Below are 225,256 nucleotides of genomic sequence, written 5' to 3' on the forward strand. Positions count from 1 at the left end.
CTTCCTGATCACGGGAGCCTCGATCGGTGTGGTCGGCACGATGGTCGGCTTCTTCGTCGGCCTCGTGATCTGCCTCAACATCGAATCGATCCGGCAATTCCTGTCCTGGCTGACCTCGACCGAGCTGTTCTCGCCGGAGCTCTATTTCCTGTCGAAGCTGCCCGCCGAGATCGACATCGGCGAGACCACGGCGGTCGTCGTCATGGCGCTGACACTGTCGTTCCTGGCGACGTTGTATCCGTCGTGGCGCGCCGCGCGCCTCGATCCCGTCGAAGCGCTCCGGTACGAGTGAGGGGCTGATGGAGAGCCAAGGGGCTGAGCAGGGGGCTGACGATGTACCGGTCATTTATCTCCACGAGATAAAGCGGCAGTACTTGCAGGGTGAGGTGCCGCTGACGATTTTGGACGGCGCCAAGCTGGCGCTGTGGGCCGGCCAGTCGGTCGCGCTGGTCGCACCATCAGGCTCCGGCAAGTCGACGCTGCTGCACATCGCGGGGCTGCTCGAGGTGCCGGATTCCGGCGAGGTCTATGTCAACGGCGCGCCGACCTCGCAGCTGCCTGACATCGAGCGCACCCAGCTGCGCCGCACCGATATCGGTTTCGTCTACCAGTCGCACCGGCTGTTGCCGGAGTTCTCCGCGCTGGAGAACGTGATGATGCCGCAGATGATCCGCGGCCTGAAAAAGTCCGAGAGCGTCACGCGCGCGAAAGAGATTTTGGGTTATCTCGGCCTCGGTGACCGCATCACGCATCGTCCCGCCGAGCTGTCAGGCGGCGAGCAGCAGCGCGTCGCGATCGCCCGCGCGGTCGCCAACGCGCCGCGGGTGCTGTTCGCGGACGAGCCGACCGGCAACCTCGATCCCCACACCGCCGACCACGTGTTCCAGGCTTTGATGCAGCTGGTCAAGGCGACCAAGGTGTCGATGCTGATCGCGACCCACAACATGGAGCTCGCCGGCCGCATGGACCGGCGGGTCTCGCTGTCGAACGGCCAGGTGATCGAGCTCGACTAGCTAATTTTGCGAAAACAACCCCATGCACAGTAGCCAAGTGCTGGCGGGACTTGCGAAAAAAATGGGCGGCGGCGCTGCCCCACGCCCTTGGGCGTCAGGGCCGGATCACGGTCAGCTTGAACGGCCCGCCATTGGCGGCGGCATGCGCCACGGCCTCGTTGGCATGGTCGAGGTCGAAGGCCGTCGCCTCGTACTCCTCCAGCCTGAGCAGTCCCGCGCGCACCAGCGCGATCAGACGGCTCGCGGCATCCGGCGGGTACATCCAGACGCCGTGGATGCTGATGCAGTTGCGCATGATCCAGGGGTAGGGCAGTTCGAGGCCCGCGCCGCCGGCCATGCCGACGCCGCCCATCAGCGCGACGCGCCCATAGGGGCGCACCGTCATGATCGCGGCCCGCACGACGGTCGGGCTGACCGAGGGCGGCATGATGTCGAGCGCGCAATCGATCGGCGAGGGTGCCGCGCGCTTCATCGCTTCGCGGTCGTGATCTTCGTTGCCTGTGAGCTTGACCGGTAGCACGCGGCCGCCGAAGCGGCGAACGAGGTCGGCGAGGATCTTTTCGTTGCGGCCCGGCGTGACCACGCAGGTCGCGCCCATCGCCAGTGCGACCGAGACGGCTGCGCTGCCGAAATTGCCGGTGGCCCCGCTGACCAGCACGGTCTCGCCGGGCTGAAGGTTCGCGGCAAGAAAGCCCCCATAGGGCACCAGCAGAGTCCCCAGCGCGCACCATCGCGTCGCGTCCTCCGACGTGATCGCGCCGAGCCGTTTCACATTTTCGGTCGGCACGCGCATCTGCTCGGCAAACGAGCCGTGGCGAAAGTGCTGCTGCAGGCGCATGCCGCCGGGGCCTGCGGCAGTCAGTCCTTGCAAGGCGATGTCGGGCGCCACGACGTCGTCGCGCGAGCGCACCGTCGGATCGCAGAACACCCAGTCGCCGACGCTGAGCTTGGTTGCGTCGGGCCCGATCGCGCGCACCCGGCCGATGCCGCCGGGGCCCGGGATGATCGGCAGGTCGAGGGCGTAGTTGCGCGTCCCATCGAAGACCTCGTTCATGTAGGACAAGACGCGCGTGGCGACGACGTCGACGATGACCTCGCCGGTGCCGAGCACCGGTGCTGGGGCATTTTCGATCGCCAGCGGCGAGCCGAAGGATTTGAGCACGGCAGCTTTCATGGTGTTTCACCTCAAAGTCGGGTGAAGCCGATATGCGCCGCCTTGGCGGGAACAAGAAGGCCTGGTATTATCCTAGTATTCTAGCGACCCTCCATCCGCGGGAGCGACGACAATGGCCGACCCACGCCGCGTCGAGTTCGGCGATTTTCTCAGGTCACGCCGCGAAAAGCTGTCGCCGAAAACCGTCGGGCTTCCGATCGGCAGGCGTCGGCGCACCGCGGGGCTGCGGCGCGAGGAGGTCGCGCAGCTCGCCGGCATCGGCGTCGACTGGTACATCCGCCTCGAGCAGGGCCGCACCGTCAGCCCCTCCGTCACCACCATCGACGCGCTGGCCCGCGCGCTGCGCCTCAGCAAGACCGAGCACGCGCATCTGAAGGCGCTGGCGCGCGACGGTGCCAGAACCGCGTACACGCGCGAGATCGTGCCCCCGCCAATCCGGCGGATGATCGCGAGCCTGCACCAGCCGGCCTATGTCACGGGGCGGCGCTGGGACGTGCTGGCCTGGAACGATGCGGCCGAAGACGTCTTTGCGTTCGGGCAATTGCCGGAGCAGGACCGCAACACGCTCCTGCTGGTGCTGACGAACAAGCAGACGCGAAAAATCTATGGCGCGGGCTGGGCCGACGTCGCCAAGAGCATGGTTGCGATGTTTCGCGCCACCCACGATGTCTGGGCCGGCGATCCCGCCTTTACAGAGCTGCTGACGCGGCTGCGCCAGGGGAGTCCGGAATTCGTCAAATGGTGGGAAGCCCACGACATCCGCAGCACGATGTCCGGCCTCAAGACCATGAACCATCCGACCAGGGGCCTGCTCCGCTTCGAGCACACCAGCTTCCAGGCCAACGACGATCCCGCGCTGAAGCTGGTGATTTACACGCCGGTCGAGGGCTGACGGACGGGACAGGCGAAGCGGCTGAAGACCGATTGGCAAGCTTGCGCTACGGCGCGGCCGTGGCCGCAGGCGTTGCGCTGACGTTCGGCAGTGCGCCACTTGCCGTCCATGGCGTGTCCGTCCAGGGCGTCGGTCGCAGAGCATTTGCCGGCCACGATTTTGCCGGGCCTGCCGCCGCCGAGGTGCAGGAGGTCCCGAGCTGGGTCCACACCGACGTCAAACCCGTCATGTCGATGTTGAAGCTGGTGATGTCAGCCTTTCCCTCCGGCTCCGGCGTGGTCTCGCGGACCTGCAGGGAGTGCGAGGCCAGCACCGCCTTGACCATGTCGGGGTCGACGGCGCCGCTCCAGACCTCGTACTTTCCGAGCCGCACCGGAGGCCCTCCGGCCTCCTTGCTCAAATCGGCGCTGGCGGCCATCAGGATCGTCTTCTTGGCCGTGGCGGCGGCGTCGATCTCGCTTGCGACCATCAGCGGCACGCGCTTCTTGTTTTCGCAATACAGGCGCCATTCCATGGTCCGGAACGAGGCGTCGCTGTCCTTCTTCACCGCGGCGACCTTGCTGATGAATGGCCGCGTGCCTTTTTCCAGCCGCCACGTCGTCTCGGCCAGCGGCCGCGTGTCGATCCCGAAGCGGTAAAGCTCGGGCCGCGTCAGCACGTGCAGACTTTCGAATTTCACGGTGCGGATCAGCGCATCGAGCTCGCGGCTGATGCCCATCGACGCAATGAACGCGGCGCGGTCGCGGTCGGCGCTGGCGATCCGGCGCCGCCGCGCTTCCGCAACCATCTCCGGCGGTGGACTGCCTCGAAACGTGAGGATCAGCCTGGAATTATGCACCGCCAGCGCGGCATCGGGGGCAACCTCGCGCGAGGTGGCGCCGATAAACAGGTAACCGCAGGCCGAGTTGCACATCGCGTGATAGGTGGTGAGCTCGGCCTCGACCTCGCCGGTGGTGTTCTTGATCTTGAGGCAGGCGGCATCCACCTGCGTGCCGGCGGCGCATGCCGTCGCGATCGTCCGGCCGACCCGCGCGATCGCCTTGCGGCCGCGCAGCAGCCGGCCGATCACATAGGACTGCTCGACGTTGCCGCCGGGCGAATGCAGGTAGATCGGCCGCTGCGTATCCTTGACGCCGTCGAGGAAGCGGCGAATACGCAATGCCGCATCCTGGTCGATCTGGCCCTCGATCGCGATCCAGCGGTCGCAGCCCGGCCCGCACGCGTCGGGTGCGCCTCTAGCGAGATAGATCGTCAGCCTGGAGGCAAATCCGGTTTTCTCGGCCGGGGCTTCTTCGGCGCGCAAGGTACCGGGAATCGACAGGCAGCACAGGAGAAGCAGGACTCGGACGAGCATCAAGTATGAAACCACCAAGTGAATATCGATGCCGAGGCTACAGGACGACCGCCGCTTTCACAACTTTCGGTGGCGCGCCGATTCACGTTTATTTGGTCACGACGTGGAGCTGGCCGCATCTCAATTCGTGATGCGCTCACCGGCTTTGGCCTCCGCCAATTTGCCTGCAATGTCAGCCAGGGCGGAGCCGCGACCCACCGCGCGACCTCGCGGAACCTTAACGCCTTCATGAGGTTATCAGGGCGCGCGGGATGCCAGCCTCTCGCTGGCGTCGCCGCCGGCTGGACGCGGATGCTGCAGGATTGCTGTGAAACGGTATTCGGTGAAACGAGCAAATCGGCGGGGGGAGTCAGATGACAACGGCGGCCGGGGAGACCTCGACCGATCGCAATGCCGTCCTGGCTGCACTTGGCGACTACATCCGAGAGATCAATAACCCTGACGATCTCGCCTACGCCGCGGCAGAGCTGCTCGGCCGCAGCCTGAAGGTCAGCAGGGCCGGCTACGGCACCGTCGACACGTCGGCCGAGACCATCACCATCGCCCGCGACTGGAACGCTCCGGGCATCAAGAGCCTCGCAGGGGTGCTGCGCTTCCGCGACTACGGCAGCTACATCGAAGACCTGAAGCGCGGCGAGACGGTGGTCTGTGCCGATGCGGAAAAAGACCCCCGCGTCGGCGACCGCGCTCAAGCGCTCGAGGCCATCTCTGCGCGTGCGCTGGTCAACATGCCGATCTCCGAGCCCGACGGGGTCGTGGCCCTGCTTTATCTGAACAACGCGGCGCCGCGCGACTGGAGCCCCGACGAACTGGAGCTGATCCGCGATGTTGCCGAACGCACGCGCACCGCGGTCGAGCGCCGCCGCGCGGAGACGGCCGTGCGGGAGAACGAGGCCCGGCTGCTCTTCCTGGACGCGCTCAACAAGGAGACCGCGAGGACCCGTGATGCCGACGGGGTGATGGCGGTGACGACCAGGATGCTGGGTGAGCATCTCGGCGTCTCCAATTGCGCCTATGCCGACATGGATCCCGATCAGGACGGCTTCACCATTCGCGGTGATTGGGCTGCCCCAGGCGCGATGCATATCCTTGGGCACTACAGTCTGGCCGACTTCGGCGCGAAGGCGGTGCGAGAACTCGGCGCCGGCAGGCCCCTCATCATCAACGACAATCTGAAGGAGATCGCGCCCGAGGAGGCCGCAACCTTCCAGAATATCGGCATAGGCTCGACGATCTGCATGCCCCTGGTCAAGGAAGGGCAGCTCACTGCCCTGATGGCCATTCATCACCGCGGCCCGCATCGCTGGACGGCGCGCGAACTCGCCTTGCTCACCGAGGTCACCGAGCGATCATGGGCGCATATCGAGCGCGTCCGCTCGGAGCAGGCAGCCCGGGAAGCTGCCGAACGGCTGGTCCTGGCGAACAAGGCAGCCGGCATCGGCACCTGGGACTATGATCCGGTCAACGACGTCTTGCGATGGGACAGTCGCTGCAAGGAGGTCTTCGGTCTCTCGCCGGACGCCGAGGTCAGCTACGAAGGGGCGTTCCTGAGAGGCATTCATCCCGACGACAGGCAGCGCGCCCACGAAGCCGTATCCGCGGCCCTCAATCCCCATGCGCCGTCGAGTTACAACATCGAGTATCGAACCGTCGGCATCGAGGATGGCATCGAACGCTGGATTGCAGCGACGGGGCAGGCCATTTTCTCCAGCGACCAGGCTGTTCGTTTCATCGGAACGGTGCTGGACATCACCGCGCAAAAGAAAACCGAGCGTCATCTCAGGATACTGAACGACACGGGTGCATCGGTCGCCCGCGAGCGCAATCTCGAGAAGATCGTGCAGATCGTCACGGACGCCGGCGTCGAGCTGACGGGCGCCCAGTTCGGGGCATTTTTCTACAATGTTCTGACCTCGGATGGCGGCAGCTACATGCTTTATTCGCTGTCCGGAGTGCCGCGATCGGCCTTCGAGAACTTCCCGATGCCTCGCAACACGGCCGTGTTCGAGCCGACCTTCAAAGGCACGAGCGTGGTGAGGTCTGACGACATCCTGCAAGACCCGCGCTATGGCAAAAACACACCGCGGAAGGGCATGCCCGAGGGCCATCTTCCGGTTCGATCCTATCTTGCGGTCCCCGTGATCTCGCGGACGGGTGAGGTGCTTGGAGGGCTTTTCTTCGGTCATGCCGAGACGGCCATGTTCCAGCCCGAGCATGAAGCGGCGTTGCTCGGGATCGCCGGCCACGCCGCCACGGCCATCGACAATGCCCGGCTTCTGACCCGGCTCGAGACGCTCAACGCCGGGCTGGAGCAACGTGTCGCCGACGAGATCGCAGAGCGCATGAAGGCCGAGGAGCAATTGCGGCAATCCCAGAAGATGGAGGCTGTTGGGCAGTTGACCGGCGGGATCGCGCACGACTTCAACAACATGCTGGCCGTTATTCTCGGCAGCTTGAATCTCGCCAAGCGGCGGCTCGGCAAGGGAGAGGTCAACATCGACCGCTTCATCGAGGGCGCGATCGATGGCGCAAACCGCGCAGCCACCTTGACGCAAAGGCTGCTCGCGTTCTCGCGCCAACAGCCTCTGGCGCCCGAGGTCGTGGACCTCAACAAGATGGTCGGCGGGATGAGCGAGCTGCTGGAGCGCTCGCTCGGAGAGCTGGTTCGCCTCGAGGCCGTCCTGGCGGCCGGGCTTTGGCGCGTCAAGGCGGACCGGGCCCAGCTGGAGAGCGCCGTCATCAACCTGGCGGTGAATGCGCGCGACGCCATGCCGAAGGGCGGCCGGCTGACGATCGAGACCAGCAATGCCTCGATCGACCGGAAATATGCCCGCGAATACGCCCTGTCGCCTGGACAGTACGTTCTCATTGCCGTCACGGATAACGGCACCGGAATTCCGGCCGATGTGCTGGGGAAGGTGTTCGATCCGTTCTTTACGACCAAGGTCGTGGGCAAGGGCACCGGCCTCGGCCTCAGTCAGGTCTACGGCTTCGTGCGGCAGTCGGGCGGCCACGTCAAAGTCTATTCGGAAGTCGACGTTGGCACGACGGTGAAAATCTATCTTCCACGCTTTGCGGGCGAGGAGGCGCCTTCGACGTCGTCGCAGGGCGTTACACATCCTGGTGCAAGCCTTCAGAGCGAGACCATCCTCGTTGTCGAGGACGACGAGCGGGTCCGCAGCATCTCATCCGAAAGCCTGCGCGAGCTTGGCTATACGGTCATCGAGGCCGCAACTGCCAGGGAAGCGATCAGGACCATTGAAAATGGTCTCATTCCAGACCTGCTGTTTACCGACGTCGTCATGCCCGACATGACCGGCGCTGAACTTGCTACCGAGCTGTCGAAACGATACCCGGATTTGAAGGTGCTGTTCACGACCGGGTATACGCGCAACGCGATCGTTCACAACGGCATGCTCGATGCCGGCAAGCATCTGCTCCCCAAGCCCTTTGCGATCGAAGACCTGGCGACGAAGGTTCGCAATCTGCTCGACGAGGGATGAGGACATATCGGGCGAAGAATCGGTCCGATTTGCAAGCCGGCCTCGCAAGAGCTATGTCCCGGCTTTCGTAGAGAGCCCCGACATGACGATCTCCGATGACAACGACCTGACGCGCCTGAAAGAGATCGGGCGCATCGTCGCCAATACGCTGGAGGCGATGGGGAAGGCGATCGAGCCGGGCATGACCACGTCCGAGCTCGACCTGATCGGGCGAAAGCTGCTGGAAGCCGCCGGCGCGCGTTCGGCCCCGGAGCTGTCTTACGATTTTCCCGGCGCGACCTGCATCAGCGTGAACGAGGAGATCGCGCACGGCATCCCGGGCGAGCGGCGGATCGCGCGCGGCGACCTCGTGAACATCGACGTGTCAGCCGAGAAGAACGGCTTGTTCGCCGATACGGGCGCCTCCTTCGCCGTTCCGCCCGTCGCCCGCGCGCTTGAACGGCTTTGCCGGGACGGCCGGCGGGCGATGTGGACAGGCCTGCAGCAGGTTGGCGCCGGCAAGCCGATTGCCGGGATCGGCCAGGCCATCGGGACCTTTGCGCGGAAGAACGGCTACAGCCTGGTCAGGAATCTCGCCAGTCACGGTGTCGGCTTGTCGCTCCATGAGGAGCCGACGGAGATCGCGACATGGCCCGACCGCTCCGAACGCCGCATCATGAACGATGGCCTGGTGTTCACCGTCGAGCCGTTCCTCTCCATGGGCGCCGCGTGGGCAGAGAATGGCGATGACCCCTGGACGCTCTACAGCAGTCCCGAGGCGCCGACCGTGCAGTACGAACACACTGTGATCGCCACGCGCAACGGACCTCTGATCGTGACGATGGCCGGTTGAGGCCGCCGAGGCCGGCGGCAGGTCACGTCAGGCGGTCGATGATCTGAAGGAGCCGGTCGGAGGAGGCCGCGATCCGCCTGAGCGGGGACGTTGCGATGCCCAGCAGCAGTCCTGGGCGCGCCGAAGCCTTTGACGCGTACCAGAGCGACAGCGGCGTCGGCGCCAGTCCAAGCGCTGCTGCTTCCCTGGCGATGGCAAGATCGGGGGCTTGGTCCGGCAATCGCAGCACCGCGGCCAATCCGGCCATCGCAACGTTTACGGTCCGCGGCCGGAGGTATTTCAGCAATGCCTCGCCTTGCGCGGCGTAGGCGCGCTTGGTGCGTCGCAGATGCCGGAGATAATGGCCCTCGCGGATGAAATCGGCGGTGGCGAGCTGCACCGCGCGCCCAGGCGACGGAGCAAGGCACGCCGCAGTCTCGGCAAATCGCGACGCCAGAGCGGCGGGTGCCACGACAAAGCCGAGCCGCAAGGCAGGGCTAATGGTCTTGCTGAACGAGCCGATGTGAACGACGCGGCCGGAGCGATCGAGCGAGGCGAGCGCCGGCGTGGCCCGGCCCTTCAGTTGAAGTTCGCTGAGATAATCGTCCTCGATCACCCACGCCTTGTTTTGGGTCGCCCAGTCCAGCAGGCGCGCGCGTCGTGCCAGTGACAGCGTGGATCCGAGCGGCGCTTGCTGGCCGGGCGTCACGACAGCCAGCGCCGCGTCGGGTGCATGGCGCAGGCCGTCGTCGACGTCGATGCCATCCGCGTCAACCGGGATCGGCACGATTGACAATCCCGCGAGCGCGAGCCCATGCCGGGTGAAAGGAAAGCCGGGATCCTCCATCCAGACCTTTATCTTCTGCTCGAGGCCGAGGGCTCGGAGCGCCAGGCCGAGGCCGCCGGCGAAGCCGCTGGTCATGATGATCTGGGACGGCATGCACTCGATCCCACGCGCCAGCGCAAGATAGGCCGCGATCTCGCGTCGCAAGTCCGGCTCGCCGCGCGGATCGGGGTAGATCGCAGGAGCGCTCATTTCGACACGAGCCGCCCGTGCGTGCATGCGCGCGAGCAGCGTCGCGGGAAAGGTCTCTCGCGAAGGCACGCCCATTTGGAAGATCGCCGGGCCCGCAATGAGCTCCTGGTACATTTCCATGAACGAGCCCGGTGCCGGGGCCTTGTCCCGCCGCACGGGGAAGCGCGGTCGGTCGGCGACATGCGTGCCGGTCGCGCGGGCCGCGACGATCAGTTGGGCGGATGCGAGCTTTTCATAGGCTGAACGCACGGTGCCGCGCGCGACGCCGAGCTGGGCCGCCAGATCCTGCCATGAGGGCAGGCGCGCGCCCGGTGCGAGCACGCCGCTTTCGATGGCGGCCCGGATCCCTTTGTGGATCTGCTCGGCCAGCGGTGTCATCGCGGACCGATCGAGCTCCAGCCGCAGCGGTTTGGTCATGGTTCTTGGTACACGATTTTCGTGCGTTCTTGGTCCTTTTTTATGAACCATGGCAGGGGCATCTGAGGGAGGAAGGGAAGGGAGTGCTTGCTCCCTCGGTTATCAAGGAGGTTCCAGATGGGTGAGCGTCTCAACTACAACCACATAGCACCGGCCGGCGCGAAGGCATTGGGCGGCGTCTATGGCTACGTCATGCAGAGCGGGCTTCCTGCGACGCTGGTGACCCTCGCTTTCCTGCGCGTCTCGCAGATCAACAATTGCGCCTATTGCCTCGACATGCACACGCGCGACCTGCTCAAGAACGGCGTGAAGATCGAAAAACTCGCATTGGTCCAGGCCTGGGCCGAGGCCGGTCATCTCTTCGACGAACGTGAACGCGCCGCACTCGCATGGGCCGAGACGGTGACCCGCGTCGCGGAGACGGGCGTTCCGGATGAGGCGTATCAGGCCGTTCGCGCGGTCTTCGGCGAGCGCGAGCTCGTCGATCTCACGATCGCCATCAGCATGATGAACGCGTACAACCGCATGTCGATCAGCTTCAGAAACACCCCGCAGGCAGCGCTCGAGAAGGCGGCCTGACGGATCGCGCGGCATCAATCCAATGAAAGGCAGGAGTTTGAAGATGACGAGCGTAATTTCCGGCGTCAGAATTCCCGACAGCCAACTGGCGCGCGAAGCCACCGACCTCGTGCGCAGCTATGAAGACGAGATGCTGTTCAATCATTCCGTCCGCGTCTACGTGTTCGGTGCGATGAAGGGGCTGCGTCAGAAGCTGAAATTCGATTCCGAATTGCTCTACGTCGCGGCGCTGTTTCACGATCTCGGCCTGGTCGATCACTACCACACGCCGACAAAACGGTTTGAGGTCGACGGGGCCGATGCTGCGCGGGAGTTTCTTCGGGCACGCGGGATCGCCGAGCCGCAGGCCGATCTGGTCTGGGAAGCCATCGCGCTCCACACCACGCCCGGCATTCCTCAATATATGAGGCCGGAGATCGCTCTCACCAACGCAGGCGTTCTGGTGGACGTCGTCGGCGTTGGATACGACGACTACACCCCGGAGCAGCGCGACCAGGTGATATCGGCGTTTCCGCGCGGTGACTTCAAGAACGAGTTCCTGGAGGTGCAGACCTGCTCGGCACTGAAGAAGCCGCAGACGACGTTCGGGACCGTGAATTTCGACTACATCGAGGATCACGACCCCAGCTTCCGCAAGCCGAACGCGTGCACACGCATCCGCAACACCCCTTGGCAAAGCTGAGCCGGCGCAACTGCTTGGCTCGTCCGGCGCCAGCGGCGCCTCTGGAGCGGCGAGGGGCCGGCGACGTCTTCCGCGCAGAGAAATAAGGGTTCATCACGCAACTCGCCGAGCGTCCGACGGCGAGATATTTGCACTGCGCGAGCGAGCCGTAACGGCAGTCGAAATAGCCGACGGGGCCGTAGATCTGCATGCACACGGGATAGTTGGGGTCATAGGTCTGCGCGCATGCGGATCCGCCCGCGAGGAGCAGGCCGATTGCAACGAGCGCGAGGCTGGAGCTGCGCATCTCAGCGCGGCAGGTAGTAGCCGGGTGAATAGCCCGGCGTCTGTGCGCGCGGACGATTTTGATAGGCGTAGGGATCATCGCTCTGTCCGGCGAAATATGGATTCGCGATGCAGGTCAGGGCGCGTCCCGAAGCGCTTGCCTGACACTGCGCGTAGGTGTCGAACCTGCAATTGCTGAGCCCCGGCCATTCATCGCCGGTCAGGCAGAACGCGTGATGCGTGCCGAACGCGCGCGCGGGTGTGCTCGCGCTCGACACGAGTGCAAATGTGGCGATAGCGAGCGAAAATGTGGCGACAATGGGGAGGGTAGTCCGTCTTCGCATCTCAATTCTCCATCACGCGAATGTGCGCGCGACGTTGTTACGCGCGCATGCAATTTATCTCGTGTTGCCGACAATGGAACTACAGAAAACACTTGTTTCGCAGGGTTTCGGACGCGCTCTGATAAATCTTCATTAATGAAGCGCGGGCCTTTGGCGCGAACTGTGGCGTCGAGGTTACAGCAATTCCGTCGATCGCTGTTATGACCAGCGCACGGCCAGGGGGCCTAACGACGAAACTGGAACGGGACTCAAATGAAGAAGAATTTGTTGCTTGCTGCTGTGAGCCTTGTCGCGCTGAGCGCGACTGCGCCGGCGCTGGCTGCTGACCTCGCAGCGCGGCCCTACACGAAGGCGCCTGCGATGGTCGCCGCGATCTATGACTGGAGCGGCTTCTACATCGGCATCAACGGCGGCGGCGGTTCGGCGCACTCGACCTGGGATCTCGTCGGTGGCGGCCGTGAAGGTTCGCACGATGCGACCGGCGGCACGGTCGGTGGCCAGATCGGCTATCGCTGGCAGTCCGGCCAGTTCGTGTTCGGCGTGGAAGGCCAGGGCAACTGGGCCGACTTCTCGGGCGACAATGTCAGCGCGCTGTTCGCAACGCGCAACCGCTCGAAGATCGACTCGTTCGGTCTGATCACCGGTCAGGTCGGCTACGCCTGGAACAACGTCCTGCTCTACGTCAAGGGCGGTGCGGCTGTGGTCGGCGTCAAGTACGATGTGTTCAGCACCGCCTCGGGCGCGCTGCTGTCGTCGAACGACCAGACCCGTTGGGGCGGTACGGTCGGTGCCGGCCTCGAATACGGTTTCGCACCGAACTGGTCGGTTGGCGTCGAGTACAACCACATCTTCCTGTCGGACAAGGACGTCACGTTCGCTGGCCTGGCGGGTACCGACCGCATCAAGCAGGACGTCGACATGGGTCTCGTCCGCCTGAACTACAAGTTCGGCGGCCCGATGGTCGGCCGTTACTGATCCTGATCGCTCGCCTTCGGGCGGTCGTCGAAAGCCCCGGCCTTGGCCGGGGCTTTTTTATTGCGTGAATTCAGCGAGTTAACCATTGTCCTTGGGGATCGTCCGTCGCGCTTGACTCCTGAGAACGAAATGAGAACAATGTTCTTCATACGTTCTAGAAAGGGAGCGAGACATGTTCAGGGTTTTCGTCGAAGAAGCCGCCGCACTGGCGTCGATCACGCTGTTCGTCGGGATGATCGCGATCTGGGCCCAGGTCATTCCGCAGCTCTGATTCCCCGGCTTGAGGCGGGAGGCGCCGGTCGGCCTTGGGGAAAAGAGGGACGATGTGGCCAATCGGCCGCTCCGGCGTGGACTCTGAAGCTGCGACACCTCACCATTGCGAGGCGAGTCGGCAGGACAGGGCAGATGCGGGTGCATGATGCCCCAGGGAGCCGGCGACCGCTCCATCCCCATCTGCAAGAGGCCGTCACGCGACCATGCCGAGCGCCGGATTTGTCCACCTTCACGTTCACTCGGCCTATTCGCTGCTCAAGGGCTCGATCAAGATCGCCAAGCTCGCCGAGCTTGCGAAGAAAGACCACCAGCCGGCGCTGGCGCTCACCGACACCGACAACATGTTCGGTGCGCTGGAGTTCTCCGACAAGATGGCGGGCTCCGGCATCCAGCCGATCGTCGGCTGCGAGCTGGCGATCGATTTCGGCGATCAGGATCCGAATGCGCGCAACGCGATGGGGCCGTCGCGCGTGGTGCTGCTGGCAGCGCAGGAGCGCGGCTATCGCAGCCTGATGCGGCTGAATTCGCGCGCATTCCTGGAGACGCCAGACACCCATGCCTGCCACATCAAGTTCGACTGGCTCGAGGGCGAGACCGAGGGCCTGATCGCGCTGACGGGCGGACCGGACGGGCCGATCTCGCTGGCGCTGGCCGGCGGTCATGCCGAGCTCGCAGCCTTGCGCTGCGAGCGTCTGGCCGGCCTGTTCGGCGATCGCCTCTACGTCGAATTGCAGCGTCATAATACCGAGAAGGAGCGGCGCGTCGAAAGCGGCCTGATCGACATCGCCTATGCCAAGGGCCTGCCGCTGGTCGCAACCAACGAGCCGTATTTCGCGACGACGGACGATTACGAAGCGCATGACGCGCTGCTCTGCATCGCCGGCGGCCGGCTGATCGCAGAGACCGAACGCGAGCAGCTCACGCCCGATCATCGCTTCAAGACCCGCGCCGAGATGGCGGTGCTGTTCGCCGATATTCCGGAGGCGCTGGCCTCGACGGTGGAGATCGCCGAGCGCTGCTCGTTCCGCCCGATGACGCGCAAGCCGATCCTGCCGTTCTTCACCGTCGGTGCCGCGCAGAGCTCGGACGCAGCCTCGGTCGAGGCCGCCGAGTTGAAGCGCCAGGCGGAGGAGGGGCTCGCCAAGCGCCTCAGCGTCCACGGCCTGTCGCAAGGTACGACCGAGGAGGATTACAACAAGCGCCTGGCGTTCGAGCTCGACGTCATCATGCGCATGAAATATGCGGGCTACTTCCTGATCGTGTCCGACTTCATCAAATGGGCGAAGAGCCAGGGCATTCCGGTCGGTCCGGGCCGCGGCTCGGGTGCGGGCTCGCTGGTGGCGTGGGCGCTGACCATCACCGACCTCGACCCGATCAAGTTCGGCCTGCTGTTCGAGCGCTTCCTCAATCCCGAACGCGTCTCGATGCCGGACTTCGACATCGACTTCTGCCAGGACCGCCGCGGCGAGGTGATCAAGTACGTTCAGGAGCGCTACGGCCGCGACCAGGTCGCGCAGATCATCACCTTCGGTACGCTGCAGGCGCGCGGCGTGCTGCGCGACGTCGGTCGCGTGCTGCAGATGCCCTATGGCCAGGTCGACAAGCTGACCAAGCTGGTGCCGCAGAATCCGGCCGCGCCCGTGACGCTGGCGGCCGCGATCGAGAGCGAGCCGAAGCTGCAGGCATTCCGCGACGAAGATCCGGTCGTGGCGCGCGCCTTCGACATCGCCCAGCGCCTCGAAGGCCTGACCCGCCACGCCTCGACGCACGCGGCCGGCATCGTGATCGGCGATCGCCCCTTGAGCGAACTCGTGCCGATGTACCGCGATCCGAAGTCGGACATGCCGGTGACCCAGTTCAACATGAAATGGGTCGAGCCGGCCGGCCTCGTCAAGTTCGACTTCCTCGGCCTGAAGACGCTGACCGTGCTCGACGTCGCCTGCAAGCTGCTCAAGCCGCGTGACATCCATGTCGATCTCGCCACGCTGCCGATCGACGATGCCGAGAGCTACCAGATGCTGGCCCGCGGCGAGGTGGTCGGCGTGTTCCAGGTTGAAAGCCAGGGCATGCGGCGCGCGCTGGTCGACATGCGCCCGGACCGTTTCGAGGACATCATCGCGCTGGTGGCGCTCTATCGCCCGGGCCCGATGGCGAACATCCCGACCTATTGCGCGCGCAAGCACGGCGACGAGGAGCCGGAATATCTGCATCCCGTGCTGGAGCCGATCCTGAAGGAAACCTTCGGCGTCATCATCTACCAGGAACAGGTGATGCAGATCGCGCAGGTGATGTCGGGCTATTCGCTCGGCGACGCCGACCTCTTGCGCCGCGCCATGGGCAAGAAGATCCGCGCCGAGATGGACAAGCAGCGCGACATCTTCGTCGCGGGCGCGGTGAAGAACGGCGTGCCGAAGGGGCAGGCCGAGACCATTTTCGAGCTGCTGGCGAAGTTCGCCGATTACGGCTTCAACAAGAGCCATGCGGCAGCCTATGCGCTGGTGTCCTACCACACCGCCTACATGAAGGCGCATTATCCGGTCGAGTTCATCGCGGCGTCGATGACGCTCGATCTCAACAATACCGACAAGCTCTCCGAATTCCGCTCCGAGGCGCAGCGCCTCGGCATCAAGGTCGAACCGCCGAACATCAACCGCTCCGGCGCGACCTTCGAGGTCGGCGAGAAGACGATCTACTACGCGCTCGCAGCGCTCAAGGGCGTCGGCATCCAGGCGATCGAGCAGATCATCGAGGAACGCACCAAGCGGGGATTGTTCACCTCGCTCGCCGACTTCGCCGCACGGGTCAATCCGCGCGCGATCAACAAGCGCATCATCGAAAGTCTCGCCGCCGCCGGCGCCTTCGACACGCTGGAGCCGAACCGCGCCCGCGTCTTCGCCGGCGCGGATTCGATCCTCGCCGCCTGCCAGCGCGCGCATCAGGCCGAGACCATCGGCCAGAACGACATGTTCGGCATGTCGGCAGATGCGCCGACCATCATGCTGCCGCAGATCGAGCCGTGGCTGCCGGCCGAAAAACTCCGCCGCGAATACGACGCCGTCGGCTTCTTCCTGTCGGGCCATCCGCTCGACGATTACGCCACCGTGCTGAAGCGGCTGCGGGTGCAGAGCTGGGCGGAATTCTCGCGCGCGGTGAAGACCGGCGCCACCGCTGGCAAGGTCGCGGCCACCGTGGTCTCGCGCATGGAGCGGCGCACCAAGACCGGCAACAAGATGGGCATCATGGGGCTCTCCGATCCCACGGGCCATTTCGAGGCGGTGCTGTTCTCCGAGGGCCTTGCGCAATATCGCGACGTGCTGGAGCCGGGCGCCGCCGTGCTGCTGCAACTGGGCGCCGAGCTGCAGGGCGAGGACGTCCGCGCCCGCGTGCTGCATGCCGAGCCGCTCGACGATGCCGCCGCCAAGACGCAGAAGGGACTGCGCATCTTCGTGCGCGACACCAAGCCGTTGGAGTCGATCGCCAAGCGTTTGGCCGGCCCCGACATGGCGGCATCGAACGGCGCGGCGCCGAAGATCGGCAGTCCGGGCATCGCGCCGCGTTCGAACGGCGACGGTGAGGTCTCGCTGGTGATGATGCTCGACCTCGAGACCGAGGTCGAGATGAAGCTGCCCGGCCGCTTCAAGGTCTCGCCGCAGATCGCCGGCGCGATCAAGGCGGTCGCCGGCGTCGTGGACGTGCAGCAGATCTGACGCTTGCGCGCATTGCCGCAAACCAAAGCTTAACTAACAAGGTCACGCATGGTTTCGAAGTGTGCCGGGCACAGCTATCAGTTGTCGCCCGGCGCGCAACCAAGGAAGAACAACCATGTGTGACAAATGCTCTGAAAATCTGCATCAATCGATGGCTCCCTCCCGCCGCTCGATGATGCTCTTCGCCGCCTCCGCGCTCGGGATGGCGGCGTTTGGCGGGCCCGCATTGGCCAAGGAGGCGAAGGCGCCGCCGAAACCGCAAAACGTGCTGTCGCCCGATGCCGCGCTGAAGCGGCTGATGGACGGCAATTCGCGCTACGTCTCGGGTGTGTCGCGCCGCCACGACTTCACGCATGAGCGCGAGGCTCTGGTCGGCGGCCAGAATCCCTACGCAGCCGTCCTGAGCTGCGCCGATTCACGCATCGCACCCGAATATGCCTTCGACAGCGGACGCGGCGATCTGTTCGTGTGCCGCGTTGCCGGAAATTTCGCCGGCGACGAGACGGTCGCGAGCATGGAATACACCGTCGCAGTGCTCGGCACGCCCCTGATCCTGGTGCTCGGCCACGACAATTGCGGCGCCGTCGATGCGACCATCAAGTCGCTGAAGGACGACAAGCCGCTGCCCGGGCACATCCCGACGCTGGTCTCCGCGATCGCGCCATCGGTGAAGACCGCGGCCGGGCAGAGCGGCAACGCGCTCGACAACGCCATCCGCCAGAACGTCATCGACAACGTCGCCAAGCTGAAATCGGCCGCCCCGCTCCTCAATGCAGCGGTCGAGCAGGGCAAGCTCAAGGTGGTCGGCGGTATCTATCGGCTGAGCACGGGGGCCGTCGAGTTGCTTGCCCAGAGCTGAGACCCAGGGCTGAGCGCATCGGATGCCGGATGGCCGCGCCTCTTTCTCGCAGAGGCCGGCCGCACAGCTTCGGCATAGGGCAGCGATGCTGCGCGTATTGCAATCAGAAGCTGTCTTGCGCTAGCCTCACGCCGGGACAGGCGGGGGCGTGGATGATTTTGCGTGGGGCTGTGCTGCTGATTGCGGCGGCAATGCTGGTTGGCTGTCAAACAGAGCGGAGCGGACTGGATTACGCGACCGCGATGCGGAAGATCGGACCGCCGAAGGCGGGGCAGGCGCGCATCGTGGTGTTTCGCGAGAAGGGGTTCGGTGGCGTAGCCGACGCAGGCTGGGAGTTTGCGTTGGATGGCACTGTGCTCAAGGGATTGAGGACCGGCACCTACCTCTATGTCGATCGGCCGGCCGGCCAGCACCAGTTCTTCGCGGCAGAGCCCGGTTTTCCCGGCGAGACGCATCAGGACATCGCAGTCCAGTCCGGCCGAACCCATTTCTATCTGGCCCGAAACAGCGATCGCAAGAATGCGGTGATCGCGAATGCCAGCACCGGGCTCCTCGGATACGGACTTACCCTGGCGATGACGTCGGCCTACAAGAATCAGGGTCCGGTGGATTTCTCGCCCGTCGATGAGGCGGCTGCGCGGACGACCGTCGCCGAACTGAAATTGGCCGAATGAGATCCGCGGCGAGACGGCCGTCGCAGCGAGACTGACGCCAGGCTGACACCGGTGACGGGGCAGCCACGCCATCGCCTCAATCCGAGACTTTCGTTCAACGGCCATTCAGCCGGCCGCGCGCCTGATGCGCGGTGCCAACAACAAAAGCGGGCAAGAGAGCCATGCGCGGGACGTTCAAAGTCTTCATCTGCCTTCTCCTGCCGATCATGGCCCTTGCCGCCGGCGCGCCGGACGCGGCCCGCGCCCAGCAGCCGGAGAAGCGCATCGCGCTCGTGGTCGGCAATGGCGCCTATGCCAAGTCGCCGCTGGCGACGACGGCGAATGATGCCGGCCTGATCGCGCAGACGCTGCAGGCGGCCGGCTTCGACGTCGTCGGCGCGCGCGATCTCGACGGCGACACGCTACGGAAGAGTTTTCGCGACTTCATCCAGAAGGCCCAGGCCTCGGGGCCGGGGACGGTCGCGATGGTCTATCTCGCTGGCTATGGCGTGCAGCTTGCCGGCGAGAACTATTTCATCCCGGTCGATTCCAACATCACCCGCGACACCGACATTCCGACCGAGGCCTTGCGCATCAGCGACTATGCGCGCCAGCTCGCCGCCATTCCGCTCAAGGCCAACATCGTCGTGCTCGACGCTGCCCGCGCGCAGCCCTTCATCGAGAGCGGTCAGCCGATCGCGAGCGGTCTGGCGCTGGTCGAGCCCGACCCGAACATGCTGATTGCGTTCAACGCGGCGCCCGGCACCGTCGCGCCGGAGGAGCCGGGGCCGTACGGCATCTATGCGCAGTCGCTGGCGGAGATGATCCGCACCGGCGGCCTGCCGCTGGCCGAAGTGTTCGACCGCGTCCGCCTGCGCGTCAACGAAGCCAGCAAGGGCGCGCAGGTGCCCTGGAACGAGCAGAAGATATCGGCGCAGTTCTCGTTCTTCGAGCGCGGGCCCGACGCGCCGCCGCCGCAGGCCGCACCCGACCAGGTCGCCGCCATCCGCAGCAAGCCGATCCGCGATCTCGGCGTGCAGGACGCCTATGCCGCCGCGCTCGAGCGCGACACGCTCGCGGCCTATGAGGAATTCCTCGCGGCCTATCCCGGTGATCCCCTCGCAAAGCGCGTGATGGCGATCGTCGCGGCGCGCCGCGAAGCCATCACCTGGCGCCGCACCTACCGGAACGACACGCCGGAGGCCTATTGGTCGTATCTGCGCCGCTATCCGCGCGGGCCGCACGCGGGCGATGCGCGCCGCCGCCTTGCGATTCTCACCGCGCCGGTCGAGCCGCCGCCGAGCTTTGCGATGATCGACTACGACGTGCCGCCACCGCCGCCGGAGGAGGTGGTCTATGTCGATCGCCCGGTGCTGTATTTCAGCGATCCCGATTTCGGCTTCGCGCCGCCACCGCCGCCACCGGTCTATTATTTGCCGCCGCCGCCGCCGGATTTCGTCGTGCTGCCGCCACCGATGCCGGTGGTTGGCCTGTTCGTGCTGCCGCAACCGGTGTTCGTGCCGATCCCGGTGTTTGTCCGGCCGCCGGTCTATGTCGCGCCGCCGCCGAACAACATCATCTACCAGAACATCCATAATGCGACTGTCATCAACACCGTGATCAATCGTCCGCCGGCACCAGCCGCGGGCGTGGGAGCAGGGAGCGGACCGGCCAATCTCGCGCCGGCGATTGCCGGTCGCGCCAGTCCCGCGGGCCCGACCTTGCCGCAGGCCGCCACGCAGCGCGCTACCCTGATTCAGCAGGGCAAGGCGCCGATGCCGCCGAGCGCGACGATCCAGCCGACGGCGAGGACCGCGACGCCTCCGGCCACGCCGACCGCCGTCGCGCCGACCGCAGTGCCATCCGTCGCGCCACAGCCCAGGCTGCCACAGGCCAACTCGCTGCCGGTTCCCGGTGCCCAAGGCGGGCCGCCGACGCCGCCCGCGGGGGCAGGGAGTGTACCGGGTAGCAGGCTCGCTCCGACGGCGACCGCTCCCACGAGCCCGCCGACCCATCCGGCAGCGCCGACCACTGCAACTCCGGGCGTGACAGCGCCGGTTCATCCCAATGCGCCAACGGCGGCCGCCCCCGTGACTGTTGCGCCCAATACGACAAACCCCGTCGCTGCGCCCGGCCAACCGCCGAAGCCGCCGCTGGCGCAGACACCGCCCGGGACCGCCCCCGCGGACCGCGCCAAATCTGCCATCCGCGAGCCGGCTGGCACGCCACCACCGGCTGTGCCGGGCTCCGCTCCTGGCGCCGCGGGGAGGCCGGTCCCACCGCCGCCTTCGGCCGCGCGCCAGCCGATCAGGCCGCAGAGTCAGCCGTCGGCTGCTCCGGCGCAGGCAACCCGGCCGTCCGCACCACCCGCGCACCCGCAAGCCGTGGCAAGACCGACGCCCCCGCCGCCTGCGGCCGTCGCGCGTCCGACACCACCGCCTCCGCCGCGTGTCGCTTCGCCTCCACCGGCACGGGTGGCTCCGCCCGCGGCGGCAGCGCGGCCGGCGCCTCCGCCGGCCATGGCGCGGCCGGTGCCGCCACCGCCGGTCGCCCGGCCGGCACCCCCGCCACCGCCCCGGATGGCGGTCGCGCCCCCGCCGCGCCCGGCGCCGCCTCCGCCGCGGCCTGCCGCGCCGCCGCCGGCGGCGGCAAAGAAGTGCCCGCCGAACCAGCCCAGGTGTTAACCCGGTACCAGCGGGGCACCGGGCGATCTGCGTGGTCTTTACGGAAGGGAGCCTTGAGCGGGCGAAAACCGCCCGGATCAGGCCCTTATTTCCTTGCTTCTGGCCGAAATGGCGCTATACAGCGCGCCATCTCACACGGAAACATGGCTCACAAGGCCGTCCGGTGGCAGCCGGGGCGAGAACGCTCCGTCTTGCTCACACGTTTCCGGAGGAACCAACCGGAGAATTAGAACGATGGCGCTACCCGATTTCACTATGCGTCAGCTGCTTGAAGCTGGCGTGCACTTTGGTCACCAGTCTCACCGCTGGAATCCGAAAATGGCTCCGTTCATTTTCGGCGCCCGCAACAACATTCACATCGTCGACCTCGCGCAGACCGTGCCGATGCTGCACACCGCCTTGCAGGCGGTCAGCGACACCGTCGCCAAGGGCGGCCGCATCCTGTTCGTCGGCACCAAGCGCCAGGCGCAGGACGGCGTCGCGGACGCTGCCAAGCGTTGCGCGCAGTATTTCGTGAATTCGCGCTGGCTCGGCGGCACGCTGACCAACTGGAAGACGATCTCTGCCTCGATCAAGCGCCTGCGTCACCTCGACGACGTGCTGTCGGGCGGCGATGCCAGCTCCTACACCAAGAAGGAGCGCCTGACGCTGCAGCGCGAGCGCGACAAGCTCGACCGCTCGCTCGGCGGCATCAAGGACATGGGCGGTCTGCCCGACCTGATCTTCGTGATCGACACCAACAAGGAAGACATCGCGATCCAGGAGGCCCAGCGCCTCAACATCCCGGTCGCGGCGATCGTCGACACCAATTCGGACCCGAAGGGCATCACCTATGTGGTGCCCGGCAACGACGACGCCGGCCGTGCGATCGCGCTCTATTGCGATCTGATCGCGCGCGCAGCGATCGATGGCATCTCCCGCGCCCAGGGCGATTCGGGCATCGACGTCGGCGCGTCGGCCCGTCCGCTCGCTGAAGAACTGCCGGCGGCCTCGTCGAGCGGTTTCCAGGGTCTTGCCGGCCCGCGCGGCACCGCCGACGACCTCAAGAAGCTCCCGGGCGTGTCGGGTGCGATCGAGAAGAAGTTCAACGACCTCGGCATCTTCCACTATTGGCAGCTCGCCGAGCTCGACCACGACACCGCGCACAAGATCGGCGAAGAAGTCGGTTTGCCGAGCCGTGCGGACGCCTGGGTGGCCAAGGCCAAGGCGCTGACCGCGGAAGCGGAATAAAGTCAAAGAGAGCGATGGGTTGGCCGGAGTGGATCCGGCCACCATTTCAATTGACGCGAATCCCTGAGATGGACCGCGGCGGGGCGATTAAGCCGCGCCGCGGCGAACCGGCAGGCACAAAGGATTTTCAACGATGGCAACGATCACAGCTGCGATGGTCAAGGACCTGCGCGAGTCGACCGGCGCGGGCATGATGGACTGCAAGGCCGCGCTGACCGAAAACGACGGCAACATGGAAGCGGCGCAGGATTGGCTGCGCAAGAAGGGCCTGTCCAAGGCCGCCAAGAAGTCGGGCCGCGTTGCGGCCGAGGGTCTGATCGGCGCGCTCACCAAGGGCAACAAGGGTGTCGTGGTCGAGGTCAATTCCGAGACCGACTTCGTCGCGCGCAACGGTCAGTTCCAGGGCCTGGTCAAGATGATCGCCCAGGTCGCATTCGACGTCGGCGCCGATGTCGAAAAGATCAAGGCCGCCAAGATCGGTGACGTTACGGTCGAAGCCGCGATCAACGACGCGATCGCCACCATCGGCGAGAACATGACGCTGCGCCGTGCCGCTTCGCTCGAAGTGAGCCAGGGCGTCGTCGCGCATTACGTCCACGGTGCCGTCGTCGACGGTGCCGGCAAGATGGGCGTGATCGTGGCGCTGGAATCGCCGGGCAAGGCCGACGAGCTCGCGGCCCTGGGCCGCCAGATCGCGATGCATGTCGCCGCCGCCAACCCGCTGGCGCTCGATCCTTCCGGCCTCGATCCGGCGGTCACCAAGCGCGAGAAGGACGTGCTCGCCGACAAATATCGCCAGCAGGGCAAGCCCGAGAACGTGATCGAGAAGATCGTCGAGTCCGGCCTCAAGACCTACTACAAGGAAGTCTGCCTGCTCGAGCAGGCCTTCATCCACGACACCGGCAAGTCGGTGGCGCAGGCCGTGAAGGAAGCCGAGGGCAAGGTCGGCGGCGCTGTGAAGATCGCGGGCTTTGTGCGCTATGCTCTCGGCGAGGGAATCGAGAAGCAGGAAAGCGACTTCGCGGCCGAGGTCGCCGCGGCCAGCGGCAAGAAGTAAGCGCCGGAACACCTCCTTCCGGCGTGCGGCCGGAAGCGGCGCCCGGGCAAGGAAAGTGCACATGACTGATCCGGTCTATCGTCGCGTCGTGATCAAACTGTCCGGCGAATATCTCGCGGGACAGCAGGGGTTTGGCATCGACCAGGCGACCGTCGACCGGGTTGCGGACGATCTGATCGCGGCCCGCAAGCTCGGTTGCGAGGTTGCGGTCGTGATCGGCGGCGGCAATATCGTGCGCGGCGTCGAGGTCTCCGCCCGTGGCGTGTCGCGCCCGACCGGCGACACCATGGGCATGCTCGCCACCATGATGAACTGCCTCGCGCTGGAAGCGGCGATCGAGCGCAAGGGCGCGCCGGCGCGCACGCTGTCGGCCTTCGTCATGCCGGAGATTTCCGAGCTGTTCACCCGCACTGCGGCGCACAAATACCTCGCCGAGGGCCGCATCGTGCTGCTCGGCGGCGGAACCGGCAATCCGTTCTTCACCACCGATACGACCGCGGTGCTGCGCGCCGCCGAGATCGGCGCCCAGGCGGTGCTGAAGGCAACCAATGTCGACGGCGTCTACTCGGCCGATCCGAAGAAGGATCCTGCCGCCACGCGGTTTGACCGGCTGACCCATTCGCAGGCGATCGAGGGCGGCTACAAGGTGATGGATGCGACCGCCTTCGCGCTTGCCCGCGAGACGTCGCTGCCTATCATCGTATTCTCGATCGCGGAGCCGGGGTCGATCGGTGCGATTCTGCGCGGCGCCGGCCACGGAACCATCGTCGCCGGCTGAAGGCTCCCCTGACGCGTCCGAAAGGGAAGGGCGCGGGAGCAGTCGCCGGGATTTTGAAGGAGAAACGTGATGCCCACGGGTAATTTCGACCTCAACGAAGTGAAGCGCCGCATGCAAGGCGCCGTCGCCTCGCTCAAGCACGAGCTTGGCGGCCTGCGGACCGGGCGTGCGTCCGCCTCGATGCTCGATCCGGTGCAGGTCGACGCTTATGGCAGCCACATGCCGCTCAATCAGCTCGCCACCGTCAGCGTGCCGGAGCCGCGCCTGATCTCGGTGCAGGTCTGGGACAAGTCGATGGTCAAGGCGGTGGAGAAGGCGATCGTCGATTCCAATCTCGGCCTGTCGCCCGCGACCGAGGGCCAGGTGCTGCGCCTGCGTATCCCCGAGCTGAACGAGGAGCGGCGCAAGGAATTGGTGAAGGTTGCGCATAAATATGCGGAAGCCGCCAAGGTCGCCGCGCGCCACGTCCGCCGCGACGGCCTCGACGTGCTCAAGAAACTCGAGAAGAATCACGAAATGTCGGAAGACGACCAGAAGCGTCACGCCGACGAGGTGCAGAAGGCGACCGACGGCACGATCGCCGAAATCGACCAGTTGCTGGCTGCCAAGGAAAAAGAAATCCTCACCGTTTAAGGCCGCCCCCGATGTCCAACGCCGCCGCGCCTGTCACGGAAGGACCCGATCGGTCCGAGGCGCCCGCGCATGTCGCCATCATCATGGATGGCAACGGGCGTTGGGCGGCCGCGCGCGGTCTGCCGCGTGCCGAGGGGCATCGCCGCGGCGTCGAGGCCCTGCGCCGCGTGGTGCGCGCCTCGCACGAGCTCGGCATCCGCTATCTCACCATCTTCTCCTTCTCGTCGGAGAACTGGTCGCGCCCGGCGAGCGAGATCGGCGATCTGTTCGGCCTGCTGCGCCGCTTCATCCGCAACGATTTGGCGAGCCTGCATCGCGACGGCGTCAAGGTCCGGATCATCGGCGAGCGCGAGGGGCTCGAGAGCGACATCTGCTCGCTCTTGAACGAGGCCGAGGAGCTGACGCGCGACAACACACGCCTGACGCTCGTCGTCGCCTTCAACTACGGCTCCCGGCAGGAGATCGCGAAAGCGGCGCAGAAGCTCGCCCGCGAGGTCGCCGAAGGCAAGCGCGACCCTGCCACGATCGACGCCGAGACGCTCGGCGCGCATCTCGATGCGCCCGACATTCCCGACCCCGATCTCATCATCCGCACCAGCGGCGAGCAGCGCCTGTCCAATTTCCTGATGTGGCAGGCGGCCTATAGCGAGCTCGTCTTCGTGCCGATCCATTGGCCCGATTTCGACAAGGCGGCGCTGGAAAGCGCGATCGCCGAATTCGCCAGGCGCGAGCGCCGTTTCGGCGGCCTGGTCGCGAAAACCGCCTCGTGAGCGAACAGGAATCCGCACCGGTGGGCGCCAAGCCTGCCCCGAGCAATCTCGTGATGCGAGTCCTCGCAGCGCTGGTGCTGGCGCCGCTGACCATCGCGATCGCTTATGCCGGCGGCTGGCTGTGGGCGCTGCTCGTCACCCTGGTTTCGATCGGGCTGTTCGCGGAATGGCTGACGGTGGTCGGCGCAGGCTCCGCCGCGCTGACGGGGGCAGGGACGATCGTGATCGCCATGATGGGCGCCGCCGTCGCCTTTGGCGGGCTCAAGACCTCAGTCGTCGTCGGGCTCGTCGGCGGCGCGATCGTGACGCTGATCGCGCGCGGCAAGTTCGTCTGGGCGGCGACGGGATTTGCCTATGCCGCGGCGGCGCTGCTGGCCTCGATCCTGGTGCGGAAGGATCTCGTCAACGGCTTCTCCGCGCTGATGTTCGTGCTGCTGGTGGTGTGGGCGACCGATATCGGCGGCTATTTCGCTGGCCGCAGTATCGGCGGGCCGAAGCTCTGGCCGCGCGTCAGCCCGAAGAAAACCTGGGCCGGCGCGATCGGCGGCTTTGTCGCAAGCCTCCTGGTTGCGGTCGGGTTCGCGGCTTGTGGGCTCGGGAAGATGGCGCCCTTGCTTTTCGTCAGCGCCATCCTCTCCGTGGTGTCGGCATTGGGCGATCTGTTCGAATCCGCCGTGAAACGGCGCTTCGGTGTCAAGGATTCCAGTCACTTAATTCCCGGCCATGGCGGGCTTATGGACCGCCTGGACGGTTTTGTCGCCGCCATCCTGGCGGCCTGGATTATCGGCTTTCTCCGCCATGGTGTGCATAGCGCCGGAAGCGGTCTTATGGTTTGGTGAGGTTATGAGCGCAGTCCCATTGCGAAACAACAAGGCTGCGGCGGCGTCCGTCCGCAGCGTCACGGTGCTCGGCGCCACCGGCTCGATCGGCGACAGCACGATGGACCTGCTGCGCGCCTCGCCCGAGCGCTATCGCGTCGAAGCCTTGACGGCGAACAGCAATGTCGCGGCGCTGGCAAAGCTCGCGAAGGAATTTTCCGCGCGCTACGTCGCGGTCGCCGACACCTCCAAGCTCGCTGAGCTCAAGGCTGCACTCGCGGGCACGAGCACCGAATGCGGGGCCGGCGAAAGTGCCGTGATCGAGGCCGGCGCTCGCCCGGCCGATTGGGTGATGGCGGCCGTCAGCGGCGCTGCCGGATTGAAGCCGGCACTGGCCGCGGTCGATCGCGGCGCGCATGTGGCGCTGGCCAACAAGGAATGCCTGGTTTGCGCCGGTGATTTCTTCATGCAGCGGGCGGCCAAGGCGGGCGCGTGCATCTTGCCGGCCGATTCCGAGCACAACGCGCTGTTCCAGGCCTTGGCATCCGGCAATCGCGATGAACTGGTCCGCGTCATCATCACGGCGTCGGGCGGCCCGTTCCGCACCTGGAAGCCGGCCGACATCGAGCAGGCCACGCTCGAGCAGGCCCTGAAGCACCCGAACTGGAGCATGGGCCAGAAGATCACGATCGATTCGGCCTCCATGATGAACAAGGGGCTCGAGGTGATCGAAGCCTCCTATCTGTTCGCGCTCACGCCCGACGAGATCGACGTGCTCGTGCATCCGCAGTCGATCATCCACGGCATGGTCGAGTTCTCCGACCGGTCGGTGATGGCCCAGCTCGGCGCGCCCGACATGCGTACGCCGATCGCGCATTGCCTCGGCTGGCCCGACCGCATCAAGGGGCCGGCGGCGAAGCTGGATCTGGCCAAGATCGGCCAGCTGACTTTCGAGGCGCCGGATTTCGAGCGCTTCCCCGGGCTGCGTCTGGCTTTCGACTCGCTCCGGACCGGGAAGGGGGCCACCACCGTCTACAACGCGGCCAACGAGGTTGCGGTGGCAGCGTTCATCGCCGGCAAGATCCGGTTCGGGGCCATTGCCCGGCTGGTGGAGGCGACGCTGAACGACTGGATCCGCGAAGGGAACCAGGGCCCCATGACGTCAGCCGATGATGCAATCTCTGTTGACCATGTTGCGCGAAATAAAGCTGCCGCCCTATTGCCTCAAATTGCCTTAAAGGCATCCTAGATGGTTCGGGGCCAGGGCCTTGCGGCGCTGGATGAGGGAATTCGATGATCGACTTTTTTACCCATAGTTTCAATACGTTGAGCCATGGGCTCCTCGGCTACGCGGTTCCCTTCCTGTTCGTCCTGACGATCGTCGTGTTCTTCCACGAGCTCGGCCACTTTTTGGTCGCGCGCTGGGCCGGCGTGCGCGTCCTGACCTTTTCGCTCGGTTTCGGACCTGAGTTGGTCGGCTTCAACGACCGCCACGGCACCCGCTGGAAGATCTCGGCGATCCCGCTTGGCGGCTACGTCAAGTTCTTCGGCGACGAGAGCGAGGCCTCGACCCCGTCCGCGCAGACGCTTGCGGCCATGTCGGCTGAGGAGCGCGCCGGCAGCTTCCACCACAAGAAGGTCGCCCCGCGCGCCGCCATCGTCGCGGCCGGACCGATCGCCAATTTCATCCTGGGCGCGCTGATTTTCGCGGGCATGGCCCTGTATTACGGCAAGCCGAGCACGATCGCGCGCGTCGACGGCATCGTCGCCGACGGTGCTGCGGCGGCGGCCGGCTTCAAGGTCGGGGACGTCGTCGTCCAGATCGACGGCAAGCCGATCGAGAGCTTTGCCGACATGCAGCGAATCGTTGCGACGAACGCCGGTTCAGCGCTTGCCTTCCAGGTGAAGCGGGACGGTACGATCGTATCGCTGACGGCGACGCCGGCGCTGCTTGAGCGCAAGGATCCGTTCGGCAACAGTCACCGCTTGGGCGTGCTCGGCGTCGAGCACAAATCGCAGGCCGGCGAGGCCTCGACCGCGCCGGTCGGCATCGGCGAGGCGCTCAAGATCGGGGTCGAGCAGGTCTGGTTCATCATCACCAGCACCTTCAAGTTCCTGGGCTCGCTGTTCGTCGGTAACGGCAACCCCAACGAGGTCAGCGGCGTCCTGGGAATCGCGAAGATGTCGGGGCAGGCGGCCAGCGCCGGGTTCCAGTTCGTGATCAACCTGTGTGCGGTGCTGTCGGTGTCGATCGGCTTGCTGAACCTGTTCCCGATTCCGCTGCTCGATGGCGGCCACCTGATGTTCTATGCGGCTGAAGTGGTCCGCGGCCGGCCCTTGTCCGAGCGGACTCAGGAGATGGGGTTCCGAATCGGGCTCGGTTTGGTGCTGATGTTGATGGTGTTTGCGACCTACAACGACATCCTGCGGATGGCGGCATCCTGATGGCGGCTTTTTGTGGCGTTGCTGTTGAGCAACGTCTTGGAATGAAATTGAAATCACGACGCTTTCGGCCGTTTGCGGCGTCGGTGAAATTGGCTACAAGCGGCCTCGACTTGGGGAATCTTCCAGACCGGCGTTGGGGTTGGGTCTGGCTCGGAATGATAAGGGCGCGTTGCGCGATGAAGTTTGGACTGCGACTCCGGGGGGGCTTGCTCGCAACCCTGATCATGTTCGGCGCGCCGGTGGTTGCCCCGGTCGGGGCTGTTTTTGTGTCTTCGTCTGCGCTCGCTCAGACCGTTCAGTCGATTTCCGTCGAAGGAAATCGCCGCGTCGAGGTGGAGACCATCCGCTCCTATTTCAAGCCGGGTCCGGGCGGTCGCCTGGATCAAGCCGCAATCGACGACGGCCTCAAGGCGCTGATCGAGACCGGCCTGTTCCAGGACGTCAGGATCAACCGTGGTGCCGGCGGCCAGATCATCGTCTCCGTGGTGGAAAACCCGGTGATCGGCCGCGTCGCCTTCGAGGGCAACAAGAAGATCAAGGACGAGCAGCTCACCACTGAGGTCCAGTCCAAGGCGCGCGGCACCTTCTCGCGCGCCATGGTGCAGTCCGACACGCTGCGAATCGCTGAAATCTATCGCCGGTCCGGCCGCTACGACGTGCGCGTCACGCCCGAAATCATCGAGCAGCCGAACAACCGCGTCGACCTCATCTTCACGGTCGAGGAAGGCGCCAAGACCGGCGTCAAGTCGATCGAATTCGTCGGCAACAGCGCGTTCTCGTCCTATCGCCTGCGTGACGTCATCAAGACCCGCGAATCGAACCTGCTGAGCTTCCTCGCCAGCGGCGACATCTACGATCCCGACCGCGTTGAAGCCGACCGCGACCTGATCCGCCGCTTCTATCTCAAGAACGGTTACGCCGACGTCCAGGTGGTGGCCGCGCTCACCGAATACGATCCGGAGAAGAAGGGCTTCAACGTCACCTTCAAGATCGAGGAAGGCGCCCAGTACCGCGTCGGCGCGGTCGACTTCCGCTCCAGCATTCCGAACTTCGATCCCACCTCGATGCGCGGCTATTCGCGCGTCCATGCCGGCTCGCTCTACAACGTCGAATCGGTCGAGAAGTCGGTCGAGGAGATGCAGATCGAGGCCTCGCGCCGCGGTTACGCCTTCGCCGTGGTCCGTCCCGGCGGCGACCGCAACTTCGAGGCGCACACCGTCTCCGTGGTGTTCAACATCGACGAGGGCCCGCGCACCTATATCGAGCGCATCAACCTGCGCGGCAACACCCGCACCCGCGACTATGTAATCCGCCGCGAGTTCGACATCTCCGAGGGCGATGCCTACAACCGCGCCCTGGTCGACCGTGCCGAACGGCGCCTGAAGAACCTCGACTACTTCAAGAGCGTGAAGATCACGACGGAGCCCGGCTCGTCGAGCGATCGCGTGGTCCTGATCGTCGACATGGAAGAGAAATCGACCGGCGACTTCTCGATCTCGGGCGGTTACTCCACCACTGACGGCGCGCTGGCCGAAGTCTCGATCTCCGAGCGCAACCTGCTCGGCCGCGGCCTGTTCGCCAAGGCGTCGGTGACCTATGGTCAGTATGCACGCGGCTACTCGCTGTCGTTCGTCGAGCCGTATCTGCTCGACTACCGCGTCGCGCTCGGCCTCGACCTCTATCAGCGTGAGCAGAAGTCCAACAGCTACATCTCCTACGGCACCAAGACGCTCGGCTTCTCGCCGCGCCTCGGCTTCTCGCTGCGCGAGGATCTGTCGCTGCAACTGCGCTACTCGATCTACCGGCAGGAAATCACGCTGCCGTACTATCTGGCGAACTGTAACAACAACATCGGCACCGCGGCGTTCAACCCGAGCCCGGCCTTTGCCGCCGTCAACGGCATCGACCTGAGCGGGACCAACGGCCTCGGCTGTTACAGCGACGGCGAAGCCTCGCTGCCGGTGCGCAAGGAGCTTGCTAACGGCAAGACCCTGACCTCGGCGCTCGGCTACACGCTGACCTACAACACGCTGGACAACAACAAGAACCCGACCGACGGTCTGCTCGTCGACTTCCGTCAGGATTTCGCCGGCGTCGGCGGCGACGTCTCCTACCTGAAGTCCGTGGTCGACGCGAAGTACTACACTCCGCTGGTGTCTGACATCGTCGGCCTCGTCCGCGTGCAGAGCGGCATGCTGAACAAGATCGGCAGCGACCTGCGCATGCTCGATCACTTCCAGATGGGTTCGAACCTCGTTCGCGGCTTTGCTCCGAACGGTATCGGCCCGCGCGACTTGAATCCCTACGGCACGCAGGATGCGCTCGGCGGCACCAAGTATTGGGGCGCTTCGCTCGAACTGCAGATGCCGTTCTGGTTCCTGCCGAAGGAAGTGGGTCTGAAGGGTGCGGTCTATGCCGACGCCGGCGGCCTCTACGACTATAAGGGACCGACCAGCTGGACCACGACCAACGAGGTCAACGCTCCCGGCTGTATCCCCTCGACCATCAATCCGTCGAGCACCGGAACCTGTACCGGCCTCGTCTATGACGATAGCAAGGTCGTCCGCTCGTCGGTTGGTGTCGGTCTGATCTGGCAGTCGCCATTCGGTCCGCTGCGCTTCGACTACGCCGTGCCGCTCAGCAAGGGCAAGTACGACCGCGTCCAGGAGTTCCGGTTCGGCGGCGGCACCACGTTCTAATTCGATCAGCACGGCACGATCCGGATCAATGGAGCCGGTTTCCGAAAGGGATCGTGCCATTCCAAGAGATGGGGCATGATGCGGCTTGACCGCTTCATGCCGAAGCCGGACCGCGACGGGGTGGAATGGCGCAGCCGACCTTCTTCAAAAAGCCGCCGGCCTCGACGCTGGCCGGCATCGCCGCGCAGACCAAGGCGCAGCTGATCGACCCGTCGAGGGGCGACCAGATCATCACGGGCCTTGCTTCGCTCGACGAAGCCGGCCCGATGCACTTGGCCTTTTTTGACAACCTCAAATACATCGGGGAGCTCAAAGCGACCCGTGCCGGGGCCTGCCTGGTGAGCCCGCGCTTCGAGGCCCAGGTGCCTGCCCACGTGGCCGTGCTGCGGGTGGCGCAGCCGTTCCGTGCCTTCGTCGGGATCGCACGGGAATGGCACGCCGATGCGCTGCGCCCGCAGTCCTGGTTCGGCATCGAGGGGATCGCACCGTCCGCCATCATCGATCCCTCGGCCCGGATTGAGGACGACGTCATCGTCGAGCCCCTGGCGGTCATCGGCCCGGACGTCGAGATCGGCAGCGGCACGGTGATCGGCGCCGGCGCGGTCATCGGCCCTGGCGTCAAGATTGGCCGGGACTGCAATGTCGGCGCCCGCACGGCCATCCAGTGCGCCCTGATCGGCAACGACGTGCTGATCCATCCCGGCTGCTCGATCGGCCAGGACGGTTACGGTTTCATCTTCTTCGGCCCCGAGGGGCACCTGAAAGTGCCGCAGACCGGCCGCGTGCTGATCCAGAACCATGTGGAGGTCGGCGCCGGCACCACCATCGATCGCGGGTCCTTGCGCGACACCGTGATCGGGGAGGGCACCAAAATCGACAATCAGGTCCAGATCGGCCACAATGTGACCATCGGCCGGAATTGCCTGCTGGCGGCTCAGATCGGTCTCGCCGGCAGCCTGACCATCGGCGACAACGTGGCGCTCGGGGCCAAGGTGGGCATCAACAACCACCTCAAGATCGGCGATGGAGCCCAGGTCACCGCGATGAGCGGCGTCAAGGACGACATCCCGGCAGGCGGACGCTGGGGTGGATTTTTTGCCAAACCGACCAAGCAATGGTTCAAGGAAATCATCGCGGTGGAGCGTCTGGTACGCGACAGCAAGGCCGATGCGAAGGACGAGGGACGGGAATGACGGCGGAATCACCTGTGAAGTTCGAGCTGGTGGACATCAATGCGATCCTCCAGACCCTGCCGCACCGCTTTCCGATGCTGCTGATCGACCGCGTGATCAACATCCGCGCCGATTACAGCGGCATCGGCATCAAGAACGTCACCTTCAACGAGCCGGCCTTCCAGGGGCATTTCCCGGAGCGCCCGGTCTATCCCGGCGTCATGATGATCGAGGCGATGGCGCAGACGGCGGGCGTGATCGGCATCAAGTCGGTCGAAGGCACCGAGAAACCCCGCGCGGTGTATTTCCTCACCATCGACAAGTGCAAGTTCCGCAAGCCCGTGCTGCCCGGCGATACCATCGAGTACCACATGCGCTCGCTTGGCCGCCGCAAGGCCATGTGGTGGTTTCACGGCGATGCCAAGGTCAACGGCCAGGTGGTTGCGGAAGCCGATGTCGGCGCCATGCTGACGGACTGAGGCGGCTTCGGCGGCAAGCTGGGCCTCACGCGCTGCAATCGTAGCGGCCGCCGGCGGCCTCGCGCCTGATCTGCCGGTTGAAGAACTGGCCCATGGACGGCGCGCCCAGAAGGCTGTCGACCGTCTCGGCCGCGACGCCGCAATAGCGCGCATAGGAGCCGCCGGTCGCAACGACGAGGTCATGCTGTGCGCGGTCATAGCAGACGCGTTGAAGCACCGTGCTGCGACTGATGTCGCGGCATTCGAATGTCGCAAGGTCGATGGGCCGGCGATCGACGGTCTCGACGGTTTCCGAGACGATCGGCGCGGTTGCAAGCTGTGCAAGCAGAAGTGCCAAGGCCCTGACCACGAGTGTTGAAGCTCCGCATGAACGTGTTGACGGACCGGGACGGCTGCCTCATCCGATACTTGAAACAGGCAGAGATGATACGTCACTGGACAGATCGGGCATAGACGCGCTAACCACCGGAAAACCGAGCGACTTCAATACATAATCAGAGCTTCCTAACGAGTAAGATTGCTTGATGAGCAAGATTGATCCCACCGCACGGGTCGCGGACGGCGCCGTGATCGGCGAGGGCACCGAGATCGGGCCCTATTGCATCATCGGCCCGAACGTCGTGATCGGCGCGAACTGCAAGCTGATCGGGCATGTGCATGTCACAGCGCAGACGACCGTCGGCGATGATTGCACCATCTACCCGTTCGCCTCGCTCGGCACGCCGCCGCAGTCGCTCAGCTACCGTGGCGAGCTGACGAAGCTCACGATCGGATCGGGATGCACCATCCGGGAATCCGTGACGATGAACGCCGGCACGGTCGCCGGCGGCGGCATCACCACGGTCGGCGATCGCGGCTACTTCATGAATTGCAGCCATGTCGGCCATGACTGCCATGTCGGCAATGACGTGATCTTCGCGACCTCGGCGACGCTCGGCGGTCACGCCGAGATCGGCGACTTCGTCTTCATCGGCGGCCTGTCCGCGGTGCACCAGTTTACCCGCATCGGACCGCAGGTCATGGTCGGCGGCGTCTGCGGCGTGCGCGACGACATCATCCCGTTCGGTCTCGTCAACGGCCAATACGCGGTGCTCGAGGGCCTCAACATCATCGGCATGAAGCGGCGCAAGTTCACCAAGCAGCGGCTGGCGACGGTGCGCGGATTCTACCAAAAGCTCTTCCATGGCCCCGGCACCTTCGCCGAGCGGCTGGAGGCATCCCGGCCGCTCGCGGGCGAAGATCCGGCGATCGCCGAAATCCTCGACTTCATCGGCAAGGGCAAACGCCCGCTCTGCCTTCCCGCCATCGCGAAGTGATTTTGGGATGGCCGCGGGCATGACATCGGCGGCTGCGGAGATCGCATCGCCGGTCGGCATCGTCGCCGGCGGCGGCGCGATGCCGTTCGCGGTCGCCGACTCGCTTGCCGCCCGCGGCATCACGCCGGTGCTGTTTCCGCTGCGGGGGGCCTGCGATCCGGCGCGGCTTGAGAAATTCCGTCACCGCTGGATTTCGGTCGGCCAGCTCGGCCGCGCAATGCGGCTGTTTCGCGAGGAAGGCTGCCGCGACCTGATCTTCATCGGCACATTGGTGCGGCCCTCGCTCTCGGAGATCCGGTTCGACGTCAAGACGCTGCGCCTGCTCGGCAACGTGATCCGCGCCTTTCGCGGCGGCGACGATCATCTGTTGTCCGGCGTCGGCCGCATCCTCGAGCAGGACGGCTTCCGCATGGTCGGCATCAAGGACGTCGCACCCGACCTGCTGATGCCCGAGGGCTGCATCAGCCGCGCCTGGCCGAACGACAACAGCAAGACAGACATCGAGCGCGGCCGTGCGGTGCTGGCCGCGCTCGGCCCGTTCGACATCGGCCAGGCTGCGGTCGTGATCGACGGCCATGTGGTCGCGGTCGAGGACATCGAGGGCACCGACGCGCTGCTGGCGCGCGTCGCGCGGCTGCGCGAGGAGGGGCGCATTCGCGCAGCTAGGGGCCGCGGCGTGCTGGTGAAGGCGCCGAAGAGCAACCAGGATCTGCGCTTCGACCTGCCGACGATCGGCCCGCGCACGCTCGAAGGTGTCGCCGCCGCGGGCCTCGCCGGCATCGCCGTCATTGCCGGCAACACCATCGCGGCCGAGCCGCAGGCGATGATCACGCTCGCCGATGCCAAATACCTCTTCGTCATCGGCCTGCCGGCGTGATGCAATCCCGCGATCCCAAGCGCAGGATCTTCCTGATCGCCACCGAGGAATCCGGTGACCGGCTCGGCAGCGCCTTGATGAAGGTGCTGCGCCAGCGCCTCGGCGACGGCGTCGAGTTCGCAGGCGTCGGCGGCCGCACCATGGCGCGCGAAGGGCTGGAATCGCTGTTTCCGATCGAGGAGCTGTCGATCGTCGGCTTCGCCGCAGTGGTGCAGCAATTGCCGAAGATCCTGCGGTTGATCCGCGACACCGCGGACGCCGTGCTCGAAGCTGCGCCGGACGCGCTCGTCATCATCGACAGTCCCGATTTCACCCATCGCGTCGCCCGCCGCGTGCGCGCGAAGAATTCCGCGATTCCGGTGGTCGATTACGTCTCGCCGCAGCTCTGGGCGTGGCGGCCGGGGCGGGCGCGGACCATGCTCGGCTATGTCGACCACGTTCTCGGCCTGCTGCCGTTCGAGCCGGAGGAATACCGCAAGCTCGGCGGGCCGCCATGCAGCTATGTCGGCCATCCCCTGGTCGAGCAATTGTCCTCGCTGCGCCCGAACGCGGAGGAGCAGGCCCGCCGCGACGGCGAGCCGCCGGTGCTGCTGGTGCTGCCCGGCAGCCGCCGCAGCGAGGTCAGGCACCATCTCGACGTGTTCGGCGCAACGCTCGGCCGCTTGCAGGCGGACGGTCTCGCCTTCGAGCTGATACTGCCGACCATGCCGCATCTGGAAGCCACCATCCGCGAAGGCATCGCGAATTGGCCGGTCAAACCGAGGATCGTGACCGGGGAGAACGAGAAGCGCGCCGTATTCCGCATCGCGCGTGCAGCCCTGGCCAAATCCGGTACGGTGACGCTGGAGCTCGCGTTGTCGGGCATTCCGATGGTGACTGCCTATCGCGTCGGCGCGGTCGAGGCCTTCATCCTGCGCCGCGCGATCCGCGTCTCCTCGGTGATCCTCGCCAATCTCGTGATCGGCAGGGATGTCATTCCGGAGTATCTCCAGGAGGAGTGCACGCCGGAGAAGCTGGCGCCCGCGCTTCACGATGTGCTGACGGACTCCCCGCTGCGGCGGCAGCAGGTCGAGGCTTTTGCCCAGCTCGACCAGATCATGTCGACCGGCAACAAGCCGCCGAGCGTGCTCGCGGCCGACATCGTGCTGAAGACGATGCGGAAGGGCGAGAGACCGAGCTAAGGCGCCTCGCAAGCGTGGGCTGGCGGCGGCGGAGCGGAAGCCGCTTGGTTTGAGCGCAATTGGCGGCTTTTGACCGATTCTGTTGAAAAAGGCGGCGGTTGCGACGCAGAGGGATCAATGATTCAGTCAGTCTAATTGGCAGGACTGAAGATCATGATGGGACATCGGCAAGTCGAGCAGGCCGCGTTGTTCTATGAGTTCTCGCTGGAAAGGCATATCCCGGCCGACCACTTGCTCCGGTCGATCGATAGATTTGTCGACCTTGAAGAGGTCAGACAGGACCTGGCGCCTTTCTACAGTAGTATCGGTCGACCTTCGATCGATCCCGAGCTGATGATCCGGATGCTGCTGATCGGTTACTGCTTCGGCATTCGATCGGAGCGGCGCCTGTGCGATGAGGTCCACCTTAACTTGGCCTACCGATGGTTCTGCCGGCTTGGTCTAGATGGCGCAGTACCTGATCACTCGACGTTCTCCAAGAACAGGCATGGCCGCTTCCGACAGAGCGACCTCTTCCGGTGCGTGTTCGAGAGCGTTTTGCGTCGCTGTATCGAGGAGCGGCTGGTCGGTGGTGAAGGATTCGCCGTCGATGCGAGCCTGATCAAGGCCGATGCCAATCGGCAGAAGGGGATCGAAGGCGACAAGGGACTTCCACCGGAGGCTGCCGGCCGAGCGATCGACGAGTATCTGGCTGTCCTCGATGATGCCGCGTTCGGAGCAGCCACCGAAGTGACCCCGAAGTTCGTGTCGCCCTCCGACCCAGCGGCGCGCTGGACGGGAGCGCACGGCGGCCAAGCCTTCTTTGCCTACTCGACGAACTACCTGATCGACATCGAGAACGCGATCATCGTCGATGTTGAGGCGACGACGGCAATCCGGCAGGCGGAGGTATTGGCTGCCAAGCGCATGATTGAGCGCTCGCTGGAGCGGTTTGATCTCTATCCGAGCCGGCTCCTCGGCGACAGCGGCTATGGCTCGGCCGAGATGCTCGCCTGGCTGGTCTATGAGCATGGCATCGAGCCGCACGTTACAGTCTTCGACAAGTCGGCTCGCACAGACGGGATCTTCTCGCGCGACGACTTCACCTATGACCACGCCGGGGACGTTTATCGTTGCCCCGGCGGCAAAGTTCTTACCACGACCGGAACGCTGGTGAATGATGGCGCCACCATGCTTTACCTTGCCAGCAAGCACGATTGTGATCGCTGCGCATTGAAGTCCCGATGCTGCCCCAAGCAGCCATCACGGAGGGTGCCACGCTCGATCTACGAGGGCGCTCGCGACATGGCGCGCCAGATCGCAAGATCATGGGAGGGCCGCACCTCGCGTCGGCTCCGCAAGAAGATCGAGATGCTGTTCGCGCACCTCAAGCGCATCCTCAAACTCGACCGTCTACGCTTACGAGGTCCAAACGGTGCGCATGACGAGTTCATCCTGGCGGCCACCGCCCAGAACCTAAGAAAGATGGCCAAGCTGATCCCGATGTCCACCCCGAGGCTCGCATAGCGATCGGTAGAGCAGTTCGGCCACATCGCGACCGAGCCATTACAAGGAAATACTGCCCGCCTTTTTCAACGGAATCGACCCGAAGCGGAAATCCGCAACAGACCAGCGTCGTCTTCGCTATCCCCCAGCAGCATCATGGCAACGGGAGTCTCTTCTAGTTCTCTCCTTTTCTGAATTGAATGAGACTGAATATGCCAATGTCCTTCGTCCCGATGAACGTGAAGTCGGCCGATGCGGCCAGTTTGCGATACTCGGCTTCGGTGCGCTCGCGGCCGCCAGGTCCCCGCAGCATATTGAGGTCGCTCATGGCGCAAGATCGGTTCTCCGGTCTGGCTGTGACGCGCTCCGGCATGATCCGTTCGATCACGATCAAGGTCCCGCTGGCAGGCAATGCATCCCTACAATTGCGTAGAATTGTTTCGCAACGATCGTCTTTCCAGTTGTGAAGTATGCTTTTCATCAAGATCGTATCGGCTCCTCTCGGAATTGTTTCGAAGAAATTGCCAGCGACGAATCGGCCGCGACCGGCGATACCGAGCTGTTCGAAACGCGCTCGCGCCTGTGCTTCGCAGCGCACTAGATCGAACGCAACACCTTCAAGATGCGGGGTGTGCTGAAGCAACCCGCCGATCAACTCGCCGGTGCCGCCGCCGACATCCATCACTATGTGGGCGGGCGCGAAATCATGGGACGCGATGATCTTTGGAACAATTGACCGCGTGAGGCTCACCATTGCTGCGTTGAACTGGCGTGTCCATTCCGGTGGAACGCCGGCTGCCGCATAGCGATCGTCGCCATCGCCACGCAATTGCGTCGCAGTCGCGCCGGTGCGGACCGAGTCAAGCAAACCGCTCCAGGACCGAATGAGCATTTCGCCCTCGAAGATAACCCAGTCCTTGAAAGACGGATCGCCATCCCGGTCGAGCTGCCGACCGAGATCGGTGATGGCAAACCTGTCAAGGCTTTCTTGCCTACAGATACCAAGCGTTGTCAGGGCGATGAGCAGCCTGCGTAACGCGCTCTCATTGGCGGATACCAGGCTCGCGAGTTCGGCCACCGATTTCGCCTCCCCGCCGGTGGCTTCGGCGAGATTGAGCTTTGCCGCCGTATAGATCACCGCAGTGATGCGATGCGACTGCACGAGATCATGGATGGATTCTGATCGCCTCATGTATTCCCACGATTGCTGTGAACTGGAGCAGGTCGGTACGTCGGCCTCGGAAGTACAGATAGATTGCCGCTTGCGGCTTCTCGGCTCTTCAATCAGTCGGCAAGAACCCGCTTGCTTGTACGATTGTTTTCCAGCGTTCGGATTCGGACGCGATCAGTTGAGCAAAGTCACTCATGGAGATCGCGTCGAGTTCAAGAGCTAATTTGATCATGCCGGATCTAACCTCATCACTACGCAGCGCCGCCTGGATAGAAGCATTGAGCTTTTCGACGATGGTTGCCGGCGTCGCCGCGGGAACGAAGAACCCATACCAAGTGAGATCCTCGAGCGACGGATAGCCAGCCTCCCTCATCGTCGGCACCGCCGGAACAAACGGGCTGCGACGCGGGCCCGTAGTCGCCAGCGCGCGAATTTCTCCGGATTGGACGAGGCCCAGTGAGCTTGCGATTGGCATAAAAGCGGATGCAATCTCGCCCTTCAGGAGATCTTGAATCGCGCCATTGCCCTGATAAGGCACGTGAAGGAAATTGAACTTAGCGGTGCGCCCTAGCGTTGTGCCGAGGAAATGCAGCGTGGTCCCGGCACCGGGCGTGCCGAATGTGGATTGATTTGGATTAGCCCGGCACCAGGCGACGAAATCGTCGAGGGTCTTCACCTCACCTGGTACCTTCGGACCTATCGTCAGCAATGTGGGGGTCGAGGCGACGGTCGACACCGCGGTAAAATCTCGCGGCTCGTATCTGAGCTTCTTGTAGACGTGTGGAAAGAACATTATGAATCCGAGCGGCGCGATCAGCATGACCGATCCGTCGGCATCAGCCGTCTTCAATGCCTCGACTGCGACACGACCGCCTGCTCCTGGCCGGGTCTCGACCACGATCGTTTCAGCATAGTCCTTCATCTGGCCTGCGACGAGCCGCGCCAAGGCATCGAGCAGCCCGGGCGTGAAGCCCGTCAGGATGTGCACGGTTTTTTTGAGCGGTTGTGCGACCGCCCGGGGAAGACCAGCAACCGAGATCGCGACGCCAGCCGCCGATACGGTCAACAAGTCACGGCGCGTAATCATCGACGGTTTCCTGAACTCATCTGGATGTTCCGCACAGACTTTACTTCGGATCTGGCTCCTCGCCTGATCTCCGGCTTACTTTTTCCTTACCATCCGCCTACTATTGGCGTCCGATGCGGTCTCAGGTCAGTGACGATTGAAGCGGTGCGGGGATTGCCTTGCGCTATCTCTTTGATGATTATGTATTTGACACCGACCGGCGCGAGCTGCGTCTCGGAGCCGAGATGATCGCTATCGCGCCGAAGGTGTTCGACTTGCTCGACTACCTGATCGGCAATCGGGAACGTGTCGTCAGCAAGGACGACATCATAACCGCCGTCTGGGATAGCCGTGTCGTTTCGGATGAAGCACTCACCACCCGCGTGAATGCGGCGCGGAAGGCGATTGGAGATTCCGGAGATGAACAGCGCCTCATCAAGACCCTTCCGCGAAAGGGGTTTCGTTTCGTCGGCACGGTGCGTGAAATACACGAGCCGCCGAGCGCGGCCGCGGCGAGCATCGTACTAAGATCCGCCCTCCACGCGCCTGAAAAGCCCTCGCTTGTCGTCCTGCCGTTCGCCAATTTGAGTCCTGATCCCAAACAGGAATATTTTGTCGACGGCGTTACCGAGAGCCTGACAACGGATCTATCGCGAATGGCCGGTATCTTCGTGATAGGCCGCAATACGGCCTTCACCTTCAAGGGAAAGCAGATCGATCTGGAGCAGATCGGCAGGGAACTCGGCGTTCGCTATGTGCTCAACGGCTCCGTTCAGCGTGGTGGGGACCGCATGCGGATCAACGTCCAATTGATCGATGCAGAAACCGGTAATCATCTGTGGGCGGACCGATTCGACAAACCGATTGGCGATCTCTTCGACATGCAGGATGAGATTGGCTCGCGTCTTGCCGGTGAGCTTGGTACAGAGTTGGTAACTGCGGAGGCGCGGCGCGCGGCGCGGGCGCCCCATCCGGCGTCGATGGACCTCTATTTCCAAGGCATGGCGTATGCGAACCGGGGGTCGGATCCCACAAGTCTGTCGCAAGCGCGCCCGTTCTTCGAACAGGCTATCCGCCTCGATCCCGGGAACGTTGAAGCCATGATCGGTATGGCGTTCGTCGACGCCATGAGGGGGACCTCCGTGATGACCGGCGACCGAACCGCGCGCCTGTTGGCAGTCGAGGCGTCCTTGATCAAGATACTTGTACAAACGCCAAATCATGCGATGGCCCATTGCTTAATGGGTGTGACCCAGATCTTCACCAACCGCGCCGACCGGGGTATCGCCGAATGCGAGCGCGGACTGGCGCTGGATCGAAATCTGGCCGCCGCCCACGCGTGGATTGGACTTGGCAAATGCTATCTCGGCCGGGCCGAGGAAACCGAGGCTTGCATTATGAATGCATTCCGGCTCTCGCCCCGAGACAACCGCGCCTCCAGCTGGATGAATACTGCAGGAATCGCGCAGTCATATCTTGCAGCCGACGAAGCGGCGGCTAACTGGTTCAAGCGGTCGATCGAGACGAACCGAAATGTCGCGGCGTTCGTTCACTTCTATCTGGCGGCGGCACTGGCTCATCTCGGGCGGATCGAGGAGGCACGGGATTCGATGCAGGCAGGACTGGTCCTCGATCCGAACTTCACTCTCTCCCAATTCCACGCAAGCTCACCAACAGCCCATCCAACCTGCCTCAGACAGCGGATGCGTATTGCCGAAGGCTTGCGCAAGGCCGGACTGTCGGAAGACTAAGTGGCGAGCGGGCATTCCTGGTTGTCTTTTCCCCGAGGGATATCCAATCGCCTCGTCCTCCCGCACATCGCGACCAAACACCAGCGGCGGGCAAGGGAAGAATGCTTGTGCGAGCTGGCTGTCGGCCATAATCGTGCCTTATCCTCGGCCGCAGTCCAAATCGCGAAGCGACGCGCGGTTTAAGACGAGGCCCTTTTGGCCCAAGGACGACTTGCGTCAACATACGCTTCACGTCCGCTTCGAAGAATAAAGCGGACCCGACACAATTTGCTGCGATCCTACGCCAATCCCGCATCGACCCGAAAACATTGTCCAGTGATGCGCTGGCTGTCATCTGAGGCGAGGAATAGCGCCATGCTGGCAATGTCCTCGGGCGTGACCGCATCGGGAATGGCCTGGCGCGCGCGCATCTCGGTGATGACCTGCTCGTCCGGATACCACAGCCGGCGCTGGCGTTCGGTGACGACCATGCCGGGGGCGATCGCGTTGACGCGGATGCGGTCGGGGCCGACCGAGCGGGCCAGCGAATTGGTGAAGCCGACGATCGCGGCCTTGGCCCCGGCATAGACCGGCAGCGCCGGGGCGCCGCGCATCCAGGCGATCGACGACATGTTGATGATCGAGCCGCCGCCGCGCGCCTGCATCTGCGGCACCACCGCTTGTGCCGCAAAGAACACGTGCTTGAAATTGACGCCGACCATCCAGTCGAACTCGGCGGGCGTCACCTCCGCCAGCACCTGGCGCTGGTCGTTGGCGGCGTTGTTGACGAGCACTGCGGCGTTGCCGAGCGCGCGCTGGATCTCTGCCATGCCGGCGCGCAAGGCTTCGATGTCCAGGAGATCGCAGGGCACGAACAGCGGCGCTGCGCCGGTCGCTGCGGCAACCTCGTCGACCAGGGCCTTGCCCGCCGCCTCGTCGATATCGAGGAGCGCGACGCGGGCGCCTTGGGCGGCGAAGGCGCGCACGAAGGCGGCACCGATGCCGCTGGCGCCGCCGGTGATCAGCACCACGCGGTCCGCGAGGCCGGCATAGCTCGTCTTGGTCATGCGATCAGTCGCTCCGTCTCGGGGTCGAACAGGCAAATGCGGCGGGTGTCGAGCGCGAAGGACGCGGTCGCGCCCGGCGCGGGCCGGATATCGGGCGAGATGCGCGCCATCGCGGGCTCGCCCCCGAGGCGCAGCGACACCATGGTCTCGGCGCCGGTCGGCTCGACCATGTCCACGGGCGCGTCGACGAGGACGGGGGCGTCTGTCGAAAACGCGCGGCTGCCCTCGGCAATGCATTCAGGCCTGATCCCGAACACCACGTCGCGCCCGACAAAGGGCGCTGCGCCGGCATAATCTTTCAGGCGGAGGCGGATCTCGTCCGGCCGGCCCGCGCCGATCACGACCACCAGCCCGTCATTTTCGGCCTCGAGCCGTGCCGGGATGGTGTTCATCGGCGGCGAGCCCATGAAGCGCGCGACGAACAGATTGGCGGGATAGCGGTACACGGTATCGGGGTCGGCGAATTGCTGGACGCGGCCCTGATGCATCACGGCGATCCGCGTTGCCATCGTCATCGCCTCGATCTGGTCGTGGGTGACATAGACGATGGTGGCGCCGATGCGCTGGTGCAGGCGCTTGATCTCCATCCGCATTTCGACGCGCAGCTTGGCGTCGAGATTGGAGAGCGGCTCGTCGAACAGGAAGAGCAGGGGATCGCGCACCAAGGCGCGCCCCATCGCGACGCGCTGGCGCTGGCCGCCGGAGAGCTGCGACGGTTTGCGGCCAAGCAGCGTCTCGATCTGCAGCAGCTTTGCGACATTGGCGACCGCCTTGTCCTGCTCGGCCTTGGGCACGTGACGGCATTCCATGCCGAAGGTGATGTTCTGCCGCACCGTCATCGACGGATAGAGCGCGTAGGACTGGAACACCATCGCGATGTCGCGGTCTTTCGGCGCGACGTCGTTGACGACGCGCCCGCCGATCTCGATCGTCCCGGCACTCGGGTGGTCGAGCCCGGCGACGATGTTGAGCAGCGTGGACTTGCCGCAGCCGGACGGTCCGACCAGCACGGTGAATTCGCCGCTTTCGATGTCGAGCGCGATGTCCTTCAGCACCTCCAGATTGGCGTAGCGCTTGGACAGCGCGCGGATGCTCAGTGCTGCCATGACGTCTCCATCATTTCACGGCCCCGGCAGTCAGGCCGCGGACGAAGTACTTGCCGCCGAGGAGGTAGATCAGCAGCGTCGGCAGCGCGGCGATAATGACCGCCGCACTCTGCACGCCATGCTGCGGGATATCGGCGACCGCGGCGGAGAGCGCGATCAGAGCGGCCGTAACGGGCTGCTGCTGGCCGGTGGTGAACGTCACGCCATAGAGGAATTCGTTCCAGATATGGGTGAACTGCCAGATCACCGTGACGATCAGGATCGGCCCGGACAGCGGCAGGATGATGCGCCAGAAGATGCGGAAGAAGCCGGCGCCGTCGATCCGCGCGGCCCTGATCAATTCATGGGGAATGGCGACATAATAGTTGCGACAGAACAGCGTGGTGAAGGAGAGACCCTGGATGGTGTGGATCAGCACGAGGCCGGTCAGCGTGTTAATGAGACCGATGTCGCGCAGCACGATGGTCCAGGGCAACAGGCGCATCTGTTGGGGCAGGAAAAGGCCGAGGGTCACGATCCCGTAGATCCAGGTGTCGCCGCGAAAGCGCCAGAGCGATATGGCGTAACCGGCGATCGCGCCGAGCAGCGTCGAGAAGATTGTCGCAGGGATCGTGACCAGCGCGGAGTTCAGCATGTAGGGCCGGATGCCGGCGCAGGTCTCGGCGACGCAGAAGCCGCTCCAGGCCGCTGCGTAGTTGGCCCAGGCGAGGTGTTGCGGCCAGCCGATCATCGAGCCCTGCGCGATCTCCTCGTTGGTGCGGAGCGAGTTCAGGACGACGACGGCGAGCGGCGCGAGCCAGGCCACAGCGATCAGTGAAACGGCGAGATAGATCAAAATCCGGCTTGGGGTGAAGCTGCGCTCACGCATAGGCGGCCCGCCGTCGCTGGGCGTATCGCCACGCCGCATAGGGCAGCAGCACCGCCAGAAGAATGAGCAGCATCAGGACTGCTGCGGCAGCGCCCCGGCCGAGCAGGCTGCGCTGGAACATCAGGTCGTAGACGACGAGGGCGGGCAGCTGGGTCGCAATTCCCGGCCCGCCATTGGTGAGCGCGCGGACGAGGTCGAATGTCGAAATCGCGAACTGCAGCTGGATCACGACGACGGTGATGGTGATCGGCCAGAGCGAGGGTAGGATGATGCGCCGGTAGATGCGGACGGGTCCGGCGCCGTCGATCTGCGCGGCCTTGATGATGTCGGCGTCGACGGACCTGAGGCCGGCAAGGAAGAGCGCCATGGCAAAGCCGGAGGATTGCCAGATCGCCGCGATGACGATGGTCCAGATCGCCATGTCGCGGTCGATCAGCCAATCGAACCTGAAGGAAGTCCAGCCGAGATCATGGACCAGCTTCTGGATCCCGAGGCCGGGATTGAGCAGCCAGCTCCAGACCGTGCCGGTGACCACGAACGACACCGCGAGGGGATAAAGGAAGATTGATCGCAGCACGTTTTCGCCGCGAATGCGCTGATCGAGCAGGATCGCAAGAATGAGGCCGGTCGCCGCGCTCAACACCACGAAAGCACTGCCGAACAGCAGCAGATTGTCGAAGGCGATCTGCCAGTTTCGCGAGGCCGCGACCGCGGAATAGTTGCGCAAGCCGACCCAGCCCGTAACAGGGATCAGCGTGGACGGCGTGAACGAGATCCAGATCGTCCACAGCGAGAACGACACGAGATGCGCGGCGGAGAGCAGCAGCGGCACCCAGATCATCAGATATTCGGGCAGCCGGCGCACCCATTCGGGAAGCGCCGGCCGGGCCGGTCTCATCGCGCCGGCATTGCTCAACGCGCGCCCTCGACCGCCTCGGCGAGGCGGGTCGCCGCCTGCTCGGGCTTGATCGTCTTGTTCTTCACGTATTCCGTGATCACGTCGATCATCGCGGCCGTCATGCCGTTTTCCTGCGCCATGTTGTGCGCCATGCTGAGGACGGCCTGGTTGCTGGCAATGGCGTCCTTCAGCGCCTTTGCGGTGGTGCGCTGACCGTCCGACCAGCCTTCGCCGGACAGATCGACATCGGTGCGCACGGGGATCGATCCCGTGATCTGCGAGTACATGGTCTGGATGGCGGGATCCATGACGAGCTGGGCCATCAGCGTCTGGCCGGCTTGCAGGTCAGCCTCCTTGCGCTGCCAGAAGATGAAGGCATCGGCATTGAGCAGGAACACCGGCTTGCCGTTGTCGCTGGGGCCCGGCGCAATCGTAAAATCCTCGAACTTGAAGCCGGCGTTGCGCAACACGCCCTGCGCCCAGCCGCCCATGATCATCATGCCCATGTCGCCGTCGACGAAGCGCTTCAAATTGGTCGAGAAGTGCTGGGCGCCGACATTGGGGTCCATCCAGTCGGCGATCTTGCGCACCTGCGCGAACGCAGCCTTGATCTCGGGACCCTCCAGGGCCTTCTTCTCGAGATTCATGATGGCCGCGCGGTAGGCGAGGGGACTGATGCCGGCGAGAGCGGCCTCGAATTTCTGCCCGTCGTCCGGCCGCGTTCCGCCGTTGGCGATGGGAAAGGCGACGCCGCCCGCCTTCATCTTTTCGGCGAGGTCGTTGAACTCCGCCCATGTGACCGGGATCTTATCGGCCTTGGCCTTGTCCATGGCGCGCTTGGACAGGAACAGCATGTTGGTGCTGTAGATCTGCAGCGGCAGTGCGATCCATTTGCCGCCGGGCTTGTGCAGTTTCGCAAGGTCCGGCGCCACGACCTTCTCGTAACCGGCGGCCGCGACGACGGCGTCGAGATCGACGGTCGGGGCGATCTTCGACCAGGCCGCAATCTCGGGACCCTTGAGTTGCGAGCACGCCGGGGGATCGCCGGCCATGATCTGGGCGCGCAACTTGTTCATCATCTCGGTGGTGAAGCCGGGGACGGGCGAATGCTGCCAGACGCCGCCCTTCTCCTCGAACTTCTTGCCGAGCGCCGTGATGGCCGCGCCGTCACTGCCCGCGGACCATTGCGAGATCGCGGTCAGGCGCGGCTTGGCCGCGCCTTGCGCGCGGGCAAAGGCCGGCAGCGCGAGCGTGGCAACGGATCCAGCGAGCAGACGACGCCTTGTTGTTGTGATCGTCATGGCAGTTCCTCCCGGTGTGAAGTCTTTCGCGCGTGTGGGACGTGCAGGCTCAGGTCATCTCAGGCCGCCTCCGTCGATGCCGCCGGCATGCCGCCACGGCTGGCGAGACAAAAGCCGGCAAAGGCAAGCGCGGCCTGCGGATCGTTGCCGGTCGACGGCGGCACGAAGGCGAGGGACACCTGCGCCAATTTCCGTCCACCCAGCAGGCAGGCGTCGATCCCTTCGATCACGGCGTTGCGATCGTCCTCGGCAAGAAGCGACGGCCAGCCGCTGATGGCAACGCCGCCACATGGCTTCACGTTCAGCGTGTTGCCGATCGCAAGGCCGAGCCGGAACAGCCGCCGGCGCAGCTCCTGCCGCACGCGCGACGAGATCGGAATCGCGTTCACCCATTCGTTGCCGAGCTGGAGCAGCTCGGTTTCGGACACACCGAGCAGATCGGCCAATGCCGGAATCGACGCATAGGCCTCGACGCAGCCGTGATGTCCGCAGCGGCAGCGCGGTCCCTCGGGCCCGAACACCATGTGGCCGAGCTCGATCGGTTGCAGGGCATCGGCCTTTGCCGGGTCGTCCATCCAGGCGCCGGCAACGCCATGGCTGACCAGCACGAACAGATGCGGGTCACCAAACGGATAGTTCTCGGTGCGGCAGCGGTGAAAGGTGGCGTGGGCGACCACCGAATTGGTGATTTCAAGCGGCACGTCCGCGAACATCTCGCCGAACATGTCGCTGAGGCGCCCGACGTCGCAGGGAATGATCGGATTGGCCGATATGCTGAGACGGCCAAGGCCGGGAATGGAGACGCCGATCTGGGAAAGCGTGATGCGGCGGCGTCGCGTCCAGTCGCGCAATAACGTCATGGCTTCGCGAAACGCCCGGCCGACGGCCTCGGCGGTCGGCATCTTCGGCAGCTTCACACGCTCGGTGTAATGGAGTTCACCGGACAGGCCACCGACACCGACGCTGAGATGCTGCGTGGTCAGCTCGAAGGCCGCCAGCGCCACCGATCCATCGAGCGACACGAGGCCCGTCGGGCCGCCGACATAGGGGGCAGGGCGCCGCACCTCCTCGATCAGGCCTTCGGCCTTCAGGTCGAACAGGATGCGCGACAGGCTCGCTTCCGACAGCCGCACGGCCTTGGCCAGAGGCGGACGAAACGAGCCGCCCGACTGAAGCAGATGGGTCAAAATGGCAGCGCGCGTCTGCCGCCGACTTCGCGGCTGCTCCGGCATGTCCATCCCTGTCGTCATTCTTACTTAGTGTAAGAATGCGCGCGGAGCGTTTCGGCTGTCAAGCGTCCGGCGGCGCGATGTGCCGACTTGTTGTTGTGCGTGGCAGCACGCCGGGGCCTACGGCATCTACGCCAAACGAAAACGGCGCCATCCTGCGATGGCGCCGCTTCTTCAAAAGCCCTGAGGCCCGATCTTTACTTGCGATCCTTGATCGCGACGTAGTCGCGCTTGGTGACGCCGGTGTAGAGCTGGCGGGGACGACCGATCTTCTGCTGCGGATCCTCGATCATCTCGCTCCACTGGCTGATCCAGCCGACGGTGCGGGCGACCGCGAACAGCACGGTGAACATCGAGACCGGGAAGCCCATCGCCTTCAGCGTGATGCCCGAATAGAAGTCGACGTTCGGGTAGAGCTTGCGGTCGATGAAGTACTGGTCGCTGAGCGCGATCTTCTCGAGCTCGAGCGCCACCTTCAGCATCGGATCGTCGCCATGGCCGGTCTCCTTGAGCACGGCGTGACACATCTTCTGCATGATCTTGGCGCGCGGATCGTAGTTCTTGTAGACGCGGTGACCGAAGCCCATCAGGCGGACTTCGGAGTTCTTGTCCTTCACCTTGGCGATGAATTCGGGAATTTTGTCCACGGTGCCGATCTCGGCGAGCATCGCGAGCGCGGCTTCGTTGGCGCCACCATGCGCCGGCCCCCACAGGCAGGCGATGCCGGCGGCGATGCAGGCGAACGGGTTGGCGCCGGACGAGCCGGCGATGCGCACCGTCGAGGTCGAGGCGTTCTGCTCGTGGTCGGCGTGTAGGATGAAGATCTTGTCCAGCGCGTCAGCGAGCACCGGGTTGATCTTGTAGTCCTCGCACGGCACGGCGAAGCACATGTTGAGGAAGTTCTCGGCGAAAGTGAGCGAGTTCTTCGGGTACACGAAGGGCTGGCCGACCGTGTACTTGTAGGCCATCGCCGCCAGCGTCGGGATCTTCGCGATCATGCGCATGGAAGCGATCATGCGCTGCTTCGGATCGTTGATGTCGGTGGAGTCGTGATAGAACGCGGCGAGCGCGCCGACGGAAGCCACCATCACGGCCATCGGATGGGCGTCGCGGCGGAAGCCCTGGAAGAAGCGGGCCATCTGCTCGTGAACCATCGTGTGACGGGTCACGCGGTCGTCGAAATCCTTCTTCTGCGCGGCAGTCGGCAGGTTCCCGTACAGCAGGAGATAGCAGGTCTCGAGGAAGTCACCGTTCTCGGCGAGCTGTTCGATGGGGTAGCCGCGGTATTCCAGCACGCCCGCGTCGCCGTCGATATAGGTGATCTTGGACTGGCAGCTCGCGGTCGAGGTGAAGCCGGGATCGTAGGTGAACAGGCCCGACTGGCCGTACAGCTTGCCGATATCGATGACATCAGGCCCGACGCTGCCGCTGTGGATCGGGAGATCGTAGTTCTTGTTTCCGACCGTCAGCGTAGCGGTCTTTGGGCTTGGTTTTGCGTCCATCAGAGGTCCCCGATGTATGGTGAAACGGGCCGGAGCCGGAGCCCCCTAAGACGATCATGGGGGGCACGCCGGATGTTCCAGAAGGTACGGGGGAGATGGGTATATTATTGCTATGTGCGCTGCAAGATCGCCGCACGCATGGTCGACTTACGTCGTAGACTGGTCCTTAAGCCGGGCGAGGCTTTCCTGCCGTCCCAGGACGTCCAAAACCTCAAATATACCAGGCGACGTCGTCCGTCCGGTCAGCGCCGCCCGCAAGGGCTGGGCGACCGCGCCGAGCTTGAGACTATTTTCCTCGGCAAACGCGCGCAACGCGGCTTCGGTGCTGGCGCCGCTCCACGTCTCGACTTTCTCCAGCGCGGAATGAAGCTGGCCGATCAGCTTGCGGTTCTCCGGCGTCAGCAGCGCCTGCGCCTTGGGATCGAGCTCCAGCGGCCGGTCGGCGAAGATGAAATAGGCGCCGTCGATCAGCTCGATCAGCGTCTTGGCGCGCTCCTTCAGGGCCGGCATGGCCTTCACGAGCTGCGCGCGCGTGGTGTCGTTTAACTTGGCCTTAAGCTCGTTGCGGCTGGGCACGAGATGGTCGAGCACGTCCTCGAACATCTTCACGAGCGATTGATCGTCGGCGTGGCGGATGTAGTGGCCGTTGAGGTTTTCCAGCTTGGCGAAATCGAAGCGCGCGGCGGCGCGGCCGACGCTGCCGAGATCGAAAGCGGCGATCATCTCCTCGGTCGAGAAGATCTCCTGGTCGCCATGGCTCCAGCCGAGCCGGACGAGGTAATTGCGCAGCGCCGCCGGTAGGTATCCCATGGCGCGGTAGGCATCGACCCCCAGCGCGCCGTGGCGCTTCGAGAGTTTTGAGCCGTCCGGACCATGGATCAGGGGAATATGGGACATGTTCGGCAGCGTCCAGCCCATCGCATCGTAGATCTGCTTCTGGCGGGCGGCATTGATCAGATGGTCGTCGCCGCGGATCACATGGGTGACGCCCATGTCGTGGTCGTCGACCACCACCGCGAGCATGTAGGTCGGGTTGCCATCGCCGCGCAGCAGGACGAGGTCGTCGAGGTTCTCGTTCTGCCAGACCACGCGGCCCTGAACCTGATCCTCGATCACGGTCTCGCCGGTCTGCGGCGCGCGCAGGCGGATGGTCGGCTTCACGTCGCTCGGGGCGGTCGCGGGATCGCGGTCGCGCCACATGCCGTCATAGAGGCGGGTGCGCCCCTCGGCGCGCGCCTTCTCGCGCATGGCGGCGAGCTCCTCCGCGGTGGCGTAACAGCGATAGGCCTTGCCGTCGGCGAGCAGCTGCTCGGCGACCTCGCGGTGACGCGCGGCGCGGCTGAACTGGTAGATGACGTCGCCATCCCAGCCGAGCTCTAGCCATTTGAGACCGTCGAGGATGGCGCCGATCGCAGCCTCGGTGGAGCGCTCCCGGTCGGTGTCCTCGATCCGCAGCAGCATCTTGCCGCCGTGCTTCTTTGCATAGAGCCAATTGAACAGCGCCGTGCGGGCGCCGCCGATATGGAGGAAGCCGGTCGGCGAGGGGGCGAAGCGGGTGACGACGGAATCGGTCATTCTTGGCAGGGCCTATGCATTGGAGGCGGTGGTATATAGCAGGACCGGGACATAACTAAAGCCCGTCGGCGGACCTGCCGGGCCTTGCTCGCGGCTGTGCTTAAGCTCTTGGCTCAGCCTCCCGAATTTGGCAGAAGGACCGCTGATTTCCCGACAGGATTATCGTAATGACAGAACCGGTGGCAGCTGAGGTTGGGCGCGATTTCATTCGTGACATCATTCAGGCCGACCTCGATCAGGGTAAGTACAGCGAGATCGTGACCCGGTTCCCGCCGGAGCCGAACGGCTACCTGCATATCGGTCACGCCAAGTCGATCGCACTCAACTTCGGCATCGCCCAGGAGTTTCCGGGCCGCTGCCATCTGCGTTTCGACGACACCAATCCGGTCAAGGAAGAGCAGGAATATATCGATTCCATCCAGGCCGACGTGCGCTGGCTCGGGTTCGACTGGGGCAAGAACCTGTTCTTCGCCTCGGACTATTTCGACCGCCTGTACGAATGGGCCGAGCAGCTGATCCGCGACGGGCTCGCCTATGTCGACGACCAGACCCAGGAGGAGATCCGCGTCTCTCGCGGCACTCTGACCGAGCCAGGCAAGAACTCGCCGTTCCGCGACCGCAGCGTGGACGAGAATCTCGACCTGTTCCGCCGCATGAAGGCGGGCGAATTCCCGAACGGCGCGCGCGTGCTGCGGGCCAAGATCGACATGGCCGCGGGCAACATCAATCTGCGCGATCCCGTGCTGTACCGAATCCTGCACGCGCACCATCCGCGCACCGGCACCAAGTGGCACATCTATCCGAGCTACGATTACGCGCACGGTCAGTCTGACGCCATCGAAGGCATCACGCACTCGATCTGCACGCTGGAGTTCGAGGACCACCGGCCACTCTATGACTGGTTCATCGAGAAGCTGCCGGTGCCGTCCAAGCCGCACCAGTACGAGTTCGCGCGGCTGAACCTGACCTACACGCTGCTGTCGAAGCGCGTCCTGACCCAGCTCGTCCGCGACGGCCATGTCGCGGGCTGGGACGATCCGCGCATGCCGACCATGGCGGGCATGCGCCGCCGCGGCGTGCCGCCGGCCGCGCTGCGCGAATTCGTCAAGCGCATCGGCGTTGCCAAGGCCAACAGCGTCGTCGATGTCGGCATGCTGGAGTTCTGCATCCGCGAGGAGCTGAACCGCACGTCGCAGCGGCGCATGGGCGTGCTGCGGCCACTGAAAGTGGTGATCGAGAACTATCCGGAAGGGCAGACCGAGGAGCTCGAGGCGATCAATCACCCCGATGATCCCAGCGCCGGCACGCGGAAAATCACGTTCGGCCGCGAGCTCTATATCGAGCAGGACGACTTCATGGAGAACCCGCCCAAGAAGTTCTTCCGCCTGTCCCCGGGCAGCGAGGTGCGGCTGCGCTACGCCTATTTCGTCAAGTGCACCGGCGTGATCAAGAACGACAAGGGCGAGGTGGTGGAGCTGCGCTGCACCTACGACCCCGCGACCAAGGGCGGCAACGCGCCCGACGGCCGCAAGGTCAAGGCGACGATGCACTGGCTGCCCGCGGCAAGGTCGGTGCCGGCTGAGATCCGCATCTACAACCAGCTGTTCGCCAATCCGAGCCCGGACGCTTCGAACTTCGCGGCCGATCTCAATCCGAACTCGCTGGAGATCCTGCCCGACGCGCGGATCGAGGCATCGGTGGCAGAGAGCAATGCGACCGAGCCGATGCAGTTCGAGCGCCAGGGCTATTTCGTGCGCGACAAGGACTCGACGCCCGGCAAGCCGGTGTTTTCGCGCACCATCGGTCTGCGCGATACGTTCGCGAAGGAAGTCGCGAAAGGATGAGGATTGAGGCATGAGCAGTGAAGCCGACGCCATCGTTTCCGCCATCATCGCGAAATGGTGCGCCGGCTTCGCCAGCCTCGATGCGGCCGCGCTCTCGTCGCTGTATTCGAGGAACGCGTTCTTCTTCGGCTCCAACCCGAAACTGTATCGGGGCAGGGCCGGCGTCGCCGACTATTTCAACGGCCTGCCGCGCTGGCGGAGGCCAAGCGCCGTGTTCTCCGATGTGAACGCAGCGCAAGCCGGCCCCGATCTGATCAACATGGCCGCGACAATCTCGTTCGACCTCGCCGGCGAGCGGGATGATTTCGTCGTCAAGATGAGCTGGATCATCATCCGCGAGGACGGCGACTGGAAGATCGTCAATCACCACGCCTCGTCGCAGGCGCCGTTGATCTGACGGCCATCGTACACGGCATCGTCATTCCCGAGAGCCAGAACGAACGCCGTTTCTGTGCGTTGGGTGGGTTCAACAAGGAACTCACCATGCAGAACATCGCAGAGCATATGGAAGTCATCGGCGCCGACGGCGTTCACATCGGCACGGTCGACAAGGTCGAAGGCAACCGCATCAAGCTGACCAAGAAGGACAGCGGTGAGGGCAGCCACAAGGGCCATCATCATTTCATCGACAAGGGCCTCGTTGCCGATGTCGAAGGCAACAAGGTGCGGCTGTCGGCCAAGGCATCGGTGGCCGTGACCATGGAAGAGGAAAAGTAGAGACGTCCTCTCGCGTTCCCGATCTGTACCGCTATTCGCCCGACCGCACGTTCCGGTAGCCTTGCCGGCAATCGCGTCGCGTAGGGTGCAGGGAAGATGGCGGAGCCGGGCCGGCCAGTACGGTCCCAAGGTGTTGCCGGGACGTGGCCGGTCGGCCGCGCTTCGCCCGCTGGCGGCATTGTTCCGGCGGGCTTCGGCATCTGGCCCGCGATCGTCGAAACAATCCGCGGATGGGCTCGGGCCGAGGCCGGCCCCGGGCGCCTGCTGCCGTGGGTGCCGGTCGCCTTCGGCGGCGGCATCGCGCTCTATTTTGCCGCCGATCATGAGCCGGTGCTGTGGATTGTCGCCGCGACGGCGATCGCGCTGCTGCTCGGCGCGGCCCTGTTGCGGCGGAGCCGGCTGTTCGCGCCGGCGATCATGATCGCAGCGGTCGCGGCGGGCTTTGCCGTGGCGACCTGGAAGACCGCGCGCATTGCCCACACTGTTCTGGCAAAGCCGCTCTATTCGGTGTCGCTGTCGGGCTTCGTCGAGACGCGCGACATCCGCGAGCGCACCGATCGCTTCGTGCTGCGTGTCACCGCGATGGAGGCGCAGCGCAGCGACGTCAAGCTCGACCGCGTCCGCCTCTCCGTGCGCAAGGGCACCGCGCCCGAGGTCGGCAGCTTCGTTCAATTGAAGGCGCGGCTGATGCCGCCGCTCTCGCCGGTCCGCCCCGGCAGCTACGACTTTTCACGCGACATGTTCTTCCAGGGCATCGGCGCCTCCGGCTTCGTGATGGGCGCAATTACGGCGTCGATCCCGCCTGATGCCGGCGGCCTGCGGCTGCGCTATGCCGCCTTCATGCAGGGCCTGCGCGATGCGATCGACGCCCGCATCCGCGCAACGCTCGAGGGCGACAACCGCGCGATCGCAACTGCACTACTCACCGGGCGGCGCGATGCGATTTCCGCCCCTGTCAACGATGCGATGTTCATCTCCGGGCTTGGACACGTTCTCTCGATCTCCGGCTATCACATGGCGGTGGTCGCCGGCGTCGTCTTCTTCGCGGTGCGCGCGCTGCTGGCGTTGATCCCGGGCCTGGCGGCCGGCTTCGCCATCAAGAAATGGTCGGCGGCTGCAGCATTCGTCGCGGCTGCGTTCTATCTGCTGCTCTCGGGCGCCGAGGTCGCAACCCAACGGTCGTTCTTCATGACGGCGGTGGTGCTGATCGCGGTGATGGTCGATCGCCGCGCCATCACCTTCCGCACGCTGGCGGTGGCGGCGCTGATCGTGCTTGCTGTCGCGCCGGAGGCGCTGGTGCATCCGAGCTTCCAGATGTCGTTTGCGGCAACGCTCGGGCTGGTGGCGCTGGTGCAGATCGGCATGCCGAACCTGCTGGCCTCACCCGATCATTCGGCCACCGCGCGCGTCGCGCTGTGGGGCGGGCGCGAGATCGCGATGCTGTTCCTGGCCTCGCTGATCGCGGGGCTTGCGACCACGCCCTATGCCGCCTTCCACTTCCATCGCGTCACGCCCTATGGCGTGCTCGCCAATCTCGGTGCGATGCCGGTGGTCTCGGCGCTGGTGATGCCGGCGGGGCTGCTGGGATTGCTGGCCGCGCCCTTCGGGCTCGATGGCGTCTTCTGGTGGCTGATGGGCCTCGGCATCGACTGGATGGTCGCGGTCTCGCGCTGGGTGGCGGCCTTGCCGGGCGCGGTCGGCCGCATCCCGGCGTTCGGGATCGCGCCGCTGATCGCCGCGAGCCTCGGCATCATCGTGATGGGCCTGTTGCGCACGCCCTTGCGCTGGTGCGGTGCCGTGGTGCTGCTGGCGTCCATCGCGTGGGGCCTGTCGGTGCGGCAGCCCGATATCCTGATCGCCGGGGACGGCGCGAGCGTCGCGGTGCGGGGCGGGGACGGGCGCCTGCACCTGATCAGGACGGGCAAGGACAATTTCATGCTGAAGGAGTGGCTGGCGGCCGACGCCGATCCGCGCGATGCCGGCAGCAGCGCGCTGGCCGAGGGGGTGTCGTGCGACGAGGCCGGCTGCGTCACGCCGCTTGCCGACGGGCGCCTGGTTGCGTTGGCCTCGCGCATCGATGCGCTCGCGGACGATTGCAGCCGTGCCGCACTGGTCGTGACGTCACGGCCCGCACCGCCCGATTGCGCGGCGATGGTGGTGGATCGGCAGCGGCTCGTTCGCCAGGGCGCGCTGGCGTTGACACGGCGTGGCGACGGATTTGCAGTTCAGGCGGTGAGGGCGAGGGGCACGAACCGTCCCTGGTCGCCGGCGGCCGCCGGCGAGGGAGATTTCGAAGGAGCCCTCATGCCGAGGGCGGCGGCTCCGCGCGCCAAGGATGCGACCCCGTCGGAGGCCGATCTTCAGGCGGAGGACTGAGCCTCGGTCAGCCCAGCGGCAGCGGTGTGACGGGCGAACGGCTATCGGCGATGATCTCAGGCTTGTGCTCGCGCTCGCCGACCGGTTGGGTCACGGGCAATTGCAGCACGGTTGCGCGCTGGCCTTCGACGAGCTGAGTCACCAGCACGTATTTGCCATCAGGGAATTCGATCGCATCGTGATGGCGATCGGGAATGTGCGGATCGATCTTGCCGAACTTGCCGACGCGGGAGTTGACGGTGCGCGTCCAGATCCAGCGGTTGTCGTAACGGACGTTGTCTGCGAAGGCGAGCTCCGTTCCCGGCAGCAGGCAGACCGCAACGGAGAGGTCGGCTTCGGAGGCGAAGCCGCGCGTCGAGGTGCCGCGGAAGGTTGTCGTGACGATGGTCTCGCCGACTTCTGCGGGGCGCGTCGCGACGGCATGCAGGCTATAGTCACACATCGGGTGCTCCTCATGTGAAGATAGCGACCCGCGCCTCTCGGAGGCACAGGCCTCTGTCAGAGTTTAAACACCAACGTTGTGCTTGGTTGTAGGCAAATCTGCGGCTGGGATCCGCACCCCGCGATCACTTTAACTTTCCCGAATTCGCCAGGAACAAAGCTGGCTGCGGTGCATTACGCCGGCGCCTGTCACGACACTTCGCATTGCCGGCGCGATCGCGGCGCTGCGCAATTGGGTGTTGCGGACATGGCAATGCGATGGCGCGGCAACGGCCCCGTGCCCCGACCGCTGCCCAAACGATCTGGTCTTCCGAACGCGAAACGCCGTGACGCGATGTTGCTGCGGTCCGCCGAAGATGGCCGTGGAGGAGGGGCCGGATAATCTGTGCAGAACCAGAATGATCATCCAGCCGGAGCGGACATTCATCCGCTCCAATCTCAGATCGGCGACGCCGACCGAAGGCGCACGCAGGCGCCAAAACTACTTTCGGACTGAGTCCTTCCGGACTCAGTACTTCCGGTAAAGCCCAATCAGCTTGCCCTGAATCTTCACCCGGTTCGGCGGCAGGATACGCACCTCATAGGCGGCATTGGCAGGCTCGAGCGCGATCGACGCGCCGCGGCGGCGGAAGCGCTTGAGCGTAGCCTCCTCGTCGTCGATCAGCGCCACCACGATGTCGCCGGTGTCGGCGCTCTCGTTGCGCTGGATCAGCGCCATGTCGCCGTCCAGGATACCGGCCTCGACCATGGAATCACCGCGCACCTCGAGAGCGTAATGCTCGCCCGAGCCGAGCATGTCGGGCGGCACGCTGATGGTGTGGCTGCGGGTCTGCAATGCCTCGATCGGCGTGCCGGCCGCGATCCGGCCCATCACGGGCACCGCAACGGGCCGCTCGCCCTCGTCCACGGGCGGGCTGGAGCTCGCGCGGATCTTGCCGAGATTGCCCTCGATGACGCTTGGCGTGAAGCCGCGCCGGGCGCCGGCGGCAGCCTGGAGCTCCGGCAGCTTGATCACTTCGATGGCGCGGGCGCGGTTGGGCAGCCGGCGAATGAAGCCGCGCTCCTCGAGCGCGGTGATCAGGCGGTGGATGCCCGACTTCGAGCGCAGGTCGAGCGCATCCTTCATCTCGTCGAAGGAGGGCGGCACGCCGCTTTCCTTCAAACGCTCGCTGATGAACCGCAGAAGCTCGTATTGTTTGCGCGTTAACATCTCGACCAAAGTCCCCCGGTTGATGTCGTTCGATTCCGAGACGATGAGTTCAGCGATAAGCCGCTACATCCTCGAAACAAATCATGAACGGACACTATATGTTCGATACATGTTCCGCAACTGCTTAATTTACCGTGAACGAAGCGCGGTTCGCGGAATGCGTGTGGCCGTGCACTCAGACGGGGAGCCGCAGCACCTCGCAGGGGCTGCCGGCCTCGGCCTTGGGTGCGAACGGTGGGCGCACGAGAAGTACCTGTGCCGCAGCAAGATTCGCAAGCAGAGAGGAATCCTGATGGCTGACGGGAAGCGCGACCGGCGTGCCGTCGTCGCGCAGCTCGAGGCGCGCGCGCAAGTAATCCTCGCGCTGGTCGTTGGCACCGAGATCGCAGGCGAGCACGGCGCGTTCGCGACGATGATGAATCACCGAGCGGCCCGACAAGGCGCGAATCAGCGGCACCATGAACAGGAAGGCGCACACATAGGACGACACGGGATTGCCGGGCAGGCCGATCACGCGCATGGCGCCGAGCCGCCCGTGCATCATCGGCTTGCCCGGCCGCATGGCGATCTTCCAGAACGCCATCGCGATGCCTTCGTCCCTGAGTGCCTGCTGGACCAGGTCGTGGTCGCCGACCGACGCGCCGCCGGTCGTGATCAGGATATCGGCACCGCTCTCGCGGGCGCGGCGGATGCCTGATGTGGTGGCCTCCAGCGTGTCGGCGGCGACGCCGAGGTCGACGGTCTCGGCGCCCTCGCTGCGGGCGAGCGCGTGCAGGGCGTAGCCGTTGGAGTAGACGATCTGGCCGTGCCCGGGCGCTGAGCCCGGCATCACCAGTTCGTCACCGGTGGCGAGGATCGCGACCTTGGGACGGCGGCAGACGGCGAGCTGCGGGTAATTCATTCCGGCAGCGAGCGCGAGGTCACGCTCGGTCAGACGCGTGCCCTTGCGGAGGAGGACGTCACCCTCACGGAAGTCGACGCCGGCCGGGCGGATGTGCCGTCCGGTGATCGCGGCTTCCTTGATCGTGACGCTGTTGCCGTCCGCGACGGTGTCCTCCTGGATCACGACCGCGTCCGCACCGTCGGGAACGACGCCCCCGGTGAAGATCCGCACGGCTTCGCCGGTGCCGACCGCTCTCGCGAAAGGACGGCCGGCGGCGACCTCGCCAATCACCGTCAGCCGGGAATCGATCGCTGCCGCGTCGGCCGCGCGCACCGCATAGCCGTCCATCGCCGACATGGCTTGCGGCGGCTGCGTGCGCCGCGCCGCGACATCAAGTGCCAGCACGCGGTGATAGGCCTCGTCGAGGGCAACCATCTGTTCAGGCAGCGGCTCTGCACCTGCCAGCACCGCGGCAAGGGCGTCGGAAACCGGCATCAGGGCCACGGGCAAAACTCCTGCTCGCACATCGTTCAATGGGGCGGCGAGAGTTCTAGCCGACCGCAGGCGCGAGGCAAAGCAGCGCGCGGGATGATCTATCCTGCGTGATCTCCGTGGTGGAGGAGTGCAAGTTCGTCAGGGCATGATCAGGAAGCCGAGACAGCGCGCCGTGAAGGACGAGAATCACGAGCGCCAACACCGATACGGTCACCGTGCCGCCGGATCGTCCGGACTGATCTCAAATGCGACGTCGGGCGCTTTGGGCCCTTGATCCTTGTCGGGGAGCGGATCGGCCTGCGATTTCAGGTCGGCGGCCTTGCTGATCAGCTTGGCGGAAAGGTCAGAATCCGAGGTGTTTCTTGCGAATTCAAGCAGGAGAGAGGCTTGCTTGGTGAGATAGGTTTTGCCCAGCACGTCGATCAGTCCGATGTAGAAGTCCCAACGGACTCAAGAGTCCGAAGGGCGGTATTCCGTTCCCGGAACTCTGTATAAAAATACACAAAGTGATCAGGTTCCAAAATTCCAGCAGATTTAGTTCCGGAAGATGTCGCTGCCGGGAGGCCGGGTGGCACCCGCGGCTGGCGTCAGATGCCCAATGCTTTCAAGGCCTTCCCGACGTCGCGCGGCGAGGTCACGTGCACGGCCGTCAGGCCGCGGGCTCGCGCGCCCTCGATGTTCTCAGCGAGGTCGTCGAAGAACACGATGCGCCCGGCGGGAACGCCGATCGCGGCGACGACATGGTCGAAAGCCTCCGCATCCGGTTTGCGCAGGCCGATGCTCGATGACAGGTACAGCTCGCGGAAATGGCCGAGCAGATCGGCATATTCCTTCGAGAAATAATCGACATGCGGCCGGTTAGTGTTGGAGAAGGCGTAGAGCGGCATCTGTTTCGCCGCCCGCGGCAACAACTCGGCGATATCAGGCATCTCGCCGGCGAAGATCGCGTTCCAGCCCTCCAGGAACTGGGCATCCGAAATGCCGATCCCCAGCGAAGCGCGTAGCGAGGCGAAATAATCCTCGTCGCTGATCTTGCCCATCTCGTGCAGCCGGTAGGCCTCGTCGCGCACATAGCGCGCGACGATGCTTTCGGGCTGGCAGCCGGCATGTCCCGCCCAGCAAGCGATCGCCTTGGAAAAGTCGATGTCGAGCACCACGCGCCCGAGATCGAACAGAAGCGCATCCGCGCTGCCGGGAGAGAGCGATGTCACCTGCAATCCTCTTACTCAGTACCGATAAGGTTCGTGGTCGAACAGCGGAAACGCGCTGAACACGCTCGGCGCGTTGGTGGCGGTCGCCGGATGCAGGCAGGATTTGTCGACCTCGGCAAACGACGTGGCGCCGAGCAGGCCGAGGCAGCGCAGCACCTCGTCTTCGAGCAGCTCCAGCATCCGCGTGATGCCGGCTTCGCCGGCCGCCGCCAGCGCCCAGCATTGCAGCCGGCCGATGCCGACGAGATCTGCCCCTGCCGCGATCGCCTTGACGATGTCGGTGCCGCGACAGATGCCGCCGTCGACCATGATCTTGGCGCGGCCCTTCACGGTCTCGACGATTTCGGGCAGCACATGCATGGCACCGCGGCCATGGTCGAGCTGGCGGCCGCCGTGATTGGAGACGTAGATCCATTCGACGCCGTGATCGACCGCGATCAGCGCGTCCTCGGCGGTGGCGATGCCCTTCAGGATCAGCGGGATATTGAACTTGTCCTTGATCATCTTCACGGTCCGCCACTCCAGGCCCTTCTGGAAATCGCCGCCGGTGGCGCGCAGGCGACTCTCGCGAACGTAGCGCTTGGCGATGTCACGTTCGCGACGGCTGTAATGGGCGGTGTCGACGGTCAGGCAGAAGGCGGCATAGCCGTTCTTCTCGCTTCGGCTGACGACATCCGCGACGAAGGAATCGTCGCCGCGGACATAGAGCTGGTAGAGCCGGAGCGCATCGGGCGCCATCTCGGCGGTCTTCTCCAGACCCGGCTCGGACACCGAGCTCAGCATGTGCGCCGCACCGAAGGTGCCGGCACCGCGCGCGACGCTCGCCGCGCCGTCCGGATCGAAGATTTCGAGCGCGCCGACGGGCGCCAGCACCACCGGAAGGCGCATCTTGCGGCCAAATTGCTGAACCGCGCCGTCGACCTTGCGGACGTCGCGCAGCACGCGCGGGCGGAAGGCGATCTCGTCCAGCGCCATGCGGTTGCGGCGCATCGTGGTTTCGGTCTCGGCGGCGCCGACGATGTAGTCCCAGGCGTTCTGGTTGAGGTTGGCCCGCGCTTTCCGGATGAATTCGTGCAGATTCTGGAACGGCTCGTTGCTGGCGCCGAGCTCGACGTTCCGTTCCGGCCGGATGCGGGGTGCTTCGTTCATTGTTATCCTCCCGAGAATTTGAAGCCTTATGTCATCGCCTAACCCGTCCAGGCCTCCAAAACTATCCTAAAATCGCATAGCAGCAGGGCGTGGACCGGCCGATGATTCCCCTTGCGGGCTGGCCAGTCCTGCAACGTTGCCAAAAGTTTAGGTCCGGGCGAAGCGATTTCTGCGGTGCACCCGTCGGCGTGGCATCCCGGCCTTGAAGAAACCAGAATGGTATTGTGAGAAGCAGACTGGATCGCCAATTGCATGGCGCCTCCCAAGTCTTGAAAGACAAGTCCCGAAAGACAAGTCCCGAAAGACAAGTCTCGAGAGACAAGCTTAAAGCGAACCGCCCAGCGAAAAGGCCAGCCCATCCATGCGGAAATCCCTGCTGTTCCCTCTGGGCACGCTCACCGGAGCGTGTCTCACCCTTCTGGTAGCCAGCCCGCACGGCGGCGTATGGGCGGCGCGGGCGGCAGCAAACGCGAATGATGCCTATTCCCAGCTCAACCTGTTCGGCGAAGTGTTCGAGCGCGTGAAGGCGAGCTATGTCGAGAAGCCCGACAATGCCAAGCTGGTTGAAGGCGCGATCACCGGCATGGTGACCTCGCTCGATCCGCATTCGCGCTACATGAACGCGAAGGCCTGGACCGAGATGCAGGAGACCACCTCCGGTGAGTTCGGCGGCCTCGGCATCGAGGTCACGATGGAGGACGGCCTCGTCAAGGTCGTCTCGCCGATCGACGATACGCCTGCCTCGAAGGCCGGCCTGATGTCCGGCGACCTCATCAGCAAGATCGACGGCGAGGCCGTGCAGGGCATGACGCTCGAGCAGGCGGTCAACAAGATGAAGGGCCCGGTCGATACCCAGACCAAGCTCACCATCGTGCGCAAGGGCGCCGACGCGCCGCTCGACGTCGCGATCAAGCGCGAGATCATTCATGTGCGCCCGGTGCGCTTCCATGTCGAGAACGGCGACATCGGCTATGTCCGCATCACCTCGTTCAACGAGCAGACCACCGACGGCCTGAAGAAGGCGATCGCCTCGATCACCAAGGACGTCGCGCAGGAGAAGCTCGTCGGTTACGTGGTGGACCTCCGCAACAATCCGGGCGGTCTGCTCGACCAGGCCGTGTCGGTGTCGAGCGCCTTCCTGCAGCGCGGCGAGGTCGTTTCGACCCGCGGCCGCAACCCGGAGGAGACCCAGCGTTTCACCGCGCATGGCGGCGATCTCACCAAGGGCAAGCCGCTGGTGGTGCTCGTCAATGGCGGCTCGGCCTCGGCCTCGGAGATCGTCGCCGGCGCGCTGCACGACCACAAGCGCGCGACGATCATCGGCACGCGCTCGTTCGGCAAGGGTTCGGTGCAGACGATCATTCCGCTCGGCGCCGGCAATGGCGCCCTGGCGCTGACCACGGCGCGCTACTACACGCCGTCGGGCCGCTCGATCCAGGCCCAGGGCATCGCCCCCGACATCGAGATCCTGCAGGACGTGCCGCCGGAGCTGAAGGGCCGCATGGACACCATGGCGGAGTCCCAGATGCGCGGGCATCTGTCGGCGGGCGAGGGTGGCGAGCAGACGGGGTCACAGTCCTACGTGCCGCCCAAGGAGGAAGACGACAAGGCCTTGCATGCGGCTTACGACTTCCTGCACGGCGTCACCGCGAACGCGGTTGCGGCCAAGCCTGCCTCGAAAGGCGCGGTGCCGAACTAAATTCTGCGACTCCCAGTCTACGGATCGCCCGGAAGCGGGTAGCCGCTTCCGGGCGAATTCGTCTGGAACGTCGCCTCAGCTTGAGTTCATGGCCGCAAAGGTCGCCTCGTAGCGGCCATCGCGCTCGGCCCAGCGGCGGGCGCGGTCACGCTCCACCAGCACCTCGTCGCGGGGGTGAAGCCGGAGCTCCAGCAATTGCATGACCTCCGCGATGTAAGCGGCCAGCGGCATGGCGCGCGCGTCGCTGGCCTGCTGCGCCCCGGTCAGCTCGGTCTGCACATAAGGCGGCGCGAGCTCCAGCACCTCGACGGGAATCCTGCGGAGCTGGTGCCGCAGCGACTGCAGCCAGGAGTGCAGGAACGCCTTGCTGGCGCAGTAGGTCGGGAAATCGGCACGCGGCACGAAAGCGAGGTTCGAGCTGGTCGCGATGATCGTCGCGTCCGGTTGCCTCTTCAGGATCGGCAGGAACGCCGCCGTAGCGCGCAGCACACCGAGAATGTTGGTCTCGACGATGGCTTCCGCATCCGAGGCATCCCAGCCTTCCGCCGCCAGGTCCTCCGGCCGCGAGATGCCGGCATTGGCGATCAGAACGTTGAGCCCGGGAAAGCCTGCCTGAATATCGGCCGACAAGCGCGACAGCGACGCGGGATCGTCGAGGTCGAGCGGCAGGCCGATCACGCCAGGCCGCTCGGCCGCGATCTGCTCGAGCAGGGCCGGCCGCCGGCCGGTGACGATGACGCGATTGCCGCGATCGTGAAAAGCCTCGGCCAGCGCGCGGCCGATGCCGCTGGTGCCGCCGGTGACGAGGATCGTATTGCCAGTCATCTTCATGGGGTCGCCTTTCGGTTGGGAAAGGCCACGGCAACCTCGCGAATCCTCATGGCGAGCGATCCGGCAAGACGGCCGGCAGCACGGCGCGTGCGCGCCTGCCTAAGCGTCTTGAACGGGTGAGCATCCGCTGACAGGAAAAGTGATGGCATGACCGTGGCGTCTCGTGAATCGAGAACTCCCTGCTGGGATCCTCTCGACAAAGGACGCGTTGGATGACGGTAACGCCTACGGCAGCGCCGTCTCGGCAGCTGCATGTCGGGAAATACTTTGGCCGGGTCGTGATCGTCAAGCCTGACGGGACGGACGAATTTTAACCCGCCTCGCGGCGGCGGCCGCCGTTGCCTTCGCGCTGGGCGAGCCGGCTGCGATGCAGCGCGAACAGCTCCAGCACCTTGTCGGCGGGCTTGGCGGCGCTGAACAGATAGCCCTGCATTTCCGAGCAACCGAGCGCACGCAGCAGGCGCTGCTGCTCCTCGGTCTCGACGCCCTCGGCCGTGGTGGTCATGCGGCGCGCCGCCGCCAGATTGACGACGGCCTGGACGATGCTGGCGGAGCCGTCGGGACCGGCGATGTCGTCGACGAAGCAGCGGTCGATCTTGATCTTGTCGAACGGGAAGCGGTGCAGATAGCTCAGCGAGGAGTAGCCGGTGCCGAAATCGTCGAGCGCGATGCGCACGCCGATGGCACGGAGCTGGTGCAGGATCGTGAGCGCGGCATCGTCGTCGCGGATCAGCACCGCCTCGGTGATCTCGAGTTCCAGACGGCTTGCCGGCAGGTTCGAAGCAGCGAGCGCCGCCATGATCTTCAGCGCCAGCGTGCCGCTCTTGAATTGCACCGGAGAGACGTTGACCGCGAGGCGGATGTCGTCGGGCCAGTTCGCAGCGTCCCGGCAGGCGGTCGCCAGCACCCATTCGCCGATCTCGTTGATCAGGCCTGTGTCTTCGGCGATCGGGATGAACTCCGCCGGCGAAACCATGCCGCGCTCGGGATGGCGCCAGCGCACCAGGGCCTCGCAGCCGGTGATGCGATCATCCTTCAGGCTGAGGCAGGGCTGGTAGTAGACTTCGAGACCCCCTTCGGCGATGGCATGGCGAAGGTCGCTCTCGAGCAGGCGGCGCTCGCGCACCTTGGCATCCATCTCCGGCTCGAAGAAGCGATAGGTACGGCGTCCGGCCGACTTGGCGGCGTACATCGCCATGTCCGCGTTCTTGAGGATCTGGTCGAGCGCCGTGCCGTGCTCCGGCGCGAGTGCGATGCCGATGCTGGCGTCGGTGGTGAGATGATGCCCCATGCAGTCGAACGGCGCGCGGATGGCCGCGAACACGCGTGCGACCAGCTCATCGACCTGATCACGCGACGTCACTGCGCTCTGGACGATGGCGAATTCATCGCCGCCGAGCCGCGCGACGAAATCCGCCGGGCCCGCACAGCGACGCAGGCTCGTGGCAACCGATTTCAACAGATCGTCGCCGACGAGGTGGCCGAGCGCGTCGTTGACGCCCTTGAATTCGTCGATGTCGATGTAATGCACCGCGATCTCTTCGCCGTTGCCGACGGCGGCGAGCTCCTCGCGCAGATGCTCGTGGAACATTGTGCGGTTGGGCAGATCGGTCAGCGCGTCGTAATGGGCGAGGTGGGTGATGCGTTCCTCGATGCGGCGGCGCTCGGTGATGTCCTCATGGGTCGCCACCCAGCCGCCGTCCGCCAGCGGCTCGTTGAGGATGTGGATCGAGCGGCCATCGGAGGTGTCGACCACCATGGAGTTGCGTGCGTGGATGCCCTTCAGCACGCGCGCGACATAGCGGTCGACGTCGCCCGTGAACGAGCCGGTTGCCTTGCGATGGGCGATGATGTCGTGGAAACTGCAGCCGGGCTTCACGATCTCGGCCGACAATCCGTACATTTCGATGTAGCGCTGGTTGCAGACCACCAGCCGCCGCTCGGCGTCGAACAGCAAGAGACCCTGCGTCATGTTGTTGACGGCGCGGTCGAGCCGCTGCTTCTCCAGCGTCAGCCGCTGGCGCGAGGCGCGGTGTTGCTCCAGCAGCTTGCGCACGACCGCGATCAGCACGCCTGCGATGGCGAGCGCGGAGGCGGCGGCGACCGAGATCAGCATGCCGATCTGCTCGCGCCAGTCGCTCAGGGCCGCCGCACGCGTCGTGGTCGCCATCATCAGGATCGGGAAATGGGGCAGTGCGCGCGAGGAAATCAGCCGGTCTTCGCCGTCGATCGGGCTGGTGAAACGGCCGGCGAAGTGGTCAAGCCCGAAAACCCTCTGTTGTTCGAACGAACCGGTCTTGAAGTTTCGTCCCATCAATTCGCCCGAGTGCGGACAACGGGCGAGCAGCGTGCCGTCCCGATGCAGCATCGAGATCGTCGCGCTTTCGCCGAGCGCGACGGTGGCGAAGAACTTCTCGAAGTTGGCGGGCTCGATGCCGCGTCCGACGACACCCAGGAACTCGCCGTTGGGCCCGACGATCTTGCGCACGATCAGGACGGTCCAGGCACCCGAGATGCGGCTGTGCAGCGGCTCGATCAGGACTTCAGGCGAATTGGGGTCGTACTTGAAAGTGCGAAAATAGGCGCGGTCGGCCATGTTGACCTTTGGGACCGGCCACGCCGTCGACGAATTGATCAGATTGCCGTCGGCATCAATGATGTTGACGCCGCCGATATAGGGCAGTGCATCGATCTTCGAGCGCAGCATCTGGTGGACGCCCTGACCAGAGAGGCGCGTGCGGAAGTCTGCAACGCTGGCAATGCCGATCGTACGCGCGTGATCGACGAAGTCTCGCTGGATGACCGCAAAATCCTGCAATTGCTGATCGAAATGATGGGCGAGCAGCAGCACGGTATTTTCCAGCTCGCGGCCCGCGTTGCGCAGCGCCCGTTCGCGGAAATTCTGCGCCATCAGGACGGAGCCTACGGCGATGGCCGCGATCAGCAGCGTGCCGCCCACCACCAGCCAGCGGATCGGTCCGCTTCGCACGAAGGCCTGGTCAAAGAGGCGACTGCCGAATCTCGTCATCATGCTGGGTCATTGCCGTGCACACGTCGGGGTCAATTCTTGGCCCCGAAAGCATCCGTGGGTTTACGGGAACGGTATGGAGGCGAAGTTAGGAAGCTCGGTTAATGCGATGTGAACGGCCGCGCATAAAAGCAATCGATGCGCTGGGCGCGAGGACCGGGCAGGAATTGCCGCCCGCATCCGCAATGCCGGTCAGTTCCTGCCGGCCGCGCCGCGATCAACCAGGGCTTAACCATCTAACGTGTTGGCAGGGCTCGAAAGCGTATTGGCACGTGATTTGCGAATTCGTCAGCCACCGACAACAGAGAGGGACGCGATCATGACGAGCATTGTGAAGAGCTTCATTGCCGACGAGCGTGGTGCGACCGCGATCGAATACGGGCTGATCGCCGCCGGCATCGCGCTTGCGATCATCACCGTCGTGAATGGCCTGGGCACCAAGCTCAACGCCAAGTTCACCGCCATCAGCGCTTCATTGCGCTGATCCGCGGAGGGCCATTGCGCGCCAGTATCGCCGCCACGACCAGCGCCGCGATGACGTTGGCGGCGGCGCTGACCAGGATCGGCAACACGTAGCTGTGGTTGACGTCGTAGGCGAAACCGGCCGCACTCGGACCGACAAGCGTGCCGAACGCCACGCTGGTGTAGAGGATGCCGATGATTCCACTGACGTTGCGTCCGCCGAAATAGTCCATGACCACAGAGGGCAGCACCGCGACCCATCCGCCGTAGAACGCGCCATAGACGAAGGCAAAAGCGGCGAGGGTCCAGACGTCAGCGGCAATCGCCCAGATCACCATCGCGAACGCCATTCCGATCAGGACCATGATCAGCGAGCGGTCCCGGCCCATCCGGTCGGCCAGCGCGCCGAGAAAGAAGCGGCCCGCGGTGCTGCCGGCGCCGATCACGCCGAGCAGCAGCACCGCGGAGGACGCCGCGACCCCGTGGTCGCGTGCGTAAGGCACGAGATGGACGAACGGGATGAAGGCGCCGAACGAGCAAACCAGGCACGACACATAGAGGCCGGCGAATCGCGTCGACCGGACGGCCTCGCGCACCGATGCGCCGCCGGCGTTGTTTGCAGCCGCGGCATCGCGGGGCGGATCGCCATCGGGTCCGAGGCCACGGTCCTTCGGATCGTTCTCTATGAGCAGGGACATCCCGCCACCCAGCACCAGCACGATCGCGCCCAGCACCATATAGGCGCCGCGCCAACCCATCGATGCGATCAGCAATGAGGCGAGCGGCGGCATCGCAAGCGTGCCGATCCCGATGCCGCTCACCGCGAGCCCGGAGGCAAAGCCGCGGCGCCTCACAAACCAGCGTTGTACCGCGCCGATGGCCGGAACATAGGCGCAACCGACGCCGAGGCCGATGCCGAGCCCATAGGCGAGATAGACCTCGACCAGGGAGCGTGCAGCGCTCGCGGCCGCAAGTCCGACCGCGACCAGGATCATGCCGGCGACGGCCAGCGAACGCGAACCGAGCCGGTCGGCGAGGGGGCCGCTGACGAGTCCGAGCGCGAAATACAGAAAGCCCGCAATCGAAAACACCAGCGAGATCGAACCGCGCGAGGCGCCGAAGTCGCGCTGGAGCGGCTCCAGAAACGCGCTGAACGTGTAGGCGGAGCCGAAGCCGACGAACGTGACGGCAAAGGCTGCCGCGACGACGAACCAGCCATGGAAAATGCCTTGCCGGGCGATCGTGGATTGAATGGTCATTGCGGCCTCCGCGAAATGAGGGAAGGACGGCGGCGGTGCCAGGACGTCGCCCGCTGGAACGCGGCGCCGGCACGCACGAGCGTGGCTTCGTCGAGACGGGCGGCGACCAACTGGAACGCGATGGGCAGTCCGTCCGCCGACGCACCACCTGGCAGCGTGATCGTGGGATGGCCGGTCATGTCGAACGGGCAGGTGTAGCGCTGCAGCTTTGCGATCAGGTCCGGCTGCTCGCCGAGTGTCTGAATCATGGCGAGCGTCAGTGGCGGGAATGGCTGCACCGGGGTCAGCAGGAGGTCGATGGTCTCGAACAGCGCGGTCACCCGGCCGCGAAACGCCAGCCGGCGCAGCAGGATCTTCTGATAGTCGAGGGCGGAGAGCGCGCGCCCCGCCTCGATTACGGAGGCGAGGATCGGACCATACTCGTCCCGGTGGGCAGGATAGGTCGCCTCGTGCGCGACCGCGGCTTCCACCGCACAATTCGGCGTCCAATCGGCGATCGCCTGCACGACGTCGGGAAATCGGACATCGACGATGTCGGCGCCAAGCGTGCGGAAAGCATCGATGGCGTCCGCCAACACATGCTGTGTCGTGATGTCGACGTCGTCGCTGTTCCAGGCGGCATCGACGCCGATCCGCAATCCCCGCATGTCCCGTGCAGCCGCAGCCAGATAGTCGGGCACCGGATCGAACAGCGACGTCGGGTCGTTCGGGTCCTGTCCGGCGATGGCGCCGAGCAGCGCGCCGGCGTCGGCCGCGCTGCGGCCGATCGGTCCGATATGGTCGAGCGTTGCGGCGAGCTCGAACGCTCCGTGGCGGCTGACGCGGCCCCAGCTCGGCTTCAGTCCGGTCAAGCCGTTGGCGGCGCAGGGCCAGCGGATCGAGCCGCCGGTATCGGAGCCGAGCGAGCCGTAGCAAAGCCCGGCGGCTGTGGCGACCGCGGAGCCGCTCGACGAGATACCCGGCCAGTAACTCGCATTCCAGGGATTCTTCGGCGGCTTCACCCGCGGATGGTGGTCGGCATAGGCGCCTTCGGTGAGTTGCACCTTGCCGAGGATCACGGCGCCGGCGTCCTTCAGCCGGCGCACGACGGTTGCGTCCTCATCGGGACGGAAGTCGCGATGAAGCGTGGTGCCCGCTGCCGTCGGAATGCCCTTGGTCCAGAGCAGATCCTTGAGAGCAATCGGCACGCCATGCAGCGGGCCTCGATACCGGCCCTGGGCGATCTCGGCGTCCGCGGCTTTCGCTTCCGTGACGGCCGTTTCCGCCATCACGTGGACGTAACTACCGAGGTCGCGGTCGATGGCGTCGATGCGGTCGAGTTGCGCGCGCGTCACCTCCAGCGCAGAGATTTCGCGCGCCTCGAGCCGCGCGGCGAGCGCAGTGAGTTCAAGATAGTGCAGGGCGTCGGTCACGGCGCGGTTCTCCAGTGATGAGATCGCAGAGGGACACGATCCCCAAGCGACTCTGTAAGCACCATCATAATCATTATACTGGTGTCGCTTGCCGTCAACCGGTAAATCTGTTTTACTGGTGTCTATTTCCGGGTGTTCCGATGTCGAAAGAGTCACGCAAATTCCAGGTTCCAGACGAGCTCGCGAACCTCTACGACTTCGCCAACACGCTCGATGTTCGTCACTTCACGCATTTCGGCGTTGAACATCCGGAGAGCGATGAGCTTGGCGGGCCGAAGGAGCTGGCGGACTGGATGCGGGAACGCGGCCTCGGCGTCGAGGGCGGTCGCGTCACGCCCGCGATGTTCGAGCTTGCGCTAAAGCTGCGGGGCGCTTTGCGTGCCTATCTGCAATGTGAGCCGAGCGAGCGGCTCCGGAACAAAAGCGTTCTCGGCGCGCTCAATGACGCGCTCGCGCCGTTTCCGTTGCGGGTGGAGGCGCGCGCAGGCCGTGGCGCAACGCTGTCGGCTGCGCGCGAGGATGCGCTCGCCGGCCTGTCGGCCATCGCGATCGAGCTTCATGATGCAGCGCTCGTGGGAACGCTGGACCGGCTGAAGATGTGCGCGTCGGAGGAATGCCGCCGGGTGTTCTTCGACCGGTCGAAACCGTCGACGCGGCGCTGGTGCATGTCGACGCTGTGCGGCAACCGAATGAAGACGCGCGCCTATCGCGAGCGGCAGCGCGAGGCGAAATAGACCGGACCGCGCGATCAGGCGCGGTAGTGGCCGGATTTGCCGCCGAGCTTCTCGACGAGGTGAATGCCTTCGATACGCACGCCGCGCTCGACCGCCTTGATCATGTCGTAGATGGTGAGGCAGGCGACGGACACCGCGGTGAGGGCCTCCATCTCGACGCCGGTCGGTCCCGTCACTTTGACGCTGGCGCGTACCACACAGCCCGGCAGCTTTGCGTCGGGCTCGATGTCGACGATGACCTTTGACAGCGCCAGCGGATGGCAGAGCGGGATCAGCTCCGAGGTGCGTTTGGCGGCCATGATGCCGGCGATGCGGGCGGTGCCCAGCACGTCGCCCTTCTTGGCGTTGCCTGACACGATGAGATCGAGCGTCGCCTTGGTCATGATGACGCGGCCTTCCGCGACCGCGAGCCGCTCGGTCGCCGGCTTGTCCGACACGTCGACCATGCGGGCCTCGCCGGAGGCGCCGATATGGGTAAGGGCGGGGACGGCCTTCTTGGACGGCTTGCGCGCCATATTTTTGCGCGCCATGTCAGCGCGTACCCGTGGCGCGCGTTGCGCCTTCGCGCGCGAGCAGCGTGCGCGTGGCCGCGGTCACGTCGGCCTGCCGCATCAGGCTCTCGCCGACCAGGAAGGTCGACATGCCCACGCGCTCGAGCCGGGCGAGATCAGCCGGCGTGAAGATGCCGCTTTCGCCGACCATCAGCCGGTCCGCAGGAATCAGCGGCGCCAGGGCCTCGCTGGTCGCGAGCGTGGTTTCGAAAGTGCGGAGATTGCGGTTGTTGACGCCGATCATCGGCGAACGAAGTTTCAGCGCCCGGTCGAGCTCGGCGCGGTCGTGGATCTCGATCAGCACGTCCATGCCGTAGGCCATCGCGGCGTCTTCGAGATCCCGGGCGGTGGCATCATCGAGTGCCGCCATGATGATCAGGATGCAATCGGCGCCGTGCGCGCGGGCCTCGACCACCTGGTAGGTGTCGAACATGAAATCCTTGCGCAGCACCGGCAGCGATGTTGCCGCGCGCGCCGCCACCATGAAGTCGAGATGGCCCTGGAACGAGGGCGTGTCCGTCAGCACCGACAAACAAGCCGCGCCGCCTGCCTCATAGGCTTTCCCGAGGGCCGGCGGATCGAAATCCGCGCGGATCAGGCCCTTGGACGGGGAAGCCTTCTTCACCTCCGCGATCAGCGCGTAGTCGCCATGGACGTGCTTGGCCTTGATCGCGCGCACGAAGCCGCGCGGGGCCCCTTGCGCCTTGGCCTGCGCCTCGACCGCCGCGAGCGGCTGCGCGCGCTTGGCGGCTGCGATCTCCTCGCGCTTGTAGGCTTCGATCTTGGTCAGGATGTCCGACATGTCAGGCTCAGCCGTTCGAGATCGCGATCAGGTGCTTCAGCTTCGCGTTGGCCGCGCCGCTGTCGATCGACTTCATGCCGATCGCGACGCCTTCCTTGAGGTCCTTGGCGCGGCCGGCGACGATCAACGCGGCCGCGGCGTTCATCAGGGCGACATCGCGGTAGGCACTCGGCTTGCCGTCGAGCACGCTTTGCAGTGCGATCGCATTGGCATCGGCGTCACCGCCCCTCAGCGCGCCCGCGTCGCAACGCGGCAGGCCGGCATCTTCCGGCGTCACTTCGAAATTCCGGATCTCGCCATTGTGCAGCGTGGACACGAAAGTCGGGCCGGTGAGGGTGATCTCGTCGAGACCATCGGAGCCGTGCACCACCCAGGCGGATTCGGAGCCGAGGTTCTTCAGCACCTGCGCCAGCGGCTGCACCCATTGCCGGGAGAATACGCCGACCATCTGCCGCTTCACGCCGGCCGGATTGGAGAGAGGGCCGAGCAGATTGAAGATCGTGCGCGTCGCAAGCTCGACCCGGGTCGGGCCGACGTTCTTCATGGCGGGATGGTGGGCGGGAGCGAACATGAAGCCGATGCCGCATTCGCGCACGCAGCGGCCGACCTGATCGGGCCTGAGGTCGATCTTGACGCCGAGCGAAGCCAGCACGTCGGCGGCGCCCGAGCGCGACGACAGGGCGCGGTTGCCGTGCTTGGCCACGGGCACGCCGGCCCCTGACACGATGAAGGAGGCGCAGGTCGAGACGTTGACCGAGCCGGAGCCGTCGCCGCCGGTGCCGACGATGTCGACGGCATCAGGCGGTGCCGTCACGGTCAGCATCTTGGAGCGCATCGCCGACACCGCGCCGGTGATCTCGTCCACGGTTTCGCCGCGCACCCTGAGCGCCATCAACAGGCCGCCCATTTGCGAGGGCGTGGCCTCGCCACTCATCATGGCGTCGAAGGCGGAGGCGGCCTCGTCACGCGACAGGCTGGCGCCGGTCGCCACTTTTCCAATGATCGATTTCAGGTCGTCCATCGCGTGCTTTCAACTTACTGCTGGTTCGCGCCGGTCACCTGCGCGAAGGCGGCCTGATTAATGGTGGTCCCGATGTCGGTTTCAAGCTTGTTGACGTAGGAGGCGACCTGCTCCTCGGTCTGGGCGCGGTCGAGGCTCTCCTTCAGCTTCTTGACCGCGTCGGAGGCAACGTCGACCGCGGGATCGACGATGTCGGTGACGCGGAAGACGATGACCTCGGTGCCCCCGGTCACCGGCGTCTGTCCGACGCCATCCTTGGCGGCGCGGAAGGCGGCGGCGACGACCGCTGCAGGCACGCTGGCGGGCGTATCGTCGCGCTTGAAGCCGGTCGCGGTCTCGACCTTGGCGCCGATGGCGGAGGCTTCATCGGCGAGCTTGCCGCCCGCTTCGAGCTTCTGCACCATCTCGGTCGCCTTGGCCTTGAGCTTGGTCGCGATCTGGTCCTGGCGCCAGCGCGCCTCGACCTGGTCGCGGACCTCGTCGAGATTGCGGTCGCGGGAGGGCGTGATGGCGAGCACGTCGTACCAGACATAGCCGCCCTTGAACGAGATCGAGTCGTTGTCGACGCCGACATCGGTGTTGAAGGCCTGCGACACCACGTCGAGGCCCTGCGGGATGTTGGCGACCTGCTGGCCGTCCGGGGCGCGGCCGGAGCGGTCGACGGCATCGATGGTTACGGCGGTGAGGCCGAGCTTCTGCGCTGCGTCGATCACGCTGGCGCCGCCGCCACGCTCGTCTTCCATCTTGTCGCGGAGATCGTTGACCTTGACGCGCGCGCGCTCGGTCGCGATCTCGCGCTTGATGTCGCCGGCAAGCTTCGCATAGTCGGCCTCGGCACCCGGCTCGATCTTGTCGACCTTGACGATGGACGTGCCGAGCGCGCCCTGGATCGGCTGGCTGATCTCGCCGGCGGGAAGCGCGAAGGCGGCTTCGCCGACCACAGCATCCAGCGAGGATTTGGTGACGAGGCCAAGATCGACGTCGGAGGCGCTCAGTCCGCGCTCCTTGCCGAGGTCCTCGAACGACATGCCGCCCACAAGGCGCTCCCGGGCGGCCTGCGCTTCAGCTGCGTTGGGGAAGACGATCTGCTGGATCTGGCGCTTCTCCGGCGTGCCGAGCCGGTCCTTGCGCTGCTCGAACACCTTCTTGGCGTCCTCGTCCGAGACTTCGCTCCATTTTCCGATTTCCTCCGGCGAGACCACCACGAAGGAGATCTTGCGATATTCGGGCGCGCGGAACTGGACCTTGTGATCCTCGAAATAGGCCGCGAGCGCCTCGGGCGAAGGCGCGTCGATCTGGCCTGCCTGGGCAGCGTCGAGCCTGACGAATTCAATGGCGCGCTGCTCGTTCTGGAAGCGCGTCAGCGCGTCGATCATGGCCTTCGGCGGCTCGAGGCCGGCCCCGATCGTGCCGGTGATCTGCCGGCGCAGCGACACCTTGCGCTGCTCGGCGACGTAGCGCTGCTCGGTATAGCCGAAATTGCGGATCATGGCCTGGAAGCGGTTCGCATCGAAATTGCCGCCGACGCCCTTGAAGTTGGGGTCGTTCATGATGACTTGGCGGATCTGGTCATCGGACTGACCAAGCCCGAGCCGGCGCGCCTCCTCGTCGAGGGCCGCTTCCGCGATGGTCTGCTGCAGCACCTGGCGGTCGAGGCCGAAGGCGCGGGCCTGGTCCGGCGTCAGCGGACGGCCGAACTGGCGGCTGATCTGCTGCAGGCGGTCGGTATAGATCTGGCGGAACTCGTTCAGCGAAATCTCGGTGCGGCCGATCTTGGCCACCGTGGACTGCCCGAAGCCCTTGAAGATATCGGCGATGCCCCAAATGCCGAAACTGATGATCAACACGCCCATCACCACGGCCATAATGGTCTTGCCGAGCCAGTTTGATGAGGCCTTGCGCATTCCTCGAAGCATTTGGTCCAACTTGTCTGAGCAGGAGGGGAACGGGAGCGCGTCTTAATGCAGATTCCGCAAAAGCGCGTCACCAAATTGATCAATCATCATAAAGTGGCGGCTTTCCCCCCGCAACCTCAGGCCCAGTGACCGCTGGAGACTGCGGTTAAAGGCCTCTGGTCTCTGGAACTGCCGCGGCAGCTCTGCTAGCGCATGCGCAAACCTCATTTTGCTGGAAGTTGACATGACCGACGCCATCCGCCCCCTGATCGCCGGCAATTGGAAAATGAACGGCCTGAAGGCCCAGGCTGCCGAGTTCGACGCCATGCTCACCGGCGCGGCAGATGTGGCCGCAAAAGCCGATCTGCTGGTCTGCCCGCCGGTCACCCTGATCGCAGCCTTTGCCGAGAAGGCGCGTGGTAAGACGGTCGCGGTCGGGGCCCAGGATTGCCATCCCAAGGTCTCCGGAGCCCATACCGGCGATGTCTCTGCCGAAATGCTGGTGGATGCCGGGGCCGGCGCCATCATTGTCGGCCATTCCGAGCGCCGCGCCGACCATGGCGAGGGCGATGGCCTGATCCGCCAGAAGGCGGAAGCGGCCTGGCGCGCCGGCGCGACCGCGATCGTCTGCATCGGCGAGACGCAGGGCCAGCGCGACGCCGGCCAGACCCTGGACATTCTGCGCGGGCAGCTCGCTGGCTCGCTTCCCGATGGCTCGACCGCCGCGAATCTCATCGTAGCCTATGAGCCGGTCTGGGCGATCGGCACCGGCCTCACCCCCACGTCCCAGGATGTCGAGCAGATTCATGGGTTTATCCGGGAACTCCTGACCGCCAAGTTCAAGGCCGAGGGTAGCCGGATGCGCATTCTCTACGGCGGCTCGGTCAAGCCCTCGAACGCGGCCGAATTGATGGCCGTGAAGAACGTCAACGGGGCACTGGTCGGCGGCGCCAGCCTGAAGGCGGCCGATTTCCTTGCGATTGCCAAGGGCTGCCCCTAACTCATTCAAACCGTTGGTTCGGAGCCGATCGGGGGTGGCAATGCCCCCTCCGATCGTGTAACACCGCGCAACTTCAGGAAAACCCGCGAAGCGCGATCGGCCGCCGTCAGGCGCCGCCCGCTTGTGACGGAAGGGCACTATGCAGACCGTTGTCATCGTCATTCACCTCATGATCGTCGCCGTCATGATCGGCGCCGTCCTGCTCCAGAAGTCGGAAGGCGGCGGCCTCGGCATGGGGGGCGGCGCGGGCTTCATGTCGAGCCGGGGCACCGCGAACCTGTTGACGCGGACCACCGCGATCCTCGCCGCGGGCTTCTTCCTCACGAGCATGTTCCTGTCCTGGCACGCCGGCTACAGCCGCGCGCCGTCGTCGATCATCGGCACGCCGGCGTCGCAGGGCCAACCGGCCGGCGGCTCGCCAATCGCGCCGCCGACCTCGGGCGGCATCCTGGATTCGCTCAAGAAGGCCGACGAGCAGCAGCAGGCGCCGGCTCCGACCGGTCCGCAGGTGCCGCGTTCGCAATAAAGCAGGGGGGCCATGCAGGGCGATAGCTACCGTCCTGCATCAACAATCCCCATCAAGGCACTGTCACCACTCTTAGTTTTGGCTCACCCACAGGCCCGCAGAATCTTTTGGGGCGGAATACGAATCGCTTTGGCGAATCGAATTCGAGGGATTAGAGGTTAAGTCCCATGGCGCGGTACATATTCATCACCGGCGGCGTGGTTTCTTCGCTCGGCAAGGGTCTGGCTTCAGCGGCACTCGGTGCGCTGTTGCAAGCCCGGGGCTACAAGGTCCGCCTCCGCAAGCTCGACCCCTATCTCAATCTCGATCCTGGAACGATGTCGCCGTATCAGCACGGCGAAGTGTTCGTGACCGATGACGGCGCGGAGACCGATCTCGATCTCGGTCACTACGAGCGCTTCACCGGGCGGCCTGCGACCAAGGCCGACAACATCACCACGGGACGCATCTACCAGGACATCATCACCAAGGAGCGCCGCGGCGATTATCTCGGTGCGACCATCCAGGTGGTTCCGCACGTCACCAACGCCATCAAGGAATTCGTCCTCGATGGCAATGACGACTACGATTTCGTCCTCGTCGAGATCGGCGGCACCGTCGGTGACATCGAGGGCCTGCCGTTCTTCGAGGCGATCCGCCAGCTCAAGAACGAGCTGCCGCGCGATCACGCCGTCTACATCCATCTGACGCTGCTGCCCTTTATCCCGAGCGCAGGCGAGTTGAAGACCAAGCCGACGCAGCATTCGGTGAAGGAATTGCGTTCGATCGGCATTCAGCCTGATATCCTGCTCTGCCGTACCGACCGCGAGATCCCGAAGGAGGAGCGCCGTAAGCTCGGCCTGTTCTGTAACGTGCGCGAAAGTGCCGTGATCGAGGCGCGCGACGTCGACAACATCTACGCGGTGCCTGAGGCCTATCACAATGCAGGTCTCGACGACGAAGTGCTCGCCGCCTTCGGCATCGGCTCGCGGATTCCGCCGGAGCTGCGCAGCTGGCAACAGATCAACGAGCGCGTGCGCAATCCCGAGGGCAACGTCACCATCGCGATCGTCGGCAAATATACCGGCATGAAGGATGCGTATAAGTCGCTGATCGAGGCGCTCTCGCATGGCGGCATCGCCAACAAGGTGAAGGTCAATCTCGACTGGATCGAGAGCGAGATCTTCGAGAAGGAAGATCCCGCGCCGTTCCTCGAGCACGTCAACGGCATCCTCGTTCCCGGTGGATTCGGCCAGCGTGGCGCCGAGGGCAAGATCAAGGCGGCGCAGTTCGCGCGCGAGCGCGACGTGCCGTATTTCGGCATCTGCTTCGGCATGCAGATGGCGGTGATCGAGGCCGCGCGAAACCTCGTCGGCATCGAGGACGCCAACTCCACCGAGTTCGGCCCGACCAAGGAGCCCCTGGTCGGCCTGATGACGGAATGGCTGCGCGGCAACGAGCTCGAGAAGCGCTCGCAAGCCGGCGATCTCGGCGGCACGATGCGCCTCGGCGCCTATCCCGCCGCGCTCAATCGCGGCAGCCGCGTCTCCCAGGTCTATGGCGGCGCCACCGAGATCTCCGAGCGTCACCGTCATCGCTACGAGGTCAACACAGCCTACAAGGATCGCCTCGAGCAGCATGGCTTGAAATTCTCAGGCCTGTCGCCCGACGGCGTGCTGCCTGAAATCGTCGAGTACGAGGATCACCCTTGGTTCATCGGCGTCCAGTTCCACCCTGAACTGAAGTCGCGCCCCTTCGAGCCGCATCCGCTGTTCGCCTCGTTCATCGAGGCGGCGGCGAAGCAGAGCCGGCTGGTTTAACAGCTCAGCGCGCGGCGGAGTCCTCGCGCGCATGATGCATCGGCGTCAACGCGACCCGCGCTGATGGTTCGGGCGCAAGCGATCCAGTGATCAGCTTCATCTGCGGCCGCCGCGTCAGCCTGTAGACCGCGGCGGGCGGCACGTTCAGCAGGGCGCGGTCCACCAGCTTTGCGCGCAGGCCGAGCCGGTCGAGCACCGGCCGCGGCACCGGGCAGCTCATGCCGTAGGTGAACTGGTAGAAGGCGCCGCCGGGACGGACATAGCTGAACGCGCCGCTGAGGATCGAGATCACCTTGCGCCTGCTCATGTTCAGCAGCGGCAGGCCGCTCACGACCGCACCGACGGGGGCGCCCTCATAGAGGCGCTCGGTCGCGAGTCGGCCTGCGTCCATCCACAGCACGCGCGAGCCGGGAAAGCGCATCTGCAGGACTTTCATGAAGTCGGAGCCGTATTCGATCAGCGTGAGGTCCTGCGGCCGCACGCCGCGTTTGAGCAGCTTGTAGGTGAACGCGCCGGTGCCGGGACCGAGCTCGAGGATCGGTCCCGTCGTTGCACTGATCTCGCGCGTGATGAGATCAGCAAGCGCCGCACCCGATGGTGCGATCGCGCCGACCCGCCGCGGGGACGACATCCAGGACAGGAAGAACGAAAGAAAATCGTTGGGCATGCGCACTCCGGGATCTTGCTTTGCACCTCAATGGAGGTGCGGCGCATGCAGTGTCGCGGGAGCGCATTGCGACAGCATTGCGCTGTCGGACGCGAATACCAATTGAATCAGCTCTGCCGGACCGGCGGCAGCGTCATCCGGAAGCAGGCGCCGCCGTCTGCTCCGTCCGCGACTGAGACGTGGCCGCCATGCAGCTGGACGATCTCGCGCACCATGTTGAGACCGAGGCCGGCACCGCGATCGAGCGGCGTCAGCCGATAGAACGGCTCGAAGATCTGCTCGCGCTGATCGGCGGGAATACCGGCGCCTTGATCCGTGACTTCGATGCTCGCGGGCTTGCTGACGCGAATCCCGATCGTGCCGCGGCGCGGGCCGTGCTGGATCGCATTCTGCACGAGATTGGTCAGCGCACGCTCCAGCGCGGCCGCATCGCCGATCGTTTCGACGGGTGTCGCCGGCGCATCGAGCGCCAGCTCGTAGCCGGCCGCGATCGCCAGCGGCGCGAGGTCGGCGGCAACACTTTGTGCGACCGCGACGAGGTTGATGCGCGCGAAGGGATGGCTGCAGCGGTCGAGCCGCTGGATGTCGAGCAATTGCTCGGCAAGCGTCGCCAGCCGCGCGGTATCCTCCAGCAGGCGTGTCTTGTCCGGCCCCGGGGCCAGTGACTCCAGGCGCGTGTTCAGGATTGCGATGGGCGTGCGCAGCTCGTGCGCGGCGTCGGCGACGAAGCGCTTGTGGCGTGCATAGCCCTGGTCGAGCCGCGCCAGCGCGTCGTTGATCGCGGTCACCAGCGGCACGACCTCGAGCGGGATGCGCTCCAGCGGAAGCCGCGCGCCGCGCTGGTGGATGTCGATGCGCCGGGCCTCGTTCGCCGCGGAATCGAGGCCCCTGAACGCGCGTCGCACGATCATCGGCGTCGCGATGAACGTCGCCGTTCCCATCAGCAGCAGGCCGGGCAGGGCGATGCCGAGAAACGCGAGCGAGGTCATGACCAGCGCTTTCGCACCCGTCAGCCGCCCTTGCGTTGCCGTGATAACCTGCACATTGCCGGCATCGGTGTCGACCCGCTTCAGCCGCGCCGCGGGCTTGTGGGGGTCGTCCTCGAACAGCTGCCAGCCGAGCCGGGCCTGGCTGATCTGGTCGAGGCCGTTGCCGATCGCGGCGAATTCCGCCGGCACGGTGCCTTCACTGAGGACGCGGCCCTGCCGGTCGCGCACCAGGAACCAGAGGTCGGGCGTCTCGCTGCGCAATTGCTGCAGCTCGGCCGTCGGCCGCAACGCCAGTCCGCCTTGCGGCTCGCGCGTGAGCGCGCGCTGGACGACATCGATAACGCGGTCCTCATCGCGCTCGGCGAGCACGAAGCCGGAGGCGCAAAGCCCGGCGAGGACGATGGCAAGCAGCGCGACCAGGATCGCGGCCTGGAGCGACAGCAGGCGCCAGCTCAGCCGCGAGCGCAGGCAATAAGGATCGTCGCGGAGGCTGATCGTGCTCATGGCAGCCTCTTCAGGAGATAGCCGACGCCGCGGATGCCGTGGATCTCGATCCCGGCGTCGGCGTCCGCAAGCTTCCGCCTGAGACGCGAGACATGCGTGTCGAGAGCGTTCGACTGGATCTCGTCGTCAAAATTGTAAACCGCCTCTTCCAGCGCCGAGCGCAGCACGGTCCGGCCGATGCGGCGGACCAGTTTTTCGAGCACCAGCAGCTCGCGGCGGGGCAGCTCGAACGGGGTGCCGTCGATGCTGGCCTCGCGATGACTGAGGTCGAAGGCAAGCCGGCCGGCATGAATGATTTCGGGAGAGAGCCCCGCCGGCCGCCGCAGCACGGCGCGCAGCCGCGCCAGCAACTCCTCGACCGCAAACGGTTTTGCCAGATAATCGTCGGCGCCGCCGTCGAGTCCGGCGATGCGATCGGCGAGTTCGCCGCGCGCAGTCAGGACAATGATCGGCACACCCTCGGCGCGCGCGCGGAGTTTTGGGATCAAAGCGAGGCCGTCGCCGTCGGGAAGCTGGCGGTCGAGCAGGACGGCGGCATGGACGTCGGCCGAAATGGCTTCCTCCGCCTCGGCCAGCGTCCGGGCATGATCCACCACCATGTCGTAGCGCTTCAGCGCTGATGCTAGCGCGCAGGCCATTTCCGCTTCATCCTCGACCAGCAAAATCCGCATCTGACAGGCACCTGAACCGCAACTGAGCCTTTCTAGCGGCCCGATCATTGCGGCAGCATTGCGGGATCCGGCAGTGGCTCGAGCTCAAGCCATGCGCAGAGCGCCATATGGGGCGGCCGGGCGGGCTCAAGACACCGTCGGGCCCGGCCGCTATAACCGCCGGACCTGATCAGGGAGGAACATGAATGATCTACGAAATGCGCGTCTATCGCTGCGTGCCCGGCCGCCTGCCGGCGCTGCTGAAGCGGTTCGAGACCGCTACGCTGAAGATCTGGGAGAAGCACGGAATCAAGCAGGCCGGCTTCTTCACGACCGTGATCGGTGAATCCAACCAGGAGCTGACCTATTTCCTGGCCTGGGAGTCGCTCGCCGAGCGCGAGAAGAAGTGGGGCGCGTTCATGACCGATCCCGACTGGATGAAGGCGCGAGCCGAGAGCGAAGCCGACGGCCAGATCGTCGGCAACATCGTTAGTCAACTGCTGATGCCGACCGCGTTCTCCTCGGTCAAGTAACCGCGGTCCTGCAAGGGGGCGCGCCGGGCCCCCCGGCGCAACCCTGATATTCTGACCGTCCGGGCCGAATAGGGTTGATCCGACCCTCATCGCGGCTATGGTCGCGCCGAAACGAGGGATTTGCATTGAGCTCTTCGCATTCAGCGGCGCCGGTCGTCACCATTGGCAGCGTCAAATTCGGCAATGATCTGCCGATCTCGATCATTGCCGGACCCTGCCAGCTCGAAAGCCGTCAGCACGCGCTGGAGGTCGCTTCCGCGCTGAAGGAGATCGCGGCGCGGCTGAACATCGGCCTCGTCTACAAGACCTCGTTCGACAAGGCCAACCGCACCAGCGCGTCGGCGGCGCGCGGGCTCGGCCTGTCGCAGTCGCTGCCGATCTTCGCCGAGATCCGCTCCTCGCTCGGCCTGCCTGTCCTGACCGACGTGCACGAGGCCACGCAATGCGCCGAGGTGGCGCAGGCCGTGGACATCCTGCAGATCCCGGCCTTCCTGTGCCGGCAGACCGATCTGCTGCTGGCGGCTGCCGCGACGGGCAAGGTCGTCAACGTCAAGAAGGGCCAGTTCCTGGCGCCCTGGGACATGGCGAATGTCGTCACCAAGATCACCAGTGCTGACAATCCCAACGTGCTCGTCACCGAGCGCGGGGTGTCGTTCGGCTACAACACGCTGGTCTCCGACATGCGCGCGCTGCCGATCCTGGCGCGCACCACCGGCGCGCCCGTGATCTTCGACGCCACCCATTCGGTGCAGCAGCCGGGCGGGAAGGGGACTTCGTCGGGCGGCGAGCGCGAATTCGTGCCGGTGCTGGCGCGCGCCGCCGTCGCGGTCGGCGTCGCCGGCGTCTTCATCGAGACCCATCCCGATCCTGATCGCGCCCCCTCCGACGGGCCCAACATGGTGCCGCTGCGCGAGTTCGAGGCATTGATCGCGAGATTGATGGCGTTCGACGCGCTGGCAAAGAACCCGCGCTGATGCAGAAGAGCGAGGCGCGGCCGCACGATCACGGTCTGCCGACGGCGCTCTACGTCATCTCAGGAGCAAGCTTTGCCGCAGCGCTGTCGGCGCGCGCGCTCGATCCGGTGCTGCCGCACGTCGCCGAGGATTTCGGCGTCAGCATCGCGACGGCCGCCGGCTTTGCCGCGGTGTTCGCCTTCACCTTCTCGATCATCCAGCCCATCGTCGGCGCTGCCGCTGATCTGTTCGGCAAGACGCGGTTGATGATCGGCTGCCTCGCGCTGCTCGGCCTCGCCAACATCCTGGGCGCGCTCTCGTCCTCATTCTCGGTTCTGTTCGCGACCCGCATCCTCGCCGGCATCGGCTCGGGCGGCGTGTTTCCGGTGGCGCTCAGCCTCACCAGCGATCTGGTCGGGCCCGAGAAACGCCAGGTCGCGATCAGCCGCACGCTGGCCGGCGCCATGACGGGCAATCTGCTCGGCGCCTCGGCCTCCGGCCTGATCGGCGATCTGCTCGGCTGGCGCGGCGTGCTCGCAGTGCTCGGCGCGCTCGTCATCGTGGCCTCGATCGCGGTCGCCGCCGGCTTTCGCGGCGCCAAGGTCCAGCATCCGCCGAAGACGAGCCTGTCGGCACTGAAGGCCGGCTATCGCACCATCTTCACCAATCCGAACGCCTATGTCTGCTATTCGGCGGTGTTCATCGAAGGCTGCTGCGTGCTCGGCCTGTTTCCCTACATCGCCTCGTTCCTGTTCGAGCTCGGCCAGACCTCGCTCTCGATCGCCGGCATGGTCATCGCGGGCTTTGCGGTCGGCGGCCTGTTCTACACGCTGACGGTGTCGCGCCTGCTGCCCTGGCTCGGCGTCAAGGGCATGATGATCGCGGGCATGACGCTGGTGGCCTCGCAGCTCATTGCCGTCGCCTTCGGCCCGCGCTGGGAAGTGCAGGCGCTGAATCTCATCGTGATGGGATGGGGCTTCTACATCGCCCACGGCTGTCTGCAGGTCTTCGCCAGCGAGCTCTCGGTCGAAGCGCGCGCCACCGCGCTGTCGCTGCATTCGTTCTTCTTCTTCATGGGGCAGACCGTCGGACCGCTCGCCTACGGCTTCGGGCTCCAGCATGCCGGCAAGATGCCGACCCTGTTTGCCAGCGCCGCGGTCATGGTGGTGCTGGGCGTCGTCTGTGCCCGGTTGCTCAAGCAGCGTGCGCCGTCTGATGCGCGGGTCTGACGAAAGTCGCTCGGGAACCCTGCAACTAAATCGGACGGACTGACCTTCAGCGTGCTACAGCCGGGAATGACAAAGTTTGTAATCGCCGCGCTGCTCGCCATGCTGCATGCCTTGGCTCCGGTCGCCGCGCAGGCGTCTGAAGCACAGCCCAAGCCGCCCGTGACCGATCGCGAGCAGGTGCAAGCCGACCGCGCGAAAGCTGCTGCCGAGGAAAAGAACGCGCCGACCACGCGTCCATGGGACAGAGATGCCAACGGCAAACGTCCCTGGGAAAGGTCATCCGTGACCAAGTAGCGCGTCGCGTGTGAGCATATCCACGCGCGTCTGTTCGCGTTGTTCTCAGCCTCGTCCGCGATAGGGCGCGACGCCTTGCTCCGGCACCCACAGGCCCTTGGGCACGCGGCCGGTCTGCCAGAACACGTCGATCGGAATGCCGCCGCGCGGATACCAATAGCCGCCGATGCGCAGCCATTTCGGTTTGATCTCGCTGGCGATGCGCTTGCCGATCATCACGGTGCAGTCCTCGTGGAAGGCGCCATGGTTGCGGAAGCTCGCGATGTAGAGTTTTAGCGATTTCGACTCCAGCAGCCACGGGCCGGGCGCATAGTCGATCATCAGATGCGCGAAATCCGGCTGGCCCGTGACCGGGCAGAGCGAGGTGAATTCCGGCACGGTGAAGCGGACGAGATAATCGGTGCCGGCTTGCGGATTGGGCACGCGGTCGAGCTGGGCGTCTTCCGGTGTGTGCGGCCACTCGACCGCGCGGCCGAGCTGTAGGGATTTCTTCGCCGATGTCTTCGCCGATGTCTTGGCCATTGTGTCGTCACATCCTGTTTCGATGCCGGGATGGACGCAAATGCCGCTGTCGTCAACCGCTCGCGATGGTCTGGATCATGACGATCCGGTCGTTGCCGGACTCGCAGCCCCAGAGCTCGCCCGGCCGGCCGTCGAGCTGGCGCACATTGGCATTGGCCTTGTCGCTGGCGAACACGTTGAACGTCTCTGTCGCAGGATCGAAGCGCACGATGGCGTTCGCGGAGAAGTCGGTCAGCCAGACCTTGTCCTTGTCGTCGACATAGACCGCGTAGGGGCGGGGACGATTGCCGGGGAGCTTCCACGTCTTCCACGACGCATCGGCGGGATCGTGCACCGAGACGTGGCCACTATTCCACTCGCTGACCCAGATCCGGCTCTTCGAATCCGACCATACCCGCCGCGAGCCCTGGTCCGGCGTCGGCGGCTCGACAACGCTGGCGCTGCCCGTCGCCAGATCGATCTTGGCGATATGGCTGCCGGCGAGCGAGGCGTACCAGACATCGCCTTGCGGAGTGACAGTGATGCCGTAGGGACCGACGCCTTTGGGTGCCTTGAACACATTCACCTCGCCCGATCTCGGCGCGAGGCGGCCGTAATAGCCGGACTGGCCGGTGAACCAGTAGGTGCCTTGCTTGTCGAACACGCCGGTGTTGAGATTGGCGGCAGCGAACTTCTCGGGCAGGCGGAACAGGGTGACCTTGAGATCGGAAGGATCGACCCGTGCGATCGCGTTCTGGCCGCCCTCGGTAATCCAGGGCGCGCCATCCGGGCCGATGGTCACGCCATGGGGAGCCGCGCCCTGACCGAGGCTGACCGTCTTGAAACCGCCATCCCGGGGATCGAGCCTGCCGAGCAGGCCCTTGCCCTGTGCGGTGAACCAGACCGAACCGTCAGGGGCGGGCGCCAGATCGTGCAGGCCGATGCCGGCGCTGACCGGGAAGTATTTTGTCCGGAACGGGCCTTCCTGGGCAAAAGATGGGCGGGCCGCCAACAGGGCGGCGCTCGATGCAAGAAACTGGCGTCGATTCATGGCGTTACCCCGGCTGCTTGAGATTGAGGTTGGACGCGCAGATCAGTCGGGTTCAAGCTTAGCCCTGGCCGCTTCGCGCGTCAGGCGAAGCCCGCCGTCCAAGCGTTCACATTTGCTTGCGGCCCGTGTAAGACCCGCGGCACCGATCAGCCCTAACGAACGGAAGTGCACATCATGACCGCCATTATCGACATCATCGGCCGCGAAATCCTCGATAGCCGGGGCAATCCCACCGTCGAGGTCGATGTCGTGCTGGAAGATGGCGCGCTCGGCCGCGCTGCCGTGCCCTCCGGCGCATCGACGGGTGCCCATGAGGCGGTGGAACTGCGCGACGGCGACAAGGCCCGCTATCTCGGCAAGGGCGTCACCAAGGCCGTCGGCGCCGTCAACGGCGAGATCTTCGAGGCCTTGAGCGGCCTCGATGTCGAGCAGCAGGCCCAGATCGACCAGATCATGATCGACCTCGACGGCACCGCGAACAAGAGCCGGCTGGGCGCCAACGCCATCCTCGGCGTCTCGCTCGCCTGCGCCAAGGCGGCCGCGAACTCGCTCGACATGCCGCTCTACCGTTACGTCGGCGGCACCTCGGCGCGACTGCTGCCGGTGCCGATGATGAACATCATCAATGGCGGCGTGCATGCCGACAACCCGATCGACTTCCAGGAATTCATGATCCTCCCCGTCGGCGCCTCGTCCTTTGCCGAGGGCCTGCGCTACGGCGCGGAAGTCTTCCACACGCTGAAGTCGGAGCTCAAGAAGGCCGGCCACAACACCAATGTCGGCGACGAGGGCGGATTTGCCCCGAACCTGCCGTCGGCCGACGCCGCGCTGGAGTTTGTCATGAACGCGATCGGCAAGGCCGGCTTCAAGGCGGGAAGCGACATCGTGCTCGGCCTCGACTGCGCCTCGACCGAGTTCTTCAAGGGCGGTAAGTACGTCTATGAGGGCGAGGGCAAGACCCGCTCGATCTCCGAGCAGGCCAAGTACCTCGGCGACCTCGTCTCGCGCTATCCGATCGTCACGATCGAGGACGGCATGTCGGAAGACGACATGGACGGCTGGAAGGAGCTCACCGACCTCATCGGCAAGAAGTGCCAGCTGGTCGGCGACGACCTCTTCGTCACCAACGTCAAGCGCCTCGCCGACGGCATCAAGACCGGCCGCGCCAACTCGATCCTGATCAAGGTCAACCAGATCGGCACGCTGACCGAGACGCTCGCCGCCGTCGAGATGGCGCACAAGGCCGGCTACACCTCGGTGATGTCGCACCGCTCGGGCGAGACCGAGGATTCCACCATCGCCGACCTCGCGGTTGCCACGAACTGCGGTCAAATCAAGACCGGCTCCCTTGCACGTTCCGATCGCACCGCCAAATACAACCAGCTCCTGCGCATCGAGCAGCAGCTCGGCAAGCAGGCGCTCTACGGCGGCAAGGCGGCATTGAAGGCGCTGGCATAAGCCAGCGTCACCGCGCGAAGAACAAGGACAGGGGAGGATCGACATGAGCGACGGCAAGACCGGACTGCAACTGCGTTCGCTGCTGAAGAAGAGCGGCGAGCTGGAATTGTCCCTCGTGAATGTCCCCACGCCGGAGCCGGCCGACGACGAGGTCGTGGTTCGCGTCGAGGCGACGCCGATCAACCCCTCCGACCTCGGGCTGCTGATCGGGCCGGCCGACATGTCGGCCGCGAAGGCCTCCGGCACCAAGGAGATGCCGGTCATCACCGCGACGATGCCGGAGGCGGCGATGCGGATGATGGGAGCCCGGCTCGATCAGTCGCTGCCGGTCGGCAACGAGGGCGCCGGCACGGTGATCGGGGCCGGATCGTCGGACGCGGCGAAAGCGCTGATGGGCAAGACCGTGTCGATGATCGGCGGCGCGATGTACACGCAATACCGCGTGCTGAAGGTCCGCGACGTCATGGAGCTGCCGGCGGGCACCACGGCCGCCGACGGCGCGTCCTGGTTCGTCAATCCGTTGACCGCGCTCGGCATGACCGAGACGATGCGGCGGGAGAACCACAAGGCGCTGGTGCACACCGCGGCGGCGTCCAATCTCGGCCAGATGCTCAACAAGATCTGCATCAAGGACGGCATCGGGCTCGTCAACGTCGTCAGGAGCAAGGAGCAGGCCGACATCCTGCACAAGATCGGCGCCAAGCACGTCGTGGATTCCAGCGCGCCCAGCTTCACGGACGATCTCACCAATGCGCTGGTCGAGACCGGCGCCACGATTGCCTTCGACGCGATCGGCGGTGGCAAGCTGGCGAGCCAGATCCTGACCGCCATGGAAGTTGCGGCCAACAAGACCGCGAAGGAATACAGCCGCTACGGCTCCAACGTGTACAAGCAGGTCTATATCTACGGCAGCCTGGACAATCGGCCGACCGAATTGAGCCGGTCGTTCGGCCTGACCTGGGGCGTCGGCGGCTGGCTGCTCACGCCGTTCCTCCAGAAGATCGGTCCGGCCGAGATCGGCCGCCTGCGCCAGCGCGTCGCGTCCGAGCTCAAGACCACCTTCGCCAGCCACTACACCAAGGTGGTGTCGCTGACCGAGGTGCTCGATCCCGCCAACATCGCGGTGTACGCCAAACGCGCCACCGGCGAAAAATTCCTCATCAACCCAAATAAATAATCGTGATCTGCGACGGCAGGTCACCGCAAGAAGGTCTTGCCTTCTGAGCCCAGCGGCGGATTATTCCGCCGCTATCGAATGCGGAAAACCGCAAGGGCTCAGAAGGGGACATTTCCATGACCGATCTCAATCGCCGTCATCTGCTCGCTGGCGCAGCCGCCCTCGGGGCGGCTGCTGCGACCGGGCTTGGACCGACCACCGCCAAGGCCGCAGTGCCGCCAGCCGGGACGCAGGCGCCGGGCTTCTATCGCTACAAGGTCGGCGCTTTCGAGTGCACCTCGATCAATGACGGTGCGCGCACCTTCCCGATGCCGGACAAGTTCGTCGCCAATCTGTCGAAGGACGAAGCGCTGGCGGCGGGCGAGGCGGCCTACATGCCGAAGGGCATGGTCACGGTGCCGTTCAACCCGCAACTCGTCAACACCGGCTCCAAGCTGGTCCTGATCGACACCGGCAACGGCATTGCGAATTTCGAGGCGAGCAAGGGCGCGGTCGGCCGCACGCTGCAAAATCTCCAGGCCGCCGGCGTCGATCCGAAGAACATCGACGTGGTGCTGCTCTCGCATCTGCACCCCGATCACACCAACGGCATCCGCCTCGCTGACGGCGCGCTCGCATTTCCCAATGCGGAGATCATGGTGCCGGGCAAGGACTGGGAGTTCTGGACCAGCGAGGAGAACGCCGGCAAGGCCGAGTCCAATCCGATGATGAAGAACTACTTCGCCAACGTGAAGAAGACCTTCGCTGGCCTCGAGTCCAAGGTCACAAAGTACGAATGGGGCAAGGAGGTCGCGCCGGGCATCACCTCGATCGCAACCCCGGGCCACACGCCGGGCCACACCTCGTTCGCGGTTGCCTCGGGCGATGCGAAGGTGCTGATCCAGTCCGACGTCACCAACATCCCGGAATTCTTCCTGCGCAATCCCGACTGGCACGTGATGTTCGATGCCGACGCCGCGCTGGCGCAGGAGACGCGCCACAAGTTCTACGACATGGCGGCCGCGGAGAAGGCGACCGTGATCGGCTTCCACTTCACGTTCCCGTCGGTCGGCCATGTCGAGAAGGACGGCGCGAAGTATCGCCTGATCCCGTCGGCGTGGAATCCGACGATCTGAGTGACTTCAAGGTCCGCGCGAATGTCAGGCCGCCCCAGGGCGGCCTGATTGTTTTGGTTCGTAGCCCGGAATACGCTTCGCTCCATCCGGGCTGCCGGCCCAACCATCTGCTTTCGCGAAACACAGCGTTTCCAAATCGGGCCGGTTCATGCACTTGCATCCATCGGTCCAGATCGCTTAGGTGCCGACGGCACTTCTCCCTCACGGTTTCAAGGACACCTCATGGCCTACAACATCGTCACGATCGCCGGCAGCCTGCGCAAGGAGAGCTTTTCGCTGAAGATCGCCAACGCGCTCGCCAAGCTTGCGCCTGATACGCTCAAGCTCGAGGTGGTCACGCCGGCGGGCATCTCGTTCTTCAATCAGGACCTCGAGGGTGCGCCGCCCGCGGACTGGCTGGCCTTCCGCGACAAGCTGCAGAAATCGAACGGCGTCCTGTTCGTCACCCCCGAATACAACCGCTCGATCCCGGGCGTCCTCAAGAACGCCATCGACGTCGCCTCGCGCCCCTATGGCAAGAGCTCGCTCCTGGGCAAGCCGGTCGGCATCATCTCGAACTCGCCGGGACCGCTCGGCGGCGTCAGCGCGGCCAAGCATCTGCAGAACATCCTGCCGGGCATTTCCGGTCCGCTGCTGCAGCAGCCGGAAATCTACCTTAACGCCGTCGGCGATGCGTTTGACGCGAACGGCAACCTGACCAAGGACTCCCTGAAGACGGTGCTGCAGCAGTACATCGACGCCTTCGCCGCGCACGTGGCGAAGAACCAGGGCTGAGGCTCGTGGTGTCGTTCCGGGGCGATGCTTCGCATCGCCCCGAAATGACTCGCCAACCTGAATTAGCACTCCCTTAACCAACTTGTCCCATCTTCCCAAGATGGTCTCCCGCGCGCGCCTGAAATCGATCCTGACCGGACTTGCCCTCTACGCGATGGCGGCCGCCATCGTCGGCTATTTCGGCGTCAACGCCTATACCGGCAAATACGGCCTCAACGCGCGCCAGGAGCTCGACCAGGAAATCATCGCGCTGACCAGCGAGCTGGCCCAGCTCAAGCGCGAGCGCGCCAGGAGCGAGCAGCGGGTGTCGCTGTTGCGGTCCGAGCGGATCGACCCCGACATGCTGGACGAGCGGGCGCGTTTCCAGCTCGACTATGTCAATCCGCGCGATCTCGTTCGGATGATCCCGGCGAAGTAGCGCTTTCCGCAAGCTTCGAAACCGACGGCGAAAGAAGCTGCCGAAATCCGGCTCCTCCTTCGAAGGTCGTAATTTCGGAACCGCAAGTTGCCTTGACGGCAGCCCGGCGGCGGGCTCATGGCTTCTGCGACGCTCACTGAAGTTGACGAAGATCAAACAGGCGGCGCGGGCACGTCATAGTCTGTCATCGGAGGAAACTGTGATGAATGGGTCAATGCCCCGCCATCACGCGGCCCGTGTCGAGGCCGCCATTGCGTCAGGCCAGGCGGCTCGATCCGCGCTTGTGGCCTCGTGGCGCCGTTCGTCCAGATTGCATCATCTCGATCCCGGCGGCCGCACCTCGCCGATCCGGCTGACCGAAGCCGAGCTGCACCAGGCGCGCGAGCGCATCGCGCCGCTGCTGGCCGCCGCGCAAGGCGCGATGGACCGGCTCTATCAGGCGGTCGGCGCGAGCGGCTGCTGCGTGCTGCTTGCCGACGGCGAGGGCGTGCCGGTCGATCGTCGCGGCACGCCGGCGGACGACGCAACGTTTCAGTCCTGGGGCCTGTGGACCGGTGCGCTCTGGAGCGAGGAGCACGAGGGCACCAACGGCATCGGCACCTGCCTTGTGGAGCAGCGTCCGCTCACCATCGACCGCGACCAGCATTTCTTCGCCCGCAACACGCTGTTGAGCTGCTCCGCCGTTCCGATCTACGACCACGTGGCGGCGCTGGCGGGCGTGCTCGACGTCTCCTCCTGCCGGGCCGACCGGACCGATGCGTTTTCCAGTCTGATCGCGCTTGCGGCGGGCGAGGCGGCCAAGCGGATCGAAGCCGATCTGTTCCGCAGGGCCTTTGCCCATGCCCGCATCGTGCTGACGCAAGCTGCGGACGGCCAATGCGGAGGCCTTGTCGCGGTCGATGCGGACGACCTCGTGATCGGCGCGACCCGCTCCGCCCGGGTGGCGCTCGGAATTGCCCCTGGCCGGGCCTTGCAGCCGGTGCCCGCGGCCGATCTGCTCGGCGGCGATACCGCGCGCGATCATCTTGCCGGCGGTCAGCGCGGCGTGGTGCAACGGGCGTTGCTCCGTGCCGGCGGCAACGTCTCGGCGGCCGCCAAGGCTCTCGGCGTCAGCCGGGCCACGCTGCACAGAAAGCTCAAGCGGTTCGAGCTGAACCACTGAGCCTGCTTATCTTCGTCACGGGCTATCTTCCCAACAACGCCGTGGAATCTGCGAGCGCTCAATCTCGCCCTGCCTCGCCCCACGACTGTCGCAGAACTGCGACAGGTCGGCTCCGCCATCGCTTCCGCCTGGGCTGACAGAAATCGCCTCCCGGATCATCGTCCGCGCAAGTCGCGACCACGCGACGAATTGCGCAAACAGCAATCAACGGGAGTGATCAATGAACAAGGTCGAATTTCTCAGCGTCACCAAAGTTCCCTTTGCCGAATGCTATGACAATTTCATCGGCGGCAAGTTCGTCGCGCCGAAGTCCGGCAAATATTTCGACAATGCCTCGCCGGTGACCGGCCAGGTCGTCTGCAAGATCGCGCGCTCCGACGCGCAGGACATCGAGGCCGCGCTCGATGCGGCGCATGCGGCCAAGGGCGCCTGGGGACGGACCAGCGTCGTGGAACGCGCGATCATCCTCAACAAGATCGCCGATCGCATGGAAGAGAACCTCGAGCGTCTCGCCATCGCCGAGACCTGGGACAACGGCAAGCCGATCCGTGAGACCCGCGCCGCCGACATCCCGCTCGCCATTGATCACTTCCGCTACTTCGCCGGCGTCGTCCGCGCCCAGGAAGGCTCCATCGGCGAGATCGACCACGACACCATCGCCTATCATTTCCACGAGCCGCTTGGTGTGGTCGGTCAGATCATCCCCTGGAACTTCCCGCTGCTGATGGCCTGCTGGAAGCTCGCGCCCGCGCTCGCCGCCGGCAATTGCGTGGTGCTCAAGCCCGCCGAGCAGACCCCGGCCTCGATCATGGTCTGGGCCGAGATCATCGCCGACATCCTGCCGCCCGGCGTGCTCAACATCGTCAACGGCTTCGGCCTCGAGGCCGGCAAGCCGCTGGCCTCCAGCCCGCGCATCGCCAAGATCGCCTTCACCGGCGAGACCTCGACGGGCCGGCTGATCATGCAATATGCCAGCCAGAACCTCATTCCGGTGACGCTGGAGCTCGGCGGCAAGTCGCCGAACATCTTCTTCAAGGACGTCACAGCCGAGGACGACGACTACTTCGACAAGGCGATCGAAGGCTTCGTCATGTTCGCGCTGAACCAGGGCGAGGTCTGCACCTGCCCGAGCCGCGCGCTGGTTCACGCCGACATCTATGACCGCTTCATGGAACGGGCCTTGAAGCGCGTCGCCGCGATCAAGCAGGGCGATCCGCGCGATGCCACCACCATGATCGGCGCGCAGGCCTCCGGCGAGCAGCTGGCGAAGATCCTGTCCTACATCGACATCGGCAAGCAGGAAGGCGCCAAGTTGCTGGCGGGCGGCGGACGTGCCGAGCTCGGCGGCGATCTCGCCGGCGGCTTCTACGTCAAGCCGACCGTGTTCGAGGGCCACAACAAGATGCGAATCTTCCAGGAGGAGATCTTCGGGCCCGTGGTCTCGGTCACGACCTTCAAGAACGACGACGAGGCGCTCGAGATCGCCAACGACACGCTGTACGGCCTCGGGGCCGGCGTCTGGAGCCGCGATGCCAACCGCTGCTACCGCTTCGGCCGGGCGATCCAGGCCGGCCGGGTCTGGACCAACTGCTACCACGCCTATCCCGCTCACGCGGCGTTCGGCGGCTACAAGCAGTCAGGCGTCGGTCGCGAGACCCACAAGATGATGCTCGATCATTATCAGCAGACCAAGAATCTCCTGGTCAGCTACAGCCCGAAGAAGCTCGGCTTCTTCTGATCGGATGGCCGGAGAGGGCGGCGCCATGTCCGGCGCCGTCCGCTCCGACGACCGGGCCAGCATGGTCCATAGTTCTTGATCCGGCCATGAAGCCGCAGGCACTGCGTCGCGCGTAGATTTGTTGCCCGATCAGCGCCAAAGATTTTCCAATATTTCGACCACGTTGCAGTGCGGCATAATGAAAGTCGCGCCATGTCGCCGCGGTGCTTTCCAAGGGCGTTTGAGTTGGGTTAGAGAGGGCGTGAGTTTTCTCTGACCCGGAATTCCTATGGCCGCACCCAAGAAAGCCGCCGCAAGCACTCCACAGGACAAGACCGACGGCGGTTCGCCTCCGGAATTCACCAGGGAGCAGGAGCTCAAGGCGCTCCGCGACATGCTCCTGATCCGGCGGTTCGAAGAAAAGGCCGGCCAGCTCTACGGCATGGGCGCGATCGGCGGCTTCTGCCACCTCTATATCGGCCAGGAGGCCGTCGTGGTCGGCATGCAGATGGCCCTCAAGCAGGGCGATCAGGTCATCACCGGCTATCGCGATCACGGCCACATGCTCGCCACCGGCATGGACGCCAACGGCGTCATGGCCGAGCTCACGGGCCGCCGCGGCGGCTATTCCAAGGGCAAGGGCGGCTCCATGCACATGTTCAGCAAGGAGAAGCACTTTTACGGCGGCCACGGCATCGTCGGCGCCCAGGTCTCGCTCGGCACCGGTCTCGCCTTCGCCAATCATTACCGCAGCAACGACAATGTCAGCGTCACCTATTTTGGCGACGGTGCGGCCAATCAGGGCCAGGTCTATGAGAGCTTCAACATGGCGGAGCTCTGGAAGCTGCCGGTGATCTACGTGATCGAGAACAACCGCTACGCCATGGGCACCTCGGTCTCGCGCGCTTCGGCGCAGCAGGATTTCTCCAAGCGCGGCGTGTCCTTCAACATCCCCGGCAAGCAGGTCGACGGCATGGACGTTCGCGCCGTGAAGGCCGCCGGCGACGAAGCCGCCGCCTGGTGCCGCGCCGGCAAGGGCCCCTACATCCTGGAGATGCAGACCTACCGCTATCGCGGCCACTCGATGTCCGACCCCGCAAAATATCGCACACGCGAGGAGGTCGAGAAGGTCCGCCACGATCAGGACCCGATCGAGCAGGTGCGCAACCGCCTCCTGGCCGCGAAGGTCAGCGAGGCCGATCTCAAGGCGATCGACGCCGAGGTGCGCGACATCGTCAATGCGTCCGCCGATTTCGCCCAGCATGATCCCGAGCCGGATGCCGCCGAGCTCTGGACCGACGTTTACCGCTGAACGCGCGCAAGCTTTCTCTTGGAGTCGATATGCCAATTCAAGTGCTGATGCCCGCGTTGTCGCCCACGATGGAGAAGGGCAACCTCGCCAAATGGCTGAAGAAAGAGGGCGAGACGATCAAATCGGGCGACGTCATCGCCGAGATCGAGACCGATAAGGCGACGATGGAGGTCGAGGCGACCGACGAGGGGACGCTCGGCAAGATCCTGATCCCCGAGGGGACTGCCGACGTCGCCGTGAACACGCCGATCGCGACCATTCTCGCCGACGGCGAGAGCGCGGCCGATCTTGCCAAGGCGCCCGCGCCGGCTGCGAAGGCGGCCGAGTCTACGCCGCCTGCTGCCGCAAAGGCCGAAGCGCCTGCGCCCAAGGCTGCGCCGGCGCCGCAGGCCGTCGCTGAACCCGATCCGGAAGTGCCCGCGGGCACCGAGATGATCACGCAGACCATTCGCGAAGCGCTGCGCGATGCCATGGCCGAAGAAATGCGCCGCGATGCGGATGTCTTCGTGATGGGCGAGGAGGTCGCCGAATATCAGGGCGCCTACAAGGTCACCCAAGGCTTGCTCCAGGAGTTCGGCGCCAAGCGCGTCATCGACACCCCGATCACCGAGCACGGCTTTGCCGGCGTCGGCGTCGGCGCCGCGATGACCGGCCTCAAGCCGATCGTCGAGTTCATGACCTTCAACTTCGCCATGCAGGCGATCGACCAGATCATCAACTCCGCGGCCAAGACGCTCTATATGTCCGGCGGCCAGATGGGGTGCTCGATCGTGTTCCGCGGGCCGAACGGCGCCGCCGCGCGCGTCGCCGCCCAGCACAGCCAGGATTACTCGGCCTGGTACTCCAACGTGCCCGGCCTCAAGGTCGTCGCGCCGTTCTCGGCGGCTGACTACAAGGGCCTGCTCAAGGCCGCGATCCGCGATCCCAACCCGGTGATCTTCCTCGAGAACGAGGTGCTCTACGGCCACACCGGCGAAGTGCCGAAGCTCGACGATTTCATCATTCCGATCGGCAAGGCGCGCATCGTGCGCTCCGGCAGCCACGTCACCATCATCTCCTGGTCGAACGGCATGACCTATGCGCTGAAGGCCGCCGACGAGCTCGCCAAGGAGGGCATCGAGGCCGAGGTGATCGACCTGCGCACGCTGCGCCCCATGGACACCGAGACCATCATCAATTCGGTGAAGAAGACCGGCCGTGCCGTCACGGTGGAAGAGGGCTGGGCGCAAAGCGGCGTCGGCGCCGAGATCGCCGCGCGCATCATGGAGAACGCCTTCGATTATCTGGATGCGCCGGTCGCGCGCGTCTCCGGCAAGGACGTGCCGATGCCTTATGCCGCCAATCTGGAGAAGCTCGCGCTGCCCTCGGCGGCTGAAGTCGTCGAAGCCGCCAAAGCCGTCTGCTACAGGTAGGCCATGGCGGGCCCGAAGGAGCAGCCACTGCCGCCCGACGTCATGACCCGCGACGACGCGGTCGAGATCCTGCGCGTGTTCGTGCTGGACGGCGGGCTGTCGATGGCGTTCCAGCGGGCCTTCGAAGAACCCGACATGTGGGGCCTGCTGCTCGTCGATCTCGCCCGCCACGCCGCGCGCGCCTATGCGCGCGAGAGCGAATACACCGAGGAAGACGCGCTCAGCCGGATCCTGGAGATGTTCCAGGCCGAGATCGAGCGTCCCACCGACACCGGCACCACGACGCCGCGCGGCAAGGGGCACTGACCGTGACAGTCGAAGCCCACCATTTCGATTTCATGCTGGAGGCGATCCGCGAAGCCGAGGCCTCGATCGCGCAGGGCGGCCTGCCGATCGGTGCCGTGCTGACGCGCGAGGGCAAGGTCATCGCCCGCGGCCACAACAACCGCGTGCAGGAAAAGAACGTGATCCTGCACGGCGAGATGAGCTGCCTGCGCGAGGCCGGCGTGATCTCGTTCCACGACACGATCATGTACACCACGCTGTCGCCATGCTCGATGTGTGCCGGCGCGCTCGCTTTGTTCAAGGTCAAGCTTGTCGTGATCGGGGAATCCGTCACCTTCGAGGGCTCCAAGGATATCCTCGACAAGTTCGGCATCCCCTGGATCGACCTTGCCGACGAGCGCTCCATCGCCATGATGAAGAATTGGCGTTCCAATCCCGCCAATGAGCGCCTGTGGCAGGGCGACATCGGCAACTAAACCTGGTCTGTTCGTCTTCGGCTGTCGAAGATGAATTTTTGCAAAGTTTGTCTTGAGGTCAGCATGCCCATCAACATCCTGATGCCCGCTCTCTCGCCGACGATGGAGAAGGGCAACCTCGCCAAATGGCTGAAGAAGGAAGGCGACAAGGTCAAATCCGGCGATGTCATCGCCGAGATCGAGACCGACAAGGCCACCATGGAGGTCGAGGCGATCGACGAGGGCACGATCGCCAAGATCCTGGTGCCCGAGGGCACGCAGGACGTCCCGGTCAACGACGTGATCGCGGTGCTCGCCGGTGAGGGCGAGGACGTGAAGGCGGCCGGTAGCGCCAAGCCCAGCGCTTCGGCCGCACCTCCGAAAGCAGAGAAGCCCGCTGAAGCTCCGGCTGCTGCTGCGGCTCCCGAGCCGGCAGCGCCGAAGGCCGCACCGCCGCCCGCCGCCGCACCCGCGCCCCAGGCGGCTCCGGCCGCGCAGAGCAACGGCCACGCCGGCCGCGTGTTCTCCTCTCCGCTGGCGCGACGTCTCGCCAAGGAAGCAGGCATCGATGTCGGCATGGTCACCGGCACCGGTCCGCACGGTCGCGTGGTCGCCCGCGACGTCGAGCAGGCCAAGTCCGGCAAGGGTCTCAAGGCCCCCGCCGCCGCGCCGTCCGGCGCGCCCTCGATCGCGCCCACCATGTCGGACAAGCAGATCCTGTCGCTGTTCGAGCCCGGCTCCTACGACATCGTCCCGCATGACGGCATGCGCCGCACCATTGCGCAGCGCCTGACCGCGTCGATCCAGAACGTCCCGCACTTCTACCTGACCATCGACTGCGACATCGGCAAGCTGATGGCCGCGCGCGAGGAGATCAACGCGGCTGCGCCCAAGGACAAGGAGAAGAAGCCGCTCTACAAGATCTCGGTCAACGACTTCGTCATCAAGGCGATGGCGGTCGCGCTCCAGAAGATCCCGAACTGCAACGTCAGCTGGACCGAAAGCGGCATGGTCAAGCACCACCATTCCGACGTCGGCGTCGCCGTGGCGATGCCGGGCGGCCTGATCACGCCGATCATCCGGAAAGCGGAGACCAAGACGCTCTCGACCATCTCGAACGAGATGAAGGATTTTGCTGCGCGCGCTCGCTCCCGCAAATTGAAACCCGAGGAATATCAGGGCGGCACCACCGCCGTCTCCAACCTCGGCATGTACGGCATCAGCCACTTCACCGCCGTGATCAACCCGCCGCATGCGACCATTCTCGCGGTCGGAACCAGCGAGGAGCGGCCTGTGGTGCGCGGCGGCAAGATCGAAATCGCGCAGATGATGAGCGTGACTTTGTCGTGCGATCACCGCGCCATCGACGGCGCGCTCGGCGCCGAGCTGATCGGCGCGTTCAAGCAGCTGATCGAAAACCCTGTGATGATGATGGTCTGACGGGGAGGCGCAGGGTGAATGCGAACGCGCTGGCCCTGGATCTCCCTGTTGCTCTCGGCCGCGCTTGCGCTCAATCCAGTCGGGCTCGATATTCTGCATTCCGCGTTCTTTGCCGGCGAGCAGCTGGCAAGGAGCATCGGCCAGGCGGTCGTCATGATTGCGCTGGCCATCATGGCCGGCGCGATCCTGCTCGAATGGCTGGTCCGGGTTTTGATTTTCAGGCGCCGCGCCCGCGGTGCGTCCACGTGAGTTGAACGGGAGCCGCCATGGCCGATACATCCTTCGACATCATCATCATCGGCTCCGGTCCCGGCGGCTATGTCACCGCGATCCGCGCCGCCCAGCTCGGCTTCAAGGTCGCGATCGTCGAGAAATCCTATCTCGGCGGCATCTGCCTGAACTGGGGCTGCATCCCGACCAAGGCGCTGCTGCGCTCCGCCGAGATCTACCATTACATGCAGCACGCCAAGGATTACGGCCTGTCGGCTGAGAAGGTCTCGTTCGACCCGAAGGCGGTGGTGCAGCGCTCACGCGGCGTCTCCAAGCGCCTGAACGACGGCGTCGGTTTCCTGATGAAGAAGAACAAGGTCAGCGTGATCTGGGGCGCGGCCTCGATCGACGCGCCCGGCAAGGTCACGGTGAAGAAGTCCGACGTCGAAGCGCCGAAGGGCACGCTGGGCGAGGGGGCTTATCAGGCCAAGCACATCATCGTAGCGACCGGTGCACGGCCGCGCGTGCTGCCGGGGCTCGAGCCCGACAAGAAGCTGATCTGGACCTATTTCGAGGCGATGGTGCCGGAGCGCATGCCGAAGTCGCTGCTGGTGGTCGGCTCGGGCGCGATCGGCATCGAGTTCGCCTCGTTCTTCCACACCATGGGCTCCGAGGTCACGGTGGTCGAGGTACTGCCGCAGATCCTGCCCGTCGAGGATGCCGAGATCGCCGGCCTTGCGCGCAAGCGCCTGGAGAAGCAGGGCATCAAGATCATGTCCTCGACCAAGGTCACGAAGCTGGAGAAGAAGGCCGACAGCGTCGTCGCCACCATCGACGACGGCAAGGGCAAGCCTGTCACATCAGAGTTCGAGCGCGTGATCTCGGCGGTCGGCGTCGTCGGCAATATCGAGAATCTCGGCCTCGAAAAGCTCGGCGTCAAAACCGACCGCGGCTGCATTGTCATCGACGGCTACGGCAAGACCAATATCCCCGGCATCTACGCCATCGGCGACGTCGCCGGACCGCCGATGCTCGCGCACAAGGCCGAGCATGAGGGCGTGATCTGCGTCGAGGCGATCAAGGGCCTGCATCCGCATCCCATGGACAAGAATATGATCCCGGGCTGCACCTATTGCCATCCGCAGGTCGCCTCCGTCGGCCTGACGGAAGCCAAGGCGAAAGAGAGCGGCCGCGAGATCCGCGTCGGCCGCTTCCCCTTCGTCGGCAACGGCAAGGCGATCGCGCTCGGCGAGGACCAGGGCCTGGTCAAGGTCATCTTCGACAAGAAGACCGGCCAGCTGCTCGGCGCCCACATGGTCGGCGCGGAGGTCACCGAGCTGATCCAGGGCTACGTCGTCGCCATGAACCTGGAGACCACGGAAGAAGAGCTGATGCACACGGTCTTCCCGCATCCGACGCTGTCGGAGATGATGAAGGAAGCCGTGCTGGATGCGTATGGACGGGTGTTGAACATCTAATCGCTTTCCCGCTTGTCATTTGCGGGCCTGACCCGCGCATGACAAGCGAAGCGCTCTTCAAATGATGGACTGCCGGGTCAAGCCCGGCAATGACGGCCGCAGGAAATTGGCGAAACAAGGAAGAAGAAAGAAGCTAGCCATGCACGACAACGACAATCTCACCATCGAACGCCCGACCTTCGTCACCCATCTGGAATGCGCGATGGAGGGCGACCATTACGCCGCCGATCAGGTCCACAACCTCTCCAAGGCCGGCAAGCCGCTGCTGGTGCGCTACGACCTCGCCGGTGTGAAGAAGGCGCTGACCAAGGATGCGCTCGCCCAGCGCCCGGCTGACATGTGGCGTTACCGCGAGCTGCTGCCCGTGCGCAAATGCAAGGATATCGTCTCGCTGGGCGAAGTGACGACGCCGCTGATCCGGTTGCCCAAGCTGGCTGCGAAGCTCGGCGGCGGCGAGATCATCGTCAAGGACGAGGGACGGCTGCCGACCGGCTCGTTCAAGGCGCGCGGTCTCGTGATGGCAGTGTCGATGGGCAAGGCGCTCGGCATCAGGCACATGGCGATGCCGACCAACGGCAATGCCGGTGCGGCGCTGGCCGCCTATGCGACGAGCTGCGGTATCAAAACCACGATCTTCTGCCCGGCCGATACGCCCGAAGTGAATGTCAGCGAGATCGAGCTCCAGGGCGCGACCGTCTACCGCGTCAACGGCTATATCGACGATTGCGGCAAGATCGTCGGCGAGGGCAAGGCGAAAGTCGGCTGGTTCGACACCTCGACGCTGAAGGAGCCGTACCGCATCGAAGGCAAGAAGACGATGGGCCTCGAGCTCGCCGAGCAGCTCGGCTGGGACGTGCCCGACGTGATCTTCTATCCGACCGGCGGCGGCACCGGCCTGATCGGCATGTGGAAGGCGTTCGACGAGCTGGAGAAGATCGGCTTCATCGGCTCGAAGCGCCCACGCATGGTCGCGGTGCAGGCCTCGGGCTGCGCGCCGATGGTGCGGGCTTACGAGGCCGGCACCGAGCATGCGACGCGCTGGGAGGATGCCCACACCATCGCCTCGGGCATACGCGTGCCGCAGGCGATCGGCGATTTCCTCATCCTGCGTGCGGTGCGCGAGAGCAAGGGCTTTGCCATCGCGGTCGACGACGACAAGATCTCGGCGGCGCTGAACGAGGTCGCGCGCGAGGAGGGGCTGCTGCTGTGTCCGGAGGGCGCCGCCACCTACGCCGCCTACAAGGAGAGTCTTGCCGACGGCCGCGTCTCGAAGGGTGACCGCGTCATGCTGTTCAACTGCGCCACCGGCCTGAAATACCCGCTGCCGAAGGTCGACCGCACGCTCGACCGGCACAAGCCGATCGACTACACCCAATTCTAGCGCGGCAATACGCTGCGAAAGATCTCTCTTCCCGTACGCGGGAAGAGCAAAAACAATAACGACATCGTTGGGGAGAAGACAATGACAAAGGCCGTCTGGGCTGCGCTGTTTGCTGTTCTCGCTGTTTCAGGCGCCGCGCGCGCCGATGACTATCCCACCCGTCCCATCACCATCATCGTGCCGTTCGCGGCGGGCGGCCCGTCGGATGCGATGGCCCGCGTGCTGGCCGAGCGGATGCGCACCTCGCTTGGCCAGGCCGTCGTGGTCGAGAACGTCACCGGCGCGGGCGGCTCGATCGGCGTCGGCCGCGCCGTGCAATCGCCGCCGGACGGATACACCATCTCGTTCGGCCATCTCGGCACCCACGTCGCCAACGGCGCGGTCTACAAGCTCAAATACGATCTGGTCGCCGATCTCGAGCCGGTGGTGCTGCTGCCGAGCAATCCGATGATCGTCGTCAGCAAGAATGCGGTGCCCGCGACGTCTCTGAAAGAGCTTCTGGAGTGGCTGAAGTCGCGGCCCTCGCCGCCGACGGCGGGCACCGCCGGTGCCGGCTCTGGCAGCCACATCGCCGGCGTCTATTTGGAGAGCGTCTCCGGCATCAAGCTGCAATACGTGCCGTATCGCGGCACGGCGCCCGCCCTGAACGATCTCATCGCCGGCCAGATCGACATCATCGTCGACCAGACCTCCAACTCCATCAATCAGGTGCGCGCCGGCACCATCCGCGCCTACGCCATCACCGACGACAAGCGCCTGTCCTCGGCACCGGAGATTCCGACCGCCGAGGAGGCGGGCCTGAAAGGCTTCAACATGACGCTATGGTCGGGCATGTGGGTGCCGAAGGGCACGCCGAAGGACATCGTGGCCAAGCTCAATGCCGCGGCCGTGGAGGCCCTGAACGATCCCGCCGTGAGGAAGCAGCTCGAAAGCCAGGGGCTGGAGATGACGCCGAAAGACCAGCTCACGCCCGAGGCGCTCGGCACCCGTCAGAAGGCCGAGATCGCAAAATGGTGGCCGATGATCAAGGCCGCGAACATCAAGGTCGATTGAGAGGTATGTTGGCCAGGCCAATATCGCTCATCTGCCTCTCGAAGAGGAGTAAGATGAAGTTGAAGACCATGTTGGCGGCGTCACTGTGTTCGATCGCCGCAGCCGCCAACGCAGCGCCGCCCGGCACCAGCATTGCCGACGCTGCGCAGCTGCACCAGGAGTACACTGACGTCGTGATTGCGTCGGAGCAGTGTCCGGGTGTCATACTGGATATCAAGAAGTGGGATGGCGAAGTCCGCAAGCTGGGCGGACCGGGGGTGCTGAAGGCGTTCGACGTTTCTGAACAGGGCGGAGCGTGGCGCGACAAGCGATACGACGAGTTCAAGGCGAACCCTGCCAAGCAGTGCGCCGAAGCGTTGGAGACCTACGGCCCCAAGGGCATGGGTCTGCTCCAGAGGAAGTGACACCTGCACCCAAGCGTCGTGCCGGCGATCCCACCGACAAGGCGGATTGAGCGCTTCGCCGGCGCCGCATCACATCGTGGCGTCACCGGGGCCCGACAGGGCCGTCTCCAGGCATTGAAGCAGGGTTGGCGTTGAGAACGGCTTGGCGAGAAAGCAGGTCGCACCGGCCTTCTGCGCGCGGTCGCGCACGGCCTCGTCCGGAAAAGCCGTCATGAAGATGAAGGGCGTGATGCGCCCGTGACTGCGCATATGCGTCAACAGCTCGACGCCGCTCATCACCGACATCTGCACGTCCGCGATCACGCAGGAGGTCGTCTCCAGTTCGGCGGATTGGAGAAATTCATGAGCGGAGCCAAAGGTGTAGACCGTGTATCCGCGCGACGTCAGGAGGTTGTTCGTCGCCAGGCGAACGGAGGCATCGTCGTCAATGACGGAAATGATCGAAGGCGCTGGCAATATGATCGCTCCTGAACGGCGAGCCGCCTGCCGCGGTTCAGCCGCCCGAGGCAAAGTGGGCCACCGGAGCGAGCTTGGAAAGCATACTTAGGTTTGCAAATGACCCCTGTCGCGCGGGATTCCGAGCGCGTCCGTCATTCTGACGAGATCGGCGAGCGACTTCGCCCCCATCTTCCGCATGATCTGTCCGCGATAGATTTTCACGGTGATCTCGGCCAATCCAAGCTGGGCGGCGACCTGCTTGTTCATCAGCCCGGATGCAACCAGGGCCAGGACGTCGCGCTCGCGTGCCGTCAGCGCCTCGAAACGGGATCGCATACCCGAGATCGACTTCTCCGCATCGCGGCGCTTGCGATCTCTCTCGATCGCCGCCTGCACCGCATCCAGCATGTCCTGGTCGCGCACCGGCTTGGTCAGAAAATCGACGGCGCCGCTTTTCATGGCTCTCACGGTCATGGGGATATCGCCATGACCGGTGATGAAGATGATGGGCGTGTGAATATTGGCCTTGGCGAGGTCCGCCTGGAGGTCGAGGCCGCTCGAGCCCGGCAGGCGGATGTCGAGCACGAGGCAACTGGGGACCGCGGGCGGTTTGGCTTCCATGATCTCCGCCGCCGAGCTGAAGGCTTCGACCTTGAGACCGACGGATTGAAAGAGATTGGTGAGCGCACGTCGCATCGACGGATCATCATCCACGATCAGTACGATCGGATCGCCGGCGCTCGGGCCGGCCTGCTTGGCATGGTCAGTCACGACGTGTCCTTGTGCGACAAGGGCAGGTCGATCTGGAATGTCGCACCGCGTCCCTCGTTTTGAAAGGCAGAAAGCCGGCCTGCGTGAGCCTCGATGATCGATCGGCAGATCGAGAGTCCCATGCCCAGACCGCCGGATTTCGTCGTGAAGAAGGGGCTGAAGATGCGCTCCTTGACGTGTTTGCCGAGACCGACACCGCGGTCCGTCACGGTGAGGAGCAGGCAGTCGTCGTCATCAGCACGACACGAGCGGATCGCCAGTTCGCGCGGACGATCGACATTGGCTTGCATGGCCTCGATGCCGTTCATCACGAGGTTGATCAGCACCTGCTGGAGCTGGATCCGGTCGCCGCAAACCTGAGGCAGGTCGGACGCCAGCTCCATGCGCACCGACACCCCATGGGTCGCGAGCTCGCGCCGAACGAGCGCCACCGCCTCCCTAACGACCTGGTTGATGTCGAGTGCAACGACTTCGATTTCGGTCTTCTTCGCAAGCGCCCTGATCCGGCGGATCACCTCGCTCGCGCGATTGGCGTCCTCGACAATCCATTCGGCGGAACGGCGCGCGGCTTTCAGATCGGCCGGTTCGCGGTCGAGCCAGGCGATGCAGGCGTCCGCGTTGGAGATCACCGCGGCAAGCGGCTGGGTGATTTCGTGGGCGATCGAGGTGGTGAGTTCGCCGAGCGTCGTGACGCGCGTGACGTGGGCGAGCTCGCCTTGTGCCTTGCGCAGCGCCTCTTCCGCCTGCTCGACGCGGATCGCCGCCGTGATGTCGCTGCTGACGCCGCGATAGCCGAGAAAATTGCCATTCGCGTCGTGAAATGGCTTGCCGCTGGTGCGCACGTAGATGGGAGATCCGTTGCGATCCTTGCTGCGGTAGATCAGATCGCGGAACGGAACGTGGGCATCGAGCGCCGCGCGATGCTGCTCCCATTTCTCCGGCTCGAGCTCGGCATCGGGTGGAATGTCCCAGCGGGGCAGGCCGATCACGCCCGTCGGCGGAGCGCTGGAGCTGTCGGCATGTTCCGATATCCTGGTGATGCGGTGGTCCGGCCCGGTCTCCCAGAACCAGTCCGATGCGGTCTCGGCGTAGTCGCGGAATCGCTGCTCGGATGACTTGAGCTCGTCGAATGCCTTGTGCAGCGCATCTTTCGCCGCGATTTGCTCGGTGACGTCCACGTGCGTACCGATGATTTCCATCACCTCGCCGTCGCTGCCCATCACGGGATGGCCCTCGCTGTGGATGCGCCTGATCGCACCGTCGGGGCGCGCGATCCGGAAGTCGACCTGGAAGGGCTGCTTCTGCCGAACCGCTTCACGCTCGACCTCGATAATCCGCCGAAAGTCCTCCGGCAGGATACGTTGCTGAAAAGCCTTGGCCGGAATATCGGTCTGGTCCGGCTCAAACCCGAACAGGCGGTAGAGCTCAGCCGATCGGTAGGCGAACTCCTGGCGATGAACGTCCCAGGCCCAGCTGCTGGTTTGGCTGAGGCGCTGGGCTTCGGTCAAATAGGCTTCGCTGCGCCGCAGCCGCTGTTCGGCTTCCTTGGCCATCGTGACGTCGGTCACCGCCCCGACGAACTCGATGCGCCCGGATGGATGTCGAACCGCGCGCGCCACGGAATGCAGATATTTGACCGACCCGTCGGGCATCAGCAGGCGGTATTGGTGGTCGAAATCCTCCGCCAGGCGGTAGGCCCGTTCGAGGGTGCTGCGGACCGTATCGCGATCTTCCGGATGGATGCGCTGGAAGACGAAGCCCAGGCTCGGCTTGGTCGCCGGATCACACTGGAAGATGCGGAAGGTCTCCCTCGACCAGACGGCTTCGCCGGTCGCAAAGTTCAAGCCGAAGCTGCCGGTGTGACTCAGTTCCTGGGCCTGGGCGAGGTAGGCCTCGCTCTGCCGCAGAGCATCCTCCGCTTCCTTGCGCTGGGTGATGTTCTCGCAGGCGACCAGCAGGATCGGCGTGCCGTCGCCGCGCAGCATCGCCTTGGCGTTTTCCCGGACCCAAAGCACCGACCCGTCCTTCCGGAACTTGCGAATCTCCCAGGTATGCGACTGGTCCACGGTCGTCAGGCACAAGGCGACGCATTGACGTACGAACTCGCGGTCTTCCTCGAAGAAGACGTTCAGCACGGATTGGCCGATCAGTTCGTCCGTCGTGTAGCCCAGCTGGGCGGCGCCGAACGTATTGACGTTGAGCACCGTTCCGGCGGGATCGACCATGAAGTACATGACGGGATTGTGCTCGAACACCTCGCGCCATTGCTTCACGGCATCACGCAGGTCGGTATTCTGCCGCGAGGCGTCTACGACGGCGGGGCCGTCCTTCTCGCCGTTGCCGAATGATCGAAGCGCCGCAAGGCCGCCGAGCAGGAATTGTGCGGCCGAACTCCCGATTTTCGTGATCTGGCCAGGCATCATCGCAATTGCCCCGGCTCGCTGGCGTCCAAGGTGAGTAGAGCACTTTGCCATTACAGGGGCAATTGCCTCCGACCAAAGTCGGATTGTCGGCAAAACTCCCGATTGCCGTGCAGCCTGCGCGCATTGCGCCGTCACGTTGCGCAGGTGAGCGGAAGTCCGCAAAACCACGGCACAAACCTACGTATAGCTCGCACAACCCTAGTTCTAGCGTGAATTTACCTCCGTACAATTGAGCGGTGCGTTGCAAGGAGCCTAGTCTTGCGGCCAATCGAGAGAAGTCGATTGCGGAGCACAAATTGCCGAAAAGCTCGGCGTGTTGCACCCGAAGAACCAGGCTCTGCGTCCGTTGCCCCGACTTGCCGCATGATTTGGCGGTCGCGATTGAGAAGCCGCATTTTCCGTGACGACCGTGGCGCCTCCTGCCTTTTGCGCAGGAGGAGGCCAGGACCCCAGAGGTCAAGAGGAGAGGATCATGTGCGATAGCCCCGATGACTCCGAGCGCCGTCTCGAGTCCAAAAGCTGCGCCCTCTGTGCCGGGAAGTTTGGCTTGATCCGATACTACTCCTGGCGGACGCCGCTCTGCTCGCGGAAATGCCTCGACCGGTTCAGGGCACGTCGCGAACGCGACCGCCGCTGGCTGTTCCAATGTCAGGTGGCATGAGGATCGGCCGCCGCACCTAACCCGTCAGGTTCATTTTCTCGTCCGGAGGCTGTGAGTTGAACCGAGGCTGCAAGCTCCTGTTGGCGATCACGCTGCCGCTTCCGCTGGCAACGGGCTTGAAGGCCGAGGACGCTGGACGGGATGGATCGCATCGTCACCATCCGCCTCAGGATCAAGCGCTGCACGAGAAGTTCTATTCGAACTGGCGCATGCCGGACAATCCGGTTCTGAGCTGCTGCAACAATGCGGATTGCTACCCGACCGAGATACGCTACGTCGAAGGCAAGATCTACGCCCGGCGCCGGGAAGACGGGAAATACATCCTGATCCCGTCCCAGAAGGTCGAGCGCAACAGGGACAATCCCGACGGCCGCAACCATATCTGCGCGCCGCCGCCGGCCGCCTCTCTGGTCGATACGGTCTACTGCTTCGCGCTGGGAGGTGCCACGTGAGATTCATATTGGTGAACGGCAGAACCCCGTTCCGCAAGACGTCGTGTCTGTGGTGCTGCGAGGAGATCGACGGTGGCTATCTGCGCGATGCCAGGACGCTGCTGCGCTACTGCGGCTACGAGTGCTACGCAATTCACCAGGAAGCGGCGCCGGTGATCCAGGAGCGTACGCGCGCGGCGTCCTGAGCAGACGGGCAGGAAAGAGGCGAGGACACGGCATTGAGATTCATGCTCGTCAATCAGGAACATCCCCGCCACGGCGCGGCCTGCAGCGCATGCGCCCGGCCGCTGGGTTCTAGTTACGTCCGGCAGGTGTCCAGGCAAGAGCGGTATTGCGGCTACGATTGCTACCGCCAGCAGACGGCCATGGACGTGCTGTGGCCTTACCGCAGCGCGATCGAGACGGTCGCGGTGCTGACGGCCATCACGAGCTGGAGCTGGATGATGCAGATGGGCGCGCTCTCGCGCTCATTGGCTGAGGCATATCTGCGCGTGCACAACCTTCGAACCCTGGAAGGAGGTGACGGCTAGCCTCACGATGCCGGCCGCGCAGATCCGTCGGCCGCAGTTCCCGCGTCTAGCTTCGCGCCGCGTCCAGCCCCGGCGGTCGCGAGGCTAGGGCGATGGGGCTGCGGCCGATGCCGTTGGTTCCGCGCTCACTTCGTGCGTCGTGACGCGCTGCTCGGATTTCGCGGCGATCATGCCGCTGCCCTCGAACCTTGCGCGGTAGACCAGCACGTTCTCGATCACGCGCTGGACGTAGTTGCGCGTCTCCGACAGCGGGATGCGCTCGACCCAGTCGACCGGATCGACATTGGGATCCCTGGGGTCGCCGCGGGCCTGCACCCATTCGCGCACCCGGCCACGGCCGGCATTGTAGCCGGCGAAGGTCATGATCTGGTTGCCGCGATATTCCGACAACAGCGCGCTGAGCTCGGCCGCGCCCATCTGCGTGTTGTAGACGGGATCGGAGACCATCTTGTCCCAGTCATAGGTCAGGCCGAAACGCTTGGCGGTATCGCGTCCCGCTTCCGGCGTCACCTGCATCAGCCCGACCGCGTTGGCGGCCGACTTGTCGCGCTGGTCGAACGAGCTTTCGGTACGCGCCACCGAATAGATCACGCTGGTCTCGATCGCAGGGGCGACCTGCCGGTGCTCGGGGATGCCGATGGTCGGAAACGCGTAATGGTCGAGCGCGAGCCCGCGCGCCAGCGCCGTCTTGCCGACCTCCAGCATGACGCGCGCATCGCTGCGCCGTCCGGCGAGCTCGCCGAGCGATTCCAGCGCGGTGACGTCGGTGCTCTCCTTGGCAAAGTCTTCGGCATAGTAGAACACCATGTCGCGCTCGCCGATGCCGTAGAGCATGTCGGCGGCACGCACGCGCTCGTCCGTGGGCGGCGTATCGGCGGCGGCCAGGACGGGCGAGGGCGGACGCAGCTCGATGCGGTCGAGGCCGAGCTTTGCACGGGCCAGCTGGCCGTAATAGGCGGTCGGATAGCGCGATGCCGCCCGATAGCTCATGCGCGCATCGGCCACAGCACCCATCGCCTCGGCGGCGCGGCCACGCCAGTAATGGGCGCGCGACAGCGCGATCGGATTGGCCGAGCCTTCGTCGATGGCGGCGAAGTGCACCATCGCCGTCCTGGGATCGTCGAGGAAGCGCAGCGCGATCCAGCCGCACATGAAGTGGTAGTCGACGCGGTAGACCTCCTTCTCCGGCACAGCCGCGGTGCGTACCACGTCGTAGGCGGTCTTCGCCTTGCCCTGGTCGAGCAGCTTGCGCGCAAGCAGGCGGCGCTCACGCCACCAGGCATCGGTATCCTGCGCCGCCATGGTCTCGGGTGCGGCGGCCAGGATCACCTCGGCGGCATCGTCGATGCGATCCTTCTGCAGGTGCCATTGAGCGCGGCACAGCACATAGCCGAGGTCGCGGCGTGCATCGGTCGCCACGTCGTCGAGATAATCCTTGGCCTTGCTGGCCTTGCCGGTCACGGCGGCGCAGGCCTTGACGATTGCGAGCGCATCCTCGCCGAGCCGTCTTGCGGCGCGGCGGGCGCCGGCGTAGTCCTTGGCGCCGAGCCGCCTGTCCATGCGGGCGCGATGATCGTCCGCAGTCAGGAGATCGCGGAACGCCTCGTAGGAATCCTCCTCGCTGCGCTCGGACAATTCGTCCGTGCGCCAGGCCTCGCGCACCAGCCGCGTGGCCCGGTCGGTATCGCCTTCGGCGAGCAGCACGCGGGCGAGCGCGAACTTGCCCTTGGCGCTGATCGGACGGTCCATCGTGAATGTGTGCACGATGGCGGCGTCGCTCTTCTCCTGCCACAGCCGCGCCTCGGCGCGGCGGCGCAGCAGGGTGCGGCTCGGCCAGTCCGGATTGGCGGCGAGGAAGGCGGCGTAGCGCTTGAAATTCGCCGTGCTCTCGGAATGGCGCAGCATGAACCAGTCAGCGAGCTTCTGCCCCGCAGGATCGGCAATGCGATCGCGCGCCGCGCTTGCGTCCTCGGTCTTGCCCTTGCGCGCGAGGTCGATTGCGTCCTTCAGCGCGGCGAGGTCGCCGGTCAGCGGCGGCGACGCCGGTTTGCTGGACGGCTCGTCGCTGCTCTTCGACTTGCGCTTGGCCTCGGCATGCTTGCCATTTGCTTGCTTGACATGCCGCGCCTTGCCGCTAGCTGCATGACGCGACTTGCCGGCTTTGGCCTCATGAGACTTCTTCGGCGCGGACGATTTGTGACTGCTCTTCGCCGCGAGCTCGGTCGGAAGGAGGGCCAATGCGGCCACGGCAACGACACACGCGAGCGAGCGTAGGCACTGGTTCATTCCATGGTCCCCCTGCGAAACCATTACAAACCAAGGTCCGCGACGACATGCGGCTTGAGAATCAAAGACGACGGCAAACGATGCCACGGCATCGTTTCGCATCCTTCACGCTGTCGCAACAATGCGGCAAAATACGGATTGGAACCGGGGAACTTGGGAAGGGACAGTCCCTTTAACCTTTGTTAACGCATTGGGCTCGCGCGCCGCTTGCCGACGGCTCACCGCGTCATGGATGCGCAGATGCGCGTGTTCCCTGGACCAAATCCGGTGTATTGAGTTCCCGGTTCCGTCCTTTCACCCTTTGCCCCCTGCACCTATGCCGATTTTCAACCAGTCGATCCGGCGCAAGATCGTCGGCATCGCCCTCGGATTGATCGTCCTGATGCTGGTCACCTCGGTCCTGTCGATGGTGATGTCGAGCCAGGTCGGCGTCCTCCTGGACGAGCTGACCAACCGCTACATCCCCGCCTACAGCCATCTCGCCCGCGCCAACATCCGTTCTCTGGAGCGGGCGCTGGCGCTGCGGCAAATGGTGATGACCCGAATGGGATCCTCGTCGGACGAGGAGGCCTATGCGGCGCGGCTTCGCGACTTCCAGGCATTGGACCGCAAGTTCGAGGAGGAGGCCGAGACCGCGCGCAAGCTCATCAACGCGATCATCGACGATCCCAGAACCTATTCCGACAATGCCGCGCTGGCGCGGCTCGACGTTCGGATCGAGAGTGCCGTCGCCGAGCTGCGGCGCGATCTGGACGAGGGCAATGCCAGACTGGTCAAGCAGGTCGACGCCAAGGACATGCCCGCGGCCCGCGGCACGCTGGAGCATCTCGATATCTTGCGCGATGCGTTCAACCGCAAGATCGACGCGATCCGCGCCGACATGCTGGCGCAGGTGTTCTTCTCGACGTCGCAGGTGATCAGCCGCCAGCATCAGGCGATCGTCGTTTCGGGCGTCGTGACCTTGCTCGCCGCGATCGTCGGCTTGGTCTTTGCGCTTCTGGTGTCCAGCGGCATCACGCGACCGGTGCGGCTGCTGCTCGCCGGCGCCCGCGAGGTCGAGGCCGGCCGCTTCGACAAGACCATCACCGTCTCAACCCAGGACGAGATCGGCGAGCTCGCCGCGGCCTTCAACCGCATGACCGAGCAGCTCCGCCACAACGAGCGGATCCGCGAGACCTTTGGCCGCTACATCGATCCCAAGGTGGTGCAGGGGCTGATCGACCGGCCGGAGGTCGCGATCGACGGCGAGCGCCGGGTCATGACCATCATGTTCTGCGACATGAGCGGCTTCACCTCGATGAGCGAAGGCATGACGCCGCGCGGCCTCGTCAGGGTGATGAACCACTATTTCACGGTGATGTCCGCGCCCATCCGAAGCAATCGCGGCGTCATCGACAAATATATCGGCGACGCCATCATGTCCTATTGGGGCCCGCCCTTCATCGAGGAGGGCGAGCAGGCGCTGCTTGCCGGCACCGCGGCCATCGAGATGGCCGACCAGGTGCCCGCGCTGCAGCGCCAGCTGCCGGACCTGCTCGGCATTCGCGCCATGCCCGCGCCGTGCGATTTGCGGATCGGCATCGCCACCGGCGAGGTGCTGACCGGCAGCATCGGCTCGGAGCTGATGATGAGCTTCACGGTGATGGGCGATGCCGTGAACCTGGCCTCGCGGCTGGAAGCCGTCAACAAGGTCTACGGCACCCGCATCCTGATCTCGCAGGCCACCGCCGAGGCGATCGGATCGCAGCTCGAGCTGCGCGAAATCGATCGCCTGGCAGTCGCCGGCCAGACCGCGCCGCAGACGATCTTCGAGGTGATGGCGAGGGCTGGCGCGCTCACGGATGCGCAATTTGGCTTGCGCACACACTATGCCGAGGCGCTCGCCGCCTATCGCGCCCGGCGCTTCGACGCGGCGCGCGCGGCCTTTGGCGCGGCGCTCGAAGCCGTCCCCGGCGACGGCCCCTCGCGCACGATGCTCGGCCGCATCGCGCAGTTCGAGGCGAGCCCGCCGGACCAGGGATGGGACGGCGCCTGGCGCCTCGACAGCAAATAGGCTGCCGCGCCGGAAAAATTGTTTCTACGGGATAACGATGTTCGCCGTGACCTATTTCCCGGGCTTAGGTTGGATGTCCTTGAGGCGTTTGATGGGGACACGCCGATGCCAGAACTTCAGGACAGGCTGGAACGGTTCGAGACGCTCACCGCCGAATGCGAGCTGATCGCCAAGCTCGCCACCGACAGCACCAAGCGCGAGTTCTATCTGAAGCTTTCGGAGCAGTACCGTCAGCTGGCGCTGGACATGCGGCAGGCGATCGCGACCAAGGCGGCGGAAACTCAGGCGGCGGCCTGAGGCCGGCTGCAATCCGTTCTTAACGTTTGGCGCGCATCCTGATGGCATGCGGGCGTCGCTGATCGGCGGTGCCCGTGTTGGGAAGGCCGGGGTTCGCTGCAATGCAGCGTGCGCCGTGAACGTCGTTTTGCCATGCCTCACAGGGCAATCCCATGCGCCTCGTTGCCGTGATCATCATCGCGCTCATGACGGCGGCCTGCGACCAGGAGCAGGACATCACCGGCTCGACGCCGGTCTGTCCCTTGCGGAACTACAGCTACAACCCCCGCGACATGAACCAGTGCGTCAATGCCTGTAAATCATGCGATCGCGGCACGACTGTCACCTGCACGACCTCCTGCAGCCTCAAGGGCGCGCGCTGAGCGCATCGCCTGCTGCCTTGCAGGGATCGCAACCGCGCCATCCCCGGCCGCCATCGTCCCCGCCATCTCGACCTGATAGGGTCGGTTGAGCAGGGGGACATCGGATGAAATTCGCAAGCTTCGAAATCAACAGCGCGGCGTCATGGGGTCTGGTGGAGGGCGACACCGTGGCCGATCTCGGCGCGGTGCTGCGCGATCGCTATCCAGATCTCAAATCGGCGATCGCCGCGGGCGTTCTGTCCGAGGTCGCCGCCGCGGCAGCCCGGGCGAGGCGCCATCCGCTGGCCAGCATCGCCTTCCTGCCTGTGATCCCGAACCCCGACAAGATCCTCTGCATCGGGCTCAACTATGAGAATCACCGCAAGGAGACCGGGCGTACCGAGGTCGAGAATCCCACCGTGTTCGGCCGCTTCGCCAACAGCCAGACCGGGCATCTCACCGACATCATCCGCCCGAAGGTCTCGACCCAGCTCGACTTCGAGGGCGAGCTCGCCGTCGTGATCGGCAAGGCCGGCCGCTACATCCCCCGCGCCGAGGCGTTCGGCCATGTGGCCGGCTATGCCTGCTACAACGAGGGCAGCGTCCGCGACTACCAGCGCCATACCCATCAGTTCACGCCGGGCAAGAACTTTCCCGCCACCGGCGCCTTCGGTCCGTTCCTGGTGACGCCCGACGAGGTCGGCGAGGTCGGGCCGCTGCGGCTGCAGACCCGGCTCAACGGCGAGGTGGTGCAGGACACCACCATCGATCAGATGATCTTCGATATCCCGCGCCAGATCGAATATTGCTCGCAGTTCACCCGGCTCGAGCCCGGCGACGTCATCGCCACCGGCACGCCGGGCGGCGTCGGCTCGCGGCGCACCCCGCCGCTCTGGATGAAGGCGGGCGATGTCCTCGAGGTCGAGATCGACAAGGTCGGCCTCCTTCGCAATGCCGTCGCCGACGAGGTCTAACGGAACCGGCGGTGCTAGGGCACCGGAACGATTCACGTGGGTTAGCCATTGAAGACGCGGGTAGGACGCGGAGTCCGATGGAATGGGTATGCTCGATCCCGGCCGATTTCTGGTGTCGTGCTCGCATTGCGATGCCTGGCCGATGGCGGCCAACGTGAAGCGGTCGAGCTGGTCGGCGTCGCCGCATGAGGTTCGCTTTGTCTGCACGCGCTGCCGCCGCGAGGAGACTGCGATCGTCTCGGCCTCCGGCGAATTGACCCCGATCAAGCGCGTCGATGTTCCGCCTCGCGATGTCGCTGCCGCCTGGGCCCAGGCCCAGCGTTTGCGAGGGCGGACTTGAGCCGCAGTTGCTACACCGACTGCCGATTGACTCTCCGGCGGAACGGCACGTAGATGATCGCGACGGTTCTCCTCATGGAGATCAAAAGGGAATGTGGTGCGGGGCGTCCCAACGCCGGGATTTGTCTCAACGCCACGGCTGCCCCCGCAACTGTAAGCGGTGAATCTTTCGTCCTGTGCCACTGGGAATCTCGGTCCTGGGAAGGCGACGCAAGGTAACGACCCGCGAGCCAGGAGACCTGCCGTCAGCCGTGGTCACACGCGAGGATGTCGGTCGGGGAGTACAGACATTGGCTTCACCGGAGCAGCCCATTGCTCTGCCGTGAAACCTCGTTCGCTGTGACGTGCCACCGACGTCATACCGAGGTTACAACATTGTCCCGTCTCGCTTCTGCTGCCCGGCGCCTCAGCGTAGGCCTGTTCGCATCGGTCTCGCTCCATTCGCTCGGTCTCTCCGCGGCCTTCGCCCAGCATGCTGTCGCCGAGCAGTTACCGCCGGTCGAGGTGAGCAAGCCCGACGATCAGAACCGCACGCGGGCCAGGGCGATCGGTGAGGGTGAGGCGACGAGGCCGCGGCGAGCCGCGAATGTCGCGCCGGCAGGCAATGGAACCGGCTCATCCGGCCCGGGCTCCGGGGCTGTCGCCGGTGACGGCGGCATCGTCGGAGCAGCCACGACCGTCATCACGGCCGCGGATATCGCGCATGCGCCGTCGCAGACGCTTGCCGAGATCATCGCCACGCAGACCCCGGGAGCCCAGATCACGACGTTCTATGGCGGGCAGATCGGCGCCAAGACCAGCGTGGACCTGCGGGGCTTCGGCGCCTTTGCCACCGCCAACACGCTGGTGCTGGTCAACGGCCGGCGGCTCAACGACGTCGACATGGCGCAGGTGGACCTTTCCACCATCCCGCTCAATTCCATCGAGCGTATCGAGATCACGCGCGGCAATTCCGGCGCGGTGCTCTATGGCGACAACGCGGTCGGTGGCGTGATCAACATCGTCACCAAGACCGGAAGCGGCGGACCGCCCGTGACCGCGCGCATCGAGGCCGGCTTCGGCTCGTTCAACACCAGGCTCGGCAATGTCTCGACCTCGCTCAATTCGGGGCCGTGGTCGACCTCGTTCTACGGCAATGCCGTCAGCACCGACGGCTATCGCGACAACAATCGCTATTCCCAGCAGAATGGCGTCGGCAATCTCAATTACACGACGCCGGGCCTCACGGCGTTTCTCACCGTCACCGGCGACAATCAGGAGCTGCGCCTGCCGGGCGGCCGCACCGTCGATCCCTCCATCGGCCTCGACGAGCTCAAGACCAGCCGGCGAGGCACGAGCACGCCGTTCAACTACGCCAACCAGCAGGGCATTAGCGCGACAGCCGGCTTCGCCAAGACCCTGGTCAACGGCGTCGATCTTATCGTCGACGGCGGTGTGCGCGACAAGAAGCAGCAGAGCGCGTTCTTCTCCAGCCCGGCGCCGGTTCCTGCCTTCTTCACCTCGACTTATGTCGATTCCAACCTGACGACGTGGTCGATCACGCCGCGGCTCAGTGTGAAGAGCCTGTTGCTCGGCATGCCGTCGCAGTTGCTGACCGGCATCGACTACTACGATGCGAGCTTCCGGCAGGACCGCGGCGCCGGGCAGGGGCTCGCCGCCTGGCACAATTACGACCTCAGGCAGCGGACGGTCGCCGGCTATTTCCAGCACACATTGGGAGTCGCGGCCACGACCGACATCTCCTACGGCGCGCGGGTGCAGAACGTCAGGCTTGCGGCACGCGACAATTTCGACGCGGCGGCGCCGTTCAACGCCGACATCGGCGCGTCGTCGCTGACCAGCGAGGAGACCCAATATGCGCTGCATCTCGGAGCCGAGCATCGCCTCAATGACATGGTCTCGCTGTTCGGCCGCGCCGCGCGCGCCTTCCGCACGCCTGACGTCGACGAGCGGCTGTCCTCGGGGCCGTCCTTCGATCCTCTGACCTTCGCCGCGATCCCGCAAACGTTCCAGCTCAAGACCCAGACCTCGCAGGACATCGAGGGCGGCCTGCGCATCAAGGGCGGCGGACTGCAGCTGCAGAGCAGCCTCTATCTGATGGACCTCACCAACGAGGTCCATTTCAACCCGGTCCTGTTCTACAACACCAACCTCGATCCGACCCGCCGCTACGGCTCGGAGACCAGCCTGTCCTACCGCGTCAACGACGCCCTGCTGCTGCGCTCCGGCATGGCCTATACCCGCGCGGTCTTCCGCGAAGGCGTTTGGGCCGGCAACGACGTGCCGCTGGTGTCGCGCTATACGGCAAGCGCCGGCGTCACCTGGAACATCTGGCAGAACTATCTGGTGCTCGATGCCACCGCGCGGTTCTGGAGCGAGCGGCGCATGGACAACGACCAGGCGGGCACGCAGAAGCCGATTCCGGCCAACGGCACGATCGATCTCAAGCTCAGCGGCCAGGTTGAGCGCTACTTTTGGTCGCTCAGCGTCAACAACGTGCTGAACGCGCTCTACTACGACTACGCCATCGCCAGCACCTTCACCGACGGCCGCTTCAGTGCCTATCCGCTGCCCGGCCGCTCCTATCTGCTCAAGGCCGGCGCGACGTTCTGATCAAGGCTTACACCTCGCTACGGCTGTCGCTCACCCTCAGATGAACTGGTATTCCTCAACAAGGAGATCATCCATGGCCCTCAGCATCCTGCCGTCTCACGGCGACGGCTTCCGCCTTCACCCGGTCGCGCCGCGCCTTGCGCCGATGTTCTGCCTTGCGCTGCTGACGGCATCATGCGCGCTCGCAAGCTTCGCTTTCGCCTGCGTCACGCCGTTTGCGGCCTTCGCCGTCGTTGCGGCGGCGATGCTGCCGCTGCGCCCGGCGCTGCTCGTCGTCACCGGCGCCTGGCTGGTGAACCAGACCATCGGCTTCGGCGCGCTGCACTATCCCGTTGACGCCGGTACCATCGCCTGGGGCTTTGTCATCGGCGCGGCTGCGCTGCTGGCGACGGCGATCTCGTCGATGGTGCCCGGCCTGCTGCCCCGGGGGCGCACGCCGCTGGTGCTCGCGATCATGCTCGTCACGGCCTATGCAGTTTACGAGCTCGCGCTGCTCGCCGCGACGCCGTTCCTGGGCGGCGAGGGCGCCTTCACCGTCGCCATCGTGACGCGCATCGCCCTGACCTGCGCCGTCTGGCTCGCTGGACTCGTTGCGGTATGCGAGATCGTCCGCCTGGTCGATCCGTTCAGACACAAGGGCGCAATGTCGGCCTGAGCGACGCCATCGTAGATCGTAGCCCGGGGAGCGTAGCGATACCCGGGACAGTGCTGGTGGAATCCCGGATGTCGCTCCGCTCATCCGGGCTACGCGGCCGTGCCCTGTGTCGGCCTCTGTCAACCCCTCGCCGCGAAAATATTCCACTTTACCGAAATTCGGTTTTGGCGCATATGTCGCCCATCCCGGCTCACCAGGAGGGGCGATCTCGAGGTCGTCTTGATCGCGAGCCGGGTTTGCGGTGGACGCGGCAGCGTCGGCATGAGAGGTGCGGGCAGGGCGGGTAGTCCCTGTGAGCCCGCGGCCGCGTGCAGACGAACGGCGCTGCTAGGCTTCGTCTCGCCTGTAAGTTTTCAGCTCCGTCGACAGGGCTGGAAATACTGCGGCGACATGGCGGGCCGTGCGTACGGCAAAACCGTGTGGTCCTGGCCGTCGTTGCTACGGTCAAGCCGGATCGAAGATGCGCGCGAGCCCAACCGGGTGGGCGGCATCATCCAATTCGAACGGCGAGGGAGGCCAAAGGAAAGTTCGGCTCCCGGGAGAGCGCGGCATAAGCCGTCCGACCATCGCGCAGGGAAGGCCGAGTGATCGGCACCACCTGTATGCTGCTGTGCGGTTTTCTGCGTGCGCGTGCAATTCGCGCAGCGGACCGCGGGTGCGATGTCAGCACCCGGCCTTCCCTGCGCCCTCTTGGATTTGAGGGACGAGAGATGAAGCAAAGCTCGGGCGAATTCAGCCGCGAGGCTGAGAAGCTGTGTCTGCTGCCACACAATAAGTGTCATCGCCCGGCTTGACCGGGCGATCCAGTACTCCGAGACGGCAGTGACTGAACCGATAAGCCGCAGCGTACTGGATTCCCCGCTTTCGCGGGGAATGACAGCGTCACTTGGAGAAGCAACTTGCCGCCTCATCCTCCGTCATTGCGAGCGCAGCGAAGCAATCCAGAATCCATCCAGGGAGAGACTCTGGATTGCAGATGCGAAGCAGCGTCCGGTCGACGGTGCGCTGCTGAGCCAGGACGCATCTCACCGCGACCTCCGGTGCAGTTTCTAGGTCCGGCGACACCAGTCTGTGGCAGAGGGGCCGACTCACGTACTTGCACCTCATCTCGAACCGGAGCGGCGTGCGCCCCTCGCATAGTGAAATCAAAGGTTGTGAGCTGCCGTCTGCGAGATGGTATTACAGTAAGCGAACCCGTGTCTTCCCGGTAACGATTGTGCTGTCGATGCAACACTCGGTTCCGATTTAACCTTCATCACTCGTGGTTCGCCTCACCGCCGCTTTTTGGCCACACCCAAACATGAATAAAATCGCTCTAATGTTCTAAGGGCAGCGGCGGTCCTCGAAGGCGACGAGAAAATCCCAAGGTCGATTCAAATCTTGGCTCTGATTTTTCGCCTCTGAAAGGGTTCACCGGGGAAACTGGTTTGCGATGGGCGCCAAGATTGACAAGCAGAGGCTGCCAAGCCGTCACGTGACGGAAGGCCCTGCGCGCGCGCCCCATCGGTCCTATTTCTACGCCATGGGTCTGACCACCGAGCAGATCCACCAGCCCTTCGTCGGCGTCGCCTCCTGCTGGAACGAGGCCGCTCCCTGCAACATCGCGCTGATGCGTCAGGCCCAGGCGGTGAAGAAGGGCGTGGCGTCGGCCGGCGGCACCCCGCGCGAATTCTGCACCATCACCGTGACCGACGGCATCGCCATGGGCCATGACGGTATGCGCTCCTCGCTGCCGTCGCGCGAATGCATCGCCGATTCCGTCGAGCTCACCGTTCGCGGCCACGCCTATGATGCCCTGGTCGGGCTCGCCGGCTGCGACAAGTCGCTGCCGGGCATGATGATGGCGATGGTCCGTCTCAACGTGCCCTCGATCTTCATCTATGGCGGCTCGATCCTGCCCGGCACATTCCGCGGGCAGCAGGTCACCGTGCAGGACATGTTCGAGGCGGTCGGCAAGCACTCGGTCGGCGCGATGTCGGACGAGGACCTCGACGAGATCGAGCGCGTGGCGTGCCCCTCGGCGGGCGCCTGCGGCGCGCAGTTCACCGCCAACACCATGGCGACCGTCTCCGAGGCGATCGGCTTGGCACTGCCTTACTCGGCCGGTGCGCCTGCACCGTATGAGATCCGCGACGCCTTCTGCATGACCGCCGGCGAGAAGGTCATGGACCTGATCGCTCAGAACATCCGGCCGCGCGACATCGTTACCCGCAAGGCCCTGGAGAACGCCGCCGCCGTGGTCGCGGCCTCCGGCGGCTCGACCAATGCTGCGCTGCACCTACCGGCGATCGCGCATGAGTGCGGCATCAAGTTTGACTTATTCGACGTCGCCGAAATCTTCAAAAAGACACCATATGTCGCGGATTTGAAGCCGGGTGGCCGTTATGTCGCCAAAGACATGTTTGAAGTAGGTGGCATACCGCTTCTGATGAAGACGCTGCTCGACAACGGCTTCCTGCACGGTGATTGCCTTACCGTCACGGGCCGCACGATCGCTGAAAACCTCAAGAGCGTGAAGTGGAATCCGCACCAGGACGTGGTGCACCCGGCAGACAAGCCCATCACCGTGACAGGCGGTGTGGTCGGCCTGAAGGGCAATTTGGCGCCAGAAGGTGCGATCGTGAAAGTCGCGGGAATGTCCAACCTCAAGTTTACCGGTCCGGCCAGGTGCTTCGACCGCGAGGAGGATGCTTTCGAGGCGGTCCAGCAGCGCACCTACCGCGAAGGCGAAGTCATCGTGATCCGCTACGAGGGGCCGAAGGGCGGCCCCGGCATGCGGGAAATGCTCCAGACCACCGCGGCGCTGACCGGCCAGGGCATGGGCGGCAAGATCGCGCTCATCACCGACGGCCGCTTCTCCGGCGCCACCCGCGGCTTCTGCATCGGCCATGTCGGGCCGGAAGCTGCCATTGGCGGCCCGATCGGGCTGCTCGAGGACGGTGACATCATCGAGATCGATGCGGTCAATGGGACCCTTAACGTTAAATTGAGCGACGCCGAGCTCGCCCAGCGCAAAACCAAATGGAGCGCTCGCGCGACTAACCACACGTCGGGTGCGCTCTGGAAATATGCTCAGCAGGTTGGACCAGCGGTCGGGGGGGCAGTGACCCATCCGGGCGGCGCGCACGAGAAACAGTGTTATGCGGACATCTAGGCGTGCCATAGTTGCGTTTGTGTTGGGGGTCAGTGCGCTGGCCGCGCCGGCGCTTGCCTTCGACGGCGCTCCGGTCAACCCGAAGGATGCGACCATCCCGGTCGTGACCACGTTGCCGGGGACCGCGGCGACCATGCGCGGCAGGATCGCGCCGGCGACCGCGCCGCAGGAGACCTCGCTCAGTGCGCTGCAATATGCCGCCGAGGGTGGCCACCCCATCGCGCAGTGGAAGCTTGGCCGCATGTACGCCAATGGCGACGGCGTCGCCCAGGACGATCTGCGCGCCTTCGAATATTTCAGCCGGATCGCCAACGCGCATGCCGAGGACAGCCCGTCGGCGCCGCAGGCGCAGATCGTGGCCAACGCCTTCGTCGAGCTCGGCCGTTACTATCTCAGCGGCATCCCGAACTCGAAGGTCAAGTCGGATCCGGAGCGGGCGCGTGAGATGTTCTCCTATGCCGCGTCCTATTTCGGCAATGCCGATGCGCAATACGATCTCGCCCGGCTGTACCTGAAGACGCCGGACGCCTCGCGTGAGGATTTCCGCTATGGCGCACGCTGGCTCGGTCTTGCCGCGCAGAAGGGCCAGCACGAGGCGCAGGCGCTGCTCGGCCAGATGCTGTTCAACGGCGACCGTCTGCCGCGGCAGGCCGCGCGCGGCCTGATGTGGCTGACCCTGGCGCGCGACAGCGCCGGCACCGCGGAGACCTGGATCAAGGAAAGCTACAACCGCGCCTTCGCCAAGGCCTCCGACGACGACAAGGCCATGGCCCTGCAATTGCTCGAGCAGTGGGTGCAGGACGGCGGTAATCGGCGCTGAACGCCGGTCATTCCGGGTCTGATGCTTTGCATTGCCGGGGAATGACGACGCGGATGGCCTACGCCGCCTCGAGATCCAGATCCGCCCACACCGGCACATGGTCCGACGGCTTCTCCCAGCCGCGCACATAGCTGTCGATCCCGACATTGGCGAGCTTGTCGCTGGCCTGCGGCGACAGCAGCAGATGGTCGATCCGCAGCCCCTGGTTCTTCTGCCAGGCGCCGGCCTGGTAGTCCCAGAAAGTGTAGAGCCCGCCTTCGTCGGTGACGGCCCGCAAGGCATCGGTCAGGCCCAGGCCGAGCAGGGACTGGAAGCTCTCCCGCGTCTCGGGCTTGAACAGCGCGTCCTCGGTCCAGGCGGCCGGATTGTGCACGTCGCGGGCATGCGGGATGACGTTGAAGTCGCCTGCCAGGATCAGCGGCTCCTCGGTCTTGAGGCGCTCCTTCGAATAATCAAGAAGCCGGGACATCCATTTGAGTTTGTAGGGATATTTCTCCGTCCCGACCGGATTGCCGTTGGGCAGATAGAGGCAGGCGATGCGCAGCACCCCTCGCTTCAGCGTCACGACGCCCTCGAGGAAGCGGGCATGGGCGTCCTCGTCGTCGCCGGCGAGGCCCGACTTGGTCTCGTCGAAGCGGAGCTTGGAGAGCAGGGCGACGCCGTTGAAGGTCTTCTGCCCGTGCGTGACCACGTTGTAGCCGAGCGCCTCGATCTCCAGCCGCGGAAAGGCCTCGTCGACGCATTTGATCTCCTGGAGGCAGACGATGTCCGGCTGGCACTCCTTCAGCCAGGTCAGCAGCAGGTCGATCCGCTGCCGGACCGAGTTCACGTTCCAGGTGGCTACTCTGATGGGCATGTCGGCAGGCTCCGGACCAAGGGCCATGGTTAGAACAAACTGCAAACGCGCCCGTCAAGGATGCCGCAAAATCTCCCACAAAATTAACCCGGCTTAAGCAGGCCTCAGGCCATTGATCGTCAAAAGGTTCCTCGGATGGGATGGCCGGACAAGTCGATGAAGCAAAGCGAGCCGCGTGACGGCCTGATCGGCGCGTTCCTGTATTGGCTCGGCGGCTTCGAGATCGAGGACGGCCTGACCGCCGGTCTCAGCGAGCGCGAAATCCGCCGCATCCGCGCCAAGCAGATCGACGCCGTGACCCAGCTGATCCCGGTGACCATGGCGGTGACGATGCTGAACGTCGCCATCGTGCTGATCCTGTTCTGGGGCCGCGGCTGGAACGACTTCCTCGCGATCTGGGGCCTGACGCTCGCCACCACCGCTTCGCTCGCGGTGCGCTCGTGGCGGAGGTCGCATCAGAACCCGCCGCAGGAGGCCTCGCCCCGCGCCGCGCGGCAGATGCTGCGGCAGGCGGTGTTTCTCGCCGCGATCTGGGGCGCGCTGCCGCTCGCGCTGTTCAACCACATCGAGCCGACCAGCCAGCTGATCCTGGCCTGCCTGATGGTCGGCATGATGTCGGGCGGCGCCTTCACGCTGTCGACGTTCCCGCGTGCCGGCCTCGTCTATCTCGCCACCATGACGGTGGCCTGCGCCGGGGCGCTCCTGCTCTGCGGCACCGGGCCCTACCTGGTGACGGCGGTGTTCCTGCTGCTGTTCGCATTTTTCATGGCGCGCAACATCGTCTCGCAGGGCAATCTGTTCCTCGGCAATCTCAAGGCCCAGCTCGAACTGGAGCGGCAGACCGAGATCATCTCGCTGCTGCTGAAGGACTTTCAGGAGAACGCCAGCGACTGGCTGTGGCAGACCGATGCCGAAGGGCATCTGGTCGACGTGCCCGAGCGCTTTGCCGCCGTCGCGCAGCTGCCGCTTCCGCTGCTGAAGGGATCGCATTTCGCCGACGTGCTCGACATGCTCTGCCCCGAGGACAAGAGCGCGGCCTACAACGTCGTCGGCCTGATGGAGCAGAACGAGCCGTTGCACGAGATGAACATCAAGGTCGTCGCCGGCGGCGAGGCGCGGCTGTGGTCGCTGACGGCCAAGCCCGCCTATGACCGCGAGGGACATTTCCTCGGCTATCGCGGCTTCGGGCGCGACGTGACCGAGCGCTGGCGCGCGGAAAAGGCCGAGGCCGAGAGCCGCGCCAAGTCCGACTTCCTCGCCGTGATGAGCCACGAGATCCGCACGCCCATGAACGGCGTGCTCGGACTTGCCAGCATGCTGCTCGAAACCAGGCTCGATCCGGAGCAGCGCGAAGCGGTCACCACGATCCGCGAATCCGGCGACAATCTCCAGCGCATCCTCAACGACATCCTCGACCTCTCCAAGCTCGAGGCCGGACGCTTCCAGTTCGAGGCGATCGATTTTGCTCCGCAGACCTTGGTCGAGACGGTCGCAAACGTCGCGCGCGCGAGCGCCCACAGCAAGGGCAAGAGCAAGGGATTGGCAATCAAGGTCGAGCTCGATCCGAACCTGCCGCCGACGCTGCGCGGCGACGCCGCGCGCATCCGCCAGGTGCTGCTCAACCTCGCGTCCAACGCGGTGAAATTCACCGATGAAGGCGAAGTGACGATCTCCGCAACCTGTCAGGCGCGCCGCGACCTGCTGGCGACCGTGGAATGGGCGGTCACCGACAGCGGCATCGGTATCGCCTCCGAAAAGCTCGGCCAGCTCTTCAGCGATTTCGCACAGGCCGATGCCTCGATCAGCCGCCGCTTCGGCGGCACCGGGCTTGGGCTTGCGATTAGCAGGCGCATCATCGAGCAGATGGGCGGCACTATCGGCGTCACCTCGACGCCGGGGCAGGGCTCGACCTTCCGTTTCACGCTGGTGCTGCCCTGGAGCCAGGCGCAAGCCTCCGACCAAGCGTCCAGTCGCGACGAGGCCGAGGAGCTCAAGGCTCGCATCGCCAGCCTCGATCGGCCGCTGAAGGTGCTGGTCGCCGAGGACGATGCGGTCAACCGCATGGTCGTGAGCAAGATGCTGGGGGCCTTCGATGTCGAGCTGCGGGTCGTCACCGACGGTACCGAGGCGGTCGCGGCGGCCTCCGAAGGCGATTACGACGTCATGCTGATGGACGTGCGCATGCCCGACATGGACGGGCTTGCCGCCACCCGCGCGATCCGCGCAGCGGGCGGGCGCTTCGAGACCCTGCCCATCGTCGCGCTGACTGCCAACGCCTTCCCCGAGGACGTCAGGATCTGTCGCGAGGCCGGCATGTCGGACTTCCTCGCCAAGCCGCTGCGCAAGCCGGCGCTGGTCGCGGCCCTGCTGCGCGCGCTGGACGGACATGTGATGACTGAGGACGCGCCACTCCAGCCGGAGCTGATGCCGGTCGAGGTGGAGTGGACGGACGAGGAGAGGCAGATAACGGGCGCTTAGACCGAGAAGCTGGTCCCGCAGCCGCAGGACGCGGTGGCGTTGGGATTGTTGACGCGGAACGAGGCGCCGATCAGATCGTCGACGAAATCGACCTGCGATCCCTCCAGGAACGGCTGCGAGGCGGAATCGACCAGCACCACCGCATTGTCCTGCTCGATCACGAGATCGTCGTCGGTCCGCGCGCGGTCGATGTCGAATTTGTACTGGAAACCCGAGCAGCCGCCGCCTTCGACGGAAATGCGCAGCATCGCACCAGAGCCTTCGCCCTTGAGGATCTCCCCAATCCGGCGGGCGGCCCGGTCACTGATGGTCACGGCAGTGGTCATTGCTGGTCTCCGAATAGTCCCGTCGTCCCGCGGTCACACTGGGGTCTTGCCCATTTCATTTGGTATCCCGCGTCCGGCATAGTTAAGTGCAAGGATACGCAGAATCAAATGGATAGGGACTAAATTCGTCGTGTCCGTCGGAATGGCAGCCCCCCGCGCGCCCTATGCCTGCGATCCCGACCGCAGCCGCGGCCGGCTGGTCGTGGAGCCGCCGAGCCGGACCCGCAGCCCGTTCCGGCGGGATTGCGACCGGGTGATCCATTCCACCGCGTTTCGCCGCCTGAAGTACAAGACCCAGGTGTTCGTGTTCCACGAGGGCGATCACTACCGCACCCGCCTGACCCATTCGCTGGAGGTGGCGCAGATCGCCCGCGCGCTGGCCCGGCAGCTTGGCCTCGACGAGGACCTCACCGAGACCCTGGCGCTCGCCCACGATCTCGGTCATCCCCCGTTCGGCCATGCCGGCGAGCGGGCGCTGGACGCCTGCCTGAAGGAGTTCGGCGGCTTCGACCACAACGCCCAGACGCTGCGTGTCGTCGCCTCGCTGGAGCATCGCTATCCTGAATTCGACGGGCTCAATCTGACCTGGGAGTCGCTGGAGGGCATCGTCAAGCACAACGGTCCGCTGACCGACCGTAGCGGCACGCCGGTCGGACGCTATCGCGAGCACGGCGTTCCCGTCGGTATCGCCGACTACATCAGGACCTACGATCTCGAATTGTGGAGCTTCGCCGCGCTGGAGGCGCAGGTCGCCGCCATCGCCGACGACATCGCCTATGACGCCCATGACATCGACGACGGCCTGCGCGCCGGCCTGTTCCATCTCGACGATCTCAAGGTGATGCCGCTCACGGCCGAGATCATCGCCGAGACTTCGGCGCATTACCCTGACCTCGAAGACCTCAGGCGCGGCGCCGAGCTGGTCCGCGAGCTGATCTCGCACCTGATCGGCGCGGTGTTCGCCGAGGCGCAGAAGAACCTCGCCGCGGTGAAGCCGCAATCGGCGCAGGACGTGCGCCAGCAGCGCCGGGCCCTGGTCGCGTTCCCGGCCGAGGTCGCCGAGGAAGAGGCGGCCATCAAGCGCTTCCTCTACCAGCACATGTACCGCCACAAGCGGGTGATGCGGGTGATGGGCGAGGCGGAGCAGATCCTGTTCGACCTGTTCGCCAAATACCTGCAATCCCCCGGCGAGCTGCCGCCGGAATGGCTGCTCGGTGCGGAAGCGGACAACGAGGGCGACCGGGCGCGCCGGATCGGCAATTTCATTGCCGGAATGACCGACCGTTTCGCCCTGACCGAGCACCAACGGCTTTTTGACTCGACCCCGGATTTGCGTTAGGCGGCGGCCATGCCCCAGACATCCTCATCCCTGCATTTGTTCGCCGACGTGCTTGCACGCGTGCATGCCGCCTGCCGCACGCTTGCGGCGGAAGCCAACTGGCCCGAGGGCGTCGATTTCGCGCGCGTGGTGGTCGAGCCGCCGCGCGATGCCTCCCATGGCGACATGGCGACCAACGCCGCGATGGTGCTGGCGAAAGAGGCGAAGGCAAAGCCGCGCGAACTCGCCGAGCAGATCGCCGAGCGGCTGCGGGCGGATGCGCTGATCGCCAAGGTCGACGTCGCCGGTCCCGGCTTCATCAATCTGACCTTGAAGCCGGCGGCCTGGGCCGAGGCGCTTCGGACGGTGCTGCGCGAGGCCGCCGATTACGGCCGCGTCCGTGGTGGCTCCAAGGTGAATGTGGAATACGTCTCGGCCAATCCGACCGGGCCGATGCATGTCGGCCATTGCCGCGGCGCCGTGTTCGGCGACGCGCTGGCGAGCCTGCTTCAGTTCGGTGGCCACGACGTCACGCGCGAATATTACATCAACGACGCCGGCGCCCAGGTCGACGTGCTCGCCCGCTCCGCGTTCCTGCGCTATCGCGAGGCGCTCGGCGAGGACATTGGTGCGATCCCGGAAGGGCTCTATCCCGGCGATTATCTGAAGCCGGTGGGACAGGCGCTTGCGAAGGAGCACGGCGACAAGCTCCTCGCAATGAGCGAAGCCGCGTGGCTGCCGACGGTGCGCGCCAAGGCGATCGCGATGATGATGGACGAGATCAAGGACGATCTCGCCGCGCTCAACATCCGCCACGACGTATTCTTCTCGGAACGCTCGCTGATCGAGGGCGGCAACAACAAGGTTGCCGAGACCATCGATTTCCTGAAGGCCAAGGGCGACATCTACGAAGGGCGCCTGCCGCCGCCGAAGGGCGCACCGGTCGAGGACTGGGAAGATCGCGAACAGTTGCTGTTCAAGGCGACCGCTTATGGCGACGACGTCGATCGTCCGCTGATCAAGTCGGACAATTCCTACACCTACTTCGCCTCCGACATCGCCTACCACAAGAACAAGTTCGACCGTGGTTTTGCGGAGATGATCGACGTCTGGGGCGCCGACCATGGCGGCTACATCAAGCGCATGCAGGCGGCGGTGAAGGCGACGACGTCGGGCAAGGGCTCGCTCGACGTCAAGATCGTCCAGCTCGTGAAGCTGCTGCGCAATGGCGAGCCGGTCAAAATGTCCAAGCGGAGCGGGGACTTCGTCACCTTGCGTGAGGTGGTGGATGAAGTCGGCCAGGACGCCGTCCGCTTCATGATGCTCTATCGCAAGAACGACGCGGTGCTCGACTTCGATCTCGCCAAGGTCATGGAACAGTCGCGCGACAACCCCGTGTTCTACGTGCAGTACGGCCACGCCCGCGGCCACTCGATCTTCCGCAACGCGCGGGCCGAAGTGTTCCCGGAACTGCCGGAAGACGCCGACAAGCGGATCGCGTGGCTCAGTGAGTCGGCGGTGGAGCGGTTGTCAGACCCGGTCGAGCTTGAACTTCTCAAGCGCCTCGCAATATATCCTCGCATGCTCGAAGCCGCCGCCGCGGCCCACGAGCCGCACCGAATTGCCTTCTATCTCTATGATTTAGCCAGCGAATTTCATGCACTTTGGACGAAGGGGCGCGATTTGCCCTATTTACGCTTCATTATCAATAATGATGCAGATCTAACAAAGGCGCGGCTGGCCATGGTCCAGGGCGTCGTCTCGGTTCTGGCATCGGGCCTCGCCATCCTCGGCGTCCATGCTCCGAACGAGATGCGGTAGTTTGGGGCGAACTACTTAAGGGGAATTCGGGGGTAACCGGCAGAAGCCGGATCGCTTAGACTTGGTTGAAAGCCTTGTGGGTCGAAAGCCGTGCCTTGGTCGAGGGGCGCGCGGCTTTCCCGAAGGGACGCATCATCACGATGGCCGAACGATATCAGGATAGACCGTTTCCTTCCGATGACTATGGTCGCGGTGGCGATCAGCATGGCAGGACGGACAGCGATCCCTTGGCTGAGCTCGCCCGCTTGATCGGACAGACCGATCCTTTCGCCGCGCAAGCGCGGCCCGGCGCGCGCTCGCCCGCAGCGTCTCCGCCCGCACAGTCCTATCAGGACGACGATTATCGGCAGGACGATGATCAGCAGGACTATGCCGAGCCGGCCCAGCCGACTCCGCCCGGGCCACCGTCATGGATGCGTCGCGCCAATGTGCAGCCGCAGCCGGCACCCGCGCCGGAGCCTGATTACCCCGTCTCCGTGAACCCGGTCCATCCGTTGCATCGCTATTCCGCTCAGCCCGCTGCGCCGGAGCCTGACTTTCGTCAGCCGCAGGCCTATCAGGATCACGCCTATCAGGATCATGCCCATCAGGGGCAGGCTTACCAGCCGCAGGATCAGGCCTATCACCAGCAGGCCTATCAGGACCCGTACCAGCAGCAGCCCGATCCCGCGCGCTACGACGATGCGCTCTATGGCCGTCTCGAGGCTGGCGAGCAGGACTATCAGCGCGAGCCCGCCTATCCCGACGATCCCTACGCCTATCAGAGCGACTATCCCGACGCCGAAGTCGAAGAGCCCCGGAAGCAGCGCGGCGGCATGATGACGGTCGCGGCGATCCTGGCGCTTGCCGTGGTCGGCACGGGTGCAGCCTTCGCCTACAAGACCTATGTCGGCTCGCCCCGCAGCGGTGAGCCGCCGATCATCAAGGCCGACAACACGCCGACCAAGATCGTGCCCGCGCCGACGGATTCGTCGGCCAAGGTGCCGGATCGCATGGTGACCGGCGATGGCACCGAGAAGATCGTGCCGCGCGAAGAGGCGCCGGTGGATGTCAACGCCAAGGCGGGCGGTCCCCGCGTGGTGTTCCCGCCGCTGAACCAGAATGCGAACCCGCCGTCGGTCGCGAGCGTGTCGCCGTCCGCGGCGCCGCCGCCGGGCGCAAGCAACGGCACGCTGCCGAACAATTCGCCGCGTCCGATCAGGACGGTCGCCGTGAAGGGTGATCAGACCGATAGCGCCACGCCGCAATCGGCCGCTGCTAAACCCGCCGCTGCGCCGAAGCCTGTTGCTGCGCCCGTCGCACCGGCAGCCCCGCGCAATCCGCCGACCTCGGCGAATGCCAGCGCCAACCAGCCGATGTCGCTGGCGCCGCAATCGACGCCGGCGGCCGAGCCGACGCAGCGGATGGCTGCGACGGCCCCGACCCAGATTGCCCCCGCCAGCAGCGGCGGTGGCGGCTACATCGTGCAGGTCTCATCGCAGCAGAGCGAGGACAGCGCCGCCGCGTCGTACCGCGTGCTTCAGAGCAAGTATGGCAGCGTGCTCGGCTCCCGCTCGCCGGTGATCAAGCGTGTCGACCTGACCGACAAGGGCAAGGGCGTCGTCTACCGCGCCTTCGCGGGGCCCTATGCCTCGGCGGAGGAGGCGACGCATGCTTGCAACAGCCTGAAGTCCGCGGGCTTGTCCGCCTGCTTCGTCCAGAGGAATTAACGGCGGTTTCCTTGACCCCCTCGCGGGTCAGGGTTAATCGGCCGTTATGAGCACGCGGGCCTTCATTACCGGCGTTTCCGGAACAGAACTGACCGCCGTCGAGCGGGAGTTTATCCGCGACCAGCGCCCATGGGGCTTCATCCTCTTCAAGCGCAATGTCGCCTCGCCAGCTCAAGTCGCTGCATTGGTTGCGGAATTACGCAGCTCGGCAGGCGCCCCCGACGCGCCTGTGCTGATCGATCAGGAAGGCGGGCGGGTGCAGCGGCTCGGTCCGCCGCACTGGCCGGTCTATCCGCCGGGCGCTGTGTTCTCGACCTTGTACGACACTGATTCGGCGCTTGGGCTCACCGCGGCGCGCCTGTCGGCCCGTTTGATCGCCGCCGATCTCGCCGATCTCGGCATCACCGTGGATTGCCTGCCGCTGGCCGACGTGCCGGTGCCGGGCGCCGATGCCGTGATCGGGAACCGGGCCTACGGCACGGAGCCGGCCAAGGTTGCGGCGATCGCGCGCGCGGTCACCGAGGGGCTGGAGCAGGGCGGCGTGCTGCCGGTCCTCAAGCACATTCCCGGCCACGGCCGGGCTACCGCGGACACCCATTTCAAACTGCCGACGGTCGATACGCCGCGGAACGAGCTGGAACGAACCGATTTCGCGGCATTCAAGCCGCTGTCCGACCTGCCGATGGCCATGACTGCACATGTTGTGTTTAGCGCGGTCGACCCCGCCCATCCGGCGACGACATCTGCGACAATGATTGCTGACGTGATTCGCGGCGCAATCGGGTTCCAGGGTTTGTTGATGAGTGATGACGTGTCGATGAACGCGCTGTCGGGAAATATCGCCGAACGGACCCGCGCCATCTTCGCGGCCGGCTGCGACGTGGCCCTGCATTGCAACGGCAATATCGAGGAAATGCGCGCGGTGGCCGGTGAGACACCCGAGTTGTCGGGCCGGGCGCTGGAGCGGGCGAATGCCGCGCTCGCCGCCCGCAAGGCGCCGCAGCCGCTCGACCGCGCGGCCGCGCGCGCGGAACTGGACGCACTGATCGCACGGGCAAACACGGCATCCGCATGACCGCAGAAATTCTATCTTTCGAGACCGGGCGGCCCGCAGAGCTTGCCGAGGGTGAGCCGGCGTTGGTGGTGGACGTCGAGGGCTACGAGGGCCCGCTAGACCTGCTGCTCGCGCTGGCGCGGCAGCAGAAGGTCGATCTCGCCAAGATCTCGATCCTGGCGTTGGCCGACCAATATCTCCACTTCATCGAAGCCGCCCGAAAGATCCGGCTCGAGCTTGCCGCCGACTATCTCGTGATGGCGGCGTGGCTCGCCTTCCTGAAGTCGCGCCTGTTGCTGCCGGAGCCGCCGAGCGCGGAAGGCCCGAGCGCCGAGCAGATGGCAACCGCGCTTGCCAACCGCCTGCGCCGGCTCGAAGCCATTCGCGAGGCCGCCAACCGCCTCATGAACAGGCCCCAATTGCAGCGCGACATCTTCGCGCGCGGCGAGCCCGAGCATATCGCCGAGATCAAGCATCCGAAATACACGGCGACGCTGTACGATCTGCTCACCGCCTATGCCTCGCAGCGTCAGTCGCGCGTGCTGGCGAGCGTGCATCTGGCCAAGCGCACGGTGTGGTCGCTCGCCGAGGCGCGCGCCACGCTGGAGCGGCTGGTCGGCAGCATCACCGAGCAGGATGACTGGGGCGTGCTCGACGACTTCCTGATCCGCCACGTCGCTGATCCCACGCAGCGCGCGACGGTGTTCGCCTCGAGCTTTGCCGCCGCGCTCGAACTGGTGCGCGAAGGTCAGCTGGAACTGAACCAGAAAGAGGCGTTTGCACCCATCTATTTCCGGAAGGGGCGCCCAAAACCGGTCCCGGACGCAGCTCCTGCGCCTGATGCGCCGGTCGGTTAAGTGCAAGAAGGAGAATCTGCCATGGCAAGCCTGGCTGAAGTGCGGGTAGAAGAGGCCGAGCCGATGGAGAACGAATCCCAGGCACGTCCCGAGGAATTGCGGCTGCTGGAAGCGCTGCTGTTCGCGTCGAGTGAACCGCTGGATACGGCAACGCTGGCCAAGCGCATGCCCGAGGGCGTCGACGTCAAGGCTGCGCTCGAGCAGCTTCAGGCCGACTATTCCTTGCGCGGGGTGAATCTCGTCCGCGTCGCCAACAAATGGACCTTCCGCACCGCCGGCGATCTCGCCTGGCTGATGACGCGGGAGAGCACCGAGACCCGTCGCCTGTCGCGCGCGGCGATCGAGGTGCTGGCGATCATTGCCTATCACCAGCCGGTGACGCGCGCCGAGATCGAGGAGATCCGCGGCGTCGTCACCTCGAAGGGTACGCTCGACGTGCTCTTGGAGACGGGCTGGATCAAGCCGCGTGGCCGGCGCAAGACGCCGGGCCGCCCGCTGACCTTCGGAACCACCGAGGACTTCCTGTCGCAATTCACCCTGGAACAGCTCGGCGATCTTCCGGGCCTCGAGGAGCTCAAGGGCACGGGTCTGCTGGATTCGCGCCTGCCGACCGGATTCAGCGTGCCGACGCCGTCCGATGACCCGCAACTGCGCGAAGACGAGGATCCGCTGGAACCCGGCGAGGACCTCGATCTGGCGCTGGCGCCTGCGGTCGAGCCCGAGACTGCGGAAGCGGCCCCTGAAGGCGGCCATGAGGATCGCGGCGAGGGCGGCAACGAGGACTGACGTACCGTCCGCCGAGAGCCCCTGCGACAGTTAACATTAGCAAGATTGCGTAGCGCCCACAGCGAATTGGCGCTGCCTTGGTCCTTGTTTTTGAGGCCTGCCAAGCCTAGGTTTCGGTGAAGATCGGCCGGGTCCCCGGCCATGCGCGTTTGGAGGGTTGCAGGATGGGTTCACTGAGCATTTGGCACTGGATCCTGGTGATCGCAGTGGTCCTGCTGCTGTTCGGCCGCGGCAAGATTTCGGATCTGATGGGCGACGTGGCGCAGGGCATCAAGGCGTTCAAGAAGGGCATGCAGGACGACGACAAGCCCGCCGAAAAGCCCGAGCCGGCCAAGTCGATCGAGCACAATGGTGCACCGACCGCGGCGCGGTCCGACGTCGGCAGCAAGGCCGTCTGAGCCGAAGAAGCACGCGAGAGGCGGCTAGCCGCCCCGGTCCTGCGCGCAAGGGATTGGGCCGGTTGCGGCGTCGCGTGAGTTGCGGCTTGGCGTGAACGGAAGACCTCATGTTCGACATCGGGTGGAGTGAACTGGTCCTCATCGGGGTCGTGGCCCTGATCGCCATCGGCCCGAAAGAGCTGCCGGGCGTGCTGCGCATGGTCGGGCAGTGGATGGGCAAGGCGCGCAAGATGGCCGCCGAATTCCAGGGCCAGTTCCAGGAAGCGATGCGCGAGGCCGAGATGGCCGACCTCAAGAAGAGTTTTGACGAGGTCAAGGAAGCCGCCACCGGCTTCAATCCGCTGACTTCGCTGCAGAAGGACGTCAGCGACGCGCTCCGCGTCGATGCGCTGGACAAGCCGGCGGAGACGACTACGACGACGGCGGTTGAACTGCCGACGACGCCCACCACCCCGGAGGCCCCGACGCCCGCGACCTTCATGGAAGCCGAGGCGCATGCGGCGGCCAACGAGCCGCTGGCCATCACCCGTGAGGTCGAGCAGGCCAAGGTTGCGCAGGACACTGTCGCTCAAGACACCGCGCCATCCGAAGCGATCAAGGACGCCAAAGCGTCATGACCGACGCCGATATCGAGGCCAGCAAAGCCCCGCTGATGGACCATCTGATCGAGCTGCGCTCGCGGCTGATCAAGGCGCTGCTCGGCTTCGGCATCGCATTCATCTTCTGCTTCTTCTTCGCCAAGCAGATCTTCAACGTGCTGGTCTGGCCCTATGTCCTGGCCGTCGGCGATCCCGCGAACGCCAAGCTCATTTACACCGCGTTCCTGGAATATTTCATCACCCAGCTGAAGCTGGCGATGTTCGGCGCGGCCTTCATCTCGTTCCCGCTCGTGGCGGGACAGATCTACATGTTCGTGGCGCCCGGGCTCTACAAGCACGAGAAGCAGGCTTTCCTGCCCTACCTGGTCGCGACGCCGTTCTTCTTCGTGCTGGGCGCGGCGCTGGTCTATTTCGTCGTGTTCCCGATGCTGGCGCGCTTCTCGCTGGGCATGCAGCAGCTCGGCAGCGACGAGACCGCAAAGATCGAGCTATTGCCGAAGGTCGGCGAATATCTGTCGCTGATGATGTCGCTGATCTTCGCCTTCGGGATTGCCTTCCAGCTTCCGGTGATCCTGACGCTGCTCGGGCGGATCGGCATCGTCACATCGAAGATGCTGCGCGAGAAGCGGCGCTATTTCATCGTCATCGCTTTCGTCATCGCGGCCGTGCTGACGCCACCCGACGTGATCAGCCAGTGCTCGCTCGCGATTCCGCTGATGGCGCTCTATGAGGGCTCGATCATCGCGGTAGCCATGGTGGAGAAGAAGGCGGCCGCTGCTGCGCAGTCCGGCACCGGCACCGACGTATCGACGCCGGCCAATCCGGCGGAGTAGGGCCCTTTTCGCTCTATCATCGCGCCGCTCAGCCCTTGATTCGTCATGCCCGGGCTTGACCCGGGCATCCACGTCTTGATCTAAGGCGGCAGAGACGTGGATGGCCGGGATAAACCCGGCCATGACGGGAAGACAGCCATGCACGACATCAAATCGATCCGCGACAATCCGCAAGCCTTCGACGCCGGCCTCGCCCGGCGGGGTCTGAAGCCGCTGTCGGCCTCGCTGCTCGCGATCGACGAGACGCGGCGTGCGGCGATCCTGGCGTCCGAGCAGGCGCAGGCGCGGCGCAATGCGGCCTCCAAGGAAATCGGCGACGCCAAGAAAGCGAAGGACGAAGCGCGCGCGGCCAAGCTGATGGCCGAGGTCGCCGAGCTCAAGACCACGATGCCGCAGCTCGAAGCCGCAGCGAAAGCCGCCGACGAGGAGCTGAGCAGAGAGCTGTCTGCGATCCCGAACATTCCGTTCGACGAGGTGCCCGACGGCGTCGACGAGCACGGCAACGTGCAGCGCCATGTGTTCGGCAACAAGCGCAACTATAGCTTCGTGCCGAAGCTGCATGACGATCTCGGCACGGCGCTGGGCTATATGGATTTCGAGGCGGCGGCAAAACTCTCCGGCGCGCGCTTCGTCGTGCTGAAGAAGGCGCTGGCGCGTCTCGAGCGTGCGCTCGGCCAGTTCATGCTGAACCTGCACGTCGACGAGCACGGCTATACCGAGATCAATCCGCCGCTGCTGGTGCGCAACGAGATCATGTTCGGCACAGGGCAATTGCCGAAATTCGAGGACGACCAGTTCTGGGCGATCAAGGGCGAGCTTCTCGTTGCGCCGGACCAGGAGCGGCTGAGGAATGAGCGCCTCGGCCTCATCCCGACCGCTGAAGTGTCGCTCACCAACCTCGCGCGAGAATCCATCCTCGACGAGAAGCAGCTTCCGATGCGGCTGACCGCGCTGACGCCGTGCTTCCGCGCGGAGGCCGGGGCTGCTGGGCGCGATACCCGCGGCATGATCCGCCAGCATCAGTTCACCAAGGTCGAGCTGGTCTCGATCACGACGCCGGAAGCGAGCAAGGACGAGCTGGAGCGGATGCTGTCCTGCGCCGAGCAGGTGCTGCAGAGGCTCGGCCTGCATTATCGCGTGATGACGCTTTGCGCAGGGGATATGGGATTCTCGTCGCAAAAAACCTATGACATCGAGGTCTGGATGCCGGGCCAGGGCGAGGGCGGGGCGTTCCGCGAGATCTCGAGCTGCTCGGTGTGCGGCGACTTCCAGGCGCGCCGCATGGACGCGCGCTCGCGCGGCCCCGACGGCAAGCCGCGCTTCGTGCACACGCTGAACGGCTCGGGCACGGCGCTCGGCCGCGCGCTGATCGCGGTGATGGAGACCTATCAGCAGGAGGACGGATCGATCGCGGTCCCCGACGTGCTGCAGCCTTACATGGGCGGGCTGAAGGTGATCGGGCGCGACTGAAGCGTTTTCGAGCGAAGTGGATACCGGCTCGCGTCAGGAAAACGCGTCAAGCAAGAATCGCGTTGCGAAGATCGGGCGGCCGGATATCCTGCCGGCCCCGCAACGCGAACCCACCGTTCATGGCCTTGCACCGCGACATCTTCTGGGTCGGCAGACAATGGGCGGTGACCGGTGCCGGCATTCAGGCCGTCGATCAGCGCCTGCGCGGCGTACTCGATATCGACATCGCGCGGCTCTGGGACGACCGTCTCGTGCAGAGCCGGCGGGCCAAGCCCGGCGTGAATGCCGCTGATTTCGACAAGGCGCTGACGATGGCGCGTGAACGCTTTCCGCAGGCGCCGGAGGTAAATCCGCTGGTTGCGCAATTGGAGGCGCTCGGCGTGATCGAGGCCCCCGTCGTCAGTCCGGCCGTCCCGGCGATGCAGCTGCGCGCGGAGGGCCGGCTCGCGCGCTTCCTGCCGCAATGGCGCATCCGCCGCTGACAGGGCAGGGAACCTGCCGCCGGACCGCAATCGCCCGGTTTGCCTGATCGGCCCCAGCCGGATAAGACGGCTCAGACCCCGCTGTTCTGGAATCGACCCTTCGCATGCGCATCCTCTGCACCAATGACGACGGCATCCACGCTCCCGGCCTCAAGGTCGTGGAGGAGATCGCGCGAGCATTGTCCGACGACGTCTGGGTGGTGGCGCCCGAGCTCGACCAGTCCGGCGTGTCGCACTCGCTGTCGCTGAACGATCCGCTGCGCTTGCGCGAGGTCGGGCCCCGGCATTTTGCCGTGCGCGGCACGCCGACCGACTGCGTCATCATGGGCGCGCGCCATATCCTGGGGCCCAAGCTGCCCGACATCGTGCTGTCCGGGGTCAACAAGGGCCGCAACGTCGCCGAGGACGTGGTCTATTCCGGCACCATCGCCGGCGCGTTGGAGGGTACGATCCTTGGCCTGCCGTCGTTCGCCCTGTCGCAGGAGTTCAGCGTCGAGACCCGCGAACGGCCGCCGTGGGACACCGCGCGCAAGTTCGGGCCCGACATCCTGCGCAAGGTGATTGCCGCGGGCATCCCGAAGGATACCGTCATCAACGTCAACTTCCCGTCCTGCGCGCCGGAGGATGTGCTCGGCATCCGCGTCACGCGCCAGGGCAAGCGCAATCTCGGATTCCTGCGGATCGACGAGCGCAAGGACGGGCGCGGCAATCCCTATTTCTGGATAGGCTTCGAGCGCGCCGCGATGATGGACACGCCGGCAGACGGTACCGATCTCGCCGCGCTTCGCGAGCGCTATGTCTCGGTCACGCCGCTCAGGCTCGACCGAACCAACGAGGCGTTTTCGGAAGAGCTCAGCGCGACGCTGAAATAACGGCCATCCGGGTTACGGAATTTCCCTAGCGCCGCGGAGCGCGGCTTCGATGGTCTTGCCAAGCGCGTCGAGCTGAAACGGCTTCTGCAGCGCCGGCCGGTCGCGGTACTGCTCGGGCAGGCCGGAGGAGCCGTAGCCGGTGGCGAAGATGAACGGGCAGCCCTTGGCCTTGATCACGTCGGCGACCGGCGAGATGACCTTGCCGTTGACGTTGACGTCGAGAATGGCGATGTCGAATTCGGTCACCTGGGCAAGCCGCATCGCCTCGTTGATGTCGCCGGCCTCGGCTGCGACCTTGTAGCCGAGCTCCTCGAGCATGTCCGCGACCATCATCCTGATCATCACCTCGTCCTCGACGAGGAATACAGAGCGGCCGGAAAGCCCTGTCGCGGTCATGGTTGAGTCCTTGCCCATTGCCAAAAACGTTCGCAGATAACACGAATTGACGCAATGCGCGTTTCGATCAATGGGGGCCTGAAAATGGTCATCGCAGCTCGTCCGTGGCAAGCCTATTTGTGGTCAAATGCTTCGCTCGAAGGCTATCATGAGTTCCTTGAGCAGGAACACGATTCTGGGGCCCGGGGCTTGATGTCCAACGGGCTCGCCTAGACAGCATAAGCAGGCAATGACCTCCTATCAGCACCCGCCGGAAAAGATGATGTTTCAGCTCACGCTGAGGCGTCGGGGCATCAGCGACCAGGCGGTGCTGCGAACCATGGAGGCGGTGCCGCGCGAGCAATTCGTCGACGAGGCTGATCGCGAGGTCGCTTACCGCGACAGTGCGCTGCCGATCGCCTGTGGGCAGACCATCAGCCAGCCCTTCGTCGTGGCCTACATGACCGAGCAGCTGCAGCTCCAGAAGCAGCACCGCGTGCTCGAGATCGGGGCGGGTTCCGGCTATCAGGCGGCCGTGCTGTCGCGGCTCGCCGGCCAGGTCCTGACGGTCGAGCGCTATCGCAAGCTTGCGGACACGGCACGCGCCAGGCTCGAAAAGCTCGGCTGCCACAATGTCGAGGTGATGCTTGGGGACGGTCTCAACCTGCCGCCCAATATCGGCCCGTTCGATCGCATCATTGTTACTGCTGCGATGGAGCAGATTCCGGAGAATCTGGTCGAGCGGCTGGAGGTTGGCGGCATCCTGATCGCGCCGGTCGGCCCGCATCAGGGCGTGCAGACCCTGGTGCGCCTGACCCGCGGCGCAGCCGGCATCGAGCGCAAGGAACTCGTCGAGGTCCGCTTCGTGCCGGCGCTCCCCGGGGTGGCGCGGGAGCTGTAGAATTCCGGATCGGCTGTGCCGCCAACATCTTATTGGGAGGGTTAAGCCGTTATTTACTCGGCGCGTGTTTACTTAAAACACCAGTTCTGTTGCGTACGAGTGAGTAACCATGTCCGCTGTCGCCGAGTTGCTTTACTCGCGCCGCGTGCCGCAGGTCGCGGTGCTGGCGCTGATTTCCTTCAGCTTCGCAGGGTGCAGCGCCGACATGTCGTCGCGGCTGTCCCAGTCGAACTTCTCCAATCCCTTCGCGTCGGACCAGACCGGCTCGGTGCAGCATGCGCCGCCGCCGCAGCCCCGTGAGCTGCCGCAATATGCGCGGCCGCAGACCCAGTCCGGCTATTATCAGTCGCAGCCCTTGCCGCCGCCGGCGGTGTCCGCGCCGCAATCCTATCCCGTTGCCGCAGGTGGAGGGGTGTCCGGAGGCGGGCGCGGTGTCAGCTCCTACGCGCCCCCGGCGCAGCCGCATCTGGAGACCACGGCCACCGTGCCGCCGCGCTCTGTTGCGGCCGCTCAGCCGACCGGCGGGACCAAGATCATCGTCGGGACCAGCGACACGCTCGACGTGCTCGCCAAGCGCTATCACGTCACGCCGCAGGCGATCCTTGCCGCCAACGGCTACAAGGGTCCGCGCGCGCTTTCGCCTGGCCAGCAGCTGATCATTCCGCATCCGGCCACAGCCGCTGCGCCGGCGATGGCCCCGGTCGCGGCAGCTCCCGCGATGGCGCCTGCTGCGAAGCCGGTTGCCGCCATGGCGGCGCCGTCGAGCACCCACTTCGTCAATCATGGTGACACGCTCGCCAGCATTGCCCGCAAGAACCATATCTCGTCGGCCGAGCTTGCCCGCGCCAACGGTCTCGATCCGTCGGCCAAGCTCAAGCTCGGCACCAAGCTGAATGTGCCGGGCGCAAAGACCGCTGCCGTCGCGGCGCCGGTTGCCGCAGCTCCGGTCGCACATGCTCCGGTGGCTGGCACGCTGCAGCCCGTTGCTGCCGCTCCCGCGCCCGTCACGAAGATGGCCGCAGCCGGCGCACCCGTGCAGAGCGCACGCCTCGCCCAGGCCACCACCACGATCGAAGAGAAGCCCGCCGAGGCCCCGGCGAAGGCTGCGGAGACCACCAGCGCGCTGCCGACCTTCCGCTGGCCGGTGCGCGGCAAGGTGGTCACGAGCTACGGCGCCAAGACCAACGGCAAGTCCAATGACGGCATCAATCTCGCGGTGCCCGAGGGGACGCCCGTCAAGGCGGCCGAAGATGGCGTCGTTGCCTATTCCGGCAACGAGCTGAAAGGTTACGGCAATCTGGTCCTGGTTCGGCACTCCAACGGCTACGTCACCGCATATGCCCATGCGAGTGAGCTGATGGTGAAGCGCGGCGATACCATCAAGCGCGGTCAGGTCATTGCCAAGTCGGGTCAATCCGGAGAGGTGGCGTCGCCGCAGCTCCACTTCGAGATCCGCAAGGGATCGAGCCCGGTTGACCCGCTTCAATTCCTGAACGGGGCGTGAGGCGCCGCCAAATTGTCGCTCGTCAATAATCGCCCGCGAAAGCGGGCGATCTCGTTTTGGGTCGACGGCTTCCGCTAGTTCGTCTTCAGTTTGACACCTAGCCGGCCCGCCAGTTCCTGCACGAACTGCCAGGCGACGCGGCCCGAGCGGGAGCCGCGGGTGGTCGACCATTCCAGTGCCTCGCGCTCCAGCGCCTCGTCGCCGGCCTCAACGCCGAAATGGCTGCAATAGCCCCGCACCATGGCGAGGTATTCGTCCTGGCTGCAGCGGTGGAAGCCGAGCCAGAGGCCGAAGCGATCGGACAGTGACACCTTCTCCTCGACGGCTTCGCCGGGATTGATCGCGGTCGAGCGCTCGTTCTCGATCATGTCGCGCGCCAGCAGATGGCGGCGGTTCGAGGTGGCGTAGAGGATGACGTTCTCGGGCCGGCCCTCGATGCCGCCTTCGAGCACGGCCTTGAGCGATTTGTAGGACGCGTCGTTGCCGTCGAAGGAGAGGTCGTCGATGAACACGATGAAGCGGAAGCTGGCGTCGCGGAGCTTCTCCATCAGCATCGGCAGCGTCTCGATGTCCTCGCGGTGGATCTCGATCAGCTTCAGCCTGTTGGCGGCCTTGCGGTCGGCGTTGATGCTGGCATGTGCGGCCTTCACCAGCGACGATTTGCCCATGCCGCGTGCGCCCCAGAGCAGGGCGTTGTTGGCGGGCAGGCCACCTGCGAAACGCTCGGTGTTCTCCATCAGGATGTCGCGCATCCGGTCGATGCCCTTGAGCAGGAACAGCTCGACGCGGCTGACCCGCGGTACGGCCGCAAGGCGGCCGTCTGGGTGCCAGACATAGGCGTCCGCGCGTTCGAACGACTCACGCGCGGCGGCCGGCTTGGCCTGGGCTGCGAGGTGCGCCGCAATGGTCTCCAGCGCGCGGACGATGCGCTCCTGGGAGAGGTCCGGGGCTGCCTTCACGGCCCCCTCGGGAGTCCCCTTGGGGCGTTTTGCCGCGACGCGGGCGGGCTTGCGGGCAGGGGTACGGGGGCCTTTGCCGGCCGGGCTTTTGGTTGGTTTTTGGGGCATGTCCGAAGTTCCTGAGAACGCAGCCTTATCGGGCCTGAGGGGCCGCCGCAAGGTGGCCAAATCGCCGGTCTGGCAGCGTTGCAATTGGGGCAATGGCCGCTATAGTCCGCGCGAATTTGACCGAGCCGGTCGCCTTTGAGGGCCTGACCGGCTTTCCCCCGTTCTCACGAGGATCGTCCGAATGCTGATTACCCCTGCGTATGCCCAGGCCGCGGGCGCCGGTGACACCAACAGCATGTTGATGTCGCTGCTGCCGTTCGCCCTGATCTTCGTGATCATGTACTTCCTGATTCTGCGTCCGCAGCAGAAGAAGGTCCGCGACCACGCCGACCTCGTGAAGAACATCCGCCGCGGCGACACCGTCGTGACCTCCGGCGGCCTCGTCGGCAAGGTCACCAAGGTCGTCGACGACGACCAGATCGAGTTCGAGATTTCCGACGGCGTGCGGGTGCGCCAGATGCGCCAGATGATCTCCGGGGTGCGCGCCAAGGGCGAGCCGGCGAAGGAATCCAAGGATAGCAAAGAAGCCGCCAAGGACGACGCTTCGTCGAAGTGAGCGCTTCCGCGAGCATCTCAAGTCTCCTGATCTGACAGGTCCAGTCGATGTTGTATTTCACGCGGTGGAGGGCGCTCGGGATTATCCTGACGGCGCTGATCGTGTGCCTCTGCGCGATCCCGAACTTCTTCCCCGAGGCCCAGGTCAAGACCTGGCCGGCCTGGGCGCAGCGGCGCCTCGTGCTCGGCCTCGACCTCCAGGGCGGCTCCTATCTGCTGCTCGAGGTCGATTCCAACTACGTGAAGAAGGAGCGGCTCGATCAGGTCCGCGACGACGTTCGCCGGGCGCTGCGTGATGCCAAGATCGGCTTCACTGGCGGCGTGGTCGTGCGCAACGACGCGGCCGAGGTTCGCATCACCAAGGAAACCGACGTCCAGGCTGCGCTCGCCAAGCTGCGCGAATTGTCTCAGCCGCTGGGCGGCCTGATGGGATCCAGCGGCCAACGCGACCTCGAGGTCAGCGATGCCGGCGGCGGGGTGATCCGTCTGACCGTCCCGCAGGCCGCAATGCTCGATCGTCTGCGCAAGACCATCGAGCAGTCGATCCAGATCGTCGAACGCCGCGTCAACGAGCTCGGCACCGTCGAGCCCGTGATCCAGCGCCAGGGCAATGACCGCATCCTGGTGCAGGTCCCCGGCCTGCAGGATCCGACCCGCCTGAAGAAGCTGCTCGGCGAGACAGCGAAGATGGAATTCCGCATGGTCGACACGACCGTGTCGCCGGACCAGGCGCAAGCGGGCAGGTTGCCGCCGGAATCCGAGCTGCTGATGAGCGCGTCGCCGCCACCGACGCCCTATGTGGTCAAGAAGCAGGTCCTGGTCGCCGGCGGCGACTTGATCGACGCCCAGGCGACCTTCGACCAGCGAACGAGCGAGCCGGTCGTCAGCTTCAAGTTCAATACCTCGGGCGCGCGCAAATTCTCGCAGGCCACGCAAGAGAATGTCGGGCTGCCCTTCGCGATCGTGCTCGACAACAAGGTGATCTCCGCGCCCCGGATCAACGAGCCGATCACCGGCGGTCAGGGGCAGATCTCGGGCAGCTTCACGGTCCAGTCCGCCAACGATCTCGCGATCCTGATGCGCGCCGGCGCGCTGCCGGCCCCGCTCACGGTGGTCGAGGAGCGCACCGTCGGTCCGGGCCTCGGCCAGGACTCGATCGAGAAGGGCGAGCTGGCGGCTTACGTCGGCTCGATTCTCGTCGTCGTCTTCATGCTGCTGACCTACCGGCTGTTCGGCGTGTTCGCCAACATCGCGGTGGCCATCAACGTCGCCATGATCTTCGGCCTGCTGTCGCTGCTCAACGCCACGCTGACGCTGCCCGGCATCGCCGGCATCGTGCTCACGGTCGGCATCGCGGTGGACTCCAACGTGCTGATCTACGAGCGCATTCGTGAGGAGCTGCGCGGCGGCCGCAACGCGATTTCGGCGATCGACGCCGGCTTCAAGCGGGCGCTGGCGACCATCCTCGATTCCAACATTACGACCTTCATTGCCGCCGCGGTGCTGTTCTACATCGGCACCGGCCCGGTGCGCGGCTTCGCGGTGACGCTGGGCATCGGCATCATCACCACGGTGTTCACCGCCTTCACCATGACCCGGCTCATCGTCGCCGGCTGGGTGAGGTGGAAGCGGCCGCAGAGCGTGCCGATCTAGGAGCTAAGACCGTGACACACTACGTTCTCATCGGGCTTGGCATCCTGATTGCCGTCCTCACCGTGGTCGCTGCGCTCGGCGTGCTGCCGTCGCTGCGTATCGTCCCTGACGACACGCATTTCGATTTCACGCGCTTCCGCCGCATCAGCTTTCCGATCTCGGCGGCGCTCTCGATCGTCGCGATCACGCTGTTCTTCACCCACGGGCTGAACCTCGGCATCGACTTCAAGGGCGGCACGCTGCTGGAGGTGAGGGCCAAGTCCGGCGCCGCCGACATCGCGGCGATGCGCACGACGCTGGACAGCTTGCGCCTTGGCGAAATCCAGCTTCAGCAGTTTGGCGGCCCCGAGAACGTCTTGATCCGCGTCGCCGAACAGCCCGGCGGCGACAAGGCGCAGCAGGATGCCGTGCAGAAGGTGCGCACCGCCCTCGGCGATTCCATCGAATACCGCCGCGTCGAGGTGCTCGGTCCGCGCGTCGCCGGAGAGCTCTTGGCCTACGGCATGCTCGGCCTGATGCTCGCGATCATCGCGATCCTGGTCTATCTCTGGTTCCGGTTCGAATGGCAGTTCGCGCTGGGCGCCATGATCGCCAACGTGCACGACATCGTGCTGACGATCGGCTTCATGTCGATCAGCCAGGTCGATTTCGACCTGACCAGCATCGCCGCGCTTCTGACCATTCTGGGCTATTCGCTCAACGACACCGTCGTCATCTACGACCGTATCCGTGAAATGCTGCGTCGCTACAAGAAGATGCCGATGCCGCAGCTGCTCAACGAATCCATCAACTCGACGCTGTCGCGTTCGATCATCACCCACTTCACGGTGACGCTGGCGCTGCTGGCGCTGCTGTTGTTTGGCGGGCACGCCATCCACAGCTTCACCGCGGTGATGATGTTCGGCGTGGTGCTGGTCGGTACCTACACCTCGATCTTCATCGCTGCCCCGATCCTGATCTATCTCGGCGTCGGTGAGCATCGCGAGGATGCGAAGGACGAGGCTCCGCCGGCGAAGAAAAGCAAGGCGTGATCCGAACCGCATGTCCCCGCACGAGTTGGCGAGGGCAATAGGCTCATTCGGACGAAGCACATGGCCGGCGATCCCAACGCACCGCATTTCCCGCGCTCGGCGCCGATCGAGGCCTACGGCAAGGGCGGCTTCGCCTTTGCCGGCATGTCGCACCGGGGCTCGCTGCTGTGCCTGCCCGACGCGATCTGGGCCTGGGACGTGACGGACCCCGCGAGGATCGACCGCTATTCGCTGGACCGGGTGTTCGCGGCCGCCAACGGCATCGACACGCTCCTGATCGGCACCGGCACCGGGCTCTGGCTGCCGCCGCCGGAGCTGCGCCAGGCGCTCAAGGCGCAGAGGGTGGTGCTGGACACGATGCAGACCGGGCCTGCCGTGCGCACCTACAACATCATGATCGGCGAACGGCGGCGGGTCGCGGCTGCGCTGATCGCGGTGCCATGAACAGCACATGAGCAGCACCGCGCCGTCACCCGATTCCGTCACTTTCTGCGCTGATCTCGTGCGCAGCCATGATTTCCCGCGCTATGCCGCGACGCTGTTCGCGCCCGCCGCCCAGCGCCGCGCGCTGCTCGCGCTCTACGCCTTCAATGTCGAGATCGTCCGCGTCCGCGACCAGGTCAGCCAGCCCTTGCCCGGCGAGATCCGCTTTCAATGGTGGACCGATCTGTTCTCGGGCATGGTCCACGGCAGCGCCGAGGGCAACCCGGTGGCAGCGGAGTTGCTGCGTGCGATCCGTGATTTCAACCTGCCGGTCGAGCCGCTGTCGCTGCTCGTCGACGAGCACCAGTTCGACCTCTACAACGACCCGATGCCGACGCTGACGGCGCTGGAGGGCTATCTGGCTGCGACCTCATCGGCGTTGTTTGGTCTGGCGGCGCAGATTCTGACGCCCCCGTCCGAAGTCGTCGAACATCTCGCGCGTCATGCCGGTCTGGCGCAGGGCATCGTGCAAATCATCGCGAACCTGCCGCGCGATGCCTCGCGCCGGCAGCTGTTCCTGCCGCAGCAGGTGCTGGCGAGCCATGACTGCCAGATGGAAGACGTGTTCGCCGGCAAGGAGACGCCGGCCTTGCGGGCCGTGCTGGAGCAACTCGCGGGCGAAGCGCAGCGGCATCTGACAACCGCCTTGTCGCTGCTAACCGACGTGCCGGCCGCGGTGCGTCCTGCATTTCTGCCGCTGAGCCAGGTCGGGGCCGATCTCAGGCGCCTGTCGCAGCCCGGCCGCAATCCGTTCGCGGTGCAGCCGGCCTCGCGGCTCCGTACGCTCTGGACATTGTGGCGGGCTTCACGTTCCCGGGAATTTACCAAATAGCGGCTGGCTTATCGCCGCGAACCACGGGATGCTCTATGCTGTCCCATGGCTGAGTTGTCCCAAACCACATCGCCTGACCGGAGCGGTTTTCCGGTTGCCCCGAGCGACGTTCATGCCGCCGCCGACACCATCCGCGGCGCCGTCGTCGAGACGCCCTGCAGCTACAGCCGCACGCTGAGCAGCATCTGCGGCTGCGAGATCTGGCTCAAATTCGAGAACCTTCAGTTCACCTCGTCGTTCAAGGAGCGCGGTGCGCTCAACCGCCTCACTGCACTGACGGCCGAGGAGCGCGCGCGCGGCGTCATCGCGATGTCCGCCGGCAACCATGCGCAGGGCGTCGCCTATCACGCCAAGCGGCTCGGCATTCCCGCCACCATCGTCATGCCGGTCGGCACGCCCATGGTGAAGGTCGAAAACACGAGGCACCACGGCGCGGAGGTGGTCGTCACCGGCGCGACGCTGGAGGAGGCGGCCGCGTTCGCGCGTAGCCACGGCGAAGCTAGAAGCATGGTCTTCGTCCACCCCTACGACGATCCGCTGGTGATCGCGGGGCAGGGCACCGTCGGGCTGGAAATGATGAGAGCGGTGCCGGAGCTCGATACGCTGGTTGTCCCGATCGGCGGCGGCGGGCTGATCAGCGGCATCGCCATCGCCGCGAAATCGATCAAGCCGTCGCTGCGAATCCTCGGCGTCGAGGCCTGGCTCTATCCCTCGATGTACAACGCCATCCATGACGGCAATCTGCCGGCGCGCGGCGATACGCTCGCCGAAGGCATCGCGGTGAAATCGCCCGGCAAGATCACCACCGAGATCGTACGCCGTCTCGTCGACGACATCGCGCTCGTCAACGAAGCCGAGCTCGAGCGCGCGGTGGCGACGCTGATCTCGATCGAGAAGACCGTGGTCGAGGGCGCCGGCGCCGCCGGCCTCGCCGCGCTGATGTCCGATCCCACCCGCTTTGCCGGCCAGAAGGTCGGTCTCGTCCTGAGCGGCGGCAATATCGATACGCGGCTGATCGCATCCGTCCTGACGCGCGAGCTCGCGCGGGAGGGCCGGCTGACCCAGCTCTCGCTCGATATCCCTGACAGGCCCGGGCAGCTGGCCGCCGTGGCCGCGCTGCTGGCCGAAGCCGGCGCCAACATCATCGAGGTCTCGCACCAGCGGACGTTCTCCGACCTGCCGGCCAAGGCGACGCTGCTGCAGCTCGTCATCGAGACCCGCGATGCCGCCCATCTCGACGAGGTCATGGCCAGGCTCGGCGCATCCGGACTGAGCGCGCGCTGCACGTGAGCGCGCCGCTACCGGGACGCCAAACCCGCCAGATGCGCGATCAGCCGGTCGACCTCGGATTCCGTGTTGTAATAATGCGGTGAGGCCCGCACCACATGCGGCAACGCGCGAAGTTCGGCATCGATGCGCGTGCTCGCCGGATCTGAAGCGCCGATCGTGATGCCGGCCGTGGCGGCACTGGCGACAATCGCGTCTGCCTCGTGCCCGTCCATCGTGAAGCTGACGATGGCGCCCGGCGTGCGGCCGAGGTCGCGGATGGTGACGCCGGGAAGGGCGGCGAGGCCGCCGCGAAGACGGCCGGCTAGCAGGCGGCAGCGCTGCTCGATCGGGGCGATACCGATATCGAGGGCGTAGTCGACGGCCGCGCCAAGCCCAAGCCGGGCCGCGTAGTTGTTCTCCCAGGTCTCGAAACGGCGGGCATCGTCCCGTAGTTGATAGGCGTCTCGCGAGACCCATGGCGCCGCAAAGTGGTCGATCATCGGCGGCTCCAGCCGTTGCAGCAGCGCGCGGCGAATGTAGAGAAAGCCCGTGCCGCGCGGGCCGCGCAGGAATTTGCGTCCCGTGGCCGATAGCATGTCACAGCCGATGGCTTCCACGTCGACCTCCATCTGGCCGACCGCCTGGCAGGCGTCGAGCAGGTAGGGAACGCCGTGCGCCCGCGCGATCTTGCCGATCGCCGCCGCCGGATTGACCAGCCCGCCATTGGTCGGAACCCAGGTGATCGCAATCAGCTTCACCCGACCGTCGATCATCCGTTCGAGCGCGCCGATGTCGAGCTCGCCGCTGGTATCGCTCGGCACTACGTCGATGACCGCGCCGGTGCGCTTGGCGACCTGGAGGAAGGCGACATAGTTGGCGGCGTATTCCGCCTCGGCGGTCAGGATGCGGTCGCCCTTGCGAAACGGAAGTGAATAGAACGCCATCTGCCAGGCAACGGTGGCGTTCTCCACCAGCGCGATCTCGTCCGGCGCGGCATTGAGCAGGCGCGCCACCGAGCCGTAGACCGCGTCGAGCCGCTCGGCCTCGCGATCGGCCGCGGCGTAGCCTCCGATCTCGCTTTCGAGATCGATGTGTTCCTTCATCGCCGCGACAACCGGCCTCGGCATTAGGCCAGCGCCCGCGTTGTGAAGATAGGCGAGCCGGCTGGTGGCTGGCGTGTCGGCACGAATTCGGTCGAGGTCAATCACGTCAGGATCTCCGCCGCGCCGCATCAATGCGGCATTTCTTCGAACTGCGGCAGGTTGAGAGGCGTGTTCCAGGCCAGTCGGCGCTTGGTGAACATCTCGAGCTTCGGTGCGACCAGGTCGGGCCGGTCCAGGCTTCCCAATTGCACGAAAACCGTCTTGGGGAAACTGTCGAGGTTCGAAGTGAATATCCGAGCGCCGCATTCGGGGCAGAAATTGCGGTCCAGGCCCTTGCCGGAGTTCGCTATGTAGTGAAAGGCCTTCGGCTTGCCGCTGAGGATCGTGAAGTCGTCCTCCGGCACTGCGAAGAACGTCGCCATCTCGCCGCCCGAGGCGCGCTTGCAGTCGTTGCAATGGCAATTGGCGATGAAGCTCGGGTTGGTGTCGAACTCGAACTTGATGGCGCCACAGGCGCATTGAGCTGTGTATTTCTTGGCCATTGGTTGCCTCGGGATGATCGGGACAGCGGCGCAGCCATATTGGCTGGCAGGAGAGGCGCACGCAACAGCGCATGCCGCGCGGCGGCTCGTCTCAAATGCAGAGGCCGAGCAGCTTGACGTGGCAGCTGCTCGATTTGGGCTTGGACGCGGATTTGGGCTTGCTCGCGGGCGCGACCTCGCGTTTCACGGCAACGACGGGCTCTTTGTCTTTCTTCTTGCCCTTGCCCTTCGGCTCATAATCGCCGGCGATCACCATCGCCCAATAAGTGCGCTTGCCGCTGGCGTTCCTGGCGCTGGCGATGCCGACGCGGGAGGCGTTGTGCAGCAGCAGGTTCTTGCGATGGCCGGACGAGTCGATCCACTGTCCGAGCGTCTTCTCGAAATTGTCGTAGCCGTAGGCGATGTTCTCGGCGGCGCGGCCCGCACCGGCCGGCGCGACGCGGCGGTTGAACGGTCCGAGGGCGTCATGGCTGAGATCGTCCTTCGCCGCCATCGCCTTCGCCTGGTCCATGGCGATGCGGTCCAGGGTGGCGTCGCGGACGACGCGGACTTCGCCGTGCTTGAGTCGGAAGCTGGAGATCAACTTGGCCGGAGACTCGGCCATCGCGGGCGTGCCCGCCAGCAGCAGAAGGCCGGCGATCATTCCGCCAACCCCACGACGCATCATCGTCCCCCGAATGCCCATGATCCCGCCACGCCCGAATGATCCGACCGCTTCTCTATCGTCAATGTGGACGCTTCAAGGCGCTAGCTTGCCGGCAGATCCGCTTCGAAGTTGAAGCGGTCGCGCAGGTTTTTCCGCTGTTCCAGGATGTCCTTGAGGAAGGCGCGGTCCTGGTCGTTCTTCATCAACGGCTCGATCAGGTCGAGCTGGTTCATGGCAACCAGTTGCAGGATCTCGGTGCGCGGCTTGCCGCTGGTGTCGCGCGGCAGCGCGTGCACGACCTGAATGTGCTCCGGCGGCTTCGGCCCCTTCGCGGCCGTCAGCTCGTTTCGCAACTGGCCTTCGAGCGTGGCCTGGTCCGCCTCGACGAAGGCATAGAGACCGACGCCGGAGCGGCGGTCGGCAAACGCGACGATGGCGGTGTCGCGCACGGCCGGATTCTTGCGGATCAACGCCGTCAGCACCGGCGCATCATTGACCAGCCGGCGGCCGCCGCCTTCGCGGTCGGTGAAGTTGAACAGGCCGCGCGTGATGGCGCGATAGACCTTCTTGCCGGTGGCGAGCCACAGGCTCGCGGCAAAGGACTTCTTCGCGAGAATCTTTCGCTCGCGCGGGGTCAGCGCCTCGGGCGCATAGGAGCGCTTGTGCTTGAGCAGATGCCGAAGATCTTCATAGGCGAGGATGCGATAGAGCCGGCCGCGTCGGTCAAAGCAGGCCGCGAGCTGGAAGTCGGTCACATAGGCGCGGCCATCACGGCCGACCAGCCAGTTCTGCTCCTTGGCAAGATCGTTGTGGCAGATCCCGGCACGGCGCAGCCGGCGCAGTGCCGCCTTGGCGGAACGGAAATAGGCGAGGTCGCCGTGCGGCTTTGCCAGATGCAATGCGGCGCCGTCGACGAAGCCGCGCACCAGCGCCCGCTGTCCCGCCCAGAGCAGCTCGGGGCCGATATCGAGGCCCTTGGCGCGCGCCAGAGCGTGCTTTTCGCGCGCGAACAGATGACGCGCCAGCAGGAATGACCACCACGGCACTTCGTCGAGCCGGCGCAGCACGGCGTCGACCTCGCCGCCGTCGCCGCGGAAGCGGCCGCGCTCGACGGTCGAGAACACGTCGCGCTTGAGCAGCACGCCCTCGGTCCAGCGCGCCGAGAGCGCCGCGGCGTCGTCTTTGGGGAGGCTCATCTTGGACTCACGCGGCGGCGGCGATGCGCAGGTGATCGGCGATCCAGCGATCGAGATCGGCGAGCGCCCGCGCGCTCATCGCCTGCTTCTTGGCCACCGTCTTCTCGTTGCCGCGCAGCCGCGTGCCGTCCGGCTTCTTGGTCGGCACGGTCGCGAGCGGCGGGAACAGGCCGAAATTGATGTTCATCGGTTGGAACGAGCGCGTGCCCGGTTCGATGGTCTCGATATGGCCGCCGGTGATGTGGCCGAGCAGCGATCCGAGCGCGGTGGTGCCTGGCGGACTGACCAGCGTCTCGCCGCGCGCATCCGCGGCCGCATAGAGACCGGCGATCAGGCCGACGCTGGCGGATTCCACATAGCCCTCGCAGCCCGTCATCTGGCCGGCAAAGCGCAGCCGCGGCTGGGCGCGCAGGCGCAACTGACTGTCGAGCAGCTTTGGCGAGTTCAGGAAGGTGTTGCGATGCAGGCCGCCGAGGCGGGCGAATTCGGCGTTCTCCAGCCCCGGAATGGTGCGGAAGATGCGCTGCTGCTCGCCGTACTTCAGCTTGGTCTGGAAGCCGACGATGTTGTAGAGCGTGCCGAGCTTGTTGTCCTGGCGCAGCTGCACGATGGCATAGGCCTTGGTAGTGGGATCATGCGGGTTGGTGAGACCGACCGGCTTCATCGGGCCGTGACGCAGCGTCTCGGGACCGCGCTCCGCCATCACTTCGATCGGCAGGCAGCCGTCGAAATAGGGCGTGTTGGTCTCCCATTCCTTGAACTCGGTCTTCTCGCCCGCGATCAGCGCGGCGACGAAGCCGTCATACTGCTCCTTGGTCATGGGGCAATTGATGTAGTCGGCGCCGGTGCCGCCAGGGCCGACCTTGTCGTAGCGCGACTGGAACCAGGCGATCGACATGTCGATGGATTCGCGGTGGACGATCGGCGCGATCGCATCGAAGAAGGCGAGCGCGTTCTCGTCGGTCAGCGCGCGGATGGCCTCGGCCAGCGGCGCGGAGGTAAGGGGTCCGGTGGCAACGATCACGTTGCTCCAATCGGCCGGCGGCAACCCTGAAACCTCGCCGCGGGCGATCTCGATCAGGGGATGGTCGTTGAGGGCCTTGGTGACGGCGGCGGAGAAGCCGTCGCGGTCGACCGCCAGCGCCCCGCCGGCGGGCACCTGGTTGGCATCGGCCGCGCGCATGATCAGCGAACCAAGCCGGCGCATCTCCGCATGCAGGAGGCCGACAGCGTTGTTGGCGGCGTCGTCCGAGCGGAACGAATTGGAGCAGACGAGCTCGGCGAGCCCGTCGGTGCGATGCGCTTCGGTCATGCGGTCCGGCCGCATCTCGTGCAGCACCACGGGCACGCCGGCTTTCGCCACCTGCCAGGCGGCTTCAGAGCCGGCGAGACCGGCGCCGATCACGTGCACGGGGTTGGATAGGGGGGCTGTCATGGGGCGGACAGGTAGCGCTTTTCGGCGGAGAGTGGAATCGCCGAGATCGAGTTTTCTGCCACCAGATACGACAACGCCCGCACGAGGCGGGCGCTATCGGTCCGTTCCGGTGAGGGGCTGAGCGGATATCAGCCCTGATACTGACCGGCGGCAACGCGCGGGATGTCCGAGCGATCAAGGCCGATATCGGCCAGTTCGCGATCGCTGAGCTGGGACAGCTCGGCAACATTGCGCTGATAGTCCCGGAAGGCCTGGATCATGCGGATGAGCGAGAGCAGCATAGGTAGTCTCCTGTAGTTCGATTCAGCCCTTAGTCGGCCTCATCGTTGAAATGAATATAGAAGAGAGTATTGCAGTGCGGAAGTTCCGATGTTGCGATGCAGCTAAGCGATCAGCGCATAACGCAGGTAACGGACGATTAACCGGAAGGCGGTCCCGCCCAAAACCTAGCCATAGTCGTGCGGAATCAGCTACAAATACCCGTAACATCACGGACTTAGGGGGCATCTTTTGATCTGGATCATCGCGGAAATATGCTGCCCCGGGGCCGAGCGGAAGCGTACAAAACAGCGACTGGACCCAACTCTCGTCTGCGTGATTCGCATAGGTAAAATCGTCTATGAATGAATATTAGTTCAGTTTATGGGATCGATCGACGCGTGAAAATTCGATTTTCGTGAGATGACGCGCACGGGCCCTTGGCGAGCCAGCGCGTAGAGGGATGGCGCGCGGGGTGTCTGCGGGGCGTTCAGGCCGATGTGCTTAAGGCGCGCGTGCGAGCTGCGTGGCGAAATAGGCGACGGTCTTGGAATAGACCTCGCTCTTGTTCCACTGCTTGAGCACCTCGAAATTCGGGCTGCCCGGCTGCCAATCCTTGCCCTTCTGCCAGCCATAGCCGGCGAGATAATTGGCGGTGGAGGCGAGCACGTCGGGCGCGTTGTGCAAGAGGTCGCGCTTGCCGTTGCCGTCGAAATCGACGGCGTATTTCATCCAGGACGACGGCATGAACTGGGTCTGGCCGAGTTCGCCGGCCCAGGCGCCCTTCATCTCGGCTGGCGCGAGATCGCCGCGCTGGACGATGCGCAGCGCATCCATCAGCTCGGCGCGGAACTGCTCGGCGCGCCGGCAGTCATAGGCCAGCGTTGCCAGCGAGCGGATCGTGGCGAACTTGCCGGTGTTGACGCCGAAATCCGTTTCCAGGCCCCAGATCGCGACCAGGACCTCGCCGGGAACGCCGTAAGTCTGCTCGATGCGCGACAGCACCGAGCCGTACTGCTTCATCCTGTTGGAGCCACGCTCGAGGCGCGGCGGCACCATGCGACCGGAAAACTCCTCGAAGGTCTGGCTGAAGACCTTTTGCGAGCGGTCGCGGTTGAGCACGCTCTGATCCAGCGTCACGCCGGCGAGACCCGATGCGATGGCCTGTTGTGAGATGCCCTTGGCCGCAGCGTCGGTTTTGAACTCCGCAAGCCAGGCATCGAAATTACCCGAGCCGCAGGCGACGGCGGCGAGCGCCGGCTGGGCGGACAGGATGGATGCGGAGAGGGCGAAGGCTGCGAGAGCGAGACGAGAAATCGTCGAGGTCATTCGAGTCAATGAATTCCGTGAAGCGATCTGGCCGGCGGCGCGCAATCTCGGTCGGAACCGCGGCCAAAGCAAGGCGTGGGACAGGGCGCGATCCTGCCCGAGGTCGGGCAGGATCGCATGTCACGATATCGTCAGGCGTCCGTCCTGTTTCGCCAGGGGAAGAGGTTGGCCGGGAAGTCGGCCGCAGGCTTGCGCGGACGAGGCGGCGGGGGCGGCACCGGGCGTGCACCGGGCTCCGAGACGATCACCTTGCGATAGAGATGCCAGGTGGCATGGCCGAGCAGGGGGATCACCACGGCAAGGCCGAGGAAGGCCGGGATGGTGCCGAGCGCGAGCAGCACCGCGACGATCAGGCCCCAGGCTGCCATCGGCACCGGGTTCCTTGCGACGACGCGCAGTGAGGTGCTCATCGCCTCGAACGCGCCGGCATGGCGGTCCAGCATCAGCGGGAACGACACGGCACTGAGGCAAAGCGCGGCGAGAGCGAACAGGAAGCCGACGCCGCAGCCAACCACGATCAGCCACCAGCCTTGCTGCGTCGTCAGCACGCGGGTCATGAAGTCCGAGATGCCGCTTGCGCCCTCATAACCGAACGCCGCGACGTAGATCGCCTGCGCAGTTGCAACCCAGGTCACGAACAGAGCGAGCAGCAGCGTGCCGAGGCCGAGCATCGCCCCGAACGAAGGCGAGCGAAGCACCTCCATGGCATCCCAGGCACTGGCTTCTTCATAGCGCTCGCGCCGGCTGGACAGCTCGTAGAGACCCAGCGCCGCGAAGGGGCCAATCAACGCGAAGCCGGCGGCCAGCGGAAACAGCAGCGGCAGCACCGAATAGCCCATCACCACGCGGGCGAGCACGAGGCCGAGCACCGGATAGATCACGCAGAGGATGATGGCGTGGCTCGGAACGGCCTTGAAATCGTCCCAGCCGCGTCGGAGCGCATCGTGCAGATCGGAGAGTTGGATGGTTCGGATCACCGGTCCGGCCGCATCTCCGGTCCGGCCCATCGTGGGGACATTGCCCTGGTAGAGTGTGGCCATGGTCGCTAGCTCCCTTGCCGAGCGGCCGAATCCACGCCGGCAAACGGCGCGAGCGGCCGCCATTCTTGAGTTTCGCGAGTCCGACCAGACGCGAATTCCGGAAGGCATCGCGAGCTGAACGCAAAGCGTACGCCCATTTCCGAGTCCTGTCCCTCACGCTTGGGTGAAATTCGATGCCGCAGCGCAACTTTCGGCGGCGTCATTCGGTCGTCATTTCGCCGCAGATAAGCTGATGCTGCGTGTCGGTTCGCAGAACTTCGCGGGCGCAACGCAGTGACTTGGTCTATAAGTACCACTCAAGGCCCTTCCAACGGATCCTTTTCGGGGAGCAGATATGAGCATTTTCGGTAAAATCATGAGCGCGATCTTCGGTGGCCAGCCGGCATCCGCCGCGCCCGCCGGTGGCGCAGCTTCACCGGCCGGAGCCGCGCCGGGGGCGTCGGCGCCGGCTGCCGCGCCCATGGCAGCGGTCGACGTTGCCGCGATCGTCGACAAGGCGGTGGCCGCGCACAAGGGCGAGAAGCTCGAATGGCGGACCTCGATCGTCGACCTGATGAAGGCGCTCGACATCGATTCCAGCCTCGCCGCGCGCAAGGACCTCGCCAAGGAGCTCGGCTATACCGGCGACATGAACGACTCCGCCAGCATGAACGTCTGGCTGCACAAGCAGGTGATGTCCAAGCTCGCCGCCAATGGCGGCAAGCTGCCGCCCGAGATCAAGCACTGACCGCAAGCACTGACCGAACTCCGGTCGTGCCGGAAGGGCCCGCTCGCGGGCCCTTTTGCTTTCAGGCGACGAGATCCGCGTCCTCCGGATGCCTGTCGAGATAGTCGACGACGAAGCCGCAGCCGGCGATCACCTTCCTGCCGTCGCGCCGGATCAGATCCAGCGCGCCCTTGACCAGCTCGGAGGCGATGCCGCGGCCGCGCAACGCCCGCGGCGTCTCGGTATGGGTGATGATGACCGCCGTCGGGGTCAGCCGGTAATTGGCGAAGGCGATGTCGTTGCCGACATCGAGCTCGAAGCGGCCCCTGTCCTTGTTGTCCCGTACCGATGCGGCCATGCAAGATCCTTCCGGCGTACTGCTTTTCCCTGATCTAGGCGTCTGAACCGGCCCTTGCCAAGGTGCGACCAAGGATGGTTGTCGCAGGGGAGATATCCGTAAAATGCGTGTCCGGTTCAGTCTCATGGTCGTGCTTGCCACGCTCACCGTGACGGCGCCGGCTGCGGCCGAAGGCGGCCCGGCCTGGGATGCCTGCGTGGGGCTGACCAGCACGCCGGACCAGCGGGTCAAGGCCTGCTCCACCGTGATCGACACCAAGAGTGAGAGCGGCCGCAGGCTCGCCGGGGCCTATTGCAACCGCGGCCATGGTCTTACCGAGAAGCGCGAGCTAGACGCCGCGCTGTCCGATCTCGACGAAGCGATCAGGCTCGCTCCGGATTATGCCTGCCCCCACAACAATCGCGGCCGCGTCTATTCGTTCAAACGCGACTACGACCGCGCCATTGCCGATTACGACCAGGCCATCAAGCTCGATCCTTCGTTGGCGCTGGCCTACAACAATCGTGGCGAGTCCCGCTTCAACAAGGGCGACCTCGACGGCGCCCTGACCGATTTCGATGCGGCGATCAAGCGCAACCCGAATTCCGCAATGGCCTATGGCAATCGCGGTCTCGTCTATTACCGCAAGCACGACACCGCACATGCGCTCGCCGACTATACGATGCGGATCAAGCTTGCGCCCGATCTGCTCGCCTATATCGATCGCGGCAACGTCTACCGGGACACCGAGCAGCTCGACCGTGCCGCTGCGGACTATGGCGAGGCCATCCGCCTCGCGCCGACCGACGCGCGCGGCTGGCGCAATCGTGGCATGATCCGCCTCTTCCAGGGCGACAACAAGGGCGGTGTTTCCGACTACGACAAGGCGTTGCAATACGATCCCACGGACGCGTTCTCGTGGAATAATCGCGGGCAGGCCCGTTTGCGGCTTGGCGACAAGCAGGGCGCGATCGTCGATTTTCGGAAGGCGCTGGAGTTGAAGCCCGGCCTGGCGAGCGCGCAGGACTCGCTGCGGAAGCTCGGAGCGCTATAGCCGCGGTGCGGTAGGAAAGTTATGACCCGCGTACAGCGCGCGGCCGTCGAAATAATCCGTCATCCTGCTCTTGCGCAGCCGCCCGCGGTTCCCACGTCTTTTGCAGGACATACGTCCGAATGCGGCCGGCAGGGTCGCGAGACATTCGGAAGTCGTGATCGCCAGCCGCCGACGTGTGCCTCTGTCATAGGAGGGTACGATGTCGGACTTTGGTTTTTTGAATACTCATCGAACGTGGGAAGACTGGTGCGGGATGCTGCTGGGCGCGGTGATCGTGGCCTCGCCATGGTTTCCCGTGCAGGATCCGGCGATTGCAGGACATCAGACGGTGATCCTGAACACGGTGGCAATCGGTCTGGTCGTCTTTGGCATCAGCCAGCTCGAATACGTTGCCCTCCAGCGCTGGCAGGAGGTGACGACGATCCTGATCGGACTGTGGCTCATCGCCTCGCCCTACGCCATGGGCTATTCCGGCGACGGCTTTCTCCGCGTCTATCACACGGGCCTCGGCGCCGTGCTCGTGCTGCTCGGCGTACTGCAGCTGTGGCAGGACTGGGACCTGACTGACCAGGACATGCTCAAGCACGGACAATAGCCGTAGATGTCGGCGGGCCCGCTGGCCGCAGGCGGCGGGCCCGTGTCCCTATCTCGCCACGAGATCCTGATAGTCCGCGTGCTTCTCGATCCACGCCTTCACGAACGGACATTGCGGGATCACCTTCAATCCGGCCGTGCGGACCTGGTCGAGCGCGCCTTGCACCAGCTTCGAGCCGACACCCTTGCCGCCGAGCTCCTTCGGCACGTCGGTGTGCTCGAAGGTGATCACATTGCCGTCGCGCTTGTAGTGCTCAGTCGCAAGGTGGCCTTCGACCTCGAGCTCGAAGCGGTGATCGGCCTTGTTGTCGATGATTGCGCTCATGTCGTCTCCGCTCGGCTCTGCGGCGAGGCCGTCAGCATCTTGGGGATCGCCAGTCCTCGTGCGCGAAGTCGTAACGCGCGATCAGGTCGATGGGTTTCCATTGTAACTGCAGTTCGATTCAGTCGGCCGCTTTGGCGAGCCTGGAATCTTCGGGCTGCCGCTGTGGGCGCAAGCAGCCCTGGCAGATGACCAGGGAGCGGTTGACCCTTGCATCCTGCTCGGCCTCGCTGGCGTCCTGCGCCTGCCACCATTCCTTGGAAAGCGGCTGAAGCTCGGCCTGCGACCCGTTGCGCTCGGATCGAGCCGCGGCGCGGGTTGGTTGCGAGACTGCATGCGGCCGATTGGGATCCTCGCCGGCGCCGTCCCAGGCATAACGCGCAGGCTTGAAGGCAGGATCGGGCGCCAGGCGCGCTTGAGGACCCACGGCACATCCGGCGAGCGCCAGCGACAACAGGAGGAGGGCGGGCGCTTTGACCATGATGGAACACTCTGTACGCGAGGACTGAGCGAGGGTGCGCCGATCATGTTTAAAATTCCCTGAACGATTGCGCTTGCGTCGACGACCAACGCCCATGCGCCATCTGATGCTTCTGCTTGCCCTGATCGCCTCCGCCGCGCGCGCCGAGGATGCCAAGCCGTTCAATCCGTCCGACTATCCGTCCGGCGTGCAGACGGCGCTGCGCTACGCCAACGAGGAATGTACCAGCCAGGACGGCGGCGAGGTGACTTTCGCGCCTGATACGGTGCGCAGGATCGACCTCACCGGCGACGGCCGCGACGACTACATCATCGATTTCAACGCGACCAAATGCGGGGACCGCGAGACCACTTATTGCGGAACCGGCGGCTGCGTCATGAAGATCCTGGTGACACTGCCGGATGGCGGCGTGCGCGAGGTGTTCGACGGCTACGTCCTCCGCTACAGGGTCATGGCCTCGCCGGTGAAGCGCGGCGCCGCGCGCAGCATCCGCTTCGATTTGCATGGCAGCTTTTGCGGCGGCTTTGGTCCACAGGCGTGCGTCAAGCAGAAGGTGATTTCGGCAACGCCGTTCGCGTTCAAGCAGCCGTAGGGCTGATGTGCGGCCGGCGGCCTTGCGGGGGCGCGGGTGATGGCGATAAATGGGCTGCAATGAGCGGGTAGCCCAAGCGCCGTCCGCCCTCGAAGAGGAAGCCCGATGCCGCCCCTGCGCATGTCCCGCCGCGTCATGAATCTCGCTTACATGCTGACCCAGAATGCGCGGCGGCACGGTGCGCGTCCCGGCTTTGTCTGGGGTGACAGGTCCTGGACCTGGCGGCAGATCGATGCACAGGTCTCGGCGTTGGCCGCGGCGCTTGCTGCACGCGGCATTGCCAAGGGCGACCGCATCCTCGTTCATTCCAAGAACAGCGACGAGATGTTCTTCTCGATGTTCGCTTCATTTCGGCTCGGTGCAGTCTGGGTGCCCACCAATTTCCGTCTGATGCCGGATGAGGTCACTTATCTCGCAGAAGCCTCCGGGGCGAAGGCGTTTCTGTGCCATGTCGATTTCCCCGAGCATGCCGCGGCGGTGAAGGGGGGCGCCCTGGAGTTCACCTGGAGCCTCGACGGCAAGGGCACCTTCGGCGAGACCTCGGTTGCAGAGGCCATCGCGGCGCGCGCCGGCGAGGTGGTCGAGAACGTCGCCGTCGAGCACGACGATCCCTGCTGGTTCTTCTTCACCTCGGGCACGACAGGCCGTTCCAAGGCCGCCGTCTTGACCCACGGCCAGATGGGTTTCGTCGTCACCAACCATCTCGCCGATCTCACCCCTGGCGTCACCGAGCATGATGCCTCGCTGGTGGTGGCACCGCTGTCGCATGGCGCCGGCGTGCATCAGCTGGTGCAGACCGCGCGCGGCGTCTGCACCGTCCTGCTGCCGACCGAGAAATTCGACATCGACGAGGCGTTCCGCCTGATCGAGACGCATCGGGTCGCCAATCTCTTCACGGTGCCGACGATTTTGAAGATGATGGTCGAGCATCCCGCCGCCGACAAGTACGATCATTCCTCGCTGCGCCAAGTGATCTATGCGGGTGCGCCGATGTATCGTGAGGACCAGAAGACCGCGCTGAAGAAGCTCGGCAACGTCATCGTGCAGTATTTCGGCCTGGGCGAAGTCACCGGCAACATCACCGTGCTGCCGGCGGCGCTGCACGACTCTGAGGATAGTCCGCATGCCAGGATCGGCACCTGCGGCTTCGAGCGCACCGCCATGCAGGTGTCGATCCAGGACGACGAGGGTCGCGAGCTCGCGGCGGGCCAAAGCGGCGAGATCTGCGTGATCGGGCCTGCCGTGCTCGCCGGCTATTACGACAATCCCGAAGCCAATGCGAAGGCGTTCCGCAACGGCTGGTTTCGCACCGGCGATCTCGGCCACATGGACGAGGAGGGCTTTGTCTACATCACGGGCCGCGCCTCCGACATGTACATCTCCGGCGGCTCCAACATCTATCCGCGCGAGATCGAGGAGAAGATCCTGACGCATCCCGCGATCGGCGAGGTCGCCGTGCTCGGCGTGCCCGATGCGACCTGGGGTGAGGTCGGCGTTGCCGTCTGCGTCGCGCGCGAGGGCGAGAAGCCGGTGAGCGAAGCGGAGATGGCCGCGTTTCTCTCGCCAAAAGTGCCGCGCTACAAGATGCCGAAGCGGTTCTTCTTCTGGGAGGCCTTGCCGAAATCCGGCTATGGCAAGGTGCCGAAACGCATGGTGCGCGACGAGCTCGAGGCCCGCGGCCTGCTCGATCTCGACAAGACGAAGGCAGGCTGAGTGCAGGCCATGCGGAGCATCAAGCAGCCGGGCGCGCCCGTCGCAGAACGCATCCAATGGGTGGAGGCGAGGGGGCGCGCCTTCTCGTTCACGCTTCAGGCGGGTGTCCCGCTGTTGGATGCCGCGCGGCGCGGCTTTGCGGCCGAAGGTTTTACGAGCGGCGTCCTCAGCTTCCGGCACGGCGTGCTCGGGCCGTTCGCCTATGTCATGCCGGCACTGTCGAAGACCGGCGAGAACGCGGCGTTCTATAGCGACACCTATCGGCCGGATGGGACGACGCACACGAAGCTCGGCAGCCTCACGCTCGGCACGCGCGACGGCGCACCGTTCTTTCATTGCCATGGGCTGTGGGCGGAGGCGGACGGCAAAGCCGGCGGTGGCCACATGCTGCCGGACGAGACTGTCGTCGCCGAAGCGTTCGAGGTCGAGGCCTTCGGCATCGACGGCGCGATGTTCACCGCCGAGCCCGATCCCGAGACCAATTTCAAGCTGTTCGGACCGGTGCCCGCTGAGCGCACGGGCGCGCGCACGACAAGCCGCGCATTCGCGCTGCGGCTGCGGCCGAACCAGGACTTTGCGTCCTGCCTCGAAGAGTTCTGCGGCGCGCAGGGCATCGCGCGAGCGAAGATCCATGGCGGGGTCGGCTCGACCATCGGCGCGCGCTTCACGCACGGCGGGGCGACGGAGCCGTTTGCGACCGAGCTTGCCGTGACGTGCGGGCTGATCGCGCCCGGGCAGTCCAGCATGCTCGAAGCTGCGCTCGATGTCGCGCTGGTCGACTACACCGGCGGCCTGGCAGAGGGGCGCCTGGTCCGCGGCGACAATCCGGTGCTGATGACGATGGAGTTGGTGCTGGAGGTGCTGGATTAGGCTGCAGCCGGGGATTTCGCCAGCGTAGCCTGCCGGTTGCATGGATTTTATGTTCCCTATATGTTCTTTTGGGGTTGTCTGTAGCAGAACGGGCGGAAAGGCGGACTATGAGCCGGAGAGGTCATCGCACCATCAACCTGCCGGCGCCGTATCTGAAGCGGGTCTGGCTGGACCCGTCGCGGGTGGGTGATCGCGAGGCCTATCCGTTTTGCCTTCCCATCTTGCCAGATGATTTCGAGCTCAATTTCGACACCGCCATCACGATCATCGTTGGAGAGAACGGCACCGGGAAGTCGACGATCCTCGAGGGCATCGCAGCGCTTGCCGGCTACGACGATGCCGGGGGCGGGAAGGGCTACATGCCGGTCGACCACTCCGAGGCGCGCGAGAGGATGGGTGGCCAACTCGCCAAGGCGCTGCGCGCGAGTTGGCTGCCGAAGATCACCAACGGCTGGTTTTTTCGCGCCGAGAGTTTTTTCTCGGTGGCGCGGTATCTCGACAAGGCCGCGCGCGATGCCGGTCAGGTCGGCCCCGATTTCCTGTCGCATTCCCACGGTGAAGGCTTCCTGCGCTTCTTCGAGGAGCGCTGTCAGCGCCAGGGCATCTTCATCTTCGACGAACCGGAATCGGCGCTGTCGCCGGCGCGGCAGATCGAGTTCTTGAAGCTGTTGCGGCGCATGGAGGAGTCCCGGATCTGCCAGGTCGTCATGGCGACGCACGCGCCGATGCTGATGGCCTATCCCAACGCGCGGCTGCTGCGGCTCGGGAAATACGGCCTTGAGCCGGTGACGGTGGAGGAGACGGATCATTATCGCTTGATGCGCGAATTCTGTGACGACCCGCACGGCTTCGTGGAGGCGACGCTGGGGGAGTAGGTGAGCGTCTTTGACGGTAGTTCTCTCCGCGGTCATTGGTAGGAGCCCTTGCGGCGAAGCAATCCAGAGTCTTTCCGCGGCGGCAGTCTGGATTGCTTCGCTGCGCTCGCAATGACGGAGTGGAAGGCAATAGCGCGCCCGGGGCACGAGAGCGGAATTCATCTCCGTATTCGATTCTCAATTGCGCGCGCCGTCCCGTTCTCGCGGCCCTTCGTGCCCCAGCTTTGCGGTCGTTGTTGCCCTCAAAAGTGCCGAGGGCGCAGGGAAGGCCGGGTGCCGGCTGGCACCCGCGGTCCACTGTGCGAAGCGTGTGCTTAAGGAATCTGCGCAGCGGCATACAGATGAAGCCAAACATCCGGCCTTCCCTGCGCAGGGGGTTGACGGCTTATGTCGTGCTCTCCTCGGGGAGCGTTGCACTATTGCCCCGTCACCTTGCGGATGGCTGACGCGCAAGGCCCGGTTGGACCGCACGCGTCGCCGCAAGACTTGGCGCACAGACCCCGGGCGCCAGGACCACACGATTTTGCCGTACGCGGGCTGCGCCTGTCGTATGCGCGCGTTGTTTGCTCACGGAGTGACCCGCCCTGCAAACCGACGGCGCGCGACGCGGCCAGGTGGTGGGGGTGTGCCGCGCCCCGCCGCAACGGCGCCACGAACCGGTCTCCCCTCGGCCCCAAAATGCGCTAGGATGACCGCAGCGCGCAGTCGAAGTCGCGCATGATCAACGGGACGTATGAGGAAACGAGAATGAGGGTGACGATTGGACGGCGCACGGCCGTGGCTGCGGCGCTGGCTGTCATGGGGGCGGCAGGCTTGACGGCGACCTTTGGCCCGGCCGGGGCCCACGGGCCGACTCGGCAGAAGGTGCGGGAATCCATCGAGATCAATGCGCCGCAAGACAAGGTCTGGGCTGCGATCCGCAATTTCCAGGACATGAGCTGGCTTCCGCCAGTCACCAAGACCACGGGCGAAAAGGGCAACGAGGTCGGCGCGACGCGGACGCTGACTCTGCAGGGCGGTGCGACGGTCGAGGAGGAGCTCTACAAATACGAGCCCGACATGCTGAGCTATTCGTACCGGATCACCAAGGTTGACGTGAAGGTGCTGCCGGTGACCAATTATTCCTCGACCTTGACGGTGTCGCCGGCTTCCGACGGCAAGTCGAAGCTGGAATGGGCCGGCGCGTTCTACCGCGGCTTTCCCAACAACGATCCGCCGCCGGAACTCAACGATGAAGCCGCCAAGTCCGCGGTCAGCGGGCTCTACAAGAGCGGGCTCGAGGCGTTGAAGAAGAAGATCGAGAGCGGCAGCTGACCGTGCGCATTCTGGTCCTGGCGGCGCTTGCCGCCAACCTTTGCCACGCCAGCCTCGGCAGCGCAGCTGCCGAGGAGGCGTTCGTCACCAACCAGCTCAGCGACGATCTGATGGTCGTGGATCTCGCCTCCGCACGCGCGGTGGCAACCATTCCCATCGGCGGCAAGCCGGCGGGCGTTGCGGTCAGCGCGGACGGGCGCTTTGCCTATGTCACGAGCCCCGACGCCAAGGCGGTGACGGTGGTGGACGCCGCGACGCGCCAGGTGGCAGGCCGGATCGAGGTCGGCGGCGGACCGCTCGGCATTGCGGTCGCCCCCGATGGCAAGACCGTCTATGTCGCGGACTGGTATGCGGCGGCGGTGCGGGTGATCGATACGGCCTCGCGCAGCATCGCCGCCAGCATCGCGGTCGGCGCCTCGCCATCGGGCCTTGCAGTGACGCCTGACGGCAAGTTGCTGCTCTCGGCGGACCGCGACGACGACAGCGTCTCGGTCGTCGACACCGCAACACTCCAGCGCAAGGCGACGATCAAGGTCGGCACCCGTCCGTTCGGCGTCACCATCGATGCCGAGGGCAAGCGCGCCTACACCGCCAATGTCGGCTCCGACGACGTCTCCGTGATCGACATTGCAGAAGGTCGCGAGATCGGCCGTGTGAAGGTCGGCATGCGCCCCTACGCGGTGGCGCTGACGCAAGGCCGCGGCTTCGTCACGGACCAATATGGCGGCACCGTCAGCGTGTTCGACCTTGTGAGCCTGAAGCCGGTCAAGCGCATCAATGTCGGCGACTATCCGGAAGGCATCGCGGCGACCGCTGACGGCAAGCGCGTCATCGTGGCCTGCTGGGAGAGCAACACGCTTATCATCATCGACGCGGCTGAGCTGAAGGTCGTCGGCGAGATCAAGACCGGCGACGGCCCAAGGGCGTTCGGGGCGTTCTTGCGGCGGACGGAGTAGGGGACGGAACACTTGTAGCCCGCACGGAGCGAAGCGAGATGCGGGACACTGTTCCGGATTGTGCTCCGCTCCATCCGGGCCACGATCGAACCGGACGTCGTATCGCCACGACAGATGCTATCCGGGATTGAATTGCGCCCGGACGCGCGCCGGGTGGAGACGTTTGTGATGGATAAGTGGGTTGAGCTTGCGGTATCGTGGCTGCCGTTCCTGCTGCTGATCGGGCTGTGGTTCTGGTTTTCGCGGCGGCAGGGCATGCAGGCGCGCAGCAAGTCGGGCGTGAGCCTGATCGAGCTCTACGAGCAGCAGGTCGCCGAGACCCGGCGGATGAACGGCTTTCTTGAGCGGATCGCGCTGTCGATGGAGAAGCACGACCCGCCGCGCGGCATTTCATAGCCCGCACGAGCGGAGCGACATGCGGGATGGATCCGTCCTCATCCACTGAGGCTTCCGGATGTCGCTTGGCTCATCCGGGCTACGGCACCGGGGCATAACGCGGACACGATCTCATCCATCCGCTCGAAGATGTGATCCGGCCCCCGCGCCCGTAGCGCTGCCGGCGCCGCGTAACCCCAGCAAACCGCGCCGCAGGCGACGCCGACGGCGCGTGCCGCCTCGATGTCGCGCACCTCGTCGCCGATCGCGATCACCTGGCCCCGCTCGACGCCCGCGCGCCGGATCACCCGGCGGAATTTCGCTGGCTTGCCGAACAGCGAAGCCGCGCAATCGAAATGCGAAAACAGCGTTGCGGCATCGCCGAGCTTCTCGCGGGCATTGGCCTCGCTGTCGGAGGTCACCAGCGCCAGCTGCACGCCGTTCTCGGTCAGCGTCCGCAGCATCGCCTCGACCCCTGCGAACAGCGAAATCTCGCTCGCCGCCTCCGCCTTCAGCCGCCGCGCATGCCGCGCGATCGCCGGCAGCTTCCACAGCGGCACCTCGAGGCGGGCGAGGATCTCGCGCGTCGAGGCATGCCGCAGGCCCTCGACATCCTCATCGGTGACACGGCGGAAATTGAAGCGATCGGCGATGTCGTTGACGACACGCAGGAACCACGGGAAGCTGTCGGCCAGCGTGCCGTCGAGGTCGAAGATGGCGAGGGCGTAGGGCATGGCGGAGGGAGAAGTGCGGGCGTCGCGCCCGCTGGCGAGGCGCCTGAAAAATGCTATCGGAGATGCCTATGTTACCTTCGAGAGGTGGCAGATGTCGGAGCTACTGGCAAGGATTACCGTCGATCCGCAGTGCTTTGGGTGCGTGTCGGCAACATCGACAATCGCGCGCTGATCCGTCAGTTTTTGAGCGCCATGCCGCGAATCGCCGAAGCCGTCGCGCGGGGCGAAGCGGTCATTGAATTCGTCGGCCGGTAGACGAATGGGCGCTTACCGCAACTTGCGTACGTCAACATTGATGTCGATATCGATGTTCTTGACGCAAGTCTGAGTGCTCCGATGCGAGCTGCCCTCGTGCCAGCGGCCGTCGCGCGCCCGGGCGTTGCTGACATTGGCCAGGTTCAGGCATCGCCATTGTGGCAGCGGTCCGCTGCTTTCGCCGGCGAACTGCCAGGCCAGCACGGCTTCCTCACCGGCCTTGTTGGTGCCGATGATGTGCGGACATAGCTCGCGATGGCGGCCCTCGTAGACACAGGTCACCTGCTGCTCGGCGAGGATCGCGTTGCGGAAGAGCGCGTAGGTTCGGCTCGGCATGGAGAACTTTCCCGGCAGCTTGAGCCGGCCGCTCGAGCGGGTGGCGCTACTCCGCCGCCTCGCTCGTGCTCCTTCGCTTCGGCTTGCGCGCTTTCTTCAGCACCGGCTCCAGGAATTTTCCGGTATAGCTCCGCGGCGCCTTGGCGATGTCTTCCGGCGGGCCCCAGGCGACAATCTCGCCGCCGCCGTCGCCGCCTTCGGGGCCGAGGTCGATGACCCAGTCTGCGGTCTTGATGACTTCGAGATTGTGCTCGATGACGACGACCGTGTTGCCCTGCGCGACCAGCTCATGCAGCACCTCCAAGAGCTTCTTGACGTCGTGGAAGTGCAGGCCGGTGGTCGGCTCGTCCAGGATGTAGAGCGTGCGGCCGGTGGCGCGTTTTGACAATTCCTTGGCGAGCTTGACGCGTTGGGCTTCACCGCCCGATAGCGTGGTCGCCTGCTGGCCGACATGGATGTAGTCGAGGCCGACGCGGTGCAGGGTCTGGAAGGTTTCGCGCACGCGCGGCACCGCCTTGAAGAATTCGGCGGCTTCTTCGACGGTCATGTCGAGCACGTCGGCGATGCTCTTGCCCTTGAACAGGACTTCGAGCGTCTCGCGGTTGTAGCGCTTGCCCTTGCAGACGTCGCAGGTGACGTAGACGTCGGGCAAAAAGTGCATCTCGATCTTGATGACGCCGTCGCCCTGGCAGGCCTCGCAGCGGCCGCCCTTGACGTTGAAGGAGAAGCGGCCGGGCTCGTAACCGCGCGCCTTGGACTCGGGCAGGCCGGCAAACCATTCGCGGATCGGCGTGAAGGCGCCGGTATAGGTCGCGGGGTTCGAGCGCGGCGTACGGCCGATCGGCGACTGGTCGATGTCGATGATCTTGTCGATGTGCTCGAGGCCCTCGATGCGATCGTGCGGGGCGGCGCCCTCGCTGGCATTGTTCAGCTTGCGGGCGATGGCGCGGTACAGCGTGTCGATCAACAGCGTCGACTTGCCGCCGCCGGAGACGCCGGTGACGCAGGTGAACAGGCCGAGCGGGATCTCGGCGGTGACGTTCTTGAGGTTATTGCCGCGCGCGTTGACCACCTTGATGGTGCGGCGATGGTTCGGCGGGCGCCGCTCCGGGACCTCGACCTCGAGCTCGCCGGTCAGGTACTTGCCGGTCAGCGATTTCGGGTTGCGCATTATCTCGGCGGGCGTGCCTTCGGCGACGATGTGGCCGCCATGCATGCCGGCGCCGGGGCCGATGTCGAGCACGTAGTCGGCGAGGCGAATGGCGTCCTCGTCATGCTCGACCACGACCACGGTATTGCCGAGGTCGCGCAGCCGCTTCAGGGTGTCGAGCAGGCGGGCGTTGTCGCGCTGGTGCAAGCCGATCGAGGGCTCGTCCAGCACATAGAGCACGCCGGTCAGGCCCGAACCGATCTGCGAGGCGAGGCGAATGCGCTGGCTCTCGCCGCCGGACAGCGTGCCGGAGGAGCGGGACAAAGTGAGGTAGTTGAGGCCGACGTCGAGCAGGAAGGTGAGGCGCTCGCGGATCTCCTTCAGGATGCGGCCGGCGATCTCGTTCTGCTGCGCGTTGAGCGCGTCGGGCACGGTCTCGAACCATTCGCCGGCCTTCTTGACCGACAGCTCCGAGATCTCGCCGATATGCCTGGCTCCGATCTTGACGCAGAGCGCCTCGGGCTTGAGCCGAAAACCCTTGCATCCCTCGCAGGGCACGTCGTGGAAGTATTTCGCCAGCTCCTCGCGCGCCCACTCGCTTTCGGTCTCGCGGTAGCGGCGGTTGATGTTGGTGATGACGCCCTCGAACGGCTTCTTGGTGTCGTAGGAGCGCACCCCGTCCTCATAGGAGAACTTGATCTCGTCTTCGCCGGAGCCATGCAGGATCGCGTTCTGCGTCTTCTTGGGCAGGTCCTTCCACTTGGTGGTCAGCGTGAACTTGTAGTGCTTGCCGAGCGCAGTCAGGGTCTGGATGTAATAGGGCGAGGACGATTTGGCCCATGGTGCGATCGCGCCCTTGCCGATGGCGAGCTCCTTGTCGGGAATGACGAGGTCCTCGTCGACATGCTGCTCGACGCCGAGGCCGCCGCAGGCCGGGCAGGCGCCATAGGGATTGTTGAAGGAGAACAGTCTGGGCTCGACCTCTGGAATCGTGAAGCCCGAGACCGGGCAGGCGAACTTTTCCGAGAAGAGCATGCGCTCGGGCCCGCTCTTGTCGTGGATCTTGGCGGTCTTCTTTTTCTCCTCGGTGGGAGCCGCCGTGGGGGCGTCGGCGAACTCGACGACGGCAAGGCCCTCGGCGAGCTTCAGCGCGGTCTCAAAGCTCTCGGCGAGGCGCTGGCCGATGTCGGCGCGCACCACGATGCGGTCGACGACGACGTCGATGTCGTGCGGGAATTTCTTGTCCAGCGTCGGCGCTTCCGCAAGCTCATGGAAGGTGCCGTCGATCTTGACGCGTTGAAAGCCCTTCTTGAGCCATTCGGCGAGCTCCTTGCGGTACTCGCCCTTGCGGCCGCGCACGACGGGCGCGAGCAGATAGAGGCGGGTGCCCTCGGGCAGCGCCAGCACGCGGTCGACCATCTGCGAGACGGTCTGGCTCTCGATCGGCAGACCGGTGGCCGGCGAATAGGGCACGCCGACGCGCGCCCACAGCAGGCGCATATAGTCGTAGATCTCGGTGACGGTGCCGACGGTCGAGCGCGGGTTCTTCGATGTCGTCTTCTGCTCGATCGAGATCGCGGGCGACAGGCCGTCGATCTGGTCGACGTCGGGCTTCTGCATCATCTCCAGGAATTGACGCGCATAGGCCGAGAGCGATTCGACGTAGCGGCGCTGGCCCTCGGCGTAGATGGTGTCGAAGGCGAGTGAGGATTTGCCGGAGCCGGAGAGGCCGGTGAACACCACCAGCTTGTCGCGGGGAATCTCGACGTCGATGTTCTTGAGGTTGTGCTCGCGCGCGCCACGGATCGTAATTGCGCGCAGGCTTGAGCCCGCGTTCTGTTGTTGGCGCTTCGCCTTGATCACTTCATCCATCCCGCTGGTCCTCAAGGAATCCAAAGACGCGCGATCGCGCCAATGATGAAGGCGCGCTTCGCCCGGAACCGGGATCGGCGCCGATGGGGTTATCAGCGAACGTAGGAAGAACGCGCGCGGATTTCCAGAGGGAGTTGCGAATCGTCAACGGAATGTTGGCGCGCTGGCGGCATCTGGCAGCAGGCGGGCGCGGAACTGTAGAACGCGGCAGGCGAACGAGCGGGCAAACAACGAGCAAGGGCAAACAAAAAGGCCGGCGCAAGGCCGGCCTTTCGTAACGCGGGTAGCGTTTAAGTCGAAGCTCAGTACTTGGCGACGACCGGGGCGCCGAAGTGATAGTTCACGCCGACCTGCACGGTGTGGAAGTTGAGCGTGCCGGTGGGCAGGGCGCCCGAGAAGTAGGTCTCGCCGCCGAGGCTGCGATAGAGGTACTCGCCCTTGACGGTCCAGTTCGGAGCGAAGAACGCTTCGACGCCCGCACCGACGGTCCAGCCGGAGTGGAACTTGCTGTCGGAGATGGTCACGCCGAGAGCGCTGGCGCTCAGCTTGTTGTCGATCCAGGCATAGCCACCCGTGCCGTAGAACAGCACGTTGTTGACGGCCCAGCCGATACGGCCGCGAACGGTGCCCATCGCATCCGTCTTCGAGCTCAGGGTCGCCGTGGCAACACCGAAGCCGGGGACGAGGACCGGACCGGAGACCGACGCGCTGACGTCAGCCCACGCAGCATCGGCCTCGAGGCCGAACACGACGTTGCCGGTCTGCCAGTTGTAGCCGGCGGTGCCGCCGACGAAGCCGCCCTTCATCTTCGGGTCGCCCGAAGCGTTTTCCCAAGCGCCGCCACCGACGACACCGAGATAGAAGCCGGTCCAGTTGTAGACCGAAGCCATCGGAGCGACCGGAGCCTTGGTGTAGGGGCGCGCCGCGAGATCAGCAGCCGAAGCGGGGGCCGCCAGAGCGAACAAACAGGCCGAAGCCAACAAAACCTTTTTCATTTTCAACTAATCCCAGTCCCAGTTTCTGTTGTTGCCTTCCGCGGACGGAAGGGCAGCGGACTCAACGGCCCAACTGATGCCGTGCTTACACCACTGAAGCCGCAAGTTGTGTATCCGAAAAGCCACAGTGGTCGGAAAGGTGATGGTTACTGACTTATTTAACCCCTGATTCGCGCCCCGCCTGCAGAGGAGGGCGCGATCTGGATCGTTAAATCATTCAAGTATATCAGATAGATATCCGTGCTTGACGAGTGGCGGGCCGCCCGGGGTCATTCAGGCTGATCATGCCGATGTCGCAATTCCGGCGATGCGCTTAGAACGTGTGAGGCTCCAGGCAGAGCGGCCGGGAGGTTCCCGAGCCGGTGAAAGTCAGAGTGCGCGTGGCGCTCTGTTCGACGCCCGGCCAGAAAGAACAAATCTGGAACATAGCGAAGGTCGGTGCTATATGTGGGGATAACCCAGGGGGTGGTGGGCTGAGCGGCGCCTGCAAGCGTATAGGGTCGCCTCAACAGGGCGCAGAGGAACGCGGGCAGCGCGCTCGGCCTTTTGAAATCAGTGGCATTCGGAGTGGAGAGCGGCGATGGCGGGAAGCGTCAACAAGGTCATTCTGGTTGGAAATCTCGGCAAGGATCCTGAGATCCGCCGCACCCAGGACGGGCGGCCGATTGCGAATTTGAGCATCGCCACCTCGGAGACCTGGCGCGACAAGAATACTGGCGAACGCAAGGAGAAGACCGAGTGGCATCGCGTCGTGATCTTCTCGGAGCCGCTTTGCAAGATCGTCGAACAGTATCTGAAGAAGGGCGCCAAGGTTTACATCGAGGGCGCGCTTCAGACCCGCAAGTACACCGACCAGAGCGGTGTCGAGAAGTATTCGACCGAGGTCGTGCTCCAGGGCTTCAACTCGACGCTCACGATGCTCGACGGCCGCAGCGGCGGCGGTGGAGGCGGCAGCTTCGGCGATGAGCCGGGTGGTGATTTCGGCTCGTCAGGACCCGTCAGCAGCGCGCCACGCCGTCCCGTGGCCGCCGGCGGCGGTGGCCGCAACAGTGACATGGACGACGATATCCCGTTCTGAGGACGGTCTGACGATAAGGGGGCGCCGGCAGGTTGGGCCGCGCCTGCCACGTCGTGTCAGCAAACCTTACTAATCGACAGAGCGGGCTCGGGATTTCCGGGCCCGCTCATGTTTGGGTTGAACTCTGACCGCGCCGGGCAAGCAGGCCGAAGAGGTGCGCGCCACCGCGCGATCATTGAGGTGGCCGAGGCGATTTCGAAGAGCCTGTTCCATGCCCATCCGAGACCCTCGTTGCAAGGCCGTAAGCTATTGGAAAAATAAGCGGAAAAAGCGCTTCCCTCGAGCCCGCAAGGGTGGTTATCAGGGCCCCGATGCGCTATATGATTCCCAGATAAAACCTCACCGGATTTCCCCTTGGCTGACGACGACGACAAGCCCGGCGACCAGCCGGCGCAACCCTCGGATATTCGCCCCGTCTCCATCTTCGAGGAGATGAAGAAGTCCTATCTCGACTACGCCATGAGCGTGATCGTGGCGCGGGCGCTGCCTGATGCCCGCGACGGCCTGAAGCCGGTGCACCGCCGCATCCTGTTCTCGATGAACGAGCAGGGGCACACGCCCGACAAGAAGTACGTGAAGTCCGCCCGCGTGGTCGGTGACGTCATCGGTAAATATCATCCGCATGGCGACCAGTCGATCTACGACGCCATGGTCCGGATGGCGCAGGACTTCTCCATGCGCGTGCCGCTGATCGACGGCCAGGGCAATTTCGGCTCGGTCGATGGCGATCCCGCGGCCGCCTATCGTTACACCGAAGCGCGCCTGACCAAGGCGGCGCTGGCCCTGCTGGCCGACATCGACAAGGACACCGTCGACTTCCAGCCGAACTACGACAACAACGAGACCGAACCGTCGGTCTTGCCGGCCAAGTTCCCGAACCTCCTCGTCAACGGCGCCGGCGGCATCGCGGTCGGCATGGCGACCAACATCCCGCCGCACAATCTCGGCGAGGTCATCGACGCCTGCATCGCGCTGATCGACAACCCCGCGCTGACCATCGACGAACTGATCAACATCGTGCCGGGACCGGATTTTCCGACCGGCGGCGTCATCCTTGGGCGGCAAGGCATCCGCTCGGCCTATCACCTCGGCCGCGGCTCGATCGTGATGCGTGGCAAGGTCGCGATCGAGACCATCCGCAAGGAGCGCGAGGCGATCATCGTCACCGAGATTCCCTACCAGGTGAACAAGGCGACGATGGTCGAGCGCATCGCCGAACTGGTCAAGGAAAAGAAGATCGAGGGCATCGGCGACCTGCGCGACGAATCCGACCGCGAAGGCTACCGCGTGGTCATCGAGTTGAAGCGCGACGCCGTGCCGGACGTGGTGCTGAACCAGCTGTACAGGTTCACGCCGCTGCAGACCAGCTTCGGCGTCAACATGGTGGCGCTCGACAGCGGCCGTCCGCGGATCATGCATCTGAAGGACCTGCTGGCCATCTTCGTCGACTTCCGCGAGCGGGTCGTCACGCGGCGCACCAAGTACCTGCTGGCCAAGGCGCGTGATCGCGCCCATATCCTCGTTGGTCTCGCGATCGCGGTCGCCAATATCGACGAGATGATCCGCGTGATCCGGACCTCGCCCGACCCGACCACCGCCCGCGACACCCTGATGTCGCGTGACTGGCCGGCCCGGGACGTCGAGGACATGCTGACGCTGATCGACGATCCGCGCCATCGCATCAGCGCGGATGGCACGATCCGGCTGTCGATGGAACAGGCGAGGGCCATTCTCGACCTGCGCCTTCAGCGCCTGACCGCCCTCGGCCGTGACGAAATCCGCGACGAGCTCGACAAGCTCGCGGGCGAGATCGCCGATTATCTCGACATCCTGCGCTCGCGCGCCCGCGTGCTCGAGATCATCAAGACCGAGCTCGCCGAGGTGAAGGCCGAGTTCGCAACGCCCCGCCGCACCGTCATCATCGAGCAGGAAGGCGAGGTCGAGGACGAGGACCTGATCCAGCGCGAGGACATGGTCGTCACCGTGTCCCACGCCGGCTACGTCAAGCGCGTGCCGCTGTCGGCCTATCGGGCGCAGCGCCGTGGCGGCAAGGGCCGCGCCGGCATGCAGACCCGCGACGAGGATTTCGTCAGCCGTCTGTTCGTGGCCTCCACGCACACGCCGGTGCTGTTCTTCTCCTCGCGCGGCCAGGTCTACAAGGAGAAGGTCTGGCGCCTGCCGATGGCCGCGCCGAACGCGCGCGGCAAGGCGCTGATCAACATCCTGCCGCTCGAGCAGGGCGAGCGCATCACCACCATCATGCCGCTGCCGGAGGACGAGTCCACCTGGGGCAACCTCGACGTGATGTTCGCGACCACGGGGGGCAACGTCCGGCGCAACAAGCTGTCGGACTTCGTCGACGTCCGCCGCTCCGGCATCATCGCGATGAAGCTCGACGACAATGAAGCGATCGTCGACGTGCAGATCTGCACCGAGCGCGACGACGTGCTGCTGACCGCCGCCGGCGGCCAGTGCATCCGCTTCCCCGTCACCGACGTGCGCGTGTTCACCGGGCGCACCTCGATGGGCGTGCGTGGCATCGCGCTCGGCGAGGGCGACAAGGTGATTTCACTGGCGATCCTGCGCCACGTCGAGACCACCTCGGACGAGCGCTCGGCGTATCTGAAGATGCGCCGCGCGGTCGCCGGCGAATCCGGGGCCGAAGAGGCACAAGTGGACGCCGAGGCCGAGGAGACATCCGGCAGCTTCCAGCTCGCGCAGGAGCGTTATGCCGAGATGTCGGCGCAGGAGCAGGTCGTGCTCACCGTGTCCGTGAACGGCTATGGCAAGCGGACCTCGTCCTACGAGTACCGCACGACGGGCCGCGGCGGCAAAGGCATCGTCGCCATGAGCGTCAACAACCGCAACGGTAATCTGGTTGCCTCGTTCCCGGTCGAGGATGCAGATCAGATCATGCTGGTCACCGACAAGGGCCAGTTGATCCGCTGCCCGGTCGAAGGCATCCGCGTCGCCGGCCGCTCGACACAAGGCGTGATCGTGTTCGACACGGCCGAGGACGAGCACGTGGTCTCAGTCGAGCACATCACGGAAGAGGCGGAGAGCGGCAACGGGGCGAATGGAGAGCAGGCGAACGGGGAGTGATAGTGCAGCCGATGGTGCGAAGCGAAATCCGGTGCTCTCACACTTTGGCGGGAGGATGTACTTCGCTCCCTCCGGGCTACGACGTGGTCTGCGAAAGCTCCGCGGTGAAGTCGGCGAGCGCCTCGTGCTTCCCGATCTGTGCCATCCAGCACCATAGCTCCAGCGTGCAATACATGCGGTAGAGACGAAGCGTCTCCTGCCAGTCAGGACGCTCGATCTTGCCGTAGCCCGCGAGCAAGCCTTCTCGCTTCGGCGCATCCTTCGACGTGAAATAGTACAGCGCCTTCGCGATATCCATCAACGGATCGCCGGAGGTCGCGTTCTCGAAATCGACGATTCCCGTCAGGCGCGGCTCGCCAAGCGGCGTCACCAGCACGTTGCCGGCATGGAAGTCGTAGTGGCACAGGCGGGGGGTGGTTGCTGCATTGAAGAGATGCTGCCGTGCTGTAACGCTGTCCCGCAGGCGCGCGGCCAACGCTGGATCGCCGCCGCGCGTGCAAAACTCCGTCAGCTTTCGGTCGAACTGCGCTGACATGTAGGCATGGTTGCTCGGATGCGCCGTCCAGACCCCGTTCGGGCCGATATAGCCAAAACTGTCGAGAATGATGTCGTTGATCCCACGGAGCGCCGCGCCCATCTTGGCATGGATCGCAAACAGCTCGGTCTCCGACAATGTTGCCTCGCGTCGGCCGAGCACGACGCCGTCCAATTTGGTCATGAGCACATAGTTCAGCTTGATCACCGATCGCGTGTCGTCGGCGAGGAGGATCTTTGGAATGGCGGCGCCGAGGCCTCGCAACAGACCCAGCACGTAAACCTCCTTGGCCATCTTCCACTGCAACGATTCCGGATAGACCTTGAGAATGCAGGCGGGTGCATTTTCAAGCGCGATCTCGAGGACGGTGCTGATCTCGCCGCCATGTAGTTCGGTGATGTCGAGGACCAACGCGTCTGGCGACATCCGACGGACGATCGCTTGCGCCTGATCGAACTGAATCGTCAGCCGGGGTTTGAGTTGCAAGGGTGGATCGTTGGACATCGACGCTCGCTTTGGACCGCGCGGCGAAGCCGCGCTAGATTTCCAGCTCCGTGCCGAATTCCACGACCTGCTTGGTCGGCACGCCGAAGAACGCGGCCGAGCGTTCGGCGTTGCGCTGGAGGAAGGCGAACACGCTTTCGCGCCAGACCCACATGCCCGGCACGTCCTCGCGCGGGATGATGGTCTCGCGGCCGACGTAATAGGTGATCTCGGAGAGATCGATGCCGGCCAGCTTGCCCTGGCGGCAGACCAGCTTCAGCCCTTCATAGATCGTCGGATTCTGCATGAAGCCGTAATGTAGGACCACGCGGGTGATGCCGGGGATGATCTCGATCACCTCGGCGCGTTCCTCGTCCGCGATGTGCGGCAATTCCTCGATCAGCACGGTGACCAGCAGCACGCGCTCGTGCAGCACGCGGTTGTGCCTGACGAACTGGGTGAGCGCGAGGGGCACACCGCGCGGCGCGGAGGCCAGGTACACGGCGGTCCCGGGCAGCCGCGCGTGGCATTTGTCGACCGCGGTCTCGATCAGGTCCTCCTCGGGCTGACGCAGCCGGGCGCGTGCCGCCTCGACCAGCCTCACGCCGGCCCGCCAGGTCAACATCAGGAAGGCGACGAGGCCGGCGAGCAGCAACGGAAACCAGCCGCCCTCGAACAGCTTGATCGAATTGGCCGAGAAGAAGATCAGATCGATGACGAAGAAGAAGCCGTTGACGGCAACGACCAGCCAGGGCGAAAAGCCCCACTGGATCGCGACCAGCGCGGCGAGCAGCGTGGTGATCGCCATCAGCAGCGAGACCGCAATGCCATAGGCGCCGGCGAGCGCGTCCGAGGAGCCGAAGCTCAGGACCGCGCCCAGCGTTGCAGCCGCAAGCAGCCAGTTCACCAGCGGCACGTAGATCTGGCCGATCGCATCGCTCGTGGTATGGCGGATCTGCATGCGCGGCAGGAAGCCGAGCTGGATCGATTGCTGCGTCAGCGAGAACACGCCGGAGATGATCGCTTGCGAGGCGATCACGGTCGCGATCGCGGAGAATGCGACGAGCAGGTAGTGCAGGGCGTCGGGGCAGAGCTGGAAGAACGGGTTCTCGATCATCGTGGGATCGGTGATCAGCAGCGCGGCCTGGCCGAAATAGTTCAGCACCAGGGCGGGCAGGCAGATCGCGAACCAGGCCAGCCGGATCGGCAGGCGACCGAAATGTCCCATGTCGGCATACATGGCCTCGCCGCCGGTCACCGCGAGAAAGGCCGCGCCGAGGATTCCGAACGAGACGTGGAAGTCCTGGTGGATCAGGAAATTGAACGCATAGAACGGGCTGAGCGCCGCCAGCACCGCCGGCGCCTTGACGATGCCGTGGATGCCGAGCGCGGCGAGCACGACGAACCAGGCCAGCATCACCGGCCCGAAGATGCGGCCGATGAAGCCGGTGCCCTGCTTCTGCATCATGAACAGGCCGATCAGGATGACGACGGTGACGGGCACCACGGCGGGCGCGAGCGAGGGGGCATCGACCTTGAGGCCCTCGATGGCGCTGAGCACCGAGATGGCCGGCGTGATCGCGCCATCGCCATAGAGCAGGGCGGCTCCGATCAGGCCGACCACCAGGAGATGGGCACGCCAGGTGCCGGGCTGGGCGTGGCGGGCATGCAGCAGCGCCAGAAGCGCGACGATGCCGCCTTCGCCGCGGTTGTCCGCACGCAGGATCAACAGCGCATATTTGAGCGAGATGATCAGCAGCAGCGCCCAGAGGATCAGCGAGGCGACGCCGAGGACAGCGTCGTGACTGAGCGTGCCGCCATGGGCGGCCGCCTTGGCGGCTTCCTTCAGCGCGTAGAGGGGGCTGGTGCCGATATCGCCATAGACGACGCCGAGGGCGCCCATGGTCATGGCGAGCGGCAGCGGGTCAGGATGGTGGCCGGAAGCGACTGCGGGCGTACTGGACAAGGGCGGCCCCCAATGGGATCGCGCCCGACGGGCCATTCCGCCGGGCGCGAGCATCACGCAGTCTGCGATGGGGCGTCGCAAAATTCCATCAGGATTATATGACGCGAAGCTGACAGACCCGACTACGGGGTCCGGTTGGCGGTCACGAGGCGGGCCTCGCGGATGGTCGCCCTGGTGCCGGCACGGCGCAGGCAGGACACCTCGAAGTTCGGCCAGGCCTGCTGGGAGCAGTCCTTTCCGACGGTGCGGATATCGAGCCGGTCGCTCTTGGCCAGCGGCTGCGGCACGCTGGCTTCGACGGTCGGGGCAAAGCCGGGCAGCAGGGTGAGGGCTGCGGCAAAACATGCAGAGAGAGCGATCGCTGAAAGAGCCTTGATCATTTGACAGTCCCCTGTGATGCGGCCGCCTACGCCCAGTGTGCGGCCCGTCATTCGTTGGCCGGATTAGTAACCATGGCCAGTTTCCGGACGTCTTCGCCGGCGCGGGAAATGGTTTCGTGCCCCCGCCGGTTTGTTTCGTGACCGCTCTCAGGACGAAACAAACCGGCCGTCGCCGACACGGCCGGCGGGATATTCTGCCGGAAACGGCCAAGGAGAGGCCGAGGAACCCGCCCGGCTTGCCGGCCCGGGCCGGGCGCGGTAGGAGGGGGCCATGCCGCGTATCGCCTTCTATCCCGGTTCCTTCGACCCCATCACCAACGGCCATCTGGACGTGGTCCGGCACAGCGTATCGCTGTGCGACAGGCTCGTCGTCGCGATCGGGGTCCACCCCGGCAAGAAGCCGCTATTCTCGACCGAGGAGCGGCTCAAGATGCTCCATGACGTCTGCGGGCCGGTGGCGGCCAAGGCCGGCTGCGTGCTCGAAGCCGTGACGTTCGACGACCTGTCGGTGACCGCGGCGCGCAAGCACGGTGCGACCATCATGATTCGGGGCCTGCGCGACGGCAGCGACCTCGATTACGAGATGCAGCTCGCCGGCATGAACGAGGCGATGGCGCCGGAAGTGCATACCGTCTTCCTGCCGGCCTCTCCCATGGTTCGCCCGATCACCGCCACTTTGGTGCGCCAGATCGCCGGCATGGGCGGGGACGTCTCGACCTTCGTCCCGCCGATCGTTGCGGCCCAGCTCAAGGTAAAATTCGCCGGATAACGGCGCGCTTCCTCTTTCTCTGATCCGGAGTTGTCATGATCCGAATTCTCGCAGTTCTTGCCGCGCTCGTGTTCGCGGTGCCCGCGGTGGCGCAGCAATTGCCGGCCAACCTCGACAAGGCCAACGCCATCGTCATCGACAGCACCAAGGGCCGCATCGTCATCAAGCTGCGCACCGACATCGCGCCCCAGCATGCCGAGCGCATCAAGCAGCTCGCGCGCGAGGGCTATTACAACAACGTGCCGTTCCATCGTGTCATGGACGGCTTCATGGCGCAGACCGGCGACGGCGAGAAATTCAACGGCACCGGTGGATCGAAATATCCGAACCTGAAGCAGGAATTCTCCAAGGTGCATTTTGCCCGCGGCATCGTCGGCATGGCCCGGCGCGGCGACAGCGTCGACAGCGCCAACTCGCAATTCTTCATCATGTTCGCCGACGGCGGCAGCCTCGACAACCAGTACACCGTGGTCGGCGAGGTCGTGCAGGGCATGGACGTCGTCGACAAGCTGAAGAAGGCGCCGCCCGGCTCCCCCGGCGGCGCCGTGACCGATCCCGACAAGATGGTGAAGGTGCAGGTCGCCTCCGACATCAAATAAGAGGTGGCGATGGCGCGCCGTGGCAAAAAGCTCATCGTAGCTGCCGCGGCGCTCCTGCTTGGCCTCTCCGGCGCGGCCGCCGAGGATGCGCGGGTCAACACCATCCAGGACGTCTTCCGGCATCTGCGCACCTGCTGGAAACCGCCGCCGCCCGCCAGGGCCCGCCCACTCGACATCACCGTCGTCGTGAGCTTTAACCGGGCCGGAAACATTCTGGGCCATCCGAGGATTACCTATGAATCCGCGGAGGCCTCCGACAACGACCGGCTGCAATACCGGATCGCGGTGATGGAGGCGTTGCAACGCTGCACACCGATGCCATTTACCGATGCAATGGCCGGCGCCGCCGCGGGACGTCCATTCGCGATCCAGTTCCGTAACCGCAAAACGTCGCCTGACAAGACTTCACCCCCAACGCAAGAGAGACGAGCATGAGCGTCACCGAAAACACCCTGATCCTCGAGACCACGCAGGGCCCCGTCACCATCGAGATGCGGCCTGATCTGGCGCCCGGCCACGTCGCGCGCATCAAGGAACTGGTCCGCGAAGGCTTCTACGACGGCATCGTGTTCCACCGCGTGATCGACGGCTTCATGGCGCAGACCGGCTGCCCGCAGGGCACCGGCACCGGCGGCTCCGGCAAGAAGCTGAAGGCCGAGTTCAACAAGGAGCCGCATGTGCGCGGCACCACCTCGATGGCGCGCGCCGCCAATCCCGATTCCGGCGACAGCCAGTTCTTCATCTGCTTCGACGACGCCCGCTTCCTCGACAACCAGTACACGGTGTGGGGCAAGGTCACCGAGGGCATGGAGAACGTCGACAAGATCAAGCGCGGCGAGCCCGTGCAGAATCCCGACAAGATCGTCAAGGCGCGGATGGCGGCGGACGCGGCCTGATAGCGGTCATTCCGGGGCGCGCCTAAGCGCGAACCATGGTGCGCAATTGCGCACCCGAGAATCTCGAGATTCCGGGTTCGATGCTGCGCATCGTCCCGGAATGACGCGAACCAAGGCGCGACAGCGCTCATGCGCACCGATCTCTTCGATTTCGACCTGCCCGCCGAGCGCATCGCATTGCGCCCGGCGAGCCCGCGCGACTCCGCGAAGATGCTGGTCGTGGAGAACGGTGTGCTGCGCGATCAGGTGATTGCCGACCTGCCGCAATGGCTGAAGCCGGGCGACCAGCTCGTCGTCAACGACACCAAGGTGATCGCGGCGCAGCTGAAGGGCCGGCGCATCGGCCGCGAGACCGAGCCCAGGATCGAGGCGACGCTGATCAAGCGGCTCGACGGCTCGCGCTGGCAGGCGCTGGTGAAGCCCGCCAAGAAGCTCGTCGCCGGCGACCGCGTCCGCTTCGGCAATGAAGGCAAGGTCTGCCTGCTCGGCCATCTCGACGCCGAGGTCGAGTCCAAGGGCCTTGAGGGCGAGGTGACGCTGTCTTTCTCGTTCCACGGCCCGGCGCTGGACCAAGCCATCGCCGATCTCGGCAGCCCGCCGCTGCCGCCCTACATCGCCTCCAAGCGCACGCCCGACGATCAGGACCTCGCCGACTACCAGACCATGTTCGCGGCGAACGAAGGCGCCGTCGCCGCGCCGACGGCGGGCCTGCATTTCACCCCGGCACTGGAGCAGGCGCTGCGCGCGCGCGACGTGGGCGTCAACAGGGTCACGCTGCATGTCGGGGCAGGGACGTTCCTACCGGTGAAGGTCGAGGACACCGAAGCCCACAAGATGCACGCCGAGTGGGGCACGATCTCGGCCGAGACGGCAGAGCGTCTCAACACGGCGCGAAAGAATGGCGGCCGTATCATCGCGGTCGGCACCACGTCATTGCGGCTGCTGGAGAGCGCCGCACGCGAGGATGGCACCATCCAGCCCTTCGCCGCCGAGACGTCGATCTTCATCACCCCCGGCTATCGCTTCCGCGCCGTCGATATCCTGATGACCAATTTCCATTTGCCGAAGTCGACGCTGTTCATGCTGGTGTCAGCCTTCTCGGGGCTCGAGACGATGAAGGCGGCGTATGCGCACGCCATCGCGAATGGGTATCGGTTTTATTCGTACGGGGATGCGTGTTTGCTGTTTCGAGCGAACGACTGACGTTACGCCGCAGGGAGGGCAAAGCGAAGCGTGCCCACGTCTTTTCTGAATGCGGAGAGCGATGGCGGGCATAGCACCATGCCCACCATCTTTTCATGATCGAGACAGTTGGTGGGCACGCTGCGCTGCGCCTACCCTACGATACCGGTTACCACGACATCGACTATGCCATCACGCGCTGCGGCAGCAGCTCGGCGATCTGCACCGCGTTCAGCGCTGCGCCCTTGAGCAGCTGATCGGCCGCGACGAACATCGAGATCGAATGGCCGCTGGGGTCGCTCAGATCCTTGCGGATGCGGCCGACCAGGACGTCGTCCTGGCCCGAGGCGTCGATCGGCATCGGGAAGTAGTTCCTGGCGCGGTCGTCGACGACCTTGACGCCGGGCGCCTGCGCCACGATGGCGCGGACCTGGTCCTCGCTGATCGGCTTCTCGCATTCGAAGGTGATGGCCTCGCAATGTGCGCGCAGCACCGGCACGCGCACGCAGGTGACGCCGATCGCGATTGTCTCGTCTTCGAAGATCTTGCGGGTCTCCTTGATGACCTTGGTCTCTTCGTCGTTATAGCCGGTGTCGGGGTCGATCGCGGTGTTGTGGTTGAAGAGATTGAAGGCGTAGGGGTGCGGCATCACCTTCGGCGTATAGACCTGCCCGTTGAGATTGGCGCGGGTGGATTCGACCAGCTCCTCCATCGCGGCGGCGCCAGCGCCGCTTGCGGCCTGATAGGTCGAGATGATCACGCGCTTGATGCGGTTCTTCTGGTGGATCGGCCACAATGGCACCAGCGCGGTGATCGCCGCGCAGTTCGGGTTGGCGATGATGCCCTTGTGATCCCTGATGCGGTTCGCGTTGATCTCGGGGATCACCAGCGGCACGTTCGGGTCCATGCGGAAAGCGGAGGAGTTGTCGACCACGACCGCGCCGGACTTGACGGCGATCGGCGCATACTTCTTCGAAATGCTGCCGCCGGCGGAGAACAGGGCGATGTCGACGCCCTCGAAGGACCGCTCGGTCAGCTCCTCGATCACGATCGGCTGGCCGCGGAACGATACCGTCTTGCCGGCCGAGCGGGCGCTGGCGAGCGCCTTGAGCTTGCCGACGCGAAAGCCGCGCTTGTCCATGGTGGCGATGAATTCGGCGCCCACCGCACCGGTGACGCCGACAATCGCGACGACGGGATCGTTACTCACTTTGTCCTCCATTGAGATTTGCGAAAAAGACAACAAAAAAGCCCCGGTCCATCGAGGGCGGGGCTTGCCGTAGAGCTGATGCGTTTAAGTCGACGACTTACGTGCGCACGCCTCCCCGGGCCCCTGAGGCCGTGGTGGTTTTGGTCGTGCGTTTGGTGGTCGTGAACATGGCGGCGACTTATGCGGGAGAGTCTTGCGGCCGTCAATGGCTTTTCGTTCCCGGCCGATGCCGGGGGCGAAGCCTGCCGCTATCTAGCAGCCGCTATTTCCTGGCGCCCGGGGGCTCCAGGATGACCTCCTTGAGGTCGTCGCCGCTGATCACGACGATCGCGAAATTGAGCCGGCCGCGTTCGCGCACGAGGCCACCGCTGATCGCCTTGCCCGAGGCCGCGCGCTCGGCAACACGCACGGCATCCGCGAGACGGTGCCTGATCGCACCGAGGGCCGCAAGGTTGCTGCGATCGTCGTTGTCGAGCTCGGCGAGGGGGAGTGCAGCTTCTCCGCCGACGAGTTCGCCCGTCGCTGCATTGATGGTGTGGCGCCAGATCCGGTCGTTGTGCAGGGTCTTCACGCGATACACCGGCACGCCGGCGGCTCCGTCAAAACTCACATCCGCCGTGGTGGCGCCGGCGTGACGGGCTTCGGCGATTGCCATGGCCTGGCTGATCGAGATCGATGAGCTGCGGAAACGCTCGATCTCGCGGCTGACGGCTTGGCGGTCGGCCTCGGCATCACCATCTGCATCGCTGTGAAGGGCAGTCGGCGTGCCCGCGGTCACGATCGCCCGGGCGGGCGCGGCGAGGAGCAGGGCGGACAGGCCGATCGCCAGCAGTCCTGAAGTCCATCGTTTGGCTGTCGTCATGCTCGAAACCCTCGACCAGCGAGTGTGCCGGATGATCGTAAAGAATTCGCGGCCGGCCTTGGGCGTCGGCCGGCCGCGGAGCGACGCACCGGGCTGTACCCGGCACGGCGATCTCAGCGGTACGGGCCACCTTTGGGGCTGGTGAAAAAAGCGTTCCGTATCGCTTATAACTAAACCATACCGTATCGTTTTATTTGGGTCAACGGCTCCTCCCGTATCCCCATGGGGATAGATCGTGCGTTCACGGAAATGTCAGCGTGAGGGGCGGCGGCGTGGCGCGGCTTTGGTGGTCTGGACGCGGTCCGCAGGTCCGAGCGCGCCGGCCAGGAACAGCTTGATCGCGACGCGCATCCGCTTCTCGGCGGCCTTCATCTCGAGGGCCGTTCCGAAGGTCGCCAAGCGGTGGGTGTGACCGACGACCACATCGAGGAATACCTCGGCCGCAATGGTGGTATCCTCGACATCGAGCGCGCCTTGCACCACCAGATTGTCGAAGAAGCGCGCGGTGGTGGCGACCGCCTTGAGCCAGCCTTCCTCCTTGCCGAGCTTGGCGACATCAGGGAAATTGATCGCCTGCGACGTCATCATGCGGCTGAAGGCGACGGCGTCCGGACCGCAGGTGAACGTCAGCATCTCGCGTCCGATCTCGATCAGCCGTTGCTCGACCGGGATGTCCGAGGCGCTGGAGAGCTGCGTCTCGGCGGCTGCCGACAACGGCGCGAGCCAGCGCGCGATCTCGCGCCTCAGCACGGCGGCGAACAGGCCGCGCTTGTCGCCGTAGCGGGAATAGACGGTGGGCTTGCTCACTCGGGCCGCTTCCGCGACCGCATCGAGCGAGGTTGCGTCGAAGCCGCGATCCAGGAACAGGCGGGTGGCGACCTCGATCAGCCGCTGGTCGCGCTCGATCGCGGCGGTCTTCGTCGGCCGGCCGCCGCGCGACTTCGGCACCTCGCGCCGCGGCGCAGCCGCTCTCGTCCTGGTCGCAGTCAATCCCATGCCCAATGATTCCTGCGCGTTTCTGACAGTCGTCATTCGCTCTATATCGCGCAGGAGTCGATGCGTCATCGCGAATCTGGCCGAATTGGCCATATCGTCAACGGTTTCGGCTGGGCGGCGTTCCGTCTCACGGCACCGTCGAGCTCCAGGCCTGACCCGAAGCGGCCTTATCATATCCGTATTGATAGAGCGCCCGCATATAGGCGGTGTCGAAGCCTTCCGACGGCGGTGGCGGATAGTCGCGCGCGATGTAGGAGAGATGAAAGCCGAGACGGTTGCGCTTGGCGAAATCATAGGTCGAGAAGATGATCGAGCGCGTCTGTGACTGGGTGATCGCCGACAGGCTGCGCGAGGCGACATCGATGGTGCCGTTGGAGACGAGCTCGAAATTGCGTTCGATCTTCTTGTTGACGAGGATGTAGATGTCCATCCTCGCGCTGCCCGGCAGTCGGTTGCCCTGGAATAGCAGGGCTTCCGGCAGCGTCAGCACCGGCGCGGTCACGCCACCGTCGACGTGCATCTCCTGAAACTTGCGGCCCTGGCCCTCGGCGTCGATCATGATGGGCGGAAACACCAGGGGAATGCTGGCGGAGGCCGCCATCACGTCGCGAAACAGCTTGACCGCTTCGGGCGTGCCGACCGCGGCGATCTTGCCCATGTCCCAGATCGCGGTGCGCTGGGTGTCGAGATCGGTCGTCACCACCAACAGCTTCCGGCCCTTGGCGTTTTCGCGCGCGACTTGCGCCACGATCTCCGGCCCGACATAGCGCGCCACGAGCTCGCGCAGCCGCGTGTTGCCGAACAGGCCGGATCCGAACAGCACGCGCATGATGCTGGGATCGCTGAGCAGGCTTTCCGCGATGCCGCTGGTGTAGACCTCTTTCAGCGTGTCGTCGTATTGCGAACCCAGAAACGCGAACGGCGCGATCAGGCCGCCGGTGCTCACGCCCGAGACGACGGAGAAAGTGGGGCGGGTTCTCGCCGCGGTCCAGCCGTTGAGCACGCCGACGCCGTAGGCGCCATCGGCGCCGCCGCCGGACAGCGCCAGATAGGACTTCGTCGCGTAGCTGGTGTCTTTCTCGAAGCTGAATTTCGTGACGGGGTCGTCGGCGTAGCGCCTGAGGCCGTCGATATCGAGCACGCGCGAGGTGCTGGCTTCTGCGGCCGTATAGGGCGTGCGGGGCAGGGAGGTGCAGGCGGCGAGCGCCAGGCCGCACGTCAGGACCAGGACTCCGATCAGGCGGCGGCCTGCCTGCCTGATCCGGTCACGGGAACGGCCGGGGACATCAGTCGAACACGAAGGAAGGGGCATTGTCGGCGGCTGGCGATCACACGTTTGACGCCGCCGGCGCATTTCGCCGCAGCATCTCGTCCAGCCCCGTAGTAAAACTACACGGTATCGTTTTGTTTAACAAGACTGGCGGGGTGAATATTCGCGGCGATTGTGTCCCAGTCTGAGGCACCGACTGGCCGCTGCGCAGGTCTATGCGGGTTGATCGGCTTCCTCCGACACGCAATAAGCACGGCCATGAATCCCGACAATGACCTTCCCAATCACTTTGAGTTGCTCGCCACCGATGGCGCCGCGCGCACCGGACGCCTGACCACGCCGCACGGCGTGGTGCGGACGCCGGCCTTCATGCCGGTCGGTACCGCGGGTGCCATGAAGGGCATGCACTGGCGCGAGGTACGCGATGCCGGCGCCGACATCGTGCTCGGCAACACCTATCATTTGATGCTGCGTCCGAGCGCCGAGCGGATCGCGGCACTCGGCGGCTTGCAGCGGTTCACCGGCTGGAACGGGCCGATGCTGACGGATTCCGGCGGCTTCCAGGTGATGTCGCTGGCGGACCTGCGCAAGATCAGCGAGCACGCCGTCACCTTCCGCTCGCATATCGACGGTGCCAAGGTCGAGCTGTCGCCGGAGCGCTCGATCGAGGTGCAGCGCCTGCTCGGGTCCGACATCGCCATGCAGATGGACGAGTGCGTGCGGCTGCCGGCCGAGCACGCCGACATCGAGCGCGCCATGCAATTGTCGCTGCGCTGGGCCGAGCGCTCGAAGCGCGCCTTCGAGAGCGCTCCCGACGGATACATGCTGTTCGGCATCGTGCAGGGCGGCGACGTGCCGCAACTGCGGCACGTGAGTGCGCAAGGCCTGACCGCGATCGGCTTCCATGGCTATGCGATCGGCGGCCTTGCCGTCGGCGAGCCGCAGGCGGTGATGCTGGCGATGATCGACGAGACCGCGCCGGTGCTGCCGAAAGAGCGCCCGCGCTATCTGATGGGCGTCGGCACGCCCGACGACATCCTCGAGGCCGTGAAGCGCGGCATCGACATGTTCGATTGCGTGATGCCGACGCGCAATGGCCGGCACGGCGTCGCCTTCACCCGCTTCGGCCAGGTGAACCTCCGCAACGCGCGCCACGCCGACGATCCGCGCCCGCTGGATGAGGAGAGCTCATGGCCGTCGGCGCGCAACTGCGCGCGCGCCTATCTGCACCATCTCGTCAAGGCGGGCGAGACGCTCGGGGCGATGCTGTTGTCCGAAATCAATATCGCTTACTACCAGTTCCTGATGCTGGGCATCAGGGACGCGATCGCACAGGGAAAATTCGAGGAGTTCTATCAGCGTACGCGCGAGGACTGGGCGAAGGGCGACATCGCCCCGCGCTAGAGCAAAGCATGATCCGGAAAAGTGTGAAGCGGTTTTCCGACGAGATCATGCTCAGGTAATGACGCTAGTTGCACACGAACCGGGTCTTGACGGCATGCTTGGTGACGAAGCCATAGCCGCAATTATCGCAGGTCCAGAGATAGCTGATCATTTGGTCCGAGACGTAGGCAGATGCTTCGGCGGCGACCATGGAATCGGCGCAGACGGGACAGGTGGGCAACTCGCTGCAACGCGGATCGCGGTTCGGCGCGACGGTCGACAACACTTCAGCAACTGCTGACATCGTGGTGACCTCCCTGCTTTGAGACATAAGTCTAACATAAGCAGAAGCTGTTGACGAGGTCGCAACACAAATGCGTTGGTTTTCTGATGTTTGCAGCTCACGCGATTTTGCGATGCAGCGTATTTAACATGTGCCGCATTGCCGCTTGCGCGTCGCCGCAAGCTGTCTGTAACTGCGCAAGAGCGCGATAGAACTGCAAATCGTCGCCATAGGAGTTCATCATGGACGCATCGTCCAACACGGGTGCAGCGCACCAACCCGGCCGTGGCCGGATCTATGACTCGATCGTCGAGGCCTTCGGCAACACGCCGATCGTGCGCTTGCGTCGGCTGCCCGGAATGCACGGCGTGAATGCGACGATTTTGGCAAAACTTGAATATTTCAATCCGGCCGCAAGCGTGAAGGACCGCATCGGCGCGGCCATGATCATCGCGATGGAGAAGGCCGGCATCGTCAAGCCCGACACCGTGCTGATCGAGCCGACTTCCGGCAATACCGGCATTGCGCTGGCCTTCGTGGCGGCGTCGCGCGGCTACCGCCTCAAGCTGGTGATGCCGGAATCGATGTCGATCGAGCGGCGCAAGATGCTGGCCTTTCTCGGGGCCGAACTGGTGTTGACGCCGGCCGCGCAAGGCATGAAGGGCGCGATCGCCGCCGCCGAGGAGCTGTTGAAGACGACGCCGAACTCGGTGATGCCGCAGCAATTCAAGAACCTCGCCAATCCCGAGGTGCACCGCCGCACCACCGCGGAGGAGATCTGGAACGACACCGCCGGCGATATCGACTTCTTCGTCGCCGGTGTCGGCACCGGCGGCACGATCACCGGCGTCGGCCAGGTGCTCAAACCGCGCAAGGCCTCACTTCGCGTCGTCGCGGTCGAGCCGGAGGAGAGCCCGGTGCTGTCAGGGGGGCAGCATACGCCGCACAAGATCCAGGGCATCGGCGCCGGGTTCGTCCCTGACATCCTCGACCGCGCGGTGATCGACGAGATCGTGAAGATCAACTCGACGACGGCGATCGAGACCGCCCGCGCGCTGGCGCGGCATGAAGGCATTCCGGGCGGCATCTCCTCTGGAGCTGCGATTGCGGCCGCGCTTGAGATTGGCAAGCGGCCGGAAGCCGCCGGCAAGACCATCCTGGCGATCGTACCGTCCTTCTCCGAGCGGTATCTTTCGACAGCCTTGTTTGAGGGGATCTAGGACATGGCGGACCAACCACCGCGGCGGCCGCGCACGCTCGGCGATGCCAGGACTGAAGCTGAGGCAGCGTTCAAGAAGGTGACGGCCAAGGTCGCCGCGGCGCCGCCCAAGCAGAACGTCGCTCCCGGCATCAAGGAGCAGGTCACGCTGCGCATCGACCAGGACGTGCTGGAGTTCTTCCAGGAAGGCGGCCCCGGCTGGCAGGACCGCATCAACGAGGCGCTGCGAAAGGCCGCGGGGAAGTAGCGCCAGCTCTCACGTGCGAGAACGGTCAACGAAAAAGCCCGGCGCGAGCCGGGCTTCTGTGGTTCTTAGATCGGCATCTCGCCTCAGCGGCGGAACATGCCGCCCATCATGCCGCCGACGACGCCGCCGACGAAGGCCGCTCCGGCGGCATCGCCGGGATTGCTGCGATGGGGCGCCGGTGCCGGCGCGCTGCTCTGGGCCGGGGCGCTGGCGGCGCGCCGGGCGGGCTTCTGGCTGGTGTCGCTCGCGGTCGCCGGGGCAGCCACGATCTCCGAGAGCAGGGCCTTGTGCTGGAGCTTGTTGAGGTAGCCCGATGCGGGATAGCCGCGCGCCGTCTGCCAGCGCTTGAGCACGGATCGCGTCTCGTCATCAAACACGCCGGTCGGCTTGGTGTCGAAGCCGAGCGCCGTCAGTCGACGCTGCACGTCGCGGCGCTTGTTCTTGTCGAGGCCGGCCTGATCCTCCGTGACCTGCGTGGCCTCATCGGTGAAGGTTGCGGGATCGACGCCGGCGTTGAGCGTGCGCGTCGCGGTCGAGGGGCCGCTCTTGATGGCGGCGAGGCGTGCCAGCGCCAGCGCCTTGAACTGACCGTTCGGATAGGCGGAGAGGTAGGCGTTGAGCTCCTCAGGTTTGTTGGACTCCTTCACCGAGCGCCAATATTCGAGCTCGACGCCGTCCGAGCCGCCAGCCGCAGCCGGCACCATGCCGGAAGCGGTCGGGGCCGCATTGGCGACCTGCGTGGTCGGGGCCTGGTTGAGATAGACCGAGCCGGTCAGGTTGGTGTGGCCCCAGGGCAGCTGACCCTTGCGGGTCTCTTCATTGACCTGGGCGCGCACCGACGTCATCGCCTGCTGGATCTCGACCCCGGGCTTGGTGATGTTGTCGATCAGCGCACGGGTGAACGGGCTGTTGTTGCCCTCCTGACCGTCGAGCGCGGTCTGCCCCGGGCCGGTGGCGAATGCGATCAGGGTGCCTTCACCGGATTTCATCTCGGCGAGACCGCTCTGCACGTTGACGCTGCGGGTCGCGGAGTTCGACTTGATCTTGGCGGCGAACGGATTGTCGCGGCAGGCGTCGAGGAAGACGAGCTTGACCTTGGCATCGCCCATGGTCTGCTCGAGCGTCAGGTCGATGTTGATGGCAGCGCCCAGCTTGACGTCCATCTCCGACTTGATGTCGGCGTCGACGGGCAGCAGGTAGTTCGTGCCGCTCACGGCGATGCCGTGGCCGGCATAATAGAACAGCGCGATGTCGGAGCCCTGCGCCTTGCGTCCGAAATCGAGCAGCTTTTCCGTCATCTGGTCGCGGCTGAGATTGGAGCCTTCGATCACCTCGAAGCCGACATTGCGCAGCGTCGATGCCATTGCCTTGGCGTCGATCGGCGGATTCGGCAATTGTGCGACGTTCTTGTAGGAGCCGTTGCCGACGACGAAGGCAACGCGGCGGTCAGCTTTCGCGGCACTGACCGACAACGCCATGCACATCAGCGAAGCGAGGAGGGTGAGATAGCGCATTCTGAAATCCCCAGAATCGAATTGCAGGCAGCAACGAATTGGCAACGAACCTACACGAAGTGCCCGACCTCGCGCCACCCAAAGGGCAGGACGTTCTGTTCAACCCGCTGCTGTGTGGCCGAATGTGCACGGTGGAGCGCCGCTCCAACGTGATCCAAATCACATGGCCACTTGATTTTGTCGCACGAGGCGGCGCGAGGTTCACTGCGCGCGGGCGGAAACCGCCGGCACCGGCTTCAAATTCAGGAGGTTGCCGCACAGGATCAACGCGGCGCCGAGCACGGTCCAGCCGTCGAGCCGCTCGGAATAGAGCAGCCAGCCGGCCGTCGCGGTCAGTGGAACCCGAAGGAAGTCCATGGGAACCACGATCGTCGCATCCGCGTACCGGAGCGCACTGGCGAGGCAATAGTGCGAGAAAGTGCCGCAGACTCCAATGACGAACAACCAACCCCACAAACGAGGCGACGGCCAGATCCACACGGCAAGCGTCGGCAGCAAGCCCACGACGGCCTGCACCACGATCATCCAGAACAGGATCGACAATGCGGTTTCGGTCCGGGTCAGCGACTTCGCCAAGATCATGGAAATGCTGAAGCCGATCGCAGCCCCGAGCGCGATCAATTGACCCGGATTGATCTCGCTGGTGGCGGGCCGAACGATCATGACGACGCCGACGATGCCGAGCGCGACGGCGGCGATCTTCCAGAGCGTCATGCGTTCAGACAGGAAGGTCGCGGCCAGCACGGCGGTCCAGATCGGCATGGTGAATTCGATCGCGACGACCTGTCCGATTCCGATCAGCGTCAGTGCGTAGAACCAGCCGAGCTGGGCAAAGTAGTGAACCCCGTTACGCGCGAGGTGCTGCGGCAGGCGCTTGGTCGCGACCGCCTTGAAGCCACCGGCGCGGTAGATGATCGGGAGGAGGAGCGTGAACCCGATCACCGAGCGCACTTCCATGATCTGGAAGACGTTCAGCTCGCGCGTGGTCTCGCGCCCGGCAACCGCCATGACCAGCATCAGCGACAGCCAGCCGGCCATCCACAGTGCAGCCATCGTTTTGGACGGTGTCGTGCTCATCGGCGCTGATTGCAGGAGAATGGAATGTGAAAGGACGGCCGGTATCGGCGACATCGCTGCCGTTTGCAACGTCCAAATCTGCGGATGCAGCGATGCAGGAGGTCGTGCTAGGCATCATCGAACAACGACAAAATCGGGAGAGCTTCGCTCATGCGCATCTTGCAGCCGGCCGAATGGAAGAAACCGCGTGGCTTTTCCCATGGCGTCGTGGTCGAGGGGCCGGGTCGCTGGGTGGTCCTGGCGGGCCAGACCGGCGGCGACGACACCGGCAATTATGCGCCCGACATGGCGGCGCAGGTTGAAGGTTCGCTGAGGCGGATCATCAAGCTTCTGGGTGAGGTAGGCGCAGGACCCGAGCACATCGTCCGCCTGACCTGGTACCTGACCAGCCGCAGCGAATATGAAGCAGCCGGTGCCGGCATTGGCGCTGCCTGGAAGGAAACGCTCGGGCGCAATTTCCCGCCGTCGACGCTGCTCTATATCGGCGGTCTCGTGGACGAGCGGGCCAAGGTCGAGATCGAGGTTACGGCGTTCGTGCCGGACGCATAAAAAAATCGATCCGGCGCAGGGGCCGGATCGATTGTCAGAATCAACTGCCGTGCTATTTCGACAGCGAGATATTGGCGCCGCGGAACTGGCTGTCCGCGCGCATGGTGACGGTCTGCCTGTTGCCGCTCGTCTTCAGCCCGATATTGGCATTGAAGCCGGCGGCCGAGGCGACCACCTCGAAGTTCCCGCCGCCGCCGCGGCCCTGGAGCGAGCCGGAAATATTGCGGCTGGCCTCGGACCAGCTGCCGGTGATGGCGCTGCCTTCAGCCTTGACGCTGGCTGCGAGGTTGAACTTGTAAGCGTCGCTGGCGCAGGTCAGCGACATCTCCATGGTCGGACCGATCGGGGCATATTTGGCCCGGCAGCGGATTCGTTCGGTCGAACCGTCGTCCAGGGTCACGGTGCCGGCGCCGCTCCAGCTGCCTGCCATCGGGGCGAACGGGCCGGACTGGGCCTTGCTTTCGGAGGTGACAATTCCCGCCGCAAACAAAACGGCGGCCGCCATCAGCAGCCGCCGGTTCCGGCCGTGAGCCTCGATTGGTTTATTGGCGCGACGCTTCCCATCGCCCACTGCACGGTATGCCTGCAGATGCTCCATTCCACTTCCCCGATCCGGCGTTGCCGCTGAGTTGACCGTTAGCATATGCACCATTGATCGAAACCTTCACAAGTCCCCCACTGCCGATGGTGCCGGAAACGTTAGCGCCGGGGGCAGTGATCCTGCCGTCCGCAACCGTCAGCATGGAGCTCGCAGTCGGCTCGCAGGAGCCGCTCTTGGTCACGATCGTGACCTGCCAATTGCCGTCATAGGGGGTCTGGGCAAAGGCGGAAGCGGCGAGGGTGCCGGTGAAAACTGAAGCGGCACAGAACACCGCAATGCGAGCAAAACGCATAAATTCCGTCCTTCAATGTGTCTGATATGCTGCCGCTTATCTGGACCAAATGTGACGGAAATTTGTTGCAATGCCAAATCGAAAATTGTTCCTACGGAAACAATGGTTTATTTGCGTTTCTGGGTTCGATTTTCCAAGCAGAATCAACGCGGCTTCACGTTAAGGGTAAACGTCGGACAGAGAGCTTCAGGACAGGATTCGAAAGGCTTCACGAAAGGCTTGGCGCGGAGGTCGCGAACTGCTCGTCCTGAGTCTTGGCGGGCAGCGCCTTGTGGACCTTGGCGTAATCGATCACATCGGCCAGCAGCTTGAGGCCGAGCGGCGCCAGCGCGCGCTCCCAGAGCTCCCGCGCCGTCTCGCCCTTCTTGACGAAGCACCAATCCTGGGCGGCGATGGCACCGGCGTCCATGCGGTCGGCGAGATGGTAGATCGTGCCGCCGGCGATTGGATCGCCTTCCTTGATGGTCCATTCCACCGCAGCCTTGCCGCGATGCCGTGGCAGCAGCGACGGGTGATAGCCGATCCCGCCGAGCTTGGCGGCGGCGAGCGCGTCCTTGCCGATTCGAGCGTGGCTGTGCGCCGTGATGATCAGGTCGGTATCGGGGGCAATCTCGGAGGCGACCACCAGCTTCGGATTGGCCTGTACCACGACCTCGATGCCGGCCGCACTGGCGGTCGCGGCGAGGCGATCCTCGGCATCGGCCACCACGACCCGAACGATCGAGACGCCGTGCTCCCGGAGCATGTTCAGGGTGGTCACGCCGAAATGGCGGGAGCCGACGAGGGTAATGCGCATGGGTTTCCGATCCGGTCTCGCAACTGCGTCGTCCCCCGATAACACGTCCGGACGCCCTGTCACCACCCGCGCAGCGTTTGCAGGGGTTATCAACAATGCGCCGGGGCGCGGGCTGCGACGAACACCATGATTGCGCAGCGAGCCGTTCCGGTGCTTCCATGGCGGGCATAGCACCGGGTTAGGAGCGAGCTCATGCGAAGCGCCTGGTTTTTTCTTCTCGCGGCATTGCTCTCAATCATGCCCGCCCATGCAGGCGGGCCGTACCCGGCCGTGCCGCCGGAGACCGGGATCGCGCCATTCGTGGGGCCGACTTGGGACAGCTATCGTTGCGCGAGAGGTCCGGTGACCAATTTCTATCATCGCGCCTATTACGGCGAGGAGCCGCCGGCGCTCTATCGCGGCTACGCGTACCGGCCGTACTACCGCTACAGCGCCTACCGCAGATTGCCGCGCACTTACTTCTGCGTCACCGATTAGCGGTGCCGCGCGGTCCCGGTCGGCGGAAAGCGGCCGATAAGTCGGTTCCTGTGTTTCGTTTTTAACCGAGCCGAGCTGGGCGGGCTGATAAGGGTGCGTCCACCGGGGCTGGCGACATTTCAACCCGCATTCGTTTTCGAACCCGGCTTGGGCCGCTGACGCAATCGTCAGCGGCCTTTTCATGCCGCAAACCGTGAAATCATCGAATGGTAACGCGATCTCAATCAGCCCGGCGTATCGACGAATCCGTCGCGGATTTGTATTGCGTACCGCGACATCGAAAATGTCCCGCCGGCGTGGGTGCGCCGCGCGGGCCTTTTCGTCGGGAAAAATTTCATGCCGCGCGCGATTGAGCAGATCGTCGACAGCTATGTCCGGCTGAAGAACCGGCGTGGCCTCGATGAGTTGATGATGCACAGGCAGCGGCTCGCGGTGGAACTGAAGAGCAAATCCGGCTACGATTTCAGCCTGCCGATCGGCCAGATCGACGAGGAGATCGCGATCATCGAGGCAGGCCTCAGCCGGCTCAAGTCCGAGAATTCCACGGAGATCTAGCGCAGCCTGCGAGGCAGGCTCTCGCGAGAGTAGGGGGACGCATCGTCGCAGTGCGGCGGCCGGTTCATGCATGGTTCAGGCCGGCCGTGTCTCAATGCTCAAGTCATTTCGTGGGACACGAATCCTGCTAGGCTGGTCCCCGTGATTTGGAGGAGACGTCATGATCGAGCTCGCGCTGGCTGGCCTGATTGCGTTTGCAACCGTGCCCGCACCACCGCCGGAGCCCATGGTGGAGCAAGTTCAGTTCAGGGGTGGTCCGGGCGGACAATGTCCGGACGGCTATGATTTCAACCACTCGAACGCCCGCTGCTACCCCAACGATTATCATGCGCCGGGCGTCTACACCGGCGGGCCTGGACAAGGCTATGGACGTCGCAGCGGACAATGCCCGCACGGCTACGACTACAATTACTCGACCGGCGAATGCTATCCGAACCGTGCGCATGGGCCCGGCGCTTACGCGCGCCCCGAATACTACGGAAGCCGCGGCGGCCTGTGCCCGCATGGCTACGATTACAATTATTCGCAGGGACAGTGCTATCCAAACCGCGCACGCGCGCCCGGCATGTACCAACGCTACTGATCGCCCGGGTCGGCGCGCATGTCGCTCAATCGCGCCGGTCGCCGTCGATCACAGTGAACAGCGGCCGCGCCGGGGTCGGCTCGACCAGCAATTCCTCCACCAGCGCGGTTGCCGCGTCGACATATTTGCGTGTCGGCTTGTCGAGCGGGCGCCTGGCCTCGTCGTCGAGCGCGATCTTTGCGGCTTCGACCAGCTTGCGCATGCGCGCCGCATGGTCGTCGCCCGCCGTCAGCGTCGCGCGCGCCAGCGAGCGCAGCACGAACAGCTCACCTTCGAGGCGAAGCAGGCGGTCATTGAGCCTGGTAAGGACGGCGTTGAGGTCGGCCATGATTGCGGGTTCAGCGCGAGGATCCGTTCTGATCTAGCGGCGATCGGTGAACGGAATCCAAACGGCGCCGGTGCAATTGGGCCCATCCTGCGGTCCGTCTCGGACGACCGTGCGGGGCAATCCGAGATGCGCGCGCGACGGACAGCCTACCATTCGACGTCAGCCCAGCGCCTCCCGAACACGGGTGGCCGCGTCTTCACGGCTTGCCAGCCGAAGAAATGATGCTTGCCGGACCAGGCGTGCACCACGCCGCTGCAGATGCTGCACTTGAAACTGCCGGTATGGGCTTCGCTGTGTTCTTCCCTGGTCGCGGTGTAGTTCATGCCGCAACCCGCACAGGTGAATTCTTCGATCGTCCAGATGCTGTTGGCCATTGCACGCAATGCTTTTGGTGACCCCGATGGCACGGTAGTCACGGGCGTTTGCAGCGGCGTAAACCGGCGCGGGAAAATCCGGTTAATAGGCGTTAGCCAAGGCCGCGTGACGTCGGATGCAGCCGCAGTCGCGGGGCCTGCGGGATCGGCGCGGCCTTCACCCGGATCAGTCGCCGCTTCGCATGTCCCGGTCGATGCGCATTTGCACGCGCCTGATCGCGAGCAGCGCCAGCCTTCCTTGCACCCGCCCGGAGCGGACCTTGCCGCCGATCGCATAGGCATAGCGCCAATAGCCGGGCGCGGCATTCGGCCTCAGCGAATAGCGGATACCGCGGTGCATGCCCGTGCATGCATCGGACTGTCCGGGAGGGCGTGTCATCGTCTTTCGAATGCGGAATGGCCCGATGCGTTCCTAATCGTGGGCCCGGCCGGTTCCCGTCGGCTTGACGCCGGATGCGATGCTGGCAATAACGGCTGGGCCTCGCAAGCACCGGAAGTTGCGTTCATGCCGCAAGGAAAGCTGTGCCCGTGAAAAGTCTCCGTCAGCTCCTGACGGGAGAGGACGTCATCCAGCTCGTGATCCGGCTCGGCCTGCTCGCCCTGCTGATCATCTGGACCTTCCTGATCATCCGCCCGTTCGTGCCAATCCTGGCCTGGAGCGGGGTGCTCGCGGTTGCGTTCTATCCGGCCTTCAGCTGGGTCGCCAAGGCCCTGGGCGGCCGGCCCAGGACAGCAGCGCTGATCTTGACGCTGATCACGCTCGGCATCGTCATCGGTCCGGCGACCTGGCTCGGCATCAGCGCGGTGGACGGGGTGCGCGAGCTGGCGCATCAGCTTGGCACCGGCGACCTGGCGCTTCAGGCCGCGCCCGAGCAGCTCAAGACTTGGCCGCTCGTCGGCCCCTGGCTCTACGAGCTCTGGGACCAGGCCTACACCAACGTCCGCGCGGTGGTGCGCGAGGTGGCGCCGTATCTCCAGCCGCTGGCGGGCCCGTTGCTTTCGCTTGCCGGCGATGCCGGCGTCGGCACGCTCCAGTTCCTGGTCTCGGTGTTCGTGGCCGGCTTCCTGTTTCCGCATGGGCCGCGGCTGGTCGCGGCCGGACGCGGCTTCCTGTTCCGTATCGTCCCCGAGCAGAGCGAGCATTTCCTGTCGCTCGCGGGCGCGACCATCCGCGCCGTGGCGCAGGGCGTGATCGGCGTGGCGATCGTGCAGGCGCTGCTCGCCGGCATCGGCTTCAAGCTCGCCGCCGTGCCGAGCGCCGGCCTGCTCGCCTTCATCGTGCTGCTGCTCTCGATCGTGCAGATCGGCGCGTTCCTCGTGCTGCTGCCGGTCATCATCTGGATCTGGACCGCCAAGGACGTCACCACGGCGCTGCTGCTCACCGTGTTTCTCGTCCTCGTCGGTTTCATCGACACCATGTTGAAGCCGCTCGTCATGGGGCGCGGGCTGACCACGCCGACCATCGTGATCTTCGTCGGCGTGATCGGCGGCACGCTCGCCCACGGCATCGTCGGCCTGTTCATCGGACCGATCATCCTGTCGGTGGCGTGGGAAATGATGATGGCCTGGATCAGGACCGAGGACCGGGCAGGGGCGGGCAAGGACTGATCTTTCCGCCATCGACGCAATCTGCCCGCGGTACCGAGGCATCGCAGCCTGTGATCAAAGCGTGCCGCGAACTTGTCTGTTCGACTAGACAAGTTTCGATCGGGACGATTCTGTTTCAACGACGGCAGCAATGGCGAAGTCTTCCAAGCTGGTTGCCGCGAGGCGCGGCAAGGTCTTGTTGGTCCGACGCCGGTCGGACGGCCTGTGGATGTTTCCGGGCGGCCGCAAGCGTGCGCGCGAGTCCGCGAAAGATTGCCTGCGACGGGAGATCAGGGAGGAGCTTCCCAAGCTGAAGCTCGGCAGGATCAGTCTCTGGAAAGAAGTGAAAGCCAGGAACAAGCGCTCCGGCCGCAAGATGAGCGACGCGATCTTCATTGCCAAGACGGCCAAAGGCAGGCTGGCGATCGGCGACAAGAAGGAGATCGACCGCGCCGCCTGGCAGAAGCCGCGCGGCATCCGCCTGACCGCGACCTCGCGCTACATCCGCGACCGCCTGTTTCCGAGGAAACAGAGGCGGAGGTGAGCTAGTCCTCGCGTCCCGCCGATCGCGTCCGTCCGGCGAACCTCCTCGACTGCGTCGCGCTCGGTTCCGGTGCAGCAAGCTTTGCGGCCTCGAGCTCTCGCATCTCCTTGCGGGCTTTGCGTGCATTGCGCATCGCGCGCTTGATGAAGGGATGCTGGGAATCCTCGGCGAAGAACAGCACCACTTCGCAACTCGGACATTGCCTGGAATAGCCGTCCTGCAACCGCCCCGCGCGATCGCGAAACACGTTCTTGCACCGCGTGCACTGAATCTGGACCGAACTCATGCGCGGACAACAATGACTTCCGAAAATGGATATTCAACTGATCCCAAATGTCTGAAGAAAGCTTGAATGCCGCGGGGCTGGATGTCGCGGAGCGCGCGCGGCCAAGCGCCGTCGGCCGGCCGCAGCCGGCATCGGAAGAATCCGGTTCGACGGGCCCGCCGGCTGTTATTGCTTGGCCGCTATCATCTCCAGGCAGTGGTTGAGAAAGGCGGTGCGATCCCTCGGCAGCACCTTCTCGAGATCCGCCTTCAGCGCGCATTCGCGCTGGCGCAGCTGCTCGGCCCGGCGCTTCTCGGCGGCCTCGCGATATTCGGGAGCGACTTTGTTGGGATCGACCAGCGCCTGCGAGCGGGCCGGTGCCGTCGCAAGGACTGCGATGGCGGCGATGAAAAGGAATTGTTTCAAATGAACCTCCGTAAAAGCGGCATGGTAGCGCGCCGCGCGGGCGCGCTCAAATCAGCGGCGCGGTATCCCGCTCCGGCCCGATTGAACGGGTCGAGCGGGCCGGCGGTCCGAAGAGCCTTTCGCCGGCTTTGGAACGACTTGGCGTGACAGGCGTCGAATCCTCGCTCTCGGCCCAGCCCCAAGCCCCCCTAAAGCCTCGGGCCGCGAGAAAACCTTCCCCACAAAGGTTGGCGACCTCAGGGCCCCCGCGCTGAGGTCGTTTGTTTTGCTGCGAGATGTGTGAACCAGTTCACACGCGCGCGGTGAAATCGCTGCTATGAAGACGTCATTGCTTGACCAGTTCATTTTGCTCGAAACGCCCCAGCGTGGCTCCAAGCGCTGGGGTTTTTCGTTTCTCTCCGGGCGCAGAATGTTTACAATCGCGCCAAGCGTCGCATCGACAGACGCAGCTCCCGCACCGCGCTAGTTCCGTTCCAAGAGCTCGATCGACCAGCTCTTGTGCCGGGATCGTTGCGCCGTGCCGAACGTTGCCGCCACAGGGGTGCGTTCACGGGGCAAATCTCATATGCATGGCGCGAAGTCGCCGAATCGAAAACGAAGGCGGCTGGCGTTCAGTTGACGACGGTTTACGACCAGAAACGGATTCAAGTGAGGCTTACCAAGAAGGCGCGGGTGGCCAAGAAGTCGCCGAACAAGAGGTCGCCGAAGAAGACGTTGCCGAACAGGACGTCGACAAGCAAGGCGCAGCCAATCAGGACGTCGCCAAGGACGAGCAAGGCGGTGCAGCGCGCCTCGATCTCGTCGTCGTCGCCGCTCGGGGTGCTGGCTCTGCATCTGCTTGCCCAATGGAAGCAGTCCGGACGCAGCGGCATCGTTTTTCTCGCCGAAAACGAGAACAGGGCGGAGCGGCTGGGCAGCGTCATTCACGCTCTCGACCCCTCCTGCGAAGTCCTGGTGTTTCCGCGCTTGAACACCTTGCCGTTCGACCAGCTCGAGCCTTCGCACGAGCTCGCGGGGCGCAGAGCCTCCGTCCTGGGGCGCCTCGCGAAATCCAAGAAGCCGCTGTTTCTGGTCTCGACGGCGGAAGCCGTGATGGAGCGCCTGCCGCCGCCGGCGAGCCTGTCGCGCCTCAGCGTGAGCTTGAAGGTGGGCGGCACCTTCTCCGAGCGCGAGCTCGAGACGCGTCTCGAATCCCTCGGATACGATCTCGACGACGAGCCGGATTATCCGGGCGGCGCGCTGTTCCACGGCCAGACCTTCGAGATATTCCCCGCGGGTGCGCTGGGGCCGTTCCGGATCGAGCATTCCGATCGCGCGATCAAACGCATTGTGGCGTTCGATCCGAACGAGCACAGGATCATCTTCGAGACCAAGGAGCTTCTCGTCGATCCCATGTCGGAGCGGCTCGGCCTTGCCGGCAAACGCGGCAAGCGCGCGACGCTCTTCGACTATTGCGGGCGTGCCAAATGGATCGCCGACGCCGGGGTTCCCGCGCATGCCGACGTTTGGCTCGATACCATCGAGGAGGCCGCGCCGCGCGCCGAGCGTGAGCGCGAATATCTCGGACGGCGCGATTGGAAGCAGCTCTCCAGGGGCATGAAGGTGCTGCCGCGCGCAGCGTCCTTCCAGACCATCCCGGAGTTTTCGAAGCTGACATCCGCCAGGAAGGCGCTGCGTGCGTTCGTCGAGGAGACGCGGCGGGCAGGTTCTCGCCTTCTCCTCGTCGCTGCGCAGGAGGACGATCTGCGCGTGATGGAGCGCATGAGCGGCCTCAAGGCGCCGCGCTGCGACGATTGGGAGGAGGCGGCGAGCGGACGGAGCGGCGAGGCGGCCCTGCTGGCCGATCTCGATGCGGGCTTCATCGTGCCGGGCAAGAAGCCTCTCGTCGTCGTGACGGCCTCCGACGTGCTCGGCAGCCGGGCGCATCATCCGCAGCCGATGGCGCGCGCCTGGAGCACGGCCTTCGACCATGCCGATGTGCCCGAGCAGGGCACGGTGGTCATCCATCTGCAGCGCGGCCTCGGCGTGCTCGACGGCCTGCAGACCGTGAACACCGGCGGTGGCGCGCTGCGCGAGATGATCCGCCTGAAGTTCGCCGGCGACAATGCGGTGCTCGTGCCGCCGCCCGATCTTGCCCTGATGTGGCCCTACGCGGCCGAGCTCGGCAAGCTGGCACTCGACAAGGCGGACGGCAGCACATGGTGGGCCCGCCGCACCGCGGCCGAGCGCGAAATCCAGGTCGCCGGCAAGGCGCTCGCCAAGCACATCAGCCAGCGCCGCCGGCGGCGCGGCGAAAAGCTGGTCCCGCCGGGATCGGCCTATGAGAAGTTCGTCGCACGTTTCCCTTACTTCACGACGACCGACCAGGCCAAGGCGATCGCCGACGTGCTGGACGATCTCGCCTCCGGTCATCCCATGGACCGGGTGATCTGCGGCGACGTCGGCTTCGGCAAGACCGAGGTGGCGCTGCGGGCGGCGGCGGCCGTGGTGCTGTCGGGCAAGCAGGTCGCGATCGCCGTGCCGACGACGGTGCTGGCCCGCCAGCATGTCGCAACCTTCCAGAAGCGCTTTGCGCCGTTCGGGATCGAGGTCGGCAATCTGTCTCGGGCAACCTCGGGCGCGCAGCTGCGGGAGACCCGGGAGGGCCTGCGCAGCGGCCGGATCAAGGTCGTGATCGGCACCCAGGCGCTCACCGGCAAGGACGTCAAGTTCAGCGATCTCGGCCTCGTCATCATCGACGAGGAGCAGCACTTTGGCGCGGCGGAGAAGGCCAAGCTCGCCCGCCTCGCCAAGAACGTCCATGTGCTGATGATGAGCGCGACGCCGATCCCGCGCACGCTTGCCGCGGGCCTTGCCGGCTTCCGCGACCTCAGCGTGATCGCCTCGCCGCCGGTGCACCGGCTGCCGGTCGCGACCCGGATCGCGCCGCTGTCGGATGCCGCCATCGCCTCGGCGCTGCTGCGCGAGCAGCGGCGCCATGGCCAGAGCTTCCTGATCTGCCCGCGCATCCAGGATCTCGATCCGATGCTGGCGCGGGTGCAGGCGGTGGCGCCCGACCTGCGCATCGTCTGCCTGCACGGCAGATTGGCGGCGGACGAGATCGACGACCGCATGATGAGCTTCGTCGAGGGCAGGGCCGACGTGCTGCTCGCGACCAACATCGTCGAGAGCGGCCTCGACATCCCCCGTGCGAACACCATCGTGGTCTGCTGGCCGGAGAAGTTCGGCCTCGCCCAGCTGCATCAGCTGCGCGGGCGCGTCGGCCGAAGCGGCATCCGCGCCTTCGCCCATCTCCTGACCGAGACGGCGTCCGGACAATCCGAGAAGCGGCTGGCCGTGCTCGAGGAGTTCAGCCGCCCCGGCGCGGGCTTTGCCATCAGCGAGCGCGACCTCGATCTCAGAGGCGCGGGCGATTTGTTTTCGGAGCAGCAATCCGGCCACGTCCAGGTGTTCGGGCCGGTGCTCTACAGCCACTTGCTGAAGATGGCCTCGGAGAAGCTCGACGAAGGGCAGGCGGTGTGGGTTCCGGACCTGAACCTGCCGGTCGCGGACATGCTGCCGGAGACCTATGTGCAGTCCGAACCGGTGCGGCTCGAGCTCTATGCGCGCGCCGCACGCTGCACGGATGAGGACGACCTCGAAGACCTCGAGGAGGAAACCGCCCGCCGCTTCGGACCCTTGCCGAAGGTCGCGCGCGACTTCTTTGCTGCAGGAAGGCTCAGGATCGAATGCAAGCGCAGAGGCATCATCCGCCTCGACGTCGGCCCTGAAGCTGCGGCCGCAACGTTCCTGCCCGGACGCCTGCGGAAGTCCCGAGGCAAGTCGCTACAGCGCGACGGCGATCGCGTCGTCTATCACGCCAAGATGCAGGACGCGCCGTTCGAGCGGGTGGAGGAGCTGCTCGAGCTGCTGGACGAAGGCTAGACGCCAGGCAAAATTGCGAAAACAACCCCATGCACAGTAGCTAAGTGGCGCTGGCACAAGGCTTTTTGAATCGGGCGGGAAGGGGGCGTTTGCCCCGTCGGGCAAAACAGGATGCTCGCCAGGCCCCGTACTCGAACGGGGACGCCGCGCACGTCGGCCGGCCCAGCCGCTAACGTGGAATTAATTCAAAATGCTCACAATTTTAGGCAGTTGTGTAAGGGTGCTGCGTACAAGGACTCGTCGTAAGGGCGTTCCAAGGGCGGCTGCCTGTTGCTCGCTCATTGGGGTCCACGCACGTGACCACGACATTCGAAACGGCAAGCTTCGTCGAAGAGCTCGACGCTGTCGCCTTGGCCGACGCGGCGTCAACGCATGAATCCGAAACTCCCGAAGCTCCGGCGCCGGTCAAGCGATCCAGCCGCAAATCGATCCTGGCCTTCTCGGTATGTGCCCTCGCCATCAACGGCGCGGCGGCCATCTATACCTCGCCAACTGACTTTTCATCGCTGAACGTCAGCCGGTTGGCCGAACTGTTCCCGCGCCGCGAAGCGTCCGAGCCAAAGCCGGATCCCGTCGTCGCGGCCCTGAAGGACATTCAGTCGGCCCAGCAGCAACACACCGCGTTGCTGCAGCAGAACAATCAGGCCGCGGATCAGAACTCGGTGATGCTGCAACAGGATTCAATGCTGCTGCTGTCGCTGCGCCAGAGCATCACGGACGAACGGGTCGATGTGAGGAAGATATCGTCGCAGCTGTCCATGCTGATGGCGAAGATCGATACACTGCAAAGCACGATGACGATGTCGGACGTCACATCCTCCATTCGAAAAGCGCATGCGCGCTACGGACTGTCCGCTGCGATGCGCAAGCGAATGGTTCGGGAGCCCAAACCTGTAGGGCCTGTAGGGCCTGTAGCGCCTCTGGGGCCCGTGGGGCCGGTCTCGGTCGGAGGCGCTCCGCTGAGTGTGCCGGCCGCGACGCCTGAGAGCTGAAGCCAACGTCAAGCTGATCGGCTACGGACGACGTCCGCGGCGGATCGGCGCCGTCACTTCAGGGCGTGATCGATCTTGTGCGCCAAATGCCCGGTGTCGTGATCGCGGCGCAGCTGGCTCAGCGACGTCTCGTTCAACTGGGTCAGGATTTCGCTGAGCTGCGTCGCATCGGGATACCCCGCCGCAAAACTCTTTCCGTAGATCTTGCGCAACGTGCCGACCAGCGTGTTGCCGTGCTTCTTGCTGATCGAGCCGTCCTTGTCGCGATGGCGGCCGTCCAGCCCCGGTTCCTTCATGGGTCTCTCCCGTACGGCGTCTGAAGCGCCTGGAGAGAGCCTGCGCTCAAACCGGTGAACTGGCAATGGCACGGCGCGTCCGGTGAGGGTCGGCCACTACCTTGCGAAGTGCGCGCCTAACCTGACTGCTAAGCCGTTAAGCCGCGAAACAACCCAGCGCTGGTTCAACAATGCCTGGTCGAATGTCGGCCGAGCCGGATAACGGCAGGAGATCGCTTGGGATCAGGCGGCCTGCTCTTCGAACGAGGTGTAGACCCGGCCGGCGGGATCGACGACCTGAACGTCCCAGCAACCGTCCTCGACCAGCTCCCTGGCCTTCTTGAGGGCGGCGGCGAGTGAAGGCCGCTTGAGGCTGACGATACCCGCCGTGTCGAAACCGTTGATTTCAAACATGCCGCTCCTCCGGTTTGGGTGCGAATCCTACACGTTTCGGGCGGGTTGTCAGCGGGTTTTTGGGGCGGGGGAGCTGGCGTGGGTGCAGACGGGAGGCGCTGGCGGCGCGGCCGTTAAGCGCGCCAGCTCAGCTATCCCGGCCTCAATCGAGCGGGATGGTGTCCACCCGCAGGCAGGGACGACACTGGTAGGCGTGCACAGCGGGAAGCGTGAAGATGGACGGCAGTGTCGCCAAGAACGTCATCGGCCGTCTGCACTTGGAACAGATCAGAACGGGCGGACTGTCTTTCGCTACGCAGATCATCGCCAAAATGCCCAAGGAAGGAGGGCACATTAGGCGCATGCTGCGGGGAGTTCATCTCGGGGTGACTACTGGAGTCTATCGGAAATTGGCAGGCTCTTTCGCGACAAGGGGCCGCTGAGGATTGCTCCGAAAATTGATCGTGAATCGCAGTGGCGCTGATCGAAACGGGTGATGCGTTTCGAAGGGCTCACTGCTAACGGGCCGCGGCGGGTCAGAGATGCGAAGGCCCGGGGACAGGACGATGGTCTTCCTCGGCAGCCTCGATCCAACAGGCTATTCCATCCTGCACATTTTGCACCGCCTCGAATTCGGTCGCTCCGTCAGACATGCAGCTGGGAAGGTCGGGCACGGTCGCAACAAATCCGCCGCGGTCTTCCTCCGTCAGCGGCTCGATGATGATTTTGTAGAGGAGACGCAGCGGCGCTGCTCGCACCAACGATGGGTTTCGCAAGAGCTCGACCCATCCTACGAACTAAAAACCCATGTCCCGAAGTCCGAGGCGCCATAGTGCCTCTGACTGTGGTGTTAAAGCTTTCTCGAAGCGCGTAATCTCTGCCTCGATCGCCTTACTTATTTCTTGTCGCTCCTTGGGACCTAGTTGTTTGGTAGGGTCGTCGGTTCTCTTCGCGGTCAGATGAGAAATCTGCTGATTCATTCTCGCCTCTAAATCGTTGGCGATGAAGTTTCCATTTGGCTCATAACCCGGCTTGGTAAAGCGCCGTGGGTCGATGTCACAAGGGTCTTTGTTTTTGAAAAATTCGATAAGGTTACGCGCATGAAGATGGAAGCATTCGATGCGCATATTGCCCTCGAACCTAGAAGTCGCGCCTTCACTCAAAGCCCGGAGTGAATGTCGAAGCATGCCTACCTCGTAGCAAGCGTAACGCCTTAGCCAATAATCGGCCTCTTGGTCAGTTGCCGCATTCGGCTTTCTGATTTTTGTCATGGGACATTCCCTCGGCTGGGGTGGCTGGGGTGGCTTCAACTTGTCGCGCGGTATCCAAGCAAATAGCCCCAGCTTTGCGGTGCCATCAGGCGTAAAAGCCACATCGGTACCAAGGGTAATTTTGGTGAGGCTTACGCCTTCTTGATTGTTGGCGACGGGATGGTAGGTAAAAATCTGCGTGTCTCTAGACCTGTAGGGATGTGACGGGGTTCTTCAGCTAGCCGGCGATTTCGATCAGCTCGTCGAATTTGACGAGATCTTGCAGCTCGCGCGTCCGCATTAGAACGGCACTCACGTGATTGGTGATGTCCGTTGCTCGGACCGGCTTTCGCCGCTTCTCCATATCATCGTATCGGAAATTGAAGATGATGGGGAGTTTTGCCTCAGTGTCTTCGCACCAGTCGCCGTGAACCCAATGATTTCGCGCGCTGGCGAGTTTGCCAAGTTTCTCGATGCATTTATCGATTGCATCCCGGTCGAACGGACCAGCGTTCCACTCCAGAATAAGCGCTCGTATAAATCTCACGCGAGTATCGAGCGTGGGCATGTGGTAGTAGGCGCGCTGCATCTGATGGAGATTGTTGGCGTTCGTTACCCGCGTTAGTGCCGCGATAAGGGCAAGGTCGGCATTCGCCCAGGCAATGACCATATCCAAGGTCACCATGAAATCTCTGGTGATCAAGTACTGGGACGAGGTTGGCTCAAAGGCGGTTTCGAAGGACAACATCAAATTCCAGAAGAACTACTGGATCGACCACTTCGGGGACAAGACGGTCTCCCAGGCTACCGCCTACGAGGCGCAGAAAGAGTTTAAAGCATCTTTGCTGCAGCGTGGCTTATCAGCCTCCTCGGTGAGCAAGGTTATCGCTGCAGGGAGAGCCTCATCCCGTTTGGCGTGGAGCAAGCACGAGCTTGCTTCGATGCCGCCGTTCACCATGCTTCCGGTCGACGAGCAGGACCCCATGGGGAAGCCCATCAATGTCAGCGAAGCTGCGAAGCTGACCCGGATTCCTCGCAGAGATCTGTGCTGCCATCCAAAGCTTCTACGAGGCAGTTACCCGCCAGTGAAAAACAGGTGCTTCTTCGGCGATACGAACAAGGCACTGGCGGAGAAGGGGAATTTGGTGAGCGCGCTGGGGCTCGAACCCAGGACCCCGTGATTAAAAGTCACGTGCTCTACCGGCTGAGCTACGCGCTCCCATGGCCGCTGATGGCTTTGACGAAGGTCGCCATCGTGTTCGGACATTCGAGAAGCATGTCTTGCCGCTACGCGCGATTTGCGTCGCGGGGAAAAACCGGCTGTTTCCGGATCATGCTTTCGGCCTGCGCTGTGTAGGGGGAGTGGCTGCGCAGGTCAATAGTCCGGGGCGCTGCCGAAACTCATGGCAGCAGCGGGGATTTGCTCGCGGTCTCCGCAGCTTAGGCCGGAATTCTCAACCCGATTGGCGGGCCACCATCCACGTCGAAGAGCTCGTGACTTTTAATCACGAGGTGTCAACCGGCCGGGACGCCCGTCAGTTGGTCTCCCGCCGCACTTCGTTCGGCACTGCCTGCGGCGCGCCGACGGGGGGCAGTGCGACGGGGCGGAGGCCGATCAGCTCGGCGGTGCGGATCGCGCTGTCGCGCCAGAACTGGAACGAGTTGATGCGGCTGAGCTCTAGGATGGCGATCGCAACGGCGGCCAGGAACGGCAGGCTCTGCAGCACCAGCACGCCGGCGAAGATGTAGATCTCGGTGATCTGCCGAAAACTGTTGGAGGCGATCAGGACGCCGGCGCCGACCAGGAGCAGGGTGCCTATCACGGCCTCCCAGAACGCCTGGAACTCGATCGACATGCGGCTGAGACCGCCCTTGGAGGTGCGGGCGAAAGCGATGTGCTCGGTGATGAGGCCCTGCGCCACCGCGCGCGACACCGTCCACTGCACGCTCATCGCCGCGATCATGGCGCCCAGCATCTGGCCGGGCTTGATGGCGACGCGGGCGCGGTACATCGACAGGAAGTGCACCAGCGAGACGATGAACGCGCCGATGATCGGCAGCGTCAGGATCTTGTCGGGAATGGCGATGTCGGCGAAGGCGACGATCGGCACCCAGACGAGATTGAGCAGGGCCACCACGACGCCGAGGCTCTCGGCACCCAGCCAGTTCAGCCAACCAAGGCCGTATTCGCGCTTCTGGTCGGAGGTCAGCCGGCTCGCGCCGGGCAGGAAGCGGCGCCAGTGCTTCTTGACGATCTGCAGGCCGCCATAAGCCCAGCGGTGGCGCTGCTTCTTGAAGGCCTCGTAGGTGTCCGGCAGGAGGCCCGCGCCGTAACGGGTGTTGGTGTAGTGGGTGGTCCAGCCGAGCTCCTGGATCGCCAGGCCAAGATCGCTGTCCTCGCAGATCGTGTCGGACGACCAGCCGCCCGCCATGTCCATCGCGGCGCGGCGGATCAGGCACATCGTGCCGTGCACGATGACGGCGTTGAGCTCGTTGCGCTGGACCATGCCGATGTCGAAGAAGCCGGCATATTCGCCGTTCATGATGTAGTGCATGATCGACAGATCGCCGTCGCGGTGCTCCTGCGGCGCCTGCACGAGGCCAACGCGTGGATCGGCGAACGCGGGCACGAGGTCCTTCAACCAGTCGGGCTCGACGACATAGTCGGCATCGAGAATGCCGATGATCTCGGCATCCGCGGCAGTGCGCTCCATCGCGATGCGCAGCGCGCCCGCCTTGAAGCCCTGCACTTTCTCGGCGTTGATGAACTTGAAGCGTTCACCGAGCGCGCGGCAGTGATCCTGGATCGGCTGCCAGAACGCGGGATCCGGCGTGTTGTTGATGATGACGACGCATTCGTAGTTCGGATAGTTCAGCCGCGACAGTGCATCCAGCGTCTGCTTCAGCATATCGACAGGCTCGTAATAGGCCGGGATGTGGATCGAGACTTTCGGGCAATATCCTTCGGGCACGTTCTCGACCGGCTTGTCCCTGGTGATCAGCCGCTGCGGCGGCCGGCCGAAGGCGACCGCGGCGATCTCGTCGATGCGCGCCATCGCGATGAGGACGAGAGGAACAAGCAGGATCATGCCGAGCGTCAGCGCGAAGGCCGAGCCGAAGATGAAATAATGCCCGTTCCAGAACGCGAACACGGTCGCCGCCCAGGCGCCGACGCCGTTGGCGGTCGCCGACAGCAAGAACGCCTGTTTCGCGGTCGGCTTTTCAATCCGCAGGATCGGCAGCGACAAGAGGATGCCGACCAGCAGCGCGATGCCCATCAGCTTCCAATAGTCGGGGTTCTCGACCGGGCCGGTCCAGGCGAATTTCGGCTCGCGGCTGGCGTTGAGGATGCCCCAATACGGACCGACGCCGCCTTCGAAATACTTCCAGGGCTGATCGATGGCTTCGACGATGTTGTAGTCCATGCCAAGCGCGTCGGCGCGGCTGACGAAGTTGCGCAGTGTCAGGGCCTGCTGGAACGGACCAGGGTCCGCGTTGCGCAAATTATAACCCGCGCTCGGCCAGCCGAATTCGGCGATGACGATGCGCTTGCCCGGAAACTGATTGCGCAAAAGATTGTAGCGATCCACTGCCTGGTCGACCGCCTGGTCCGAGCGGAAATTTTCCCAATAGGGCAGGACGTGCGCGGCGATGAAATCGACGTTGGAGCCGAGCTCGGGATTGTCGCGCCAGATGTTCCAGATCTCACCGGTGGTCACGGGCACGCGGACCGCGGCCTTGACCTGCTTGATCATCTCGATGAGGTCTTCGACCTTCTGCTCGCCGCGATAGATCACCTCGTTGCCGACGACGACGCCGTTGACGTTGCTGTTCTTGCGGGCGAGGGCGATCGCGGCCTCGATCTCGCGCTTGTTGCGATCCTTGTCCTTGTCGATCCAGGCGCCGACGGTGACCTTGAGGCCGAACTCGGCCGCGATCGGCGGCACCAGTTCCACACCGCCCGTGGACGAATAAAGACGGATCGCGCGCGTCATGGTCGACAGCGTCTTGAGGTCGGCGCGGATTTTCTCGACGGTCGGGATGTTGTCGATGTCGGGGTGGGCCGAGCCCTCGAACGGCGCGTAGGACACGCTCGGCAGCAGGCCCTTGAAATCGGGCGCGGGTTCCTTGTCGCGCAGGACCCCCCATAGTCCAGCGTGAAGCGCAGACACAAGCAACAAAACGGCGGCGACAACGCGCATCGCGGCTAAACCAAAAGGGGCTGAGGGGGCAGGGAAGCGGATCCGACCCCGAGATCCGACCAAGTCCGCGGCAAAGGGAGCATATCTCCGCCGCGCGGTTTCACAACTGTCATGGCCTCATGTCCTTATGAGGGCATGGCCTTTTTCGAACGTCGCGCGGCAGTGCCAACCGCGTCTATGGCCGATCGTTCCTGAACGAGAGCTGAAACGACCAAGTCTGTTTAAGATCCAAGTCTGTTTGAGATCTTGGGCTATTTCGGGGGCGCCGGTGACGGGCTTGCCGCAGGTGAGGGGCTCGCGGCCGGCTGTGGCTGCGCATTGTTGGCGGCCGGAGCCGCCGGCTGGGCGGCCGAGGCCGCCGCCTGCTGCGGCTGGGCCGCCGGGTTGATCCAGCAGGCGTGCACGCGGCTGTCCAGGGTCTCGGCGACCTTGGGGTCGATCTGGCCGCCGAACCGGGTCAGGCAGCGGAACGCGGCCTGGATGTGGCCGCCGGGGCAGCCGAAGCGGTCGTAGAGGTCGAGATGGCGGAACGCGGTATCGAGGTCGTCCCGCCACATCAGCCGCACCACGCGCCGGCCGAGCCAGACGCATTCAGGATTGCCGCCCGGACCGTTGATGACCTGGGCGGCTTCCGCGAACTCGTCGGTGCGGCGCTGGTTCTGGGCGGCATCCTTGGCGGCGTCGGCAGGCTGGGCGGCGGCCTTGCCCTGATCCGGGGCCGGCGTGCCGCTCTGGGCGGAGGCGCCACCGAGACCGGCGAGAACGAGAAGGCAGGAGACGGCCAAGGTGGCGGCGAACTGCCGCAGGACCGCATTTCGTGACTCGAACACCCGTTGCCGCATGAAATCCCCAATGTATGCGCTGGCCGTCCGCGTCAGGATCCCGCGGACGCGTCGGTGATGGCGTCCAAATGGGTCTCCAATGCGGCGGAAAAGTCTTTCGGAGTCCATGACCTGTATTTGGCATTTTGTCCAGCAAAGTCACGATGCTAGGCCTTGGTCGAACGGCCGCAGCCCGAATCCTTGGAGGAGAAGCGGAACGCTCGAATGGATTGGCATCTGGGCACCCGCTTGGACCCCCCTTGGCAGACGGCGTGCAAGCAGGTAATCGACGGACCCTTCGCGGAGGACGGAACCGATTTCTCTTCGTACGCCACTGGCACTTCTGCTCGTTTCACTGGGTGCGATTGCTGCCGTGTGGTGGTGGTTGGCGACGCCGATCACGCTCGCGCGCGCCCCGATCGATCCCGCCGACAAGGTCCAATGCGTCTCCTACGCGCCGTTCCGCGGCGAGCAGACGCCGCTGAACGCGTGGACCCATATCGACGCCGAGCAGATCGAGCAGGACTTGCGCCAGCTCAAGGAGATCACCGACTGCGTCCGCACCTATTCGATGGAGAACGGGCTCGACCAGGTGCCGGCCATCGCCGCCAAGGTCGGCGGGCTGAAGGTGCTGCAGGGCATTTGGCTCTCCAGCAACCGCACCAAGAATTATGAGCAGGCCGGGCTCGCCATCCGCCTCACCAAGGAATTCCCCGGCATCATCACGGCGGTCATCGTCGGCAACGAGGTGCTGCTACGCGGCGAGATGACGATGGCGGACCTCGTCTCCATCATCCGTCTGGTGAAGACGCAAGTCAGCGTGCCCGTCACCTATGCCGACGTCTGGGAGTACTGGCTGAAGAACCGCGAGGTCTATGACGCCGTCGACTTCGTCACGATTCACATCCTGCCCTATTGGGAAGATTTCCCGATCAAGGCGAAATTCGCCTCGGCCCATGTCGAACAGATCCGTGAGCGGATGGCGGTGGCGTTTCCCGGCAAGGAAATCCTGATCGGCGAGACCGGCTGGCCGAGCGAGGGTCGCATGCGCGACGGCGCGCTGCCGTCACGCGCCAACCAGGCGCGGGTGGTCTCGGAAATCCTGGCCCTGGCGAAGGCGCAGAAGTTCCGCGTCAATCTGATCGAGTCCTACGACCAGCCGTGGAAGCGCAAGCTGGAAGGCACCGTCGGCGGCTATTGGGGCCTGTACGACTCGGTGCGCCGGAGCCTGAAATATCCGCCGGGCGAGCCGATCAGCAATTTCCCCTACTGGAAATGGTACATGGGCGCGGGCATGGGCCTGTCCGTGCTGGTGTTCGCGGTCGCCCTTATCACGCTGCGCCGGCGGCCGTGGACGCCGCGCTTCTCGGCCTGGCTCGGGGTCGCGATCTCGGCGACGACGGCGGGGAGCCTGCTCGGGATCGGCGCCGACAAGATGTATTACGAGAGCTACGGAATTGGTGGCTGGCTGCTCTGGGGCGCGCTGCTGCTCGCCGGCATCCTGTCGCCGATCTTCTGCGCGCAGGCCATGGTGATCGGCCGCAGCCTGCCGACCTTCCTCGACCTGCTCGGTCCGCGCGAGGGGCGGAAATGGTCGAAGCTCACCGCCGTGCTGGGCCTGACGCTCGCGGTGGCGGCGGTGATCGCGGCCGCGACCGCGCTCGGCTTCGTTTTCGACCCGCGCTACAAGGATTTTCCCTACGCCGCGCTGACGATGGCGGTGGTGCCGTTTGCGCTTCTGATGCTGAACCGGCCGCAGACCGGCCAGCGTCCGATCGCGGAATCGGTGTTTGCGGGCGTGCTGGCGCTGTCGGCGGTCTTCGTGCTGTTCAACGAAGGCCGCGACAATTGGCAGTCGCTGTGGACCTGCTCGATCTATCTGCTGTTCGCGCTCACGCTGTGGCGGGCGCGGGCCGAGCAAACCCAAGAATGAACAGGCCGATCGCAAGGCCCGACGGCACGACATTGTAGAGCACGATGCCGAGGCCGGCCGCGATGATGCCGACCGTCAGCAGCACGATCGACGGCCGCATCAGGTTCAGCGTCGCAACCACCAGCGCGACGATGCCGAACACCGAATTCTTGAACAGCACGGTCGAGACCGAGCGCCCCTTGCAGATCAGCGTCTGAAGCCCGGCGTCGCAGGCGAGTGCGACCTGCGACAGCTCGATCGCGAGGTAACGCAGATAAAGTGCATAGCCGACGGACGCGAAGCCGACGACGATCAGGAACTGCACCTGGTAGGGCGTGAGGCGGAAGGGCTTTTTTGTCATGGCGGCAATATGGTCGGGATGGCGGGGGCAGGCAACAGGGCAGGTGACGTTTCTTGTCCGGCTGGCTTAGGACGTGTGCGATGAGCCGTCAAAGCCGGCTTTGCGTCCGGCTCTGTTCCGCCAGCCGGCGCTCGTATTTTTCAGCCAATGCGAGCAGTCGCTTCCGGATATGGGGATCCGCCCGGTCCGCCAGTTCGCGGATCAACGCCAGCTGCTCCCGCAGGAAATTCGCGTCCGCCGTCATCTCCGCTCCGAATCAAATCCGTCGCGGATCATGCCGGGTTACATCGGCTTCGTTCGTATCATTTGGTACGCTCGCCCGACCGGCGCGCGCCGGCGGCCAGGCTATTTCAATCCCAACCGGCGCTCGATCCAGCCGAGAACGAACAGCACGAGCAACGTGACCGTGATCGCGGCGCCGACGAGGAGCCAGGCTCCCAGCGCGCATGCAATTCCGAGCCCCGCCGCGATCCAGACGGTCGCCGCCGTCGTGAGGCCGTGAACGGTCTTCGCCTTGGCATCGTGCAGGATGACGCCTGCGCCAATGAAGCCGACGCCGGTCAGCACCCCGGCGACGACGCCCTGAATGACCCGGGAGATCGCATCCGGATGGTCGCGCAGATTCTGAAACTCGATCACGGAGATCGACACGAGCGCGGAGCCGAGCGCCACGAGCGCGAGGGTCCGCATTCCCACCGGCTTGTCGTTCATGTCGCGGTCGATGCCGATCAGCAGGCCCGTACCCGCCGCAACGAGAAGTCTCAGCACATCGTCAAGTTCGTTCATGGGATTCCGCGAGTGTCGGAAGGAGGCGCAACGCGTGGAGCGCGCCGTGAATGAACGCAAATCCGCGGCAAATGGGCAGCGCAGGTCGCAGCGTCCGATCGCCGCATGCAAGCGGTTGCCGTCGAGATGGGCGGCGTCCTACCGCCTGAAGAAGGATGTCAGTGTCGATGCCGCCGACGCCGTCTCCGGCTTGGCCGGTGCTGGCGGCGCTGCGGGCGGTGGCGCGGGCTCCTCGCGCTTCGACGATCGCTTTGAGGAATAGCTGCGGCGGCGCTGCGGCTTCTCGGGCTTGGCGCTGGGCGCGGGCGCAGTTTCGGCTTGCGGGGCCGCGTCCTGGTTTTTCTCCGTGTTCTTCTCTTGAACCCTGTCCTGAGACTTTTCCTGTCCCTTCTCCGCCTTTTCCGAGCCGCGCATCGACAGGCGCTGGCCGTCGAACACGGTGGTCTCGCAATGACGGTTGCTCTCGGCGAGGCTCGCGCAGAATTTCGCGGCGGCGGCGGCGTTGACCAGGGGGCCGGCGCCGAGGCGGAGCTGCATGCCGAGCCCGGTATTGCCTTCCTTGATCATGATGATCGGTCGCAGCGCCGCGATTTCCGGATTGGATTTGCTCACGCCGCGCCAGAGCGCGCGCAGGCCGTCCACCGAATTGGCACCGCCGAGATCGATCGCGAAGCGCGTCTGCTGAACCGCGATCGCGGGGGAGTCGCTCTCGGTTGCTTCCGCTGGCTTGGCGGCTGCCACGACGGCTTCGGTCGGACCGGGTGTCGGCTCGATCTTCTTCTCGGCAGCCTTCTCGTTGGTCTCCGGCTGCATCAATTTCGATGCGGCCGGATCGGGCGGCGCCATGATCGACTTGGACGGTACCAGCGAGACGGCCGGCAAAGCTGAAGTCATGGAAGGCGACTGCTGCACCAGCGAGGCGGCAGCGGCAGTCTGCGGCGGCGGGCTCGACGGGTCCTTTGCAACTTCCTTCAGCGTGTCCCTGGATGCTTCCTTGGAAGTATCTCTGGACGTGTCCTTGGACGTGTCCTTGGAGGTGTCCTTGGACGGCTCCTTGGCGGCCTCGGTCCGAGGCTTGTCGGCGGCGGCAGCTGGCGTCGAGGCTACCGGTGCGACGCTCGGGGCTGCGGGCCCGGCATCCTGTGCCTTACCGGCCTGCGGTGCCGCAGTGGTCTGCTTGGCGATGGCGCCGGTGACGGAATCGAGCCCTTGCTCCAGCACGGTGACGCGCGAATACAGTCGGTCGCGATCGGTATTCAGCGTCTCGATGGCTGCAGTGAGCCGGCGAGCCTCGTTCTGGCTCTCCCTGGTGAGCAGCTGGAGCCGGTCGGCCTGACGCGCCAGATCGGCGGACGCAACCTGGTCGCGCCGCCAGCCGAGCTGAGCCTGATTGGCCATGACCGCGATGGTGACGGCGGCAACGGCCGCCACGCCCCACGAGCCGAGCCGCCACATCATGCGGCGATCGAACGCGCCTTCCTCAGCCACAAGTCCGGAGAATAGCCCGCCGGTCTCCTTGGTGCCGAAGGCATCCGCCAATGGGTCGGAATCCTTTGCCATGAACGTTAAGTGCCCAGCCCCGAAGCTTCCCCGAATCAATCAGGGAACATTAACAGGAAAACCCCGTCGCACTTGAATTCCGGGCGTTTGCGGGGGTAGCAAGGCGAGACCCTTTGCGGGTGGCCCGCCCGTCGCGCCAAATGATTCGGCCGTATCTGACAGGATTTCGATGACCGCCCGTTCCAGCCTCACGATCGTGCTCGCCGCCGGCGAAGGCACGCGCATGCGATCGAGCCTGCCGAAAGTGCTGCATCCGGTCGCTCACCAGACGCTGCTGGCCCATGTGCTCGGCGCCGCTCCCAAGGGAACCGGTAGCTCGCTCGCGGTCGTGATCGGTCCCGACCACCAGGCGGTCGCGGACGAGGCCAAGCGCGTCAGGCCCGACGCACTCACCTTCGTGCAGGCCGAGCGGCTCGGCACCGCGCATGCGGTGCTGGCGGCGCGCGAGGCGATCGCGCGAGGCGCCGACGATCTGCTGATCGCCTTCGGCGATACGCCGCTGATTTCGGCCGAGACCTTTGCGCGGCTGCGCGCGCCGCTCGCCAAGGGCGCTGCGATCGCCGCGCTCGGTTTTCGCGCTGCCGATCCCACGGGTTACGGCCGCTTCATCGTCGAAGGCGACCGCCTCGTCGCGATCCGCGAGCAGGCCGACGCCAGCGAAGCCGAACGCAAGATCGATCTGTGCAATGCCGGCGTGATGGCGATCGACGGCCGCCGGGCGCTCCAAATCCTTGGGCAAATCGGCAACGCCAATTCCAAGGGCGAGTATTATCTGACCGACGCGGTCGAAATCGTCCGCAAGCAGGGATGGGAGTCCGTGGTGATCGAGACCAGCGAGGACGAGGTGCGCGGCATCAATACCAAGGCGCAGCTTGCGGAAGCAGAGGGCGTGATGCAGGCGCGGCTGCGCAAGGCGGCGATGGAAGCCGGCGTCACGCTGATCGCGCCGGAGACGGTTCATCTCGCCGCCGACACCGTGTTCGGCAAGGACGTCACCATCGAGCCGTTCGTGGTGATCGGCCCCGGCGTGTCGATCGCCGACGGCACCGTGATCCATTCCTTCTCGCACATCGTGCAGACGACGCTCGGCAAGAACGTCTCGATCGGTCCCTATGCGCGGCTGCGGCCCGGCACCTCGCTCGGCGACGGTGCGCGGATCGGCAATTTCGTGGAGACCAAGGCGGCGACGCTGGAGGCGGGCGTCAAGGTCAATCATCTCTCCTATATCGGCGATGCCACCGTGGGCGCCAATTCCAACATCGGCGCCGGCACCATCACCTGCAACTACGACGGCTTCAAGAAGCACAAGACGGTGATCGGGCAGGGCGCCTTCGTCGGCACCAATTCCTCGCTGGTCGCCCCGGTCAAGATCGGCAACGGCGCCTATATCGGCTCGGGCTCGGTGATCACGCGCGACGTGCCCGACGATGCCATGGCGCTGGAGCGCAACCAGCAGACCATCCGCGAGGGCGGAGCGGCGCGCTACCGCGAGATGAAGACGGGCGGCAAGAAGCCGGAGAAGTAGGCGGCCGCGTGCCGATTGCTGTTCGGTGTTGCCAAGGCGACGCGCTCATGGATGAGGACTTCGCCGACGATCCGATCGCATTCCTCGTCAAGCACGTCGTCATGCCGCCCGGACGATGGGTGTTGGAACAGTTCGGCGAGCGCGACCCGACCGAGATCGCATCCCTGGTCACCGGGCTGACGTTCTGGGCGTCCGTCGTTTTCCTCGTGTTCGCCCTGGTTCTCGGGTGGTGAGGCGTCCGCTATTCGTCGTCGGCGAATTCGGAGAAGATCGCGCGGGTCAGGCGCCAGCCGCGCGGCTTGGCGCGCTTGACCGGCTCGCCTTCCGGATGCTTCAGGAAGACCGGCTTGCTTTCCTTGCCGCGCTGGGGCGGCGGCCAATGCGCAAGGTGCGTGCCCGTGGTCTCGCTGGCGCGCACGGACATCGATGACAGACCTTTGCGGTCGGACGAGCCTTTCATGGCTTTGCTCTCCTGCACCGGAATCGTTGGTCAAACATGTTGACAACAAGTTAACGCGCGCGGTTTAACGCCGGCCAATTCGACGCAGGCTAAGCTCAGGTCGCGGTCCAGGCTGTCTCAATCCGCAATAATTATTGAGTATATGGTTCCTTGGGAATTTCGCTACAAACCGGGCGCGTCGTTTAGGCGATTTTTCGACGATTTGGGGGATAGTGATCCGCATGTGCGGGATTGTCGGCATTCTCGGGCGCGAGCCGGTTGCAGAGCAACTGGTGGATTCGCTCAAACGTCTCGAATATCGCGGTTACGATTCGGCGGGCGTCGCCACGCTCGAAGGCAAGCATCTGGAGCGCCGCCGCGCCGAGGGCAAGCTCAAGAACCTGGAGAAGCGGCTGGAAGCCGAGCCGCTCAAGGGCACGACCGGCATCGGCCACACCCGCTGGGCCACCCACGGCAAGCCGACCGTCAACAACGCCCATCCGCACGCGACCGAGCGCGTCGCCGTGGTCCACAACGGCATCATCGAGAATTTCCGCGAGCTGCGCGAGGAGCTCGAGAAGAAGGGCACGGTGTTCCACACCGAGACCGACACCGAGATCGTGCTGCACCTCGTCGACGATCTGCTCGCGCGCGGCAACAAGCCGGTGGAGGCGGTGAAGCTGGCGCTGGGGCGCCTGCGCGGCGCCTTCGCGCTCGGCTTCATCTTCGCCGGCGACGACGATCTCATGATCGGCGCCCGCAACGGCCCGCCGCTTGCGATCGGCTATGGCGACGGCGAGATGTATCTCGGCTCCGACGCCATCGCGCTCGGCCCGTTCACCGACACGATCAGCTATCTCGAGGACGGCGACTGGGTCGTGCTGACCCGCAAGAGCGCTGATATCTTCGACAAGGACGGCAACGCCGTCCAGCGCGACAAGATCAAGCACGCCGCCTCGACGTCGCTGGTCGACAAGGCCAATTACCGTCACTTCATGGCCAAGGAAATCCACGAGCAGCCGGAAGTGGTCGGCCACACGCTGGCGCGCTACGTCGACATGGCGACGGAGCGGGTCTCGCTGCCGGTCAAGCTACCCTTCGACTTCAAGACCATCCAGCGCATCAACATCACGGCGTGCGGCACCGCGAGCTATGCCGGCTTCGTCGCAAAATACTGGTTCGAGCGCTTTGCGCGCCTGCCGGTCGAGGTCGATGTCGCCTCCGAATTCCGCTACCGCGAAGCGCCGCTGCGCAAGGGCGATCTCGCCATCTTCATCTCGCAGTCGGGCGAGACCGCCGACACGCTGGCGGCACTGCGCTACGCCAAGGCCGAGGGCGTGCACACGGTCGCCGTCGTCAACGTGCCGACCTCGACGATCGCTCGCGAGAGCGAGACCGTGCTGCAAACGCTGGCCGGTCCCGAGATCGGCGTCGCATCGACCAAGGCCTTCACCTGTCAGCTCATGGTGCTGGCCAATCTTGCGATCGCCGCCGGCAAGGCGCGCGGCGAACTCTCCGACGAGGACGAGACCAAGCTGGTCCACGGTCTCGTCGAGGTCCCGCGCCTGATGGCGGACGCGCTCACCACCGAGCTCCAGATCGAGAAGCTCGCGCACCGGATCGCCAAGTCGCGTGACGTGCTCTATCTCGGCCGCGGCACCAGCTTCCCGCTGGCGCTGGAAGGCGCGCTGAAGCTGAAGGAGATCTCCTACATCCACGCCGAGGGCTATGCCGCCGGCGAGCTCAAGCATGGACCGATCGCGCTGATCGACGAGACCATGCCCGTCGTCGTCATCGCGCCCTACGATCGGGTGTTCGAAAAGACGGTCTCCAACATGCAGGAGGTCGCCGCCCGCGGCGGCAACATCATCCTGATGACGGACGCCAAGGGCGCGGAAGAGGCGACGGTCGAGTCCCTCGTCACCATCGTCATGCCAGACATGGCGGCGGCTTTCACGCCGATGGTCTACGCCGTCCCCGTGCAGCTGCTCGCCTATCACACGGCTGTCGTGATGGGCACCGATGTCGACCAGCCGCGTAATCTCGCGAAATCGGTGACTGTGGAATAGGCAGACGGGATATCAGTCGGTCGCGGTCTTCCAAAACCTGCTAGAAGACCCTAGCTTGTATGCTGCGACCGACCTGGAACCCGAATGAACCCCCGCGACGACGCGCCTGCGCCTCTTGATCCCCTGCCGGAACCGCATACCGGCCTGATGGGCCGCTTCCGCAATTACTTTCTGACCGGCCTCGTCGTCACAGGGCCGATCGCCATCACGCTGTATCTGGTGTGGTGGTTCGTCACCTGGGTCGACGGCGTGGTGCGGCCGTTCGTGCCGCTGGCCTACCGGCCGGAGACGTATTTGCCCTACGTCATTCCCGGCTGGGGACTGGTTGTCGCATTCTTCACGCTCACACTGGTCGGCTTCCTCGCGGCTAACCTGATCGGCCGCACGCTCGTTGACGTCGGCGAAACGTTTCTTGGCCGGATCCCGGCCGTGCGCGCCATCTACCGTGGCCTGAAACAGGTGTTCGAGACGCTGTTCTCGGGCAAGGGCTCGAGCTTCCGGAAAGTGGGCCTGGTCGAGTTTCCCTCGCCGGGCATGTGGTCGATCGTGCTCATCTCGCAATCGCCGAATGAAGAGGTCGCGCGTAGCCTGCCGGGGCAGGAGGAGCACGTCTCGGTGTTCCTGCCGTGCTCGCCGAACCCGACCACCGGATTCTTCTTCTATGTGCCCAAGAGCAAGATCGTCGAGGTCGATATGAGCACGGAGGATGCCGCGACGCTGATCATGTCGGCCGGCGTGGTGCAGCCCGGCTCGGCACCAGATCCGAAGAAGGCCGCGGCGCTTGCCGGCATGGCGAATGCCGCGCGCATCGCCAATGCGTCGGCGATTCGGCCCGAGCCTGCGAAGGTGGAGTAGGGCCATTCCCGCGCGGGATGGCCGCCGGTCACGCTGCGTTCGCGCCCTCTGCTATTCTCCGGTGACCTGAGCGCCTCGCTCGGCATTCGATCTGGAGTGCATGATGTCCAAAACCATCGCGATCCTCGCGCCCGGCGCCATGGGCAGCGCCATCGCGCGCCGTCTCAGCGAGCATGGCGCGCGGGTGTTGACGTCCTTGAAAGGGCGGAGCGAGGCGACGAAAAAGCGCGCAGCAGACGCCGGCATGATCGGCGCCGAGGACGAGGCGATTGCGGACGCCGACATCATTCTTTCGATCGTGCCGCCGGGTGAAGCCGTCGCGCTGGCCGAGCGGCTGGCGGCGCTGATCGTCAGGCGTGAGAACAAGCCCATCGTCGTGGATTGCAACGCCGTCAACGTCGACACCGTACGTGGGATCGAGGAGATCATCGGCTCGGCGCAGGCGCCGTTCGTCGATGGCGGGATCATCGGCTTTCCGCCGCAGCCGGGCGGTAAAAGTCCTGCGTTCTACGTGTCCGGCGAGCACGCCAAAGACGTCGCCGTACTCAAGGATTTCGGGCTGGACGTGCGGATCGTCGAGGGCCCGGTCGGCGCGGCGTCCGCTCTGAAAATGTCCTATGCCGGCATCGTCAAGGGCCTCGCCGGCATCGGCTCAGCCATGGTGGTCGCGGCCACGAAAGCGGGCGCGGCCGATGCGCTGCGCGACGAGCTGGCACTGAGCCAACCCGCGATCCTGGCCCGGCTTGAGGTCGCGCTGCCGGACATGATTCCGAAAGCCTATCGCTGGGTCGCGGAGATGCGGGAGATTTCCGGTTTCCTCGGGCCCGACCATCCGGCCAGCCAGATCTACGAGGGCTTTGCACGCTGGTTCGAGCATCTGGCGGAAGACGCGAAGGGCGAGGCGGTGGATGCAGAACTGATGAAGACATTCGCCGCGGGGATCGCGCGGACCAAATCCTGATCCGGATTGCGTTCACTCGCCGTTTGCTGAGACCGAGTCCAGAAAGCCCTGAATGTCCCGGTCGCGCCTCAGGCGCAGGACGGGGACATCGGGGCCGTAATGAAGACGTTCGGCCTCGATGACGGGCACGCGCTCGGTGTCGTAGCCCCATGCCTCCTGCATCAGCTTCCAGTCGAACTGTTCCGGGCATCCCTCCGGCAGATCGGGCCGCCTTGTATCGCGATCGAACGCCGAGCGCCAGAGAATGCGCCACAGGCAGAGCCAGCGCGGACGGTCGATGACAACGAGAATATCGGCGCGTGCGATCGTGAGATCGAAGGCCAGATCCGAGAAGCTGCCGTCGACGACCCAGGCGTCGCCGGCGATGGCTTCAGTGACATTTGCCCGAAAGCTCGCCTTGTCCGATGGCTTCCAGCCCGGCCGCCAATAGAGCACGTCGAGATGCACCACGGGCAGGCCGAGCTTGCGCCCGAGACTCCGGGCGAGGCTCGTCTTTCCGCTGCCCTGGGAGCCAACGACAATGATCCGGCGCATCGCGAGAAGGTTTCACGAAAGCGGCCGCGGCGGAAGGGGCGGTCTGCTACAACAGCTTTATCCAAGCCGTCACGGAGGAGACGCTGCGGAGCGCATCTGCTATTGTCTTTGCGGTTCCTCTGCAACGGGAGTTCGAATGAGAGTGCTGGTGATCGGCGCTGGCGCGCTCGGCGGCTATTATGGAGCTTGCTTGGTTCGAGCAGGCCGCGACGTGACCTTCCTGGTGCGCGGGACGCGGGCCGAACAACTGCGCCTGAACGGACTACAAGTCGTGAGTCCACACGGCGATTTTGCCGTGCAGCCGAGGATCGTTCTGGCGAAGGACCTCAAGGAGCCATTTGACGTCGTGCTCGTCGGGGTGAAGGCCTACTCGCTTGATGACGCGATGACCCAGTTTGCGCCCGCGGTCGGCCCGAGCACGCTGATCTTGCCGATCCTGAACGGTCTGAAACATGTCGACGCTCTCGCCGCACGGTTCGGCGCCGCGCGCGTCCTCGGTGGTCTCGCGAACGTCAGCGCCGGGCTGGATGCGGATGGCAGGGTGGTTCAGTTCATGGCCAACCAGACCATCGTCTTCGGCGAGGTCGAGGGGGCGCTGAGCGAGCGCGCGCTCGCATTGGAGGGGCTGCTCGACGTTCCCGGCATCGACGTGCGTGCCAGCGAAGCGATCATGCAGGACATGTGGGAGAAGTTCGTTCAGCTCTCGACGCTCGCCGGCATCACCTGCCTGATGCGCGCCAGCATCGGCGACATCCTGGCCGTGCCGAACGGCGAGCAGTCCATTTTCCGCTTGTTCGCCGAATGTTGTGCCGTTGCGACGGCGTCGGGTTTCGAGCCGCGCGCTCCCTTCATCGAGTTCGACCGCAAGCTCTTCACGACGCTGGATTCGCCGCTGAAGGCATCGATGCTGCGCGACATCGAGCGCGGTTCGGTCACCGAGTCCGAGCACATCCTTGGCGATATGGCCAATCGCGCCCGAGAGCTTGGCATCGACACGCCGCTGCTGGATCTGGCCCGCGCGCACGTGGCAGCCCATGAGGTTGGACGACGAAGAACGGCAGGTTAACCCGCCCCGATGAGCGGGATCGCCTCGTCCCGTTCGTAGAGATACAGCAGGCAGCGCAACGCCTCCCCGCGCTCGCCCTTCAGCTTCGGATCGTCTTTCAGGATGCGCAGCGCCTCGTCTCTCGCCTGGGTGATGAGCTGGCCGTGGACCTCCGACCGCGCAATGCGGTAGCCGGGCAGGCCGCTCTGGCGCACGCCCAGCACGTCGCCTTCGCCGCGCAGCTTCAGGTCTTCCTCGGCGATGCGAAAACCGTCGGTGGTCTCGCGGATCACCTTGAGCCGGGCCTTGGACATCTCGCCGAGCGGCTCGCTATAGAGCAGGATGCAGGTCGAGGCCTCCGAGCCGCGGCCGATGCGGCCGCGCAACTGGTGCAGCTGGGCGAGGCCGAAACGCTCCGCGTTCTCGATCACCATGATGGTCGCCGCCGGCACGTCGACGCCGACCTCGACCACGGTGGTGGCAACCAGAAGGCCGATCTCGTGAGCGGCGAACTGGCCCATCACGCGGTCTTTGTCGGTGCCCTTCATCTGGCCGTGGACGAGGCCGACACGATCACCAAAACGCTTTTGCAGGCTCTCGAAACGCTTGGTCGCGTTGGTGAGGTGCTCGGTGCCCTCGGCCTCGGACTCCTCCACCAGCGGGCAGATCCAGTAGACCAGCTTGCCGACGTCGAGCGCGCGGCCGACGCCGTCCATGACCTCGCCGAGCCGGCTCATGGCGACGGCGCGGGTGTCGATCGGCTGCCGGCCGGCAGGCTTCTCGCGCAGCTCGGATATGTCCATGTCGCCGAAATAGGTCAGCACCAGCGTGCGCGGAATCGGTGTGGCGCTGAGCACCAGCACGTCGACGGCTTCCCCCTTCGACGTTAGCGCCAGGCGCTCGCGCACGCCAAAACGGTGCTGCTCGTCGACGATTGCGAGCGCGAGGTCGTGGAAGATCACGTCGTCCTGGATCAGGGCGTGGGTGCCGACGAGCAGATCGATCTCGCCTGCTTCGAGCTGCGTGATGATCTCGCGCCGCTCCTTGCCTTTCTCGCGGCCGGTGAGGATCGCGACGCGCATGCCGGCCCGCTCGGCGAGCGGGGCGATGGTCTTGATGTGCTGGCGCGCCAAAATTTCGGTCGGCGCCATCAGTGCGGCCTGCTTGCCGACCTCGGCGACGGCGGCGGCCGCGAGCAGCGCGACCACGGTCTTGCCCGAGCCGACATCGCCCTGCAGCAGGCGCAGCATGCGCACCGGCTGCTGCAGGTCCTCGGCGATCGCCGCCGCAGCGCTGCGCTGGGAGGGCGTCAGTGCATAGGGCAGGGCGTCGATGATCTTGTTGCGGAGGTGACCGTCGCCGGCATTGCGCACGCCGGCGGGGCGGCGCAGTTGCGCGCGGATCAGGGCCAGCGCGAGCTGCCCGGCCAGGAGCTCGTCGAAGGCGAGGCGCGACCAGAATGGCTGGTCGGGCAGGATGTCCGTGAGCTCGACAGGCTGATGCACCCGATTGAGCGCTTCGGCGATCGGCGGAAAATTACAGCGTCGCATCACCTCCGGACTGATCCATTCCGGCAGCGCCGGCAGCTTCTCCAGGGCCTGCGCGATCGCGCGGCGCAGCGAGCCGAGCGCGAGGCCTTCCGTCAGCGGATAGACCGGATCGATGCCGGAGAGTTTCGAGATCGCTTCCTCGTCCAGCACGCGGTCGGGATGCACGATCTGCGGGATGCCGTCGTACATCTGAAGCGTGCCGGAGACGTAGCGCTTCTCGCCGACCGGCAGCAGCTTCTCGACATAGCCCGGCTTGGCGCGAAAGAAGGTCAGCACGACGTCGCCGGTGTCGTCGCTGGCGTAGACCAGATACGGTGC

At 65.0% G+C, this 225,256-nt stretch carries 218 protein-coding genes, 1 tRNA gene, 2 pseudogenes and 1 riboswitch (2 of these 222 cut by a window edge); of the genes and pseudogenes, 127 read left to right on the forward strand and 94 right to left on the reverse strand.

Features of this window, described 5'->3' with window-relative positions; genetic code table 11:
- Together AC0WRY_RS15905 and AC0WRY_RS15910 are read left to right on the forward strand one after the other, a co-directional pair.
- On the forward strand, positions 1–292 hold the end of the coding sequence (locus AC0WRY_RS15905; RefSeq protein ID WP_491123360.1) for a lipoprotein-releasing ABC transporter permease subunit. 989 nt of this gene lie to the left of the window's left edge; only the last 292 of its 1,281 coding nucleotides appear in the window; its start codon lies off the left edge, out of view; the stop codon is at positions 290–292.
- A 7-nt stretch (positions 293–299) separates the two neighbouring features.
- Positions 300–1,013, forward strand: a complete 714-nt coding sequence (locus AC0WRY_RS15910; RefSeq protein WP_491123361.1) for an ABC transporter ATP-binding protein — start codon at positions 300–302, stop codon at positions 1,011–1,013.
- Positions 1,014–1,107: 94 nt separating this feature from the next.
- Here AC0WRY_RS15910 and AC0WRY_RS15915 read toward each other — a convergent pair whose 3' ends face one another.
- On the reverse strand, positions 1,108–2,187 hold the full coding sequence (locus AC0WRY_RS15915; RefSeq protein WP_491123362.1) for a zinc-binding dehydrogenase: 1,080 nt from the start codon (positions 2,185–2,187) through the stop codon (positions 1,108–1,110).
- Positions 2,188–2,299: 112 nt separating this feature from the next.
- Here AC0WRY_RS15915 and AC0WRY_RS15920 point away from each other — a divergent pair, with 112 nt between their 5' ends.
- Positions 2,300–3,079, forward strand: a complete 780-nt coding sequence (locus AC0WRY_RS15920; protein WP_491123363.1) for a helix-turn-helix transcriptional regulator — start codon at positions 2,300–2,302, stop codon at positions 3,077–3,079.
- Between the two features lie 46 nt (positions 3,080–3,125).
- On the opposite strand, the gene AC0WRY_RS15925 is transcribed toward AC0WRY_RS15920, so the two are convergent.
- Complete coding sequence (locus AC0WRY_RS15925) at positions 3,126–4,433, reverse strand: hypothetical protein (RefSeq protein WP_491123364.1); 1,308 nt, start codon at positions 4,431–4,433, stop codon at positions 3,126–3,128.
- Positions 4,434–4,786: 353 nt separating this feature from the next.
- Here AC0WRY_RS15925 and AC0WRY_RS15930 point away from each other — a divergent pair, with 353 nt between their 5' ends.
- Both AC0WRY_RS15930 and map read left to right on the forward strand, forming a co-directional pair.
- Positions 4,787–7,936, forward strand: coding sequence for a GAF domain-containing protein (locus AC0WRY_RS15930; protein ID WP_491123365.1), 3,150 nt, complete (start codon positions 4,787–4,789; stop codon positions 7,934–7,936).
- An 82-nt stretch (positions 7,937–8,018) separates the two neighbouring features.
- Positions 8,019–8,768: a type I methionyl aminopeptidase gene (gene map, locus AC0WRY_RS15935; protein ID WP_491123366.1), complete on the forward strand. Its 750-nt coding sequence runs from the start codon at positions 8,019–8,021 to the stop codon at positions 8,766–8,768.
- Between the two features lie 22 nt (positions 8,769–8,790).
- On the opposite strand, the gene pdxR is transcribed toward map, so the two are convergent.
- Positions 8,791–10,200, reverse strand: a complete 1,410-nt coding sequence (gene pdxR / locus AC0WRY_RS15940) for a MocR-like pyridoxine biosynthesis transcription factor PdxR (protein ID WP_491123367.1) — start codon at positions 10,198–10,200, stop codon at positions 8,791–8,793.
- A gap of 117 nt (positions 10,201–10,317) precedes the next feature.
- Between pdxR and AC0WRY_RS15945 the strand changes: the two genes are divergently transcribed.
- Positions 10,318–10,779: a carboxymuconolactone decarboxylase family protein gene (locus AC0WRY_RS15945; protein WP_491123368.1), complete on the forward strand. Its 462-nt coding sequence runs from the start codon at positions 10,318–10,320 to the stop codon at positions 10,777–10,779.
- Between the two features lie 43 nt (positions 10,780–10,822).
- The gene (locus tag AC0WRY_RS15950; protein ID WP_491123369.1) at positions 10,823–11,461 is read left to right on the forward strand and encodes an HD domain-containing protein; all 639 of its coding nucleotides are present in this window, start codon (positions 10,823–10,825) and stop codon (positions 11,459–11,461) included.
- Positions 11,462–11,501: 40 nt separating this feature from the next.
- Here AC0WRY_RS15950 and AC0WRY_RS15955 read toward each other — a convergent pair.
- Together AC0WRY_RS15955 and AC0WRY_RS15960 are read right to left on the reverse strand one after the other, a co-directional pair.
- Positions 11,502–11,747 (reverse strand): annotated as a pseudogene (locus AC0WRY_RS15955) (DUF3551 domain-containing protein); the annotation flags it as partial.
- A gap of 1 nt (position 11,748) precedes the next feature.
- Positions 11,749–12,069 carry a DUF3551 domain-containing protein gene (locus AC0WRY_RS15960; RefSeq protein ID WP_491123370.1) on the reverse strand — a complete coding sequence of 107 codons (321 nt, stop codon included), beginning with the start codon at positions 12,067–12,069 and terminating at the stop codon, positions 11,749–11,751.
- Positions 12,070–12,321: 252 nt separating this feature from the next.
- Here AC0WRY_RS15960 and AC0WRY_RS15965 point away from each other — a divergent pair, with 252 nt between their 5' ends.
- The 16 genes from AC0WRY_RS15965 (at position 12,322) to fabZ (ending at position 33,301) form a co-directional block, all read left to right on the forward strand.
- The gene (locus tag AC0WRY_RS15965) at positions 12,322–13,044 is read left to right on the forward strand and encodes an outer membrane protein (protein WP_491123371.1); all 723 of its coding nucleotides are present in this window, start codon (positions 12,322–12,324) and stop codon (positions 13,042–13,044) included.
- 476 nt (positions 13,045–13,520) lie between these two features.
- On the forward strand, positions 13,521–17,024 hold the full coding sequence (gene dnaE / locus AC0WRY_RS15970; protein ID WP_491123372.1) for a DNA polymerase III subunit alpha: 3,504 nt from the start codon (positions 13,521–13,523) through the stop codon (positions 17,022–17,024).
- 115 nt (positions 17,025–17,139) lie between these two features.
- Positions 17,140–17,883, forward strand: a complete 744-nt coding sequence (locus tag AC0WRY_RS15975) for a carbonic anhydrase (RefSeq protein WP_491123373.1) — start codon at positions 17,140–17,142, stop codon at positions 17,881–17,883.
- Positions 17,884–18,035: 152 nt separating this feature from the next.
- Positions 18,036–18,557 carry a hypothetical protein gene (locus AC0WRY_RS15980; protein ID WP_491123374.1) on the forward strand — a complete coding sequence of 174 codons (522 nt, stop codon included), beginning with the start codon at positions 18,036–18,038 and terminating at the stop codon, positions 18,555–18,557.
- 161 nt (positions 18,558–18,718) lie between these two features.
- Positions 18,719–21,220 carry a caspase family protein gene (locus AC0WRY_RS15985; protein WP_491123375.1) on the forward strand — a complete coding sequence of 834 codons (2,502 nt, stop codon included), beginning with the start codon at positions 18,719–18,721 and terminating at the stop codon, positions 21,218–21,220.
- A 234-nt stretch (positions 21,221–21,454) separates the two neighbouring features.
- On the forward strand, positions 21,455–22,450 hold the full coding sequence (locus tag AC0WRY_RS15990) for a 30S ribosomal protein S2 (RefSeq protein WP_194407888.1): 996 nt from the start codon (positions 21,455–21,457) through the stop codon (positions 22,448–22,450).
- 133 nt (positions 22,451–22,583) lie between these two features.
- Entirely contained in the window at positions 22,584–23,507 is a 924-nt protein-coding gene (gene tsf / locus AC0WRY_RS15995; protein WP_491123376.1) for a translation elongation factor Ts, read from the forward strand.
- A 61-nt stretch (positions 23,508–23,568) separates the two neighbouring features.
- Positions 23,569–24,285, forward strand: a complete 717-nt coding sequence (pyrH, locus tag AC0WRY_RS16000; RefSeq protein WP_194407890.1) for a UMP kinase — start codon at positions 23,569–23,571, stop codon at positions 24,283–24,285.
- Between the two features lie 69 nt (positions 24,286–24,354).
- A complete protein-coding gene (gene frr, locus AC0WRY_RS16005) occupies positions 24,355–24,918 on the forward strand; it encodes a ribosome recycling factor (protein WP_100179729.1) in 564 nt (187 codons plus the stop codon).
- An 11-nt stretch (positions 24,919–24,929) separates the two neighbouring features.
- Positions 24,930–25,688 (forward strand): isoprenyl transferase, encoded by a 759-nt coding sequence (locus tag AC0WRY_RS16010; protein ID WP_194407891.1) that lies wholly within the window; start codon positions 24,930–24,932, stop codon positions 25,686–25,688.
- Positions 25,685–26,527, forward strand: coding sequence for a phosphatidate cytidylyltransferase (locus AC0WRY_RS16015; protein ID WP_491123377.1), 843 nt, complete (start codon positions 25,685–25,687; stop codon positions 26,525–26,527). The genes AC0WRY_RS16010 and AC0WRY_RS16015 overlap by 4 nt, the downstream gene beginning before the upstream one ends.
- A gap of 4 nt (positions 26,528–26,531) precedes the next feature.
- Positions 26,532–27,755 (forward strand): 1-deoxy-D-xylulose-5-phosphate reductoisomerase, encoded by a 1,224-nt coding sequence (dxr, locus tag AC0WRY_RS16020; RefSeq protein ID WP_491123378.1) that lies wholly within the window; start codon positions 26,532–26,534, stop codon positions 27,753–27,755.
- Positions 27,756–27,799: 44 nt separating this feature from the next.
- The gene (gene rseP, locus AC0WRY_RS16025; RefSeq protein WP_194407894.1) at positions 27,800–28,951 is read left to right on the forward strand and encodes an RIP metalloprotease RseP; all 1,152 of its coding nucleotides are present in this window, start codon (positions 27,800–27,802) and stop codon (positions 28,949–28,951) included.
- 176 nt (positions 28,952–29,127) lie between these two features.
- Entirely contained in the window at positions 29,128–31,650 is a 2,523-nt protein-coding gene (bamA, locus tag AC0WRY_RS16030; RefSeq protein WP_194407895.1) for an outer membrane protein assembly factor BamA, read from the forward strand.
- 125 nt (positions 31,651–31,775) lie between these two features.
- Positions 31,776–32,843, forward strand: a complete 1,068-nt coding sequence (lpxD, locus tag AC0WRY_RS16035) for a UDP-3-O-(3-hydroxymyristoyl)glucosamine N-acyltransferase (protein WP_194407896.1) — start codon at positions 31,776–31,778, stop codon at positions 32,841–32,843.
- Positions 32,840–33,301, forward strand: a complete 462-nt coding sequence (gene fabZ / locus AC0WRY_RS16040) for a 3-hydroxyacyl-ACP dehydratase FabZ (RefSeq protein WP_024341283.1) — start codon at positions 32,840–32,842, stop codon at positions 33,299–33,301. The genes lpxD and fabZ overlap by 4 nt, the downstream gene beginning before the upstream one ends.
- Positions 33,302–33,326: 25 nt before the next feature.
- On the opposite strand, the gene AC0WRY_RS16045 is transcribed toward fabZ, so the two are convergent.
- Positions 33,327–33,650 carry a KTSC domain-containing protein gene (locus tag AC0WRY_RS16045; protein ID WP_194407897.1) on the reverse strand — a complete coding sequence of 108 codons (324 nt, stop codon included), beginning with the start codon at positions 33,648–33,650 and terminating at the stop codon, positions 33,327–33,329.
- A gap of 175 nt (positions 33,651–33,825) precedes the next feature.
- Between AC0WRY_RS16045 and lpxA the strand changes: the two genes are divergently transcribed.
- The 4 genes from lpxA to AC0WRY_RS16065 all read left to right on the forward strand — a co-directional run bounded on the left by lpxA (position 33,826) and on the right by AC0WRY_RS16065 (position 38,181).
- Complete coding sequence (gene lpxA, locus AC0WRY_RS16050) at positions 33,826–34,617, forward strand: acyl-ACP--UDP-N-acetylglucosamine O-acyltransferase (RefSeq protein ID WP_491123379.1); 792 nt, start codon at positions 33,826–33,828, stop codon at positions 34,615–34,617.
- Between the two features lie 19 nt (positions 34,618–34,636).
- Positions 34,637–35,494, forward strand: coding sequence for an LpxI family protein (locus tag AC0WRY_RS16055; protein ID WP_194407899.1), 858 nt, complete (start codon positions 34,637–34,639; stop codon positions 35,492–35,494).
- On the forward strand, positions 35,491–36,675 hold the full coding sequence (gene lpxB / locus AC0WRY_RS16060; RefSeq protein ID WP_491123380.1) for a lipid-A-disaccharide synthase: 1,185 nt from the start codon (positions 35,491–35,493) through the stop codon (positions 36,673–36,675). Before AC0WRY_RS16055 ends, lpxB begins: the two co-directional genes overlap by 4 nt.
- A gap of 153 nt (positions 36,676–36,828) precedes the next feature.
- Positions 36,829–38,181, forward strand: coding sequence for a transposase (locus AC0WRY_RS16065; protein ID WP_194403708.1), 1,353 nt, complete (start codon positions 36,829–36,831; stop codon positions 38,179–38,181).
- A gap of 154 nt (positions 38,182–38,335) precedes the next feature.
- Here AC0WRY_RS16065 and AC0WRY_RS16070 read toward each other — a convergent pair whose 3' ends face one another.
- A complete protein-coding gene (locus tag AC0WRY_RS16070) occupies positions 38,336–39,352 on the reverse strand; it encodes a methyltransferase (protein WP_491123381.1) in 1,017 nt (338 codons plus the stop codon).
- A gap of 88 nt (positions 39,353–39,440) precedes the next feature.
- Entirely contained in the window at positions 39,441–40,418 is a 978-nt protein-coding gene (locus tag AC0WRY_RS16075) for a Bug family tripartite tricarboxylate transporter substrate binding protein (RefSeq protein ID WP_491123382.1), read from the reverse strand.
- A 158-nt stretch (positions 40,419–40,576) separates the two neighbouring features.
- Here AC0WRY_RS16075 and AC0WRY_RS16080 point away from each other — a divergent pair, with 158 nt between their 5' ends.
- A complete protein-coding gene (locus tag AC0WRY_RS16080; RefSeq protein WP_194407903.1) occupies positions 40,577–42,148 on the forward strand; it encodes a winged helix-turn-helix domain-containing tetratricopeptide repeat protein in 1,572 nt (523 codons plus the stop codon).
- Between the two features lie 278 nt (positions 42,149–42,426).
- On the opposite strand, the gene AC0WRY_RS16085 is transcribed toward AC0WRY_RS16080, so the two are convergent.
- The 8 genes from AC0WRY_RS16085 to gltX form a co-directional block, all read right to left on the reverse strand.
- A complete protein-coding gene (locus tag AC0WRY_RS16085) occupies positions 42,427–43,194 on the reverse strand; it encodes an SDR family NAD(P)-dependent oxidoreductase (RefSeq protein ID WP_491123383.1) in 768 nt (255 codons plus the stop codon).
- Positions 43,191–44,300, reverse strand: coding sequence for an ABC transporter ATP-binding protein (locus tag AC0WRY_RS16090; RefSeq protein WP_194407905.1), 1,110 nt, complete (start codon positions 44,298–44,300; stop codon positions 43,191–43,193). Before AC0WRY_RS16090 ends, AC0WRY_RS16085 begins: the two co-directional genes overlap by 4 nt.
- A 10-nt stretch (positions 44,301–44,310) precedes the next feature.
- On the reverse strand, positions 44,311–45,168 hold the full coding sequence (locus AC0WRY_RS16095) for a carbohydrate ABC transporter permease (RefSeq protein WP_491123384.1): 858 nt from the start codon (positions 45,166–45,168) through the stop codon (positions 44,311–44,313).
- Positions 45,161–46,066, reverse strand: coding sequence for a carbohydrate ABC transporter permease (locus AC0WRY_RS16100; RefSeq protein ID WP_194408286.1), 906 nt, complete (start codon positions 46,064–46,066; stop codon positions 45,161–45,163). Before AC0WRY_RS16100 ends, AC0WRY_RS16095 begins: the two co-directional genes overlap by 8 nt.
- 14 nt (positions 46,067–46,080) lie before the next feature.
- Positions 46,081–47,367, reverse strand: a complete 1,287-nt coding sequence (locus AC0WRY_RS16105; RefSeq protein WP_491123385.1) for an ABC transporter substrate-binding protein — start codon at positions 47,365–47,367, stop codon at positions 46,081–46,083.
- A gap of 59 nt (positions 47,368–47,426) precedes the next feature.
- The gene (locus AC0WRY_RS16110; protein ID WP_491123474.1) at positions 47,427–48,605 is read right to left on the reverse strand and encodes an ROK family transcriptional regulator; all 1,179 of its coding nucleotides are present in this window, start codon (positions 48,603–48,605) and stop codon (positions 47,427–47,429) included.
- A gap of 188 nt (positions 48,606–48,793) precedes the next feature.
- Positions 48,794–50,098 (reverse strand): citrate synthase, encoded by a 1,305-nt coding sequence (gltA, locus tag AC0WRY_RS16115; protein ID WP_194407908.1) that lies wholly within the window; start codon positions 50,096–50,098, stop codon positions 48,794–48,796.
- A gap of 147 nt (positions 50,099–50,245) precedes the next feature.
- Positions 50,246–51,673 carry a glutamate--tRNA ligase gene (gltX, locus tag AC0WRY_RS16120; protein WP_194407909.1) on the reverse strand — a complete coding sequence of 476 codons (1,428 nt, stop codon included), beginning with the start codon at positions 51,671–51,673 and terminating at the stop codon, positions 50,246–50,248.
- 167 nt (positions 51,674–51,840) lie between these two features.
- Between gltX and AC0WRY_RS16125 the strand changes: the two genes are divergently transcribed.
- From AC0WRY_RS16125 to AC0WRY_RS16140, 4 genes are all read left to right on the forward strand, one after another.
- Positions 51,841–53,517 (forward strand): glutamine--tRNA ligase/YqeY domain fusion protein, encoded by a 1,677-nt coding sequence (locus AC0WRY_RS16125; protein WP_491123386.1) that lies wholly within the window; start codon positions 51,841–51,843, stop codon positions 53,515–53,517.
- A 10-nt stretch (positions 53,518–53,527) separates the two neighbouring features.
- Positions 53,528–53,914, forward strand: coding sequence for a nuclear transport factor 2 family protein (locus tag AC0WRY_RS16130; protein ID WP_491123387.1), 387 nt, complete (start codon positions 53,528–53,530; stop codon positions 53,912–53,914).
- An 86-nt stretch (positions 53,915–54,000) separates the two neighbouring features.
- Entirely contained in the window at positions 54,001–54,234 is a 234-nt protein-coding gene (locus AC0WRY_RS16135; protein ID WP_194407912.1) for a DUF2171 domain-containing protein, read from the forward strand.
- A gap of 96 nt (positions 54,235–54,330) precedes the next feature.
- Positions 54,331–56,610, forward strand: a complete 2,280-nt coding sequence (locus AC0WRY_RS16140) for a ComEC/Rec2 family competence protein (RefSeq protein ID WP_491123388.1) — start codon at positions 54,331–54,333, stop codon at positions 56,608–56,610.
- 7 nt (positions 56,611–56,617) lie between these two features.
- Here AC0WRY_RS16140 and AC0WRY_RS16145 read toward each other — a convergent pair whose 3' ends face one another.
- The 6 genes from AC0WRY_RS16145 to AC0WRY_RS16170 all read right to left on the reverse strand — a co-directional run bounded on the left by AC0WRY_RS16145 (position 56,618) and on the right by AC0WRY_RS16170 (position 61,999).
- Positions 56,618–57,052, reverse strand: a complete 435-nt coding sequence (locus AC0WRY_RS16145; protein ID WP_211416852.1) for a hypothetical protein — start codon at positions 57,050–57,052, stop codon at positions 56,618–56,620.
- A 507-nt stretch (positions 57,053–57,559) separates the two neighbouring features.
- Complete coding sequence (gene lexA / locus AC0WRY_RS16150) at positions 57,560–58,261, reverse strand: transcriptional repressor LexA (RefSeq protein WP_194407915.1); 702 nt, start codon at positions 58,259–58,261, stop codon at positions 57,560–57,562.
- Between the two features lie 175 nt (positions 58,262–58,436).
- Positions 58,437–59,648, reverse strand: a complete 1,212-nt coding sequence (locus AC0WRY_RS16155) for a molybdopterin molybdotransferase MoeA (RefSeq protein WP_491123389.1) — start codon at positions 59,646–59,648, stop codon at positions 58,437–58,439.
- A 201-nt stretch (positions 59,649–59,849) separates the two neighbouring features.
- The gene (locus tag AC0WRY_RS16160; protein ID WP_194407917.1) at positions 59,850–60,056 is read right to left on the reverse strand and encodes a hypothetical protein; all 207 of its coding nucleotides are present in this window, start codon (positions 60,054–60,056) and stop codon (positions 59,850–59,852) included.
- 170 nt (positions 60,057–60,226) lie between these two features.
- Positions 60,227–60,856 carry an HAD-IA family hydrolase gene (locus AC0WRY_RS16165; protein WP_491123390.1) on the reverse strand — a complete coding sequence of 210 codons (630 nt, stop codon included), beginning with the start codon at positions 60,854–60,856 and terminating at the stop codon, positions 60,227–60,229.
- A gap of 9 nt (positions 60,857–60,865) precedes the next feature.
- Positions 60,866–61,999 (reverse strand): alpha-hydroxy acid oxidase, encoded by a 1,134-nt coding sequence (locus AC0WRY_RS16170; protein WP_491123391.1) that lies wholly within the window; start codon positions 61,997–61,999, stop codon positions 60,866–60,868.
- Between the two features lie 361 nt (positions 62,000–62,360).
- Here AC0WRY_RS16170 and AC0WRY_RS16175 point away from each other — a divergent pair, with 361 nt between their 5' ends.
- Positions 62,361–63,698, forward strand: a complete 1,338-nt coding sequence (locus AC0WRY_RS16175) for a S41 family peptidase (RefSeq protein WP_194407920.1) — start codon at positions 62,361–62,363, stop codon at positions 63,696–63,698.
- 75 nt (positions 63,699–63,773) lie between these two features.
- On the opposite strand, the gene AC0WRY_RS16180 is transcribed toward AC0WRY_RS16175, so the two are convergent.
- Positions 63,774–64,529: an SDR family oxidoreductase gene (locus AC0WRY_RS16180; RefSeq protein ID WP_491123392.1), complete on the reverse strand. Its 756-nt coding sequence runs from the start codon at positions 64,527–64,529 to the stop codon at positions 63,774–63,776.
- A gap of 310 nt (positions 64,530–64,839) precedes the next feature.
- Positions 64,840–67,560 (reverse strand): bifunctional diguanylate cyclase/phosphodiesterase, encoded by a 2,721-nt coding sequence (locus tag AC0WRY_RS16185; RefSeq protein ID WP_491123393.1) that lies wholly within the window; start codon positions 67,558–67,560, stop codon positions 64,840–64,842.
- A 316-nt stretch (positions 67,561–67,876) separates the two neighbouring features.
- On the opposite strand from AC0WRY_RS16185, the gene AC0WRY_RS16190 reads away from it, so the two are divergent.
- On the forward strand, positions 67,877–68,041 hold the full coding sequence (locus AC0WRY_RS16190; protein ID WP_491123394.1) for a Flp family type IVb pilin: 165 nt from the start codon (positions 67,877–67,879) through the stop codon (positions 68,039–68,041).
- On the opposite strand, the gene AC0WRY_RS16195 is transcribed toward AC0WRY_RS16190, so the two are convergent.
- Both AC0WRY_RS16195 and AC0WRY_RS16200 read right to left on the reverse strand, forming a co-directional pair.
- Complete coding sequence (locus AC0WRY_RS16195; RefSeq protein WP_194407924.1) at positions 68,022–69,278, reverse strand: MFS transporter; 1,257 nt, start codon at positions 69,276–69,278, stop codon at positions 68,022–68,024. The two genes, AC0WRY_RS16190 and AC0WRY_RS16195, sit on opposite strands and share 20 nt — an antisense overlap.
- A complete protein-coding gene (locus AC0WRY_RS16200) occupies positions 69,275–70,690 on the reverse strand; it encodes an amidase (RefSeq protein WP_194407925.1) in 1,416 nt (471 codons plus the stop codon). The genes AC0WRY_RS16195 and AC0WRY_RS16200 overlap by 4 nt, the downstream gene beginning before the upstream one ends.
- A 140-nt stretch (positions 70,691–70,830) precedes the next feature.
- Between AC0WRY_RS16200 and AC0WRY_RS16205 the strand changes: the two genes are divergently transcribed.
- Positions 70,831–71,424, forward strand: coding sequence for a CGNR zinc finger domain-containing protein (locus tag AC0WRY_RS16205; protein WP_194407926.1), 594 nt, complete (start codon positions 70,831–70,833; stop codon positions 71,422–71,424).
- Positions 71,425–71,438: 14 nt separating this feature from the next.
- Here AC0WRY_RS16205 and moaC read toward each other — a convergent pair whose 3' ends face one another.
- The 4 genes from moaC to AC0WRY_RS16225 are packed head-to-tail and all read right to left on the reverse strand — an operon-like array spanning position 71,439 to position 75,714.
- The gene (moaC, locus tag AC0WRY_RS16210) at positions 71,439–71,954 is read right to left on the reverse strand and encodes a cyclic pyranopterin monophosphate synthase MoaC (protein ID WP_194407927.1); all 516 of its coding nucleotides are present in this window, start codon (positions 71,952–71,954) and stop codon (positions 71,439–71,441) included.
- 1 nt (position 71,955) lies between these two features.
- A complete protein-coding gene (gene trpC, locus AC0WRY_RS16215) occupies positions 71,956–72,777 on the reverse strand; it encodes an indole-3-glycerol phosphate synthase TrpC (protein WP_194407928.1) in 822 nt (273 codons plus the stop codon).
- A 7-nt stretch (positions 72,778–72,784) separates the two neighbouring features.
- Positions 72,785–73,798, reverse strand: a complete 1,014-nt coding sequence (gene trpD / locus AC0WRY_RS16220) for an anthranilate phosphoribosyltransferase (RefSeq protein WP_194407929.1) — start codon at positions 73,796–73,798, stop codon at positions 72,785–72,787.
- A gap of 14 nt (positions 73,799–73,812) precedes the next feature.
- Positions 73,813–75,714 (reverse strand): peptidylprolyl isomerase, encoded by a 1,902-nt coding sequence (locus AC0WRY_RS16225; RefSeq protein ID WP_194407930.1) that lies wholly within the window; start codon positions 75,712–75,714, stop codon positions 73,813–73,815.
- A 223-nt stretch (positions 75,715–75,937) separates the two neighbouring features.
- Between AC0WRY_RS16225 and tpiA the strand changes: the two genes are divergently transcribed.
- From tpiA to pyrG, 3 genes are all read left to right on the forward strand, one after another.
- Complete coding sequence (gene tpiA, locus AC0WRY_RS16230; protein ID WP_491123395.1) at positions 75,938–76,693, forward strand: triose-phosphate isomerase; 756 nt, start codon at positions 75,938–75,940, stop codon at positions 76,691–76,693.
- Between the two features lie 139 nt (positions 76,694–76,832).
- Entirely contained in the window at positions 76,833–77,219 is a 387-nt protein-coding gene (gene secG / locus AC0WRY_RS16235; protein ID WP_028136194.1) for a preprotein translocase subunit SecG, read from the forward strand.
- A 167-nt stretch (positions 77,220–77,386) separates the two neighbouring features.
- Entirely contained in the window at positions 77,387–79,018 is a 1,632-nt protein-coding gene (pyrG, locus tag AC0WRY_RS16240) for a CTP synthase (RefSeq protein ID WP_194407932.1), read from the forward strand.
- 4 nt (positions 79,019–79,022) lie between these two features.
- On the opposite strand, the gene AC0WRY_RS16245 is transcribed toward pyrG, so the two are convergent.
- The 3 genes from AC0WRY_RS16245 to AC0WRY_RS16255 form a co-directional block, all read right to left on the reverse strand.
- Positions 79,023–79,685 carry a class I SAM-dependent methyltransferase gene (locus AC0WRY_RS16245; protein WP_194407933.1) on the reverse strand — a complete coding sequence of 221 codons (663 nt, stop codon included), beginning with the start codon at positions 79,683–79,685 and terminating at the stop codon, positions 79,023–79,025.
- A gap of 107 nt (positions 79,686–79,792) precedes the next feature.
- Positions 79,793–81,169: a sensor histidine kinase gene (locus tag AC0WRY_RS16250; protein ID WP_194408288.1), complete on the reverse strand. Its 1,377-nt coding sequence runs from the start codon at positions 81,167–81,169 to the stop codon at positions 79,793–79,795.
- A gap of 5 nt (positions 81,170–81,174) precedes the next feature.
- Complete coding sequence (locus tag AC0WRY_RS16255; RefSeq protein WP_194407934.1) at positions 81,175–81,849, reverse strand: response regulator; 675 nt, start codon at positions 81,847–81,849, stop codon at positions 81,175–81,177.
- Positions 81,850–82,034: 185 nt separating this feature from the next.
- Here AC0WRY_RS16255 and AC0WRY_RS16260 point away from each other — a divergent pair, with 185 nt between their 5' ends.
- The 4 genes from AC0WRY_RS16260 to AC0WRY_RS16275 all read left to right on the forward strand — a co-directional run bounded on the left by AC0WRY_RS16260 (position 82,035) and on the right by AC0WRY_RS16275 (position 84,837).
- On the forward strand, positions 82,035–82,361 hold the full coding sequence (locus AC0WRY_RS16260) for an NIPSNAP family protein (protein WP_194407935.1): 327 nt from the start codon (positions 82,035–82,037) through the stop codon (positions 82,359–82,361).
- 125 nt (positions 82,362–82,486) lie between these two features.
- Positions 82,487–83,335: a 3-deoxy-8-phosphooctulonate synthase gene (gene kdsA, locus AC0WRY_RS16265; protein WP_491123396.1), complete on the forward strand. Its 849-nt coding sequence runs from the start codon at positions 82,487–82,489 to the stop codon at positions 83,333–83,335.
- A complete protein-coding gene (locus AC0WRY_RS16270; protein WP_194407937.1) occupies positions 83,335–84,543 on the forward strand; it encodes an MFS transporter in 1,209 nt (402 codons plus the stop codon). Before kdsA ends, AC0WRY_RS16270 begins: the two co-directional genes overlap by 1 nt.
- Positions 84,544–84,609: 66 nt before the next feature.
- Positions 84,610–84,837: a hypothetical protein gene (locus tag AC0WRY_RS16275; RefSeq protein WP_194407938.1), complete on the forward strand. Its 228-nt coding sequence runs from the start codon at positions 84,610–84,612 to the stop codon at positions 84,835–84,837.
- A 45-nt stretch (positions 84,838–84,882) separates the two neighbouring features.
- Here the strand turns inward: AC0WRY_RS16275 and queF are convergent, their stop codons facing one another.
- Together queF and AC0WRY_RS16285 are read right to left on the reverse strand one after the other, a co-directional pair.
- Positions 84,883–85,359 carry a preQ(1) synthase gene (gene queF, locus AC0WRY_RS16280; RefSeq protein WP_194407939.1) on the reverse strand — a complete coding sequence of 159 codons (477 nt, stop codon included), beginning with the start codon at positions 85,357–85,359 and terminating at the stop codon, positions 84,883–84,885.
- 52 nt (positions 85,360–85,411) lie between these two features.
- Complete coding sequence (locus AC0WRY_RS16285) at positions 85,412–86,389, reverse strand: Vgb family protein (RefSeq protein WP_491123397.1); 978 nt, start codon at positions 86,387–86,389, stop codon at positions 85,412–85,414.
- Positions 86,390–86,563: 174 nt separating this feature from the next.
- On the opposite strand from AC0WRY_RS16285, the gene eno reads away from it, so the two are divergent.
- From eno to AC0WRY_RS16370, 17 genes are all read left to right on the forward strand, one after another.
- On the forward strand, positions 86,564–87,847 hold the full coding sequence (gene eno / locus AC0WRY_RS16290) for a phosphopyruvate hydratase (protein WP_194407941.1): 1,284 nt from the start codon (positions 86,564–86,566) through the stop codon (positions 87,845–87,847).
- A 43-nt stretch (positions 87,848–87,890) separates the two neighbouring features.
- Entirely contained in the window at positions 87,891–89,024 is a 1,134-nt protein-coding gene (locus tag AC0WRY_RS16295; RefSeq protein ID WP_491123398.1) for a zinc-binding dehydrogenase, read from the forward strand.
- A gap of 116 nt (positions 89,025–89,140) precedes the next feature.
- The gene (locus AC0WRY_RS16300) at positions 89,141–90,139 is read left to right on the forward strand and encodes an MBL fold metallo-hydrolase (protein ID WP_491123399.1); all 999 of its coding nucleotides are present in this window, start codon (positions 89,141–89,143) and stop codon (positions 90,137–90,139) included.
- 222 nt (positions 90,140–90,361) lie between these two features.
- Positions 90,362–90,913 (forward strand): NADPH-dependent FMN reductase, encoded by a 552-nt coding sequence (locus AC0WRY_RS16305; protein WP_212069114.1) that lies wholly within the window; start codon positions 90,362–90,364, stop codon positions 90,911–90,913.
- Between the two features lie 100 nt (positions 90,914–91,013).
- Positions 91,014–91,331 (forward strand): FtsB family cell division protein, encoded by a 318-nt coding sequence (locus AC0WRY_RS16310; protein WP_028141594.1) that lies wholly within the window; start codon positions 91,014–91,016, stop codon positions 91,329–91,331.
- 202 nt (positions 91,332–91,533) lie between these two features.
- Entirely contained in the window at positions 91,534–92,493 is a 960-nt protein-coding gene (locus tag AC0WRY_RS16315) for a helix-turn-helix domain-containing protein (RefSeq protein WP_194407945.1), read from the forward strand.
- 220 nt (positions 92,494–92,713) lie between these two features.
- Positions 92,714–94,231 (forward strand): aldehyde dehydrogenase, encoded by a 1,518-nt coding sequence (gene adh, locus AC0WRY_RS16320; protein WP_491123400.1) that lies wholly within the window; start codon positions 92,714–92,716, stop codon positions 94,229–94,231.
- A 268-nt stretch (positions 94,232–94,499) separates the two neighbouring features.
- The gene (gene pdhA / locus AC0WRY_RS16325) at positions 94,500–95,522 is read left to right on the forward strand and encodes a pyruvate dehydrogenase (acetyl-transferring) E1 component subunit alpha (RefSeq protein WP_211416879.1); all 1,023 of its coding nucleotides are present in this window, start codon (positions 94,500–94,502) and stop codon (positions 95,520–95,522) included.
- A 29-nt stretch (positions 95,523–95,551) separates the two neighbouring features.
- Positions 95,552–96,934: a pyruvate dehydrogenase complex E1 component subunit beta gene (locus AC0WRY_RS16330; protein WP_491123401.1), complete on the forward strand. Its 1,383-nt coding sequence runs from the start codon at positions 95,552–95,554 to the stop codon at positions 96,932–96,934.
- A 3-nt stretch (positions 96,935–96,937) separates the two neighbouring features.
- Positions 96,938–97,240 carry a DUF5076 domain-containing protein gene (locus tag AC0WRY_RS16335; RefSeq protein ID WP_194407949.1) on the forward strand — a complete coding sequence of 101 codons (303 nt, stop codon included), beginning with the start codon at positions 96,938–96,940 and terminating at the stop codon, positions 97,238–97,240.
- Positions 97,241–97,272: 32 nt separating this feature from the next.
- Positions 97,273–97,695 (forward strand): nucleoside deaminase, encoded by a 423-nt coding sequence (locus tag AC0WRY_RS16340; protein WP_249132476.1) that lies wholly within the window; start codon positions 97,273–97,275, stop codon positions 97,693–97,695.
- Between the two features lie 63 nt (positions 97,696–97,758).
- The gene (locus tag AC0WRY_RS16345; protein WP_491123402.1) at positions 97,759–99,114 is read left to right on the forward strand and encodes a pyruvate dehydrogenase complex dihydrolipoamide acetyltransferase; all 1,356 of its coding nucleotides are present in this window, start codon (positions 97,759–97,761) and stop codon (positions 99,112–99,114) included.
- A gap of 18 nt (positions 99,115–99,132) precedes the next feature.
- The gene (locus AC0WRY_RS16350; RefSeq protein ID WP_194407952.1) at positions 99,133–99,363 is read left to right on the forward strand and encodes a hypothetical protein; all 231 of its coding nucleotides are present in this window, start codon (positions 99,133–99,135) and stop codon (positions 99,361–99,363) included.
- A gap of 17 nt (positions 99,364–99,380) precedes the next feature.
- Positions 99,381–100,802: a dihydrolipoyl dehydrogenase gene (gene lpdA, locus AC0WRY_RS16355; protein WP_194407953.1), complete on the forward strand. Its 1,422-nt coding sequence runs from the start codon at positions 99,381–99,383 to the stop codon at positions 100,800–100,802.
- A 139-nt stretch (positions 100,803–100,941) separates the two neighbouring features.
- Positions 100,942–102,183 carry a threonine synthase gene (locus tag AC0WRY_RS16360; protein WP_491123403.1) on the forward strand — a complete coding sequence of 414 codons (1,242 nt, stop codon included), beginning with the start codon at positions 100,942–100,944 and terminating at the stop codon, positions 102,181–102,183.
- Between the two features lie 81 nt (positions 102,184–102,264).
- On the forward strand, positions 102,265–103,236 hold the full coding sequence (locus AC0WRY_RS16365; RefSeq protein ID WP_194407955.1) for a tripartite tricarboxylate transporter substrate binding protein BugD: 972 nt from the start codon (positions 102,265–102,267) through the stop codon (positions 103,234–103,236).
- Positions 103,237–103,289: 53 nt separating this feature from the next.
- Positions 103,290–103,640, forward strand: coding sequence for a hypothetical protein (locus AC0WRY_RS16370; RefSeq protein WP_212069105.1), 351 nt, complete (start codon positions 103,290–103,292; stop codon positions 103,638–103,640).
- Positions 103,641–103,709: 69 nt separating this feature from the next.
- Here AC0WRY_RS16370 and AC0WRY_RS16375 read toward each other — a convergent pair whose 3' ends face one another.
- From AC0WRY_RS16375 to AC0WRY_RS16385, 3 genes are all read right to left on the reverse strand, one after another.
- Positions 103,710–104,096: a response regulator transcription factor gene (locus AC0WRY_RS16375; protein WP_259208191.1), complete on the reverse strand. Its 387-nt coding sequence runs from the start codon at positions 104,094–104,096 to the stop codon at positions 103,710–103,712.
- An 87-nt stretch (positions 104,097–104,183) separates the two neighbouring features.
- The gene (locus AC0WRY_RS16380; RefSeq protein WP_211416887.1) at positions 104,184–104,849 is read right to left on the reverse strand and encodes a response regulator transcription factor; all 666 of its coding nucleotides are present in this window, start codon (positions 104,847–104,849) and stop codon (positions 104,184–104,186) included.
- Positions 104,846–107,272 (reverse strand): PAS domain S-box protein, encoded by a 2,427-nt coding sequence (locus AC0WRY_RS16385; RefSeq protein WP_491123404.1) that lies wholly within the window; start codon positions 107,270–107,272, stop codon positions 104,846–104,848. Before AC0WRY_RS16385 ends, AC0WRY_RS16380 begins: the two co-directional genes overlap by 4 nt.
- A 717-nt stretch (positions 107,273–107,989) precedes the next feature.
- Here AC0WRY_RS16385 and AC0WRY_RS16390 point away from each other — a divergent pair.
- Genes AC0WRY_RS16390 through AC0WRY_RS16400 form a run of 3 tightly spaced genes read left to right on the forward strand, consistent with a single transcriptional unit; the run spans position 107,990 to position 108,915 of the window.
- On the forward strand, positions 107,990–108,385 hold the full coding sequence (locus tag AC0WRY_RS16390) for a hypothetical protein (RefSeq protein WP_194407960.1): 396 nt from the start codon (positions 107,990–107,992) through the stop codon (positions 108,383–108,385).
- Positions 108,382–108,570, forward strand: coding sequence for a hypothetical protein (locus AC0WRY_RS16395; protein ID WP_194408517.1), 189 nt, complete (start codon positions 108,382–108,384; stop codon positions 108,568–108,570). Before AC0WRY_RS16390 ends, AC0WRY_RS16395 begins: the two co-directional genes overlap by 4 nt.
- A gap of 42 nt (positions 108,571–108,612) precedes the next feature.
- Positions 108,613–108,915, forward strand: a complete 303-nt coding sequence (locus AC0WRY_RS16400) for a hypothetical protein (RefSeq protein WP_246776480.1) — start codon at positions 108,613–108,615, stop codon at positions 108,913–108,915.
- 84 nt (positions 108,916–108,999) lie between these two features.
- On the opposite strand, the gene AC0WRY_RS16405 is transcribed toward AC0WRY_RS16400, so the two are convergent.
- Complete coding sequence (locus AC0WRY_RS16405; RefSeq protein WP_491123405.1) at positions 109,000–111,201, reverse strand: lytic transglycosylase domain-containing protein; 2,202 nt, start codon at positions 111,199–111,201, stop codon at positions 109,000–109,002.
- Positions 111,202–111,517: 316 nt separating this feature from the next.
- Between AC0WRY_RS16405 and AC0WRY_RS16410 the strand changes: the two genes are divergently transcribed.
- The 9 genes from AC0WRY_RS16410 to AC0WRY_RS16450 all read left to right on the forward strand — a co-directional run bounded on the left by AC0WRY_RS16410 (position 111,518) and on the right by AC0WRY_RS16450 (position 122,447).
- On the forward strand, positions 111,518–113,254 hold the full coding sequence (locus AC0WRY_RS16410) for an adenylate/guanylate cyclase domain-containing protein (protein ID WP_491123406.1): 1,737 nt from the start codon (positions 111,518–111,520) through the stop codon (positions 113,252–113,254).
- 105 nt (positions 113,255–113,359) lie between these two features.
- On the forward strand, positions 113,360–113,551 hold the full coding sequence (locus AC0WRY_RS16415; RefSeq protein WP_211416891.1) for a hypothetical protein: 192 nt from the start codon (positions 113,360–113,362) through the stop codon (positions 113,549–113,551).
- Between the two features lie 152 nt (positions 113,552–113,703).
- Positions 113,704–113,913 carry a hypothetical protein gene (locus tag AC0WRY_RS16420; RefSeq protein WP_194407965.1) on the forward strand — a complete coding sequence of 70 codons (210 nt, stop codon included), beginning with the start codon at positions 113,704–113,706 and terminating at the stop codon, positions 113,911–113,913.
- A gap of 104 nt (positions 113,914–114,017) precedes the next feature.
- On the forward strand, positions 114,018–114,866 hold the full coding sequence (locus AC0WRY_RS16425; RefSeq protein ID WP_491123407.1) for a fumarylacetoacetate hydrolase family protein: 849 nt from the start codon (positions 114,018–114,020) through the stop codon (positions 114,864–114,866).
- A gap of 82 nt (positions 114,867–114,948) precedes the next feature.
- Complete coding sequence (locus AC0WRY_RS16430; RefSeq protein ID WP_194407967.1) at positions 114,949–115,206, forward strand: hypothetical protein; 258 nt, start codon at positions 114,949–114,951, stop codon at positions 115,204–115,206.
- 46 nt (positions 115,207–115,252) lie between these two features.
- Positions 115,253–115,466, forward strand: a riboswitch (cobalamin riboswitch).
- 114 nt (positions 115,467–115,580) lie between these two features.
- Positions 115,581–117,818, forward strand: coding sequence for a TonB-dependent receptor (locus tag AC0WRY_RS16435; protein ID WP_491123408.1), 2,238 nt, complete (start codon positions 115,581–115,583; stop codon positions 117,816–117,818).
- Positions 117,819–117,891: 73 nt separating this feature from the next.
- Positions 117,892–118,473: a hypothetical protein gene (locus AC0WRY_RS16440; protein WP_194407969.1), complete on the forward strand. Its 582-nt coding sequence runs from the start codon at positions 117,892–117,894 to the stop codon at positions 118,471–118,473.
- A gap of 1,432 nt (positions 118,474–119,905) precedes the next feature.
- On the forward strand, positions 119,906–121,627 hold the full coding sequence (gene ilvD, locus AC0WRY_RS16445) for a dihydroxy-acid dehydratase (RefSeq protein WP_194407970.1): 1,722 nt from the start codon (positions 119,906–119,908) through the stop codon (positions 121,625–121,627).
- Positions 121,614–122,447 carry a tetratricopeptide repeat protein gene (locus AC0WRY_RS16450; RefSeq protein ID WP_194407971.1) on the forward strand — a complete coding sequence of 278 codons (834 nt, stop codon included), beginning with the start codon at positions 121,614–121,616 and terminating at the stop codon, positions 122,445–122,447. Before ilvD ends, AC0WRY_RS16450 begins: the two co-directional genes overlap by 14 nt.
- 58 nt (positions 122,448–122,505) lie before the next feature.
- Here AC0WRY_RS16450 and xth read toward each other — a convergent pair whose 3' ends face one another.
- A complete protein-coding gene (gene xth / locus AC0WRY_RS16455) occupies positions 122,506–123,303 on the reverse strand; it encodes an exodeoxyribonuclease III (protein ID WP_194407972.1) in 798 nt (265 codons plus the stop codon).
- Positions 123,304–123,438: 135 nt separating this feature from the next.
- Between xth and AC0WRY_RS16460 the strand changes: the two genes are divergently transcribed.
- A complete protein-coding gene (locus AC0WRY_RS16460; protein ID WP_491123409.1) occupies positions 123,439–125,781 on the forward strand; it encodes a hybrid sensor histidine kinase/response regulator in 2,343 nt (780 codons plus the stop codon).
- Here the strand turns inward: AC0WRY_RS16460 and erpA are convergent.
- Positions 125,778–126,107 carry an iron-sulfur cluster insertion protein ErpA gene (gene erpA, locus AC0WRY_RS16465; RefSeq protein WP_063194651.1) on the reverse strand — a complete coding sequence of 110 codons (330 nt, stop codon included), beginning with the start codon at positions 126,105–126,107 and terminating at the stop codon, positions 125,778–125,780. The genes AC0WRY_RS16460 and erpA overlap by 4 nt on opposite strands.
- A gap of 130 nt (positions 126,108–126,237) precedes the next feature.
- Between erpA and AC0WRY_RS16470 the strand changes: the two genes are divergently transcribed.
- From AC0WRY_RS16470 to surE, 12 genes are all read left to right on the forward strand, one after another.
- Positions 126,238–127,446 (forward strand): deoxyguanosinetriphosphate triphosphohydrolase, encoded by a 1,209-nt coding sequence (locus AC0WRY_RS16470; RefSeq protein WP_491123410.1) that lies wholly within the window; start codon positions 126,238–126,240, stop codon positions 127,444–127,446.
- Between the two features lie 9 nt (positions 127,447–127,455).
- Positions 127,456–129,246, forward strand: coding sequence for an arginine--tRNA ligase (argS, locus tag AC0WRY_RS16475; protein ID WP_491123411.1), 1,791 nt, complete (start codon positions 127,456–127,458; stop codon positions 129,244–129,246).
- 140 nt (positions 129,247–129,386) lie between these two features.
- Positions 129,387–130,955 (forward strand): SPOR domain-containing protein, encoded by a 1,569-nt coding sequence (locus tag AC0WRY_RS16480; RefSeq protein ID WP_194408289.1) that lies wholly within the window; start codon positions 129,387–129,389, stop codon positions 130,953–130,955.
- A gap of 46 nt (positions 130,956–131,001) precedes the next feature.
- The gene (gene nagZ / locus AC0WRY_RS16485; protein ID WP_211416902.1) at positions 131,002–132,030 is read left to right on the forward strand and encodes a beta-N-acetylhexosaminidase; all 1,029 of its coding nucleotides are present in this window, start codon (positions 131,002–131,004) and stop codon (positions 132,028–132,030) included.
- Positions 132,027–132,866 carry a segregation and condensation protein A gene (locus tag AC0WRY_RS16490; protein WP_194407977.1) on the forward strand — a complete coding sequence of 280 codons (840 nt, stop codon included), beginning with the start codon at positions 132,027–132,029 and terminating at the stop codon, positions 132,864–132,866. The genes nagZ and AC0WRY_RS16490 overlap by 4 nt, the downstream gene beginning before the upstream one ends.
- Positions 132,867–132,887: 21 nt before the next feature.
- Positions 132,888–133,652 (forward strand): SMC-Scp complex subunit ScpB, encoded by a 765-nt coding sequence (gene scpB / locus AC0WRY_RS16495; RefSeq protein WP_491123412.1) that lies wholly within the window; start codon positions 132,888–132,890, stop codon positions 133,650–133,652.
- Positions 133,653–133,816: 164 nt separating this feature from the next.
- Positions 133,817–134,050 (forward strand): twin-arginine translocase TatA/TatE family subunit, encoded by a 234-nt coding sequence (locus AC0WRY_RS16500; RefSeq protein WP_018317874.1) that lies wholly within the window; start codon positions 133,817–133,819, stop codon positions 134,048–134,050.
- A gap of 107 nt (positions 134,051–134,157) precedes the next feature.
- On the forward strand, positions 134,158–134,667 hold the full coding sequence (gene tatB / locus AC0WRY_RS16505) for a Sec-independent protein translocase protein TatB (RefSeq protein WP_491123413.1): 510 nt from the start codon (positions 134,158–134,160) through the stop codon (positions 134,665–134,667).
- Positions 134,664–135,482 (forward strand): twin-arginine translocase subunit TatC, encoded by an 819-nt coding sequence (tatC, locus tag AC0WRY_RS16510; protein WP_491123414.1) that lies wholly within the window; start codon positions 134,664–134,666, stop codon positions 135,480–135,482. The genes tatB and tatC overlap by 4 nt, the downstream gene beginning before the upstream one ends.
- Positions 135,483–135,620: 138 nt before the next feature.
- Positions 135,621–136,952, forward strand: a complete 1,332-nt coding sequence (gene serS, locus AC0WRY_RS16515) for a serine--tRNA ligase (protein WP_491123415.1) — start codon at positions 135,621–135,623, stop codon at positions 136,950–136,952.
- Positions 136,953–137,071: 119 nt separating this feature from the next.
- Positions 137,072–137,434: a hypothetical protein gene (locus AC0WRY_RS16520; protein ID WP_491123416.1), complete on the forward strand. Its 363-nt coding sequence runs from the start codon at positions 137,072–137,074 to the stop codon at positions 137,432–137,434.
- A gap of 104 nt (positions 137,435–137,538) precedes the next feature.
- Complete coding sequence (surE, locus tag AC0WRY_RS16525; RefSeq protein WP_194407983.1) at positions 137,539–138,306, forward strand: 5'/3'-nucleotidase SurE; 768 nt, start codon at positions 137,539–137,541, stop codon at positions 138,304–138,306.
- A 12-nt stretch (positions 138,307–138,318) separates the two neighbouring features.
- Here the strand turns inward: surE and AC0WRY_RS16530 are convergent, their stop codons facing one another.
- A complete protein-coding gene (locus tag AC0WRY_RS16530) occupies positions 138,319–138,702 on the reverse strand; it encodes a response regulator (protein ID WP_194407984.1) in 384 nt (127 codons plus the stop codon).
- Between the two features lie 229 nt (positions 138,703–138,931).
- Here AC0WRY_RS16530 and AC0WRY_RS16535 point away from each other — a divergent pair, with 229 nt between their 5' ends.
- Positions 138,932–139,582 carry a protein-L-isoaspartate(D-aspartate) O-methyltransferase gene (locus AC0WRY_RS16535; protein ID WP_194407985.1) on the forward strand — a complete coding sequence of 217 codons (651 nt, stop codon included), beginning with the start codon at positions 138,932–138,934 and terminating at the stop codon, positions 139,580–139,582.
- A 109-nt stretch (positions 139,583–139,691) separates the two neighbouring features.
- Positions 139,692–141,086 (forward strand): peptidoglycan DD-metalloendopeptidase family protein, encoded by a 1,395-nt coding sequence (locus tag AC0WRY_RS16540; RefSeq protein WP_211416909.1) that lies wholly within the window; start codon positions 139,692–139,694, stop codon positions 141,084–141,086.
- 74 nt (positions 141,087–141,160) lie between these two features.
- Here the strand turns inward: AC0WRY_RS16540 and AC0WRY_RS16545 are convergent, their stop codons facing one another.
- The gene (locus AC0WRY_RS16545; protein WP_194407987.1) at positions 141,161–142,153 is read right to left on the reverse strand and encodes an ATP-binding protein; all 993 of its coding nucleotides are present in this window, start codon (positions 142,151–142,153) and stop codon (positions 141,161–141,163) included.
- 181 nt (positions 142,154–142,334) lie between these two features.
- Between AC0WRY_RS16545 and yajC the strand changes: the two genes are divergently transcribed.
- Genes yajC through AC0WRY_RS16575 form a run of 6 tightly spaced genes read left to right on the forward strand, consistent with a single transcriptional unit; the run spans position 142,335 to position 147,997 of the window.
- Positions 142,335–142,709, forward strand: coding sequence for a preprotein translocase subunit YajC (gene yajC, locus AC0WRY_RS16550; RefSeq protein ID WP_194407988.1), 375 nt, complete (start codon positions 142,335–142,337; stop codon positions 142,707–142,709).
- A 47-nt stretch (positions 142,710–142,756) separates the two neighbouring features.
- Positions 142,757–144,361: a protein translocase subunit SecD gene (gene secD / locus AC0WRY_RS16555; RefSeq protein ID WP_194407989.1), complete on the forward strand. Its 1,605-nt coding sequence runs from the start codon at positions 142,757–142,759 to the stop codon at positions 144,359–144,361.
- 11 nt (positions 144,362–144,372) lie between these two features.
- Entirely contained in the window at positions 144,373–145,392 is a 1,020-nt protein-coding gene (gene secF, locus AC0WRY_RS16560) for a protein translocase subunit SecF (protein WP_491123417.1), read from the forward strand.
- Positions 145,393–145,452: 60 nt separating this feature from the next.
- The gene (locus AC0WRY_RS16565; protein ID WP_194407991.1) at positions 145,453–145,836 is read left to right on the forward strand and encodes an Mth938-like domain-containing protein; all 384 of its coding nucleotides are present in this window, start codon (positions 145,453–145,455) and stop codon (positions 145,834–145,836) included.
- Positions 145,837–145,843: 7 nt separating this feature from the next.
- The gene (locus AC0WRY_RS16570; protein ID WP_194407992.1) at positions 145,844–146,707 is read left to right on the forward strand and encodes a phytoene/squalene synthase family protein; all 864 of its coding nucleotides are present in this window, start codon (positions 145,844–145,846) and stop codon (positions 146,705–146,707) included.
- A gap of 45 nt (positions 146,708–146,752) precedes the next feature.
- A complete protein-coding gene (locus AC0WRY_RS16575; RefSeq protein WP_491123418.1) occupies positions 146,753–147,997 on the forward strand; it encodes a threonine ammonia-lyase in 1,245 nt (414 codons plus the stop codon).
- An 8-nt stretch (positions 147,998–148,005) separates the two neighbouring features.
- On the opposite strand, the gene AC0WRY_RS16580 is transcribed toward AC0WRY_RS16575, so the two are convergent.
- The 8 genes from AC0WRY_RS16580 to AC0WRY_RS16615 form a co-directional block, all read right to left on the reverse strand.
- The gene (locus AC0WRY_RS16580) at positions 148,006–149,184 is read right to left on the reverse strand and encodes an aminotransferase class V-fold PLP-dependent enzyme (RefSeq protein ID WP_491123419.1); all 1,179 of its coding nucleotides are present in this window, start codon (positions 149,182–149,184) and stop codon (positions 148,006–148,008) included.
- Positions 149,185–149,207: 23 nt separating this feature from the next.
- Complete coding sequence (locus AC0WRY_RS16585; RefSeq protein WP_194407995.1) at positions 149,208–149,621, reverse strand: GFA family protein; 414 nt, start codon at positions 149,619–149,621, stop codon at positions 149,208–149,210.
- A 91-nt stretch (positions 149,622–149,712) separates the two neighbouring features.
- The gene (locus tag AC0WRY_RS16590; protein WP_491123420.1) at positions 149,713–150,285 is read right to left on the reverse strand and encodes a CAP domain-containing protein; all 573 of its coding nucleotides are present in this window, start codon (positions 150,283–150,285) and stop codon (positions 149,713–149,715) included.
- An 83-nt stretch (positions 150,286–150,368) separates the two neighbouring features.
- On the reverse strand, positions 150,369–151,463 hold the full coding sequence (locus AC0WRY_RS16595) for a serine/threonine protein kinase (RefSeq protein ID WP_194407997.1): 1,095 nt from the start codon (positions 151,461–151,463) through the stop codon (positions 150,369–150,371).
- Between the two features lie 7 nt (positions 151,464–151,470).
- The gene (trmFO, locus tag AC0WRY_RS16600; RefSeq protein WP_491123421.1) at positions 151,471–152,898 is read right to left on the reverse strand and encodes a methylenetetrahydrofolate--tRNA-(uracil(54)-C(5))-methyltransferase (FADH(2)-oxidizing) TrmFO; all 1,428 of its coding nucleotides are present in this window, start codon (positions 152,896–152,898) and stop codon (positions 151,471–151,473) included.
- Between the two features lie 128 nt (positions 152,899–153,026).
- Positions 153,027–153,179, reverse strand: a complete 153-nt coding sequence (locus tag AC0WRY_RS16605) for a DUF1127 domain-containing protein (protein WP_007590701.1) — start codon at positions 153,177–153,179, stop codon at positions 153,027–153,029.
- A 481-nt stretch (positions 153,180–153,660) separates the two neighbouring features.
- Positions 153,661–154,485, reverse strand: a complete 825-nt coding sequence (locus AC0WRY_RS16610) for a lytic murein transglycosylase (RefSeq protein WP_211416920.1) — start codon at positions 154,483–154,485, stop codon at positions 153,661–153,663.
- A gap of 131 nt (positions 154,486–154,616) precedes the next feature.
- A complete protein-coding gene (locus tag AC0WRY_RS16615) occupies positions 154,617–155,525 on the reverse strand; it encodes a DUF2189 domain-containing protein (protein ID WP_194408000.1) in 909 nt (302 codons plus the stop codon).
- A 334-nt stretch (positions 155,526–155,859) separates the two neighbouring features.
- Here AC0WRY_RS16615 and AC0WRY_RS16620 point away from each other — a divergent pair, with 334 nt between their 5' ends.
- Positions 155,860–156,252, forward strand: a complete 393-nt coding sequence (locus AC0WRY_RS16620) for a DUF3597 domain-containing protein (RefSeq protein WP_491123422.1) — start codon at positions 155,860–155,862, stop codon at positions 156,250–156,252.
- A 61-nt stretch (positions 156,253–156,313) separates the two neighbouring features.
- Here the strand turns inward: AC0WRY_RS16620 and AC0WRY_RS16625 are convergent, their stop codons facing one another.
- A complete protein-coding gene (locus tag AC0WRY_RS16625) occupies positions 156,314–156,589 on the reverse strand; it encodes a GNAT family N-acetyltransferase (RefSeq protein WP_194408002.1) in 276 nt (91 codons plus the stop codon).
- A 103-nt stretch (positions 156,590–156,692) separates the two neighbouring features.
- Between AC0WRY_RS16625 and AC0WRY_RS16630 the strand changes: the two genes are divergently transcribed.
- The gene (locus AC0WRY_RS16630; RefSeq protein WP_194408003.1) at positions 156,693–157,622 is read left to right on the forward strand and encodes a tetratricopeptide repeat protein; all 930 of its coding nucleotides are present in this window, start codon (positions 156,693–156,695) and stop codon (positions 157,620–157,622) included.
- A gap of 199 nt (positions 157,623–157,821) precedes the next feature.
- Positions 157,822–158,217, forward strand: coding sequence for an SPW repeat domain-containing protein (locus AC0WRY_RS16635; protein ID WP_194408004.1), 396 nt, complete (start codon positions 157,822–157,824; stop codon positions 158,215–158,217).
- 48 nt (positions 158,218–158,265) lie between these two features.
- On the opposite strand, the gene AC0WRY_RS16640 is transcribed toward AC0WRY_RS16635, so the two are convergent.
- Both AC0WRY_RS16640 and AC0WRY_RS16645 read right to left on the reverse strand, forming a co-directional pair.
- Entirely contained in the window at positions 158,266–158,541 is a 276-nt protein-coding gene (locus tag AC0WRY_RS16640) for a GNAT family N-acetyltransferase (RefSeq protein WP_194408005.1), read from the reverse strand.
- Between the two features lie 118 nt (positions 158,542–158,659).
- Complete coding sequence (locus AC0WRY_RS16645) at positions 158,660–159,019, reverse strand: hypothetical protein (protein ID WP_491123423.1); 360 nt, start codon at positions 159,017–159,019, stop codon at positions 158,660–158,662.
- A 94-nt stretch (positions 159,020–159,113) separates the two neighbouring features.
- On the opposite strand from AC0WRY_RS16645, the gene AC0WRY_RS16650 reads away from it, so the two are divergent.
- The 7 genes from AC0WRY_RS16650 (at position 159,114) to AC0WRY_RS16680 (ending at position 165,735) form a co-directional block, all read left to right on the forward strand.
- On the forward strand, positions 159,114–159,611 hold the full coding sequence (locus AC0WRY_RS16650) for a hypothetical protein (RefSeq protein WP_491123424.1): 498 nt from the start codon (positions 159,114–159,116) through the stop codon (positions 159,609–159,611).
- A gap of 105 nt (positions 159,612–159,716) precedes the next feature.
- A complete protein-coding gene (locus AC0WRY_RS16655; protein ID WP_491123425.1) occupies positions 159,717–161,324 on the forward strand; it encodes an acyl-CoA synthetase in 1,608 nt (535 codons plus the stop codon).
- Positions 161,325–161,333: 9 nt separating this feature from the next.
- A complete protein-coding gene (locus AC0WRY_RS16660; protein WP_491123426.1) occupies positions 161,334–162,194 on the forward strand; it encodes a PCC domain-containing protein in 861 nt (286 codons plus the stop codon).
- A gap of 107 nt (positions 162,195–162,301) precedes the next feature.
- On the forward strand, positions 162,302–163,069 hold the full coding sequence (locus AC0WRY_RS16665) for an AAA family ATPase (RefSeq protein ID WP_212068592.1): 768 nt from the start codon (positions 162,302–162,304) through the stop codon (positions 163,067–163,069).
- 747 nt (positions 163,070–163,816) lie between these two features.
- On the forward strand, positions 163,817–164,383 hold the full coding sequence (locus tag AC0WRY_RS16670) for an SRPBCC family protein (protein ID WP_491123427.1): 567 nt from the start codon (positions 163,817–163,819) through the stop codon (positions 164,381–164,383).
- A gap of 2 nt (positions 164,384–164,385) precedes the next feature.
- Positions 164,386–165,339: a YVTN family beta-propeller repeat protein gene (locus AC0WRY_RS16675; protein ID WP_491123428.1), complete on the forward strand. Its 954-nt coding sequence runs from the start codon at positions 164,386–164,388 to the stop codon at positions 165,337–165,339.
- A 168-nt stretch (positions 165,340–165,507) separates the two neighbouring features.
- Positions 165,508–165,735, forward strand: a complete 228-nt coding sequence (locus tag AC0WRY_RS16680) for a hypothetical protein (RefSeq protein WP_194408013.1) — start codon at positions 165,508–165,510, stop codon at positions 165,733–165,735.
- Positions 165,736–165,773: 38 nt separating this feature from the next.
- On the opposite strand, the gene AC0WRY_RS16685 is transcribed toward AC0WRY_RS16680, so the two are convergent.
- The 4 genes from AC0WRY_RS16685 to AC0WRY_RS16700 form a co-directional block, all read right to left on the reverse strand.
- Positions 165,774–166,448 (reverse strand): HAD family hydrolase, encoded by a 675-nt coding sequence (locus AC0WRY_RS16685; RefSeq protein ID WP_491123429.1) that lies wholly within the window; start codon positions 166,446–166,448, stop codon positions 165,774–165,776.
- Positions 166,449–166,715: 267 nt separating this feature from the next.
- The gene (locus AC0WRY_RS16690) at positions 166,716–167,039 is read right to left on the reverse strand and encodes a hypothetical protein (RefSeq protein WP_491123430.1); all 324 of its coding nucleotides are present in this window, start codon (positions 167,037–167,039) and stop codon (positions 166,716–166,718) included.
- Between the two features lie 46 nt (positions 167,040–167,085).
- The gene (gene uvrA, locus AC0WRY_RS16695; protein ID WP_194408016.1) at positions 167,086–170,061 is read right to left on the reverse strand and encodes an excinuclease ABC subunit UvrA; all 2,976 of its coding nucleotides are present in this window, start codon (positions 170,059–170,061) and stop codon (positions 167,086–167,088) included.
- Between the two features lie 302 nt (positions 170,062–170,363).
- A complete protein-coding gene (locus AC0WRY_RS16700) occupies positions 170,364–171,056 on the reverse strand; it encodes an outer membrane protein (RefSeq protein ID WP_194408017.1) in 693 nt (230 codons plus the stop codon).
- Between the two features lie 580 nt (positions 171,057–171,636).
- Between AC0WRY_RS16700 and AC0WRY_RS16705 the strand changes: the two genes are divergently transcribed.
- The gene (locus AC0WRY_RS16705; RefSeq protein WP_063194610.1) at positions 171,637–172,134 is read left to right on the forward strand and encodes a single-stranded DNA-binding protein; all 498 of its coding nucleotides are present in this window, start codon (positions 171,637–171,639) and stop codon (positions 172,132–172,134) included.
- 354 nt (positions 172,135–172,488) lie between these two features.
- Positions 172,489–175,236, forward strand: a complete 2,748-nt coding sequence (gene gyrA / locus AC0WRY_RS16710; protein WP_491123431.1) for a DNA gyrase subunit A — start codon at positions 172,489–172,491, stop codon at positions 175,234–175,236.
- Between the two features lie 76 nt (positions 175,237–175,312).
- Here the strand turns inward: gyrA and AC0WRY_RS16715 are convergent, their stop codons facing one another.
- From AC0WRY_RS16715 to AC0WRY_RS16725, 3 genes are all read right to left on the reverse strand, one after another.
- Positions 175,313–176,257: a phosphotransferase family protein gene (locus AC0WRY_RS16715; protein WP_491123432.1), complete on the reverse strand. Its 945-nt coding sequence runs from the start codon at positions 176,255–176,257 to the stop codon at positions 175,313–175,315.
- 52 nt (positions 176,258–176,309) lie between these two features.
- On the reverse strand, positions 176,310–178,163 hold the full coding sequence (locus AC0WRY_RS16720) for a potassium transporter Kup (RefSeq protein WP_491123475.1): 1,854 nt from the start codon (positions 178,161–178,163) through the stop codon (positions 176,310–176,312).
- Between the two features lie 179 nt (positions 178,164–178,342).
- Complete coding sequence (locus AC0WRY_RS16725) at positions 178,343–178,600, reverse strand: hypothetical protein (RefSeq protein ID WP_491123433.1); 258 nt, start codon at positions 178,598–178,600, stop codon at positions 178,343–178,345.
- Between the two features lie 271 nt (positions 178,601–178,871).
- Here AC0WRY_RS16725 and coaD point away from each other — a divergent pair, with 271 nt between their 5' ends.
- The 5 genes from coaD (at position 178,872) to queA (ending at position 182,067) form a co-directional block, all read left to right on the forward strand.
- Positions 178,872–179,369, forward strand: a complete 498-nt coding sequence (coaD, locus tag AC0WRY_RS16730; RefSeq protein WP_194408021.1) for a pantetheine-phosphate adenylyltransferase — start codon at positions 178,872–178,874, stop codon at positions 179,367–179,369.
- Between the two features lie 35 nt (positions 179,370–179,404).
- Complete coding sequence (locus AC0WRY_RS16735) at positions 179,405–179,968, forward strand: peptidylprolyl isomerase (RefSeq protein WP_194408022.1); 564 nt, start codon at positions 179,405–179,407, stop codon at positions 179,966–179,968.
- Positions 179,969–179,977: 9 nt separating this feature from the next.
- Positions 179,978–180,403 (forward strand): UCP034077 family protein, encoded by a 426-nt coding sequence (locus AC0WRY_RS16740; RefSeq protein ID WP_491123434.1) that lies wholly within the window; start codon positions 179,978–179,980, stop codon positions 180,401–180,403.
- Positions 180,400–180,864 (forward strand): peptidylprolyl isomerase, encoded by a 465-nt coding sequence (locus AC0WRY_RS16745; RefSeq protein ID WP_211416943.1) that lies wholly within the window; start codon positions 180,400–180,402, stop codon positions 180,862–180,864. The genes AC0WRY_RS16740 and AC0WRY_RS16745 overlap by 4 nt, the downstream gene beginning before the upstream one ends.
- A gap of 129 nt (positions 180,865–180,993) precedes the next feature.
- On the forward strand, positions 180,994–182,067 hold the full coding sequence (gene queA, locus AC0WRY_RS16750; protein ID WP_491123435.1) for a tRNA preQ1(34) S-adenosylmethionine ribosyltransferase-isomerase QueA: 1,074 nt from the start codon (positions 180,994–180,996) through the stop codon (positions 182,065–182,067).
- A 163-nt stretch (positions 182,068–182,230) separates the two neighbouring features.
- Here the strand turns inward: queA and AC0WRY_RS16755 are convergent, their stop codons facing one another.
- The 4 genes from AC0WRY_RS16755 to AC0WRY_RS16770 all read right to left on the reverse strand — a co-directional run bounded on the left by AC0WRY_RS16755 (position 182,231) and on the right by AC0WRY_RS16770 (position 186,426).
- Positions 182,231–183,268, reverse strand: coding sequence for an aspartate-semialdehyde dehydrogenase (locus tag AC0WRY_RS16755; RefSeq protein WP_491123436.1), 1,038 nt, complete (start codon positions 183,266–183,268; stop codon positions 182,231–182,233).
- A gap of 250 nt (positions 183,269–183,518) precedes the next feature.
- On the reverse strand, positions 183,519–184,118 hold the full coding sequence (locus tag AC0WRY_RS16760; RefSeq protein ID WP_194408029.1) for a PepSY domain-containing protein: 600 nt from the start codon (positions 184,116–184,118) through the stop codon (positions 183,519–183,521).
- Between the two features lie 252 nt (positions 184,119–184,370).
- Positions 184,371–185,114, reverse strand: coding sequence for a TetR/AcrR family transcriptional regulator (locus AC0WRY_RS16765; RefSeq protein ID WP_491123437.1), 744 nt, complete (start codon positions 185,112–185,114; stop codon positions 184,371–184,373).
- 127 nt (positions 185,115–185,241) lie between these two features.
- Positions 185,242–186,426, reverse strand: a complete 1,185-nt coding sequence (locus tag AC0WRY_RS16770) for a patatin-like phospholipase family protein (protein WP_491123438.1) — start codon at positions 186,424–186,426, stop codon at positions 185,242–185,244.
- A 216-nt stretch (positions 186,427–186,642) separates the two neighbouring features.
- Between AC0WRY_RS16770 and tgt the strand changes: the two genes are divergently transcribed.
- A complete protein-coding gene (tgt, locus tag AC0WRY_RS16775) occupies positions 186,643–187,788 on the forward strand; it encodes a tRNA guanosine(34) transglycosylase Tgt (RefSeq protein ID WP_491123439.1) in 1,146 nt (381 codons plus the stop codon).
- A gap of 64 nt (positions 187,789–187,852) precedes the next feature.
- Here the strand turns inward: tgt and AC0WRY_RS16780 are convergent, their stop codons facing one another.
- Together AC0WRY_RS16780 and AC0WRY_RS16785 are read right to left on the reverse strand one after the other, a co-directional pair.
- Complete coding sequence (locus AC0WRY_RS16780) at positions 187,853–188,071, reverse strand: hypothetical protein (RefSeq protein ID WP_194408032.1); 219 nt, start codon at positions 188,069–188,071, stop codon at positions 187,853–187,855.
- Between the two features lie 97 nt (positions 188,072–188,168).
- On the reverse strand, positions 188,169–188,294 hold the full coding sequence (locus tag AC0WRY_RS16785) for a hypothetical protein (RefSeq protein WP_256438964.1): 126 nt from the start codon (positions 188,292–188,294) through the stop codon (positions 188,169–188,171).
- Between AC0WRY_RS16785 and cysK the strand changes: the two genes are divergently transcribed.
- Both cysK and AC0WRY_RS16795 read left to right on the forward strand, forming a co-directional pair.
- Complete coding sequence (gene cysK / locus AC0WRY_RS16790) at positions 188,293–189,270, forward strand: cysteine synthase A (protein WP_194408033.1); 978 nt, start codon at positions 188,293–188,295, stop codon at positions 189,268–189,270. The genes AC0WRY_RS16785 and cysK overlap by 2 nt on opposite strands.
- Before the next feature lie 3 nt (positions 189,271–189,273).
- A complete protein-coding gene (locus AC0WRY_RS16795; protein ID WP_100174824.1) occupies positions 189,274–189,516 on the forward strand; it encodes a BrnA antitoxin family protein in 243 nt (80 codons plus the stop codon).
- Positions 189,517–189,599: 83 nt separating this feature from the next.
- On the opposite strand, the gene AC0WRY_RS16800 is transcribed toward AC0WRY_RS16795, so the two are convergent.
- The gene (locus AC0WRY_RS16800) at positions 189,600–191,030 is read right to left on the reverse strand and encodes a caspase family protein (RefSeq protein ID WP_194408034.1); all 1,431 of its coding nucleotides are present in this window, start codon (positions 191,028–191,030) and stop codon (positions 189,600–189,602) included.
- Positions 191,031–191,231: 201 nt separating this feature from the next.
- Positions 191,232–192,107, reverse strand: coding sequence for a DMT family transporter (locus AC0WRY_RS16805; protein ID WP_491123440.1), 876 nt, complete (start codon positions 192,105–192,107; stop codon positions 191,232–191,234).
- A 150-nt stretch (positions 192,108–192,257) separates the two neighbouring features.
- Between AC0WRY_RS16805 and AC0WRY_RS16810 the strand changes: the two genes are divergently transcribed.
- Positions 192,258–192,656 carry a RidA family protein gene (locus AC0WRY_RS16810; protein ID WP_491123441.1) on the forward strand — a complete coding sequence of 133 codons (399 nt, stop codon included), beginning with the start codon at positions 192,258–192,260 and terminating at the stop codon, positions 192,654–192,656.
- Positions 192,657–192,708: 52 nt separating this feature from the next.
- Here the strand turns inward: AC0WRY_RS16810 and AC0WRY_RS16815 are convergent, their stop codons facing one another.
- From AC0WRY_RS16815 to AC0WRY_RS16825, 3 genes are all read right to left on the reverse strand, one after another.
- Complete coding sequence (locus AC0WRY_RS16815; protein ID WP_491123442.1) at positions 192,709–193,254, reverse strand: hypothetical protein; 546 nt, start codon at positions 193,252–193,254, stop codon at positions 192,709–192,711.
- Complete coding sequence (locus tag AC0WRY_RS16820) at positions 193,199–193,549, reverse strand: hypothetical protein (protein WP_211417491.1); 351 nt, start codon at positions 193,547–193,549, stop codon at positions 193,199–193,201. Before AC0WRY_RS16820 ends, AC0WRY_RS16815 begins: the two co-directional genes overlap by 56 nt.
- A 208-nt stretch (positions 193,550–193,757) precedes the next feature.
- Positions 193,758–194,345, reverse strand: coding sequence for a formyltransferase family protein (locus AC0WRY_RS16825; RefSeq protein ID WP_194408039.1), 588 nt, complete (start codon positions 194,343–194,345; stop codon positions 193,758–193,760).
- 342 nt (positions 194,346–194,687) lie between these two features.
- Here AC0WRY_RS16825 and AC0WRY_RS16830 point away from each other — a divergent pair, with 342 nt between their 5' ends.
- From AC0WRY_RS16830 to AC0WRY_RS16840, 3 genes are all read left to right on the forward strand, one after another.
- Positions 194,688–194,822 (forward strand): hypothetical protein, encoded by a 135-nt coding sequence (locus tag AC0WRY_RS16830; protein ID WP_256438965.1) that lies wholly within the window; start codon positions 194,688–194,690, stop codon positions 194,820–194,822.
- Between the two features lie 336 nt (positions 194,823–195,158).
- A complete protein-coding gene (locus tag AC0WRY_RS16835) occupies positions 195,159–195,377 on the forward strand; it encodes a hypothetical protein (RefSeq protein WP_194408041.1) in 219 nt (72 codons plus the stop codon).
- 160 nt (positions 195,378–195,537) lie between these two features.
- Positions 195,538–195,960, forward strand: coding sequence for a hypothetical protein (locus tag AC0WRY_RS16840; RefSeq protein WP_194408042.1), 423 nt, complete (start codon positions 195,538–195,540; stop codon positions 195,958–195,960).
- 25 nt (positions 195,961–195,985) lie between these two features.
- Here the strand turns inward: AC0WRY_RS16840 and AC0WRY_RS16845 are convergent, their stop codons facing one another.
- From AC0WRY_RS16845 to AC0WRY_RS16855, 3 genes are all read right to left on the reverse strand, one after another.
- A complete protein-coding gene (locus tag AC0WRY_RS16845) occupies positions 195,986–196,288 on the reverse strand; it encodes a hypothetical protein (protein ID WP_194408043.1) in 303 nt (100 codons plus the stop codon).
- Positions 196,289–196,434: 146 nt separating this feature from the next.
- A complete protein-coding gene (locus AC0WRY_RS16850; RefSeq protein WP_028144530.1) occupies positions 196,435–196,662 on the reverse strand; it encodes a hypothetical protein in 228 nt (75 codons plus the stop codon).
- Between the two features lie 166 nt (positions 196,663–196,828).
- Positions 196,829–197,002 carry a hypothetical protein gene (locus AC0WRY_RS16855; protein WP_194408044.1) on the reverse strand — a complete coding sequence of 58 codons (174 nt, stop codon included), beginning with the start codon at positions 197,000–197,002 and terminating at the stop codon, positions 196,829–196,831.
- Positions 197,003–197,184: 182 nt separating this feature from the next.
- Here AC0WRY_RS16855 and AC0WRY_RS16860 point away from each other — a divergent pair, with 182 nt between their 5' ends.
- Both AC0WRY_RS16860 and AC0WRY_RS16865 read left to right on the forward strand, forming a co-directional pair.
- Positions 197,185–198,270 carry an AI-2E family transporter gene (locus AC0WRY_RS16860; RefSeq protein WP_194408045.1) on the forward strand — a complete coding sequence of 362 codons (1,086 nt, stop codon included), beginning with the start codon at positions 197,185–197,187 and terminating at the stop codon, positions 198,268–198,270.
- A gap of 130 nt (positions 198,271–198,400) precedes the next feature.
- Positions 198,401–198,793 (forward strand): NUDIX hydrolase, encoded by a 393-nt coding sequence (locus AC0WRY_RS16865; RefSeq protein ID WP_194408046.1) that lies wholly within the window; start codon positions 198,401–198,403, stop codon positions 198,791–198,793.
- Between the two features lies 1 nt (position 198,794).
- Here AC0WRY_RS16865 and AC0WRY_RS16870 read toward each other — a convergent pair whose 3' ends face one another.
- The 3 genes from AC0WRY_RS16870 to AC0WRY_RS16880 all read right to left on the reverse strand — a co-directional run bounded on the left by AC0WRY_RS16870 (position 198,795) and on the right by AC0WRY_RS16880 (position 200,407).
- Complete coding sequence (locus AC0WRY_RS16870; RefSeq protein WP_374762321.1) at positions 198,795–199,040, reverse strand: hypothetical protein; 246 nt, start codon at positions 199,038–199,040, stop codon at positions 198,795–198,797.
- A gap of 204 nt (positions 199,041–199,244) precedes the next feature.
- Positions 199,245–199,484 (reverse strand): hypothetical protein, encoded by a 240-nt coding sequence (locus AC0WRY_RS16875; protein WP_194408048.1) that lies wholly within the window; start codon positions 199,482–199,484, stop codon positions 199,245–199,247.
- 644 nt (positions 199,485–200,128) lie between these two features.
- On the reverse strand, positions 200,129–200,407 hold the full coding sequence (locus AC0WRY_RS16880; RefSeq protein WP_194408518.1) for a hypothetical protein: 279 nt from the start codon (positions 200,405–200,407) through the stop codon (positions 200,129–200,131).
- On the opposite strand from AC0WRY_RS16880, the gene AC0WRY_RS16885 reads away from it, so the two are divergent.
- Together AC0WRY_RS16885 and AC0WRY_RS16890 are read left to right on the forward strand one after the other, a co-directional pair.
- Complete coding sequence (locus AC0WRY_RS16885) at positions 200,304–203,408, forward strand: DEAD/DEAH box helicase (protein ID WP_491123476.1); 3,105 nt, start codon at positions 200,304–200,306, stop codon at positions 203,406–203,408. The genes AC0WRY_RS16880 and AC0WRY_RS16885 overlap by 104 nt on opposite strands.
- 296 nt (positions 203,409–203,704) lie before the next feature.
- Complete coding sequence (locus AC0WRY_RS16890; protein ID WP_194408049.1) at positions 203,705–204,400, forward strand: hypothetical protein; 696 nt, start codon at positions 203,705–203,707, stop codon at positions 204,398–204,400.
- 53 nt (positions 204,401–204,453) lie between these two features.
- Here the strand turns inward: AC0WRY_RS16890 and AC0WRY_RS16895 are convergent, their stop codons facing one another.
- From AC0WRY_RS16895 to AC0WRY_RS16935, 9 genes and pseudogenes are all read right to left on the reverse strand, one after another.
- Positions 204,454–204,696, reverse strand: a complete 243-nt coding sequence (locus AC0WRY_RS16895; RefSeq protein ID WP_194408050.1) for a hypothetical protein — start codon at positions 204,694–204,696, stop codon at positions 204,454–204,456.
- Positions 204,697–204,742: 46 nt separating this feature from the next.
- Positions 204,743–204,796: pseudogene (locus AC0WRY_RS16900) on the reverse strand (hypothetical protein); the annotation flags it as partial.
- Between the two features lie 122 nt (positions 204,797–204,918).
- Positions 204,919–205,089 carry a hypothetical protein gene (locus tag AC0WRY_RS16905; RefSeq protein ID WP_194408051.1) on the reverse strand — a complete coding sequence of 57 codons (171 nt, stop codon included), beginning with the start codon at positions 205,087–205,089 and terminating at the stop codon, positions 204,919–204,921.
- A 515-nt stretch (positions 205,090–205,604) separates the two neighbouring features.
- Positions 205,605–205,826 (reverse strand): type II toxin-antitoxin system HicB family antitoxin, encoded by a 222-nt coding sequence (locus tag AC0WRY_RS16910; RefSeq protein WP_371746361.1) that lies wholly within the window; start codon positions 205,824–205,826, stop codon positions 205,605–205,607.
- A gap of 39 nt (positions 205,827–205,865) precedes the next feature.
- Positions 205,866–206,339 carry a hypothetical protein gene (locus AC0WRY_RS16915; RefSeq protein ID WP_491119991.1) on the reverse strand — a complete coding sequence of 158 codons (474 nt, stop codon included), beginning with the start codon at positions 206,337–206,339 and terminating at the stop codon, positions 205,866–205,868.
- A gap of 217 nt (positions 206,340–206,556) precedes the next feature.
- Positions 206,557–207,066, reverse strand: coding sequence for a hypothetical protein (locus AC0WRY_RS16920; RefSeq protein WP_210347004.1), 510 nt, complete (start codon positions 207,064–207,066; stop codon positions 206,557–206,559).
- Positions 207,067–207,461: 395 nt separating this feature from the next.
- Positions 207,462–207,537: transfer RNA gene (locus AC0WRY_RS16925), tRNA-Lys, on the reverse strand.
- A 316-nt stretch (positions 207,538–207,853) separates the two neighbouring features.
- Positions 207,854–210,520, reverse strand: a complete 2,667-nt coding sequence (locus AC0WRY_RS16930) for a glycosyltransferase (RefSeq protein WP_194408054.1) — start codon at positions 210,518–210,520, stop codon at positions 207,854–207,856.
- 251 nt (positions 210,521–210,771) lie between these two features.
- Complete coding sequence (locus AC0WRY_RS16935) at positions 210,772–211,362, reverse strand: beta-1-3, beta-1-6-glucan biosynthesis protein (protein ID WP_194408055.1); 591 nt, start codon at positions 211,360–211,362, stop codon at positions 210,772–210,774.
- Positions 211,363–211,714: 352 nt separating this feature from the next.
- Here AC0WRY_RS16935 and AC0WRY_RS16940 point away from each other — a divergent pair, with 352 nt between their 5' ends.
- On the forward strand, positions 211,715–213,274 hold the full coding sequence (locus tag AC0WRY_RS16940; RefSeq protein ID WP_491119994.1) for a glycoside hydrolase family 17 protein: 1,560 nt from the start codon (positions 211,715–211,717) through the stop codon (positions 213,272–213,274).
- Here the strand turns inward: AC0WRY_RS16940 and AC0WRY_RS16945 are convergent.
- The 4 genes from AC0WRY_RS16945 to AC0WRY_RS16960 all read right to left on the reverse strand — a co-directional run bounded on the left by AC0WRY_RS16945 (position 213,234) and on the right by AC0WRY_RS16960 (position 215,960).
- Complete coding sequence (locus AC0WRY_RS16945) at positions 213,234–213,614, reverse strand: hypothetical protein (RefSeq protein ID WP_194408057.1); 381 nt, start codon at positions 213,612–213,614, stop codon at positions 213,234–213,236. The genes AC0WRY_RS16940 and AC0WRY_RS16945 overlap by 41 nt on opposite strands.
- A gap of 88 nt (positions 213,615–213,702) precedes the next feature.
- Complete coding sequence (locus AC0WRY_RS16950) at positions 213,703–213,858, reverse strand: hypothetical protein (RefSeq protein WP_194408058.1); 156 nt, start codon at positions 213,856–213,858, stop codon at positions 213,703–213,705.
- 101 nt (positions 213,859–213,959) lie between these two features.
- Positions 213,960–214,400: an MgtC/SapB family protein gene (locus tag AC0WRY_RS16955; protein ID WP_194408059.1), complete on the reverse strand. Its 441-nt coding sequence runs from the start codon at positions 214,398–214,400 to the stop codon at positions 213,960–213,962.
- Positions 214,401–214,538: 138 nt separating this feature from the next.
- Positions 214,539–215,960 (reverse strand): hypothetical protein, encoded by a 1,422-nt coding sequence (locus AC0WRY_RS16960; protein ID WP_194408060.1) that lies wholly within the window; start codon positions 215,958–215,960, stop codon positions 214,539–214,541.
- Between the two features lie 169 nt (positions 215,961–216,129).
- On the opposite strand from AC0WRY_RS16960, the gene glmU reads away from it, so the two are divergent.
- Both glmU and AC0WRY_RS16970 read left to right on the forward strand, forming a co-directional pair.
- On the forward strand, positions 216,130–217,485 hold the full coding sequence (gene glmU / locus AC0WRY_RS16965; protein WP_491119997.1) for a bifunctional UDP-N-acetylglucosamine diphosphorylase/glucosamine-1-phosphate N-acetyltransferase GlmU: 1,356 nt from the start codon (positions 216,130–216,132) through the stop codon (positions 217,483–217,485).
- Between the two features lie 47 nt (positions 217,486–217,532).
- The gene (locus tag AC0WRY_RS16970) at positions 217,533–217,718 is read left to right on the forward strand and encodes a hypothetical protein (RefSeq protein ID WP_491119999.1); all 186 of its coding nucleotides are present in this window, start codon (positions 217,533–217,535) and stop codon (positions 217,716–217,718) included.
- 8 nt (positions 217,719–217,726) lie between these two features.
- Here AC0WRY_RS16970 and AC0WRY_RS16975 read toward each other — a convergent pair whose 3' ends face one another.
- A complete protein-coding gene (locus AC0WRY_RS16975; RefSeq protein ID WP_194408063.1) occupies positions 217,727–217,945 on the reverse strand; it encodes a hypothetical protein in 219 nt (72 codons plus the stop codon).
- A gap of 221 nt (positions 217,946–218,166) precedes the next feature.
- Between AC0WRY_RS16975 and glmS the strand changes: the two genes are divergently transcribed.
- The 3 genes from glmS to AC0WRY_RS16990 all read left to right on the forward strand — a co-directional run bounded on the left by glmS (position 218,167) and on the right by AC0WRY_RS16990 (position 221,809).
- Complete coding sequence (glmS, locus tag AC0WRY_RS16980) at positions 218,167–219,993, forward strand: glutamine--fructose-6-phosphate transaminase (isomerizing) (protein WP_194408064.1); 1,827 nt, start codon at positions 218,167–218,169, stop codon at positions 219,991–219,993.
- Between the two features lie 84 nt (positions 219,994–220,077).
- Positions 220,078–220,848, forward strand: coding sequence for a DUF502 domain-containing protein (locus AC0WRY_RS16985; protein WP_491120003.1), 771 nt, complete (start codon positions 220,078–220,080; stop codon positions 220,846–220,848).
- A gap of 103 nt (positions 220,849–220,951) precedes the next feature.
- Positions 220,952–221,809 carry an NAD(P)-dependent oxidoreductase gene (locus AC0WRY_RS16990; protein ID WP_491120005.1) on the forward strand — a complete coding sequence of 286 codons (858 nt, stop codon included), beginning with the start codon at positions 220,952–220,954 and terminating at the stop codon, positions 221,807–221,809.
- A 12-nt stretch (positions 221,810–221,821) separates the two neighbouring features.
- On the opposite strand, the gene AC0WRY_RS16995 is transcribed toward AC0WRY_RS16990, so the two are convergent.
- Positions 221,822–222,343: a P-loop NTPase family protein gene (locus tag AC0WRY_RS16995; protein WP_491120007.1), complete on the reverse strand. Its 522-nt coding sequence runs from the start codon at positions 222,341–222,343 to the stop codon at positions 221,822–221,824.
- 136 nt (positions 222,344–222,479) lie between these two features.
- Here AC0WRY_RS16995 and panE point away from each other — a divergent pair, with 136 nt between their 5' ends.
- A complete protein-coding gene (panE, locus tag AC0WRY_RS17000) occupies positions 222,480–223,409 on the forward strand; it encodes a 2-dehydropantoate 2-reductase (protein ID WP_491120009.1) in 930 nt (309 codons plus the stop codon).
- Here the strand turns inward: panE and recG are convergent.
- On the reverse strand, positions 223,406–225,256 hold the 3' portion of the coding sequence (gene recG, locus AC0WRY_RS17005) for an ATP-dependent DNA helicase RecG (protein ID WP_491120011.1). It continues 258 nt past the right edge of the window; 1,851 of the gene's 2,109 nt are visible here — the last part of the coding sequence; the start codon falls outside the window, past its right edge — the gene reads right to left on this strand; it ends in the stop codon at positions 223,406–223,408. The genes panE and recG overlap by 4 nt on opposite strands.

It is taken from the genome of Bradyrhizobium sp. T-12 (assembly GCF_058314695.1).

Bases quoted from the DNA above. Each gene is read 5' to 3' on its own strand.
- AC0WRY_RS15910 (WP_491123361.1), top strand. From the start codon at position 300: ATGGAGAGCCAAGGGGCTGAGCAGGGGGCTGACGATGTACCGGTCATT.
- AC0WRY_RS15915 (WP_491123362.1), bottom strand. From the start codon at position 2,187: ATGAAAGCTGCCGTGCTCAAATCCTTCGGCTCGCCGCTGGCGATCGAA.
- AC0WRY_RS15920 (WP_491123363.1), top strand. From the start codon at position 2,300: ATGGCCGACCCACGCCGCGTCGAGTTCGGCGATTTTCTCAGGTCACGC.
- AC0WRY_RS15925 (WP_491123364.1), bottom strand. From the start codon at position 4,433: ATGCTCGTCCGAGTCCTGCTTCTCCTGTGCTGCCTGTCGATTCCCGGT.
- AC0WRY_RS15930 (WP_491123365.1), top strand. From the start codon at position 4,787: ATGACAACGGCGGCCGGGGAGACCTCGACCGATCGCAATGCCGTCCTG.
- map (WP_491123366.1), top strand. From the start codon at position 8,019: ATGACGATCTCCGATGACAACGACCTGACGCGCCTGAAAGAGATCGGG.
- pdxR (WP_491123367.1), bottom strand. From the start codon at position 10,200: ATGACCAAACCGCTGCGGCTGGAGCTCGATCGGTCCGCGATGACACCG.
- AC0WRY_RS15945 (WP_491123368.1), top strand. From the start codon at position 10,318: ATGGGTGAGCGTCTCAACTACAACCACATAGCACCGGCCGGCGCGAAG.
- AC0WRY_RS15950 (WP_491123369.1), top strand. From the start codon at position 10,823: ATGACGAGCGTAATTTCCGGCGTCAGAATTCCCGACAGCCAACTGGCG.
- AC0WRY_RS15960 (WP_491123370.1), bottom strand. From the start codon at position 12,069: ATGCGAAGACGGACTACCCTCCCCATTGTCGCCACATTTTCGCTCGCT.
- AC0WRY_RS15965 (WP_491123371.1), top strand. From the start codon at position 12,322: ATGAAGAAGAATTTGTTGCTTGCTGCTGTGAGCCTTGTCGCGCTGAGC.
- dnaE (WP_491123372.1), top strand. From the start codon at position 13,521: ATGCCGAGCGCCGGATTTGTCCACCTTCACGTTCACTCGGCCTATTCG.
- AC0WRY_RS15975 (WP_491123373.1), top strand. From the start codon at position 17,140: ATGTGTGACAAATGCTCTGAAAATCTGCATCAATCGATGGCTCCCTCC.
- AC0WRY_RS15980 (WP_491123374.1), top strand. From the start codon at position 18,036: ATGATTTTGCGTGGGGCTGTGCTGCTGATTGCGGCGGCAATGCTGGTT.
- AC0WRY_RS15985 (WP_491123375.1), top strand. From the start codon at position 18,719: ATGCGCGGGACGTTCAAAGTCTTCATCTGCCTTCTCCTGCCGATCATG.
- AC0WRY_RS15990 (WP_194407888.1), top strand. From the start codon at position 21,455: ATGGCGCTACCCGATTTCACTATGCGTCAGCTGCTTGAAGCTGGCGTG.
- tsf (WP_491123376.1), top strand. From the start codon at position 22,584: ATGGCAACGATCACAGCTGCGATGGTCAAGGACCTGCGCGAGTCGACC.
- pyrH (WP_194407890.1), top strand. From the start codon at position 23,569: ATGACTGATCCGGTCTATCGTCGCGTCGTGATCAAACTGTCCGGCGAA.
- frr (WP_100179729.1), top strand. From the start codon at position 24,355: ATGCCCACGGGTAATTTCGACCTCAACGAAGTGAAGCGCCGCATGCAA.
- AC0WRY_RS16010 (WP_194407891.1), top strand. From the start codon at position 24,930: ATGTCCAACGCCGCCGCGCCTGTCACGGAAGGACCCGATCGGTCCGAG.
- dxr (WP_491123378.1), top strand. From the start codon at position 26,532: ATGAGCGCAGTCCCATTGCGAAACAACAAGGCTGCGGCGGCGTCCGTC.
- rseP (WP_194407894.1), top strand. From the start codon at position 27,800: ATGATCGACTTTTTTACCCATAGTTTCAATACGTTGAGCCATGGGCTC.
- bamA (WP_194407895.1), top strand. From the start codon at position 29,128: ATGAAGTTTGGACTGCGACTCCGGGGGGGCTTGCTCGCAACCCTGATC.
- lpxD (WP_194407896.1), top strand. From the start codon at position 31,776: ATGGCGCAGCCGACCTTCTTCAAAAAGCCGCCGGCCTCGACGCTGGCC.
- fabZ (WP_024341283.1), top strand. From the start codon at position 32,840: ATGACGGCGGAATCACCTGTGAAGTTCGAGCTGGTGGACATCAATGCG.
- lpxA (WP_491123379.1), top strand. From the start codon at position 33,826: ATGAGCAAGATTGATCCCACCGCACGGGTCGCGGACGGCGCCGTGATC.
- AC0WRY_RS16055 (WP_194407899.1), top strand. From the start codon at position 34,637: ATGACATCGGCGGCTGCGGAGATCGCATCGCCGGTCGGCATCGTCGCC.
- AC0WRY_RS16065 (WP_194403708.1), top strand. From the start codon at position 36,829: ATGATGGGACATCGGCAAGTCGAGCAGGCCGCGTTGTTCTATGAGTTC.
- AC0WRY_RS16070 (WP_491123381.1), bottom strand. From the start codon at position 39,352: ATGAGGCGATCAGAATCCATCCATGATCTCGTGCAGTCGCATCGCATC.
- AC0WRY_RS16075 (WP_491123382.1), bottom strand. From the start codon at position 40,418: ATGATTACGCGCCGTGACTTGTTGACCGTATCGGCGGCTGGCGTCGCG.
- AC0WRY_RS16085 (WP_491123383.1), bottom strand. From the start codon at position 43,194: ATGACCAAGACGAGCTATGCCGGCCTCGCGGACCGCGTGGTGCTGATC.
- AC0WRY_RS16090 (WP_194407905.1), bottom strand. From the start codon at position 44,300: ATGGCAGCACTGAGCATCCGCGCGCTGTCCAAGCGCTACGCCAATCTG.
- AC0WRY_RS16095 (WP_491123384.1), bottom strand. From the start codon at position 45,168: ATGCGTGAGCGCAGCTTCACCCCAAGCCGGATTTTGATCTATCTCGCC.
- AC0WRY_RS16100 (WP_194408286.1), bottom strand. From the start codon at position 46,066: ATGAGACCGGCCCGGCCGGCGCTTCCCGAATGGGTGCGCCGGCTGCCC.
- AC0WRY_RS16105 (WP_491123385.1), bottom strand. From the start codon at position 47,367: ATGACGATCACAACAACAAGGCGTCGTCTGCTCGCTGGATCCGTTGCC.
- AC0WRY_RS16110 (WP_491123474.1), bottom strand. From the start codon at position 48,605: ATGGACATGCCGGAGCAGCCGCGAAGTCGGCGGCAGACGCGCGCTGCC.
- gltA (WP_194407908.1), bottom strand. From the start codon at position 50,098: ATGGACGCAAAACCAAGCCCAAAGACCGCTACGCTGACGGTCGGAAAC.
- gltX (WP_194407909.1), bottom strand. From the start codon at position 51,673: ATGACCGATTCCGTCGTCACCCGCTTCGCCCCCTCGCCGACCGGCTTC.
- AC0WRY_RS16125 (WP_491123386.1), top strand. From the start codon at position 51,841: ATGACAGAACCGGTGGCAGCTGAGGTTGGGCGCGATTTCATTCGTGAC.
- AC0WRY_RS16130 (WP_491123387.1), top strand. From the start codon at position 53,528: ATGAGCAGTGAAGCCGACGCCATCGTTTCCGCCATCATCGCGAAATGG.
- AC0WRY_RS16135 (WP_194407912.1), top strand. From the start codon at position 54,001: ATGCAGAACATCGCAGAGCATATGGAAGTCATCGGCGCCGACGGCGTT.
- AC0WRY_RS16140 (WP_491123388.1), top strand. From the start codon at position 54,331: ATGGCGGAGCCGGGCCGGCCAGTACGGTCCCAAGGTGTTGCCGGGACG.
- AC0WRY_RS16145 (WP_211416852.1), bottom strand. From the start codon at position 57,052: ATGTGTGACTATAGCCTGCATGCCGTCGCGACGCGCCCCGCAGAAGTC.
- lexA (WP_194407915.1), bottom strand. From the start codon at position 58,261: ATGTTAACGCGCAAACAATACGAGCTTCTGCGGTTCATCAGCGAGCGT.
- AC0WRY_RS16170 (WP_491123391.1), bottom strand. From the start codon at position 61,999: ATGAACGAAGCACCCCGCATCCGGCCGGAACGGAACGTCGAGCTCGGC.
- AC0WRY_RS16175 (WP_194407920.1), top strand. From the start codon at position 62,361: ATGCGGAAATCCCTGCTGTTCCCTCTGGGCACGCTCACCGGAGCGTGT.
- AC0WRY_RS16180 (WP_491123392.1), bottom strand. From the start codon at position 64,529: ATGAAGATGACTGGCAATACGATCCTCGTCACCGGCGGCACCAGCGGC.
- AC0WRY_RS16185 (WP_491123393.1), bottom strand. From the start codon at position 67,560: ATGATGACGAGATTCGGCAGTCGCCTCTTTGACCAGGCCTTCGTGCGA.
- AC0WRY_RS16190 (WP_491123394.1), top strand. From the start codon at position 67,877: ATGACGAGCATTGTGAAGAGCTTCATTGCCGACGAGCGTGGTGCGACC.
- AC0WRY_RS16195 (WP_194407924.1), bottom strand. From the start codon at position 69,278: ATGACCATTCAATCCACGATCGCCCGGCAAGGCATTTTCCATGGCTGG.
- AC0WRY_RS16205 (WP_194407926.1), top strand. From the start codon at position 70,831: ATGTCGAAAGAGTCACGCAAATTCCAGGTTCCAGACGAGCTCGCGAAC.
- moaC (WP_194407927.1), bottom strand. From the start codon at position 71,954: ATGGCGCGCAAAAATATGGCGCGCAAGCCGTCCAAGAAGGCCGTCCCC.
- trpC (WP_194407928.1), bottom strand. From the start codon at position 72,777: ATGTCGGACATCCTGACCAAGATCGAAGCCTACAAGCGCGAGGAGATC.
- trpD (WP_194407929.1), bottom strand. From the start codon at position 73,798: ATGGACGACCTGAAATCGATCATTGGAAAAGTGGCGACCGGCGCCAGC.
- AC0WRY_RS16225 (WP_194407930.1), bottom strand. From the start codon at position 75,714: ATGCTTCGAGGAATGCGCAAGGCCTCATCAAACTGGCTCGGCAAGACC.
- tpiA (WP_491123395.1), top strand. From the start codon at position 75,938: ATGACCGACGCCATCCGCCCCCTGATCGCCGGCAATTGGAAAATGAAC.
- secG (WP_028136194.1), top strand. From the start codon at position 76,833: ATGCAGACCGTTGTCATCGTCATTCACCTCATGATCGTCGCCGTCATG.
- pyrG (WP_194407932.1), top strand. From the start codon at position 77,387: ATGGCGCGGTACATATTCATCACCGGCGGCGTGGTTTCTTCGCTCGGC.
- AC0WRY_RS16245 (WP_194407933.1), bottom strand. From the start codon at position 79,685: ATGCCCAACGATTTTCTTTCGTTCTTCCTGTCCTGGATGTCGTCCCCG.
- AC0WRY_RS16255 (WP_194407934.1), bottom strand. From the start codon at position 81,849: ATGCGGATTTTGCTGGTCGAGGATGAAGCGGAAATGGCCTGCGCGCTA.
- AC0WRY_RS16260 (WP_194407935.1), top strand. From the start codon at position 82,035: ATGATCTACGAAATGCGCGTCTATCGCTGCGTGCCCGGCCGCCTGCCG.
- AC0WRY_RS16270 (WP_194407937.1), top strand. From the start codon at position 83,335: ATGCAGAAGAGCGAGGCGCGGCCGCACGATCACGGTCTGCCGACGGCG.
- AC0WRY_RS16275 (WP_194407938.1), top strand. From the start codon at position 84,610: ATGACAAAGTTTGTAATCGCCGCGCTGCTCGCCATGCTGCATGCCTTG.
- queF (WP_194407939.1), bottom strand. From the start codon at position 85,359: ATGGCCAAGACATCGGCGAAGACATCGGCGAAGAAATCCCTACAGCTC.
- AC0WRY_RS16285 (WP_491123397.1), bottom strand. From the start codon at position 86,389: ATGAATCGACGCCAGTTTCTTGCATCGAGCGCCGCCCTGTTGGCGGCC.
- eno (WP_194407941.1), top strand. From the start codon at position 86,564: ATGACCGCCATTATCGACATCATCGGCCGCGAAATCCTCGATAGCCGG.
- AC0WRY_RS16295 (WP_491123398.1), top strand. From the start codon at position 87,891: ATGAGCGACGGCAAGACCGGACTGCAACTGCGTTCGCTGCTGAAGAAG.
- AC0WRY_RS16300 (WP_491123399.1), top strand. From the start codon at position 89,141: ATGACCGATCTCAATCGCCGTCATCTGCTCGCTGGCGCAGCCGCCCTC.
- AC0WRY_RS16305 (WP_212069114.1), top strand. From the start codon at position 90,362: ATGGCCTACAACATCGTCACGATCGCCGGCAGCCTGCGCAAGGAGAGC.
- AC0WRY_RS16310 (WP_028141594.1), top strand. From the start codon at position 91,014: ATGGTCTCCCGCGCGCGCCTGAAATCGATCCTGACCGGACTTGCCCTC.
- AC0WRY_RS16315 (WP_194407945.1), top strand. From the start codon at position 91,534: ATGAATGGGTCAATGCCCCGCCATCACGCGGCCCGTGTCGAGGCCGCC.
- adh (WP_491123400.1), top strand. From the start codon at position 92,714: ATGAACAAGGTCGAATTTCTCAGCGTCACCAAAGTTCCCTTTGCCGAA.
- pdhA (WP_211416879.1), top strand. From the start codon at position 94,500: ATGGCCGCACCCAAGAAAGCCGCCGCAAGCACTCCACAGGACAAGACC.
- AC0WRY_RS16330 (WP_491123401.1), top strand. From the start codon at position 95,552: ATGCCAATTCAAGTGCTGATGCCCGCGTTGTCGCCCACGATGGAGAAG.
- AC0WRY_RS16335 (WP_194407949.1), top strand. From the start codon at position 96,938: ATGGCGGGCCCGAAGGAGCAGCCACTGCCGCCCGACGTCATGACCCGC.
- AC0WRY_RS16340 (WP_249132476.1), top strand. From the start codon at position 97,273: ATGCTGGAGGCGATCCGCGAAGCCGAGGCCTCGATCGCGCAGGGCGGC.
- AC0WRY_RS16345 (WP_491123402.1), top strand. From the start codon at position 97,759: ATGCCCATCAACATCCTGATGCCCGCTCTCTCGCCGACGATGGAGAAG.
- AC0WRY_RS16350 (WP_194407952.1), top strand. From the start codon at position 99,133: ATGCGAACGCGCTGGCCCTGGATCTCCCTGTTGCTCTCGGCCGCGCTT.
- lpdA (WP_194407953.1), top strand. From the start codon at position 99,381: ATGGCCGATACATCCTTCGACATCATCATCATCGGCTCCGGTCCCGGC.
- AC0WRY_RS16360 (WP_491123403.1), top strand. From the start codon at position 100,942: ATGCACGACAACGACAATCTCACCATCGAACGCCCGACCTTCGTCACC.
- AC0WRY_RS16365 (WP_194407955.1), top strand. From the start codon at position 102,265: ATGACAAAGGCCGTCTGGGCTGCGCTGTTTGCTGTTCTCGCTGTTTCA.
- AC0WRY_RS16370 (WP_212069105.1), top strand. From the start codon at position 103,290: ATGAAGTTGAAGACCATGTTGGCGGCGTCACTGTGTTCGATCGCCGCA.
- AC0WRY_RS16385 (WP_491123404.1), bottom strand. From the start codon at position 107,272: ATGATGCCTGGCCAGATCACGAAAATCGGGAGTTCGGCCGCACAATTC.
- AC0WRY_RS16400 (WP_246776480.1), top strand. From the start codon at position 108,613: ATGCTCGTCAATCAGGAACATCCCCGCCACGGCGCGGCCTGCAGCGCA.
- AC0WRY_RS16405 (WP_491123405.1), bottom strand. From the start codon at position 111,201: ATGAACCAGTGCCTACGCTCGCTCGCGTGTGTCGTTGCCGTGGCCGCA.
- AC0WRY_RS16410 (WP_491123406.1), top strand. From the start codon at position 111,518: ATGCCGATTTTCAACCAGTCGATCCGGCGCAAGATCGTCGGCATCGCC.
- AC0WRY_RS16415 (WP_211416891.1), top strand. From the start codon at position 113,360: ATGCCAGAACTTCAGGACAGGCTGGAACGGTTCGAGACGCTCACCGCC.
- AC0WRY_RS16420 (WP_194407965.1), top strand. From the start codon at position 113,704: ATGCGCCTCGTTGCCGTGATCATCATCGCGCTCATGACGGCGGCCTGC.
- AC0WRY_RS16425 (WP_491123407.1), top strand. From the start codon at position 114,018: ATGAAATTCGCAAGCTTCGAAATCAACAGCGCGGCGTCATGGGGTCTG.
- AC0WRY_RS16430 (WP_194407967.1), top strand. From the start codon at position 114,949: ATGGGTATGCTCGATCCCGGCCGATTTCTGGTGTCGTGCTCGCATTGC.
- AC0WRY_RS16440 (WP_194407969.1), top strand. From the start codon at position 117,892: ATGGCCCTCAGCATCCTGCCGTCTCACGGCGACGGCTTCCGCCTTCAC.
- ilvD (WP_194407970.1), top strand. From the start codon at position 119,906: ATGGGCGCCAAGATTGACAAGCAGAGGCTGCCAAGCCGTCACGTGACG.
- AC0WRY_RS16450 (WP_194407971.1), top strand. From the start codon at position 121,614: ATGCGGACATCTAGGCGTGCCATAGTTGCGTTTGTGTTGGGGGTCAGT.
- xth (WP_194407972.1), bottom strand. From the start codon at position 123,303: ATGCCCATCAGAGTAGCCACCTGGAACGTGAACTCGGTCCGGCAGCGG.
- AC0WRY_RS16460 (WP_491123409.1), top strand. From the start codon at position 123,439: ATGGGATGGCCGGACAAGTCGATGAAGCAAAGCGAGCCGCGTGACGGC.
- erpA (WP_063194651.1), bottom strand. From the start codon at position 126,107: ATGACCACTGCCGTGACCATCAGTGACCGGGCCGCCCGCCGGATTGGG.
- argS (WP_491123411.1), top strand. From the start codon at position 127,456: ATGCCCCAGACATCCTCATCCCTGCATTTGTTCGCCGACGTGCTTGCA.
- AC0WRY_RS16480 (WP_194408289.1), top strand. From the start codon at position 129,387: ATGGCCGAACGATATCAGGATAGACCGTTTCCTTCCGATGACTATGGT.
- nagZ (WP_211416902.1), top strand. From the start codon at position 131,002: ATGAGCACGCGGGCCTTCATTACCGGCGTTTCCGGAACAGAACTGACC.
- AC0WRY_RS16490 (WP_194407977.1), top strand. From the start codon at position 132,027: ATGACCGCAGAAATTCTATCTTTCGAGACCGGGCGGCCCGCAGAGCTT.
- scpB (WP_491123412.1), top strand. From the start codon at position 132,888: ATGGCAAGCCTGGCTGAAGTGCGGGTAGAAGAGGCCGAGCCGATGGAG.
- AC0WRY_RS16500 (WP_018317874.1), top strand. From the start codon at position 133,817: ATGGGTTCACTGAGCATTTGGCACTGGATCCTGGTGATCGCAGTGGTC.
- tatB (WP_491123413.1), top strand. From the start codon at position 134,158: ATGTTCGACATCGGGTGGAGTGAACTGGTCCTCATCGGGGTCGTGGCC.
- tatC (WP_491123414.1), top strand. From the start codon at position 134,664: ATGACCGACGCCGATATCGAGGCCAGCAAAGCCCCGCTGATGGACCAT.
- serS (WP_491123415.1), top strand. From the start codon at position 135,621: ATGCACGACATCAAATCGATCCGCGACAATCCGCAAGCCTTCGACGCC.
- AC0WRY_RS16520 (WP_491123416.1), top strand. From the start codon at position 137,072: ATGGCCTTGCACCGCGACATCTTCTGGGTCGGCAGACAATGGGCGGTG.
- surE (WP_194407983.1), top strand. From the start codon at position 137,539: ATGCGCATCCTCTGCACCAATGACGACGGCATCCACGCTCCCGGCCTC.
- AC0WRY_RS16530 (WP_194407984.1), bottom strand. From the start codon at position 138,702: ATGACCGCGACAGGGCTTTCCGGCCGCTCTGTATTCCTCGTCGAGGAC.
- AC0WRY_RS16535 (WP_194407985.1), top strand. From the start codon at position 138,932: ATGACCTCCTATCAGCACCCGCCGGAAAAGATGATGTTTCAGCTCACG.
- AC0WRY_RS16540 (WP_211416909.1), top strand. From the start codon at position 139,692: ATGTCCGCTGTCGCCGAGTTGCTTTACTCGCGCCGCGTGCCGCAGGTC.
- AC0WRY_RS16545 (WP_194407987.1), bottom strand. From the start codon at position 142,153: ATGCCCCAAAAACCAACCAAAAGCCCGGCCGGCAAAGGCCCCCGTACC.
- yajC (WP_194407988.1), top strand. From the start codon at position 142,335: ATGCTGATTACCCCTGCGTATGCCCAGGCCGCGGGCGCCGGTGACACC.
- secD (WP_194407989.1), top strand. From the start codon at position 142,757: ATGTTGTATTTCACGCGGTGGAGGGCGCTCGGGATTATCCTGACGGCG.
- AC0WRY_RS16565 (WP_194407991.1), top strand. From the start codon at position 145,453: ATGGCCGGCGATCCCAACGCACCGCATTTCCCGCGCTCGGCGCCGATC.
- AC0WRY_RS16570 (WP_194407992.1), top strand. From the start codon at position 145,844: ATGAGCAGCACCGCGCCGTCACCCGATTCCGTCACTTTCTGCGCTGAT.
- AC0WRY_RS16575 (WP_491123418.1), top strand. From the start codon at position 146,753: ATGGCTGAGTTGTCCCAAACCACATCGCCTGACCGGAGCGGTTTTCCG.
- AC0WRY_RS16585 (WP_194407995.1), bottom strand. From the start codon at position 149,621: ATGGCCAAGAAATACACAGCTCAATGCGCCTGTGGCGCCATCAAGTTC.
- AC0WRY_RS16590 (WP_491123420.1), bottom strand. From the start codon at position 150,285: ATGCGTCGTGGGGTTGGCGGAATGATCGCCGGCCTTCTGCTGCTGGCG.
- AC0WRY_RS16595 (WP_194407997.1), bottom strand. From the start codon at position 151,463: ATGAGCCTCCCCAAAGACGACGCCGCGGCGCTCTCGGCGCGCTGGACC.
- trmFO (WP_491123421.1), bottom strand. From the start codon at position 152,898: ATGACAGCCCCCCTATCCAACCCCGTGCACGTGATCGGCGCCGGTCTC.
- AC0WRY_RS16605 (WP_007590701.1), bottom strand. From the start codon at position 153,179: ATGCTGCTCTCGCTCATCCGCATGATCCAGGCCTTCCGGGACTATCAG.
- AC0WRY_RS16610 (WP_211416920.1), bottom strand. From the start codon at position 154,485: ATGACCTCGACGATTTCTCGTCTCGCTCTCGCAGCCTTCGCCCTCTCC.
- AC0WRY_RS16615 (WP_194408000.1), bottom strand. From the start codon at position 155,525: ATGGCCACACTCTACCAGGGCAATGTCCCCACGATGGGCCGGACCGGA.
- AC0WRY_RS16620 (WP_491123422.1), top strand. From the start codon at position 155,860: ATGAGCATTTTCGGTAAAATCATGAGCGCGATCTTCGGTGGCCAGCCG.
- AC0WRY_RS16625 (WP_194408002.1), bottom strand. From the start codon at position 156,589: ATGGCCGCATCGGTACGGGACAACAAGGACAGGGGCCGCTTCGAGCTC.
- AC0WRY_RS16630 (WP_194408003.1), top strand. From the start codon at position 156,693: ATGCGTGTCCGGTTCAGTCTCATGGTCGTGCTTGCCACGCTCACCGTG.
- AC0WRY_RS16635 (WP_194408004.1), top strand. From the start codon at position 157,822: ATGTCGGACTTTGGTTTTTTGAATACTCATCGAACGTGGGAAGACTGG.
- AC0WRY_RS16640 (WP_194408005.1), bottom strand. From the start codon at position 158,541: ATGAGCGCAATCATCGACAACAAGGCCGATCACCGCTTCGAGCTCGAG.
- AC0WRY_RS16645 (WP_491123423.1), bottom strand. From the start codon at position 159,019: ATGGTCAAAGCGCCCGCCCTCCTCCTGTTGTCGCTGGCGCTCGCCGGA.
- AC0WRY_RS16650 (WP_491123424.1), top strand. From the start codon at position 159,114: ATGCGCCATCTGATGCTTCTGCTTGCCCTGATCGCCTCCGCCGCGCGC.
- AC0WRY_RS16655 (WP_491123425.1), top strand. From the start codon at position 159,717: ATGCCGCCCCTGCGCATGTCCCGCCGCGTCATGAATCTCGCTTACATG.
- AC0WRY_RS16660 (WP_491123426.1), top strand. From the start codon at position 161,334: ATGCGGAGCATCAAGCAGCCGGGCGCGCCCGTCGCAGAACGCATCCAA.
- AC0WRY_RS16665 (WP_212068592.1), top strand. From the start codon at position 162,302: ATGAGCCGGAGAGGTCATCGCACCATCAACCTGCCGGCGCCGTATCTG.
- AC0WRY_RS16670 (WP_491123427.1), top strand. From the start codon at position 163,817: ATGAGGGTGACGATTGGACGGCGCACGGCCGTGGCTGCGGCGCTGGCT.
- AC0WRY_RS16680 (WP_194408013.1), top strand. From the start codon at position 165,508: ATGGATAAGTGGGTTGAGCTTGCGGTATCGTGGCTGCCGTTCCTGCTG.
- AC0WRY_RS16685 (WP_491123429.1), bottom strand. From the start codon at position 166,448: ATGCCCTACGCCCTCGCCATCTTCGACCTCGACGGCACGCTGGCCGAC.
- AC0WRY_RS16690 (WP_491123430.1), bottom strand. From the start codon at position 167,039: ATGCCGAGCCGAACCTACGCGCTCTTCCGCAACGCGATCCTCGCCGAG.
- uvrA (WP_194408016.1), bottom strand. From the start codon at position 170,061: ATGGATGAAGTGATCAAGGCGAAGCGCCAACAACAGAACGCGGGCTCA.
- AC0WRY_RS16700 (WP_194408017.1), bottom strand. From the start codon at position 171,056: ATGAAAAAGGTTTTGTTGGCTTCGGCCTGTTTGTTCGCTCTGGCGGCC.
- AC0WRY_RS16705 (WP_063194610.1), top strand. From the start codon at position 171,637: ATGGCGGGAAGCGTCAACAAGGTCATTCTGGTTGGAAATCTCGGCAAG.
- AC0WRY_RS16720 (WP_491123475.1), bottom strand. From the start codon at position 178,163: ATGACCATGGGCGCCCTCGGCGTCGTCTATGGCGATATCGGCACCAGC.
- AC0WRY_RS16725 (WP_491123433.1), bottom strand. From the start codon at position 178,600: ATGATCAAGGCTCTTTCAGCGATCGCTCTCTCTGCATGTTTTGCCGCA.
- coaD (WP_194408021.1), top strand. From the start codon at position 178,872: ATGCCGCGTATCGCCTTCTATCCCGGTTCCTTCGACCCCATCACCAAC.
- AC0WRY_RS16735 (WP_194408022.1), top strand. From the start codon at position 179,405: ATGATCCGAATTCTCGCAGTTCTTGCCGCGCTCGTGTTCGCGGTGCCC.
- AC0WRY_RS16740 (WP_491123434.1), top strand. From the start codon at position 179,978: ATGGCGCGCCGTGGCAAAAAGCTCATCGTAGCTGCCGCGGCGCTCCTG.
- AC0WRY_RS16745 (WP_211416943.1), top strand. From the start codon at position 180,400: ATGAGCGTCACCGAAAACACCCTGATCCTCGAGACCACGCAGGGCCCC.
- queA (WP_491123435.1), top strand. From the start codon at position 180,994: ATGCGCACCGATCTCTTCGATTTCGACCTGCCCGCCGAGCGCATCGCA.
- AC0WRY_RS16755 (WP_491123436.1), bottom strand. From the start codon at position 183,268: ATGGAGGACAAAGTGAGTAACGATCCCGTCGTCGCGATTGTCGGCGTC.
- AC0WRY_RS16760 (WP_194408029.1), bottom strand. From the start codon at position 184,118: ATGACGACAGCCAAACGATGGACTTCAGGACTGCTGGCGATCGGCCTG.
- AC0WRY_RS16765 (WP_491123437.1), bottom strand. From the start codon at position 185,114: ATGGGATTGACTGCGACCAGGACGAGAGCGGCTGCGCCGCGGCGCGAG.
- AC0WRY_RS16770 (WP_491123438.1), bottom strand. From the start codon at position 186,426: ATGCCCCTTCCTTCGTGTTCGACTGATGTCCCCGGCCGTTCCCGTGAC.
- tgt (WP_491123439.1), top strand. From the start codon at position 186,643: ATGAATCCCGACAATGACCTTCCCAATCACTTTGAGTTGCTCGCCACC.
- AC0WRY_RS16780 (WP_194408032.1), bottom strand. From the start codon at position 188,071: ATGTCAGCAGTTGCTGAAGTGTTGTCGACCGTCGCGCCGAACCGCGAT.
- cysK (WP_194408033.1), top strand. From the start codon at position 188,293: ATGGACGCATCGTCCAACACGGGTGCAGCGCACCAACCCGGCCGTGGC.
- AC0WRY_RS16785 (WP_256438964.1), bottom strand. From the start codon at position 188,294: ATGATGAACTCCTATGGCGACGATTTGCAGTTCTATCGCGCTCTTGCG.
- AC0WRY_RS16795 (WP_100174824.1), top strand. From the start codon at position 189,274: ATGGCGGACCAACCACCGCGGCGGCCGCGCACGCTCGGCGATGCCAGG.
- AC0WRY_RS16800 (WP_194408034.1), bottom strand. From the start codon at position 191,030: ATGCGCTATCTCACCCTCCTCGCTTCGCTGATGTGCATGGCGTTGTCG.
- AC0WRY_RS16805 (WP_491123440.1), bottom strand. From the start codon at position 192,107: ATGAGCACGACACCGTCCAAAACGATGGCTGCACTGTGGATGGCCGGC.
- AC0WRY_RS16810 (WP_491123441.1), top strand. From the start codon at position 192,258: ATGCGCATCTTGCAGCCGGCCGAATGGAAGAAACCGCGTGGCTTTTCC.
- AC0WRY_RS16815 (WP_491123442.1), bottom strand. From the start codon at position 193,254: ATGGAGCATCTGCAGGCATACCGTGCAGTGGGCGATGGGAAGCGTCGC.
- AC0WRY_RS16820 (WP_211417491.1), bottom strand. From the start codon at position 193,549: ATGCGTTTTGCTCGCATTGCGGTGTTCTGTGCCGCTTCAGTTTTCACC.
- AC0WRY_RS16825 (WP_194408039.1), bottom strand. From the start codon at position 194,345: ATGCGCATTACCCTCGTCGGCTCCCGCCATTTCGGCGTGACCACCCTG.
- AC0WRY_RS16835 (WP_194408041.1), top strand. From the start codon at position 195,159: ATGCCGCGCGCGATTGAGCAGATCGTCGACAGCTATGTCCGGCTGAAG.
- AC0WRY_RS16840 (WP_194408042.1), top strand. From the start codon at position 195,538: ATGATCGAGCTCGCGCTGGCTGGCCTGATTGCGTTTGCAACCGTGCCC.
- AC0WRY_RS16845 (WP_194408043.1), bottom strand. From the start codon at position 196,288: ATGGCCGACCTCAACGCCGTCCTTACCAGGCTCAATGACCGCCTGCTT.
- AC0WRY_RS16850 (WP_028144530.1), bottom strand. From the start codon at position 196,662: ATGGCCAACAGCATCTGGACGATCGAAGAATTCACCTGTGCGGGTTGC.
- AC0WRY_RS16855 (WP_194408044.1), bottom strand. From the start codon at position 197,002: ATGCACCGCGGTATCCGCTATTCGCTGAGGCCGAATGCCGCGCCCGGC.
- AC0WRY_RS16865 (WP_194408046.1), top strand. From the start codon at position 198,401: ATGGCGAAGTCTTCCAAGCTGGTTGCCGCGAGGCGCGGCAAGGTCTTG.
- AC0WRY_RS16880 (WP_194408518.1), bottom strand. From the start codon at position 200,407: ATGACGCTGCCCAGCCGCTCCGCCCTGTTCTCGTTTTCGGCGAGAAAA.
- AC0WRY_RS16895 (WP_194408050.1), bottom strand. From the start codon at position 204,696: ATGAAGGAACCGGGGCTGGACGGCCGCCATCGCGACAAGGACGGCTCG.
- AC0WRY_RS16905 (WP_194408051.1), bottom strand. From the start codon at position 205,089: ATGTTTGAAATCAACGGTTTCGACACGGCGGGTATCGTCAGCCTCAAG.
- AC0WRY_RS16915 (WP_491119991.1), bottom strand. From the start codon at position 206,339: ATGACAAAAATCAGAAAGCCGAATGCGGCAACTGACCAAGAGGCCGAT.
- AC0WRY_RS16920 (WP_210347004.1), bottom strand. From the start codon at position 207,066: ATGTTGTCCTTCGAAACCGCCTTTGAGCCAACCTCGTCCCAGTACTTG.
- AC0WRY_RS16930 (WP_194408054.1), bottom strand. From the start codon at position 210,520: ATGCGCGTTGTCGCCGCCGTTTTGTTGCTTGTGTCTGCGCTTCACGCT.
- AC0WRY_RS16935 (WP_194408055.1), bottom strand. From the start codon at position 211,362: ATGCGGCAACGGGTGTTCGAGTCACGAAATGCGGTCCTGCGGCAGTTC.
- AC0WRY_RS16945 (WP_194408057.1), bottom strand. From the start codon at position 213,614: ATGACAAAAAAGCCCTTCCGCCTCACGCCCTACCAGGTGCAGTTCCTG.
- AC0WRY_RS16950 (WP_194408058.1), bottom strand. From the start codon at position 213,858: ATGACGGCGGACGCGAATTTCCTGCGGGAGCAGCTGGCGTTGATCCGC.
- AC0WRY_RS16955 (WP_194408059.1), bottom strand. From the start codon at position 214,400: ATGAACGAACTTGACGATGTGCTGAGACTTCTCGTTGCGGCGGGTACG.
- AC0WRY_RS16960 (WP_194408060.1), bottom strand. From the start codon at position 215,960: ATGGCAAAGGATTCCGACCCATTGGCGGATGCCTTCGGCACCAAGGAG.
- glmU (WP_491119997.1), top strand. From the start codon at position 216,130: ATGACCGCCCGTTCCAGCCTCACGATCGTGCTCGCCGCCGGCGAAGGC.
- AC0WRY_RS16970 (WP_491119999.1), top strand. From the start codon at position 217,533: ATGGATGAGGACTTCGCCGACGATCCGATCGCATTCCTCGTCAAGCAC.
- AC0WRY_RS16975 (WP_194408063.1), bottom strand. From the start codon at position 217,945: ATGAAAGGCTCGTCCGACCGCAAAGGTCTGTCATCGATGTCCGTGCGC.
- glmS (WP_194408064.1), top strand. From the start codon at position 218,167: ATGTGCGGGATTGTCGGCATTCTCGGGCGCGAGCCGGTTGCAGAGCAA.
- AC0WRY_RS16985 (WP_491120003.1), top strand. From the start codon at position 220,078: ATGAACCCCCGCGACGACGCGCCTGCGCCTCTTGATCCCCTGCCGGAA.
- AC0WRY_RS16990 (WP_491120005.1), top strand. From the start codon at position 220,952: ATGTCCAAAACCATCGCGATCCTCGCGCCCGGCGCCATGGGCAGCGCC.
- AC0WRY_RS16995 (WP_491120007.1), bottom strand. From the start codon at position 222,343: ATGCGCCGGATCATTGTCGTTGGCTCCCAGGGCAGCGGAAAGACGAGC.
- panE (WP_491120009.1), top strand. From the start codon at position 222,480: ATGAGAGTGCTGGTGATCGGCGCTGGCGCGCTCGGCGGCTATTATGGA.